General features: G+C 61.0%; 201 protein-coding genes, 4 tRNA genes, 2 pseudogenes and 4 riboswitches (1 of these 211 cut by a window edge). Of the genes and pseudogenes, 146 read left to right on the top strand and 61 right to left on the bottom strand.

From position 1 onward, the window contains the following. From GKC41_RS01010 to groL, 3 genes are all read left to right on the top strand, one after another. A protein-coding gene (locus GKC41_RS01010; RefSeq protein WP_154312541.1) for a LytR C-terminal domain-containing protein crosses the window boundary here: on the top strand, positions 1–154 show its final stretch. It extends 491 nt beyond the left edge of the window; 154 of the gene's 645 nt are visible here — the last part of the coding sequence; the start codon falls outside the window, past its left edge; the stop codon is at positions 152–154. 169 nt (positions 155–323) lie between these two features. Further along, the gene (locus GKC41_RS01005; protein WP_015022108.1) at positions 324–527 is read left to right on the top strand and encodes a cold-shock protein; all 204 of its coding nucleotides are present in this window, start codon (positions 324–326) and stop codon (positions 525–527) included. A 317-nt stretch (positions 528–844) separates the two neighbouring features. Beyond that, positions 845–2,464: a chaperonin GroEL gene (gene groL, locus GKC41_RS01000; protein ID WP_015022107.1), complete on the top strand. Its 1,620-nt coding sequence runs from the start codon at positions 845–847 to the stop codon at positions 2,462–2,464. A gap of 201 nt (positions 2,465–2,665) precedes the next feature. Here the strand turns inward: groL and GKC41_RS00995 are convergent, their stop codons facing one another. Next, entirely contained in the window at positions 2,666–2,959 is a 294-nt protein-coding gene (locus GKC41_RS00995) for a WXG100 family type VII secretion target (RefSeq protein ID WP_154312540.1), read from the bottom strand. A 71-nt stretch (positions 2,960–3,030) separates the two neighbouring features. On the opposite strand from GKC41_RS00995, the gene GKC41_RS00990 reads away from it, so the two are divergent. The 6 genes from GKC41_RS00990 to GKC41_RS00965 all read left to right on the top strand — a co-directional run bounded on the left by GKC41_RS00990 (position 3,031) and on the right by GKC41_RS00965 (position 10,835). Beyond that, positions 3,031–3,822 (top strand): TPM domain-containing protein, encoded by a 792-nt coding sequence (locus tag GKC41_RS00990; RefSeq protein ID WP_195760112.1) that lies wholly within the window; start codon positions 3,031–3,033, stop codon positions 3,820–3,822. 4 nt (positions 3,823–3,826) lie between these two features. Beyond that, positions 3,827–4,585 (top strand): response regulator transcription factor, encoded by a 759-nt coding sequence (locus tag GKC41_RS00985; protein ID WP_154312538.1) that lies wholly within the window; start codon positions 3,827–3,829, stop codon positions 4,583–4,585. Continuing rightward, entirely contained in the window at positions 4,566–6,503 is a 1,938-nt protein-coding gene (locus GKC41_RS08985; RefSeq protein WP_324611992.1) for a HAMP domain-containing sensor histidine kinase, read from the top strand. Before GKC41_RS00985 ends, GKC41_RS08985 begins: the two co-directional genes overlap by 20 nt. Positions 6,504–6,625: 122 nt before the next feature. Continuing rightward, on the top strand, positions 6,626–7,015 hold the full coding sequence (locus GKC41_RS00975; RefSeq protein WP_154312536.1) for a cold-shock protein: 390 nt from the start codon (positions 6,626–6,628) through the stop codon (positions 7,013–7,015). Between the two features lie 68 nt (positions 7,016–7,083). Then, complete coding sequence (locus tag GKC41_RS00970; RefSeq protein WP_154312535.1) at positions 7,084–8,085, top strand: DUF3027 domain-containing protein; 1,002 nt, start codon at positions 7,084–7,086, stop codon at positions 8,083–8,085. A 101-nt stretch (positions 8,086–8,186) separates the two neighbouring features. After that, complete coding sequence (locus tag GKC41_RS00965) at positions 8,187–10,835, top strand: ATP-dependent Clp protease ATP-binding subunit (RefSeq protein WP_154312534.1); 2,649 nt, start codon at positions 8,187–8,189, stop codon at positions 10,833–10,835. A 418-nt stretch (positions 10,836–11,253) separates the two neighbouring features. On the opposite strand, the gene GKC41_RS00960 is transcribed toward GKC41_RS00965, so the two are convergent. From GKC41_RS00960 to GKC41_RS00945, 4 genes are all read right to left on the bottom strand, one after another. Continuing rightward, entirely contained in the window at positions 11,254–13,698 is a 2,445-nt protein-coding gene (locus tag GKC41_RS00960; RefSeq protein WP_229281547.1) for an energy-coupling factor transporter ATPase, read from the bottom strand. A 21-nt stretch (positions 13,699–13,719) separates the two neighbouring features. Further along, on the bottom strand, positions 13,720–14,346 hold the full coding sequence (locus GKC41_RS00955) for an ECF transporter S component (RefSeq protein ID WP_373564664.1): 627 nt from the start codon (positions 14,344–14,346) through the stop codon (positions 13,720–13,722). Then, a riboswitch (FMN riboswitch) is annotated at positions 14,331–14,465 on the bottom strand. (Overlaps the previous gene by 16 nt.) 136 nt (positions 14,466–14,601) lie before the next feature. After that, complete coding sequence (locus tag GKC41_RS00950) at positions 14,602–15,375, bottom strand: histidine phosphatase family protein (protein ID WP_154312531.1); 774 nt, start codon at positions 15,373–15,375, stop codon at positions 14,602–14,604. A gap of 52 nt (positions 15,376–15,427) precedes the next feature. Then, positions 15,428–16,207, bottom strand: a complete 780-nt coding sequence (locus tag GKC41_RS00945; protein WP_154312530.1) for a nitroreductase family protein — start codon at positions 16,205–16,207, stop codon at positions 15,428–15,430. Between the two features lie 175 nt (positions 16,208–16,382). Between GKC41_RS00945 and ppgK the strand changes: the two genes are divergently transcribed. From ppgK to GKC41_RS00925, 4 genes are all read left to right on the top strand, one after another. Further along, on the top strand, positions 16,383–17,153 hold the full coding sequence (gene ppgK, locus GKC41_RS00940) for a polyphosphate--glucose phosphotransferase (RefSeq protein WP_015022089.1): 771 nt from the start codon (positions 16,383–16,385) through the stop codon (positions 17,151–17,153). Between the two features lie 75 nt (positions 17,154–17,228). After that, positions 17,229–18,416, top strand: a complete 1,188-nt coding sequence (locus GKC41_RS00935; RefSeq protein ID WP_324611991.1) for a pyridoxal phosphate-dependent aminotransferase — start codon at positions 17,229–17,231, stop codon at positions 18,414–18,416. A 125-nt stretch (positions 18,417–18,541) separates the two neighbouring features. Continuing rightward, positions 18,542–19,918, top strand: coding sequence for an MFS transporter (locus tag GKC41_RS00930; RefSeq protein WP_229281546.1), 1,377 nt, complete (start codon positions 18,542–18,544; stop codon positions 19,916–19,918). 70 nt (positions 19,919–19,988) lie between these two features. Further along, positions 19,989–22,226 carry an exo-alpha-(1->6)-L-arabinopyranosidase gene (locus GKC41_RS00925; RefSeq protein WP_154312529.1) on the top strand — a complete coding sequence of 746 codons (2,238 nt, stop codon included), beginning with the start codon at positions 19,989–19,991 and terminating at the stop codon, positions 22,224–22,226. Between the two features lie 18 nt (positions 22,227–22,244). Here the strand turns inward: GKC41_RS00925 and GKC41_RS00920 are convergent, their stop codons facing one another. Beyond that, complete coding sequence (locus GKC41_RS00920; protein WP_229281545.1) at positions 22,245–24,503, bottom strand: hypothetical protein; 2,259 nt, start codon at positions 24,501–24,503, stop codon at positions 22,245–22,247. Between the two features lie 50 nt (positions 24,504–24,553). Between GKC41_RS00920 and GKC41_RS00915 the strand changes: the two genes are divergently transcribed. The 3 genes from GKC41_RS00915 (at position 24,554) to GKC41_RS00905 (ending at position 31,781) form a co-directional block, all read left to right on the top strand. After that, a complete protein-coding gene (locus GKC41_RS00915; RefSeq protein WP_229281544.1) occupies positions 24,554–27,958 on the top strand; it encodes a tetratricopeptide repeat protein in 3,405 nt (1,134 codons plus the stop codon). Next, the gene (gene ligA / locus GKC41_RS00910) at positions 27,951–30,515 is read left to right on the top strand and encodes an NAD-dependent DNA ligase LigA (protein WP_154312527.1); all 2,565 of its coding nucleotides are present in this window, start codon (positions 27,951–27,953) and stop codon (positions 30,513–30,515) included. Before GKC41_RS00915 ends, ligA begins: the two co-directional genes overlap by 8 nt. Positions 30,516–30,584: 69 nt before the next feature. Further along, a complete protein-coding gene (locus tag GKC41_RS00905; RefSeq protein ID WP_154312526.1) occupies positions 30,585–31,781 on the top strand; it encodes an Mrp/NBP35 family ATP-binding protein in 1,197 nt (398 codons plus the stop codon). Between the two features lie 131 nt (positions 31,782–31,912). Here the strand turns inward: GKC41_RS00905 and GKC41_RS00900 are convergent, their stop codons facing one another. The 5 genes from GKC41_RS00900 to GKC41_RS00880 all read right to left on the bottom strand — a co-directional run bounded on the left by GKC41_RS00900 (position 31,913) and on the right by GKC41_RS00880 (position 38,081). Continuing rightward, complete coding sequence (locus tag GKC41_RS00900) at positions 31,913–33,259, bottom strand: MFS transporter (protein WP_154312525.1); 1,347 nt, start codon at positions 33,257–33,259, stop codon at positions 31,913–31,915. A 201-nt stretch (positions 33,260–33,460) separates the two neighbouring features. Then, positions 33,461–34,897 carry a type I glutamate--ammonia ligase gene (gene glnA, locus GKC41_RS00895; protein ID WP_324611990.1) on the bottom strand — a complete coding sequence of 479 codons (1,437 nt, stop codon included), beginning with the start codon at positions 34,895–34,897 and terminating at the stop codon, positions 33,461–33,463. 145 nt (positions 34,898–35,042) lie between these two features. After that, positions 35,043–35,777 (bottom strand): DUF4191 domain-containing protein, encoded by a 735-nt coding sequence (locus GKC41_RS00890; RefSeq protein ID WP_154312524.1) that lies wholly within the window; start codon positions 35,775–35,777, stop codon positions 35,043–35,045. Positions 35,778–35,825: 48 nt separating this feature from the next. Then, entirely contained in the window at positions 35,826–37,313 is a 1,488-nt protein-coding gene (locus tag GKC41_RS00885; RefSeq protein WP_154312523.1) for a dihydrolipoyl dehydrogenase family protein, read from the bottom strand. Between the two features lie 141 nt (positions 37,314–37,454). After that, positions 37,455–38,081, bottom strand: coding sequence for a DUF3043 domain-containing protein (locus GKC41_RS00880; RefSeq protein WP_154312522.1), 627 nt, complete (start codon positions 38,079–38,081; stop codon positions 37,455–37,457). 66 nt (positions 38,082–38,147) lie between these two features. Between GKC41_RS00880 and GKC41_RS00875 the strand changes: the two genes are divergently transcribed. The 5 genes and pseudogenes from GKC41_RS00875 to GKC41_RS09050 all read left to right on the top strand — a co-directional run bounded on the left by GKC41_RS00875 (position 38,148) and on the right by GKC41_RS09050 (position 42,897). Beyond that, the gene (locus tag GKC41_RS00875) at positions 38,148–39,524 is read left to right on the top strand and encodes a dipeptidase (RefSeq protein WP_154312521.1); all 1,377 of its coding nucleotides are present in this window, start codon (positions 38,148–38,150) and stop codon (positions 39,522–39,524) included. A gap of 27 nt (positions 39,525–39,551) precedes the next feature. After that, positions 39,552–39,667: riboswitch (TPP riboswitch) on the top strand. 49 nt (positions 39,668–39,716) lie between these two features. Further along, on the top strand, positions 39,717–40,391 hold the full coding sequence (locus GKC41_RS00870; protein WP_229281543.1) for an ECF transporter S component: 675 nt from the start codon (positions 39,717–39,719) through the stop codon (positions 40,389–40,391). Between the two features lie 10 nt (positions 40,392–40,401). Further along, a pseudogene (locus GKC41_RS09060) lies at positions 40,402–40,962 on the top strand (energy-coupling factor ABC transporter ATP-binding protein); the annotation flags it as partial. Continuing rightward, positions 40,936–41,859: pseudogene (locus GKC41_RS09055) on the top strand (ATP-binding cassette domain-containing protein); the annotation flags it as partial. The pseudogenes GKC41_RS09060 and GKC41_RS09055, both read left to right, overlap by 27 nt. Then, entirely contained in the window at positions 41,848–42,897 is a 1,050-nt protein-coding gene (locus GKC41_RS09050; protein WP_418904378.1) for a CbiQ family ECF transporter T component, read from the top strand. The pseudogene GKC41_RS09055 and the gene GKC41_RS09050, both read left to right, overlap by 12 nt. A 109-nt stretch (positions 42,898–43,006) precedes the next feature. On the opposite strand, the gene GKC41_RS00860 is transcribed toward GKC41_RS09050, so the two are convergent. Next, positions 43,007–43,627 carry a superoxide dismutase gene (locus GKC41_RS00860; RefSeq protein WP_015022073.1) on the bottom strand — a complete coding sequence of 207 codons (621 nt, stop codon included), beginning with the start codon at positions 43,625–43,627 and terminating at the stop codon, positions 43,007–43,009. 220 nt (positions 43,628–43,847) lie between these two features. Here GKC41_RS00860 and GKC41_RS00855 point away from each other — a divergent pair, with 220 nt between their 5' ends. From GKC41_RS00855 to GKC41_RS00760, 20 genes are all read left to right on the top strand, one after another. Then, positions 43,848–44,768 carry a TrmH family RNA methyltransferase gene (locus tag GKC41_RS00855; protein ID WP_029678421.1) on the top strand — a complete coding sequence of 307 codons (921 nt, stop codon included), beginning with the start codon at positions 43,848–43,850 and terminating at the stop codon, positions 44,766–44,768. A 69-nt stretch (positions 44,769–44,837) separates the two neighbouring features. Beyond that, positions 44,838–45,905, top strand: coding sequence for a phenylalanine--tRNA ligase subunit alpha (gene pheS, locus GKC41_RS00850; protein WP_029678422.1), 1,068 nt, complete (start codon positions 44,838–44,840; stop codon positions 45,903–45,905). 7 nt (positions 45,906–45,912) lie between these two features. Beyond that, positions 45,913–48,519, top strand: coding sequence for a phenylalanine--tRNA ligase subunit beta (pheT, locus tag GKC41_RS00845; protein WP_154312519.1), 2,607 nt, complete (start codon positions 45,913–45,915; stop codon positions 48,517–48,519). A gap of 25 nt (positions 48,520–48,544) precedes the next feature. Beyond that, positions 48,545–49,153 carry a DUF4190 domain-containing protein gene (locus GKC41_RS00840; RefSeq protein ID WP_052323200.1) on the top strand — a complete coding sequence of 203 codons (609 nt, stop codon included), beginning with the start codon at positions 48,545–48,547 and terminating at the stop codon, positions 49,151–49,153. A 213-nt stretch (positions 49,154–49,366) separates the two neighbouring features. Next, positions 49,367–49,969 carry a DJ-1/PfpI family protein gene (locus GKC41_RS00835; protein ID WP_154312518.1) on the top strand — a complete coding sequence of 201 codons (603 nt, stop codon included), beginning with the start codon at positions 49,367–49,369 and terminating at the stop codon, positions 49,967–49,969. A 74-nt stretch (positions 49,970–50,043) separates the two neighbouring features. Then, positions 50,044–51,135 (top strand): N-acetyl-gamma-glutamyl-phosphate reductase, encoded by a 1,092-nt coding sequence (gene argC / locus GKC41_RS00830; RefSeq protein ID WP_154312517.1) that lies wholly within the window; start codon positions 50,044–50,046, stop codon positions 51,133–51,135. Next, positions 51,132–52,301: a bifunctional glutamate N-acetyltransferase/amino-acid acetyltransferase ArgJ gene (gene argJ / locus GKC41_RS00825; protein WP_154312516.1), complete on the top strand. Its 1,170-nt coding sequence runs from the start codon at positions 51,132–51,134 to the stop codon at positions 52,299–52,301. Before argC ends, argJ begins: the two co-directional genes overlap by 4 nt. Before the next feature lie 64 nt (positions 52,302–52,365). Further along, on the top strand, positions 52,366–53,313 hold the full coding sequence (argB, locus tag GKC41_RS00820; protein WP_044097800.1) for an acetylglutamate kinase: 948 nt from the start codon (positions 52,366–52,368) through the stop codon (positions 53,311–53,313). Next, positions 53,300–54,616, top strand: coding sequence for an acetylornithine transaminase (locus tag GKC41_RS00815; RefSeq protein WP_154312515.1), 1,317 nt, complete (start codon positions 53,300–53,302; stop codon positions 54,614–54,616). The genes argB and GKC41_RS00815 overlap by 14 nt, the downstream gene beginning before the upstream one ends. A gap of 48 nt (positions 54,617–54,664) precedes the next feature. Next, the gene (argF, locus tag GKC41_RS00810) at positions 54,665–55,639 is read left to right on the top strand and encodes an ornithine carbamoyltransferase (protein ID WP_029678429.1); all 975 of its coding nucleotides are present in this window, start codon (positions 54,665–54,667) and stop codon (positions 55,637–55,639) included. Then, the gene (locus tag GKC41_RS00805) at positions 55,639–56,175 is read left to right on the top strand and encodes an arginine repressor (RefSeq protein ID WP_154312514.1); all 537 of its coding nucleotides are present in this window, start codon (positions 55,639–55,641) and stop codon (positions 56,173–56,175) included. Before argF ends, GKC41_RS00805 begins: the two co-directional genes overlap by 1 nt. Positions 56,176–56,234: 59 nt before the next feature. Then, the gene (locus tag GKC41_RS00800) at positions 56,235–57,470 is read left to right on the top strand and encodes an argininosuccinate synthase (protein WP_154312513.1); all 1,236 of its coding nucleotides are present in this window, start codon (positions 56,235–56,237) and stop codon (positions 57,468–57,470) included. 17 nt (positions 57,471–57,487) lie between these two features. Further along, positions 57,488–58,933 (top strand): argininosuccinate lyase, encoded by a 1,446-nt coding sequence (argH, locus tag GKC41_RS00795; RefSeq protein WP_154313039.1) that lies wholly within the window; start codon positions 57,488–57,490, stop codon positions 58,931–58,933. Between the two features lie 92 nt (positions 58,934–59,025). Beyond that, the gene (locus GKC41_RS00790; RefSeq protein WP_154312512.1) at positions 59,026–59,757 is read left to right on the top strand and encodes an SGNH/GDSL hydrolase family protein; all 732 of its coding nucleotides are present in this window, start codon (positions 59,026–59,028) and stop codon (positions 59,755–59,757) included. Between the two features lie 244 nt (positions 59,758–60,001). Next, on the top strand, positions 60,002–61,333 hold the full coding sequence (gene tyrS / locus GKC41_RS00785) for a tyrosine--tRNA ligase (RefSeq protein ID WP_029678434.1): 1,332 nt from the start codon (positions 60,002–60,004) through the stop codon (positions 61,331–61,333). A 23-nt stretch (positions 61,334–61,356) separates the two neighbouring features. Further along, complete coding sequence (locus GKC41_RS08700; RefSeq protein WP_229281542.1) at positions 61,357–63,465, top strand: helicase; 2,109 nt, start codon at positions 61,357–61,359, stop codon at positions 63,463–63,465. Next, positions 63,462–64,526 carry an HAD-IIA family hydrolase gene (locus GKC41_RS00775; protein ID WP_324611987.1) on the top strand — a complete coding sequence of 355 codons (1,065 nt, stop codon included), beginning with the start codon at positions 63,462–63,464 and terminating at the stop codon, positions 64,524–64,526. The genes GKC41_RS08700 and GKC41_RS00775 overlap by 4 nt, the downstream gene beginning before the upstream one ends. A gap of 165 nt (positions 64,527–64,691) precedes the next feature. Continuing rightward, positions 64,692–64,835 carry a hypothetical protein gene (locus GKC41_RS00770; RefSeq protein ID WP_154312511.1) on the top strand — a complete coding sequence of 48 codons (144 nt, stop codon included), beginning with the start codon at positions 64,692–64,694 and terminating at the stop codon, positions 64,833–64,835. Between the two features lie 47 nt (positions 64,836–64,882). Then, positions 64,883–65,641, top strand: a complete 759-nt coding sequence (locus GKC41_RS00765) for a TlyA family RNA methyltransferase (protein ID WP_324612025.1) — start codon at positions 64,883–64,885, stop codon at positions 65,639–65,641. Positions 65,642–65,746: 105 nt separating this feature from the next. Further along, positions 65,747–65,823: transfer RNA gene (locus GKC41_RS00760), tRNA-Arg, on the top strand. Positions 65,824–65,969: 146 nt separating this feature from the next. Here GKC41_RS00760 and GKC41_RS08980 read toward each other — a convergent pair. Together GKC41_RS08980 and GKC41_RS00750 are read right to left on the bottom strand one after the other, a co-directional pair. Next, a complete protein-coding gene (locus GKC41_RS08980) occupies positions 65,970–66,848 on the bottom strand; it encodes an SHOCT domain-containing protein (protein ID WP_195760111.1) in 879 nt (292 codons plus the stop codon). A gap of 743 nt (positions 66,849–67,591) precedes the next feature. After that, entirely contained in the window at positions 67,592–67,834 is a 243-nt protein-coding gene (locus tag GKC41_RS00750; protein ID WP_154312509.1) for a helix-turn-helix domain-containing protein, read from the bottom strand. Positions 67,835–67,984: 150 nt separating this feature from the next. Between GKC41_RS00750 and GKC41_RS00745 the strand changes: the two genes are divergently transcribed. From GKC41_RS00745 to GKC41_RS00640, 23 genes are all read left to right on the top strand, one after another. Further along, positions 67,985–68,233 carry a helix-turn-helix domain-containing protein gene (locus GKC41_RS00745; RefSeq protein ID WP_154312508.1) on the top strand — a complete coding sequence of 83 codons (249 nt, stop codon included), beginning with the start codon at positions 67,985–67,987 and terminating at the stop codon, positions 68,231–68,233. Between the two features lie 297 nt (positions 68,234–68,530). Continuing rightward, positions 68,531–68,857, top strand: coding sequence for a hypothetical protein (locus GKC41_RS00740; RefSeq protein WP_154312507.1), 327 nt, complete (start codon positions 68,531–68,533; stop codon positions 68,855–68,857). Then, positions 68,854–69,102, top strand: coding sequence for a hypothetical protein (locus GKC41_RS00735; protein WP_154312506.1), 249 nt, complete (start codon positions 68,854–68,856; stop codon positions 69,100–69,102). The genes GKC41_RS00740 and GKC41_RS00735 overlap by 4 nt, the downstream gene beginning before the upstream one ends. A gap of 71 nt (positions 69,103–69,173) precedes the next feature. Further along, the gene (locus GKC41_RS00730; RefSeq protein WP_229281541.1) at positions 69,174–69,428 is read left to right on the top strand and encodes a hypothetical protein; all 255 of its coding nucleotides are present in this window, start codon (positions 69,174–69,176) and stop codon (positions 69,426–69,428) included. 236 nt (positions 69,429–69,664) lie between these two features. Further along, a complete protein-coding gene (locus GKC41_RS00725; protein ID WP_229281540.1) occupies positions 69,665–70,108 on the top strand; it encodes a hypothetical protein in 444 nt (147 codons plus the stop codon). Continuing rightward, on the top strand, positions 70,108–70,752 hold the full coding sequence (locus GKC41_RS00720) for a hypothetical protein (RefSeq protein WP_154312503.1): 645 nt from the start codon (positions 70,108–70,110) through the stop codon (positions 70,750–70,752). Before GKC41_RS00725 ends, GKC41_RS00720 begins: the two co-directional genes overlap by 1 nt. Then, positions 70,752–70,970 (top strand): hypothetical protein, encoded by a 219-nt coding sequence (locus GKC41_RS00715; protein ID WP_154312502.1) that lies wholly within the window; start codon positions 70,752–70,754, stop codon positions 70,968–70,970. Before GKC41_RS00720 ends, GKC41_RS00715 begins: the two co-directional genes overlap by 1 nt. Next, entirely contained in the window at positions 70,967–71,500 is a 534-nt protein-coding gene (locus tag GKC41_RS00710) for a hypothetical protein (protein WP_154312501.1), read from the top strand. Before GKC41_RS00715 ends, GKC41_RS00710 begins: the two co-directional genes overlap by 4 nt. Continuing rightward, on the top strand, positions 71,497–72,387 hold the full coding sequence (gene bet, locus GKC41_RS00705) for a phage recombination protein Bet (RefSeq protein WP_154312500.1): 891 nt from the start codon (positions 71,497–71,499) through the stop codon (positions 72,385–72,387). The genes GKC41_RS00710 and bet overlap by 4 nt, the downstream gene beginning before the upstream one ends. Then, complete coding sequence (locus GKC41_RS00700; protein ID WP_154312499.1) at positions 72,374–72,532, top strand: hypothetical protein; 159 nt, start codon at positions 72,374–72,376, stop codon at positions 72,530–72,532. Before bet ends, GKC41_RS00700 begins: the two co-directional genes overlap by 14 nt. Before the next feature lie 211 nt (positions 72,533–72,743). Further along, positions 72,744–73,250: a single-stranded DNA-binding protein gene (locus GKC41_RS00695; RefSeq protein ID WP_154312498.1), complete on the top strand. Its 507-nt coding sequence runs from the start codon at positions 72,744–72,746 to the stop codon at positions 73,248–73,250. After that, on the top strand, positions 73,231–73,380 hold the full coding sequence (locus GKC41_RS00690; protein ID WP_154312497.1) for a hypothetical protein: 150 nt from the start codon (positions 73,231–73,233) through the stop codon (positions 73,378–73,380). The genes GKC41_RS00695 and GKC41_RS00690 overlap by 20 nt, the downstream gene beginning before the upstream one ends. Next, on the top strand, positions 73,377–73,802 hold the full coding sequence (locus GKC41_RS00685) for a hypothetical protein (RefSeq protein ID WP_195760110.1): 426 nt from the start codon (positions 73,377–73,379) through the stop codon (positions 73,800–73,802). The genes GKC41_RS00690 and GKC41_RS00685 overlap by 4 nt, the downstream gene beginning before the upstream one ends. After that, the gene (locus GKC41_RS00680; RefSeq protein ID WP_154312496.1) at positions 73,795–74,304 is read left to right on the top strand and encodes a hypothetical protein; all 510 of its coding nucleotides are present in this window, start codon (positions 73,795–73,797) and stop codon (positions 74,302–74,304) included. Before GKC41_RS00685 ends, GKC41_RS00680 begins: the two co-directional genes overlap by 8 nt. A gap of 69 nt (positions 74,305–74,373) precedes the next feature. Then, on the top strand, positions 74,374–74,754 hold the full coding sequence (locus tag GKC41_RS00675) for a hypothetical protein (RefSeq protein ID WP_154312495.1): 381 nt from the start codon (positions 74,374–74,376) through the stop codon (positions 74,752–74,754). Continuing rightward, positions 74,754–75,839, top strand: a complete 1,086-nt coding sequence (locus GKC41_RS00670; protein WP_154312494.1) for a hypothetical protein — start codon at positions 74,754–74,756, stop codon at positions 75,837–75,839. Before GKC41_RS00675 ends, GKC41_RS00670 begins: the two co-directional genes overlap by 1 nt. Further along, positions 75,836–76,366, top strand: a complete 531-nt coding sequence (locus tag GKC41_RS08695; protein ID WP_195760109.1) for a hypothetical protein — start codon at positions 75,836–75,838, stop codon at positions 76,364–76,366. The genes GKC41_RS00670 and GKC41_RS08695 overlap by 4 nt, the downstream gene beginning before the upstream one ends. 133 nt (positions 76,367–76,499) lie before the next feature. After that, entirely contained in the window at positions 76,500–76,778 is a 279-nt protein-coding gene (locus GKC41_RS00665; protein ID WP_154312493.1) for a hypothetical protein, read from the top strand. Continuing rightward, on the top strand, positions 76,775–77,035 hold the full coding sequence (locus GKC41_RS00660) for a hypothetical protein (RefSeq protein ID WP_154312492.1): 261 nt from the start codon (positions 76,775–76,777) through the stop codon (positions 77,033–77,035). Before GKC41_RS00665 ends, GKC41_RS00660 begins: the two co-directional genes overlap by 4 nt. Then, positions 77,032–77,289, top strand: coding sequence for a hypothetical protein (locus tag GKC41_RS00655; protein WP_154312491.1), 258 nt, complete (start codon positions 77,032–77,034; stop codon positions 77,287–77,289). Before GKC41_RS00660 ends, GKC41_RS00655 begins: the two co-directional genes overlap by 4 nt. After that, a complete protein-coding gene (locus tag GKC41_RS00650) occupies positions 77,286–77,876 on the top strand; it encodes a hypothetical protein (protein ID WP_154312490.1) in 591 nt (196 codons plus the stop codon). Before GKC41_RS00655 ends, GKC41_RS00650 begins: the two co-directional genes overlap by 4 nt. Beyond that, positions 77,873–78,058 carry a hypothetical protein gene (locus tag GKC41_RS00645; protein ID WP_154312489.1) on the top strand — a complete coding sequence of 62 codons (186 nt, stop codon included), beginning with the start codon at positions 77,873–77,875 and terminating at the stop codon, positions 78,056–78,058. The genes GKC41_RS00650 and GKC41_RS00645 overlap by 4 nt, the downstream gene beginning before the upstream one ends. Further along, positions 78,055–78,795 (top strand): hypothetical protein, encoded by a 741-nt coding sequence (locus tag GKC41_RS00640; protein WP_154312488.1) that lies wholly within the window; start codon positions 78,055–78,057, stop codon positions 78,793–78,795. The genes GKC41_RS00645 and GKC41_RS00640 overlap by 4 nt, the downstream gene beginning before the upstream one ends. Before the next feature lie 87 nt (positions 78,796–78,882). Here the strand turns inward: GKC41_RS00640 and GKC41_RS08735 are convergent, their stop codons facing one another. After that, positions 78,883–79,230, bottom strand: coding sequence for a hypothetical protein (locus GKC41_RS08735; protein ID WP_229281539.1), 348 nt, complete (start codon positions 79,228–79,230; stop codon positions 78,883–78,885). Positions 79,231–79,365: 135 nt separating this feature from the next. Between GKC41_RS08735 and GKC41_RS00635 the strand changes: the two genes are divergently transcribed. The 22 genes from GKC41_RS00635 to GKC41_RS00530 all read left to right on the top strand — a co-directional run bounded on the left by GKC41_RS00635 (position 79,366) and on the right by GKC41_RS00530 (position 99,985). Continuing rightward, positions 79,366–79,587, top strand: coding sequence for a hypothetical protein (locus GKC41_RS00635; RefSeq protein WP_154312487.1), 222 nt, complete (start codon positions 79,366–79,368; stop codon positions 79,585–79,587). After that, positions 79,587–79,973, top strand: coding sequence for an HNH endonuclease (locus tag GKC41_RS00630; RefSeq protein WP_154312486.1), 387 nt, complete (start codon positions 79,587–79,589; stop codon positions 79,971–79,973). The genes GKC41_RS00635 and GKC41_RS00630 overlap by 1 nt, the downstream gene beginning before the upstream one ends. Positions 79,974–80,003: 30 nt before the next feature. Then, entirely contained in the window at positions 80,004–80,579 is a 576-nt protein-coding gene (locus tag GKC41_RS00625; RefSeq protein WP_154312485.1) for a phage terminase small subunit P27 family, read from the top strand. Then, entirely contained in the window at positions 80,533–82,320 is a 1,788-nt protein-coding gene (locus GKC41_RS00620) for a terminase large subunit (protein WP_229281538.1), read from the top strand. Before GKC41_RS00625 ends, GKC41_RS00620 begins: the two co-directional genes overlap by 47 nt. Positions 82,321–82,330: 10 nt before the next feature. Next, positions 82,331–83,593 carry a phage portal protein gene (locus GKC41_RS00615; protein WP_154312484.1) on the top strand — a complete coding sequence of 421 codons (1,263 nt, stop codon included), beginning with the start codon at positions 82,331–82,333 and terminating at the stop codon, positions 83,591–83,593. Beyond that, positions 83,590–84,375: an HK97 family phage prohead protease gene (locus tag GKC41_RS00610; protein WP_154312483.1), complete on the top strand. Its 786-nt coding sequence runs from the start codon at positions 83,590–83,592 to the stop codon at positions 84,373–84,375. Before GKC41_RS00615 ends, GKC41_RS00610 begins: the two co-directional genes overlap by 4 nt. Then, complete coding sequence (locus GKC41_RS00605; RefSeq protein ID WP_154312482.1) at positions 84,372–85,601, top strand: phage major capsid protein; 1,230 nt, start codon at positions 84,372–84,374, stop codon at positions 85,599–85,601. Before GKC41_RS00610 ends, GKC41_RS00605 begins: the two co-directional genes overlap by 4 nt. 17 nt (positions 85,602–85,618) lie before the next feature. Continuing rightward, entirely contained in the window at positions 85,619–86,155 is a 537-nt protein-coding gene (locus GKC41_RS00600; protein WP_154312481.1) for a hypothetical protein, read from the top strand. Beyond that, positions 86,152–86,496 (top strand): hypothetical protein, encoded by a 345-nt coding sequence (locus GKC41_RS00595; RefSeq protein WP_154312480.1) that lies wholly within the window; start codon positions 86,152–86,154, stop codon positions 86,494–86,496. The genes GKC41_RS00600 and GKC41_RS00595 overlap by 4 nt, the downstream gene beginning before the upstream one ends. Further along, on the top strand, positions 86,493–86,813 hold the full coding sequence (locus GKC41_RS00590) for a hypothetical protein (protein WP_154312479.1): 321 nt from the start codon (positions 86,493–86,495) through the stop codon (positions 86,811–86,813). The genes GKC41_RS00595 and GKC41_RS00590 overlap by 4 nt, the downstream gene beginning before the upstream one ends. 8 nt (positions 86,814–86,821) lie before the next feature. Continuing rightward, a complete protein-coding gene (locus GKC41_RS00585) occupies positions 86,822–87,217 on the top strand; it encodes a hypothetical protein (RefSeq protein ID WP_154312478.1) in 396 nt (131 codons plus the stop codon). Between the two features lie 73 nt (positions 87,218–87,290). Then, on the top strand, positions 87,291–87,992 hold the full coding sequence (locus tag GKC41_RS00580; protein ID WP_154312477.1) for a hypothetical protein: 702 nt from the start codon (positions 87,291–87,293) through the stop codon (positions 87,990–87,992). 36 nt (positions 87,993–88,028) lie between these two features. Next, entirely contained in the window at positions 88,029–88,355 is a 327-nt protein-coding gene (locus GKC41_RS00575; protein ID WP_154312476.1) for a hypothetical protein, read from the top strand. Positions 88,356–88,480: 125 nt separating this feature from the next. After that, positions 88,481–88,633 carry a hypothetical protein gene (locus GKC41_RS00570; RefSeq protein ID WP_154312475.1) on the top strand — a complete coding sequence of 51 codons (153 nt, stop codon included), beginning with the start codon at positions 88,481–88,483 and terminating at the stop codon, positions 88,631–88,633. A gap of 2 nt (positions 88,634–88,635) precedes the next feature. Next, the gene (locus GKC41_RS00565) at positions 88,636–92,646 is read left to right on the top strand and encodes a phage tail tape measure protein (protein WP_195760107.1); all 4,011 of its coding nucleotides are present in this window, start codon (positions 88,636–88,638) and stop codon (positions 92,644–92,646) included. Beyond that, a complete protein-coding gene (locus tag GKC41_RS00560; protein ID WP_154312474.1) occupies positions 92,643–93,524 on the top strand; it encodes a hypothetical protein in 882 nt (293 codons plus the stop codon). Before GKC41_RS00565 ends, GKC41_RS00560 begins: the two co-directional genes overlap by 4 nt. 11 nt (positions 93,525–93,535) lie before the next feature. Continuing rightward, on the top strand, positions 93,536–94,495 hold the full coding sequence (locus tag GKC41_RS00555; RefSeq protein ID WP_154312473.1) for a hypothetical protein: 960 nt from the start codon (positions 93,536–93,538) through the stop codon (positions 94,493–94,495). Next, positions 94,492–95,700: a hypothetical protein gene (locus GKC41_RS00550; RefSeq protein ID WP_154312472.1), complete on the top strand. Its 1,209-nt coding sequence runs from the start codon at positions 94,492–94,494 to the stop codon at positions 95,698–95,700. The genes GKC41_RS00555 and GKC41_RS00550 overlap by 4 nt, the downstream gene beginning before the upstream one ends. Positions 95,701–95,716: 16 nt before the next feature. Next, a complete protein-coding gene (locus GKC41_RS00545) occupies positions 95,717–98,095 on the top strand; it encodes a hypothetical protein (protein WP_154312471.1) in 2,379 nt (792 codons plus the stop codon). An 11-nt stretch (positions 98,096–98,106) separates the two neighbouring features. After that, a complete protein-coding gene (locus GKC41_RS00540) occupies positions 98,107–98,421 on the top strand; it encodes a hypothetical protein (protein WP_229281537.1) in 315 nt (104 codons plus the stop codon). Positions 98,422–98,487: 66 nt separating this feature from the next. After that, the gene (locus GKC41_RS00535; protein WP_154312470.1) at positions 98,488–99,732 is read left to right on the top strand and encodes a GH25 family lysozyme; all 1,245 of its coding nucleotides are present in this window, start codon (positions 98,488–98,490) and stop codon (positions 99,730–99,732) included. A 13-nt stretch (positions 99,733–99,745) separates the two neighbouring features. Then, entirely contained in the window at positions 99,746–99,985 is a 240-nt protein-coding gene (locus GKC41_RS00530) for a phage holin (RefSeq protein WP_154312469.1), read from the top strand. Between the two features lie 79 nt (positions 99,986–100,064). Here GKC41_RS00530 and GKC41_RS00525 read toward each other — a convergent pair whose 3' ends face one another. The 6 genes from GKC41_RS00525 to GKC41_RS00500 form a co-directional block, all read right to left on the bottom strand. After that, positions 100,065–100,958 (bottom strand): helix-turn-helix domain-containing protein, encoded by an 894-nt coding sequence (locus GKC41_RS00525; protein ID WP_154312468.1) that lies wholly within the window; start codon positions 100,956–100,958, stop codon positions 100,065–100,067. Beyond that, positions 100,955–101,548, bottom strand: a complete 594-nt coding sequence (locus GKC41_RS00520) for a hypothetical protein (RefSeq protein WP_154312467.1) — start codon at positions 101,546–101,548, stop codon at positions 100,955–100,957. Before GKC41_RS00520 ends, GKC41_RS00525 begins: the two co-directional genes overlap by 4 nt. A 5-nt stretch (positions 101,549–101,553) precedes the next feature. Next, complete coding sequence (locus GKC41_RS00515; protein WP_154312466.1) at positions 101,554–101,937, bottom strand: hypothetical protein; 384 nt, start codon at positions 101,935–101,937, stop codon at positions 101,554–101,556. A gap of 135 nt (positions 101,938–102,072) precedes the next feature. Further along, positions 102,073–102,909, bottom strand: a complete 837-nt coding sequence (locus tag GKC41_RS00510; RefSeq protein ID WP_229281536.1) for a hypothetical protein — start codon at positions 102,907–102,909, stop codon at positions 102,073–102,075. Next, positions 102,893–103,234: a helix-turn-helix domain-containing protein gene (locus GKC41_RS00505; protein WP_154312464.1), complete on the bottom strand. Its 342-nt coding sequence runs from the start codon at positions 103,232–103,234 to the stop codon at positions 102,893–102,895. Before GKC41_RS00505 ends, GKC41_RS00510 begins: the two co-directional genes overlap by 17 nt. Further along, entirely contained in the window at positions 103,231–103,521 is a 291-nt protein-coding gene (locus GKC41_RS00500) for a hypothetical protein (protein ID WP_154312463.1), read from the bottom strand. Before GKC41_RS00500 ends, GKC41_RS00505 begins: the two co-directional genes overlap by 4 nt. 154 nt (positions 103,522–103,675) lie before the next feature. On the opposite strand from GKC41_RS00500, the gene GKC41_RS00495 reads away from it, so the two are divergent. Next, on the top strand, positions 103,676–103,948 hold the full coding sequence (locus GKC41_RS00495) for a hypothetical protein (RefSeq protein ID WP_154312462.1): 273 nt from the start codon (positions 103,676–103,678) through the stop codon (positions 103,946–103,948). 8 nt (positions 103,949–103,956) lie between these two features. On the opposite strand, the gene GKC41_RS00490 is transcribed toward GKC41_RS00495, so the two are convergent. The 3 genes from GKC41_RS00490 to GKC41_RS00480 all read right to left on the bottom strand — a co-directional run bounded on the left by GKC41_RS00490 (position 103,957) and on the right by GKC41_RS00480 (position 108,841). After that, positions 103,957–105,447 carry a tyrosine-type recombinase/integrase gene (locus tag GKC41_RS00490; protein WP_154312461.1) on the bottom strand — a complete coding sequence of 497 codons (1,491 nt, stop codon included), beginning with the start codon at positions 105,445–105,447 and terminating at the stop codon, positions 103,957–103,959. 337 nt (positions 105,448–105,784) lie between these two features. Next, complete coding sequence (locus tag GKC41_RS00485; protein ID WP_154312460.1) at positions 105,785–106,660, bottom strand: Ltp family lipoprotein; 876 nt, start codon at positions 106,658–106,660, stop codon at positions 105,785–105,787. 903 nt (positions 106,661–107,563) lie between these two features. After that, a complete protein-coding gene (locus tag GKC41_RS00480; RefSeq protein ID WP_154312459.1) occupies positions 107,564–108,841 on the bottom strand; it encodes an MFS transporter in 1,278 nt (425 codons plus the stop codon). A 905-nt stretch (positions 108,842–109,746) separates the two neighbouring features. Here GKC41_RS00480 and GKC41_RS00475 point away from each other — a divergent pair. Next, positions 109,747–113,511: a hypothetical protein gene (locus GKC41_RS00475; RefSeq protein WP_154312458.1), complete on the top strand. Its 3,765-nt coding sequence runs from the start codon at positions 109,747–109,749 to the stop codon at positions 113,509–113,511. A 949-nt stretch (positions 113,512–114,460) separates the two neighbouring features. Here the strand turns inward: GKC41_RS00475 and GKC41_RS00470 are convergent. The 3 genes from GKC41_RS00470 to GKC41_RS00460 all read right to left on the bottom strand — a co-directional run bounded on the left by GKC41_RS00470 (position 114,461) and on the right by GKC41_RS00460 (position 117,917). Next, a complete protein-coding gene (locus tag GKC41_RS00470; protein ID WP_154312457.1) occupies positions 114,461–115,270 on the bottom strand; it encodes a hypothetical protein in 810 nt (269 codons plus the stop codon). A gap of 549 nt (positions 115,271–115,819) precedes the next feature. Further along, positions 115,820–116,395: a cysteine hydrolase gene (locus tag GKC41_RS00465; protein ID WP_154312456.1), complete on the bottom strand. Its 576-nt coding sequence runs from the start codon at positions 116,393–116,395 to the stop codon at positions 115,820–115,822. Positions 116,396–116,453: 58 nt separating this feature from the next. Then, a complete protein-coding gene (locus tag GKC41_RS00460; protein WP_154312455.1) occupies positions 116,454–117,917 on the bottom strand; it encodes a purine-cytosine permease family protein in 1,464 nt (487 codons plus the stop codon). A 1,112-nt stretch (positions 117,918–119,029) separates the two neighbouring features. Between GKC41_RS00460 and GKC41_RS00455 the strand changes: the two genes are divergently transcribed. After that, on the top strand, positions 119,030–120,919 hold the full coding sequence (locus tag GKC41_RS00455; RefSeq protein WP_154312454.1) for an ATP-dependent nuclease: 1,890 nt from the start codon (positions 119,030–119,032) through the stop codon (positions 120,917–120,919). A 93-nt stretch (positions 120,920–121,012) separates the two neighbouring features. On the opposite strand, the gene GKC41_RS00450 is transcribed toward GKC41_RS00455, so the two are convergent. Next, the gene (locus GKC41_RS00450) at positions 121,013–121,987 is read right to left on the bottom strand and encodes a helix-turn-helix domain-containing protein (RefSeq protein WP_195760106.1); all 975 of its coding nucleotides are present in this window, start codon (positions 121,985–121,987) and stop codon (positions 121,013–121,015) included. A 156-nt stretch (positions 121,988–122,143) separates the two neighbouring features. Here GKC41_RS00450 and GKC41_RS00445 point away from each other — a divergent pair, with 156 nt between their 5' ends. The 7 genes from GKC41_RS00445 to GKC41_RS00415 all read left to right on the top strand — a co-directional run bounded on the left by GKC41_RS00445 (position 122,144) and on the right by GKC41_RS00415 (position 130,041). Continuing rightward, positions 122,144–124,183, top strand: a complete 2,040-nt coding sequence (locus GKC41_RS00445) for an ABC transporter ATP-binding protein (RefSeq protein WP_324611985.1) — start codon at positions 122,144–122,146, stop codon at positions 124,181–124,183. Continuing rightward, complete coding sequence (locus GKC41_RS00440) at positions 124,184–125,941, top strand: ABC transporter ATP-binding protein (protein WP_029678446.1); 1,758 nt, start codon at positions 124,184–124,186, stop codon at positions 125,939–125,941. A 318-nt stretch (positions 125,942–126,259) separates the two neighbouring features. Then, positions 126,260–126,802, top strand: coding sequence for a hypothetical protein (locus GKC41_RS00435; RefSeq protein ID WP_029678447.1), 543 nt, complete (start codon positions 126,260–126,262; stop codon positions 126,800–126,802). A gap of 77 nt (positions 126,803–126,879) precedes the next feature. Continuing rightward, on the top strand, positions 126,880–128,022 hold the full coding sequence (locus tag GKC41_RS00430; protein ID WP_229281535.1) for an ABC transporter permease: 1,143 nt from the start codon (positions 126,880–126,882) through the stop codon (positions 128,020–128,022). Continuing rightward, on the top strand, positions 128,022–128,678 hold the full coding sequence (locus GKC41_RS00425) for an ABC transporter ATP-binding protein (protein WP_154312450.1): 657 nt from the start codon (positions 128,022–128,024) through the stop codon (positions 128,676–128,678). Before GKC41_RS00430 ends, GKC41_RS00425 begins: the two co-directional genes overlap by 1 nt. A gap of 12 nt (positions 128,679–128,690) precedes the next feature. Continuing rightward, complete coding sequence (locus GKC41_RS00420; protein WP_154312449.1) at positions 128,691–128,840, top strand: hypothetical protein; 150 nt, start codon at positions 128,691–128,693, stop codon at positions 128,838–128,840. Between the two features lie 433 nt (positions 128,841–129,273). Next, a complete protein-coding gene (locus tag GKC41_RS00415) occupies positions 129,274–130,041 on the top strand; it encodes a TIGR00730 family Rossman fold protein (protein WP_029678452.1) in 768 nt (255 codons plus the stop codon). 18 nt (positions 130,042–130,059) lie between these two features. On the opposite strand, the gene GKC41_RS00410 is transcribed toward GKC41_RS00415, so the two are convergent. The 3 genes from GKC41_RS00410 to GKC41_RS00400 all read right to left on the bottom strand — a co-directional run bounded on the left by GKC41_RS00410 (position 130,060) and on the right by GKC41_RS00400 (position 133,997). Further along, complete coding sequence (locus GKC41_RS00410) at positions 130,060–130,737, bottom strand: O-methyltransferase (protein WP_195760105.1); 678 nt, start codon at positions 130,735–130,737, stop codon at positions 130,060–130,062. Between the two features lie 73 nt (positions 130,738–130,810). Next, a complete protein-coding gene (locus GKC41_RS00405) occupies positions 130,811–131,884 on the bottom strand; it encodes a succinate dehydrogenase/fumarate reductase iron-sulfur subunit (protein ID WP_324612024.1) in 1,074 nt (357 codons plus the stop codon). 208 nt (positions 131,885–132,092) lie between these two features. After that, positions 132,093–133,997, bottom strand: coding sequence for an FAD-dependent oxidoreductase (locus tag GKC41_RS00400; RefSeq protein ID WP_154312446.1), 1,905 nt, complete (start codon positions 133,995–133,997; stop codon positions 132,093–132,095). 78 nt (positions 133,998–134,075) lie between these two features. Here GKC41_RS00400 and GKC41_RS00395 point away from each other — a divergent pair, with 78 nt between their 5' ends. Next, entirely contained in the window at positions 134,076–134,420 is a 345-nt protein-coding gene (locus GKC41_RS00395; RefSeq protein WP_082067705.1) for an MGMT family protein, read from the top strand. On the opposite strand, the gene GKC41_RS00390 is transcribed toward GKC41_RS00395, so the two are convergent. From GKC41_RS00390 to GKC41_RS00365, 6 genes are all read right to left on the bottom strand, one after another. Next, complete coding sequence (locus tag GKC41_RS00390) at positions 134,336–135,997, bottom strand: DNA-processing protein DprA (RefSeq protein ID WP_154312445.1); 1,662 nt, start codon at positions 135,995–135,997, stop codon at positions 134,336–134,338. The genes GKC41_RS00395 and GKC41_RS00390 overlap by 85 nt on opposite strands. Position 135,998: 1 nt before the next feature. Further along, entirely contained in the window at positions 135,999–137,585 is a 1,587-nt protein-coding gene (locus tag GKC41_RS00385) for a YifB family Mg chelatase-like AAA ATPase (protein ID WP_154312444.1), read from the bottom strand. Further along, positions 137,585–138,313 (bottom strand): YraN family protein, encoded by a 729-nt coding sequence (locus tag GKC41_RS00380; protein ID WP_154312443.1) that lies wholly within the window; start codon positions 138,311–138,313, stop codon positions 137,585–137,587. The genes GKC41_RS00385 and GKC41_RS00380 overlap by 1 nt, the downstream gene beginning before the upstream one ends. Before the next feature lie 614 nt (positions 138,314–138,927). Then, the gene (locus GKC41_RS00375; RefSeq protein WP_154312442.1) at positions 138,928–139,923 is read right to left on the bottom strand and encodes a DUF5692 family protein; all 996 of its coding nucleotides are present in this window, start codon (positions 139,921–139,923) and stop codon (positions 138,928–138,930) included. 82 nt (positions 139,924–140,005) lie between these two features. Beyond that, complete coding sequence (locus GKC41_RS00370) at positions 140,006–140,629, bottom strand: TetR/AcrR family transcriptional regulator (RefSeq protein ID WP_154312441.1); 624 nt, start codon at positions 140,627–140,629, stop codon at positions 140,006–140,008. A 275-nt stretch (positions 140,630–140,904) separates the two neighbouring features. After that, positions 140,905–141,795 (bottom strand): pyridoxamine kinase, encoded by an 891-nt coding sequence (locus GKC41_RS00365; RefSeq protein WP_154312440.1) that lies wholly within the window; start codon positions 141,793–141,795, stop codon positions 140,905–140,907. Positions 141,796–142,062: 267 nt separating this feature from the next. Between GKC41_RS00365 and GKC41_RS00360 the strand changes: the two genes are divergently transcribed. From GKC41_RS00360 to GKC41_RS00340, 5 genes are all read left to right on the top strand, one after another. Next, positions 142,063–143,382 (top strand): O-acetylhomoserine aminocarboxypropyltransferase/cysteine synthase family protein, encoded by a 1,320-nt coding sequence (locus tag GKC41_RS00360; protein WP_154313033.1) that lies wholly within the window; start codon positions 142,063–142,065, stop codon positions 143,380–143,382. A 195-nt stretch (positions 143,383–143,577) separates the two neighbouring features. Then, the gene (locus GKC41_RS00355; RefSeq protein ID WP_229281534.1) at positions 143,578–144,468 is read left to right on the top strand and encodes an ABC transporter ATP-binding protein; all 891 of its coding nucleotides are present in this window, start codon (positions 143,578–143,580) and stop codon (positions 144,466–144,468) included. An 11-nt stretch (positions 144,469–144,479) separates the two neighbouring features. Further along, on the top strand, positions 144,480–147,173 hold the full coding sequence (locus tag GKC41_RS00350; RefSeq protein WP_195760104.1) for an ABC transporter permease: 2,694 nt from the start codon (positions 144,480–144,482) through the stop codon (positions 147,171–147,173). A gap of 431 nt (positions 147,174–147,604) precedes the next feature. Beyond that, positions 147,605–148,450 carry an ABC transporter ATP-binding protein gene (locus GKC41_RS00345; RefSeq protein ID WP_418904377.1) on the top strand — a complete coding sequence of 282 codons (846 nt, stop codon included), beginning with the start codon at positions 147,605–147,607 and terminating at the stop codon, positions 148,448–148,450. Between the two features lie 31 nt (positions 148,451–148,481). Next, positions 148,482–151,136, top strand: a complete 2,655-nt coding sequence (locus GKC41_RS00340; RefSeq protein WP_195760103.1) for an ABC transporter permease — start codon at positions 148,482–148,484, stop codon at positions 151,134–151,136. A 19-nt stretch (positions 151,137–151,155) separates the two neighbouring features. On the opposite strand, the gene GKC41_RS00335 is transcribed toward GKC41_RS00340, so the two are convergent. The 6 genes from GKC41_RS00335 to GKC41_RS08690 all read right to left on the bottom strand — a co-directional run bounded on the left by GKC41_RS00335 (position 151,156) and on the right by GKC41_RS08690 (position 161,732). Next, the gene (locus tag GKC41_RS00335; RefSeq protein ID WP_154312437.1) at positions 151,156–151,845 is read right to left on the bottom strand and encodes a response regulator; all 690 of its coding nucleotides are present in this window, start codon (positions 151,843–151,845) and stop codon (positions 151,156–151,158) included. A 276-nt stretch (positions 151,846–152,121) separates the two neighbouring features. Beyond that, the gene (locus tag GKC41_RS00330; RefSeq protein ID WP_154312436.1) at positions 152,122–154,863 is read right to left on the bottom strand and encodes a DUF7134 domain-containing protein; all 2,742 of its coding nucleotides are present in this window, start codon (positions 154,861–154,863) and stop codon (positions 152,122–152,124) included. 342 nt (positions 154,864–155,205) lie between these two features. Further along, the gene (locus GKC41_RS00325; RefSeq protein ID WP_101432793.1) at positions 155,206–156,189 is read right to left on the bottom strand and encodes a ribokinase; all 984 of its coding nucleotides are present in this window, start codon (positions 156,187–156,189) and stop codon (positions 155,206–155,208) included. Between the two features lie 54 nt (positions 156,190–156,243). Further along, complete coding sequence (locus GKC41_RS00320) at positions 156,244–157,281, bottom strand: LacI family DNA-binding transcriptional regulator (RefSeq protein WP_195760102.1); 1,038 nt, start codon at positions 157,279–157,281, stop codon at positions 156,244–156,246. 475 nt (positions 157,282–157,756) lie between these two features. After that, a complete protein-coding gene (locus GKC41_RS00315; RefSeq protein ID WP_324611983.1) occupies positions 157,757–161,347 on the bottom strand; it encodes an InlB B-repeat-containing protein in 3,591 nt (1,196 codons plus the stop codon). Positions 161,348–161,585: 238 nt separating this feature from the next. Beyond that, on the bottom strand, positions 161,586–161,732 hold the full coding sequence (locus GKC41_RS08690) for a hypothetical protein (protein WP_195760100.1): 147 nt from the start codon (positions 161,730–161,732) through the stop codon (positions 161,586–161,588). A 253-nt stretch (positions 161,733–161,985) separates the two neighbouring features. On the opposite strand from GKC41_RS08690, the gene GKC41_RS00310 reads away from it, so the two are divergent. The 6 genes from GKC41_RS00310 to GKC41_RS00285 all read left to right on the top strand — a co-directional run bounded on the left by GKC41_RS00310 (position 161,986) and on the right by GKC41_RS00285 (position 168,099). Continuing rightward, positions 161,986–163,380 carry an alpha/beta fold hydrolase gene (locus GKC41_RS00310; protein WP_154312433.1) on the top strand — a complete coding sequence of 465 codons (1,395 nt, stop codon included), beginning with the start codon at positions 161,986–161,988 and terminating at the stop codon, positions 163,378–163,380. Continuing rightward, positions 163,377–164,180 (top strand): pyrroline-5-carboxylate reductase, encoded by an 804-nt coding sequence (gene proC, locus GKC41_RS00305; protein WP_154312432.1) that lies wholly within the window; start codon positions 163,377–163,379, stop codon positions 164,178–164,180. The genes GKC41_RS00310 and proC overlap by 4 nt, the downstream gene beginning before the upstream one ends. Positions 164,181–164,222: 42 nt before the next feature. After that, the gene (gene ychF, locus GKC41_RS00300; RefSeq protein WP_045924585.1) at positions 164,223–165,329 is read left to right on the top strand and encodes a redox-regulated ATPase YchF; all 1,107 of its coding nucleotides are present in this window, start codon (positions 164,223–164,225) and stop codon (positions 165,327–165,329) included. Beyond that, a complete protein-coding gene (locus GKC41_RS00295; RefSeq protein WP_154312431.1) occupies positions 165,326–166,126 on the top strand; it encodes an alpha/beta fold hydrolase in 801 nt (266 codons plus the stop codon). Before ychF ends, GKC41_RS00295 begins: the two co-directional genes overlap by 4 nt. 54 nt (positions 166,127–166,180) lie before the next feature. Next, positions 166,181–166,969: a L,D-transpeptidase gene (locus GKC41_RS00290; protein WP_229281532.1), complete on the top strand. Its 789-nt coding sequence runs from the start codon at positions 166,181–166,183 to the stop codon at positions 166,967–166,969. A 122-nt stretch (positions 166,970–167,091) separates the two neighbouring features. Further along, on the top strand, positions 167,092–168,099 hold the full coding sequence (locus GKC41_RS00285) for a bile acid:sodium symporter family protein (protein WP_154312430.1): 1,008 nt from the start codon (positions 167,092–167,094) through the stop codon (positions 168,097–168,099). A 33-nt stretch (positions 168,100–168,132) separates the two neighbouring features. Here the strand turns inward: GKC41_RS00285 and GKC41_RS00280 are convergent, their stop codons facing one another. The 4 genes from GKC41_RS00280 to GKC41_RS00265 form a co-directional block, all read right to left on the bottom strand. Then, a complete protein-coding gene (locus GKC41_RS00280) occupies positions 168,133–168,513 on the bottom strand; it encodes a fluoride efflux transporter FluC (protein ID WP_154312429.1) in 381 nt (126 codons plus the stop codon). Continuing rightward, positions 168,510–168,947, bottom strand: coding sequence for a FluC/FEX family fluoride channel (locus tag GKC41_RS00275; protein ID WP_154312428.1), 438 nt, complete (start codon positions 168,945–168,947; stop codon positions 168,510–168,512). Before GKC41_RS00275 ends, GKC41_RS00280 begins: the two co-directional genes overlap by 4 nt. A gap of 88 nt (positions 168,948–169,035) precedes the next feature. Continuing rightward, positions 169,036–169,108, bottom strand: a riboswitch (Fluoride riboswitch). A gap of 29 nt (positions 169,109–169,137) precedes the next feature. Beyond that, on the bottom strand, positions 169,138–170,490 hold the full coding sequence (locus tag GKC41_RS00270) for a nitrate/sulfonate/bicarbonate ABC transporter ATP-binding protein (RefSeq protein WP_154312427.1): 1,353 nt from the start codon (positions 170,488–170,490) through the stop codon (positions 169,138–169,140). A 20-nt stretch (positions 170,491–170,510) separates the two neighbouring features. Next, positions 170,511–172,250 (bottom strand): ABC transporter permease, encoded by a 1,740-nt coding sequence (locus tag GKC41_RS00265; protein WP_154313029.1) that lies wholly within the window; start codon positions 172,248–172,250, stop codon positions 170,511–170,513. A gap of 97 nt (positions 172,251–172,347) precedes the next feature. Beyond that, positions 172,348–172,506, bottom strand: a riboswitch (M-box (ykoK) riboswitch). 133 nt (positions 172,507–172,639) lie between these two features. On the opposite strand from GKC41_RS00265, the gene GKC41_RS00260 reads away from it, so the two are divergent. The 13 genes from GKC41_RS00260 to GKC41_RS00200 all read left to right on the top strand — a co-directional run bounded on the left by GKC41_RS00260 (position 172,640) and on the right by GKC41_RS00200 (position 187,375). Then, positions 172,640–173,272 carry an NAD(P)H-dependent oxidoreductase gene (locus GKC41_RS00260; protein WP_045935486.1) on the top strand — a complete coding sequence of 211 codons (633 nt, stop codon included), beginning with the start codon at positions 172,640–172,642 and terminating at the stop codon, positions 173,270–173,272. Beyond that, positions 173,269–174,432, top strand: a complete 1,164-nt coding sequence (locus GKC41_RS00255; RefSeq protein ID WP_324611981.1) for a glycosyltransferase family 4 protein — start codon at positions 173,269–173,271, stop codon at positions 174,430–174,432. Before GKC41_RS00260 ends, GKC41_RS00255 begins: the two co-directional genes overlap by 4 nt. A gap of 9 nt (positions 174,433–174,441) precedes the next feature. After that, positions 174,442–177,642: a UPF0182 family protein gene (locus tag GKC41_RS00250; RefSeq protein ID WP_154312426.1), complete on the top strand. Its 3,201-nt coding sequence runs from the start codon at positions 174,442–174,444 to the stop codon at positions 177,640–177,642. Then, complete coding sequence (locus GKC41_RS00245; RefSeq protein WP_154312425.1) at positions 177,639–178,169, top strand: GNAT family N-acetyltransferase; 531 nt, start codon at positions 177,639–177,641, stop codon at positions 178,167–178,169. Before GKC41_RS00250 ends, GKC41_RS00245 begins: the two co-directional genes overlap by 4 nt. Before the next feature lie 40 nt (positions 178,170–178,209). Continuing rightward, entirely contained in the window at positions 178,210–178,809 is a 600-nt protein-coding gene (pth, locus tag GKC41_RS00240) for an aminoacyl-tRNA hydrolase (RefSeq protein WP_045935483.1), read from the top strand. Then, positions 178,799–182,401: a transcription-repair coupling factor gene (mfd, locus tag GKC41_RS00235; RefSeq protein WP_154312424.1), complete on the top strand. Its 3,603-nt coding sequence runs from the start codon at positions 178,799–178,801 to the stop codon at positions 182,399–182,401. Before pth ends, mfd begins: the two co-directional genes overlap by 11 nt. 43 nt (positions 182,402–182,444) lie before the next feature. Continuing rightward, positions 182,445–183,740 (top strand): phosphopyruvate hydratase, encoded by a 1,296-nt coding sequence (gene eno, locus GKC41_RS00230; protein ID WP_324611980.1) that lies wholly within the window; start codon positions 182,445–182,447, stop codon positions 183,738–183,740. Positions 183,741–183,835: 95 nt separating this feature from the next. Next, positions 183,836–184,420 (top strand): FtsB family cell division protein, encoded by a 585-nt coding sequence (locus tag GKC41_RS00225; protein WP_154312423.1) that lies wholly within the window; start codon positions 183,836–183,838, stop codon positions 184,418–184,420. Positions 184,421–184,476: 56 nt separating this feature from the next. Next, positions 184,477–185,169, top strand: coding sequence for a DUF501 domain-containing protein (locus GKC41_RS00220; protein ID WP_418904371.1), 693 nt, complete (start codon positions 184,477–184,479; stop codon positions 185,167–185,169). Positions 185,170–185,180: 11 nt separating this feature from the next. Further along, positions 185,181–186,182 (top strand): Ppx/GppA phosphatase family protein, encoded by a 1,002-nt coding sequence (locus tag GKC41_RS00215; protein ID WP_195760098.1) that lies wholly within the window; start codon positions 185,181–185,183, stop codon positions 186,180–186,182. Between the two features lie 24 nt (positions 186,183–186,206). Continuing rightward, positions 186,207–186,292 (top strand) — tRNA-Leu (locus tag GKC41_RS00210). A gap of 90 nt (positions 186,293–186,382) precedes the next feature. Beyond that, positions 186,383–186,790 carry an FKBP-type peptidyl-prolyl cis-trans isomerase gene (locus GKC41_RS00205; protein WP_024627330.1) on the top strand — a complete coding sequence of 136 codons (408 nt, stop codon included), beginning with the start codon at positions 186,383–186,385 and terminating at the stop codon, positions 186,788–186,790. Between the two features lie 105 nt (positions 186,791–186,895). Then, on the top strand, positions 186,896–187,375 hold the full coding sequence (locus tag GKC41_RS00200; protein WP_024627331.1) for a GreA/GreB family elongation factor: 480 nt from the start codon (positions 186,896–186,898) through the stop codon (positions 187,373–187,375). Positions 187,376–187,553: 178 nt separating this feature from the next. Here the strand turns inward: GKC41_RS00200 and trhA are convergent, their stop codons facing one another. Further along, entirely contained in the window at positions 187,554–188,474 is a 921-nt protein-coding gene (gene trhA, locus GKC41_RS00195) for a PAQR family membrane homeostasis protein TrhA (RefSeq protein ID WP_154312421.1), read from the bottom strand. A gap of 168 nt (positions 188,475–188,642) precedes the next feature. On the opposite strand from trhA, the gene GKC41_RS00190 reads away from it, so the two are divergent. Next, entirely contained in the window at positions 188,643–190,130 is a 1,488-nt protein-coding gene (locus GKC41_RS00190) for a sensor histidine kinase (RefSeq protein WP_154312420.1), read from the top strand. 130 nt (positions 190,131–190,260) lie between these two features. On the opposite strand, the gene GKC41_RS00185 is transcribed toward GKC41_RS00190, so the two are convergent. The 4 genes from GKC41_RS00185 to GKC41_RS00170 all read right to left on the bottom strand — a co-directional run bounded on the left by GKC41_RS00185 (position 190,261) and on the right by GKC41_RS00170 (position 195,489). Further along, positions 190,261–190,539 carry a WhiB family transcriptional regulator gene (locus GKC41_RS00185; RefSeq protein WP_015021978.1) on the bottom strand — a complete coding sequence of 93 codons (279 nt, stop codon included), beginning with the start codon at positions 190,537–190,539 and terminating at the stop codon, positions 190,261–190,263. A gap of 77 nt (positions 190,540–190,616) precedes the next feature. Then, positions 190,617–192,581: an FtsK/SpoIIIE domain-containing protein gene (locus GKC41_RS00180; protein ID WP_154312419.1), complete on the bottom strand. Its 1,965-nt coding sequence runs from the start codon at positions 192,579–192,581 to the stop codon at positions 190,617–190,619. Positions 192,582–192,668: 87 nt separating this feature from the next. Next, complete coding sequence (locus tag GKC41_RS00175; protein WP_229281531.1) at positions 192,669–193,949, bottom strand: LCP family protein; 1,281 nt, start codon at positions 193,947–193,949, stop codon at positions 192,669–192,671. 73 nt (positions 193,950–194,022) lie between these two features. Next, positions 194,023–195,489: an LCP family protein gene (locus tag GKC41_RS00170; RefSeq protein ID WP_154312418.1), complete on the bottom strand. Its 1,467-nt coding sequence runs from the start codon at positions 195,487–195,489 to the stop codon at positions 194,023–194,025. 305 nt (positions 195,490–195,794) lie between these two features. Here GKC41_RS00170 and GKC41_RS00165 point away from each other — a divergent pair, with 305 nt between their 5' ends. The 3 genes from GKC41_RS00165 to GKC41_RS00155 are packed head-to-tail and all read left to right on the top strand — an operon-like array spanning position 195,795 to position 200,771. Beyond that, positions 195,795–196,052, top strand: coding sequence for a WhiB family transcriptional regulator (locus tag GKC41_RS00165; RefSeq protein ID WP_029678496.1), 258 nt, complete (start codon positions 195,795–195,797; stop codon positions 196,050–196,052). Positions 196,053–196,110: 58 nt separating this feature from the next. Beyond that, positions 196,111–199,251, top strand: coding sequence for a glycosyltransferase family 2 protein (locus tag GKC41_RS00160; protein WP_154312417.1), 3,141 nt, complete (start codon positions 196,111–196,113; stop codon positions 199,249–199,251). Beyond that, positions 199,248–200,771 carry a DUF5719 family protein gene (locus tag GKC41_RS00155; RefSeq protein WP_154312416.1) on the top strand — a complete coding sequence of 508 codons (1,524 nt, stop codon included), beginning with the start codon at positions 199,248–199,250 and terminating at the stop codon, positions 200,769–200,771. Before GKC41_RS00160 ends, GKC41_RS00155 begins: the two co-directional genes overlap by 4 nt. A 10-nt stretch (positions 200,772–200,781) precedes the next feature. On the opposite strand, the gene GKC41_RS00150 is transcribed toward GKC41_RS00155, so the two are convergent. Next, positions 200,782–201,216, bottom strand: coding sequence for a metallopeptidase family protein (locus tag GKC41_RS00150; RefSeq protein WP_029678500.1), 435 nt, complete (start codon positions 201,214–201,216; stop codon positions 200,782–200,784). 65 nt (positions 201,217–201,281) lie between these two features. On the opposite strand from GKC41_RS00150, the gene GKC41_RS00145 reads away from it, so the two are divergent. Both GKC41_RS00145 and GKC41_RS00140 read left to right on the top strand, forming a co-directional pair. Then, positions 201,282–202,121: an HAD-IIB family hydrolase gene (locus GKC41_RS00145; protein ID WP_418904370.1), complete on the top strand. Its 840-nt coding sequence runs from the start codon at positions 201,282–201,284 to the stop codon at positions 202,119–202,121. Between the two features lie 121 nt (positions 202,122–202,242). Further along, positions 202,243–202,998, top strand: a complete 756-nt coding sequence (locus GKC41_RS00140; RefSeq protein ID WP_154312414.1) for a ComF family protein — start codon at positions 202,243–202,245, stop codon at positions 202,996–202,998. Here the strand turns inward: GKC41_RS00140 and GKC41_RS00135 are convergent. From GKC41_RS00135 to GKC41_RS00120, 4 genes are all read right to left on the bottom strand, one after another. Continuing rightward, positions 202,995–204,347, bottom strand: a complete 1,353-nt coding sequence (locus GKC41_RS00135; RefSeq protein WP_154312413.1) for a Y-family DNA polymerase — start codon at positions 204,345–204,347, stop codon at positions 202,995–202,997. The genes GKC41_RS00140 and GKC41_RS00135 overlap by 4 nt on opposite strands. Next, on the bottom strand, positions 204,344–204,961 hold the full coding sequence (locus GKC41_RS00130; RefSeq protein WP_154312412.1) for a LexA family protein: 618 nt from the start codon (positions 204,959–204,961) through the stop codon (positions 204,344–204,346). Before GKC41_RS00130 ends, GKC41_RS00135 begins: the two co-directional genes overlap by 4 nt. 70 nt (positions 204,962–205,031) lie before the next feature. Then, a complete protein-coding gene (locus tag GKC41_RS00125) occupies positions 205,032–206,162 on the bottom strand; it encodes a sensor histidine kinase (RefSeq protein ID WP_154312411.1) in 1,131 nt (376 codons plus the stop codon). Between the two features lie 18 nt (positions 206,163–206,180). After that, a complete protein-coding gene (locus tag GKC41_RS00120) occupies positions 206,181–206,924 on the bottom strand; it encodes a response regulator transcription factor (RefSeq protein WP_045935473.1) in 744 nt (247 codons plus the stop codon). 223 nt (positions 206,925–207,147) lie between these two features. On the opposite strand from GKC41_RS00120, the gene GKC41_RS00115 reads away from it, so the two are divergent. Both GKC41_RS00115 and GKC41_RS00110 read left to right on the top strand, forming a co-directional pair. Continuing rightward, positions 207,148–207,768: a CarD family transcriptional regulator gene (locus GKC41_RS00115; RefSeq protein WP_154312410.1), complete on the top strand. Its 621-nt coding sequence runs from the start codon at positions 207,148–207,150 to the stop codon at positions 207,766–207,768. 14 nt (positions 207,769–207,782) lie between these two features. Continuing rightward, positions 207,783–208,262: a 2-C-methyl-D-erythritol 2,4-cyclodiphosphate synthase gene (locus tag GKC41_RS00110; RefSeq protein ID WP_154312409.1), complete on the top strand. Its 480-nt coding sequence runs from the start codon at positions 207,783–207,785 to the stop codon at positions 208,260–208,262. Positions 208,263–208,268: 6 nt separating this feature from the next. On the opposite strand, the gene GKC41_RS00105 is transcribed toward GKC41_RS00110, so the two are convergent. Next, positions 208,269–209,096, bottom strand: a complete 828-nt coding sequence (locus GKC41_RS00105) for a metal ABC transporter permease (RefSeq protein WP_154312408.1) — start codon at positions 209,094–209,096, stop codon at positions 208,269–208,271. Continuing rightward, entirely contained in the window at positions 209,093–209,968 is an 876-nt protein-coding gene (locus GKC41_RS00100; RefSeq protein ID WP_154312407.1) for an ABC transporter ATP-binding protein, read from the bottom strand. The genes GKC41_RS00105 and GKC41_RS00100 overlap by 4 nt, the downstream gene beginning before the upstream one ends. Positions 209,969–210,199: 231 nt before the next feature. Between GKC41_RS00100 and GKC41_RS00095 the strand changes: the two genes are divergently transcribed. From GKC41_RS00095 to pyk, 6 genes are all read left to right on the top strand, one after another. Further along, the gene (locus GKC41_RS00095; RefSeq protein ID WP_154312406.1) at positions 210,200–211,120 is read left to right on the top strand and encodes a bifunctional methylenetetrahydrofolate dehydrogenase/methenyltetrahydrofolate cyclohydrolase; all 921 of its coding nucleotides are present in this window, start codon (positions 210,200–210,202) and stop codon (positions 211,118–211,120) included. Between the two features lie 102 nt (positions 211,121–211,222). After that, a complete protein-coding gene (rpsA, locus tag GKC41_RS00090; RefSeq protein ID WP_154312405.1) occupies positions 211,223–212,728 on the top strand; it encodes a 30S ribosomal protein S1 in 1,506 nt (501 codons plus the stop codon). A gap of 86 nt (positions 212,729–212,814) precedes the next feature. After that, positions 212,815–213,447: a dephospho-CoA kinase gene (gene coaE, locus GKC41_RS00085; protein WP_154312404.1), complete on the top strand. Its 633-nt coding sequence runs from the start codon at positions 212,815–212,817 to the stop codon at positions 213,445–213,447. A gap of 37 nt (positions 213,448–213,484) precedes the next feature. Beyond that, complete coding sequence (gene uvrB, locus GKC41_RS00080; protein WP_154312403.1) at positions 213,485–215,596, top strand: excinuclease ABC subunit UvrB; 2,112 nt, start codon at positions 213,485–213,487, stop codon at positions 215,594–215,596. A 188-nt stretch (positions 215,597–215,784) separates the two neighbouring features. Then, positions 215,785–216,783: a TerC family protein gene (locus tag GKC41_RS00075; protein WP_154312402.1), complete on the top strand. Its 999-nt coding sequence runs from the start codon at positions 215,785–215,787 to the stop codon at positions 216,781–216,783. A gap of 114 nt (positions 216,784–216,897) precedes the next feature. Then, complete coding sequence (gene pyk / locus GKC41_RS00070) at positions 216,898–218,340, top strand: pyruvate kinase (RefSeq protein ID WP_154312401.1); 1,443 nt, start codon at positions 216,898–216,900, stop codon at positions 218,338–218,340. A 152-nt stretch (positions 218,341–218,492) separates the two neighbouring features. On the opposite strand, the gene GKC41_RS00065 is transcribed toward pyk, so the two are convergent. Next, a complete protein-coding gene (locus GKC41_RS00065; RefSeq protein ID WP_154313024.1) occupies positions 218,493–219,086 on the bottom strand; it encodes an NUDIX domain-containing protein in 594 nt (197 codons plus the stop codon). Positions 219,087–219,207: 121 nt separating this feature from the next. On the opposite strand from GKC41_RS00065, the gene GKC41_RS00060 reads away from it, so the two are divergent. From GKC41_RS00060 to GKC41_RS00020, 9 genes are all read left to right on the top strand, one after another. Next, a tRNA-Leu gene (locus tag GKC41_RS00060) sits at positions 219,208–219,281 on the top strand. A gap of 49 nt (positions 219,282–219,330) precedes the next feature. Then, the gene (locus tag GKC41_RS00055; protein ID WP_015021953.1) at positions 219,331–219,978 is read left to right on the top strand and encodes an ANTAR domain-containing response regulator; all 648 of its coding nucleotides are present in this window, start codon (positions 219,331–219,333) and stop codon (positions 219,976–219,978) included. A gap of 7 nt (positions 219,979–219,985) precedes the next feature. After that, positions 219,986–222,880, top strand: a complete 2,895-nt coding sequence (polA, locus tag GKC41_RS00050; protein ID WP_154312400.1) for a DNA polymerase I — start codon at positions 219,986–219,988, stop codon at positions 222,878–222,880. A 48-nt stretch (positions 222,881–222,928) separates the two neighbouring features. Then, positions 222,929–223,846 (top strand): Nif3-like dinuclear metal center hexameric protein, encoded by a 918-nt coding sequence (locus tag GKC41_RS00045; protein ID WP_154312399.1) that lies wholly within the window; start codon positions 222,929–222,931, stop codon positions 223,844–223,846. A 35-nt stretch (positions 223,847–223,881) separates the two neighbouring features. Further along, entirely contained in the window at positions 223,882–224,565 is a 684-nt protein-coding gene (locus GKC41_RS00040; RefSeq protein WP_154312398.1) for an NUDIX hydrolase, read from the top strand. A gap of 127 nt (positions 224,566–224,692) precedes the next feature. Then, positions 224,693–225,406 (top strand): TetR/AcrR family transcriptional regulator, encoded by a 714-nt coding sequence (locus tag GKC41_RS00035; RefSeq protein WP_154312397.1) that lies wholly within the window; start codon positions 224,693–224,695, stop codon positions 225,404–225,406. 117 nt (positions 225,407–225,523) lie between these two features. Further along, a complete protein-coding gene (locus GKC41_RS00030) occupies positions 225,524–226,255 on the top strand; it encodes an ABC transporter ATP-binding protein (protein WP_154312396.1) in 732 nt (243 codons plus the stop codon). A 1-nt stretch (position 226,256) separates the two neighbouring features. Then, the gene (locus GKC41_RS00025) at positions 226,257–226,952 is read left to right on the top strand and encodes an ABC transporter permease (RefSeq protein WP_154312395.1); all 696 of its coding nucleotides are present in this window, start codon (positions 226,257–226,259) and stop codon (positions 226,950–226,952) included. Positions 226,953–226,965: 13 nt separating this feature from the next. Next, the gene (locus GKC41_RS00020) at positions 226,966–228,252 is read left to right on the top strand and encodes an MFS transporter (protein WP_154312394.1); all 1,287 of its coding nucleotides are present in this window, start codon (positions 226,966–226,968) and stop codon (positions 228,250–228,252) included. Here the strand turns inward: GKC41_RS00020 and GKC41_RS00015 are convergent. Next, positions 228,244–228,317, bottom strand: a tRNA-Pro gene (locus GKC41_RS00015). The two genes, GKC41_RS00020 and GKC41_RS00015, sit on opposite strands and share 9 nt — an antisense overlap. Positions 228,318–228,434: 117 nt before the next feature. On the opposite strand from GKC41_RS00015, the gene aroA reads away from it, so the two are divergent. After that, a complete protein-coding gene (gene aroA / locus GKC41_RS00010; protein WP_418904376.1) occupies positions 228,435–229,790 on the top strand; it encodes a 3-phosphoshikimate 1-carboxyvinyltransferase in 1,356 nt (451 codons plus the stop codon). A gap of 32 nt (positions 229,791–229,822) precedes the next feature. Beyond that, positions 229,823–230,623 carry a histidinol-phosphatase gene (gene hisN, locus GKC41_RS00005; protein ID WP_154312392.1) on the top strand — a complete coding sequence of 267 codons (801 nt, stop codon included), beginning with the start codon at positions 229,823–229,825 and terminating at the stop codon, positions 230,621–230,623. The last annotated feature ends 63 nt before the right edge of the window (positions 230,624–230,686 follow it).

Below are 230,686 nucleotides of genomic sequence, written 5' to 3'. Positions count from 1 at the left end.
TCCGCAAGGTGCCCTGCCTGGCGTAAGCATGGTCCGCTACCGTGACGAGGCCGACAAGGCCACTGCCCAAGAGGTGGCCAACATGCTGGGCATCACCCAGGTGGAGCAATCCTCTGTAGCCTCCGCTCCGGTGGAAGCCATCCTCATGAAGTAAGGTCCGGCCAACCGCACAGCGGAAGAAATACGTCGACAAAACAATCAGAATTTCGGCTCGGCGTTTTGCAATTGCCCCATAAATAGGCCTAAACTGACCTTGCCGACCAGGCAGATGCGGTCAGTCTCGTATCTGTTGTGACGCGGCACCTATGTTAAGGAAGTTAGTTATGGCACAAGGCACTGTGAAATTCTTCAGCGCTGGCAAGGGTTACGGATTCATCAATCCCGACGATGGCGGCGAGGACGTGTTCGTGCACTACTCGGCCATTCAGTCCGATGGCTTCAAGACCCTTGATGAGGGAGATAAGGTCGAATATCAGGTGGAGCAGGGCCCCAAGGGTCTGCAGGCAACCAAGGTCACCAAGCTCTGATTGTCGTCTTCTGTATTCGTCATGGGGACCCCGGTCATTCCGGGGTCCTTTTTTATGACACGTCGCCTGTAGCCAGATGCCGAGCCAGGACTGTGCAGGGTGCGGATTTTCTGCAGACGTGACCGATATGTCAGAGCCGACCTGACATACAGCCTGCAGCGTATTTTCACTTCGGGTTGGCACTCGGCCCCATCGAGTGCTAATCTGCTGAATTAGCACTCGAGGTGCGGGAGTGATAACACGACAGCTGACGGTCGGGTTCCGTTCCACGCCGACGGTGGGTCATGAAACCTCAAGCCATGACGGAGGAAGCAACAATGGCAAAAATCATCGAGTATGACGAGGAAGCTCGTCAGGGCATGCTTGCCGGCCTGGACAAGCTGGCCGACACAGTCAAGGTCACTCTGGGCCCCAAGGGTCGCAATGTGGTGCTGGACAAGTCCTATGGCGCCCCGACCATCACCAACGATGGCGTCTCCATCGCCAAGGAGATCGACCTGGAGGATCCCTACGAGCGCATCGGCGCCGAGCTGGTCAAGGAAGTCGCCAAGAAGACTGACGACGTCGCCGGAGACGGCACCACCACCGCCACCGTACTGGCCCAGGCCCTGGTGCATGAGGGTCTGAAGAACGTGGCCGCCGGGTCCAACCCGATCGCTCTGCGCCGCGGCATCGAGAAGGCTGCAGACGCCATTGTCAAGGAGCTCGTGGCCCAGTCCAAGGAAGTCGAGACCAAGGACCAGATTGCTGCCACCGCCACCATCTCCGCAGGCGACCCCGAGATCGGCAATGAGATCGCCGAGGCTCTGGACAAGGTCGGCCAGGACGGCGTGGTCACCGTCGAGGACAACAACCGCTTCGGACTGGACCTGGAGTTCACTGAGGGCATGCGCTTCGACAAGGGCTACATCGCTCCCTACTTCGTCACCAACAACGACGACCAGACCGCTGTCCTGGATGATCCCTACATTCTGCTGACCTCGGGCAAGGTCTCCAGCCAGCAGGACGTGGTCCACATCGCCGAGCTGGTCATGAAGACCGGCAAGCCGCTGCTGATCGTCGCTGAGGACGTGGACGGCGAGGCGCTGCCCACCCTGATCCTCAACAAGATCCGCGGCACTTTCAACTCCTGCGCCGTCAAGGCCCCCGGCTTCGGCGACCGCCGCAAGGCCATGCTGCAGGATATGGCCATTCTGACCGGCGCACAGGTGGTTTCTGATGAGCTCGGCCTGAAGCTGGACTCCATCGACATGAGCGTGCTGGGCACCGCCAAGAAGGTCATCGTCTCCAAGGACGAGACCACAATCGTCTCCGGTGGTGGTTCAAAGGACGAGGTCTCCGCCCGCGTGGGCCAGATCCGCACCGAGATCGAGAACACCGACTCCGACTACGACCGTGAGAAGCTGCAGGAGCGGCTGGCCAAGCTGGCCGGCGGTGTGGCCGTCATCAAGGTGGGCGCAGCCACCGAGGTTGAGGCCAAGGAGCGCAAGCACCGCATTGAGGATGCTGTCCGTAACGCCAAGGCCGCCATCGAAGAGGGTCTGCTGCCCGGAGGCGGCGTGGCCCTGGTTCAGGCCGCTGCCAAGGCCGAGAAGGATGTCAAGCTGGACGGCGACGAGTCCACCGGCGCATCCATCGTCTTCCGCGCCATCGAGGCCCCCATCAAGCAGATCGCCGAGAACAGCGGCGTCTCCGGTGACGTGGTCATCAACAAGGTCCGTTCGCTGCCTGCTGGCCAGGGCTTCAACGCCGCCAACAACGAGTACCAGGACCTGCTGGAGGCCGGCGTGGCCGACCCCGTGAAGGTGACCCGTTCCGCCCTGCAGAACGCTGCCTCCATTGCCGGGCTCTTCCTGACCACAGAGGCCGTCGTGGCCAACAAGCCTGAGCCTCCGGCACCTGCTGCCGCTCAGCCTCAGGGCGACATGGGCTACTGATCCTTATAGGTTCGGACGAAGGCAATTCGGCTGAACCTGTTGATTGCCAAGGACAGGGGCCTGCGCACCAGACAATGGTGCGCAGGCCCCTGTCTCTGTTATGGTCTGTCTTTCTATATGCGCCAGCATATGTTTGCCAGATCCGAACCCGATAGGCGATGGTCAAGTAGTCCGGGCTGCATGCATGTAGCACCCAGGCGTTCAGGCTCCGGCGAAAAGACGGGTGGCCTGGGCTTCGGTGTCTGCGTAGAGAGCCGAGGCCTGGGTCAGGGCCGCCTGGATGCCTTCAAGCGCCTGCTCCATCTGGGTCTGCGAGGCGCGCCACTGCTGGGCCACCGTGGCGAATTGGCTTGCCGCCGAACCCTGCCAGACGCTTTGGAGGTTGTCCAGATTGGTGTACATTCCTGCGACGGCATCTCTGATGGCCCCTATCGAGCCGCTGACCGCGCCGGAGGCAGTCTGTATCTGATCCGAATCAACTTGGAACCGTGTCATGGTTGTCCTTTCCGTGAATGGCGGTGATGGTGTGGGGGAGTCCAAGGCCGTCAACCGCTACTGTGGACACTATGACAGTGTTCACGCAGTTGCCCCGTCCGCGCACCCATGTGGTCGAACGAGTTTCCCTCCACAAGACGAACCCGTTCAGTCTTTCGGCAGTGAAGCGGATTCTGGCTTTCCTGCTCTTGATGGTTTTGGCGGTCAGCATCCTTGGGCCGACCAGTGCTTTTGCCGATGAATCTCAGACAGGGGCCGGAACCATGACCGATACAATCACCGATCCGCAGAATCTGCTGGGTTCCGATGTGGGCTCCGTCAAGGATGCAATCAAGGAGACTGCAGAGCAAACCGGAGTATCGGTCCGGCTGCTCTACCTGCCGCATTTCTATGAGGGCGTCAAGCCGGAGACCTGGGCATCCCGGGTGCTCGAATCGATGAAGCCCGCCCACGACACAGTCATGCTGGCCGTGGCCTCTCAGGATGGCAAATTGGTCGTGGCGGTCTCCAGCAACTCGCAGGCCTGGCTCAAAGATCAAACCAGCGTGGATCAGCTCTCACAGGCTGCTCTGGAGCCGGTCACCAAGGGCCGGAACCCTGACTGGGTGGGCTCGGCCAAGGCCATGATGACCCAGGTGGAGACCCTGAACCAAAACCAACGGCATCACCGGGTCATGCTTATCGCTCTTTCGGCGACGGCTGTGGTTCTGGTCATTCTGGCCGTGGTCGTTGTGATCTGGTGGCGTCGCAGCAGCCGAACCGGGGCTCATCATCGCAAGTCCAGAGCAGAGAAGAAGGAACCAAAGCCGACAGAGACGGTCAGCGAACTTTCAGACAATACCCAGAAAGAGGCGGCAAGCTGAAACCATGAGCAAACCGACGCAAGCACAACTGGTCGTAGTCGACGACGAACCGTCCATCAGGGACCTGCTGGTAGCCTCCCTGCACTTCGCGGGCTTTGCTGTCGAGACCGCGGCATCCGGCTCCGAGGCCATTCAGGTCATCGAGCGCATCCAGCCAGATTTGATTGTCTTGGATGTCATGCTGCCTGACATCGATGGGTTCACGGTCACCTCCCGCATCCGTCAGGAGGGAATCGACGCGCCGGTGCTCTTCCTGACCGCCAGGGACGACACCCAGGACAAGGTCATGGGGTTGACTGTGGGCGGCGACGATTATGTGACCAAGCCCTTCAGCCTGGAGGAGGTCGTGGCCAGGATCAAGGCCATACTGCGCAGGACCCGCGAGCACCAGGAGGACGACCCGATCATCCGTGTGGGCGATTTGGAGATCAACGAGGATTCCCACGACGTCACCAGGGCCGGCAGACCCATCGACCTGAGCCCGACCGAATACAAGCTGCTGCGCTACCTGATGGACAATGAGGGTCGCGTGCTCAGCAAGGCACAGATCCTGGACCACGTCTGGCAGTACGACTGGGGCGGCGACGCTGCCATCGTGGAATCCTACATCTCCTACCTGCGCAAGAAGGTGGATGGCATCACCGTCAACGACGGACACGGTGGGGAACGCAAGGTCACTCCGTTGATTGAGACCAAGCGGGGCATCGGCTACATGATTCGGGCACCCAGACAGAACGCATCGGATGGCGGCGATGGCGACTAGTCCCCAGGGTCCGGCCCCCAAGGCCTCCAAGGCAAAACCGTTGGCTGCTCCCGATCCGAGGGCGGCTGACAGGTCCAGGTCCTCCATGGGTTCGGACTCCGGCAAGACAGCCGGATCCAGCAAGCCGAGGGGTCGCTCCATGCCTAGATCGCCTCTGGCTGCCATTCCCCTAAGCACCAAACTTGTGGCCAGCATGCTCATCCTGCTCATCGTGGGCACGGTGGGCGTTTCTGTAGCCATCTGCCAGATGGCCGACGACTATCTGATGAAGCGTACGGACACGCAATTGATCCGCCAGGCCAACCTGGGAATTCGCAACGCCACCCTTCTTCGCCAGGAGGATCTGAGCAAGAACGGCCTGGGCCCAACCGACTACTTCCTGCAGATCCGCGACAACGACCTGCACATCATTTCGGACGATCTGAACCCCATGCAGGTCAACGGGGTCATCTCCCGCCCGCGCCTTCCAACCGACGGCAGCCTGGGCTCGATACCCCTGGGCCAGCCGACCACGGTACCGGCCTACGTGCGCGTCTCCAAGCAGGCTTCGTCCGACCGGGACACCATGAAGCGGGCCCGGGCATCCTGGCGTGTGGTGGCCATGCAGTGGAAGCTGCGCAACGAACTGGACGATTCCGAAATCAGCGGCGTGCTTTTCATCGGCCTGTCCATGAGCGACCAGGACGAAGCTGTGCATGATCTGACGGCTTTCTGCATGATCATTTCCGTCGTGGTGGTTCTTTTGGGCGGAGTCATCTCGGTCCTGCTGATCCAGTCCACCCTGGTTCCCCTCAAACGCATCGAGAAGACCGCTGCAAAGATAGCGGCCGGCGACCTTTCCCAACGCATTCCCAGCTTCCCGGAGAATACCGAGGTGGGCTCCCTGGCGGCATCCCTCAATGCCATGCTGGCGCGAATCGAGCATTCCTTCGACGAGCAGCGTCAGACCACCGAGAAGATGAAACAGTTCGTTTCGGATGCCAGCCATGAGCTGCGCACCCCACTGGCCGCCATCCACGGCTACGCTGAGCTCTATAGGATGCAGCGCGACTATCCGGGGGCTCTGGAGCGGGCCGACAAGTCCATCCAGCACATCGAGGACTCTTCCACCAGGATGACGGTCCTGGTCACCGATCTGCTCTCGCTTGCACGCCTGGATGAGGGCAGGGGAATCGACCCGACCTTGCCGGTCGATCTGACTGGACTGGTTCGAGACGGGGTGGACGACCTGCATGCCCTGGATCTGGGAAGAGAAGTGGGTACGGGAAAGGTTCTCCTGCGTACCGAGGATCAGCCTGCCCCCCAGGAGGTGCCGGCCGCCGCCAACAAGGGACTGTCAGGCCTCAAGGGACGCAACAAGGAGAAAATCAGTGTGGGCGGGCACCTGGGACCATCGGTCAGCCTGGACATTCAGAAGGGCCCTCTGCCATCGGTGCAGGTGACTGGCGACCCCAGCCGCCTGCGACAGGTGATTACCAATATCGTGGGCAATATCCACCGCTACACTCCGGCTGATTCGCCGGTGCAGGTGGGATTGGGCCTGGTCAAGGCGACCATCGCCCCAGCGGACCTGACCAGGCTGGAGGCCACCGAATCCTCTCTGGGACACCTGACCGAGGCGATCCAGGTGGCAGAGAACAGCCATGTGGGCACCGACTACGCCATCATTCGCGTGGTCGATCACGGGCCCGGAGTCCCGGAGGAATCCAGGTCAAGGCTCTTCGAGCGCTTCTACACAGCCGATCCGTCAAGGGCTCGGGAGAAGGGCGGCACGGGGCTGGGCCTAGCTATCGTCCAGTCCATTGTCAAGGCTCATCAGGGGTTCATCTGCGCCTCGCAGACCCCGGGAGGCGGTTTGACCTTCACCATCGTCATACCCCAGGGCGTCAGGCGGGATCAGGGGGGAGCTGAGGGTTAGGCCAATCCTGCCACCAACCGCCCCGTACGCCTATGACAAGATGGGTCGTCCTGCCCGTCCTGTTCAGGTAAACTGATTTCGGATATACCTGTTCAAGAAGCAACGTAAGGAAGTGGCAGAGCATGCCCAGCGGGAGAGTACGGTGGTACGACGCCAAGCGGGGGTTCGGGTTCATCACGGATGAACAAGGTGGGGATGTCTTCCTGCCCTCATCAGCCCTGCCCGCTGGTGTATCCACCATACGCAAGGGATCCCGGGTGGAGTTCTCGGTGGCTGAGGGCCGCAAGGGCCCCCAGGCCCTGGATCTGAAGCTGGTGGGGCCGACCCCCTCCATTCTGCGCGCCAAGCGACCCGATCCGGACGATATGGCCGCCATCGTGGAGGATTTGATCAAGCTGCTGGATTCGGCTGGCAACGTCCTGCGTCGGCACCACTACCCGGGTCGGGCCGAATCCGCCAAGTTGGCCACCCTCCTGAGGGCTGTGGCAGATGACTTTGACGTGCCGGACTGAGTGGACGGCGAGAAGAATCCGACGTGGATCGGTCTTGTCCGATCCCACTGATGATGAAGGTGTGATAGATGGTTCAAGAGGACCTGGATCCTGAGGAACTGGCCAGGCGGGTGGCTCTGAGCGTTGCTGCCGACAGCGATGAGGTCGGTGCGCTGGTCGGCCGTACCCTGATCGGGGATGGAGTCTGGGACTACCGGTTCGCCTCGGCCATCAAGGGCTATGAGGGCTGGCAGTGGTCGGTCACTCTTTACCGTGATGAGGATGCCGATACCTGGACTGTGGATGAATCCTCTCTGGTGCCTACCGATGCGGCCCTGCAGCCCCCGGCATGGGTTCCTTGGAAGGATCGTCTGCTGCCCTCGGATCTGAGCGTGACCGATGCCATGGGAACCGACCCCGACGACCCCAGGCTGACGGCCGGATACAAGCCTGTGCAGGCTCGGCCTCAGAATTCTGAAGTACAGCAGACCCCAGGGGACAATGAAGAAGGCCAGAAAGCATTAGCGGCGGAGACTGACGACTCTGATCAGCAGACCGACGGTGCGGTCTTCCGGCTGGTGGACCGCTCAGGTGACGAAAAAGACGTTCATGAGCAGGAAGTGGATGATCAGGTTTCCTTCGGCGCACAGACCTCCTCCGACGACCTGGACGAGGCCGTCGATCGCTTCGCTCTGACCCGTCGGCACCTGATGACCCCTGAGGCCAGGTCCGCCACTGCCAAGCGCTGGTACGAGGGGCAGCACGGTCCCAAGTCCCTGTCGACCCGGACGGCCAAGGGCAAGGCCTGCGAGACCTGCGGCTTCATGATTCCCCTGGCAGGTGATCTTGGTACCATGTTCGGCGTCTGTGCCAACCGTTGGAGCCCGGACGACGGGCGCGTGGTCTCCCTGGATCACGGCTGCGGCGAGCATTCCGAGATCGAGCCCCAGGAGGAGTCCCATCTCTGGGTACAGTCCCAGCCGGCCTATGACGATCTTCATATCGATGTGGTCAGGCAGAAGCCACGGGAGGAGCGTCCTGAGGTGGAACTCATGGAGCAGATGCAGTCGGAAGACGGCTCAGAGGACTGATTCCAGGCCTCGTTGCGTTCAGAGCGCAATCACCGGCGGGCCGAGAATAAACGTCACCGTAAATCTGTAGAGTGAATTACGGATCAAAGGGAAGGACAAGTATGTTCGAACGGTTTACCGACCGTGCGCGGCGGGTGATTGTGCTGGCGCAGGAAGAGGCCCGCACCCTGCAGCACAATTACATCGGCACCGAGCACCTCCTCCTGGGCCTGATCAGGGAGGGTGACGGTGTCGCCGCCAAGGCCCTGGCCTCCAAGGGCGTGGAACTGGATGCCACCCGCAAGCAGGTTGAGGAGATGATCGGTAAGGGCAATGCGGTTCCCAATGGGCACATCCCATTTACGCCGCACGCCCGTCAGGTCCTCGAGCTGTCGCTGCGCGAGGCGCTTCAGCTGGGCCACTCTTACATTGGCACTGAGCACATTCTGCTGGGACTCATCCGCGAGGGTGAGGGTGTCGGCACCCAGGTGCTGATCAAGATGGGTGTGGACCTGGGCGATCTGCGGACCGCCACGATTGACATGATTCGTGGCAACCATGAGGGTGGCGATGCCGGCAAGGGCGATCTGGCCAATGCCGGCGGCGTTTCCAACAAGGGCGGACAGACCGGTTCGGCCATTCTGGACCAGTTCGGCAGGAACCTGACCCAGGAAGCCGCTGAGGGCAAGCTGGACCCGGTCATCGGCCGGGCCAACGAGATCGAGCGGGTCATGGTCGTCCTTTCCAGGAGGACCAAGAACAACCCTGTGCTGATTGGTGAGCCCGGCGTGGGCAAGACCGCCGTGGTCGAGGGCCTGGCCCAGAAGATCCATAACGGCGATGTCCCCGAGACCCTCAAGGGCAAGCAGGTCTACTCGCTGGATCTGGGCTCCATGGTGGCTGGTTCACGTTACCGGGGCGACTTCGAGGAGCGTCTGAAGAAGGTGCTCAAGGAGATCAAGACCCGCGGCGACATCATTCTCTTCATCGATGAGATTCACACCATCGTCGGCGCAGGTTCGGCAGATGGGGCCCTCGGTGCCTCTGACATGCTCAAGCCCCTGCTGGCCCGCGGCGAGCTGCAGACCATCGGAGCGACCACTACCGACGAGTACCGTAAGTACATCGAGAAGGATGCGGCCCTGGAGCGGCGCTTCCAGCCCATCCAGGTCTCCGAGCCCACCATCGCCCAGACCATCGAGATCCTCAAGGGTCTGCGCGGCCGCTACGAGCATCACCACCACGTCACGATCACTGACAAGGCCCTGCAGTCGGCGGCCGAGCTCTCTGCGCGTTACATTCAGGACAGGAACCTGCCTGACAAGGCTATCGACCTGATTGATGAGGCCGGCGCACGTCTGCGCATCAAGCGGCTGACCGCCCCGCCAGAGCTCAAGGAGCTGGATGCCAAGGTGGATCGCATCTCCGCCCAGAAGGACCAGGCCATCAAGGACCAGGACTTCGAGAAGGCCGCTCAGCTGCGCGACAGCCAGGAGAAGCTGGAGGCCGAGCGCAAGGAGAAGGAACAGGCCTGGCACGAGGGCGAATCCGACGTCAAGATGGTTGTCGACGAGGATGTGATCGCCGAGGTGGTCTCTTCGACCACCGGAATCCCGGTCTTCAAGCTGACCCAGGCCGAGTCCAAGAAGCTCCTGGGCATGGAGAAGGAGCTTCACAAGCGGATCATCGGTCAGGATGAGGCCGTCTCCGCCCTGTCCCGCTCCATCCGCCGTACCCGTGTGGGCCTCAAGGATCCCAAGCGTCCTGCAGGTTCATTCATCTTCGCCGGTCCTACCGGCGTGGGCAAGACCGAGCTGGCCAAGGCTCTGGCCCAGTTCCTCTTTGATGATGAGGATGCCCTGATCAGGGTGGATATGTCCGAGTTCTCGGAGAAGTATTCCACCTCTCGTCTCTTCGGTGCCCCTCCAGGTTACGTGGGATACGAAGAGGGCGGCGAGCTGACCGAGAAGGTCAGGCGCAAGCCGTTCTCCGTGGTCCTCTTCGACGAGATTGAGAAGGCTCATCCGGACATCTTCAACACCCTTCTGCAGGTGCTGGATGACGGTCATCTGACCGATGGACAGGGCCGCATGGTGGACTTCAAGAACACCATCATCATCCTGACCACCAACCTGGGAACCCGCGACATCGCCAAGGCTGCCAACACCGGCTTCAACGTGAGTGGCAACACCGAGACCTCTTATCAGCGGATGAAGGACCAGGTGACCAGCGAGCTCAAGCAGCAGTTCAGACCTGAGTTCCTGAACCGCTTGGACGACATCATCGTCTTCCAGCAGCTGACCGAGCCCCAGGTTCGTCAGATCGTCGATCTGGACATCGCTCAGCTCAACGATCGTCTCTTCGAGCGCCACATGTCTCTGGATCTGACCGACAAGGCCAAGGATCTGCTGGCTGAGAAGGGCTTCGATCCGCTTCTGGGCGCCCGGCCTCTGCGTCGAGTCATCCAGCGCGACATCGAGGACGCGGTCTCCGAGAAGATCCTCATGGGTGACCTTACGGACAATGAGTCCGTCCAGGTCGACGCCGAAGGCGAGGGCATCCTGGGCGAGTTCACCTTCACCGGCAAGCCTTTTGAGGGACCCCGGCATGCGGCCAGCTCTGCTGATGGGCAGGACCAGAAGCCTGAACTGGTCGGAGCTTCGGTGAGCTCTTCCGACGCTGATGTTCCGCCAGCAGGCGAGGCCGACAGCCAGAGCCAGGATGGTCAAGGTTCTGAGCAGTCCGCTCAGAGTTCGCCTGCCAGTGACTGAGATAAGGGTTGAGGCCCGACGCAGCTGACTGAAGAGGGGGTTGGAGCACATTACAGTGCTCCAACCCCTCTTATTCTGTACTGCCGGGGATTTGCGTCGATCTCTGTAATGCAGTTTTTGTAACGTCACTTGGAATCCATGGCTTCTATTGGCAGTGTGAGCTCGGCATTTGCTTTTGCTTACGAGTCCATCGAATGGTTCGATCATTCTCTTATATCAGGCTTAAGGCAGCGATGGAATTGGCAGGTAATTGACATCAGTGTTTGCCAGGTCAGCATTCCATGCATAACGGTTTGTTTACCCCAAACGGCCGGCGAATCAGGCAGTTGCGTGATGAAGAACTCAGGCCAGGCGTGGAAGAAGGCCTTGTTGACCTTGAAGGAACAAGGAACCTAAATGCTTGACGTAGCCGGACCCCTCAGAACAGGGGATGCAGCAGCAGGGCCAACAGATAAAGGGCCATGAGAGCGATGAACAGGATGTCCATCCTGCCCAGTTGCAGCAATCGGTAGTGGGTGCGCTGTTGACGGCTGCCCTCATAGCATCGGGCGTCCAAGGCCCGGCTCAGATTGTCAGCGTGGCGCAGAGCTCCGGCGAAGACGGGAACCGTGATGGCTATGGCCGCATGCAGGCGTTGCGAGAGCGAGCCGGACTCGATGGATCCGCCACGGGCTGACTGGGCTTCCACGATGGCCTGAACCTCACGTCCCAGTGTGGGGATGAAGCGCAGAGCCAGTGAGAGGACCAGGGCTATCTCATTGGTGTGGATGCCCAGCCTGGACAGTGGACTCAGCAGCGATTCACAGGCATCGGTCATCTGCGTTGGGGTGGTGGTCTCCACCAGGAGCGCGCCCAGAAAGATGATCAGCATGAAGCGGCAGGCATAGAGCACAGCCACCCAGATGCCGCCGGTGGTCAGCACGAATGGACCCCAGGCAGCCAGTCTACGGCCGGTCTGGGTGACCAGAAGATTGAATACGGCCAGTAGAAGCATGAGGATCAGAAAGCCCTTGACTGATTTCATAATGGAACGAAGTGGGGCCCGGGCGGCGGTAAAGAGGCCGATAGTAACCACCAGCGCCAGAACAAGCTGCGCAGGCGTGGAAATGGCGAAGGCGGTGAACATGGCTAGGAGGAAGGTCACCAGCTTGGCTCGCGGGTCCAGCCTTGCCAGCAAGGATAAGGGTTTCTGGTCGGTCTGAGCTTGATTGGTTTCTTGCTCGGCAGTTTCCTTCCCAGCGGCATCCTTCTTCGCTGTATCTGTAGCGAGCAGCTGGTGGTAACGTTCCACGACTTCGGCAGTCGGCCCATAGTCCAGCGTTTCCCCATGCTCCAGGAGTAGCGTCTGGTCGGCCAGATCCAGGGCCTCGCGATCGGCGTGGGTGCTCATGACGATGGTGACGCCGCGCTGATGGAGCACACGAAGCAGCCTCATGATGCGTGCGCAGGCCTGGGGGTCGAGGCTGGCGGTGGCCTCGTCCAAAACGAGCAGTTGCGGGCTGCAGGCCACGACTCCGGCGATGGCCACCAGCCGCCGCTGACCCCCCGAGAGGTCGAAGGGGGAGCGGTCGGCCAGGTTACTGATGCCCAGAAGCTTCATGGCCTCATCCACCCGCTGCTGCACCTGTTCGGGCCTATAGCCCAGGTTGTGTGGACCATAGGCGATGTCCTGGGCAACGGTGTCCGCAAAAAGCTGATGTTCGGGGTATTGCATGACATAGCCGACCCTTTGGCGCAGAAGCCTCAGGTTCTGGCGCCGCAGATGCTTGGCCTTGGGCCGGTCGGGCCCGGCCAGTGGGAGGCCGGCCACCTGGATGGATCCGCTGTCGGGAGCGGCCAGAGCACAGATGAGCCTGGCCAGGGTGGACTTGCCGGATCCATTGCGCCCGATGATGGCTAGGGTCTGTCCTGCCGCCAGCTCCAGATTCACTTGGCTGAGGGCTTTGCTCCCGGAATCCGCAAAACTGTAAGAGACATCCGACAACTTGACCATGGGGAGAGCGTGGTCATCGACCGGGGTCTTCGCATTCGTGTCTGATACCTTGCTTTGGGTCAGCGGATTTGGGTCAGGTTCGTCGACAAGGGCTGGCAGATCCTGCCTGTTCAGGATCTGGTTCGGACTTCCGGAGGCCACGATGCGCCCATGGTCAAGCACGAGGACCCGATCGGCCTGTCTGGCCTGTTCGAGCAGGTGGGTGATGTGGACGACAGCCGTGCCCTGGGTCGTCAGCCGGCAGAGGATTGATTGAATCTCCTGTCGACCGGCCGCGTCGAGCATGGCACCAGGTTCGTCCAGCACCATCATGCCAGGATTCATGGCCAGGCCGCCGGCCAGGGCCAGTCGTTGCTGCTGTCCGCCCGACATGCGGGTGGGATCATCATTCATGCGTGTCTGCAAGTCGACCTGTTTCAGGGCCGCTGGCACGCAGGAGAGCATCTTCTGGCGGGGCATGCCCAGATTCTCGGGTCCGAAAGCCACGTCGTCCTGGACGACGGTGGTCACGATCTGGTCCTCAGGGCTCTGAAAGACCATGCCGATGTTCCGCCGTGCCTGTCGGTAGGCCTCAGTGTCGATCTGTCGGCCCTGATCTGGGGTGTCGGAGCAGACCGCTCGGCCCATAAGCTCGACCTGGCCGTGGTCAGGTGCCGTCGCACCCGAGAGGATGCTTCCCAGCGTGGATTTGCCGGAACCATTTGCTCCCAGGATGCATAGATGCTCGCCTGCATGCACCTCCATGGAAAGATGGTCCAGGGCCCAGGTCTGGCCTTCGTCATAGGAGAAAGAGACCTGGTTGAGTCGGGCGACGGTTGCCTTCGAATCCGCTGAATCGGAGCCTGTGGATTGGGTCATGGATGCTGCCATGACGTTCCGAACCGCCGTGGCCTACTTGTTGATCAGCGTGGAGATGGGCTTGTAGATCAGGAAAGTGACCACGCCGTGGATGGCGAACTTCATCAGGTTGAAGGGCAGAAGGATCGGCACGATCATGGCGACCACCTTGGCCATGGACATGTGCGCATAGAAGGGGGTGATCACCACGTTGCACAGGATGGCTGCGATCACACCCAGGATGGCACCGGAAACGATTCCGATGACCGCTCCCTTACGGCTGTGCATCCTGCGGTAGACCAAGGCTGCCGGCACACTCAGGGCCAGGGCCACAATCATCGAGATCAGAGCACCGAAGGGGTTGGTAAACAGGTGCGGGACGAATCCCAGGATGGAGATGATGGCGGCAGCCGCTGGGCCGAAGGCGAAGCCGCATACCAGGACGACGATGCCCGAGGGGTCATATTTGAGCCAGGGTGCGGCAGGAAAGATCGGGAAGGAGAAGAAGCTCAGAACCATGGCCAGGGCTACGAAGAGGGCGTAGACTGCAATCCGCTTGGTCGACCAGCGTCCTGAACCACCTGCACCCGTGGAATGGACATCGTTGAAGCGCGTGTCCTTGTTTGTAGTGGTGTGCGAATGAGAATTGGGCATGCTCATAGAGGGCCTCGTTTCTTCCATCCGGACTGTAACCGTTGGCTTCGGATTTTGACCGATATCCACCGCTTGCGCGGGTCGCGGGCTCCCGGCACTCAGCCGGATACCGCCAGTAAGGACTTTCACCTTCCCTGAAACTGACGCTTTCAATATAGCTGCGCTCCTAAGAATGGTCAATTCCCTCTTGCTGCTGGTGCATTTCCAGACAGGCCAGGAAGGAAATAAAACCACTAAAAATCTAATGGCCGAAGAAGTACAGCCGCTTGAAAGTTCTGCCCGCTACTTGTCCTGACTCCCTGCCTGGAAATACTCCATGGAGCTGACCGGGCCCGCCAAGCGGAAGCCGTCATCCCCATAAATCACCTTGGTGACTGCGGTGTTGTCCATGTCAGGGATGGGGCAGTGGTCGTCGATGGCCACCAGGAACTGTTGCAGACACATGCCCGAGGAGACCACCAGGACGGGCCCGCCGCCCTCTTCGATGGCAGACTGGGCGATGCGCGTCAGTGCGCCGATCATTCTGCTACGGACCTGGGCCGTGGTCTCAGCCCGATCCTCTTTCTCCAGTCCTGCGGACAGGACGTCCTGGGCATCCAGCCGATGGAAGGTATCCTGCATATGGACGGGAATGTCCCTGCCGTAGGTTGCCTTGGCTGCGGCGAAGTCCTTGAACCCCATGGCGGCGCAGACCTGGTCCAGAGTGGTGCGCTCGTCCCGGCCCTCGAAACTACCGAAGTTGTCCTCGCGCAGGTCAGGGTCCACGCCCACACGCAGATCTCCATTGCCGGACATGTCAAGGGCCAGGCGGGCCGTTTCATACTGTCGGCTCAGATTGCCGCTCCAGGCTGCACGGAAACGAATGGGGCGCAGTCCCCGGCCGAACTGGCATACATCCTCACGACCTTGCTTGGTCAGGGGGAAATCGGACCAGCCCTGCATCAGATGCATGACGTTGGCCGTCGTCCTGCCGTGCCGGGTCAGGTAAAGGGTTGTCGAACCTGCTTCAGCGCCCGGCTCGGCGACGGATTGTGATGAAGATGCTCCATTGTTCATAGTTCATCACCCTACACGGCCCCCTTGCCGGGTCACCGGGGTACAGCTATGGTCAGGACCTGATGAAACGGCCCCCGTCGCCCCAGGTCCATGTGCCGCCGCCGGCTCCGATCTGGAAGTTCATTTTGGCTATGCCCAGGTCGACTGCGGACCCGTAGGAAACCGAGGGGTCCAGGGTGGCGATCGCATCGCCTGAATCCTTGTCCCAGGCGAAAACCACCGGCTGTCCGTTCATGGCCGAAGGAGCCTTGGCGGCGGCAGCCACGCCGGCCTTGAACCATTCCGGTGCATCCTGGCGGTCCTGCGCGCTCATGGCTGAGGTCAACTCCTCATAACTCTTGGAGGGTCGATGCTCGCTCTGTCGTTGGCAAAGCTTGTCGAAGTCCTGGTTGCCGTAGCCGATCTGGTCAGCCGGATAGCCGATGGTGACCACCAGATAGAGCGACTGGCTGGGGGTTATCCGACAGTGGCGCTCGGCCGCCTGACGATCCCAGCTGCCCGACACCCATCCTGTCCCCAGTCCGTACAGGGTGGCGGCCAGAACCATGCGCTCGCCATAGAAGCCGGCTTTTTCCATGCTCTCCTGATCATCCTTGGGGCCGACCATGGCCAGGTAGTTGGCCGCATTGGTCAGGTGACCGGAAGCGTTGTCGGCCGCAAAGGCGTCGGGTTTGCCCAGAACCAGCTGCATGTCCAGGCCGCTCAGTGTGTTCAGAGCGTTCAAAGTGCTGCCCAGCTGCCTGGCCAGGTCGGGATCGATGGGCTTGGGGTCGTATTCTCGGGTGGTGATGCGCACGTTGACTGCGTCAATAAGCTGTGTATGTTCGGTCATAACCTCATTATCCCACCCATTTCCCCTTCCTGCAGGGTAGTGGCACAGGGTTGGTGCAAGGGGCCGCGGCTTGGTCCGGCTTGTGCCGCTGCCAAGGATTGCAGAGGCATGCCTTGCGCTACAATCGCTACCGTGCCGGTTCGGACCCTCATCTTTGATCAGCTAAGGAGCAGCAATGATTGAAACAGCGCAGGCTTTCGGAGTGGATATTGGTGGATCCGGTATCAAGGCTGCCCCTGTTGACCTCACGATCGGTGATTTTGCAGAGCCTCGCAAGAAAATTCTCACTCCCGAGCACTCCACGCCAGAGGCTGTGGGGGTTGTCGTCAAGGAGCTCTTGGATCGTTTTGAAGTTCCTTCGGATGTGCCCGTGGGCATCGCCTTCCCGGCCCCTGTCAAGCCCGACAAGCCGCTCGATTTCATGGCCAACCTGGATCAGTCCTGGGTTGGCACCAATGTTCAGGAGGTCCTTTCCAAGGCCTGCGGCAGGCCCGTCAGCGTCGTCAACGATGCGGATGCTGCCGGTCTTGCCGAGGTGCAGTACGGGGCGGCCAAGGGGCAGAAGGGTCTGGTCATCGCCACGACACTGGGCACCGGCATCGGTACGGCTCTGATTTATAACGGTGTTCTGATTCCCAACAGTGAGCTTGGTCACCTGACGCTGGACGGCAAGGATGCCGAGAAGTACGCAGCTTCATCGGTGCGCGACCGCAAGAAGCTGAGCTACAAGAAGTGGGCCAATCGACTGACCAAGTACTACCGCCTGCTTGAGCACTACTTCAATCCCGATTTCTTCGTCGTCGGCGGCGGGGTCAGCCGGATGAGCGAGAAGTTCCTGCCTCACATCGACATCAAGACCCCCATTGTGGCCGCCAAGCTGCGCAACCAGGCCGGCATCGTGGGTGCCGCTTATCTGGCTGACCTTCGGCAAAAGCACCTGGGGTGAAGTAGGGTTTTTCCTGCGACTATCCTGTATGGGGCGTTCTGGCGACTGCCGGATCGGATGAGGAGTTGAAAAATCGTGCATTTTTCTCACCGTACCGGGTCTGACCGCCCCAATCGCATTGCCCTGGCCGAGGCCGAAGCACGTGCGCATGGTCTCAAGCTGGGCAGGCTGAATGATTCCAATCCCACCCGCTTCGGGCTGGCCCCGTCATTTCTGCCCCAAGTCTATGAGGCGGAACCGAGGGGACCTCTTGCGGCCCGCCAGTCCCTGGCTGGGTTTCTGACCAGGCGTCAGGGGTTGAACGAGAACCAGGGCGGTGCGGCAGTCGATCCTGATGACCTCTACCTGCTCTCCTCAACATCCCAGGCTTATTCCTGGCTGATGAAACTTCTCTGCGACCCGGGTGACGCCATTCTGGAACCCAGGCCCGGATATCCTCTGATCGAATCCATCGCCGGTCTGGAATGCGTCCGAACAATCCCATACCGCCTGACCTATGACGGGTCCTGGGTCCTTGACCTGGCCACGGTAAGGCAGGCCCTGGAGGGGCCTAGAGGCGACCGTATCCGTGCCCTGGTCCTTATCAACCCCAACAACCCCACCGGTTCCTACATTCATCCGGAAGAGCGTCGGTCGCTGCTGGAACTCTGCCAGCGGCAGGGGGTGGCCATCATCGTCGACGAGGTCTTCTTCGGCTATCCTCTGGATCCCCTGCCGGGCCGTGCCCGGCTGGCTGGTGAGGATCGGGTGCTGACCTTCGCCCTGGACGGGTTCTCGAAGAGTCTGGCAGCCCCCCATGCCAAGGTGGGTTGGATCCAGGTTTCCGGGCCCGCAGACCAAGTAGCCACCGCCAAGCGCCATCTTGACCTGATAGCCGATGATTACCTGCCCATGAGTCTTCTGATCACCAGGGATATGGATGCCATGCTCTCGGATATTCCCGTTCAGACCAGCCGGGTGGGCAAGCGTATCAGGGGCAATCTCGGAATCCTCAGACAGACACTGGGCCAAAAGGAGTCCTGCGTCTCCCTGCTCAGGCCTGAGGGAGGCTGGAACGTTCTGTTGCGCTTTCCTCAGGTCATCGACGAGGAGGAGCTGATTCTTCGCCTGATTGGGTCCTACGGGTTGACTGGCCAGCCCGGATACTTTTTCGACATGCCAGGCAACGGATATCTGGCCCTGTCGCTCCTGCCGGAATCCTCGGAATTCCGCCGAAATGTGAACTCAGTCGTCTCAGCTATCGGAAAAATAACCTGTTTATAACCCACGTTATGCATTGTTCACTCCGATAATATGTTCTGAACAATTGTCGTTTATGGAAGGGGGAGATTGACACGGCTCAATGATGAGCCACTGATTGCAAGGCTGCACACGAAGGAGTGATAACGATGGTAGACGAAGATAAGAATCGAAGGGGAAATCCATCCGAGGGGGTTGGTGCCCGAATCGGGGATGACATCAAGGCCATGGCCTCTGCAGATGAGACCGGAGGTGCTGTGGCGAATCAAGGCGTGGATCCAAGCCTGGCTCCGGATACGGGCAGAAGGCTCAACAGCGCGGAGAAGGTCCGCTTTGCCATTGGGTTCGTCCTGGTATCCCTACTCTGGGCCGCGCCCTTTACCATGGGGTCCGGGGTCCTCCTGCCTCAGATTTTCAATTCCCTGCATGGAGTCAGCGCTGAAGCGGCTCTGGGGACGATGAACTCGATCGGCTGTGTGTTCGCCTTGGTGGCCAACGTTGTTTTCGGCGCTCTCTCTGACATGTCCAGGTTCCGAGTCGGCAAGCGCACCCCCTGGATCGTGCTGGGCGGCATCATCGGCGCCCTTGGCTTCCTGCTGGTCATCCAGTCCCATACACTCCCCATGATCATCTTCGGCTGGTGCATTGTGCAGGTAGGCATCAACTGCCTGATAGCCCCGGCCGTGGCGGTCCTCTCCGACAGGATTCCCGAGTCGACCAGGGGAACCTATTCGGCACTCTATGGGGCCAGCCAGGTCATCGGCCAGCAGTTGGGAACCATCATCGGCAGCTCGTTCATGGCCAACATCCATACCGGCCTGGTAGTCGCCATGATCATCTTCCTCTTTTCCGGCATTCTCACCGTGCTGATCTGGCCCCGGGAGAAGTCGGCTGCCAACACGGTCGTGGAACGGACCTGGGCGGATGTCGGCCGGTCCTTCATACCGCCCACCAAGAACTGCCGCGACTTCTACCTGGCGCTTCTGGGCAGGTTCACCTTCGTCGTCGGCTGCTTCATGATTCAGGGCTACCAGCTTTATATACTGCAGAAGTACTGCCATCTGAGCGATGCCCAGGCCGCATCCACACTCAAGGTCATGGCACTGATCTCGGTGGTGACAACCATCCTGGCCTCCGTGGTCTCGGGTCCGCTCTCGGACTTCCTGCACAGACGGAAGGTGATCGTAGCCACCAGCTGCCTGATTCTCGCTGTCGGCATACTCTTCCCCTTCCTGATGCCGACCGCCACGGGCATGTATTTCTACGCCGCCCTGGCTGGAATCGGCAACGGCTGCTACATGTCAGTCGACCAGGCGCTGAACGTCGACGTGTTGCCGAACGCCAAGGAGGCGGGCAAGGACCTGGGCATCCTTAACCTGGCCAATACGATCGGTCAGGTGATCGCCCCCGGGTGCACCACGCTGGTCATTGGCGTTTTCGGCGGCTACAGGATGATCTTCCCAGTCGCCATCGTCTGCCTGTTGGTGGGAACCGTATTCATCATGATGATTCGCAAGGTCAAGTGAGTCTGAAAACCTGTAACCCGGACCTGTGCTGAGCAGCGGACCGGATAATCGAACCCGAAAGGAAAAAGACATGACAGAACAAACGCATACCAAAGCCAAGGATCTGGACCTGCAAGAGGAGGCCTCACTGACCTCGGGGTCCGACTCCTGGCACCTGCAGGGGCTGCCCGACAAGGGCTATGAAGGTTATATGATCACCGACGGCCCCTACGGCCTGCGCAAGGCCACTGGGTCCGACGTCTACGGCTCGGTTCCGGCCACCTGCTTCCCCCCGACTGCGGGGCTGGCCTCCTCCTGGAACCCCGATCTGACCTACCAGGTGGGTCAGGCCATGGGCGAGGAGTGCATCCAAGAGAAAGTGGCTGTAATCCTAGGGCCAGGCATCAACATCAAGCGTAGCCCGCTGGGCGGCCGAAACTTCGAGTTTTACTCGGAGGATCCTGTGCTGGCCGGGCATGAAGCCGCAGGACTGGTTGAGGGTGTCCAATCCAAGGGGGTTGGAACCTCTCTGAAGCACTTCGCAGCCAACAACCAGGAGACCGACCGGCTCAGGGTCAGCTCTGACGTGGATGCCCGCACCCTGCGCGAGATCTACCTGCCGGCCTTCGAATATGTGGTCAGGAATGCCAAGCCCTGGACCATCATGTGCGCCTACAACAAGATCAATGGCGTCTTCAGCTCGGAGAATCGCTGGCTGTTGACGGACGTTCTGCGCGGCGAGTGGGGCTACCAGGGCATGGTCATGTCAGACTGGGGTGCCGTCCACAACAGGGTCAACGCTCTGCAGGCCGGACTCAATCTGGAGATGCCGCCCTCCCGCACTGATGACCAGGTAGTACAGGCTGTACAGGCTGGCAAGCTGGACAAGGAGCAGTTGGACCGGATGGCCCAGGGAATCCTGGACCTGATCGACAAGGCCCGACCGGCCATGTCCCAACAGGGTTATCGCTACGATGTCCAGGAACACAACAACATGGCCCGTCGTGCGGCCCAGGAGTCCATCGTCCTCTTGCGCAACGAGGACCGGATTCTGCCTCTTGATCCGAAGCAGAAAGTTGCCGTCATCGGCGAATTCGCCCGGACTCCGCGCTATCAGGGTGGAGGTTCCTCGCACATCACGCCCACCGAGGTCTCATCAGCGCTGGATGGCTTCAAGGAGGCCGGTGTGAATGTGGACTTCGCACCCGGGTTCACGCTGGACGAGAAGGAACAGGATCCTGCTCTGACCCAGCAGGCGCTTGAGGTTGCGCGCGGAGCCGACACCGTGGTGCTCTTCCTGGGGTTGCCTGAATACGCCGAGTCCGAGGGCTTCGACCGTACCAGCATGGATCTTCCTGACAAGCAGGTGGCTCTGCTCAAGGCTGTGTCCGAGGTCAACGACCGGGTGGTCGCCGTCCTCTCCAATGGAGCCGTGGTAACGGTTGCCGACTGGATGGACAAGACCAAGGGCCTGCTGGAGACCTGGCTGCTGGGACAGGAGGGAGGACGCGCCGTGGTGGATGTGCTGACCGGTGCCGCCGACCCCTCGGGCCATCTGCCTGAAACCATCCCGGTCCGGCTGGAGGACAACCCCACCATCACCTCCTTCCCTGGCGAGGAGGGTCACTCCCGCTACGGCGAGGGCGTCTACGTGGGCTACCGCTACTACGACACCTTCCAGCGTCCGGTGGCCTTCCCCTTCGGATTCGGTCTGTCCTATGCCGACTTCGACTTGGATCAGGTTGCGGTGACCAAGACCGGAGCCAACTCGGCTCGGGTGGAGGTGACCGTGACCAACACCTCGCAGGTGGATGGCGCTCAGACCGTGCAGGTCTATGTGGCCCCCTGCGCCAGCCGGGTGAATCGGCCCAGCCATGAGCTCAAGGCCTTCACCAAGGTCTTCCTGAAGGCGGGACAGTCCAGCCGGGTGAGCATGGACCTGACCGAGCGCGACTTCGCTTACTGGTCGACGGCCATGGATGCCTGGCATGTAGAGGCGGGCACCTACCGCATCCAGGTGGGTACTTCCAGCCGCGATCTGGTTGCAGAAGAGAACCTGCAGGTGGATGGCGATGGCCGCTTCATTCCACTGAATGCCGAATCGACCATGGCCGAGTGGCGCGAGAATTCGATTGGCGGACCTATCCTGCGCGATCGTATCGATCAGGATGGCATACCGCTGCCCGACGATCCCAACACAGCCCAGCTCTTCGACACCATGCCACTGGCCTCGGTCATCACCTTGTCGGGTGGCGATGGCAATGGCATTGTGGCTGACATGGTCGATCGATATCACCAGGCCCTCAAGCAACAGGGTCTGGATTCCTGACATCACTGTCGGCTGGGCTCAGGGTGCTATAAACCAGACGGCTACGTTCATGGCCTGACTGAGGTCGAAGTGCTCCAGCAGGACCATGGCGTTGATAAATGTCAGGACCAGCCCAGCCAGACAGGCCAGTGTTAGCAGGCTCAAGACGGCCGCTCCCGCTGCGGAGCGGCCGTCTTCGTATGTTGAGGATGCGGTGGCCATAACCACAACAGCTGCCAGGCAGATCAGCCAGGCGAAATCGATGGTGTAGCGCACCGAGAATCCACCCAGATATGAGTCTGCAACCATGACCAGAACTGCCAGGGCCAGAGCCATGATCGAGGCGGGCATCCATCCCCGACGAAGCAGTTCTTTTCGCACCCGAGGCAGAGCAAGAAGAGCAAGGGCCAGTACAAGTACCGGGGTGGTGACCAGAAGCCCGCCCAGGCCGGGTTCGGTGAAGTGCCAGACCCGCATGGGAGCGGGGGAGAATTGCAGGTAGGGGAAGACCGGCAGTGCGGTCAAGGGCTGCAGCAGGTAGTAGCCAAAGATCTGAAGCAGGCCGCGGGTGCCGGGATGATAGTTGGTCAGGTCCAGGACGGTCATCTGATACCGGTTGCCGAAGTCCAGCAGGGATCCGAAGCGCCAGCGGTTGTACCAGAGCAGGGGAGCGGCCACCAGGAGGACCGGCAAGAGGCCACAGACCAGCAGGGACAGCGCCCGCCTCCGAGGCAGGTCTGCAGGATGGCTCCTGCGCGTGAAAAGGGAGTTGATGACTGCCCTTATTTCCTTGGCGAACAGAGGCAACGCCAGCAGGCCGGCAGCCAGGAAGGTGGGTCGGCAGCCCAGGGTGGCAGCCACTGACAGCGACCCAAAAAAGATTCGGGGTCTGGACAGATGCCAGGGTCGGTCCCCATCCTCCACGGTCCACATCCGTGTTGATCCACGACCCGAATGTTCGCCGGCGTCCGCAGACTGTCGCTGGACCCGTCTGGCCCCCATCCAGAGCCAGAGTCCCGTCATGACCGCCAGCAAGGAGGCATCGAAGGGAATCGTGTAGAAGTTGCGGCGGCACCAGAGGTAGACCATGCCGGATCCTCCCAGCATGGTTATAAGGGCCATGCCGACAGCGGCCAGGTTGACCCGGGGGAACCAGCGGGCCAGCAGGCGGATGGTGGCCAGGACGGTCATGATGGTGGCCGCCGCAACCAGCAGGGCTGCGGCCGAGCTGGTGGGCAGGGCATAGCCGCCCGGATGCACCAGGCTGGTTATCACTCGGTAGGGCAGGAAGAGCAGCAGCACCGGCAGGACACCGAAGTAGGAGTACCAGTGGCCGTTCCGGTAGACGTAGTCCCAATATATGGGTTGCTGGTCCTGGGCCAGCAGCGCGTTGCGGGTGGCTATGTCGAAGGGGTTTGCTGCCTGGGCCAAACCCGGTGCCTGGCCAAGATCCAGCCAGGGGCGTCCATGCAGCAGTGCCCGGGCCACGTGATCGTACTGGTTGAAGTCGTAGACATAGGCATGCGGCTGGTGGTAGGCCATGGGAGTGAAGGTGGACAGATCGTGCTGGATGTTCCAGCAGGACCAGGCTGCCAGCGGAGCCAGAATCAGGGCCAGGACCAGGCGCTGGCCCACCGAGCCAGTATCCAGCCGTATCCGCCAGAGGATCGAGCCGGGCAGGTAGCCCAGGATCAGCGCCGCCATGCAGGCCAGCATCAGTATCCGCGCCGGGTTGAGGTCCAGGGGGACCACCCTGACCGGAGTCATTCCGGTCAGCTCCAGCCGGGATCCGATGGGCTCCTGTATCCACAGTCTCATGGCCTGGATCCGGGCTCCGCTGGGTTTGCTCCTGATGCGCAGATAATGGCTGCGGGCCTGACCGGGGCAGATCAGCCCTCGGGTGCCCTGGGTCCAGTCCCTGTCGCCGGACAAGCGTAGGTCGAGACGTACATGGATCTGCGACAGGAATGAACCCTCGATGTCCTCTGCAAAGTAGGCCTGGGCGAAGGATGCCTGTCCATCCGCGACAGGGACATCCACCCAGGCGCCAGCCGGATCGGTGATCTTTAATCCCCCGCCATGCATCCGGGACAGCCCTGGTCCCAGCCGGTCCGGTCGGGATTCAATATTGTCTGCAGTCCCTGCCGAAGAGCCCGATGCGGAACCCGCCAGCGACTGCCAATGAGCCAGGTTGAATACCCCCAGTTCGAGGATGAGCACAACAATCAGTGCTACCAGCAGTCGGATGGTTGTGCCCCTGGCCGGGGTGGGGCGTCGCAGGGCTGGCAGAGTCATCACGGTTTTATTCTAACGGCGACATGTCTGGCTGGATTGGGACAATCGAAGGTATGTCCAAGAACGCGAAGAAGTCCCGGAGGTTCGGGGATCTGTCCGGCCTGGGCCGTTCCATTCTTTCCTCACTGGAAGGATTGGTAGGCTCCTCTCGGCCGACCACAGGGGGTCGTGGGGATCGTCCCCTGGATTCTTCGGTGGCCGACATGGTCGATCTGATCAACCGCACGGGGCGCCATCCTGATGATCGGCAGATGCACGAATTTCTGGCCTCTCACAGCCGTATTCTGGGTGTCGCCGTCAAGCGCCGGCTTTTTCCCCGCCTGCAGGGCTTACCCGAGGGGCTGACGCTGGGCTGGGTTCAGTGGCCTGATGCGCCCGGCCGTGGCTTCGCGTTGGGAATCTTTACCGATCGTCGTCACTTTGCTCAGATCGCTCTGGCCGACGACCATGGCAGGGTCTTCATCGGCGAGCAGAGCCGGATGGACCTGCAGAACATGGAGCCTGCCTTCTTGCTGGGCCGGGAGGAGGAGGTGACCCTGGCCGACGGTCGTCGGCTGGGCCGCGATCCGGGTCAGGATTCGGGACCGGTCCGTGCCTTGCAGGGTGCTGTGGCAGGCCGTGACGATGCCGGCCATATGCGTTGGTTGGCCTCCTGGCTGCGAGCCGATGGCCGCTATTCCCTGGAGCAGTTGCGTCCACTCCTGCCTACGGAGATGCGCCTGGACCTGGAGTACCGGGATGCCGTGGCCATCGCCTTTTTCGCCGCCTACCTGCTGCCGCGCATCCAGGGAACCTTCACCGGGTTCGGCTCAGGCAACATCTTCTACCGGCTCAACCGGGAGGCGCCAATGGGTGCCATCCGACGCAGTGTGGGCGACATGATCCAGGCGCGCTCCCACGGACAACGGGTCTCCGGCTTGGAGGATCTGTTCGCCGACCTGATGCGCGAGGCCGGGGCCTTATCGCCCGTCTCCGGTCTTGAGGCTGTTCACGGGGCCGAGCCCTTGCATCTGTATGCTTCCTCGTATTCCGGCGCCTACTTCCTGAGCTGGGACAACGGACTGGAGTTCACCGCCGCCCTTGCGGCCCTGCGCATCGAGGGCAATCTCAATAGGTTCGCCGCAGTCAGCGCCTGGCTGGAGCGCAATGCCCGCCTGGGGACGCTGCCCACCGAGGACTCGATCAATCGCGTCCAGGCAACCCGGCTGGACCAGGCTCTGTTGGACGATCCTGCCATTGTCGCCCTGATGCGCCCGGGGGACTATCCGATTCGCTTCGATCCCCTGGAGGACGACGGGCGGACTGCCATCAACGCCATGGTTGACAAGGCTGCGGCTACCGCCGTCATGGTCCGTCAACAGGCTCCCCAGGCTCTGCCGGTGCGAGCGGACGGCCAGGGGCAGGAGCCGGTGCGTTCCGAGTGGGTCTACCGGCAGACGCTGTCCATGCTCATGCGATCTCTTCGGCTGCCCTTCCGCTTCGATGTGGAGTTCAGATCCGACCTCGCCCAGGGGAAGGTGGCCCTGGCCTTCACTGCGGCAGGACGCACCATGATGCCCTCCAGCCGCTATGAGGATCAGCCACGGGCCTGGCGGGACCTGGACGACGGTGAGCGTTCCGCCATGAGCGCTGACTACAACCTGCGCGTCGGACTGATGATGGCCGCCCTGGCATTCGGGGTGGATCCATCCGTGCGTGAGGTCAGCCTCCAGATCGACTCCATCGGTCTGGAGGAGGCTGTAGACCAGCAGAACTCGGCCATCAGGACCATGATGGGACAGGCCCTGGAGGCCTTTGAGCGCATGCGTTCCGGCGAGGTGGCCCCCACTGGGTCCAAGGCTGATCCCAAGGATGGCGACGTGCATGGCGATCCCACCAAGCCCATCGCCTCCCGTATGGCTCCTGAGCAGCAAGAGGGCAATGAGGAGGACAAGGCCGAGGATCAGGGTGAAAAGGAATCCGTGGACAGAGAGTTCAAGGATCTCATGCAGGGTGTGGACCTTGACTCTGCCGCCTTTGCGCCGCCGTCGTCAGCCAATGATGATGCATCCAAGGAGGATGCCTCGGATGAGGATGTCTCTGCGGATCAGACTGGCGACGACACATCCCGGAATCCGCTCAGCGCCTTGCAGAGCAATCCGACCATCCGCACCCTGGTCTCGGTGGTCTTCAGCAGGGAACTCTTCCTCTCCCGCATCCGTTCGCTGGGTCTGAAAGAACCACGTGGCATATACCGCTTCTTCGATGCGGCCATGCAGGTGGATCCCCAGGGTGGGCTCAAGCCCACCGAGGCTGTCTTCGACATGCGCGATGACCGCTTCAGCCCCCACGGCAGCCAGGAGGAGCCCGAGTTTTCCGAGGTGACCTTTGCCGACAAGTCTGCCAAGGCCCTGGGCGCACATAAGGCCGTGGACCTTTCCATCCAACGGGCCGACCTGCTTCAGAGGGCTGTAGGAGGTTTCCATCAGCTGGCCTCGGACCGGACCATGACATCAGCAGCCAAGGCCCAGGAGGCTACAAGCATCATCGAAAGCATCGGCGACCCGGAGCTGGAACAGTTGGCTCCGCAGGTTGCCAGCGCCATGATCGACGGCAGCTCTGTTCCAGACTTTGACTTCTCCCTGTCCTCACAACTGGACAAGGAGCGTGTCAGGGCCCGCGATCTGCTCTTTTCCGGCGGAGCGGCCCAGGGCATACAGGTGGAGCAAGACGCCATTGCCCATCTGGATGCCGTCTTTGCGGCCGAGGGCCAGGTGCCCCGCTACTTCAATTCATACGCCGAGCGTGTGGTCTATAACCGCCTCTTCGCCACACCGGGGGAGCGGACCCTGCTCATTCCTGACAACCTCTTCTACGCCCACCTGGAGATAGCCGACCTCCTGGCCCAGCTCAAGGAGGACCAGGCAGCCCTCAAGCATCTGAACGCCATGGTGGCCTATGCGCCCGCCTACCCGCTCTCCCACCTGAAGCTGGCGGTCATGCTGGCCAACCGGGAGGACTGGGATTCGGCCCGGGCTGCCACCCTGAACGCCCTGCGGGTGGCCCTGGACCGGGACGATGCCTCCTTCGCCTACTACCGTCTGGCCTATGCCTCATGGATGCGCGACGAGTTCGACGTGGCTGCAGCGGCCTATCTGATGAGCGAGCACATCAGCCCCGACCGGATACCGGCCCTTAAGAGTGAGCTGGCCGAGCTGCAGGCCAGGGCCCGCTCCCAGTGCGTGGTCCTGCCCGAAGACCACCGGCAGGCCCGTCGGGTGCTGGCCGAACATGGCCTGCCAGTCTGGCCTCACACCGAGGTGGCCTCCATAGTGCGCCAGGCCGCGCGCATCTGTGTGGACGGCGGGCTCTTCGTCCCGGCCCGAACACTGTCAATGGCGGCCGCCAGGATGAACGACGACGATAATGAAGGTGTTGATGTGGTACAGGCACAGTTCATGAGGTCGCTCAATGCATGACAAAACAGCTCAGGAAGATAATCGGCAAACCAGTGATGAGGGCGGGAATGCCGAATCCAGGCCCAGGCCGGGCACTGACCGATGGATAGCCTCCCTCCAGCCCGACGATGCTGATGCCATGCGACTGGGGGAGCTTGACCTTGACTCCTTGGGAGCCCAACAGGCCCAGCGCCTCTGGTCCAGGCTGGCCGCCTGGGTGGAGTCCGACCAGGTCGCCTACTACATAGACGATGCGCCGGTCTCCTCCGACGCGGCCTATGACGCCAGGATGCGTTGCCTGCAGGAGCTGGAATCCCGCTTTCCCAGCCTGGATACCCCCCAGTCGCCAACGCACCGGGTCGGAGGGACCTTCTCCAACGACTTCGCCTCCGTCCGTCACCCCTCCCGGATGCTCAGTCTGGATGACGTTTTCAGCGTCGCCGAGCTGCGCCAATGGTATGACGGGCTTCGCAACGAGCTCGACTGGCCGCAGGACAAGGCCCTGCCCATGACCAGCGAGGTCAAGATCGACGGCCTGGCCCTCAACCTCCTCTACCGCAACGGGGTCCTGGAGCAGGGCCTGACCAGGGGGGACGGGGTTACCGGTGAGGATATCACCCTCAACGTCAGAACCATTCCGGGCATTCCCCAGAATCTGTCGGGCCCGGCCCACGACATCCCCGAGTTTGTGGAGGTCCGTGGTGAGGTCTTCATGCGGTTCGAAGACTTCAATGCCCTGAACGAGCAGCAGGAACAGGAGGGCAAGGCGCCCTTCGCCAACCCCCGCAACGCCGCCGCCGGATCCCTGAGGCAGAAGGATCCACGCATCACGGCCAGCCGTCGCCTGAGCTTCTACGCCCATGGCCTGGGCTCCCTGAGGTGGGGCCCGGCCCATCCCAAGGGGACCCATGACGAGGTCATTGACCAGTCCCAGGCTTACGACCTCTATAAGCAGTGGGGGATTCCGGTCTCACCCCACAACCGGGTCGTCACCTCCTTCGACCAGATTCTGGACATGATCGACTATTACGGCCAGCACCGCAATGACATCGAGCACGCCCTGGACGGCATCGTGGTCAAGCTTCAGGACCGGGATCTTCAGCGCAGGCTGGGCGCCACCTCCCGTGCCCCCCGCTGGGCCGTGGCCTACAAGTACCCTCCGGAGGAGGTCAATACCCGGCTTCTGGACATCACCGTCCAGGTGGGCCGGACCGGGCGAATCACCCCGGTGGCGGTTCTCACCCCGGTTACCGTGGCAGGTTCCACAGTATCCAGGACCACCCTTCACAACGCCTCCGAGGTCAAGCGCAAGGGTATTCTGATCGGGGACACGGTCGTGGTCCGCAAGGCGGGCGATGTGATCCCCGAGCTGGTCGGACCGGTCGTCGAGGCCAGGAAGGGGCATGAGAAGGATCTGAGGCCCTTCGTCATGCCCGAGACCTGCCCCAGCTGCGGCGCCCGCCTGGCTCCGGCCAAGGAGGGCGATGTGGACATCCGCTGCCCCAATGTGGAGTCCTGCCCGGCCCAGCTGACCGAGCGGATCATCCACATGGCCTCGCGGAAGGCCCTGGATATCGAGCATCTGGGGGAGCAGAGCGCCATAGCCCTGACCAACCCCGATGAGAACCGTCCCGATTCCGTGGAGGTCTATGCTCCCGGCCTGCGTGAGGTCCTGGTCGACCAGGGCGGCCAGGCAGCCCCCTACCAGCCGGACCCGGATCTGAAGCTTCCCCCGCGTCAGGATCCGGTCCTGACCAGCGAGGCCGGCCTGTTCGACCTGAAGGTTGAGGACCTGCGTCAGGTCTATGTCTGGCGTGAGGTTCCCCTGATGGAGCAGGTGGAGGTGGAAGGTCGGCAGGGTCGCACCACGACCAAGCGTCGGACTGGCGGCAGCGGTCTCTGGTTCCGGGTGCCCGCCTTCTATAATCAGGGCGAACGGGCCATGAACAGCCATGAGACCCAGGTTCAGGAGGCCGCCCTGGGCAATGCCGATGCCCAACCCTCCAGGAACACCCTGCAGATGCTTGAAGAGATCGACAAGGCCAGGCATGCCGACCTGTGGAGGGTCCTGGTGGCCCTGTCCATCCGGCATCTGGGACCGACCTCGGCCCGGGCCATAGCCACCCGTTTCCCGTCGCTCAAGGCCGTGGAGGAGGCCAGTGTGGAAGGTCTGTCCGAGCTGGACGGTGTAGGCCCCGAGATCGCGCACTCCATCCACGACTGGTTCCAGGGCGCCCGGCAGCCAGGCGACTGGCGTGGGCGCATCCTGGATGCTTGGCAGGCAGCTGGTGTGGGTGCTCACGTCGAGCGCAGCACCAAGCCGCAGACCCTGAAGGGCATGACCGTGGTGGTCACCGGCAGCCTGGAGGACTTCTCCAGGGACTCCGCCAAGGAGGCCATCGTAGAGCGCGGCGGCAAGGCCTCGGGATCCGTCAGCAAGAAGACCACCTACGTGGTGGTGGGCGCCAATCCGGGCTCCAAGGCCGACAAGGCTGAGAGCCTGGGCCTGCCCATCCTGGACGAGGCGGCCTTCCACCGACTGCTTGACACCGGTGACCCCAATCCGGCCCAAGGTTGATTGTGACATTCGCAATATCCGACCAGCCGCGCCCTGGCAGCATATGGCTGGGCGCGATATGGTGACGGCATGGAACAAGTAGAGCATCGCAAGGAAGGGACCCGGGATCTGGAGGAGCTGCCTCGAAGAATCAAGGGGGAGGTCTATGAGCGGCTCAGCCGGGTCATCGATCCGGAACTGGGGCGGTCCATCACCGATCTGGGCATGATCACCGACATCATTGTCGAGCCAGCCAGGGATGTCCAGGCCGACTATGAGGTGACCGTGCGGGTGGAGCTGACCATCAAGGGATGCCCGCTGTCGACCACCATCACCAACCAGATCAACGGGACCGTGACCTCCTACCCGCGAGCCCGGCTGCGCCCGCATATCGATGTCTCCTCCATGAGCCGGGAGAAGCTGGACAACCTGGTGGCCGACCTCAAGGCGGCCCGGCGCAGCAATCCCTTCTCCAAGCCTGGCGTGGGCACCCGCATCTTCGCCATCGCCTCCGGCAAGGGGGGCGTGGGCAAGTCCTCGGTGACGGTCAATCTGGCTGCCACCTTGGCGGCCCTGGGCTATGACACTGCCGCCATCGACGCAGACATCTACGGATTTTCCCTGCCTGGGCTCTTCGGCGTGCACAGTCGACCCACCAATCTGCATGGCATGTTGATGCCGGTGACCGCCTGGGGGGTCAAGCTGATCTCCATCGGCATGTTCGCCGGGTCGGACCGGGCCATCCTCTGGAGGGGTCCGCGTCTGCAGCGCTCGCTGGAACAGTTCCTTTCCGATGTCTGGTGGGGGGACCCTGATGTGCTCCTGCTGGATCTGGCCCCAGGTACCGGGGACATGGCCCTGTCAGTGGCCCAGGCCCTGCCCAACAGCCAGCTGATCGTGGTCACCACCCCCCAGCCATCGGCCTCGCAGGTGGCCGTGCGTTCAGGGCTGGTAGCCCTCCAGCTGCCCACCAAGGTGCAGGGTGTGATTGAAAACATGTCCTGGTACGAGCACAATGGCGAGCGTCTGCGTATCTTTGGCCAGGGAGGTGGCCAGCGGGTCGCCGACCAACTGACTCGGGATCTGGGGTATCAGGTGCCCCTGCTGGAGCAGCTGCCCCTGCAGACCGACCTGCGCGAGTCGGGGGAGTCCGGGCGTCCGGCTGTACTCAGACCCGATGGCTCCCTGGATGATTCGCCGCTGACCCAACGATTTGTGGACCTGGCCAAGACCCTGATGGTAGGTTCGGAGCCTGGCGATGCCCGTCGGGCCGCCGGCGAGGACTGACTTTACAAGAGAACTGCCACTAAAGAGACAACTCAGTATGCTGCACTGGCCACTGTAGGTATGTCTTCTTGGCCATCCTTTGGATTAGTTAACCTCGAAGTCTTTAATTCGTTGTCAAGCCTTGTCCCAGGCTAGATGGCAGCCGGGCTCTTCTGGCTGGTGATCTGCCGCGAGGGAATGGCCAGGAACCAGGGGACTGCCAGCACGACCAGACCGATGGCGCACATGGCCAGGAAGGGAATGACCTCATGCCCGGCCAGGATGTAGGAGGCGAACATGGGTCCCACGATGTAGCCCAGGGAGGCGGCTGTGTTGAGCAGGCCGAACATACGTCCGCTGAACGATGGTCCGGCCAGCTCGGCGGCCACCACCGGTTGGGAGATACCCATCATGACCTCGCCCAACCCGAAGATGGTGATGCCCAAGGAGGCCACGCTCAGGGCGCCGGGTGTGGAATCCAGGCGCAGGCCCAGGACGATGATCACCCAGGCCGCAGCCCAGAAGACCGGCACGGTGCGCAACATTCGCACATGGTTGGCGTCCTTGAGGCGGGGCAGCAGCACGATGTTCATGATGACCACCGAGAAGGTGTTGACCACATCCACCACCGACAGGGACCAGCGGGGGATGTGCGGATCGGAGATCAGGGTGGTGACCAGGCCGGCGTCGAACTGGGAGTAGCCGAACAGGTCCATGAAGAAGGTGCCCAGGGTCAGCAGGGCCATGGATGCCAGCACCCTGGTCAGGGAGCTGGTCCGTCCGCCGAAGGTGCCGTTGATGGCCATGCTTGCTTTGTTGTCCGACTGCTTAGTCTGCAGGGCGCCGGTGGCCCCAGCGGATTCCTGGACGACCTCCCGCTCCGCCTGGGCCTTGAGCTCGGCCGTCAACCGACGCAGCTGCCAGTGGCGTTCGATGACCAGCAGGGACAGGCTGAGCAGGGCGAATCCCAGGGCCCTGCCGCCAAAACCAATGCGGTAGAGGAAGTCCTGACCACCTGCGGCCAGCAGTCCGCCTACAGCCGCCCCAAGGCCGATGCCCAGGTTGAGCTCGGCTTGGTTGATACCGTAGACAATCCGATGCTGCTCCCTGGTGGAGATCTGTGTCAGGATGCTGGCCCAGGAGGTCTGCATGCCCATCCCCAGGCCCGAGACGAAGGCGCCCGCCACCGCTGCCCGGTAGTCGTGGGCCATAGTGAAGATCAGGGGGCCGATGACCGAGAAGATCATGGCCGTGTGCATGGCTAGCCAGGAGGAGCGACGGTCCGAGACCCATCCGATGATGGGGTTGGAGATCAGAGACCCTACCGAGCTGATGGTCACCAGGAGGGCGGCCTCGCTCATGGTGGCACCGAGGGAATGGGTGGCGAAGAGCAGCTCGATAGGCATGACCAGGCCGATGCCGAAGTTGCACATGAGGTCCACGATGAGCATGGCTCGCAGATATACGGGCAACTCCATGAATTCACGCAGCCAGCGCATCGGTCTCCACCTCCATCGGATCAGTCTTCATACCTGCCCTTCATTCTGGCCTGACCGCTGCCGGAATGCGGGGGCTGGCGTGTTGCCGTCAATGGGCGGGTGCCGATGGTCGTGATGATGCAAAGAGGCCCGACCCCTCAGCAGGAAGGATCAGGCCTTATGCGACCGGGCCGGTCAGCCGACCTCAGTCATCAGGCGAACTCAGATGTGGAAGTAGAGCTCGTACTCCAGAGGTGTGGGGGCCAGACGGGTCTGGTCCAGTTCGCCGCGCTTCAGGTCCAGCCAGGTCTGGATCAGGTCGTCGGTGAAGACATCGCCCTCGCTCAGGAAGTCGTGATCCTCCTCCAGCGCGTTCAGGGCCTCCTCCAAGGAGCCGGGCACCTGCTTGATCTGGGCGTGCTCTTCCGGGGGCAGCTCATAGAGGTCCTTGTCGATGGGGGCCGGGGGCTCGGTGTGGTTGAGGATGCCGTCCAGTCCTGCCATCAGCTGGGCCGAGAAGGCCAGGAAGGGGTTGCAGGAGGGGTCGGGGGCGCGGAACTCGATCCGCTTGGCGGCAGGAGAGGTGCCGGCCAGGGGGATGCGGATGGCCGCCGAACGGTTCCTGGCCGAGTAGACCAGGTTGACCGGGGCCTCGTAGCCGGGCACCAGCCGCTTGTAGGAGTTGGTGGAGGGGTTGGTGAAGGCCAGGACGGACGAGGCGTGCTCGATTAGGCCGCCCACATACCAGCGGGCGATGTCGGAGAGACCACCGTAGCCGTTCTCGTCGTAGAAGAGGGGCTTGCCATCCTTCCAGAGGGACTGGTGGCAGTGCATGCCGGTCCCGTTGTCCCCGGCGATTGGCTTGGGCATGAAGGTGGCCGCCTTGCCGGCCAGGGCGGCGGTCTCGTGGACCACGTACTTGTATTTCATCAGGTCGTCGCCAGCGTGCAGCAGGGTGTTGAAGCGGTAGTTGATCTCCTGCTGGCCGGCGCCGCCCACCTCGTGATGTGAGCGCTCCAGAATCAGGCCTACCTTCTGCAGGTTGGCCACCATGTCGTCGCGCAGATCCTGGTAGTGATCGATGGGCGGTACGGGGAAGTAGCCCTTCTTGACCCGGTTCTTGAAACCGATGTTGTCGGAGCCGTCCTCCTCGACATCCACGCCCGAGTTCCAAGGGGCCTCGATGGAGTCAACCTCATAGAAGGAGCGTTGCATGCTGTTCTCGAAGCGGACCTTGTCGAAGATGAAGAACTCAGCCTCAGGAGCGAAGGAGGCCGTGTCGGCAATACCGGTGGAGCGCAGGTAGGCTTCGGCCTTGGAGGCGATCTGCCGGGGGTCGCGCGAGTAGGGCTCGTCGGTCACCGGGTCCACGATGGAGAAGGCCACGTTCAAGGTGCGGTGGCGGCGGAAGGGGTCCAAGTAGGCTGTTTCAGGATCAGGAATCAGCTTCATATCGGACTCGTTGATGGCTTGGAAGCCTTGGACGGAGGAGCCGTCGAAGGCCATGCCGTCCGTGAAAGCGTCTTTGAGGAATTCGCTGGCGGGGACGGTGAAGTGCTGCTGGACCCCGATCAGGTCTGTGAACCTGACTGAGACATATTCCACGCCCTCCTGGTTTATCAGAGCTTCGCAATCGGCCTTTGACTTCAGTTCTCTCACTGAACTGCTCCTTTCGTGGAAACCGTAACGGTCCCCCAGTCTAGGGGACCGGTTTTTTCGGCAATGCGCCACTGAGGTTACGGGGGTGTTTCATGCGAAGGTCCCGGCGCCTCCCTGGTGGAAGATGCCGGGACCTTGGAAAACATCAACGCCCACGCATGGCCTTGCGGCTGACGTGTATCTTGGTCGGATCGATGCCCTTGGGCATTCCCAGGGCGTTCTGCCGCTTTTGCAGGGTGACCAACCGGTCGTTCAGCGTCTCCAGCTCGGTGGCGGTCAGCTTGACCTTCTTCTTGATCACAGTGCGCTGGAGCTTGTTGAGCGGGACCTGGTCTGGACCGTGGCCCACGCTGATCCGGTAGATGGGGATGGCCGACCCGCGGGTGATGCGGCGGATTTTCTCCTCCTCGCGGTTCATGGCCTTATTGACGCGGTTGTAGTCGCCCTCGGCTATCAGGTAAACCCCGGTGCGGCCGGTGCCCCTCCAGACGGCATCCTTGGTCTTGGCGTCTATCCAGACGGGTTCTTGTGGGAAAGAGAAGCCTGCCTTGGAGATACCGCTCAGCACGGCGGCTGCAGCGCCCGGGCGACCCTCCATCTTGGCGTAACCGACACGGTCTGAGCGCCTGGTCAGGGTCATGGTGGCCAGGAGCAGGCCGACCATGATGCCCAGAAGCACGGTCAGGATCCAGGACAGCCATCCAAAATGGGCCAGCAGGCAGATCACCACTGCTATCAGTGTGGGCACCAGAATGGCTGCGGCCAGCAGCCAGGGAAGGGCCTTGTCCTCTGCATAAGTGAATTGGTAGATCTTGACGATCTGGCTGATCGTGCTGCTCTTCTTTTTTGCTTTTTTGCCCTTGGTGTCCTCTGTAGCCATGCCATCCTCACTTGGAAACGTTCACTGGTTGACCAGTCTACCGCATGCCTACCGCATGTTCAGGGGTCTGCCATCAGCCTTGAGCAGGGCCTCTCCAATGGCTTCCGAGAAGGTGGGATGGGGGTGGATGAGCCCGGCCGCCCGGTGCAGGGGGATTTGGTTGCCCACCAGCTGCTGGGCCTCAGCAATATTTTCTGAGGCCTGGGGGGATACCATCTCCAGACCGACCACTATCTGCTTCTCCAAATCGGTGGCTTGGCAGGCGGTGATCAGACTGAGGGTGCCCTGCAGGCCGCTCATGCGCATGCGCGAGTTGGACATCATGGGGTAGATGGTCTCCTTGACCTGGTTCAGCGATGGATCGTCCTCGGCCTCCTGCCGGCTGAAGCCCACCGCTGCGGCCTGGGGGGAGGAGAAGACCACGCGGGGGATGGTGGCCTCGTTGACCGGTTCGGGATCCAGGCCGGAGGCGGCATCGGCCAGGGTGATGCCCTGTTGGAAGGCCCTATGGGCCAGATGGTGACCCGGGGTGATGTCTCCCAGGGCCCATACCCTGTCACGACTGGTGCGCCCTTGGGAGTCGGTCAGGACCTGGCCATGCTCGTCCAGGTCGATGCCGAGCTCCTTCATGTGCTTGGGGTCAGTATTGGGATCCCTGCCGATGGCTACCAGGACCATATCAGTCTCGATTGATCCTGCCTGGCCCTTGTCGTCGGTCGGCTGGTAGTCGACCTGAATTCCCCCGTCTGCGGGCAGGCGGTGTCCACCTGAGCAGCGGGCGTGGGTGATAATCTGAATTCCCTGACGCTCCAGCTCCCGGGTCATGATCTGGCCGGTCCGCCGACCCCAGTGGGAGAGCACCCGGTCCCGTCTGACCATCAGCGTCACCTGGCAACCGGCTTGATTCCAGATGGTGGCGAATTCCAGGGCCACCGCACCTGATCCGATAATCAAGGCCCGGTGGGGGAAGGGCTTGAGGCTCAGGGCCCGGTCGGTGTCGATGACCAGATCGCCGAAGGGGAGTTCTTCCAGGGCCCTGGCATGAGAACCGGTGGCTAGGATGGTGTCGCAGGTGGTCAGGCGGGTTCGATTGCCCTCGTCGTCGGTCACTTCTACCAGGCCGTCGCCGACGATGGTGCCATGGCCATGCATCACGGTGATGTCACGCTGCTTCAGCAGGGTCGACAGCCCGCCGGTCATGGCATCCACCATCTGGTCCTGATAGTCCTGAAGCTTCCGGTAGTCGATATCGGCCGACTTGACGTTGATGCCCATGGCGGCCCCGAGGTCGGCCTGTTCGAGAACCTGGGTGGCGGTCAGCAGGGCCTTGGTGGGGATGCATCCCCGGTTCAGACAGACACCGCCAACAACAGGGTCTTGCTCGACCAGGGCCACCCTTCCGCCCAGCTCTGCCGTGCGAAGGGCCGTGGCATAGCCGCCTGGGCCGGATCCGATGATGATGGTGTCGTACTGGCGGCTGTTGGCATCCCAGGGGTCCAGGGACTGCGTACCGGGTTGGTTGATCGATTGCTGCATAACAATCAATGCTAGCCGTAGAGGCTGGGAGAATGAAGACCATCAGCAGAATGTGGAGTGAATACGAAGAACGCCCGGAACCTCAAGTGGAACCGGGCGGCGCGGCTAATCGATGGGTCGGTAAGTCAGGACAACCAGCTGTCACTTGGGCCAGTGCCCACGCTTGCTCTGGCTGGGCTTGGGGACCCGCCAGCGCCGGACCATCATGGCCCGTTGCCAGGCATAGGAGGCCGAGCGGGAACCCTTGGCCACCGAGCGCTCGCCGAACTTGTCGATCAGCAGGCGCTTGAGCTTGCGCCACATCAGCCAGGTGTCGACCAGGGCCACAATCAGATAGCCGTACAGAAGAATGGTCACCACCATGGTGAAGGTGGCGTAATGCTGCGGACCCACGAACATGCCCATCAGGGTGGCCACGAACATGAGGATGATGGCCGGGAAGATCCATTCCAGCAGATTGAAGCGGGCATCCACATAATCGCGGATGTAAATCCTCCAGGGCAGGCGCTCCGACTTGGGCATGTGGTCGATGTCGCCGGTCCTCATGGCCTCGTACTGGGCATCCTCACGGGCTCGGATCCGGGCCTTGGCGGCCTTGCGAGAGGCCTTGCGGTCCTTGGGGACCAGCGGACGCAGGTTCCGGGCCTCGGCCTGCTTGCGCTTGGGGGTGGGGCGTCCCTTGCCTCGTACTTCATCAGCGGAGGCCGTCTGGTCCGCATCCGCCTCTTTGTCCCGTCGATCCTTGCGTGAGAAGGGGTTCCATGTCATGCGAACAGGTTACGGTGACGCCTAGACTCGCAAGCATTGATACGCAAGTAATCACAGGAGGTAACGATGGCGGAACTGGGCCTGGAGACGATCCGCACACGTGTCCAAAACGATAGGGACCGGGTCGTCGATCTGCTCAAGGACAAGATCGCCCTGGCGTCGGTTTCGGCCAAGGGGATCACCGGGGATCACATGCGCCGCTCGGCCGACTATGTGGCCGGGCAGCTGCGGCAGGTGGGTGTGGATGCCCGGGTGGTCCAGGCAACCAATCCTGACGGGACCCCGGGCGCCTTTGAGGTCATCGGATCCCGGCTGGTGGATCCCGATGCCCCGACCGTTCTGCTCTATGCCCATCACGACGTACAACCGGTACCTGACCCCTCCCAGTGGTCCACTGATCCTTTTACCGGTGTTGAGAAGGATGGGCGGCTCTACGGACGCGGATCAGCCGACGACGGCGGTGGCATTGCCATCCATTCTGGAGCCCTGCATGCCTTGGGCGAGGACCTGCGCGTCAACGTCAAGGTCTTCATCGAGGGGGAGGAGGAGATGGGCTCGCAAAGCTTCATTCCCTTCCTTCAGGCTCATCGGGACGACTTCGCCTCGGATCTGATCATCGTGGCCGACTCGGGCAACTGGTCGGCGGACACCCCAAGCCTGACCACCTCACTGCGAGGGAATGCGGACCTGGATGTCACGGTCACAGTCATGGAGCACCCGGTCCACTCCGGGCAGTTCGGCGGGCCCGTCCTGGATGCCAACACCCTGGCCGCCATGCTGATTACCTCCATGTATGACGACCAGGGTCAGCTGGCGGTGCCCGGCCTGGAGGGCGGACAGCCCATCGGCGGCCTGCAGCGTGACCTGGACCAGGCCCAGCTGCGTGCCGATGCCGGCGTGGTGGACTCCTACCGGCTGGCCGGAACCGACTCCCTGGCCTCCCGGCTCTGGACCAAGCCGGCGGCGGCGGTGATCGGCTTCGATGCCCACCCGGTGGAGGGTTCCTTCAACGTGCTGGCCGATAAGACCCGCTTCCGCATTTCCCTGCGCACTGCGCCCACCCAGCGTCCTGAGCAGGCCGCGCAGGCACTGGCTGATTTCCTGATCGCTCATGCTCCTCAGGGGGCCAGGGTGGAGGTCACGCCCGGCGACATGGGCATGGGATGGGCCATGGATGCCGACAGCCCGGTGGTCCGGCAGGCCGAGGAGGCCATGCGGCAGGCCTTCGGACGCGACCCGGTCAACAAGGGCGAGGGCGGATCCATCCCCTTCATTCCCGAACTCAAGCGGCTCTTCCCGGAGGCTCAGGTTCTGGTGACCGGCCCCGAGGATCCCCAGTCCAACGCCCACAGTCCGAACGAGTCCATCTCCCTGCAGGGGCTGGTCGATAACATCATCGCCGAGGCCCTCCTGCTGGATTCCCTGGGCGCAGGTCAGAACTGACTTTTTGGCCACAGTGTGTTCTAGGGTTATAGGTGACACGGGGGCCGTATGCCTGAGGGCGTGCGGCTGAGAGGAGGCTCAGCCTCAACCGGACGAACGTTTACCGGGTAATGCCGGCGCACGGATGTCACTGGACCCGTGCCTGAACGGGATGGCGCTCATAGGGAGCGCCCCGAGGAAAGGCACAAGATCATGACCGATGGTCATTTCATGAACAATACTGTTTCCGGATCGGAGCCGGAGTCTGAGCGGACTCCTATCCAGGTCAGGATCCCCTCCAGACGGTGGAGGGTGGTGGATATCGCCGTCGCCTCGGTCATCGGGGTGGCCTCCGCCGTCATCTACTGGGTGGTCGCCATGGTGACCACCATTCCCTGGTCCTTCCTGGATGGGGTTGTGCCCGGTCTGGGAGGCATTCTCAATGGTCTCTACCTATTTGCCGGGCCCTTGGCCTCGATCATCGTGCGCAAGCCGGGGGCTGCCGTCTACGCCGAGCTGGTGGCGGCCATCCTGGAGTCGCTGCTGGGTAGCCTCTGGGTGCCTGTGGAGACCATACTGATTGGTCTGCTTCAGGGCTTCATGGCCGAGCTGGTCTTCATGCTGCTGCGTTATCGGCGTTGGAACATGTCCACGGTGGCACTGTCGGGCGCCGCAGCTGGTTTCGGCTGCTGGCTCTACTCCTTCTGCACCCATCTGCAGGCCATCAATCTGACCGGTCCCTATGGGGTGATCTATCTGATAGCCACCCTGATTTCGGGCGCGTTGATCGCCGGAGTGCTGGTCTGGTACCTCTACAAGGCCATCGCCGCAACCGGGGCTCTGGACCGTTTCGCCTCCGGCCGCGATATTCGCACGGCCGGGAAGTAGAGGTTCGGGCGTGGATCAGAGCATCCAGGACAATCCCTACCGACCCGCAGCCTTGGAACTGCGCGGTTGGGGTTATCGGCATGCCTATCGGAACCACTTCGCCGTCAGGGATCTGTCCCTGAGCATTCCTGCAGGCCAGCGGGTGCTTCTGCTGGGAGCCTCTGGCATTGGCAAGTCGACCATCCTTGAGGGTGTGGCCGGGCTGCTGGGTGATCATGCACCGCAGAGCGGCCAGGACCAGGTCGAGGATGACGAGGGCGGGGTGACCCAGGGGCAGGTCCTGATCGACGGCAATCCCGCCATCTCCAGCCGGGGGCGTGTGGGGCTGGTCCTTCAGGATCCGGATGCTCAGGCCATCTTTCAGCGGCTTGGCGACAATGTGGCCTTCGGTCCCGAGAACATGGGGCTGTCCCGCGAGCAAATCTGGCCACGGGTGCGAAAGGCCATGGCCGAGGTGGGTTTGGCCGACCTGCAGCTGACCCGGCCCACCATGCATCTAAGTGGAGGACAGATGCAGCGCCTGGCCTTGGCGGGTGCCTTGGCCATGCAGCCTGGGCTGCTCCTGCTGGACGAGCCCACGGCCAATCTGGACCCGGTCGGCGTCGAGCAGATTGTCGATGCCGTCAGAAAGGTCCTGGATCGGCAAGGCTCCACTATGATTCTGGTCGAGCACCGGGCTGGGCCTTGGATGGACATGATCGACCGCGTCATCGTGCTTGGGCTGGGTGAGGTTGAAGGCGGCACTGAAGGATCGGGTGCTGCGGCCTATCGCAAGACTGTGATCATGGCCGACGGGAGCCCCCAGGAGGTCTTCACTGATCCTGGACTGGATCTGGCCGCCCTGGGCATCTGGGTTCCGGAAGCCTATAGGAGCGCCAAGGATTCGCTTCCCGCGCTTGGTCAGGACAGGAGCAGACCTGGGCAATCCGACATCGGCCAGGATGAACATCCCGTTCTACTGGCTGCCCAGGATCTGGCGGTGGGTCGTCAGGACAAGGCAGTGGCCGAGCATATCAATCTGGAATTCAGGGCCGGTCAGGTCACCGCCCTGGTCGGGGCCAACGGGGCTGGCAAGTCCACTCTGGCCATGACCCTGGCCGGTCTGCTGGAGCCAGTGGCCGGTTCGGTCCTTGCCCAGGACCGCCTGCTCCGGGAACCCCAGGGGCAGACGCCTGCCGAGCCGGAGCCCATTCGATGGACCTCATCCCAGCTGGCGGCGCGCATCGCCTATGTCTTTCAGAATCCCGAGCATCAGTTCGCCCGGGGCACGGTCTTGGATGAGGTCAAGTTAGCTCCAATCCGCACTGGTATGAGCGAGGACCGGGCCCAGGCTCGCGCCCTGGAGCTGCTGGACCGTTTCAGGCTGAGGCAGTACGCGCATGCCAACCCTTACACGCTCTCGGGCGGTGAGAAGCGGCGGCTCACCGTGGCCTCGGCCCTGGCCGCCGCACCTCAGATGCTGATTCTTGACGAGCCTACCTTCGGTCAGGATAGGAACACCTGGGTCAGCATGGCCCAGCTGATTGCAGACCTGCGCGACCAGGGAGCCTGCATCATCCTGGTCACCCACGACCGGGAGCTGGTTCAGGCCCTGGATGCCCGTCTGGTGGAGATGACGCCTCCGGGAGCCCAAAAGGCCGTCTGGCCTGTATCAGAGTCAGATTTGCAGGCCCGTCAGAAGACTGTTGCGGCCAGACTGACCGTCACGCCCATGGATCAGCGGGACGAGCCGGTCAAGCTGGCCAGCCGGTCGCCATACATAGCCTCCATCAATCCGGCCTTCCGTCTGATCGGGGCTTTCCTGGCGGCTCTGCCCCTGCTGATCAGCCTGGACCCGGTCTCGGCCACGACGGCACTGATCCTGGAGTTCCTGATGCTGGGCGCGGCAGGCTTCACACCCCTGCGGGTGGTCAGATCCACCTGGCCCATCTTCCTGGGGGCCCCCGGCTCGGCCCTGGCGATCATCCTCTACGGCAAGAGCGGCGGCGCCACCTTCTGGCAGTGGGGCATGATCCACATCACCCAGCGGTCGTTGGATCTGGCCCTGGCCACCGCGCTGCGAATCCTGGCCATCGGGATTCCCGCCATTATCACCGTGCTGGGAATAGACGCCACCGACCTGGCCGATGCCTTCAGCCAGGTGCTCCGCCTGCCTGATCGTTTCGTCTACGGAGGGCTGGCCGGCATGCGGCTCTTCACCGTTCTCAAGGATGACTGGTCGGCCCTGACCGCCTCGCGCCGCAGTCGCGGGCTGGGCGATGAGAACCGTTTCAAGGCCTTTATGCCCCAGGCCTTCGCCCTGCTGGTCCTGTCCATCAGACGTTCGACGACCTTGGCTACGGCCATGGAGGCCAGGGGTTTCGGCGGCAGCACGCCGCGCACCCATGCCAGGGTTTCCCAGATCAGACCACGTGACGCCGGTTTCCTGCTCATATGCCTGGCTGTGCCCGCAATCTCCCTGACCCTGGCTGCCCTGACCGGCTCCATCGCCTTCTTCGGCAACTGATCGCCTGGGTTTTCCGCAGGCTCCGGATATAGAGGAACCCCGGTCCTTTCCGCCTCCCGCAGAGAGGGGAAAGGACCGGGGTCCGCCTGTGGTTGGAAGCGCTGGTCTTTTACCTGGCCAGAGTGGTGTTGATGTTGCGCACCTCGTCAAAGCGCTTGGAGGCATCCTCCCAGTTGACGATGTGCCACCAGGCCTTGACGTAGCTGGCCCGGTCGTTCAGGTACTCCAGGTAGTAGGCGTGCTCCCAGAGGTCCAGCAGAACCAGCGGGAAGATGGTGACGGGCAGGTTGCCCTGGTGGTCGTACATCTGCAGGGTGACCAGGCGCTCGCCCAGGGTATCCCAGGCAAGGACGGCCCAGCCGGAGCCCTGGATGCCTGCGCACATGGACTCGAAGTAGGTCTGGAAGCCCTGGAAGGACCCGAACTGGTCCTCGATGGCGGCCTTGAGCTCGCCAGTGGGCTCCTGGCCGATGGCCGGGGCCATGTTCTTCCAGAAGATGGAGTGGTTCTTGTGCCCGGCCAGGTTGAAGGCCAGGTTCTTCTCCAGCAGGTTGGACTGAGCCACGTTGCCGGACTCGGCCGCGTCGTGGATCTGCTCCAGGGCCTTGTTGGCCCCGTTCACATAAGCCTGATGGTGCTTGTCATGGTGCAGTTCCATGATCTTGCCGGACACGTACGGCTCCAGCGCCGAGTAGTCGTAGGGCAGATCGGGAAGTGTATATACGGGCATATCGTCTCCTCACAATGATTCTGGCCAAGCCAGATGAGCGATGGTCGGTCTGCGCCATACCAACGACGGACGTGGTCGACCCGACCGGTTCTTTTAGACTAGCCCCTTGTCCGGCGAGCACAAGGGGTGCGGACCTTTCTTTCAGTGAACTTTCCCACAGATGTGTGCTCTTGAAGGTTCCTCAGCAGCGCTCTCGGCCGCCGGGGCTAGAGTTGTGCCCATGCGCTTCGATGACTCCCTTCTTGACAATCCCCGTGCCCAACGGATTCGCCGTCTGGCTGAACTGCAGGATCGGCGGGCCCGGCAACGTCATGGCCGCTTCCTGGTAGAAGGCCCGCAGAGCGTGCGCGAGGCGGTCCGCTGGCGTCCCGACCTGCTGACTGACCTCTATATTCAGGCGGATGAATCCTCTCCTGTGGCCCATGGCGGTCACCCTCGGCCGCTCAACGAGACCGTAGGCGCCATAATGGAGCAGGCCGGGGATCTACCCGACTGCTATGGGCACTTCGTCTCCGCCCGAGTCATGCGTGCCATCAGCGGCAATTCCCAGGGAATCCTGGCTCAGGCACGTACGGACGGATTTCTGGCCCAGTCGACGGGCCAAGACGATTCCCAGAGCCTAACCGGGGAGGGACCCGACCTGGTGGCAGCCTTCTGGCAGATTCGTGATCCAGGCAACGCTGGAACCGTCATTCGCACCGCTGATGCCGCAGGCTGCAGGGCGGTCATCCTGGTGGACCAGTGCGTGGAACCCACCAATCCCAAGGTCATTCGCTCCACGGCTGGCTCGGCATTTCACATACCCCTGATGACCATGGGCACCGAGGACTTCCTGGCCCTGTGCAGACGGCAGGGCCGGATCATGGTGGCGGCCGATGTCTATGGCACACCGGACAAACCCGTCCGCTCCCTGACCGATCTGATGGCGGGCGATACCCCAGCCAAGCCAGACTCGACACGTCAACCCACGGTCATGCTCTTCGGCAATGAGGCACGCGGACTGCCCGAAGAGTTGCTGCAATCCATGGATCAGATAGTTCGCATCCCTATATATGGGCGGGCTGAATCCCTCAACTTGGCTACCTCGGCGGCAGTGCTGCTCTACGCCATGGCCATGTCGAGTCGTATTGAAAGAATGTGAAGGCGTCAACGACCGGGATTTCCGCTGATTTGCGGCCCGGACACGGCATTGGCAACAGTGGAAAGGTCCATGGTGGCACAGGAAGAATTCGACCCCGCGGCGATGACCGACGAGGTCAACGAGGGCATCGGCAGGATTCGCGAAGCCTCCGATTTGGAAGAGCTCAAGGCGATCAAGGCCCGGTATGCGGGGACAGGTTCAGCCCTGGCCGGATCCGGACGGATGATCGGACGGCTTCCAGCGGATCAGAAGAAGACCGCTGGCCGCCTAGCGGGCAAGCTCAAGGCTGACTTCGGCCGTGCCTACGGGCTCAAGGAGCGGCAGTTGCGCCAGGAGGAGGAGTCTCGTCGCCTGGCTGCCGAGCAGGTGGATATGACCCTGCCGGTCAACCGCCGTCCCCAGGGAGCCCGTCACCCTCTGTCCAAGCTCATGGAGGACGTGGAGGACTTCTTCGTCTCCATGGGTTGGAGCATCGCCCAAGGACCCGAGCTTGAGGCCGAGTGGTACAACTTCGATGCCCTCAACTTCGGCCCTGACCATCCTGCCCGCCAGATGCAGGACACTTTCTACGTCAAGGGCAGTCAGGCCAGGGATGCCGCCGGCTTCGTCGGCTCCAACATGGTCATGCGTACACACACTTCGCCGGACCAGGCCCGTTCGCTGATAACCCGTGGCGTGCCGCTTTACGTGGCCTGCACGGGCAGGGTCTTCCGCACCGACGAACTGGATGCAACCCACACTCCGGTCTTCCACCAGTGCGAGGCCATCGCCGTCGATGAGCACCTGACCATGGCCGACCTCAAGGGCACCCTGGACAAGCTCGCCGTGGCCATGTTCGGCCCCGAGGCCCGGACCAGACTGCGGCCCTCGTACTTCCCTTTCACCGAGCCCAGCGCCGAGATGGACCTCTGGTTCCCCGACAAGAAGGGCGGCCCTGGATGGATCGAATGGGGAGGCTGCGGCATGGTCAACCCCAACGTTCTGAGGTCGGCCGGCGTCGACCCGCAGCGCTACTCAGGCTTCGCCTTCGGCGTGGGCATGGAGCGCACCCTGCTCCTGCGCCACGACATCAATGACATGCACGACCTGGTCGAAGGCGACGTGCGGTTCAGCCAGCAGTTCGAGATGGGGGAGTGACCGTCAGATGCCAATGGTAGATATCGACTGGCTCAAGGAGCATGTGCAGGTCCCCGAGGATCTGACCTATGAACAGCTGGCCAAGGACCTGGTCCGGGTCGGTCTGGAGGAAGAGGACATTCACCAGTCCACAGTGACCGGCCCCATCGTGGTCGGCTATGTGGTGGATGCCGAGCCTGAGCCTCAGAAGAACGGCAAGACCATCAACTGGTGCCATGTGGATGTAGGCGAGCAGTACAACGCTGTGGACGACCAGGGTCACAAGGTGCCCCGGGGCATCGTCTGCGGGGCCCCGAACATGGCTGCGGGCGAGAAAGTGGTGGTGACCCTGCCGGGGGCCGTTCTGCCTGGCGACTTCCGCATCGAACCGCGCAAGACCTATGGCCACATCTCTGACGGCATGTGCGCCTCCGAGCGTGAGCTGGGGCTGGGTTCGGACCATCAGGGCATCATCCTGCTGCGCAACTACGGGTTCACCCCCGAGCAGTACGAGCAGCTCAAGCCCGGGGACGATGCCATGGCCCTGTTGCATATGAACAGGCCCGTCCTTGAGATCAACATCACCCCAGACCGCGGCTACGCCTTCTCTTACCGTGGGGTTGCGCGCGAATACCATCACTCCACGGGCGCTGAGTACACGGATCCGGTGATTGAGCTGAACAAGACCGTGCCCGCCTCCGCAGCTCAGGAGGATCAGGCTCCACTGGCCGTGCGTATTGAGGACGACAACCCCATTCATGGTCAGCCCGGTTGTGACCGGTATTATCTGCGGGCCCTGACCGGCTGCGACCCCAAGGCGGCCACTCCCAGCTGGATGCGTCGTCGGCTGGTTCGGGCCGGCATGCGCTCCATCAGCCTGCCGGTGGACATCACCAACTACGTCATGTTGGATCTGGGTCAGCCCCTGCACGCCTACGACCTGGACAAGCTCAGCGGGCCCATCGTCGTCCGCAGGGCCAGGCAGGGCGAGCACTTGACCACTCTGGATGGTAAGGATCGAGAGCTCAGCACCGAAGATCTGCTCATCACCGACTCGCCCAATGGGCAAGAGGGATCCCGCATCCTGGGGCTGGCCGGAGTCATGGGCGGTCTGTATGGAGAGGTGACCGATCAGACTCGGAACATCCTCATCGAGTCCGCCCACTTCGACCAGGTCACCATTGCCCGGACCGCACGTCGCCACAAGCTGCCCTCGGAGGCCTCCAAGCGCTTTGAGCGCGGGGTTGATCCGCAGATGCAACCGGCCGCTGCAGCCATGGCCGCAGACCTGCTGCATCGCCTTGCCGGTGGCCAGGATCTGGATGCTCCGCTTGATATGAACCAGACCAAGCCCATGCCGGTCATCGACTTTGCTGTCAGCGAGGTGGCCCGGCTGACCGGGCTGGAGGTGGAGCCCCAGCGCATCGTGGCCATTCTGCGTGACATCGGCTGCACGGTCCAGGGTGATCCTCAAGACAGGCTGTCGGTGACACCGCCAACCTGGAGGCCCGATCTGGGCGAGGGCTGCGATCTGGTCGAGGAGGTGGCCCGCCTGGTGGGCTATGACCGCATCCCCGTCACCGTGCCATCACCCAAGGTGTCCGGTGCGGTTGGTCTGACCGATCGCCAGCAGCGTCGCCGTTGGGTGGCCGACACCCTGGCCGAGTACGGGCTCACCGAGGTTCTGGACTACCCGTTCGTCGGGGACAATGATTTCAAGGCCTTCGGCATGGATCCTGACGAGGTCAATGTCAACAGCGTGGAGCTGGCCAACCCCATGGCCGCTGACAGGCCTTATCTGCGGCAGAGCCTGCTGCTGCCGCTGGCCAACACCGTGGAGCGCAACCTGCGACGCGGCAACACGGATGTGCGCCTCTTCGAGATCGGCTATGTCTTCCGTCGCGACCCCAAGGCTCCTGCGGTGCCCACCCTTCCGGGCGGCGTGCGGCCCAGCGACGAGGATCTGGCCCGCCTGGACCAAGGTCTGCCGGAGCAGCGGCTGCATGTGGCGGCCCTGCTGACCGGCCGCGCCCAGGAGGACGGCTGGCTCAAGGACAGCAGGGATGTGGACTGGACCGATGCAGTCGAATCGGCTCGCCGGGTCCTGGACAGGTTGGGTGCACACTATCGGCTGGAGCAGCCCTCGGCCGATCAGGTGCCCGACCAGTGGCATCCGGGCCGTACCGCCAGGCTGGTCCTGGATGACGGTACGTTTGTCGGTATGGTGGGTGAGCTGCATCCTCGGGTCGATCAGGCTCTGGGCTTCCCTGCCCATTCGGCCGCCTTCGAGCTGAGTCTGGACATGGTGCTGGACCACCTGGACTACACCCCCCTGCAGGCCAAGCCGGTCTCGACCTTCCCGCCGGTCCGTCAGGATCTGGCCTTCACTGTGCCGGACACGGTTTCGGCCGCTGACCTGACTTCCGCCATCAGAGAAGCGGCTGGGTCTAGTCTTGAATCCATCGAGCTGTTCGACGTTTTCACTGGCGATCAGATCGGTGAGCATGCAAAATCGCTGGCCTTCGCAGTCACCTTCCGCGCCCCGGACCGTACTTTGACGTCCGAGGACAGCGAATCCCTGCGCCAGGCCATCGTTGACAAGACTGCGGGTCTGGGCGCTGTACTGCGCGCCTGACCAGGCATCGAGGGGACCGAGGGACATGACGGATTCTCAAGAACAGGGCACAGCCGGTGGACCTGACCGCCAGGATCATGATGGGGGCGACCAGCCCTTGTACGGCGCGCGCGCCGATCGTTATCCAGGATGGAATCCGTACATATACGGTCGCCCGGACCCTGAACCCAAGGCCAAGGAATCCGACTCGTCCCAAGGCAACCCCGCCAACAGGCCCATGCCCATGGCGGGGCAGTCGGGCCCCGGACGCGGTGGGAATCCTGGGAATCCTCAGGTCCGTCCCGGCACGCCTGGATGGCCTCCCCAGGGAATGCCGAATTTGAACGATCCCTCCCAAAATCCTGTCTATGGCCACTGGGATCCATGCGCCATCATTGCTTTCTTCATGGCCCTCTTTCTGCCCATGCCTGTGATCCCAGCTTTGCTCGGCGGCATTTCCATGTATCGGACACGACACCTGCATATGAAGGGCTATGGGCTGGCTATGGCTGCCCTGATCATCAATCTGCTCTTCACCTTGGCCTGGATCTGGCTGCTGGCCAACGGCATTTCCCTGAACGACTTCTACCAACAGATGGTGCCGTCGCCCTCAACGGGTGGCGGAGGCTCTGGCGGAGACGGCGTCAGCGCCTGAACTCTCGAGATACAGGTGTCGCCAGTGTCAACGTGGGCTGTGAGCAAGAGGCTGTGAAAGAGTGCCAGGAAGAACCCGGCAGTTATAGGCCTGGCGGTACCATCGATTGAGGCGGTGATGTCACTTCCCGGAAGTGAGCATTGGCGCCAATAATTATTCATGCCTGTGCGTCTGATGAGTTGCAGGTCTGCCAGTGGGGAGAGGTTCATTCGAATGGTGCCGGATGTCAATATTGTCGTATTCGACGGATTCGAACCCCTGGATGTCTTCGGGCCCTTTGAGGTTTTCATCAACACAGATGGCGCCCGTGTGCGTATATTCTCCTTGGACGGTCCTGGCGTGAAAGTCAGCGAGGGCGGTGCCAGGGTCGAGGCCCTGGGACCAGAGGAGATCGATCCCAGGGGGGTTCTGCTTATACCGGGCGGGTCCGGCACGCGCGCTCTGGTTGACGATGACCGCTGGCTAAACAGTCTGCGGAGCCTGGTTGCGCAGTCTTCGCAGGTGCTGACGGTCTGCACGGGTTCGGCTCTGCTGGCTGCTGCCGGTGCTCTGGATGGTAGACGGGCCACCTCCAACGATCTGGCCTTTGACTGGGTGGTCAGCACGGGTGAGAGGGTGGATTGGATCAAAGAGGCCCGTTGGGTGGTCGATGGAAAGTTCCGCACCTCCTCGGGCATCTCGGCTGGCATCGATATGGCCTTGGATTATGTTGAAGACACATGCGGGCCCGAGGCTGCGGACAAGGCCAGCACCCAGATGGAATACATCCGCAACCGGGAGTCCGGTTATGACCCTTTTGCACGGTCGAAAGCATAACGACACGCCAGATTGCATAATTATGCATTTTGTCGCATGACTATTTATGATGGTGCCCGGTGAAAGGAGCGTTCATGCACCAATATACAGTGGCCGTGGTGGGAGCCTCCGGTTATGCCGGTTCTGAAATGATCCGACTCATGGCCGCTCACCCCGCCTTCCGGGTATGTACGGTCACTGGGCGCAGTTCAGCGGGTCGACAGCTGGGGGAGTTTTCGCCCAATCTTCCGAATTCACTGGCCTCGCTACAGATTCAGGCCACAGACCCGAAGGTCCTGGCTGGCCATGATCTGGTGGTGCTGGCGCTGCCTCATGGGGCCTCTGGTCCCCTGGCAGAGCAGCTGGATCCCGAATCCATGCTGGTTGACTTGGGTGCCGACCATCGGCTGGAGGATCCGGCCGACTGGCAGGACTACTACGGCGGGCACTTTTTCTCTCCCTGGACCTACGGAATGCCGGAGCTATTGACGGCGGAAGGCATTCGTCAGCGTGAACTGCTCAAGCATGCCCGCCGGATAGCAGGTCCGGGTTGCAACGTAACCGCAGTCACCCTGGCCTTCCAGCCGGCCCTGGCTGCCGGATTGGTGCAGGCCGATGACCTGGTGGGCGATCTTGCCGTGGCCTACTCGGGTGCCGGTCGCTCCAGCAGCAGAATGGATCTACTTGCAGCTGAAGCCATCAATTCAGCCCATCCCTATTCGGTCGGAGGCACCCACAGGCACATCCCCGAAATTCTGCAGAACCTGCGCAAGGCGGAAGCATCCAATCCGGACCTGGGGGGAGGCCATCAACCGATTCGCCTGGGGCTGACCCCTATCCTGGTTCCCATGTCACGTGGAATCCTGGCCGTGGTTTCGGCCAAACTGAACGCGCGTGGACGTGCCTTGGGCGCGGAGGGCATTCGTGCCGTCTGGGAAAAGATCTACGCCAAGGAGCCGTTCGTTGATCTGCTGCCCCAGGGTAGGCTCCCCTCCACGGCTGACGTCTACGGTTCGAACCTGGCACAGGTTCAGGTCCTCACAGACGAACGCGCCGACCGTCTCTATGCTTTCGCAGCCATCGACAACCTGACCCGGGGTACCGCCGGCCAGGCCCTTCAGGCCGTCAACCTGGCCCTGGGTCTGCCCGAGGAAACCGGTCTGACAACCATAGGAGTGGCACCATGAGCATCACCTACGCCGCGGGCTTCCAGACAGGCACCGCCATCGCCCATCGCCCGGGAGGCTCACGCCGCCGCAACCTGGCCTTGGTTGTCAACAAGGGTCCCATGGACACTGCTGTAGGCGTTTTCACTCCCAACCGTTTCCGGGCCGCTCCGGTCATCTGGACCAGTAGGATTTTGGAAGAGGGCCGGGCAGGAGCCGTTGTCATCAATTCAGGCAATGCCAACGCCTGCACGGGTTCCGAGGGCCTGGACCAGGCCAAGGCCATGGCTGAGCGGACAGGCAAGAATCTGGGTCTGCCAGCCGAACAGGTTGCCGTCTGTTCCACCGGGATCATCGGCCACCTGCTGCACCTGGACCCCATACTGGCCGGCATCGACCAGGCGGCTCAGGAGCTGTCGACCAGCCAGGAGGCTGGCGAGGCTGCAGCCAAGGCCATATTGACCACCGACACCTGTACCAAGACTGTGGCCCTGAACGGTTCTGGCTGGCGGCTGGGCGGCATGGTCAAGGGCTCGGGGATGATCGCTCCGCAGCTGGCCACCATGATCTGCCTGATCACCACCGATGCCATTGTGGAGCCTGATCAGACCCGCCGCGCTCTGACCGAGGCCTGTCGGCTCAGCTTCAACCGGATTGATGTGGACGGTTGCATGTCCACCAATGACACGGTCCTGCTCATGGCCTCCGGTGCTTCTGGCGTTCGGCCTGACCCCGATCAGTTCCAGGAGTTGCTCAGCCAGGCCTGCGGTGAGCTCTCCCGTCGCATTGTGGCCGACGGCGAGGGCAGCCGCCACCGTATCCGTATCCAGGTGGACGGTGCCGAGAGCGAGGACGCGGCCCTGGCCTGCGCCCGGGCTGTCTCCGGCTCCACCCTGCTCAAGTGTGCCGTGGCTGGCGAGGATCCCAACTGGGGTCGCGTAGTGGCCTCCCTGGGCACCGTGCCGACTTCGACGGCGGCCTATGATCCGGACCGTGTGGATGTCAGCTTCAACGGAGTCAAGGTCTGCCAAGGAGGCCGCCCCGGCCAGGATCCCTCCCTGGTCGACCTGCACGTGCCCGAGGTCCATATCGATATCGATCTTGGTCAGGGTGACCGCCAGGCCACGGTTTGGACAGATGATCTGACCCACGAATATGTGACCATCAACGCCGACTACCACACCTGATCCGGAGCTTGCGCACGAGCGTGAGGCACCGGAGGCAGAAGCGGCAATGAGGAAAGGGAAAAGGATGGCAGATGGCGAGCAGGAGGCAGAAGCTGAACGGGCCTTGGACGATGTCAGCAAGGCCCAGGTGCTGATTGAGGCCTTGCCCTGGCTGGAGGAGTTTGCAGGTCAGCGGATCGTGGTCAAGTATGGCGGCCATGCCATGGTCGATGACCACCTGCGACAGTGCTTTGCTCAGGATATGGTCTTCCTGCGGCAGGTGGGTATGCACCCGGTGGTTGTCCATGGGGGAGGTCCCCAGATTTCTGACATGCTTCAGGCCCTGGGCATTCCCTCGGTATTCCGCGGTGGTCTTCGGGTGACCACGCCGGAAATCATGAAGGTGGTCCGGATGGTCCTGACTGGTCAGGTGGGCAGGGATTTGGTCGGTGCCATCAATGCTCATGGTCCTATGGCCGTTGGTCTGTCGGGAGAAGATGCCGGCCTGTTCAGCGCTGCCCGTCGTACCGGTATGGTGGATGGCCACCCAGTGGACTTGGGCCTGGTGGGCGAAGTTGTGGCTGTGGATGCTTCGGCCGTGGAGGATCTGATCGATGCCGGGCGGATTCCTGTGGTTTCTTCGGTGGCCCCGGACGAGCAGGACGCCACCCAGGTACTCAACGTGAATGCCGACGCCGCCGCCTCTGCCTTGGCCGCGGCCTTGGGAGCCAGAAAGCTGGTCATTCTCACCGACGTAGAGGGACTCTATGCCGACTGGCCCCAGACTGATTCCCTGGTATCCAGCATTGGCGTGGATCGCCTGGACGGTCTGCTTGGAGACATGAAGGCAGGCATGCGTCCCAAAATGGAGGCCTGCATGCAGGCTGTACGTGCCGGGGTCAGTCAGGCCCACATCATTGACGGGCGCCAGCCGCACTCCATGCTCACTGAAATCTTCACCCAAAACGGGATCGGCACCGTCGTTGTGCCGGGCCATGAAATGGTCATGAGGAGGAGCCATGAACAAGGCTGATCAAGATTGCGGCAAGATCGCGGAGCCAGCCGAAACGGTTGAGGGTCCACAGAGTCGCCAATGGGCCGATCGCTATGACCATGTCCATATGCAGGTCTTTGGAAGGCCAGGCAGGGTCATGGACCACGGCCAAGGTGCATGGATATGGGACGTTGACGGCAACCGTTATCTGGACATGTTGGCGGGGATCGCGGTCAACGCCCTGGGCTACGCCCATCCTGCTTGGAACAAGGCCCTGGCTGAGCAGGCCGGCAAAATGGCCCATATCAGCAACTTTTTCGCCTCACGCCCCCAGATCAAGCTGGCCGAGCGGCTGCTGGAGCTGGCCCAGGCCCCGGATGGTTCACGCGTCTTCTTCTGCAACTCCGGAACCGAGGCCAATGAGGCGGCCATCAAGCTGGCCCGGCTGCATGGCACTCGCATGGGCGGGCATCCCGGCCGAATCCTGGCGCTGACGCACAGTTTTCATGGTCGCAGCATGGGCTCGCTCAGCCTGACTTGGAAGCCAGCCATCCGTGAGCCCTTCCAGCCTCTGGTACCAGGGATGGGCTTCCTGCCGTCCGGTGACCCCAAAGCCCTGGAGGAGGCCATCTCCGGAGAAGAGGCTTCCGACCAGCCAGTAGCCGCCGTCATACTGGAGCTCATCCAAGGCGAGGCTGGCGTGCTGCCGCTGGAGCCCGACTATGTGCAAAAAGTGCGTGAGCTCTGCAGCCAGCATGGTGCGCTGATGATTCTGGACGAGGTGCAGACTGGGATGGGCAGAACAGGCCACTGGTTTGCCTTCCAGGATCAGAGCCTGTCCGGCGGCGCCTGTCCCGATGTGCTCACCTTCGCCAAGGGGGTGGCCGGCGGCTTCCCCATGGGAGGGATGATCACTTTTGGCTCCGGGCCTTCTGGTCTGCTGACCCCAGGTACGCACGGGTCCACCTTCGGCGGCAACCCCCTGGGATCGGCCCTGGCGCTGACCACCCTGGAGACTATCCAGCGGGAGGGTCTGCTGGAGCAAGCAAGACAAATGGGGGAGAGGCTGCGCGATGGCATAGCCGCCTGCGGCAACCCTCTCTTCACCCAGGTCAGAGGCAGAGGCCTGTTGGATGCCGTCCAGTTGAGTTCTCCATGTGCCGGCAAGGTGGGTGCCTGGTGCCTGGACCACGGGCTGATAGTCAATCCCGTAGCCCCTGATGCCCTGCGTCTGGCGCCGCCCCTGATCATCCAGGCCGATCAGATCGACTTGGCTGTCGACATCCTCTCCAAGGTCCCATCCCGTCTCGGGGACATGGGTTCGCAAGGGGATGATCGTTGATTTACAGCGTATAGAGACATTCGTGATGACAACGTAAGGGAGGTAGAGATGAACAGCGGTTTGCGGCACATGCTGCGTGACGACGACCTCAACCACGAGGAGCAGCTGGAGGTGCTTCGACTGGGCATGGCTTTCAGGGCCAATCCCTATTTATCCCAGCCTTACCATGGGCCTCAGGCCGTGGCGATCATCTTCGACAAACCCAGCACGCGCACCAGAACCAGCTTCTGCGTAGGCGTGGCCCAGCTGGGCGGCTATCCCATGGTCATCGACAGCCCGGGCTCGCAGCTGGGCCGCGGCGAACCCGTTGCCGATACAGCCAATGTGCTGACACGGATGACATCCACCATAGTCTGGCGCACCTTCGGCCAGGATCGGGTGGAGACCATGGCTGCCCATGCCACTGTGCCCGTCATCAACGCACTGACCGACTCCTTCCACCCCTGCCAGGTCCTGGCCGACTTCCTGACCCTGGCCCAGCACCGGGGCGGGGTGGATGCCCTGGCTGGCATGACCATCGCCTACCTTGGCGACGCGGCCAACAATATGGCCAACTCCTATATGCTGGGCGGGGCAGTGGCCGGCATGAACGTGCGGATTGCCGGCCCACATGGCTTTCTGCCCGATCCGAGTCTAGTGGACCAGGCGCGGACCCTGGCTGCTGAAAACGAAGGATCCATTCTGGTCACCACGGATCCGGTTCAGGCCGTGGAAGACGCCGACTGCGTCTTTACCGACACCTGGGTCTCCATGGGCGAGGAGGACCAGTATGCCATCCGCTCCCATCCATTCCTGCCCTATCAGGTCAACGCCCAACTCATGGCCCATGCCCGCCCGGATGCCCTTTTCCAGCACTGCCTGCCCGCCTACAGGGGCCGGGAGGTGACGGCCGAGGTTATCGACGGCCCCCAGTCCGTGGTCTGGGACGAGGCTGAAAACCGCTTGCACGCCCAGAAGGCGCTGATGACCTGGCTGGTGGCCCGCTCCCGGGGCGACGAATCCCTCCTGCAGGGGGTGTGCTGATGCGGCCGACGACCAAGGTGGCCCGGCTGGATGCCATTCGTCAGGCCCTGAACCGACACCGGGTCAACTCCCAGCAACAGCTGTCGGCCCTCTTGGCTGAGCAGGGCATCGAGGTGACCCAGGCCACCCTGAGTCGGGACCTGGACGACCTGCATGCCACCAAGCTGCGGTATTCAGACGGGAGCATGGCCTACTGGATTCCCGCCACCACCGATCAGCAGGCCATGGAGGCCGCTGCCGCCGAGGGGCCTGAGATTGAGGGTGAGAACAAGACCGATGCCTACCTGGCCAAGATTCTGACCGGGCTGATCACCTCGGTGGCCCGGGCCCGCAACCTGCTGGTGGTCAGAACCCCAGCCGGTGCCGCCCAATATGCGGCTTCCGCCCTGGACCGCCAGCCCATCAAGGGCATCCTGGGCACCATAGCCGGGGACGACACGATTCTGATCATCGCAGCCGACGATGAAGCGGCATCATCCCGGGCCGACTGGCTTATGACCATCGTCTCCGGTCAGGAGGACTCCCGGGGCCGCTGATCGCTGAAAGCACGAACTGAATATCTGCAAATGTGAAATTAGAAGGAAAGAGGATCGCCATGACCGAAAACAATCGCATCGTGCTGGCCTACTCAGGCGGCCTGGACACCTCGGTGTCCATTCCCTACCTCAAGGAGCGCACCGGCAAGGATGTGGTGGCTGTCTCCCTGGACGTGGGCCAGGGTGGCGAGCGTCTGCAGACCATCCGCCAGCGGGCCCTGGACTGCGGGGCCGTAGAGTCCGTCGTGGTGGATGCCAGGGACGAGTTCGCCAGGGATTACTGCATGCTGGCGCTCAAGGCCAATGCCATGTACGAGGGCGTCTACCCGCTGGTATCGGCCATCTCCAGGCCGCTGATCACCAAGCATCTGGTCCAGGCGGCCCACAAGTACGGTGCCGACACCATAGCCCATGGTTGCACCGGCAAGGGCAACGACCAGGTCCGTTTCGAGGTCTCCATCATGTCCATTGACCCTTCGCTGAAGGCCATCAGCCCCATCCGAGACCTGGGACTGATGCGCGATGTGGAGATCGCCTACGCCAAGGAGCACCACCTGCCCATCGAGCAGACCGAGGAGAGCCCCTATTCCATCGACCAGAACGTCTGGGGACGGGCCATCGAGACCGGGTACCTGGAGGATCCCTGGAATGGACCCACCAAGGATGTCTACTCCTACACCGACGACCCGGCCTTCCCGCCGGTTGAGGATGAGGTGACCATAGACTTCGAACAGGGCATCCCCGTGCGCATCGATGGCAGGGCGGTCACCCCTCTGGAGGCCATCGAGGAGATGAACCGCCGGGCCGGGGCCCAGGGGATCGGACGTGTGGATCTGATTGAGGACAGGCTGGTGGGCATCAAGTCCCGCGAGCTCTATGAGGCACCAGGCGCCGTGGCCCTGATCACCGCCCACCAGGAGCTGGAGAACTGCTGCCTGGAGCGCGAACAGCACCGGATCAAGCGCGACATCGATAAGCGCTGGGGCGAGCTGGTCTATGACGCCCAGTGGTATTCGCCTGCCGTTCGATCCCTGAATGCCTTCATCGAAGAGACCCAGCGCTATGTCTCCGGCCGCATCCGCATGGTCATGCACGGTGGACGAGCCGTGGTCACCGGTCGGCACTCCGACAGCTCCCTCTACGACTACAGCTTGGCCACCTATGAGTCCGGCGACAGCTTCGATCAGAACGCCTCCAATGGGTTCATCGCCATCTACGGCTTGGCCGACAAGGTGGCAGCCGCCCGTGACATGCGCTTCGGCAACGGCATTGCACAGGACGGACAAGACCAGTGAGCACCGGCGACAAGCCCATGGCCCTCTGGGGCGGGCGCTTCAGCGGCGGTCCCTCGCCGGCCCTGGTCGAACTCAGCCGGTCCACCCAGTTCGACTGGCGGCTGGCCGACGACGACCTGGCCGGTTCCCGTGCCCACGCCCGGGCCCTCAACCGTGCTGGACTGCTGGATGATAACGAGCTGGCACGCATGGAGCAGGCCCTGGATGAACTTCAGGATCAGGTGGACTCCGGTGCTTTTGCCCCAGAGCCTGGCGACGAGGACGAGGCCACAGCACTGGAGCGCGGCCTGATTGCCATAGCGGGGGACCAGCTGGGCGGCAAACTGCGGGCCGGGCGTTCGCGCAACGATCAGATCGCCACCCTGATCCGGATCTGGCTGCGTCGTCACGCCCGGGTGCTGGCCAAGGACCTGCTGAATACGGCCCGGGCTCTGATGGATCAGGCCCGGGCGGCGGGAACCACGGTCATGCCTGGCCGCACCCACATGCAGCACGCCCAGCCTGTCCTGCTGGCTCACCAGCTCATGGCCCATGTCTGGCCTCTTATCCGTGACCTGGAACGCCTGAGGGACTGGGACCAGCGTGCCGATGCCAGCCCATATGGATCTGGCGCGCTCGCCGGCACCACCCTGGGTCTGGACCCACTGCCGGTGGCCCGGGATCTGGGCTTTAGCCGGGTCTGCGCCAACTCCATCGACGGGACTGCCGCCAGGGATGTGGTGGCCGAATTCGCCTTCGTCGCTGCCATGATCGGCGTGGACCTGTCCAGACTGGCTGAGGAGATCATCATCTGGAACACCCAGGAGTTCGCCTTCGTTCGTCTGGACGACGGCTATTCGACTGGTTCCTCCATCATGCCTCAGAAGAAGAATCCGGACGTGGCTGAGCTGGCTCGTGGAAAGGCCGGTCGGTTGGTTGGTGATCTGGCTGGCCTGCTGACCACTCTCAAGGGGTTGCCGACGGCCTATGCGCGCGATCTGCAGGAGGACAAGGAGGCGGTCTTCGACCAGGTGGACACCTTGGAAGTCCTGCTTCCCGCCTTTTCCGGCATGGTCGCCACCCTGACCTTTAACAAGGATCGTCTGGAAGAGCAGGCTCCCACAGGCTTTGCGTTGGCCACCGACCTGGCTGAGTGGCTGGTCAGGCAGGGGGTGCCCTTCCGGCATGCCCATGAGCTTTCCGGGGCCTGCGTCAAGCTGGCCGAGGGTCGTGGTTGCGAGTTGGCCGACCTGGATGATGCCGATTTCGTCAGGGTCTTCGCTGACTGGGTGCCTGCCGATCGGGCTCCGGAGGTCCGTGCTGTCCTAACCACCGGGGGAGCCGTGCGTGCTCGCCGGGGCCAGGGAGGCACCGCGCCGGAGAGAGTCAAGGAGCAGATGGATCAGGCTGCACATGCGCTGGAGGAGCTGAAGACTTTCGCCGATTCGCAGTCTGATGGGCCTGCCTACCGTCCTCCCAGGTGAGCTGTCTGGCTTCGTCAGACCGGTGGCCGCGTTAGAATTCCGAACGGCAATTCCTCGAGAGGGACGCCAAACGGCGAAAGGCGGCGGTGATTATGAATCCGGTGGCACTGGTCCAGGCTTGGTGGGCCAAGCAGCACATCACTCTGGCCAAGGAGCCGCCCGGTTCACGCCAGGGGCTGTGTTCGCCTCCGAACCGAGGCCGCGACCTGGAACCATTGACCATGCTGGTGGTGGGCGACTCCATGGCGGTCGGTTGCGGTGTGAAGGACCAGAGCCAGGGCTTCGTTCCTGACATAGCCGCCTGCCTGGCCACCCGGCTGGGGCGTCCGGTATCCTGGTCGACCCAGGGTCGGCTGGGGGCCACCATCCGCAGGGTGCGCTACCGGTTCCTGCCCGCCCTGCAGGACCATCCTGATCTGCTGGTCCTGTGTGCAGGATCCAACGACATCATGGCCAACCGCACCGACGAACAATGGCGGGATGACCTGGCTGCCAGCATCGAGCTGGCCAAAAACAAGGGCCGTCAGGTGCTGGTCCTCAGTTCCGGTCAGCTCTATCGGGATCCTGCGCTCGGCCGGGCGCTCAGGGCCGAGGTGGAGCGCAGGATAGCCCGCCAGACGCAGACCAGCCGTCAGGTCTGTCAAGAGGCCTCGGTGCCCTTTGTGGATGCCACCCGCGACGATGTTGGCACTGACCGACCCGACTTCTGGGGCATTGACCATTTCCATCCTGGGGTTGAAGGTTACCGGCGCATGGCCGCCTGTGTGGTCGACCACATTCCCCAAGACCTGATCAATCAATTGTCTGTGTCTGTACATTCCTGACTCAGACGCGGTGGTTTTGCTGAGCGGATTCAGCCGGTCGCCCCGTCTTGGCAAAAGCAACTAGCGGTCAATCGTCAATCCGGAGTGGTCGATTCACAATGATCATCTGGTTTCGTCCCCTGGGGATTCCTGCTTGGTGAGGCCTTGTCTGCGGCGGTCCGGGGCCCCGCCGTGTCGGTATCTGTTGCAAGAATAGTAGGGTTTAGCGTACATTCATCAAATATTCGATAGGGAGTAGCCTCTCATGTCGCAGGTCACCGATTTCAGGCAGGCGGGTTTCGACTCGCTTTTCGACGAACTCAAGTGGCGCGGTCTCATTGCCCAGTGCACGGACGAGTCCGAGCTCAGGAAGGTGCTGGCCGACCCCTCGGTGACCTATTATTGCGGATTTGACCCCACCGCCCCCTCACTGCACGTGGGCAATCTGGTCCAGCTGCTCAACATGCGCCACCTGCAGGCTGCTGGTCTGCATCCCATCGCCGTCGTCGGCGGAGCCACCGGGCTGATCGGCGACCCTCGGCAGTCGGGGGAGCGCACTCTGAATCCCAAGCAGACCGTGGCCGAGTGGACCGAGCGCCTTCGTGGTCAGATCGGGCGCTTCCTGGACACCGAGGGAGACAACCCCGTCCGATTCGTCAATAATTATGAGTGGACCGGGTCTATGAGCACCATCGACTTCCTGCGCGATGTGGGCAAGAACTTCCGTATGGGCACCATGCTGGCCAAGGACACGGTGGCCCGCCGTCTGGATTCTGACGAGGGCATCTCCTTTACCGAGTTCAGCTACCAGGTGCTGCAGGGCAACGACTTCCTGGAGCTCTTCGACCGCTACGGATGCAGTCTGCAGCTGGGCGGCAGCGACCAGTGGGGGAACCTGACCAGCGGCCTGGACCTGATTCGCAAGGTGCGCAATGCCTCCGTCAACGTCATGACCAGCCCTTTGATTACCGACTCCCAGGGCAAGAAGTTCGGCAAGTCCGAGGGCAACGCAGTCTGGCTGGATCCCACCATGTTCAGCCCCTACCGCTTCTACCAGTTCTGGTTCAACCAGCCTGATGACCAGGTGGTCAAGCTGCTGAAGACCTTCACCTTCCTGCCCAAGGCCGAGATTGAGCGTTTGGAGGAGCGGACCGCCCAGGATCCCGGTGCTCGCGAAGCCCAGAAGGTTCTGGCCTGGCAGGTGACCTCATATGTGCACGGCGAGCATGCCGCCCAAGGGGCCATTGATGCCTCTGGTGCCCTCTTCGGTCGCGGCAAGACCCTGGAGGAGCTGGACGAGGATGTGCTGGATTCCGCGCTGGACGGACTCAAGGTCGATGACGGTCAAGGCGGTCGAGCTCTGCCCGCAGCCCGCGAGGGTCAGCGTCTGGTGGAGGCCGGGGTTGCGACCGGGCTCTTCCGTTCGGTCTCCGAGGCTCGTAAGACTGTGGCATCGGGCGGTTTCTATCTGAATAACCAGCGGGTCGAGGATCCGGATCAGGTATTGGAGAAGAAGGACTTTCTGCATGGGCGCTTCGCCCTGGTTCGCAGAGGAAAGAAGGCCCTGGGCGCGCTTGAGCGCCGGGCTGGCAAGTAGGAACGTAGGAATTAAGGACACTGATGGCAGAAGAACATAATCATTCCCGGGGCGATCGCGGACGGGGCCGGGGCGGTTCGCGTCCAGGCGGCTTCCGGTCGGGCGGCCATCGCTCTTCGGGCTTCCACAAGGGCGGTTCGCACTCGGGCGGATACCGCTCCGGAGGCTATCGTTCGGGAGGTCACCGTTCCGGCAACTTCCACAACCATGACGGCGAGGGCGGCGAAGAGCGTCGCTCCGAGAACAGGAATGGCCAACGGCCCTTCCGCGGGCGCAGGAACGATCGATTCGACCGCGACAATCGCGGATACAGGCATGACCGTCAGGATGGTCACGGCGGCTTCCGCAGGGATTCCGACCGGGACCGGCATTTCGACAAACGTGACGACCGCCACGGCCGTTGGCAGGATGGCGACCGTCCACGTCGCGACTTCCACGCCAACAGGAACGGCGGCTACGGGCATCGCGATCATGACAACGACCGCGGTCGGTCGGGGTATGGCTACCAGCGGCATGACCGTGACCGTGATCGTGGTCAGGGCTTCCACGGGAACCGTCGTCGGGATGACGACCGGAGGTTTGATCGTCGGAAGGATGAGCGGTCCGGTGGGGATCGCCCATGGAACAACCGCTCCCGTGATGACCGTCCACGCCAGGAGCGTTCACATGGAGATCGTCACTATGGCAACCGTTCCTATGGTGACCGTTCCCGTGATGACCATCGTCAAGGCGGCTATCGGGGCGACAGGTACCAGGGCCAGCATGGTCACGATGACCGTCGTTATGACGACCATCGTCATGACGACCGCCGTGGGGCCTATCAGCGTGACCGCCAGAATGGCTATGACCGCGGTCGCCGCAACTCAGACGGGACCATCTCCTACCCATCGCAGAACCCCTATACGGATCGTCGGCCTGGCGAACCCAAGATGCCCAAGGGCCTGGAATGGTCCATGCTCTCCAAGGATGATCGCCTGCGCTTGCGCGGACTGAGTAAGGAGCACGCGGAGAACATCGGTCTGCACATTCTGGCCGCCTACGCGCTGGAGGAGACAGACCCTCAGGGAGCCTTGGCCCATGCCAAGTGGGCTGCACGACAGGCCTCCCGGATCGATCTTGCCCGGGAGACGCTGGCCCTGGTGGCCTACCGTCAGGGCGACTACAAGCTGGCCTTGAAGGAGTTCCGTACTGCACATCGCATGAATGGCTATTCCGATTACCTGCCCTTCATCGCCGACTGCGAACGTGGCCTGGGCAATCCCCGCAAGGCCATTGAGGAGGCCACTTCTGAGGAGGGCAGCCAGCTGCAGGGCGAGTCCAAGGCGGAGATGTTCCTGGTTTATGCCGGAGCCCTGGGCGATCTGGGCCTGTGGGACAAGGCCATCGAGACCGTTCAGGCCCTGGTCAAGGCCCGGGGGCTCAGCGGCGACTACCGGATGCGTGCCGTGCAGGCAGAGCAGAACTTCCTCGAACAGGCTGGTCGCAGCCAGGAGGCTCTGGAGCTGGAACCTCTTCTGGATCGGCTGGAAGCAGAGTATGCCGACGAGGATGAGGACGAGGACGGCCAGAATGGTGGGCAGTCCGAGGAAATCCTGATTGACTACGACCTGGAGCACCTGGATCCGGCCATGATGGAGGATCTCTCCATTGATCCGGATGGTGGTGAGGATGCCGAGGCTGATGTCACTGACGCATCCGAGCAGGGTGCCGATGACGGTAAGGCTGAGGAATCTTCTGAATCAGTAGCCTCGTACGATTCAGTGGACTCAACTGGCACAGGTGACTCAACCGGCGCATCTGATTCTGCCGGTTCATCCGACAAAGTTGATTCGACAGGTTCGTCCGACTCAGCCGGTTCGTCCGAAATGCCGGAATCTGAAATGACAGAATCATCAGATGTTGTGAAGCAGACTGGTGAAGAGTCTTCCCGCCTTGACGCAGAAACTTCGGACGATGGTTCTCAAATCGGCCAGAACGATAGCGAAGCCGACGTAACTGTTACTGACAATGGTGATGCGACCATCCAGGATTCAGGATCCGAAGCAGACACTACCGATGTTCAAAGTGAACAGGTCAAGGATGAGCAGGTCAACCAGTCCGAAACCACTGATGAAGACAAGGCTGAATCGTGACCGTCTTCCTCAAAGGAACTGATGACGCTCCGGCAAAGACCTACCGCCTGGCTCTACTGGACCTGGACGGGGTGGTCTACCGGGGCGCCGACCCTGTAGAGCATGCGGCCGAGGGTATCGACCGCGCTCAGACGCTCGGCATGCGAATGGCTTACACCACCAACAATGCATCCCGGTTCCCACAGGTGGTGGCCGATCAGCTGCGCGGGTTCGGTCTGACCCTGAACGATGGCCAGGTCATCACCTCGGCCGTCGTTGCCGCACGGATGCTGCGCCGATACCTGCAAAAGGGCGCCAGGGTGCTGGTCATCGGATCTGATCATCTACGTGACCAGATCCGCCTCAATGGGATGGTGCCGGTAGACAAGGCAGCAGATCTGCCAGAGGCCGTTATTCAGGCTTGGTATCCGGAGTTGAGCTGGCAGGACCTGGCCCAGGCCGCCTTTGCCATTGAAAATGGTGCACGTTACTTCACTACCAACAAGGATCAGACCTTGCCCCGTGAAGGTGGCATGGCGCCCGGCAATGGAGCTATGCTCCAACCGGTAATTCTGGCTACCGGAAAGCAGCCGGAGGATTCGGCCGGTAAGCCGGAATCGGCCATGTACGACGAGGCTCGGCAGCTGTTAGCGGATAGCCAAGAGAAGATTTTCGACGTTGACCGATGCCTGCCCGTGGGCGATCGTCTGGACACCGACATCGAGGCAGCCAACCGGGGCGGGTACGACTCCATGGTCGTCCTGACAGGCGTGGCCCGAACCCCCGCCATCCTGACAGCACCGGCCAAGTTGCGGCCGACCTATCTGGCTGAAGATCTGCGCGGCCTGACTGCGCCACAGCCCCAGCCCAGTAAGGAGGCAGACCAAATCTGGCACTGCGGCGGCCAAACCGCAAGGGTGGACGATGACGGGCATGTCACCCTGCGCGCTCTTGAGGCAGGTGGCGATCCCCTGTCTGATTTGGATGCTGTGCGAGCCTGTGCCTGTGCGCTCTGGGAGTACCAGGATCGTGGTGGAGACATGGACTCGCTGGATCTGCCCGCCTTTGTCGTAGGGGCATAGTGGGCCATGTCGGAAGAAGCCAAGTCCGGACAGCCCGAAGCGAGCGTGTCATCCCAGGAATCCAATCACTACGGGCTACATGGGCAGTCTGTAGGGTCTGAGCGTTCTGCGCGGTCTTCACACGCAGATGATGAGGAAACGACTGCGTTAGCGCCTGAAGAGTCCATGGATAAGCAAGCCATGGTTCCTCTTTTGGAGCGTTTCCCTGATTTGGCTGACTTGGATAATCTGGATGATGCCCAACAGGTCGAGCTGCTCGGGAAAGTGCTGACCGGTCTCCAGCAGGACCTGGAGCGGGAGGGCAAGTGAACAATGAGTATACGGTCGTCAGCTCTGGGGACGGTCGGCGAAGAACTGTGGCTCTTGCCCACGACCGGCTTGACCGCGTCCTGCCCTCACAGGGGCTGACGGATTCGCGTGCCAGAGCCCAGGCTCTGATTCGTCAGGGACGGGTTACGGTTAACGATCATCTGGCTTCACGACCTGCTCAGAGTGTCCAGCCAGGCGATGTGATCCTGTTGGACCCGGGCGATGACTATGCCTCTCGGGGAGCGCTGAAGCTGGAAGGCGCCCTGACGACTTTTGCGGCGCAGGGGATGGCCGGTCCGCGGGACAGGCTCTGCCTCGATATCGGGGCCTCCACGGGCGGTTTCACTGACGTCCTGCTCAGGCATGGTGCACGGCGAGTTATCGCCCTTGATGTGGGCCACGGACAGTTGCTTGAACGGATTGCCGCTGATCCTAGGGTGATTGACATGAGCGGTGTCAACATACGCGAAGTTCAGCCGGGGGACCTGCCTTATCGCCCGGAATACGTGGTCTCGGATGTGTCTTTTATCTCGCTGACCTATGTCATTCCGGTCCTGCCTGCCTTGCTGGCGTCTGTTGCCAACTGCCTGCTGCTGGTCAAGCCCCAGTTTGAGGTCGGACGTAGCCTGCTGGGTCATCATGGCATTGTGACGGACGAGGACAGCAGGCAAGAGGCTTTGGAGCGAGTCTTGGCTTGTGCGCGTGAGCATGGATTTGTTGTCCGTGCTACCATGCCATCGCCCATAACCGGTGCCCATGGCAACATGGAATATCTACTTTGGCTGTCTTGGTCACAGTCGGCTTAAGGCCTGTGGCTTTACGCTTCCCGCACGACACACCAGACTGGACAGAATCTGCAGTTGCGGTAATATAAATGAGTTGTCAAAACGAGTTCCTCGTCGAGATGACATGCGCCAGTAGCCCAACGGATTAGAGCAGCTGACTACGGATCAGCAGGTTGCAGGTTCGAATCCTGTCTGGCGCACCACGCGAAAGCCCTACAGCCGCAATGGCTGCGGGGCTTTTCCATTGCTTGCGGAGTTTCCCCAAAACCCGATTTTGTTGGATATTCGTTGGATAAAAGTATCCGCAAAAGAAAAGCCCCGCCGAAGCGGGGCTCTACGAACGAATCGCTTAGATGCCGAGCAGCTGGTGTTTGGCTGCCGTGTATTCCTCGTCATCCAGAGCGCCTGACTCATGGAGTCTTGCCAGGTGGGCAAGCTGGCCATCCACTGTCGGTGCTGCCGTGTCGCCACTCTCCTGGGTCTCCTGAGCCTTGGGGTGCATAGCCTCGTACTGGCGGGCAGTCGAGTTTACCGCGGTGACGAATTTTCTTGCAGCCGACACAGAAGCGTTGTCAACCTGCACAGACCACTGGAAGTCAGGACCGTCGACGATAACAAAATGATCGCCGGGCTCCGCTTTCTTTGCCGCCAAGGCCAGCACTCCCACTGCTGCTGCTCGGGTAGCGGTAATCCTCTTCCGTGCATTGTTAGCATCGTCCAAAGATGCTTGGACGCCATACAGTGGACGGTCGATGGCTCCGTCGCTTATGTGGTCGCCGTATAGCACCAGCTGGCTTCTATCCTTGCCTGAAATCATGGAAAGTCTGCCGTCGGTCTTGAACTCGTCCATGATTCCGGCCTTTTTCCGGTGTGCGACCTTTAACGGCTCCGGCAACGGCTTCGGGTTCTTGGGGAGCATGGCATGGAGAGTCTCGACAAAACGCTTCGCCTTGCCGGTCTGGGTTATCCCCACGGATGGCGTATAGGGGTTGTTCTCCGAGAGTTTTGCATCAGACATGGTGCCATCTTCGAATTGCACGCTTAGGACGATATACCAACCGGACCACTTGGACTGATATCTGGCATCATGCAGGCATTCCAGTGGTATGTGGACTTCTGGGCTGGAATACTGGTCGCTCATCACAGGGTCGAAAGTCTCTTTGACCTCATGCTGGTCTATCGTGATGCGCGCCCTGTTCGTTTTGACCGTCAGCGTCTGTGCAGGCACCGCGGAATCGTCTTTGTGATGTATCAGTCCCATGCTTCCCCATCCTTAGAGTCTTCGACGACTATCAGCAGACTATCAGCAACGCTCGAACTGCATAGTTTGCTGGGAAGTTCCTGAATTTTCAGGTGTGGCGAACACGGAGTGTAATCAAGGTGTAAAAGATCCTATTTCGGGCCATTATAGGCAATCGTTTGACGTTAGCTGGCAGAATGCTTTTCAAAGATTGTTTGAGGGGTCGAAACCTCAATAATACCAGTTGATGTAACGTTTTGTCATCTCTCGCGGGTCGGGTACAGTGGTGCAAGTCACAAAACAAGACGCCGCCTCGCAGACGGCCAGATTAAGGAGCTCCTCTCGGTGCAAGCCGCAGCCTCTACCAAATGCGAACCGCCCATCGGGCATACTCATATCGAATTGACACATATCGCGTCCCGACGTATCTTTAAAGCATTCGAACAGATGTTCGAGTGAAGCCCAGAGAAGGGCTCTACAGGGCATAAAAAAAGGGAAGCCACCCACCGCCAAGTGATCGGCTCCCCTAGAAGTAGACACCTGAAAGGAGGTGCTGCTATGTAGTCTACACGGATTTTGGGCATTAGTGCGCCGGCATAGGCGCAGAACGTAAGACACATAGATAAGGAACTGAATTGTATACAGCCAACGAAGCCCACATTATCCTCAAGGTCTGTACTGCGGAAAACAACAACGTCGACGGCCCTGTCAACGAGGTACAGACCCAACGGCTAGTAATCCTCTTTGCTGCGATCCATGATGCGTTGTGCATCTTCCATGATCTGATATGGGGTAAGACCCATCGCTTTTGCCAACGATGCAAGCTGGGTCACCTTTATCTCGCCCTTTGCTCCAAAGACGCGGTAGATGGCTTGGACGTTCATCCCTGTTTTCTTTGCTAGCTCGTCATACGTCAGACCGCTGACCGCTCTGGCGGCGTGAAGTGCTTTTGCTGTTGCCTGATTAATGTTCATATTTCATATATTACTATCATTTTCGATAAGTGCAATATGAATAAATGATATTTTCCGGCTTGACATTATCCGAATGAACGGTACTATGAATAACTAAGAGCTGACTATCAAATTATGATAGTAACCCTTCAAATCTTAAGAGGAGCGATTATGGACATAGGAAAGTATGCCAATCTACTCGCATCCACAATCAAGGATGCCATCGAACAATCAGGAAAGTCAATGGGGGAGGTTGCTCAATGCGCCGGCATCCCTTGGTCCACTTTCTTTAGGAGATTGAACCAGTCAGATCGGTACCCATTCACCGTGTCAGACGTAGTGGCAATATCCGAAGTCTTGGATATTGACTTCCTGCAGCTGATGAAAGAGGCAGAGCGTCGATACAAGCTGGCGGCGTGACATGGGTGCCCGCATACTGCTGTACCGGTGCCATAGAGCGCTTAAAGCTCTCGAAAATGCCGATCAAAAGCTGACGGACCTCTGGTACTCGGCCAACCGGTCAGACCGTGCCGAAATTCGCGAACTATCCAATGCTCTAACCGGGCTCGACACCAAAGAGCAGAAGGACGCAGTCCTTGAGGCTCAGGAGATCATTCGGGTCGCCTCCGAAAGAGAGCGACGGTGATGACAAGCTTAACCAACAAAAATGCCGCAGCTGCAACTGCGGCAACGACACAGAAAGTGAGTAAACATCCAATGTCAACACAAAGTATACCAGCCGCTCCGACGCGCAGGGGCGACCCTGAAACGTCCTATGAGGCGGCTGAGACCGTGAATGTCAACCGTATGCAGGCGGAGACGGTCAAGGCTTTGGCCGGCCTGCGTGAGCCGGTGGAGGAGTGGAGGCTGCAGGAGCGTGTGGAGCAGCGTCTCGGCTGTCGGCTTGGCGACAGTACGATCCGGACCCGGCTCAAAGAGCTGGTAGGTAAGGGCGTGGTCGTGGTGACGGACCGTAACGGGGTTAGCCGTGCTGGTCACAGGTGCGCACGCTACGCGCTCGCAGAGATGGGGGTGGCGGCATGAGCAAGGAAAAGGATCCTCTCAAGGTCGAGTTTGTCACCTCGTCCATCCGGCAGGGCCACCTGTTCTACAACCCCGACGACATCAAGCGGATGCTGGGCGGCATCCCTGACGGGCAGTTCGACAAAATAGCACGCGGCCATGGCCGGAAGATCGGCAATGGCAAATTTTACACGCCTGATGAGGTGTGGGATATGCGCGAGGAGCTGCGTGACCCGGTGAAGGTGGTGCCTGATGACTCCATCTGAGCTGGCCCAGCTGGAGCTGGAGCGTCTTGACCCGGCGACTCGTGCTCTCTACGGGCTGGGGGGTGGGTCTGATGACTCTGATCACACCCCATGACATCCGGTGCCGGCTGCTTACCACCAGGGGCTGGCTGCATCAAAGCTATGACGCTGATGAGGTGGATGATCTGCTGGATGATGCGGCGGACAGTCTGGAACAAGTGAGCCTGTGGGCGCTGATCACCCACTCCAGGATGCACGCCCTGCAGGCCGGGCATCAACGCCGCCGGCGCTCGCTGAAGAGACGGCGGAAAACAATCAAAACAATCAATCGTAGGGGAAGAAAATGAGTGAATGGTACAACGACCTCAAATCTGAGGACTTTGGCGGCAAGCATGTAGTGGTGACTCTGGATGATGGGACGACAATATCAGGAGCAATCCAATATGACAGTTTTGACATAACCGCTGGTACTGATCGCCCACATGGTGACTGCACTGGATATATCCGTATGGTCGCTGAGCTGCCGATACTGTACGGCAAGCGGGATTATTCAAGGCAGGCGTATATAGCCATCCTTGCGAATATGGAGGATCGCAGGTGGCGACCCTTGGACGGCATCAAGAGCCTGGACCTGGTGTGGGATGAGCGCGACTGGACGCGGATTGATGTCAGGGATCTGCGCTGCGGGGATGCCGTGGTGGTAGATGGCGTGCTGTACGAGGTGACTAAAGCATCGCTGGCACACACGGACTATCCATGTGTAGGCACTGATGCTCTTGGACGCAATCCTATAGATTTGCGCTTGGTCTCCTGCGCTTTGCGACGCAAGGTGAGCGTCCCTGCGAAGCCTGGTTTTTATAAGGATACGATGGGCGAGTTTTGGGCCAGGGCTGCGAAGTCGACGGATGACGGGCCTTGGCGTTCCGTGGAGCCTGATGCCCTCGATCAGCCAGCCAAGAGCGATAAGTACATGTCGAACCTGATGCCTCTTACTCCTGTGCATTTTGAGAGCGGGAGGGCCGCCTGATGAGCAGCATTTTGGATCGCACTCCTCTGCTGGTGTCCCGCAAACAGGCTCGTCAGCTGGCCGCATGGGCCAAGGCCACGGGCTATGACCGTCCAGCCTTGTGCAGGATTTCCAAGCAGGGCAAGTACGCCTACTACACGAACCGTTTTATCGCCATCCGCTGGGATGTGTCCGGTCTGGATGTGCCGGACGACAGCTGGATCGATCTGCAGCCGGCATACAACGACAGCGAGAACACCAAGCCTGACATTCTGACCAACATGGCCCAATGGTCGAGGGCTGTCGGCGCTCTCTCCTCCTGGGACCTGTTGGATGCGGAACGGTGGAAAGAGCCTGACGAGCTCGACTATCCGGATGTCGCCCATCTTTTCACTCGGGCGCGGACAGGCTACGCGCAGGTGTCCTTCAACGCGGAGCTGTTGGAGGGAGTGATCCTTGCGGTCATGCCGGAGGGTTCCATTCGTTTCATGCTGGCCCCTTCCGTCGGAGGGGATAGCGCTTCAGCGCACGCCTGGTGGGTGATGAGCGATGACGAGCGGATAGCCGGATTGATCGTCCCCATGCGGATGGCCCTGGGGAGCTCTAATCACCCTGACGAGGTTGGCCTGCCGAAACCATACGAGCATGAGGGGAGTGACAAGTGATGACACAGATACCTGATGCTTTAGGCATCTATGAGGACGAGGACGGCGACCTGTGGATCCGTTTCGAGGACGGCCATGACAAGTGGCTGCATCTGGCCAAGTGGCATCCAACCCCGATTGACAGGTCCTGGATGTCGGAGTTTGTCACCGACGAGGATGTGGCGGAGCATCTGCCGCTCGAATGCATTTCAAACGGGAAGAAAGAGGAGGAACGATGAAGGATATTACTGATCGACTGGCTGACGGCGAGTACACGTCCTATGAGGCGGCACGGCAGCTGGCCTTGGCACAGTCCATGGAGAAGGAATTGAAGCGTCAGATTGAGGCTTTGAAGGACTTTCTGACCGAGAAGATGGACGCGAAGGAGCATCTGACCACGGAGATCGGCACGGTGGCTGCGAAGCATGGCAGCGAGCCCCGGTGGAAGGTCAAGGATGCTGTGGCTTTCGCCCAGTGGCTTGAGACGCATGGCGAGGAGTCGAGCGTGGAGCAGGTGCCGTATCCGGTGGAGTGGGCTACCAAGCCTGACGCGATCGAGCATCTGATCGGCCAGCATGGCGGCGAGCAGCCTGCCGGCGTGGAGCTCTCCCGTGGCACGGGGGATACGGTCGCGGTCAGCAAGGTCAAGGAGTGGTCGCAGATCTTCAACGACCAAAAGGCACAATCTCAGGCTCGCCAGCTGCTGGGCATCACCAGCGGCGACTCGGCCGGCGACGAGGACGGCAAGGCTGAGGAGTACTGGGCATGAGCAGCGATCTGACGATTACCGACAAGCAGGATGGTTTCACGCAGAACCAGATCGCCGCCTTGCAGCAGATGGGCGTGCAGGATGCCAGCCAGGGTGACCTGGCGGTGTTCTTCCATGAGGTGCAGCGTACGGGTCTGGACCCGTTCGCCCGGCAGATCTACATGATCGGCCGCCGGACGAAGGTGGATGGCCAGTGGGTGACCAAGTACACGATCCAGACCGGCATCGACGGGTTCCGCCTGATAGCCAGGAGGGCCGCCGACCGGTCGCATGAGGCTTTCGGCGAGCCGGTCACGGCCTGGTGCGGGCCTGACGCTGTCTGGCGGGAGGCGTGGCTGGACGCCAAGCATCCTCCTCTGGCCGCCAAGGTCGTGGTCCAGCGCGGGCAGGGCACTTTCACCGGCGTGGCCACATTGGAGGAGTACCAGGGCACGAGAAAGGTCAAGGACCAGGACGGGTCATGGCATGCCGAGCCGACATCCATGTGGAAGAGCAAGCCGGCCATCATGCTTGCCAAGTGCGCGGAGGCTCTGGCTTTGCGCAAGGCTTTCCCGCAGGACCTGTCGGGCCTGTATGGTGACGACGAGATCCAGGAGAGCGATCCGAAGGAGGAACAGAAGCCAGCCCAGCAGGATGACCAGCCGGTGCAGGCCGAGGTGATGGCCTCCAAGGAGCAGCAGGACCAGGTGGCGGCACTGATGCGCCAAGGCGGCGTGAGCAAGGTTAGCCAGGCGGAGACTGCGTTCAAGGCTCTGGTCGGCAAGCCCATCAGCCTGCCCGAGCAGATGACGCACGAGGAGGCTGCCATGCTGCTTGAGGCTCCCAGCCTGGTCGTCTCACGCACCAGGCAGGCCCTCAGCCAGGAGGCTCCTGATGCCTCCCGCTGACCTGCTGTGGCTGTGTGCCGCGGCCGTGTGCGGCACAGTCGGGTTCTTCGCCGTCTGCTGGACGCTGGTCCACCCGCAGCTGGGTCTGCTGGACCTGGCTGCCCTGGCGGGCTTCGGCTGGTGCCTGGACCGGGGTGACCGCTGATGGCTTTGCAATCCAGGGCCGACTGCCCGTGTGCGACCTGCGCGCACCCCACGTCGGGCGTGTGCGACAAATGCCACTCCTCCTCCTGCGCCCGCGCCCAGTGGCATGGCTACATGTGCAATCAGGAGGCCGAGGAGAGGCACCGGACGACACGACGCTTTCAGACCCAGGACAATCCAATCAATTTCAAAGTTTTTAGAGGTGAAGACTAATGGCTGGCGATACTTACGTCACGGTGGTGGGCAATCTGACCGCTGACCCGGAGGTGCGCACCACGTCCAATGGGGGCACGGTGGTGAACCTGACCATCGCATCCACGCCCCGGCAGTTCGATAGGAACTCGGGGCAGTGGGTGGACGGGGAGGCGCTGTTCCTGCGCTGCTCGGCCTGGGATACGCAGTATCATCCCACCGCCTCCAACATCAAGGCCAGTCTGACCAAGGGCATGAGGGTGATCGCGCAGGGTCGTCTGGTGCAACGCTCCTATCAGGATCGTGAGGGCAACAAGCGGACGGTCGTGGAGATGCGCCTGGACGAGATCGGGCCTGCATTGACAAGGAACACGGTCCAGGTGACCAGGAACGGCAACAACAGCCAGCAGCAGGCGCAGCAGTGGGGGAGCAGCCCCCAGCAGTGGGGCGGCCAGCAGGCTCAGACTCCCGCCGCCCAGCAGCAGGACCCGTGGGGAGGTGCCGGCAATGATGATCCGGTCTTTTGACCCTCATGCGGGTATCGAGCAGCCGATCGACTGGGATGCGGTGGAAGCCGCCGAGCTCAGACGCGAGGAGGTTGCCGAACGCCAGGCGGAGCTGGAGCGCGACAGGAGATACATGGAGGGCCTGATATGAGCCGGAACCGCAGGAGTGCGCGGAAGGCGGGCGCTGACATGGAGTCGGCCACGGTCCGCTACCTGGCCTGGGCTTTGGATGATCCCAGGATCGAACGCCGTCATCTGACCGGCTCCAAGGATCGGGGCGACGTGACCGGGGTCATGCTCGACCAGGAGCGTGTGGTCATCGAGTGCAAGAACACGGCCCGCATGGAGGTGTCTAGTCATATCGACGAGGCGCAGGCCGAAGCCGGGAACGACGGCGCAAAATACTGGGCGGTCGTCCAGAAGCGGCGCGGCATCGGCTTGAAGAGCCGTGAAGCGGTGGGCCGGCAACTGGTCTACATGACCTTGGAGCAGTACGCGCTGCTCCTCAACCACGGGATGCCGCTGGGGCCCGATACAGGCAAAGAAGCGGATGAGGAGGCTGACGATGACTGAGTATCAGACAGAATGGCGGTACCTGCGCAGCGGGGACAGGCACGTCCTTGCCCTGGCAGAGCAGTACAGGCGCGACTCTGCGAAGTGGATGAAAAAATGCTCCGCCTTTCAGGAGAGACATCATGTAGAGCTGGCTGTCCGCCGCACGCTCGACGGCGGACGCTACGCCAGCGGCGTCAGCGCGAGCACGGGGCTGGGTGATCTACCCGGCCAGTGGTGCAAGCCCAACAGCCGAGGCATCCGCAAGCCTTACGAGAACAACAAGGACATGAAACGGCTGTTCAGGCCCCTTACTCTAGATGCTCCTAGCATGCCCGGCATCGAGGATGTGGTGGTGGTCGAGCTGACTGACGGCAGATGCTTCTTCTGCGGTACGACCTTCTTCACCTCTCGGGGCGTGGTGTGGTCGCGTGCAGGAGCTTCGGCAGAGCCGGACCCGGGCATATGGCAGCCCATCAAAGAGTGGGAGTTCATACGGGCCAAAGAGGAGGCCGCGTCATGACCATCGATGATATGCGCGCACTGGCCCTGCTGGCGGTGGCAGTCCTGCTTGCCTGGGTGGGAGGGCATCATGACGTGGCTTGACGAGAGGACCCTCAGGATCGCCCGCATGCTGCGCGAGCCGACCGAAGGCAGGCGAGGGTATACGCGCCGGCTGCACCAGGTTGACCCCGAGCATGATGGGCGCGCCTCCAAGGAGGACATGCCCGCCCTGCACAGAACCCCGAAGCCACTGGTCCGTTTCCCCGGCTGCCAGAAACGCATCAAGGACCTGCGGGGTGATCGGTACGGGGTGCTGACTGTGCTCTCCTATGCGGGTAACAGGCACGGGGTGATCATGTGGACCTGCCTGTGCGACTGCGGGCGGATAGGAGTCCACGCCGGCAAGGACATGGTCTCCGGCCACGCACTTTCATGCGGATGCCAACGGATCAAGAAAGGAGGTGCCTGATGGCGCGTGAGTACGGCAAACTGTACATCAGGGCGTGGTCGAACGGGTTCACGAAGCTGCCCGCGCGGGCGCAGAGGACGTACATGTTCCTTCTGTCGCAGCCTGATATTTCGAACGCGGGCACGCTGACGCTGGCCCTGCGCCGGTGGGCGAACTGCGTGGGCGACGAAACGGCCCAGGATATTGAAGATGATTTGAAATATCTGGCGGCCAGAGGGTATGTGGTCGTGGACGAGGGGTGCGAGGAGCTGCTGGTGCGCACCTACATCAAGTGGGACGGCGGCTGGCGCAGCCCGAACATGATGGTGTCGATCAAGGCTGCGGCCTCGCAGGCCCTGTCGGAGACCATCAGGGCGACCCTGCGCGAGGAGATCACCAAGCTGGACACGTCGACCCTGCCCAAGAAGGTGAACGAGCGGACTGGCAGGAGCACGAAGGATTTCGTTGAGCTGTTGATAGCCCAGCTGGCCGACGAGCTGGCCGGTGACGAGAAGGACCCTGAGGTGGCGGACTGGGGCAGTGAAACCCTTCAAGGAACCCTTCCGCTAACCCTTTCGGAAACCCTTCCAGAAAGGGTTTCAAAATCTAACCCTTCCCGAAAGGGTTTGGCAAAGGGTTTCGGGAAGGGTTCCTCAACTACAACTACAACGGCAATAGATTCAACGGCAATAGATACAACTACAAGAGTTAACAACCGCGAAAAAACCGCGAACCGCTCCTACACGCCCCAATTCGAGCAGTTCTGGAGCCTGTACCCGCAGCATCGGCGCAAGGAGAAGCCCAGGGCCTTCACCGAATGGCAGAAGGCAACCAGAAGGGCTGAGCCTGACGAGATCATCGCCGGCCTCAAGGCCTATCTGACCGGGGATGTGACCTACGCGCCCTACCCGGCCAAGTGGCTGAAGACCGACTCCTGGCAGGACGGGCCCGACCTGAGCCGGCAGGTGGAGGCCTCATGGTCCGCGCCGGCCATGGCCAGGCGCGAGTCCAACCTGGCAAACCTGCAGTCCTACATCAGCCAAAGGCAGGGGCGGCAGCCCCAGCCGACGCAGAAGCAGGGCCGCCTGATCGGGGGTGCCGCATGATGACCCCGGAGGATGTGGGCACGCTGCTCATGCGGATCGCTGCCATCGACAACCGGACGATCACGCCGGAGACGGCCGCCGCTTGGGAGCTCATGCTCAAGCCCTACGTGACCCTGACCGACGCCACGCAGGCGTACATCGACTTCTACGCCGACCCCAGATGGGCCGACAATCCGCGCCGGCCGTGGATCATGCCCGCCGACATCAACAGGCGGGTGGCGCAGATGCGCGACCGCCGCCGCGCCTCGGACGTGGACATCGAGCAGGCGATGGACGGCACGACCGGCGAGCTTGGCACCCTGGCCGAGCATCAGGCCCGCCAGCAGGTCAAGCGGCTCACCGCCAACGGTGTGAGCCTGGAGCAGGCCGTCAGCCAGGCGGTCGAAGCGGCCCGGCGCAAGCAGCTCGAAGCTCCACAGCAGGACCAGCAGGCCAAGCCGCGCCCGAAGCGCTATCACTTCGCTGGCCACGGGCAGATGCAGATCGGGGCCATGAGCCTCAAGGACACCCTAGGAGGAGCAGCGTGAGCGAACAAGAGAAATCACGTAAAGGGCCTTTTAAGCCCCGTTCAACCGCAAACCCTAGTCCGAGTGCGTATAGCACGGGAAAACAGCAGAAAGACGGCAAAGAATGAGTTTTAGAGCATAGTGGGGAGGAACCATGAGCGACCATGTAATGACCTATCATCGCCTCTCCTGCGACTGGCCGGGCTGCGAGGAGACCGCCCAGAACGACCTGTACGACGGCAACTCGACCTATGAGGAGGCTGTCCGCCAATGGGCCTACCTGCCGGACGAACAGTACAACGACTTTTCCGATAAGGAATTCATGCACGACCCAGCCACAGGGCGGGACTACTGTGCGGACCACTGGCACTACGACTATGGCAAAAAATGGCCGCACCGGGTGCCCGGCCCCGACCCGGAGAAGCAGCCATGAGCGACATGACCTTTCCGGCGCACACGCTGGCCTGCGACTGGCCCGGATGCGAAGAAACCGCCCATGATGGCGAGTACAGCGCCTGGGAGAGCTACGACAGCGCCGTGATGATGTTCGCCGACCCGGACAACGGCGGCGCATGGCTGCACAGGGACGGCTGCGACTACTGCCCGAAACACTGGCACCTGGACGAGGAGTGGCAGCAGGTGCCGGGCCCCGACCCGCAAGATTCAAAAAATTTAGAGGAGCAAGCATGAGAATCATCAAATACCGACCCAAATACTGGATGATCATCCTGCTCGCAGTGGGGATGCTGCTGGACGGCATCGTCTTAGGCCAGGCGATCATCACGCATGACTGGACGGCTGCGGTCGGAAGTCTGGTTTTCGCATACAACATGCTCATGAACATCCTGGCCCTCATCGCCGCCAGCTATGTCACCACTACCCACGGAGTGCCTGAAGACGTGGGCCCGAACACGAAAGCCACCACGCTAAGGGAGGAAGCATGAGCACAGCAGCACAGGACACCGGACAGATCAGCGACGGCTACCACACGTTCGACGAGCTGTACCGGTACCGGATGCTCTACCACGCATGGGCCGTCAAAGCCTGGCAACAGGCAGGATGGCCGGTCATGAAGTCGCACCGGCACCACGACGGGCAGCTGTGTTTTGGCGGCGGATGGTTCATTGTCACCGCCCAGCTGCCATCCGGCCAGGTCAGCAACCACTACCGGGACCTGTACTGGCACCTGTTCGACTGTCCTGCAGTCGACTGCGCCCCCGAATGGGACGGGCACACGCCACAACAGGCCGCCGACCGCATCGAAAAGACGCTCAGAAACCCCACGCAGAAACTCTGGAAAGGGCAGACGGTCCTCTGCACCTGGCCCGGATGCGGAAAGAGCCTGGTCCTGAGCGACCAGTGGCTGGTGGATGTGCTCAACGAGCTGGCTCCCGGAATCATGTTCGTCGTAGGAAACCCGCCAGCCACCAGCTGGATCTGTGTCAGCGGGAAAGGCTTCTACTGCCCAAAGCACTGGCATCTGGACCCAGACGACGAGCATTGGGAACTGGGGCCAAGGGAGGAATCATGACCCGTGCCAGCCAGCAGGCCAAGGCCCTGCAGGACATCCGCCAGCACGCCTCCGACGAGGAGCTGAAACGCAAATACGGATACTCGCCAGCCGTTATCCAAGCCATGCGGGAGACGGTCTCGCGTGAGTTACATCAGCAAGCCGCTAGCATCGATATCGATACGGAGGGACCCGAGTTTTGACAACACCACGATGCCCGATCTGCGAGGACCTGCCACGAGGGCCGTTGTGCAAGACCCACCGGCAGGAGCTCGCCAGGACCATCCACGAGCTCAGGCTCGGCATGCGAGACCTCAAACAGGTGGAGCGGAGGGAGATCCGCTACTCGGCTCATGGCGGGGGAGCAGCGCACCCCGCCTTCGCACCAACGCCCATCGACATCAGCGCCGCCGACCTGTACGACCAGGTGGAGGACACCATCCAGGACGTGGCTGGCGACATCGGCCTCTGGGGCGGCAAAGCGCCACAGCTGCTCGCCAAGCTGGCTTCAAGGATGGGCAGGTTTGCCGACGCGCCGAACAGCGGCAGGGACTACAAGCAGCTGACCCAAGCCCTCCACCGGGTCAGGCTGCGCACCACGCCGCAACAGGATCGGATCATCCACGGGCACTGCCTCAACCCCGAGTGCGGAGCCGACATCACAGGACTGCCCGACGACCAGATGGCGACATGCCCAGCATGCGGCAGCGTGTGGAGCGTGGCAGCCATCAGACAGGCCAGGATGGAGGAGCTCAAAGGCCGAACCATCACCTGCACACCCAAGGACGCAGCCGACTGGACGCAATGGCAGACCGGAAGGAAAGTCAATCGCAAGCAAGTGACCATGTGGATCAAACGTGGGAAGTTGCCCTCAGTCGTCAAGGCAGAGGAGCCCGGGAAATGGAAGTTCGATACGAGTGAGCTCATAGCATGCGCATGAGCTGCAGTGCTTGACAAAGCCGGCCTGTTGCCGTATAACTGTTACAGTTGGTTTTAGTGTAAGGGTCGGGCAGAGATGTCCGGCCCTTTACTGTTTGTATTTGATCTGTCCAAAGAGACGATCCAATTCGTCAAAGGATATGTCTACTGAAGCATTAAAAACCTTGTGTTCGTCGCATGAATAACCGTATGTGTTAAGCAGCCGAATCAGGTAGCGTCCCTTTACAGCAACCATGGAAGCGTAGTAGGGGCCGTTGGTTGTGTAGTATCTGCCGACAACGTCAACCAGCTGTAAAGCGATTCTGAAAGCCTTGTCAACTATGGTCTTGCGTTCGTTTATCACACTTTGGCGAATATTGTAAACGGCCAAGAATAAAGCCACTGCTGTAGCAACCGCAGTGGCTATGGCGCTGCACGCATCCCAGTTAATGCTCATAGCACAAGATATAGCACTTGCCCGCAGGCTCTCTTCCCCCTTTCATATCTCCCTGCGGGCATCTTACTTGCCTGGCCACGCCACAACCCCCAACCTCTGGACGCGAGCCAGGCAACCCTACTTAGGAGGACCATCATGGACACCAGGCTCACTCACCACATGGTCGAGCCTCCACAGGCAGGCCAGCAGTCGACGGACCTGCACACCATCGCCCACCAGCTCACACGCATAGCCGACACCATGCAAGGCCAAGGCATGCAAGTCACACGAGAGGACGCACTCAAAGCCTGGCCACTACGCATGTACGAGGACGAGTACCTGCACGCCTTGCAGGACCTGGGCATCGAGCTGCTCTGATGCCCACCAGACCCAAAGGCAGATGCACCTACCAGGGCTGCACAGCCAAGGCCGTCAAGGATGGCAGATGCGCCCAGCACCAGCGGCCGGCATGGAGCAGACCATCAGCCCACACCAGACAGCTCGACCCGATAGCATGGCGCAAGGCCAGGCAGGCCGCACTTGACCGGGACCAGCACAGGTGCGTGAGGTGCGGCAGGCCGGCCACCGAGGTGGATCACATCTGGGAGATCGCCGACGGCGGCAGCCTCTACGACCTCGCCAACTTACAGAGCCTGTGCCATGACTGCCACACGGCCAAGACCCTCGCCGCCAGACGCAGACGCGGGCACAAGGGGCAGGGACCCAGCCTGGCGGCACGCATCTTCGACCAGCTGGACCGCTGACAAGGGGTAGGGGGTAGTTATCCACAAAAAATGTGGACAACTGGCGCGCCGCCGAAACTCGAATTTTCGCGTCTCAGGTTTTCGTTTTTGTTTTTGGTCGGTTTTGGCTTGATTGGAGGGATCATGGGACGCAGAGGCCCATCACCAACTCCGCCGAAGCTCAGGCTGATCAATGGCCGCGGGGATGGCCGTGATTCGGGCGGCCGGAAGGTCAAGGAGGCTCCGGACTTCGAACGTGAGCGTCCGAAGATGCCCTCCTACATGCCGAGCGCCGCGAAGAGCACATGGAAGCAGGTCGTGGAGGCGCTGGACCGGCTGGGGATCCTGAAGAAGGTGGATGGTCCCAGCCTTGAGGCGTATTGCACTGCGGTCTGGCAGATGCGTGAGGCGGTCAAGGAGCTGCAGGCGAACGGTGGACTGTCGGTGGTCACCGACAGTGGTGTTGCCAAGCCTCATCCGGCTGTCAGCGCGCTGAAGGCTGCTCGTTCCGATATCCATACGTTTGCCCGTGACTTCGGGCTGAACCCTGCGGCGGAAGGCGATATTTCAGGGATGGGTGATGATGATGGCGACCAGGAGGAAAACCCGTTCGCCATGCCTGCCTAGCCCCTACGAGATGACCGACGACTTCGACGTGCCCTCCCAGGAGGAGCTGGATCGTCTGAAGCTGTCGCCGGAGGTCGCCTGGTACATGCTCTCCCGCGGGATCAGCCTCCCTGAGCAGTGGCAGACCCCGAAGATCAAGACCGCCGAACCCCGCAGCGAGGAGGGAGCCTACTTCGACCCTGAACGGGTCGACCGGGTGCTCATGTCCTTCCACGTGCTGAGGCACACCCAAGGTAAATGGGCAGGCCGGCACCTGGACCCGGCATCCTGGCAGATCGCCTGGATCCTGGCCCCCGTGTTCGGATGGGTGCATGAGAATTCGGACGGGCAGACGGTACGGATCATCCATGACTTGTACGTGGACGTGCCCCGCAAGAACGGCAAGTCCACCCTGTCGGGCGGGATCGCCGTGTACATGCTGGGCGCTGACGGTGAGGAGGGTGCGCAGGTGGTGTGCGCCGCCTCCACCGAGCATCAGGCGGGCTTTGTGTTTCAACCGGTGAAGCAGCTGGTGGAGAAGACCCCGGCTTTGAAGGGCGTGATGAAGGCGCATCAGAAGCGCATCGTGCACATGGCTTCGGGCAGCTACATGGAGGTCATCAGCTCGGCAGCCGACGCTGCCCACGGCATGAACCTGCATTGCTTCATCTGCGACGAGCTGCACGTGTACAAGACCCCTGACCTGGTGCGCACCCTGGAGACGGGGCGAGGCTCCCGCACGCAGCCGCTGGGCGTGAGGATCACCACCCCTGATGCGGGCAAGTCGGGCACCATCTATGACGAGACCCGCCACTATGTGGAGCAGCTGGCGGCAGGCACCATCAAGGACCAGTCCTGGTACGGGGTCGTCTGGGGTGCGGACGAGGACGACGATCCTTTCGCGGTCGAGACGCAGATGAAAGCCAACCCGGGTTACGGAGTATCCCCGTCCGCCGACTACCTGCAGGAGGCGGCGAGGAGGGCGAAGAACTCGCCAGCCGAACTGGCCAACTACCTTCGACTTCACCTGGGCATCCGCACCAAGCAGGAGACGCGGTTTTTGACTTTGAAGGCCTGGGATCGGAACGCCGGCACCCTGGATGAGAAGCGGCTTCAGGGTCGCAAATGCTACGGCGGTTGGGATCTGGGCTCCGTGTCCGACCTGACCGCCTGGTGCCTGCTCTTTCCCGAGGGGGAGGGGTACAAGTGCCGGATGAAGTTCTGGTGCCCGGAGGCTGCGGTCGACGACCTGGACCGGAGGACCTCGGGCAACGCCAGCGTCTGGGTGCGTGACGGGTTTTTGGTGCCCACGCCTGGTGATGTGACCGACTACTCGTACATCGAGCAGCAGATCCGTGCCGACCTGGAGGCCTACAGCATCCAGACCATCGGCTATGACCCGTGGAACGCCACCCAGGTGGTCAACGATCTGGAGGAGTCCGGCCTGTCCGACGAAAGGCTCACCCCGGTGCGGCAGGGTTTCAAAACCCTCTCGCCGGTGCTCAAGGAGCTGCAGAGGCTACTGCTGACCGGCACCACCGACCATCCGCTCTTCGAGCATGGCGGCAACCCGGTCCTGCGCTGGAATGTTGACAATCTGGCGGTCAAGACCGACGAGAACGGCAACGTTCAGCCCAACAAGCGGGACTCTCGGGACAAGATCGACGGCGTGGCAGCCATCTGCGACGCCCTGTCCGAGGCCATGACCCGCAAAAAGACCCTGAAACCCAACCCCTACGCCTCGCACGGGCTGTACGCATAAGGAGGACGGCATGATCTGGCCCTTCAACCGGCGCAAACACACTGAAAAGTCCGTCCAGGACTTCCAGACGGGCACGGTGCGCGGCCGATGGTACGTGGTGGACCCAGGCATGCCCTTGTCCGCCAACACCGAGGCCATGAGCGTGTTCGCAACCCAGCCCAGCGTGCGCAAAACCGTGGAATTCATCGCCCGCAACGCCGCCCGTATCCCCATGAAGGTGTACCGGCGTGACGGCGACAACGATCGGCCTCTGGTCACCGACGGGCCATTGTACGATCTGGTCAAATACCCGACTCCCTATCACGGGGCCTACCGGTTTTGGTTTGACTTGATATGCGACATGCTGGTCTATGACCGTTTCGCGGCCAAGCTGCTGCCGTCAGCCACATCACGCAGCGGATGGCAGTTGTACCGGATGCCCGCCTACACGTGGCGTTTCACCTGGACCGGCTACGAGGATGTGCATGCAATCCAGCTGACCACCGCCGACAACAAGAGCAACACCGTCGGCCTGGATGGTGTCCTCTGGGATAAGGGCTACGGTAGCGCCAACGGGGTCTCCCCGATGCAGACCCTCAGCCAGACCCTGCGCGAGTATGCGGAGTCGGTCAAATGGCGGCAGGCCATTTGGAAGAACGGGGCACGCATTCCCGGCATCTTCGCCATGGACCCTGAAATGGAAAAGCTGGACGACGAGTCCCAACGCCGATTGGAAGCAGACATCGGCGATTACCTGGAAAACGGCGGCAAGGAGGGCCGGTCGCCGGTTTTGCAGGGCATCCACTGGGAGAAGGTCGAGGCCTTCAGCCCCAAGGACGCGCAGGAAGTCGAAGGCAGGACCCTAGCGGACATCGAAGTGGCATCCGCCTACCATGTGCCCCCCGAAATGGTGGGGGCCAGGGAAGCCAACTACTCGTCGACGCAGGCGTTCCGCGACTCCCTCTACAAGGAGACCCTCGGGCCTATCTTCACGCAGCTGGAGCAGGCTTTCAATGCGCAGATCGTCCCCCTGGTAGCCGACAATCCGCGCGAATACGTCGAATTCGACCTCAATGCAGCTCTGCGAGGCAGCTTCACCGAGCAGGCGGAGATCCTTCAGAAGGCGGTCGGCGGCCCATACATGAGCATCAACGAGGCCCGGAAAGAGCAGAATCTGCCCGCCATGGGCCCTGAATACGACCAGATCATCGACCTTCTGAACACGAAGCGCGGGGGAGGGCCGGAAGCGGACCCGACCGACTCCGGGTCACAGAATTTGGGAGGCAGCCAATGAAGCCGCACACTCTGAAACGCTCCACCGCAGCCACGCTAAAAAGCGTCGGCGATGAGGGAAGCCTGGGCAAAGGCCAGTTCACGGCCTTGGTGAGCGTTTTCGGCAACGTGGACAGTCTGGGCGAAGTGGTCATGCCGGGGGCTTTCACCGACACCCTGGCGCAATGGCAGGCCAAAGGGGACCCGATCCCCGTGGTCTGGTCCCACCAGTGGTCCGACCCCATGTCACATATCGGCGAGGTGCTCGAAGCCAAGGAGACAGACCAGGGTCTGGAGGTCACCGCCCAGCTGGACATGAGCAACCCTACGGCCGTGCAGGTTTTCAAGCTCCTCAAGGACCGCCGGGTCACCGAATTCTCATACGCCGGCGAAGAGTCCGACTTCAAAGTCGTGGACAGCCCGGAAGGGCCGATCATCCAGGTCGGCAAGGTCGATCTGATCGAGCTCGGGCCATGTCTGAAAGGCGCGAACCCCGCCACCGTGCTCATGAGCACCAAAAGCCAGGACGAAGCCGGACAGCCCGAAGCCGAACCACCCGACAAGTACAAAGTCGAAGACTCCGACCCTGACAAGGAGGACGATCCGCCTGATCCGACACAGCCTGATGACGGGCTGCGCGACCTGGTAAGGCAGACCGTCCAGGAAGAACTCGCCTCCCGCTCCGCGCAAACGGAAGGGAAGCCGCAGGAGGACGCGGAGAAGACCGCGAAAGCCTGCACTGTGCCCGAACTGACCGCCTGGGCAGCGGACCTAGAACTACATCTCATGGAAGGAACACTATGAGCAAGAGTCTCAACGACCAGCTGAAGGATGTCCTCGCCCAGACCAAAACCCTGGCGGCGAAGGCCCAGCAGGAGAACCGCGACTTTAACGACGAGGAGAACACGCAGATCCTCGAACTGAAAAAGAAGGCCGACGAGCTGAAAGAGAAGATCAAGAAAGCCGACGAGGCGCAGGCTGCTTTCAAGGCACTGACAGGACCCACCGGGGAGCGGAAAGCATCCTCGCCGGTCGAGCAGAAGACCCAACCCGTAGCCAAGTCCTACGGCGAAGCCTTCGTACGCAGCAAAGCCTACCAGTCGATGAAGGCCAGCCATCCGAATGCGACCTCCATCCGTTTTGAGGTCGCCCACCTCATGGTAAAAGCCGACCCGGCTCCCCTCACATCAGACCTGCCTGGCGCAGTGAACCCCTACATGATGCCCGGTTACACGGATGTCACCTATCCGCAGACGAACACCCTGCTGGGCCTGATCCACCGAAACACCACGGAAAACAAGCTGATTGAATACCGGCAGATGACAGAGGTAACCTCCAATGCCTCCACTGTGCCCGAAGGAGGGAGACGCCCCCTCTCGACCCTGGCGACTGAGATCGCCGAGGCTAAAGCCTACACTGCAGCCGACGGCATGAAAGTCACCTATGACGAGCTCTTCGACGATGGTGTCATCGCCAGCATGATCGACACGGTCCTGATGCGTAACATCGCCGGCGTAGAGGAGGACCTGGTCCTGCACGGCGACAGCAACAACAACGGCCCCTCTCACGGACTGCTCACTGATCCCAATGTGCAGAAGGTGCCTTTTGACAAGGACGCGGTGACCACCATATCCCACGCCGTGACCCAGCTGCGCAACACCATCCGAACCATATCGATACAGGCCATCATCCTGAACCCGACTGACGAAGAGAACTTCGTTCTTATGACCGACAAGAACGGCCGGTACCTGTCCAACGCTCCCTTCGGCGTAGGCCCGGGCACACTTTTCGGCTACCCTCGGATCACCTCTTCCATGGTGCCCCAGGGCACCGCGCTGATTGGCGATTTCCACTCTGTCCTGCTCCTGGACTACGAGCCGCTGAGCATCCTCACCTTCAACCAGAACGCGGATGACGCCGAACATAATCTGGCATATGTGCGCGCCCAGAAGCGCGAGCTGCTGATGCTCATGGAGCCCAAGAAGATCGCCGTGGCCACCATCGCCGGCAGCGCTCCAGCCAGCAAGTGACACGTGAGGAGGCAGGCATGAGCGGACAGCAGGACCAGCCGAAGCCGCTGGCATCCCCGGATGATCTGGCGCAGCGTCTCAACTGCAAGCCCGACGAACCGAAACTGGCCCTGTGCCTGCGGCTTGCCTCCGACCGTTTCACCGGCCAAAGCCGCAACCCCATCATCCAGAGCACGGACACGATCATCCTGGACGGGACAGGCGGCAGGACAGTGCGCCTGCCCAACCGGCCGGTCACGGACGTCGGCAAAGTCCTCTTTAACGGCGAGCCAGCCACTCCAGAGTGGTCAGCTGACGGGATGCTCCGTTTTGAGCATCCGGTGGATGGGTGGCGGAGCATCCAGGTCACCTACACGCACGGCTACGACCCGGTGCCCGGCGATGTGGAGGACGCGGTGCTGGAGCAGGCCGCAGCCATCTACCAGGTCATGCCCGGGCTCGCCTCCTGGACCACCGGGGAGGAGTCCCGCACCTACAGCGTCGCCCAGTCCGTGGGCACCAGCGCCGCATGGAGCGCCGCCATAGCCAAATACCGGATCGGAGGCATCCTATGACCAGTCTGCACGGGGACACGATCACCATCAAACACCGCACCATGGGCGCGCCCGACGTGGACGGCCAGCCGCAGGAGAGCACCACCACTCGTACGGTGACGGGGTGCAGCGTGCAGCCCGTCACCCATGCGGGCGACGTGCTCTTCGAGCAGGATGTGCTCCTGGGCCGGTGGCGGGTCATCGGCCCGCAGGGCATCGTCCTCTCCGACCTGGTCGACGGGGACGACACCATCGAATGGGATGGAAAGAACTATCGGCTGGCCAGCTCCGTGCAGGAGTACACGCCGGCCGACGGGCTCGGCTCCCACAGCGAGCTGTACATGATGGAGGACCACCGATGAGCAGCGGAGCATCAGTCGACGAAAAATGGCTGGAGAAAAACATCCTGGAAAGCCCTGCAGTGCGCCAGGGTCTGAACGACATCGCCGCCAGGCTCCTGCCAATCTGCCAGAGGCTCGCCTACCAGGAGGGCTGCGACGATTTCGCCGACTCGCTGCGGATTGAGACGGGCACCAGGCCGGGTACCAAGTCGCCCACAGGCATCAAACGTCCCTACGCGCGGGTGATCGCCGGCAGTGAGCACGCCTCTGAGCAGGAGCACGGGTCGCTGCGCTACCCGCGGCATAATTTCTTTCGCCGAGCGGCATCGCAGCTCTAGGAGGCCACATGGATCCTGTCAGATGGCCGCAGCATCTGAGGCTGGTCAACCAATGGATCGCCGACAAGACCAGATACCATCCGTACACGGTCCTGCCCGACGACAAGCAGCTTATCGCAGCGCTGCCGTTGGTCAAGACGAGCCTGAGCCCGTCCGGATCGATGGGTCCGGTGGAACGTTCCGTGAGCGTGGACATCGACCTGCTCGCCAAGTCCTGGTCCGACATGAACCCGATGATCCAGACCATGGACTCGTGCATGGCCTCCCTGGCCGGTAACGGCAACGCATATGGGTACGTGGACGACATCTCAGGCAGCGCCTTTGCCGACGTGCCTTTCGGCGACCCTGCCATCCTGCGCTGCACCGCCACTTTCAGCCTCGTCATGAGACCCGTAAGCCACTAACTCCAACCAAACAACCCAATTTTCAGGCCACTCCGACAGGGGTGGCCTCTTGCATATGCAAAAGGAGCATCATATGACCGACCCCATAACCCAGACCATGCCCGCAGGAGTGACCACCCGCGACGACACGGCATCCGCCCCTACGGCAACGCCGACCATCGCCGACGTGCAGCAGTACATGCAGAACGATCCGGGCAGTGTCCGCAAGCACGCGACTATGGTCTTGGCCATCGCCGACTATTCGACCCCTGCGCCGGAGAAGTTCTTCGGCGATGACGGTCTGCCATTCCAACTGCCCGACGGGTACAAGCAGATGGGCTACGTGACCACCAAGGGCGTGGTAGAAAAGCGCAGCGTCAAGACCGACGACACGACCATGATGCAGGACCTGGAGCCTGTCCGCTCCGACCTGAGCTCCTCCACACGCCAGATCGATGTCACCTTCGGCGAGGCGAACGCCTACACGGAGGCTCTGCGAGCTGGTCTTCCGGTAGCCGCATGGCCGGAAAGCAAGGACTCCAAAACCTGGGCCTACACGGAGCACGGACTCAGCCAGCTGCCCCTCTACCGCATCTACCTGATCGCCCAGGACGGAGTGGGCGCAGACGCCGTCTACCGGGTGGAATTCACCTACAAGGCGACCATCACCGGCTTCGGCGACCGGACTTTGGACCGTGCCGACACCGAGGACCTCGGCTTTACCTTCGACGTTCTGACCGACGAGAGGACCGGAAAGCAGTACGACAAGGCCTCCAGCGTCAAAACCGCCGCCTGACCGCCAGCCCACACAAAACACATCTAAGGAGCATCAATGTCCACACAGTATTCCCTCCATGCCATCCGCCAGAAGTATAAGGAGACCCACCCCGGGGTCACCGACACGATCGATTTCACCGTCCAGGACGGCGAGGATGCGCGCGTCTACCACATCGAGCATCCGCTGCTCCAGTCCAACAAGACCAAGGAGGCGGTCACCGCCGCCAGCACCGACATCGACATGGCCAAGGCTGTGCTCGGCGACCAGTGGGACGACTTTTTGGCCGACGGCGGGCAGGTGTCCGACGTGATGCTGCTACTCAACGAGATCGGCGAGCAGATGGAGGCCACTACACCTGACGGGGTCCCTACACGGCGCTAGACCTCCTCGACGCTGACGGCCACCCGGAGGAGCTGGAAGCCGCCCTGTGCGAGCAGTACAGCCCACGTGACCCGATCGCGGAGTACTGGCGCGGAGACATAACCCTAAGAGCCCTCGCCGTCCTCGTGCGCGGGCTCAAACCCTTCAACCCGCTCTCCCTGGCCATCGCCAGGGATGAAAAGGAGCGGGAGAAGCATCATCGGCCCGAAGACGACCTCGACGGGCAGACAAAAACAGAACTGGACGCCCTGGCGTCCCGCATCATCCCAGGAGGCTGAGCATGGCCGGCGTGAACTCGGTATGGATGGACGTTCTCCCCAATCTGCAGAATTTCGCGAAGCTCCTGCTGACGGGGACGACGGACGCCGCCAGGGATGCCGGCGCAGCCTCCGGGAAGGTCTGGTCGCAGTCCATGGCGGCCGCCTCCAAGACCGACGTGCTCAAAGCCCAGGTCGACACCCTCAAGGATGCCGAAGCCAAAGCCAAGCGTGCAGTGGAGGACGCCACCCGGGACATCGCCAAGGCACGCGACCGAGCCGCAGTAGCCGCCAAAAACCAGGAGGCAGCAGAAAAACGCCTGTCCGAGCAGGTGGCGAAGTACGGGGAAGGCTCCTCCCAGGCGCTTAAGGCAGAAGCGCAGCTCACTGCCGCCCGAGGCAAAGCCCGGCAGACCGCCGAGGCAGTCACCTCGTCGGAAAAAGCCCTGGAAGCATCCAACAAGGCCAGCAAAACATCAACCGAGCAGCTGGCCAAAGCCAACAAGGATCTGGCTCGCACAGCTGACGAGCAGCCCTCCAAGTGGGCCAGCTTCGGCCAGTCTTTGGATGGAGTCGGCGGCAAGTCCAACAAGCTGAAGACCATCTGGGACAAGTCCCGCAAAAGCCTGAGCCTGCTGGGCCTGGGCTTGGGGGCTGTTGGCATCGCCCAGTGGATGAAAACCAGCGCCGACGCCGCCGAAGGCTTCCAAAAGCAGATGAACCTCTTGGTGACCGCCGGTGGCGAGTCCGCCAAGAACCTGCATGGGGTGGAGGAAGGCATCAAGGACATCGCCGTGCAGACCGGCATCAGCACCAGCCAGCTGGCCGAGGGCATGTACACGATGGAAAAGGCCCAGATGCGCGGTGCCGACGGGCTCAAGGTCCTCAAAGCAGCGGCCCAGGGAGCCACCGACGAGCAGGTCGACCTGGGGGTCATGACCAACGCCCTGACCTCCATCATGCGCTCCTACAACATCCCCACGGACAAGGCATCCAGCGTCACCAACCAGCTGGTGGCAGCATCCGGCGAGGCGAAGACCTCCATGCAGGACTTTGCGGGCTCCCTGTCCACGGTGCTGCCCGTCGCATCCGCAGCAGGCATCAGCTTCGCCGAGGTCGGCGGCGCTGAAGCGACCCTGACCTCGCACGGCACCAGCGCCCAGGAGTCCACCCAGGAGCTGGCCAACACCATCCGCGCTCTCCAGGCACCCAATCAAGTGGCTGTCAACGAGATGCAGCAGTTCGGCATCAGCAGCGTGGATGTGGCGCAGAATCTGGGCAAGCGTGGCCTGACCGGCACGATCGGCTACCTGTCGGAGACCATCCTCAAGCACATGGGCCCCTCCGGTACCATCATGCTCAACACGTTCAACCAGAGCAGGTTCGCCGCAGAAAACGCGTCCACCATGTTCGGCCAGCTGACCGGCAAAGCCAAGCAGCTCGCCAAAGGCGTCATGGACGGGTCTGTAACCCTCAACGACTACAGGCAGGGTCTCAAAGCACTCCCTGACCAGCAGGCTGCACTGGTCCGCCAGTGGGAACAGATGTACACCAAGAGCAAGGGCTTCAACGACCAGCTCAAGCAGGGCAGCCCGCAGGCGCAGACCTACACGGAAGCCCTCAAGAAGATCATGGGCGGGGCCACCGGAATGAACACGGCCCTCATGCTCTCCGGCGGCAGCACGCAGACCTTTGCGAAGAATGTGAAAGGCATATCGGATGCCGCCAAGAAGAACGGCAAGGACATCAGCACCTGGAAGGAGACCCAAAACACCGCACGCGTACAGACCGACCGTTTCAACCAGGTTCTGGACACGACCCGCATAACGCTTGCTGCCAAGTTCCTGCCCGCGTTGACAGGCGTATTGAAATGGTTTGTCAGCGGGGCAGAATCGATAAAAAAGTTTACCGACTCGCACCGGACGCTCGTCAAGGTCCTGCTAGGCGTAGTAGGCGGCATCACCGGCGTGGTGACAGCCGTCCTACTGGCGAACAAAGCTGTGAAAGCGTTCAAGACCGCTTTCAAGCTGCTCGATGCGGTCTTTATCAAAAGCAAGATCGGCATGGCTGTGCTGGCCATAGGCTTGCTGGTCGGAGCCTTTACGCTCGCCTACAATAAGTGCAAACCCTTCCGCGACGCGGTCAACGGTGCGCTGAACGGCATCAAGAAGGTCGCGGGGAATGTGGGCAAGTGGTTCTCCGGACCATTTGTGAACTTCTTCAAGACCGCGTGGTCGAAGGTCACCGGCGTCGCCAAGGGAGCATGGAACGTGCTCAAGACGATCGGGCAGGGGATCGTCCAAGTGTTCAAGATTCTGATCACCTTCGTGGTCACGTCTTTCGTCACCCCGTGGGTGATCGCCTTCAACCTGCTCAAAAAGCCGGTGGAGGACCTGTGGCACAAGGTCATCCAGCCCGCCTTCGACGGCATCAGGAAGGCCATGGGGACCGCCTGGAACTGGATCAACGATCATGTCATAACCCCATTCAAAAACGGTGCCAAAGCGCTGGGGGATGCGTGGAACGACCTGTATGCGAAATACATCCGTCCGGTCTGGGACTGGATCGTGGACAAGTTCCGCGACGCCTGGGGCTGGATCAAGGCCCATGTCATGGACGCTTGGAACAGGGAGATCAACGGTCTGGCAAAGATCTTCCACTGGCTTTATGACAACGCGATCCGGCCCGTCTGGGACTGGATCAGCTCAAAGTCGCAGAACGCCTGGAACTGGATCGACCGCAACGTGCTCGGACCCTTTAAGGACGGCATCCATGCCATCGGGCAGGCTTTTGAAACGACCAAGGACTGGATCGGCAGGTCCTGGGATCAGATCAGGGATGCGGCTGCCAAGCCCGTCCGCTGGGTGGTCGACACCGTGTACACCAACGGGATCAAAAACGTTTGGAACAAGGTGGCCGGCGCTGTCGGCCTGAAGCTGACGCTGCCTGACGCGCACTTTGCGGAGGGTGGCATCAATCCGGGGTATGCGCCTGGGCAGGATACGATCCTGGCGATGACCTCGCCCGGCGAAGCCTGGATGGTGCCCGAGTGGGTGCGCGCCGTCGGCCCGGACAACGTGTACCGGTGGAATCGTCTGGCCCGCCAGTCCGGCCCCGCTGCCGTGCGTGCCGACATGGGCTTCGCAGCTGGCGGGATAGTGCCCCGTTTCGACCTGGGCGGCATCGTCCAGAGCGCCGAAACCTGGCTGTCCAACGCAGCCAAGAGCGTTAGCGAATTTTTCAGCGACCCTGGTGGTATGGTCTCCCGGCTGATCGTGGACCCGGTCAAGAGGCTGCTAGCGGGCATCGGCGCAGGCGACTGGGGGCGGCTTATCGCCCAGTTGCCGGTCAAGGTCATGCAGGGGCTGGTCGACAAGGCCAAGAGCCTGATCTCCAGCATGTCCAGCGCCGGGTCCGGCGGGTCGGGCGTGCAACGCTGGCGGGGACTGGTGGTCCAGGCCCTGCACATGCTGGGCCAGCCGGACAGCTGGACCGACACAGTGCTCCGCCGGATGAGCCAGGAGAGCGGAGGCAACCCAGCCGCCATCAACAACTGGGACAGCAATGCGAAAGCCGGCATCCCCTCCCAAGGGCTCATGCAGGTGATCCCTCCGACCTTCGCCGCCTATGCGGGGCCTTTCGCCAGCCGGCCGATCACGGACCCGCTGGCCAACATTTATGCGGGCTTGAACTATGCGCTGCACCGGTATGGGAGCCTGTCGGCCCTGAACCGGCCTGGCGGATATGCGGAGGGCGGCATCGTCCCCAGCCTGTACGACAAGGGCGGCTATCTGGCTCCCGGGGTGACCATCGTCAGCAACCAGACGAGCGACCCTGAGCTGGTGTTGACCGGCGACCAGCAGCGCGCCCTCTTCGCCAAGGACGGGGGCCGTCAGGAGTCTCGGGCTGAGAAGCTGCCGCCCATGCAGGTGATTATCAACAACTACGGGGTCAAGGACCCCTACGTTCAGGGCACCATCGACGGCAGGACAGCCGCCCATGCGCTCATGCAGTCGGCGATGGGAGAGTCATGAGCTATATGCCTGCCTACGCGGAGATCCACTACGGGGACAGGACGGTCCTGCTGGCCGGCAGCAAACGGCAGGACCGTCCTGACGGTCTCGGCATCACCACTGAGGGCATGGAAGGCTGGCGCAGCACCCCGGAGGCTAAGGTCACGCTCACCGAGCGCGCATCAGGCAACGGGGCGCACGACATAGCATCCTCGGAGATCCTCTACTCGGCCAGGACCGTCACCATCCACTGGGTGGCGCTGGCCGAGCAGCACGATGCGGTGATCGCCTCACTCAACATGCTCCTGTCCGCAGCCGGCCAGCTGGTCCGCCTGCGCGTGGCGGACGGTGCGGACGACACGTATGCGACCGGCTATGTGACCGTCTCCAGTGATGCCTCATGGCATGAGGGCCGCATGGTCGGCACCATGACCGTCGTCTGCCCCCGGCCCGAGCGGCTCTCCTGGCAGTCTACGGACGTGCAGGTGTACCCGGTGTCCTCCACATCCGGAGGGCTCTTTTACGGGGGCAAGGGACGGGGGCTGGTTTATCCGCTGTCCTACGGGACGGATGCCGGGTCGCCGCAGAGCGTGGCCCTGCTGCGCAATCGCGGGTCCGCCACGGCCTACCCGGTGATCACGGTGACGGGGCCGATGCCTGACGGTGTGCTCCTGGTGGGCTCGGACGGCAGGTCAGTGCAGTGGTCGGGGAGTGTGGCCCGTGTCCCACTGATATTGGATTGCCGGACGCAGACCGCGTCCATGGGCGGCGTGGATGTGAGCCGGCTGCTGACCAGGCGCGGCTTTCCGCTGGTGCCTGCCGGCGGGTCCCTTTCGGTGCAGCTGATGACCCCCGGAGACGGCTGGGCGACCATCAGCGTCCATGACACGTACTTATAGAGGAGGTTTTGATGTCTACTGCTTTGGGAGTGGCCCCGGACTCGTCCGGGCAAGGATGCGACGCGCTCACCCATCGGATGGTGATAGCCGCCCAGTGGGCCAACACCGGCGTCATCCAAGGGCTAGACGTATCGGGCCGTCAGGATCTGCGCTACGGGGTGAGCCCTGGGGCCGCCGTGTGCTCCATGGGCGAGGCGGACGGCATGAGCATCGCCTACTGGGGAGGTGCCGGCGACCCGTGCACCGAGAACACCGTGGATGCGGGAGATGCGACCTACCCGCGCATAGACGCGGTTTATATCATCTCTCACACCGGGTCGCCGGACAATCTTGTGCATGTGAGAGTGCAGCAGGGTACGCCGTCCGCATCGCCGGCCGAGCCTGAGGTGGAGGTCGGCGGCCAGGTGATCGGTTACATGCAGATGCCTGCAGGGGCGATGAGCACCGCATCGGCCATGGCCTGGGGTGATGTGGACTATGCGCTGCCATACGGAGCCGATCTTGGCATGCTGGGGCAGACCGTGGACCGTCGCGTCGACCTGTGGGGCGACGGCAACGTCAAGGTGTGGTACCACGAGTATCCGGTCCAGTTTTATGTGCCGACGGATCGGTGGGTGGAGCTGGAATACAAGGGCGACGTGTCCTACTGGTATCAAGAGCCGGACGGGTCGGCGCGCATGCCTGCCGTGGACGAGTGGCTGAGCTGGGCGGTGACCTTCCAAATGGACGGGGACGACATCCCCTACAGCAGCTTCGAAACCCTTGCCGGGCGGGGCGTGTGGACGCAGGTGTACGGCACCAAGCTGGTCAAGGTGCCCAAAGGCGAACACACGGCCCGCATCCGCAACGGGGTCGCAGCTAAAAAAGGTGGGCCTGGTAGCGGGCCCTTCTTCCATTATGGCTTGAGCGCCAATGGCTTGTCCTATCCTGGCAGGTCGCTGACGGTGTGGGACAAGGGGCCAGCCAAGTGAGTTGGCGACACTGGATCATCGACGTGCGCGACGGTCATGTCATCGCCCCCATCGATATCCCATCCTTTTCATGGGACTTGAGCATTTCCGATTTTGGCTTCCAAACCACGGATAAGGGCACTGGGAAAGCTGATGAGAGCAACCTGACCATCCCCTGGTCCGCTCTGGACGCCAGCACGCCATCCGGGCGTGACAGCCTCCTGGACTCTCGCAGGCGCGGCATCCTCACCTGCTGGGTACGAGACTTGCAAGACCCGGAGGACATGGGCGCGCCCATCATGTGGGGCAAGATCGGCAGCCGGGAGGACACGCTCCTCGATACGACCTTCAGCCTGGAGAGTCCCATGGCCATCCTCCAGTCACGCTACGCGGTCAGGGACGGAGCTTTCCGCGACGGGACCAGCACCGACACGATCAGCTTCGACGCTCTCAGCTTTCGGGGCATATGCAGCGAGCTCGGCCGGATTGCCACCGATGCCAAGCAAGGCGGCAGCCTGCCTATCGACTGGACTTACCTGGGCGAGAAGGGCATCCACCAGCGCACCAACTACCAGGCGTGGAATGTCCAAAATTTATCGGTCTCCCAGCTGATTACGAACATAGCCAATTCAAAGGGTGGTCCAGACTTGGCTTTCCGGCCATACTGGGCTGACCCCAGCCATGCGCGGGTACGTTTCCTGGCTGGGAGCGATGCGGACGTGTACCTGGACATGGGCCATCCGCCGATCCTCCTGTCCTCCTATGCGGGGGCAGGCAGCCTGGAGGGGCTGACCGTCGACTATCAGGACGGCTACCAGCGCTGGTATGCGACGGGCGCAGGGCAGGACGAGAGCACCATCACCGCCTACTGGGAGCAGATGGATGAGATCACCCACATGCAGGACCCGCCCATCCTCCGGGAGGCGGTCTATGGGGACACGGACACCGACAATCTGGCCCTGCTCAAGGAGCACCTGACAGGGGTCGCCACAGCCGGCAGGCTCATGCAGATCACCGGCAGCATCGACTTCGACGACACGGATGCCCGTGGCATGCCCATACACCCGTGCGGGTCGTTCTGGCCGGGGGAGCGGGTCGACCTGGACGTGGCGGGCTTCCCGACCCTGCCGGATGGCCGCTACGAGCTGAGGCTCATGGAGATGAGCGGCGACCAGACCAGCAAAGCGAGCGTCAAATTTGACGTGCTCGATGCGCCGTTCCAGTGATAGTTAAGGAGTATTGATGGCTTTTCACGCTGACATCACGCCCAGGAGCAGGGAGGATACGGCAGCCGGTCTCGCGCAGCTGGCACTGTCAAAGGCGAAAAAACAGCAGACCCGCAAGTCCGGCAGCGCCACCTGGCATAACAATAACGGCACCAGGACGGTCATCGGCCCTGACGCGGGCCTGTCCGGCATCGCCCCCTGGGTGGGGGACACGACCCCTCCGGGCATGCCCTCCGGCATCGGCGTGGACTCGGCTGCCGGCATGATCCTGGTCTCCTGGGACGGCACTTTGCAGGGCGGCGTGCCCGCCGATTTCGACCACGTCCAGATCCTGGTGGATGGGATCGAGGCTGGCCAGCTGCGGGTCAGGGGCACGGCGACCCTGGGCCCGTATGAGGCGGACAGCGTCCACCAGGTGACGGCAAGGGCCTGGGATGATGCGCATGCGGAGGATGGCAGCCCGGCACCCAACGGGTCCGACGTCACAGAGGCTGTGAGCGTGACGGTCAAGAGCGTGGTGGGTGCCGATGAGATCAAGGAGGCGCAGGACAAGGCTCAGCAGGCCATCAACGAAATCGCGGGGGTCAAGCAGACCGCGTCCAGTGCCAGTCAGGCGGCCGCCGATGCGGGCAAGGCCGCTGCAAGCGCCGGCAGCACGGCCAGCCAGGCCAAGAGCATCGCCGACGGCCTGTCCGGCAGTGTCGGCAAGGCCATGGACACGGCCGTCAGCGCAGCGGATACAGCCAAGCAGGCCTCGAGCAGTGCCACCACGGCGGTCAGCCAGAGCGCGGCGGCCAGCAGCAAGGCCGATGCGGCCCTCTCCCGTGGCGTGGAGCTGATCCGCAACCCCGCCTTCGACCCGGCATGGGGGGATCTGGACGGCTTCGGCCTGAGCATGGGCACGAGCGGTGCCCCGGCCAAGCCGCCCCTGCCTTACGCCACATACGGAGCCTTGACGCAGAGGGATTACTTCAGCTCCTGGCGCTTTCCGTTGGATCGTGGACGCAAGTATCGTTTCGGATTCTGGGCCATCTGCGACGGGAAAAACCGGGAGGATCTGCGGATCGGCTGGCGGTATGTCAACCCAAACACGCACTGGGATGAGGCGGTCACGGTCACCCCGGGGGAGGCCTCCTCCTGGGTGTGGAGGGAGGCCGTCGTCGGCACGCCCGACCAGTGGACCGACACGGACCACAGTCTGAGCGTGTGGCTCAACATCGCCGGCTACGGGGACGCTGCGAAAGGCTGGTGGATCACCGGCCTGACCGTCCGGGACGTGACCGACAGCCAGGCCGCCAAGGACCAGGCGGCCAGGGCGCAGACCACGGCTGACGGAAAGAACCGGATCATCGCCTCAGCATCCGAGCCGGCGCACGGGGGTCTGGCTCTGGGCGACCTGTGGATGCAATTGGACAAGGCGAATAATGTCGTGGGTATCCAGGTGTGGAACGGCCAAGCTTTCAAGGATTACGTGCTGTTGGCGCAGGAGGTGCTGGTGGCCGGCAGCGTGGGCACCATCTGCCTGGCGGACGGTGCCGTCGTCGCGGACAAGGTCACCGCCAGCGAGGCGCTGCTGGAAAAGCTGCTCGTGCGCAAGATCAAGGCCGACGAGATCGATGTGGGGATGCTCACGGCCGCCATCGTCAAGTCGGGCCTGTTCTCCACGCCGGACGGGCTGGTCGGTTTCGACCAGTCGGGTTTCTGGGTCAAGGACCAGGACGGCGACTACATTTTCCGCGCCTCCGGGGATGGAGTGCAGGCTGTGGGCGGGTTTCAGACCGCCGTGAAGGGTGACCGCATCCAGCTGAGCCAAACGCTTATCAATGGGACCACTATGGGCGGACTGCAGGGCGTCGCCGGCGACCCGGCGACCCCCTACTGGCTGATCTGGGGTGACCACGATAAGCAAGGGCTGGCCAGCCGGCTGAGGATGGGCACCAGCGCCCAGACGCCGGAAATCAGCATATCACGGGACAGTCATTGGCGCTCGAGCGTTAGCATAACCGCCGACAACCTGGACCTCAACGGTACCTGTTACACCCCGCATATCAACGTGCCCTTTGACCAGTGGATCGACTTCTATCCGGATTTCAGCGACTATTTGAACCGCTCCCGTTTGGATATCGCGGGCGGCATGTGCTACATGACCGTTGCCGTGCAGGGCAACATCCCCCACGGGGGGTATAAGGCCGTGGCGCATATTCGGAAGGTGTACCCACATGCTGGGATGAATGCGCCGTGCACTCTGCAGTATGCCGCCCCATCCGGTGCTTTCATCAGCGCTGACTGGGAACGGGACCCGCAGGTGGTCTACGTGATGAACGTAACGGGGGAAGCGCGCGCCTGGGCTTCAGCCCAGTTCATCTTCCCCTACGGGGGCCAGCTTGATAGCTAGGAGGCTCCTGGATGCCTGACGTGCTGATGACCATCCTCGAATCCATCGTGCCCATGCTCCTGACAGGCGTGGGCGGAGTCTGCGGGTGGCTGCTGAAAAGCCACCGCAAGGAGGAGGCGCGCGACCAGGCCATGGAGACGGGCCTGCGCACCCTCCTCAGGGCCGAGCTCCTGGAGATCCACGCCAAATACGTGCCGCTCGGGCATATCCCGGTGGCGGTAATGGAGGAGGCCGACCGCGTTTACAAGGCCTACCACTCCTTGGGGGGCAACGGGACGGGCACCAAGATCTACGAGGAGATCAAGGCCCTGCCCACCGTCGACTGACCCCATCAATGTTTCCAGCCGCCCATCCGGGCGGCTTTTTTCATACCTACTTTAAGGAGGATATGCATGCGATGGTCTCATGCGCGGCATGCGCGAGCCAAACCCCGGTACGCGAGGATCGTGGTGGGGGCGATGGCCGCCCTGGCCATGCTCAGCCCCGGGGTCGCCTACGCGGACGCCGGCTTCGACAACGCAAGCTACCAGGGGTGCTACGACGCCCGGAAAGCCAAGGAATCGGGAGCCTCGTTTTCGATCACCAAGATCACAGAAGGGACCGGCTACGTCAATCCCTCTGCGGACTGCCAGCTGGCCGCCAACAAGGCCGCGGGCCTGCGGATCGGGGCCTACGGGTACGCCAGGCCCGAGTACGGCAACAGCCCGGAGGAGGAGGCCGACTTCTTCAACGCCCAATCCAACTCGCGCGGACTCGTGCATGCGGGCGTGATCCCCTTCTTGGACTGGGAGCCGCCTGCAAAGTACCGGGGCGACACCCAGTGGGCCAAGCGGTGGCTGGACCGTGTGGCCTCCTACTGGGGGACCAAGCCGATCATCTACATGTCCGCGTCCACGATCAGCGCAGGCGACTGGCGGGCTGTGGCCGGAGCCGACTACGGGCTCTGGGTCGCCGGCTACCCGCACGGGTACAAAGGCGAGCGTCTGAGAGACCCCGGGGCACCGCCCTACTCGGTGGCACCCTGGCCTTTCGCTGCCGCCTGGCAGTACTCCTCCACAGGACACGTGCCCGGCGTGGGGACCGCCGTGGACGTCAACTGGTGGTATGGGGATGCGGGGACCTGGTCCAAGTATGCGAATGCCCCGGTCGGCACGCAGGCCAATCCGGCCACACCGTCTCCCACACCCTCCCAAGGTGCGCCTGTCGGTGATGTGGGCAGCCTCGCCACGGCAGTCATCCGTGGTGAGTACGGCAATGACCCGCAGAGGCGAGCCTTGCTGGGGAACAGGTACTCGGAGGTCATGGCCGTGGTCAACGAGAGGCTCCGCGGCAACTCCGGCGGAGGCACCGGGAGCGGCACCTATGTGGTGCGTCCCGGCGACTGCCTGAGCGCCGTCTTCGGCGGTAGCTGGCTCACCGTGGCCAGGCTCAACGGTATCCGAACACCCTACGTGATCCACCCAGGCCAGCGTCTCGCCACCGGCAGTGGTGGTGGAGGAGGCCGGACCGTGACCGTGCAGCGTGGGGACACGCTCTCCGGGATCGCCGCCAGGCTCGGCATCCCCCAAAACCGGCTGCACGGCTACCGGTCCGGCAACCCCAGCCTGATCTACGCCGGAGAGACGCTCAGATACTAAGGAGGTGATATTGATGACCGATACCACAATCAACGAGGAGGGCAGGCCCTACTGGCTGCCCGACTGGCTCTACCAGATCCTCAAATGGGTAGGACTAGGCTTCTTGCCTCTGCTGGGGGCTTTCGTTCACAGCGTCGGCCCAGTCTGGGGGCTGCCCCACACGGATGCCATCGTGACTACGATCTACGCGCTGGGAGTGCTCATCGCAGGCTGCATCGCAGGCAGCGAGGCCAAGGCCGCATTCAGCAAATAGCGGCCTGCCCACAAAACAATCGCCCTCGCTTCGGGAGACCGGAGCGGGGGCGGTTTTCTGCGTTCTGCCTAAGCGGCGGCTATTGCTCTTTGGCAGGGCCGATGACGGTGCAGGTGCCGTACTCGGAATGTACTGGTGCTGGTGCCGGGTGCTCCTGGCCGGTCGTGTCATACTCTGCGCCATTGGTGCAGGTCAGCAGCCACAGGTTTGTCCCTGCCGGCTTCCGGTCTGGGAAGTAGCCCAGGTACTGCCTGGTATCAGGATTATAGACGAGGATGCCCACGGCCTCGCTCACGCCGGGCCTGTATGAGATGCCGTGCTTGACCAGCTTGCCGGTAGGGCAGAAGAATCGCAGGAACGATGGGTTGACCGGGATGCCATTGAACGTCTTGTCCATCAGGTGCAGCTGCTCCATGTAGGCTCTGAACTTCTTGTTTGCCTTATCCAGGGCGAGCTCATGCTTGTGTCTGGTGAGGGTGATGCCTAGCGCGGTGGAGGCCACGATGTCGGTCTTGCTGACGGCCGCCCTGGCGGCCAGGTCGTGGATGGCATCCCGGATGGCTTTTTGCTCGTCGGTCAGGTCGGGGGAGGAGAAGTCCTTGCCGAGCTGGCTGTCGTCGTCGGTCACGTCGTCCAGCAGGCCGACAAGCCCGTCCTGGAGGGTGTCCTCCAGGATCGGCTGGGGAACGTCGGTCTTGCTGTAGTGGCCGGGGATGGTGAAGTCCCAGCCGGCTTCCCTGCTGGGGTTCTCCTGCTCGGCACGGCGGCGTATGCGGTAGACCGTAGGCCTGCTCAGACCGGTGCAGACCATGACATCCAGGTATGTGGCCCCCAGGTCGAAGGCCTGGACGATGAGGTCGTCACGCCGTTTTTCGATCTGCGCTGCTTTGCTGATGTCCTCGGAGGCATCCAGGAGCATCCTCCTGGCCTCCGCCAGGGTTGTCGGATCGTGTCCCATGTACGTGTTGTTCATTGTTCCAGTCCTTCCTCTCTCAGTTCCCGACCCCACCGGTCCAGCATGTCCAGGCTGCGCCGGCCTCCCTGCCTCCAGTCGGCCAGGTCGGTGATGAAGGTCGCGTAGTCCACGGCCATTCGCTTGTCTTTGAGCATGCCGGCTATCCTGCCGGCCGCGTGCATCGCTCCCGTGTCCATGAGCTGGCCGAACAGCAGGACGCTGATGGTGACCTGCTTTCCGGTCTGCCGGCTTTCCTCCTGCTCCATCCGCTGCACCTGGGAGTCCATGAGCGGCCGGCCCTCCTGGACGGCCTGCAGGAGAGCCAGGTTCATGTCCCGCTGGCCCACATGGTAGGTGAGCATGAAAAGCCCCTCACGGACCGCCTTGATGCGCGCCTCGAGCAGGTCGGGCTCCCGGTCCAGCCATTCAGGATCCCCCTTGTACATCCAGAATGGGGTTTTGGCATCGTACTGGGTGCGGCACCGGCCCAGGTCCGCCGGCTCCAGGTAGATGCCCGTATCCTCGGCTGGCTTCCGTCCGGCCCGGTCCGCCAGCAGCTGGGTGACCATGTCCCGCACCCAGCTGCTGAACTCCGCGTGATCGGTCATGCCCATCAGTCCTCGCTCATCAGGGACTGGTAGAGGTCGGCCTCGCTGGTGCCCGCACCGTAGCGGGTGACCGCGGTGACGATGATCTGCGCCTCGCGCTGGGTCATGTGCCCGGGCTGGCCGTGGTCCTTGCGGCCCCGCACGTAGAAGACATGGCCGGGGGCGTAGGCGTCGACCCCGCCGGAGGGGGTGGCGTTATAGGGCTTGGCGGCGATGTAGCGGCCGTCCTTGTCGAAGTAGACGCCGTAGTCCTTCTGGGTGTCGTTGCATTCCTTGGCGATCCGGCGGGCGGCGGTGCTGATTTGGAGGCCGTTCTTCTTGTCCTTGTCCACATCGTCAAAGACCTGGGCGGTGGCGACGGGGTTGCTGTCGGTGTAGTCTTCGTACATGATGATCTCCTAAGCAGATCGTCCGCCCCCAGGAGTGGCTGCTCCGTGGGGGCTTCTCTTTTCGCTGACACTTATAATGTATCGCAGTGAACCAAATGTATCAAGGTGAAACAATCTCGGGCGTGTTGCATTGATCTACCGCAGGATATGCACCGTCTTCCTGCGGATGAGGGGCTTGTCGGCCGGGCCTTTGACAAAGGGCGGGATCCACTGCCGGCGGCGCAGGGCATGGTTCTTGCCGTAGGGCTGCTCGCGCCAGAAGCCCCGCACGATCCACCGGTGCGAGTACTCGCGGGTCTTCTCGCCCGGCTCGGCCTGCTCGCCCGGCCGGTGCAGGTTCTCCCGCAGGAGCAGCATCTTTACCTGGGGGATCTCCTTCTGCTCGTATCTGGCGGGTACCCGGTCCAGAGGGGTTACCCTGGGGGCGCGGGTTTCGCTGATCGTGGGCTGCAGGCTGAGCGCCCAGGCGGCTTTGAGCACGTCCTCCAGGATGCCCGGCCTGCGGCCATGAGCAAAAGTCACATAGCCGAGGGGCAGGCGCGGATCGCACTCCCTGACATAGGCCGGCTCCCTGCTGAACACCTCGGTGACCAGGGTGGTGCCTGTCTGGCCGATAGGGGTCACCGTCCACTCGATAGCATCGACTCTGCATGAGCGGCTGTCCGGATAATCCTGAAGCCGGAAGGGCAGGCCATCCTGGAAGACCATGAACCCCGTACCGCTGGGCGGCCGCACGTCGGGCAGGTCGCCGGCCTCGGCGGTGTCGGCGGCCAGGGTCGCCATGTCCCGGCTCACCCACCAGATGGGCGAGGACCGCAAGGGCTCACCAATCCGCCATGAGTCGTCCAGAGGCTGCCCGCTCGCGATGGCTGTCCTCCGGCCCAGGTCGTCCTTCCAGTCAGCCAGCTTATCCCTGATCCAGGGCAGCCAGACGGGGGAAAGCGTCGGCTTGCTCTTACGCCTGCTCATCATGCTCCTCATACTGGATGCGAGCCCCGGTCTGACCGGCGATCTGCTTGGCGACCATGCGATGCCAGGCCGGGGGCATGTCGTCCTCGGGCCCCTGGTCCTGCATAGGCACAGACAGGATGTCCTCATGGTCCTGGACTCCCTTGTCGATGCTGGTCTGGGTGAGGACCTCCAGATCATGCATGGCGGCCTCCACCGAGTCGGGGATGGGGAAACGTCCGTTCTCCCAGCGCTGGACGCTCTGCCGGCGCACGCGCATATGCGAGGCGAGCCACTTCACAGTCAGATGGAGCGACTCGCGTGTGCTCTTGAACTCCGCAGGGGTCATGCCAGGACGGCCTCGTGGCGCTCCAGCACCTCGTACAAGTCGACCTCGCGAGCGGCCTCCTCGACCGCCTGCCGGTCGATGCCGGCATCGGCGTCGCAGGTGGCCATGCCGCTGACCGTGACGTTCACCCCCAGGGGGCGGGTGGCCTTGTTCAGCTCGTCCACATAGTCGGGGACAGCCTCGTCCAGGTCGATGTCGTCTGCGACATGGTCGAGCAGATCCTTGAAGCTTCCGGCGGTGGGGTCGATGATGGTCTCGAAGTCTTCTGCGTAGATTGCGGTAGTCATTTTCTTAGCCTTTCTTGCTATTGGCTGGAAGCCTTTGCTTCCTGCTGACATTTATAAATATAGCACAGTGTGGGCACAGTGCAACTCTGGACTCCTCCGGGCGTGTCGAGCTTCTAATCACCATCATCCCGCTACTCCGGCCTATCATCCAGGTATGGCCTATATCCCTGATGATGTCTCACAGATCCCCGACAACCACCCCGGCTATGTGCCCGCCTCAGACTCCGACCGGGAGCGGCTGACCATCCTCCTGCACAAGCGGCTCGACCAGATCATCGACCAGGAGCAACAGGCCGGCATCAGCCGGCAGGACCGCGAGCGCCTGGCCGCCATCCACCAGCAGATCAGAGCAGACCTCGCCGTCATCAGATACGGGGCCACCGAGCGGACCGTCAGGGAGATCGAGCGAAAATACCGGCATATATAAGGAGTGGGCTATTTGCCGGCCCAGCCGATCTGCTCCAGTCCCAGGCTCTCGTCCAGTGTCTCCATGGCCCGCAGGCGCTCGCTGTCGTCGGCGTGACGGTAGTGCTCGACCATGGCATCGGAGGAGTGGCCGACGATTTCCTTGATAAGCTGCGCGTCCACACCCATGGACGCCAGCAGGGTGACCACGCTGTGTCTGGTCTCATGGCCTGAGTGAGTCTCCGGGTGGGGGATGTGCGCCAGCTCCATCAGGCTGCGGAAGTCCACAGTATCCTGCTTGGGATCGATGACGGAACCATCGACGTTGTGGAACAACAAACTATATGGATTCGGTTGTTTGCTAGTGGCTTTTATGTGCTGCTGTAACACTTGGGCCAGTACGGGCACTATGGGGACTCTGCGCCCTGTCAGGCTCTTGGGGTGGGTGAGGCACCAGCGGCCCGAGAGGTGGAGCATGTCAAAGCCGTCAGGGATTCTCCATTTCCAGTCCGGGCAGTTTGCACCTCGTTTCTTTTGGCACGGCCAGCCATCTGGGCCCTTGCTTCCGCACCCGTGGTCTTTCTGGAGTTCCTCCAGCTTCCAGTTGACCTCATAGCTGCCTACCAGGGCCTTTGTTTCCACGGGGACTTGTTCCGTGACTTTGATGGTGCCTTTCTGCGGGTTGCCATCCGCATCCAGGTATTCGCATTCTTTCTCGACTTCGCGGTCCTCGTATGATACGGTTCCGGCCTTGTACAGGCGGAGGTCCGGCTCGCGGGCACCAAGGATCTCCCCTTGGCGCATGCCGGTCAGCAAACGGAACCACATGCGCGCTCCCACTGCTTTGTCGGGCATTGCGGCAGCAGCTCGCAGCATCGATTCCATCTCGGGAACGCTGAAGGCGGTTCTCTCCCGACCAACCTCCTTATATTGGGCATCCTTGCTTTGAGGGATGGGCAGCTTCTCAGCAGGGTTTGACGGGATTATCCTGTCCCTCTTTGCATCCTCAAAGAGGGAGTGGAGAGTCGATCTCAGCTGCTTCTTCAGGCTTAGCCCTGCACTGCCCAATACGCGTCCTTTTCGGTCATGAGCCTTTGCTGTGGCCAATATGTGCGTAACGGTCGATGGCGTGAACTGTGCTAGAGGCTTGTCCTGATAGTCTGCGAGATGATTCCTCAAGACGTTGGTATACATCCTGTAAGTCTTGGGATCCACCATCTCCTTTTTCTTTGCCAGAAAGACGGGGGAGTAGGAGCCCAATGTGGCTTTCTTGTCCACTTCAACCCCGTCGTTCTCCTTGAGCTCCTTGCGCCAGGCACGTACTTTTGCTGTGACAGCGCCGGCAGTGTCTGCAGTGAAGGTCTTCTTGCGCGGGTTCCCGTTAGGCAGGTATCCGACGTATATCTGCTGCTGCCATCTCTGCCTGCTTTTGACGACCGGATTGCCGTCCTTGTCCCGGCTCTTCCAGGTGGACCTGAACTTGTACGGCCTTGCCTCGCCGTTCGCTCGCCGCCTTGCCATCCGTCCTCCTATTTTGTTGGATATATTTAGGACATAGAACTGACCCTCAGTAGTGTATCAGTAACACATTAGTTGTGCTATAACTGTTGATATTCCGCCATTCTTGAGGAGCTGTTCCCAAATCTCCTCTTATTATACAGCTGACTACGGATCAGCAGGTTGCAGGTTCGAATCCTGTCTGGCGCACCACACGGAAGCCCTACAGCCACAAAGGTTGCGGGGCTTTTCCATTACTCGGGAAGTTTGCTTAAAACTTGATTTTGTGTGACATTCGTGTGACAAAGGTTCCCGCAAAGGAAAAGCCCCGCCGGAGTGGGGCTGATCCGTTGGGATCTGGTTACTGATTGAGATGCTGCATAGCGTAAGCCACTTCTTCGGGGGTGAACTTACCTCCGTACGGGCTGGCGAGCTGATGCTGGATTTCTGCTGGGCTCATGTGCATTTTCTGGTAGTCTTTGGCTGCGGCGAGAGCAGTGGCCTTGTAGTCGGCTTTTAGGCTATCTACGGCGTGCTGGGCGACATTGGGCGTGAATTTATCCTCGCTGGTGAGCTCGTAGTAGATGTCCTCCTTGCTCTCGTGTACTGTTTCCAAATAGTCTTTGGCTCTGGCGTAAGCAGCCGCGTTGTCGTCGGCTTGGAGGTTATCTACGGCGTACTGGGCGGCCTCGGGCGTGAATTTATCCTCGCTGGTGAGCTCATCGTAGATGCCCCGCTTGCTCATGTGTATTCTTTTCTGGTAGTGTTTGGCTTCGGCAAGGGCATTGGCGTTGTAGTCGGCTTTGAGATGGTCTACGGCGTACTGGGCGGCCTCGGGCGTGAATTTATCCACGCTCGTAAGCCTATCGTAGATGCCCTGCTTGCTCTTGTACAGAAGCTCAGAGTAGTCTTGCGCCTGAGCCAGAGCCGCCTTGTGATTGTCAGAGTCAGGGTTAGCAGGTTTTTTAGGGGCTTTTATAGTTTTCTTCATCTTGTTCAGTTGCTGTGATATGCCGGCTGTCTCGATCTTGGGGACGCTGATTGGCAACTTGATGTTTGATCCTGCGGTTGCGGCAAAAACAAGAATGGCAACGACTGCGATGACGACCCAGAACCAGACCTGCTTGTAAAACGGCTTTTCCTCCGGCGGCTGCATCCACGGGGGCACGGGTGTCGGCGGGGTCTGTGTGGTCTTTGGAGTCTGGGGGGTCTGTGGGGTCTGTTCAGCGTTGGACATGACTTATCCCTCTTTCTTCATCCTCTATGACTACCAGCAGGCTACCATTTATTCTGTACGATGGTCGTGCCTGTGGGGGGGGGGGGGCAGGTTCGTGCTTTGCAGCGCGTCTGGTTCGAATGGGTATGGGCTGGTAGCACTGGTAGCCCTGGTTGATTTGGAGGCTGACGTCGGGTTCGCAGACGATCCGATGTTCGAGGGGTTGGCGGGCTTCAGCGCGGTTTCGTGCCTTGTACGGCGTTTCAGGCGCAGGCCGTAAACGCTTGTTCTAGTGGCGTCGGTGTGCTGCCAGTGGATGGTCGCCGGTCTTGACTGTGTCCAAGCACATAAGCCGCCTTCTTATTTTCTGAGAGTCGAAGGAAATCCGCAGTCAGAGAGGATAGGGGCTAGGCTTTCCGTCATACGTTGCTCGGCCCTGCGGATGACCACCTTGATGTCCGACACGATATAGTCGCAGATCTCATTGGCAACTGCTACGTCTATCGGAGGCTTTGCATTTAGCCAGTTCGACATTGCGGATCTTGCATGGTCCAGGGCGTCTGCCACCTTGCCTTGGCTGTATCCGTGTGAGGCGTGGAACCCTCAACTCTACATCAATGTATTTCCGTACAAGATCGCTCTGTTGTGAACAGTACCGGTCGTGCAAGCACTAACCTGCTTTTTGGTGAGCAGTAGCTGAATCCAATGCGGGTAGGCTGACCGATGCGTCATCAACCCTTCCGGCTAGTCATACTTAGAAGCACAGCTATATCACGCAAAGAACCACGAGGAAGGTCAATACAGCTCTAAATGGATGCATGTATATCCGCGGACATCTTGTTGATACCTTATTTAAATATTGAATTATGATTATCAGATAATTACTTTTTCTTGTTGGACAAAATTGAACTAAATCTTTTCTACTTAATATCGAAGCATGGTCAATCCCGCAAAGATTCCCGCGCCTATTAGACTAACTGCCGCGAGAATTGCGGTATTCGTAGGACCGACCAAGTCTGATAACCAGCCGGTTAGAGATCCTCCGATTAGATATCCGACCGTACCTACCGCGCCTATAGTGGACATCACAGAAGCTCTATATTCATTGGGGGAGAGAACCTGCTCAAGTAATTCTTCAATTACATTGGCAATTGTATAGAATAAAGAAAATACAAAAAAACTGCAGAAAGCGAAAATCAGAGATTGACCGCTCAATGCAAACGCGCAGAAGGCTATTCCAGAAGCGATGAGGGACATCGACAAACTTTTTATTGCTGATCGGGTATTTGAGGAAAAAGGTGCAGCTAGTGCTGCTCCAATAAGTGCCCCAATGGATCCAATCGTGTTCAAATACCCGTAAACTGAGTTTGGAGCATGTAACACCGTACGGGTGAAAACGACGAGTAAAGTTTCTTGTAGTCCGAGGCCGAACCAAAGTGCGAGAACAACAATGGACAGGGCAGCAAGAAGTCGTTCCTTTTTGATAAGTCCAAAAACATTTTTTAATCGAATGTTGGTTGAAGAAATTATCCTTTTTAACTTAACCCAGAAGGAAATACTATGACTTTCCCGAAAACCATTGTGTGAATCGACAGTTCGCTTCGAATTATGCTCCTCATGTGAATAGCAACCGTCAAGTGAGGCCGCAATTAAGCTACCAAAAGCAGCAACCGCAAATGCAGCGACACCGTTGAAATTGGTGAGCAAACCGGCGAGGGCGCCAGAGGCGATACCTGCAGCATTGATCATGAACGATAAAACAGAATTGAGAACTGACAGTTTTGAATCTGAAACTAATTCAGCAGCTTTTGCATATCGCGCCGGCTTCATAACCGCAGCTATGCTTGTTATAACAAAAGCAAGAATAAATGAAAGAGCAATGTTATGGTTGAATGCGAGCAACAAACAACAAAGAGCTCGTAGCGTTCCGCCCACTGCTAAAACGATTCTGCGATTATATTTGTCAGCTATGCCAGAAAACAGTGGAGCTACAATTAAATTTGGCATAAAGGTAACTAAAAAAAGGGCGCTGACCGCCAACGGAGACGATCCCGAAATATCGTATACATGAATGGTCAGTAAGAGATTAACGATTCCACCGACAAGACTGGTAAAGAAAGCACCAAGAGATAATGTAACCAATGGTTTGTGTCTCAAAACGTCTTTGAGGGCTACGAATGTTGTCGCTGCTTTACTTAACATGTGGCATACATCCTTCGTCTACTGATGGCTCAGTCAGCAGAATGGTTTAAACCTTCAAGGATTTCATCGTGTGGAATTCAAATTCCGTAATAGATAATATTATGCCATCCGTGACTTGTTCATCTTTGATTTCAAAATGGCCAATTTGGGTCTAGTAGAATCCGTGCTTCGGCTCAGTACTGCATTTTATGCTCCACGAGGTTAGGTTCAAGTGCTACGGGGATTGCTTAATTAAATCTTGTCTTCTTGGAAACGACATGCTGCATCTTTGCGGCATTTATATATCAGGTTTCCCATGTTGGTGCTACTGCTCGATATGCGTACAGCCATTAGGTATTCTTCATATATTTGTATTTGTTCGCAATCGGCAACCGCATGAGGGCAGTCAGAACTAAAATCCCGGCGATCCCAAGGGTAGTGATTGCGACATTTCGATCCGCGCTCCAACCTATGATCGGGTTGCAGACCATGCCAATCAAGCTTCCCAACGAGCTCGCAATATTAAGAACGGTAGAGCGCTGATTAGGCGGAATCAAACTATTCGCAACTTTCGAAGTTATGGGCCCTCTTCCATTCATGCCCACTGCGACGAGCAGGAATCCGATCGCTACGACGATGGCGAAGGAACTGCCATGTGCGCGAAATGGGCTGCCCCTATAGTAAAGGCTAAAAAGAGAGCTTTTGATCCTTTGAGGTATACCTCAAGCTTGTCAGAAAGGTAGCTATAAACTGCGGCTCAAATAAGAGCAGCGGACGACAGCAAGCCCCAGTATGACATAGGCAAATTCGTATGCTCATATAAGGGTTGATTTAACGTATAAACAGCGTTGAAAAGCACGTATTAAATCTTATGGGGTATGGAAGTAACGTAGGTGTAGTCGTTTCATAAGGTCAGGAAGGGAATTATGGGGAGACTGCCGTATTTAGCTCAGCTCAAAGATGTTTATTCATTTGGAAGAACAACTACAGCTCGTTCGACATTGCCTATCCTGATAAGAAGAATTATCTTGCAGTCGAATCAAACAATCACTTTTATTAAAATGCCCGGAGAGGAAGATACGGACCTAGGTGGATACGATGGTCAAGTGCGTGCTGGGCAAGGAAACGCATTTGTTCCATCAGGGTACAGTGTATGGGAATTTGGCACATCTCGTGGTATCAAAGCTAAAGCCAATTCTGACTATAACAAGCGTACAAAAAACCCATTAGGCATAAACCAATCCGAAACCACCTTCGTCTTTGTTACCTTGGGGAGATGGGCGGGTGCACAGGCTTGGGCTCGCGAGAAAAACAAAGAGGGAAGATGGAAAGAAGTCCGTGTATATACCGCCGATGACATATTAACAGCGCTTGAGGAAACTCCAACGGTATATTTGTGGTTTTCAGAAATGTGCGGGAAATCGGTTCATGGGTTATCCAGTCTGGAAACTTGGTGGAATGACTACCGAAAACCGTGTGATAATCTACTTACTTCTGAGCTTGTCTTGTGTAATCGATCTAATGAAAGAAGTCTTCTTACGAAGAAACTAAATGAAAGCAAGCCGAGTCAAATAATAATACGGTCTGTCACGATTGAAGATTGTCTTGCATTCGTGGCGGCGACTTTGCTTTCTGATGAGCAAGGAATGCTGTCTAAAGCGGTGGTCGTTAGTGAGGCAAGCGCACTAGAGTATTTAAGACAAGTGTCAGAACATCTAATTGTGCTTTTGTCAGATGCTGCTCTAGTAAGAGAAGCTCAACTACTTACCGGACACCATATAGTTATTGGTGTAAATAAAGTGCAGCAAGTCGCACCAACAATAAATTTGCCTGACATCTCGTATGAAAAAGCCGTAAACTATTTCAAAACAAAAAGTATACCGGATGAAAAACAAGCGGAGTATGCGCGTGCGGCACATAAAAGCTTACCATTGCTGCGTAATAAAATTGCTTTAATACCTCTTCCAGATGAGCTCTTACCGAATTCAAATTCTCCTCATGTAAATCAACTAGTTAGAAGAGCATGGATGCTTGGGCGGTGGGACGGTGCACTGAAAGGGGATGCAGACGTTGTTGCCCGTTTTGTGATAGACCCCAGCGATGAAGAGTTAACTGCTGCGCTACTTAAAGACGCTAATAGTGCTAATCCAGTTTTTTCAATGTTTGGAAGTGTGCGTGCAGTTATTTCACCCGTTGAGAGTGCTGAACGCTTTTTGCAAGCGATAACAAGATCCGATTTGGATGCCTTTCGAGAGGTAGTTTGTTCTGTACTGGAAGAAGTAAATCCCGCCCTTGCACTTCCAGAAGATCAGCGATGGGCGGCAAAAATTTATGGAAAGGAGAGGAAAGAATCTGACGATCTTAGAAAGGGAATTAGTACTACACTTTCCTTGCTAGGTTCCTCGAGTGCGACTGTAAGCGATTTTCCTTCTCTGTCTTTTTCGGATTGGGCGGCCAATGTTGTTTCAGATATACTGCGTTTCGCAAATGACGATTGCACCGGGGGCATATGGATTTCGATAAATGATGTTTTGTCGGAACTTGCTGAGGCGGCACCTGAAGAGTTTCTGGATGAATTGCAAAGAGCAATAAGTCCAAGCGGTGTATTCATGGATAAATTATTCCACGAATCATCTAATTGGTTGGCACCTACCAGCCCGCATATACAAGTGCTTTGGGCTTTGGAACGTCTGGCAATGATTCCCGATTATTTTGGGAGAGCTATGTGGTTACTTGCATTACTTGCTGATCGCGATCCAGGCGGGAAACTCGCTAATCGGCCGTTAAACTCTCTCGCTACTATTCTGCGTGTAGGGTATCCTCAAACAGCTGCGTTATCAGATGAAAGGCATTCGTTCGTTCAAAAAGTCTGCAGAAAGCTACCTGAGGTTGGTAAATCACTAGTTATTGCTCTCATTCCTACGGCAGGAGAAAGCACTTCAACAATTATGCCGTTTGAATTTAGACAATCTGCTTCACCAAGTAAGCCGACCAATAATCAAATCGTTGATGATATTAACGTATATCTTGGCTGTGCTATTGACCTTGCTGAAAGTGATCCATCAATCTGGATCAAGATTATCTCTAAGTTGCCTTATTTGTCTCAAAAGAGCAAAAATACTGTTTTGAATAGGCTTAGTCTAGCTAAGTTGAAACCAACCGATACACGTGATGCGATATGGTTGGAGTTTTATAAACTTATCGGAAAATATCAGTCTTCAGCAAATGTGTCATCGTCTTTATCTCTCGAAGATATCAAATATTTCAAATCGGTCATGAAAGAGTTAGAACCAGTCGATCCTGTTGTTCAAGTAGCCCCGCTATTTACATACGACTGTTTGGTTTACGTCTTGGACAATAATAACCAGTCGATTGATAGAAAGCAGCTTCTAGGAAAAGCCAGAAATGAAGCAATTAGTGAGGTCTTTGAGGAAGGTGGTCTGGAGAGCGTATTGCGACTTGCCAAAAGAGTTGAATGCCCTTGGATCGTTGGAGACGCGTTTGCTTGCCTCGGCCTACAGATACAAGACCACACGATTGCAAGACTCTTAGAAAGCGAGTTTTCCAAAGTATGTTATTTTGCGAGTTCAGCTTTGTATAGGCTAACTAATGGTAAATTAAGCAATCTACTGGAGATAATGCATAGTGATAGTTTGTCCAACACGGTGAAAGCTCGCTTGCTCTTGCTCTCTAATGAATTCGAGGAAGTATGGACATCTCTTGATAGTTATGATAAAGAAGTGGAGATGATATATTGGCTAGAGTTTCCAATTAATCACTTAGGATTCGATTTCATGCTGGCCAACGAAGCAGCAAAACAGCTGGCAAGTCATGGACGAATCGTGGGCGCTCTCAAATTGCTTGCATTGTATCGTGATGCTGGTGCTGTTAAAGTCGATCCGGGCTTAGCGGCTGATCTTATGGAAAAGTTGCTGATATGCCATGATCATGAAAGTGAGACATTATCTAGTTTTGAAATAGAAGTGCTGATAAAACTCCTCCAAGATAGTGAGAGTGTAGAACGTACTCGCCTTGAAAAACTTGAATGGGCCTATTTGCGAGCAATTAATGATGGACGTGTGTGCTTATTTTTACACCGGAAACTCGCTGATAACCCGCGCTATTTTGCTGACATAATCTCTCTCGTCTACCCAGAAACTGCTAATGTTGGAAAACAGCCGAATGTTCCGAAAGAACAGTCGGAAAATGCTTGGCTTCTGCTAAATACTTGGAGAACGATTCCAGGAGCGGTCAATGAGTCAAATGAAATCGTCGAGGAACAACTCAGAGCCTGGATTCAAGAAGCACAAAAGATATTGGGCTCGCGTAACCTAATTAAACAAGGAAACTACTATATCGGGAAAGTACTGGCTCACGCTCCTGCTGATGATGACGGAACATGGCCATGTAAATCAGTATGTAATGTAATAGAAGACTTTCAGTCCACATTTTTAGATAAAGGTTTCAGTACTGAATTGTTCAATAAAAGAGAGGCATTTTTTCGTGGTTTAGAAGAAGGCGGGAAACAAGAGTACGAGCTTGAAGATGAACTCCAAAAATGTGCTAACAGAATTAATGTTCAATGGCCAAATGTGGCTGCGCTGCTAACAAAACAAGCAAGAGAATATCACTCAATGGGATTAAATGAAGATGAGCAAGCTAGAAGGTATAAAGAGGGAATAGATTATTGAGTCTGGTGCTCTGGACTACGGATAATGTGGTTTTGCCTTTGGTAGTTAAGCAGTAAAACTGGTAATAGTCCTACTCCTCGGCATTTTGAGTGGTACATATACGGCCTGAAGGCTTTTATTTTATTCTTGTTCGGTGTATTCCATACAAGTAATGTGCCTGTGCCTTTTGCCATTCAAAAGAGTAAAGAATAAATCAATTAGTGTGTAGAAGCGTATCAAGCAGCTGCCATACAACCGTTTCTTCACTATGCCAGGCTTGCATGCGGCATGTAGTACACGTTTAGGTGATTAAGGTGGGTAAAGGAGAGGCTGGGATCATTGCGGGAGACCAGCAGGATCCAGAAATATTTGATACCAACCCAGGTATGGGCTAGAAAAGCTGTGATCCGATCTCACCAACTTTACTGGTCGAAGATCTTTTCTATCGCGTATTCCACATCTTTAGATGACTTAGAGTTGTGGAATAAGACAGTATGCAAACAAGGTGGGCAAAGTTCAAATGAACAGCATTTGAAGTAATCACCAAAACATACGGCAACGGCATGAGCCTGATTAATGACTCTAAACAAGTCGCCTTTACGATGCAGGAAGGCAAAGTTTTTTGATATTTCGGATGCGCGGGCCGATCCATTGAAGACGAATCTTGTTCCACAGTAGTTTCATGTGGTTTGTCGTCATTGTTTAACTGGTTTTATACCCTAGTAAAGTTGGGGCGTGCTGATTACCATGATGAGAATCTTGAGGCAAATTTGCGAGTTTTACAGTATTAGATGACGTATTTCAGAAAAATACGTCTATTCCGACTGCTTAGAAGAATGTAAGAGAAAACGACAGACAGTTAAAATCACTGTAAAAGATAAATCGAACCATCCCCGCCCATTTCAAAAAGATTCCAAAATAGAGTGCATAACGTAATTGCTGTTTTAGGCTAATTGAACATTACGTCGCTTTATCTGAAATCTGCTGTCTGACTGCGAACGCGTTCTTGGGTAGATTTTTGATAGTGAAGGAACAAGTACTGGCTTTTCCTATTTATCTTCAATGAAGAATATGTCCCATCGCTGCCTAGTGTCCATGTACCAGCAAGTACTATCTTGCTATCTTGATTGTGGAAAATCGTGTCTTTGAATTGGCTATAGATTCTGTAGTCAGGTACTCTAATATTCAACTTATATGGATGTTTTGTTGCGGTTTTCAGGAATATCTTGTGCCCTCTATTCTCAAAAAACCATGATTTTTTGACAGCTTCCACCAGCATCTGTCCGCTTGGGCCATTTGGATGCATGTCTTCGCTGCGCTCGTCAAATAGTATTTCACCAAACTTGGAATTGTTAAATTCCTCATTGGGAAGGTGTTGCTTGCAAAGTGTATAAAGCTCTCGCACAGTTGTTGGCTGTCTGCACGATATGCTGCTGGTTGCTCGTATGTCAATACGTCCACCTTCTGTTTGCCTTGATGGACGATAAGGAACTCTTGTTTCTATTTTTAATATAGCTTTTTTATAGTCGAATTTGGGATCAACATACAGTTCAGCGGTCGTAGCATCACCTGAACTGTAAGGGCAGTATTCAATATGCCGGTGCAGTTTTCGATTTGCTGCAAAGTATCCATTTCTATTGCCATCTGTTTGGCATATGTAGAGATAGGCATCACAGTGCGGATTAGGACAAAAGTACCGTATATTGTGATCCTCAGCCAAGGCTTGCAGAACACTTATATACTGAGTCCGGTCTGAATCCAGATAGGCATGATCAACCATTTGATCTCCTTTAGCTGGCTGCAGCACTCTCTACACTGACGGCGTATGGGGTCACTTCTAGTCAAACCTGCTCCTGCAATTTTATCACCGTGCTGTCTACAGGTACTTGTGTTTAAAATGCAGGACGGTAATCAATGAAAGGCAACTGTGAATCTGTATATGCGTGGAATAGGTCCGAGCTGAGCTTGGTTTATGTTTGAACTGTTATGTGATAGTTTCTGTAAAAGCCGATTGAGCAACAATCTATCTATTTGGTCCTCTGGAAAAGTAGCAGATTTGGATTCTGTAGTCGGGGAAGGCGACAGACGCGATTGCGATCCACAACCTTTGTTTTTGCACCAGTTTCTAACCCTAGAGTAGAAGATATTTTGAGTTAGGCAATAACTGAATTCGATTTCAGCTACTCGTGAGTTTAAGCACGGTAACTTATAGGGTCTTGACTTGTTTATATGGAGCAGACGGCTGCGATGCGGTGAGATTCGTGCCGTTGGGTTCTTCCCTCTTTCGAGGCAAGAACCTAACCTATAAACGTATCAAGAATGTCAAAGGTCAGTCTGTTTGAAGATCCCTCAGTAGTGAATCGGTGTCAGTGATGGTGATGAGCGGTGTGAACAGGGCCATGGTATCGATCGCCAGCTTGTGGTTTTCTGGTGTGGATCCGGCGCAGGCATCTGCTACCAATCGAACGGCGATACCTTGGTCTGCAGCCGCCAAGGCGGTCTGCAACACACAGGCATCGGTGGCGACACCGCACAGGGCTATCTTCTGGGACCCCTTTATTGCCGCTTGCAATTCCGGCCCCCACTTGCCGAAAGTGCTGAGCGAGACAATTGGATGCCCCTTGGCGAGTTCGGCTGTCTCTGGTGTGAGGTCATACATGGGATCGTCGGAGGGGACCTGGAATTCCGGCCATTCGTTCATGTATTCCACCCATACGCCTTTTGGCGGCTGCGGCGCAATGTATCTGGTGTATGCGACGCGGTCGCCGTATGCCTTGGCGAGACGAATGTAGTTCCTGTTGGTCTGATAGTATGCCCCGTCGGAGCAGGCCCAACGGGACCACTCGTTGTGGGCGAATACCTCCTGGCGGTCAATCACCACCAGCCATTCATCATCGTTGATCATGATAATTTCCTTTCCTGTAGTGGGGTGTGGAGCGCATTCCTCTGCGCCCCTTTCGATTTCAGTCGATGCTCTCCTGACGACGGATATCGCTCTTCTGGAAGAGGAGCGTTCCGAGGAATCCGACAGCGAGGGCTACGATGACACCCAGGTTTGCCGCCGCCCAGGTCCCGTCCTTACCTCCGATGGGGCCCAGAAGGTATCCTTGCCAGTTGAGCCAATTGGCGGAGGAGTTCACCACCAATCCCCAGCCAAGGAAGGTGGCGATGGCAAGGATGGCGAAAGCGGTGATGTTCCAGGAACCGTATCGTCCCTCGGATCGATAGAGGTCGGTGGTGTCATAGTCCTTCCGGCGAAGCAGAATGTCGGCTACGAACATGCCTGCCCAGGCGGCCATGGGTACGCCGAGCGTAATCAGGAAGCCTTGGAAGGGGCCGATGAATGTGGAGGAGAAGAAGGTTACATAGACTACTCCGATTACGGTCAGCACGGCGGTGATGGCCGCTGCGAGTGTCCGCGGGAGCTTGATGCCGAAGGAGAGCAGGGCCAGACCATTGGAGTAGTTGTCCATGATGGCCCCGGCTATCAACCCCAGCACCGCAACGATGGTGAATGGAACCAGATACCAAGTAGGCAATATGCTGGCCATGGCTCCGATGGGGTCGTTGCCCACGTTTTCGGCCAGGCCTTTGTTGGAGACGGCTAGGAGCAGGCCGTAGACGATAAGGAAGATGTTGGCGATGGATGCGCTGAAGGTGGTCCAGACAACGATTCCGGTGTTGGAGGCGCTGTGGGGCAGGTATCGCGAGTAGTCCGCTGCGATGTTGACCCATCCCAGGCCAAAGCCTGTCATTACGAAGAAGCAGCAGCCCAGCATGGCTGGCAAGGAACCGGAGTGGGCGGATGAGATGGCGGAGAAATCGATATTGCCCCAGCCGATGATGAAGAAGCCTGCAATTACGATCGCGGTGACGATGGTGATGATCTGTTGGAGGCGCATGATCAGGTCGTAGCCGTAAATGCCGGCAACTACAACCAGCCCGATGATTATCAAGGTAGAGATTATTTTAGGGCTTGCACCTGATCCCCAGCCGAGTTTTTCGATGGTCGAAGATGCTGCCAGTACGGCCGTGGTCGTTAGGGATATCTCCCACCCCAGTGTGGCTATCCAGGACATGGCGGCCGGCACTTTTGCACCTTCCACGCCGAAAATGGCCCGGGTGAGGACCATGGTCGGGGCGTTGCCGCGCTTGCCTGCGATGGAGATGATGCCAACAAGCAGAAATGAGATGACGACACCGGCAATGGTGGTGAATGTGGCCTGCCAGAAGGAGATGCCGAATCCCAGTGCCCAGGCGCCATAGGACATGGCCAGTACTGAGATGTTGGCGGAGAACCAGGGCCAGAAGAGACTTGATGGCTTGCCCTTGCGCTCAGACTCGGCAATGGTGTCGATGCCTTGGGCCTCAACGCTCAGGGCCGAGCTTTTGCTGGTTCCTTCGGTGGCTGCAATGTGCTCATTCATGTTGATTCCTTATATCTTGTGGCGTTCGTTGACGGATTGTCTGACGAACGCCATGCTGGTGTTGGTAAAGTCTCGGATTTTCTGTGATGTGGGCGGGTGGCCGGATCGGCTTTTGTTACAGACAAGGCTGCGGCCGGTTTGGCGTAGGGGTTTGTTTCGGGTCGGGGCACCACTTGGATGGTTTGGTGCAGAGCAACCCATGTATGGCAGTCGCCTGTCTTTTGGTATCCAGAGGGATGTGGAAGGGAATCCAAGGATGTCTCGGACTGGCTGCCCAGACAGAGCTAGTAACCGTAAGGACCGATTTGCACAATCAGAGCCGAGTCAAGGGTTTGGTACAGTTGCGAGCAGGCAGCTGTGCCGTCGTCTTCTGTTTCGCCTGTATCAGCCGGTTATTCCATACCAATTTTCTGCGCGATGATAGGTACTTGACCATGGCTGGAGGACCAGATGGGGGATTAGACCACCGGGGTCTGCAGAGCCGTATCCTCAGCCTGACTGAGCACGGGTGAGGCATCGAAAATCGTTGTGAGCTGTCTTGGGCTCGGATGAGACCTAAGGAATCTGAGCAGCGCCTGGGCACTACGGTGCACCAATTGGTGCCTCGTGCTATGCCCGACTTTTGGGCAAGTTGGTGTTTCAAGGAGGGTCGATCACCGTTCAGCGGTTCACCTGCTTCGATCCGCTTGGCGAAATGGCACGCCACGTTCTGAGATTGGGATCGGCGACCACTGTCGACCGGTTTGGACATCCGTGTCATGTCTTCAGTATTGTACAGGTTTATTTGGTTGCCCTGTTCCATAATTATTAACGGTATCTAGTTAAAGAAAAGAAGGAAATCAAGTTCTACTGCGGCTAACTTCGAAATCAAAGCTGATGCTAGGAATATGCGTCTCTTCAAGTAAGGAGAGTGGAATTACAAGGTACGGAGAATTCCATGTGACTAAGAACGCTAAAAATGGACAGGTTATGTAGTGGTTAGAAGTTTGACTTTTTTATGTTTTGTTCGTTAATGGATGCAGCAAAACATCTACCTGCCGCATTGACCCAGATGAAGAGAGAAAAGATATGTGTATTATTGAGAAGTTGCCAACTGTATAGGGGGAGAATCAATGAGGATTAAGCAGGTACGAATCAAGAATTTCAGAACTCTACAGGATGTAACTATAAATGTAGAGCATGATGTCACTACCTTTATAGGCCCAAATGGATCAGGTAAATCTACATTCTTGTACGCACTGGATTGGTTTTTTAATGCCCCTAGTAGTAATTGCTTATGTAGCGACGACTGCTTTGCTGCCAATGTTCAAGAACCGATAGAAGTAGGTGTCACTTTTTCTGAACTTGACGAGCGCGACCACAAGGTTCTGGGTAAATACGCACCTGACGGAGCATCACAATGCACAATCTGGAAGCGTAGAAGCATAGAGGGGAGAGAGTATTTATCTGGGAACACCAAAAGGTATCGCCCATTTGAGAGTGTGAGGAGTGCCGCAAGCGCAGCAGATACACGAAAAGCCTATGAGGAGATACGCAAGTCGTGTCCAGAATTTGAATCGGAACTCTCCTCAGTAAATTCCGCAGCAGCTGCAAAAGAAGCTTTAGTGGCTTGGGAATCTGAGCACATAGACGAGCTTGAGGATATGGAAACTACCATTGAAACCAACTTCTTTGGATTCAATGGCACTGGAAAAATGAGCGATTTATTTAACTTTGTTTTTGTTGGAGCCGATTTAAGGGCTGCGGAAGAAACGGAGGATAACAAGTCTACTACAATAGGGAAAATACTTGAGCGCTCGATTGATCGCACCGCTGTAGATGAGCAGATTCAAGCAATAATTGCTAAGGCGGAAAAGGAAGAAGAAGAAATATATAACGAGGGAGTTGGCGAACAGCTTCAACGTCTTTCGACCAAGTTAACAGAAAAAGTTTCATCTTTTTCATATGGCAAAGAAGTGACCGTAGAAAATAATAGAGGCGAAATAAAACCAACGAAAACTACTTTTGGTATTCGTATAGATGATTGCAGTATGCAAACTAATGTAGTGCACCAGGGACATGGATTTCAAAGGACTTTGCTAATTTCAGCTTTAAGTGTGCTGGCAGAGTCAAAGCAAGTTGATACGCAAAGCACAATCTGTTTAGCAATCGAGGAGCCCGAGCTCTACCAATGCCCGATTCAGGCGAGATTATTTGCGAAGATAATACGAGAGCTTGCTTCTGATGAGAAGAGGAGAATACAAGTTATTTATGTAACTCATAGTCCTACTTTCATCGAAGCAGGTCATTTCTCTCAGATCAGGCGCTTCTCCAGAGATTCAAGAGGCAACGTTACTGTTGCTGCGTCTAATTTGGGACGCATCAAACAGCGGATTGCTGGTGTCCTCGACCCAGAGAAAGTACAAAGACAACTTGACGCAAAAATAACAGGAGATCTTGCTGAGGCACTTTTTGACAATAAAGTTCTTCTTGTTGAGGGAACCACTGAGGTTGCTGTTTTAAGTGGAATCGCTGATCGTGAAAACGGCACAGGAGCATTAGAATCCCGCAGTATTGGTATTATCTCGTCACGAGGGAAAATGAAGTTACCTATCGACTACAGTATTCTCACTGAGCTCGGTATAGAAACATTCGCTATGGTAGATTCAGATGCTGGTTTCATGAACAGACTGGACAAAAACTTGTCCGATGAAGAGAAGAAGAAGCATAAGACAGAACATATAAATTCGAATCATTTGATCGAGCGTTTCTTCGGCCTCAATGAGGAGGACTTTCCCTCTGGCTTATTTGATGGTAACAAAATAGCGTTTGTCCCGGATACGTTAGAATCATTCCTTGCTAAAGAGTGGCCAGACTGGCAGAGAGAAACAGCCTCTTGGGAAGCAGCTAACGGTATTAAACTCATAAAGAACCAAGAGAGTTATCGAGAGGTTACAAGTAAAATATCAAGCGAACCACCTCAACTGTTTCGGCAAGTTCTTGACATGTTGCTCAAGCAGTAATCCGTAGTGGCGTCAATTGGCCAATGCAAAACATGTTGGCCAGTTATTTGGCTGTTGACCCTTGTGCGCTAGAACGTGCCAATTGATGCCAGCCTAATCGACACGGTTGCAGTGCTCGCGCCAAGTGATTGGAGCGATCCCGGTTTCTCTGGTGAAAGCCGCGCTGAATGAACTGGGACGCGTATATCCGACCCGCCTGCCAATCCGGGCAATGTCTTCCGTGGTTGATGAGAGAAGGAGGCGGGCCTGGTCCATTCTTTGCTCTCTGATGTACCTGGCCAGACTTGTGCCGGTCTGACGTCTGAAGGTGAGGCATAAACGTGTGCGTCCCACATACAGGGATTGGGCTATCTGATCGATGGAGAGGTCGCCGCCCAGATGGGATTTGATGTGGGTTTTGATCTGCTGGACCAGGTCTCGGTCGTGTGATGATTCGTGGCTCTGCTCAGGCGCGGAGGAAACCTGGGCCAACATTGCCATGAGGAGGTCGATGTGTGCTTTGATGAGAAACTCCGTCTGGCCCGGCCTTCCGGGGGACAACTTTGACATGGCGGTTAAAGCGGCCAGGGCAATATCGGATGGCCAGGGTTGGCAGAAGGCGTCAAAGAGTCCCTTGACCTGGCCAGGCCATTGGTTTTCCAACTCCATGAAATAGTCGGGCAGGATGCAGATGCTTCGGGTCCGCGAGCGGGAGCCTGCCGGCATACGGTTGGTGACCGAGCCCGCCTGTTGGACCAGGGAGACCATATTGTCCTCCTGCAACGTACACGGTTGCACCTCGTAAGGAACGGGGTTGGCTGCAGGGCTTTCATCCAAGATCAGGCAGGCGTAGTCGGTCATGGCGTACTCGCTGAAATCCATCTCGCGCAGGAAAGTGATGTCGTGCCATATGATCAGGCAATAAGGACCCACCGGATTGGCTTGGAATCTTCCCCGACAGATGTCGCCATCGACATGTCCTTCCAGTCCACCCGACCGGTGATGGAGTTCCATGCCAAGTTGCTCCACCTGGGGGCGGTACAGGGTCTGTATCTCACGGGATTCGGAGTCTATCGCGTGGTCTGTCATTGCGCACCTGGTTTCATCCTGCCGGCTTTGTGCCGATTTCGGCAGACTTTCGTTTTCGTTCGCACCTTTTATGGATTCATCCGTCGCTCTGTGACGGTCTTCCGGGCATTGACTTCTCAGATTACGTTCGATGGCAACGGACGGCAAGGGTTTTGAATGCAAATCAGGAGGAAAGGGATGACCACAGACCAGGTGGATTCGGTAAGCAAGCCGAATCCTACAGAAGATAAAGCACAGGGTGGGGGAGGCCGGCCTGGACAGGAGAGGTCGCATGGGCGTAGTTCCCTAATGCGGCTGCTTGATTTCGCTTGCCCTCGTAAGGTGTTCTCTTATCTTGGCTGTGGTCTGTCCGCCCTCTCCACGATTGCCGGACTTGGACCCTACATCTGCATATGGCTGGCGGTAAAAGACCTCCTCGCCGTAGCGCCGAAGTGGTCCCAGGCTAAGGGAATTGCCATATACGGATGGGCCGGATTGGGGTTTGCGGCGGCTTCCGTCATTCTGTACTGTGCAGGACTGTTGATGACGCATCTGGCAGCTTTTCGGAGTGTCTCCAACATGCGTAAAGAGGCTCTAAGCCACCTGATGAGCCTGCCTCTGGGGTATCTCGACCTCCATGCTTCAGGCGAGTTGCGTCGCACCATTGATGGCTCGGCGGGCGATACCGAGAATCTGCTTGCCCATATACTCCCTGATGCAGCCGGCTCCTTCGCCATGATTCTGGGTATGCCGATACTGATGTTGATTTTCGACTGGCGTATGGGCCTGGCCTGTCTCTTCCCCATCCTGATTGCCCTGGTCTGCATCCGTGTCATGATGAACGATCAGGGACAGTCCTTTATGAAGGAATACCAGGATGCCCTGGTGCGAATGTCCAAGACGGGAACCGAATATGTCCGTGGCATTCCGGTGGTCAAGGTCTTCCAGCAAACGGTTTATTCCTTCAAGGCCTTCCATGAGGCCATTGAGCATTACAGCAGAATAGCCGGGAACTATGCCATGAAAATCTGTCACCTGCCTCAGACCATTCAGATGACGGCCCTGAACGGGACTGTGGTTTTCCTTGTTCCTGTAGCCATCCTGCTGGCTCCAGGGCAGAGTGACTTTACCTCTTACCTGACCGATTTCGCCTTCTATGCCGTCTTCTCGGGCATGGTTCCCACGGCCATGACCCGTCTGCAGTTCTCCAGTGAGTCCTTCAGCAAGGCTGACGATGCCTTGGACAGAATCACCGGCGTGCTCAGTATTGATCCCCTGACGGTAGCTGCCCAACCGAAACACCCGAAGTCGGCGGATGTGTCTCTGGATCAGGCGTCATATACCTATCCGGGTGCCAATCGTCCGGCACTGGACCGGATTGACTTCAAGGTGCCGGAGGGTGGGATGGTGGCCCTGGTCGGTCCCTCGGGAGGAGGAAAATCGACCTGTGCCAGCCTGGTGCCGCGCTTTTGGGATGTGGATTCCGGCAGGGTCGCCGTGGGTGGTATTGATGTCAGGTCCATCGATCCCCACGATCTGATGGGGCAGGTCGCCTTCGTTTTCCAGACCAACAGGCTCTTTTCGACGACCATCCTGGAGAACGTCCGCGCAGCCAGACCGGAAGCCACTCCTGAGCAGGTCATGGATGCGTTGAGAGCGGCTCAGTGCATGGACATTGTCGACAAGCTTCCTGATGGGCTTAACACCATGTTCGGTTCAAATGGAACCTACCTTTCCGGGGGAGAGGTCCAGCGTGTGGCCCTGGCCAGGGCGATCCTCAAGGAGTCTCCCATTGTGGTCCTGGATGAGGCGACTGCTTTTGCCGATCCCGAGAACGAGGTCCTGATACAGAAGGCGCTGACCAAGCTGACCCGGGTTGAAGGAGGCCGACGGCGAACCGTTCTCATGATTGCCCACCGTCTGTCGACTGTGGCGCATGTCGATCGAATCCTGGTGCTGGATGGGGGCCGCCTGGTTGAGCAGGGCACTCATAACCAGCTGCTTGATGCGCAGGGTACCTATGCCCGTCTCTGGTCTGATTACGAGCGGGCGGTCTCCTGGAAGGTCGACAACTCTTCGAAGGCTGTCGACAAAGCGGATCAAAATCCCGCAGGCTTCACTGTGGTTGAGGATCGCACCGTTCCCGGTACAGAGCCATTCGCTGCGGACTCGTCGACCGGTGATTCCGCCATCCAGAGGGAAGGAGGTGAGGCATAAGTGCTCGCCTCATTCAAGAAGAAGTACGCACTGTCCGACCAAGGTATGAAGATCGTGGTTCTGGGAACGCTGTGGACCACGCTGACCAATCTGATCATCATGGCGGGAACGGCCTTCCTTCTGCTGGTCATGAAGGTTTTTGTTGAGCACCTGACAGCAGGGGCGCCCCTGCCGGGGATCTTGCCCTACCTGGCTGGTCTCCTGGCTTTTGCCTTGGTTCTCTTCGGCTCCTCCTGGTTTCAATACAGTTATTCCTATGGCGCGGTCTTCAGCCAGACCGGAACGCAGCGGATTGACCTGGCCGAGAGACTGCGCAAACTGCCGCTCTCCTTTTTCGGGCGGCGTGACCTGGCTGATCTGACCGATACCATTCTGGGTGATGTGGCCACCATGGAGCATGCCTACGCCCATGCCTTGAGCCAGCTCTATGGTGCGGTCGTCTCATCCGTCCTGATATTCCTGTCCCTTCTGCCCATCAATTGGGCTCTTGACCTGGCTGCCTTCTGGAGTGTGCCAGTGGCCTTCGCTATCATCTTTGCCACTCGTGGATTCGTTGAAGCTTCGTCACGGCGCACGAGGCAGGCCCAGGTTCGGGTCAGTGATGGCATTCAGGAGGCGCTTGACTGCGTTCGGGAGATTCACGCCACCAACCAGGAGGAGAGGTATCTGGGCAGGCTCTTCTCGATCATCGATGACACCGAAGCCACCACAGTCCGAACCGAGATGACCAATGGCCTCATATTGAACTCCGCCATGGTGGTTTTGAGGTTGGGTGTGGCAACGACCTTCCTGGTGGCTGCCGGGTTAATCATTGAGGGCAGGATTGACTTCATGGTCATGTTCCTCTTTCTCCTGATGGTCTCACGGATCTATTCCCCGTTTGATCAGGCGCTGATGCTGGTTTCGGAGCTCTTCCAGTCCCAGGGTGCGGCACGGCGGATTCGTTCCATCACTGAGGAACCTGTGGCCGAGGGGAGTGCGGAATTCCGCCCCAATGGGCACGATATCGTCTTCGACCACGTTGCTTTTTCCTATCCTGCGCTTGCGGGTAAGGCGGTAGGCGAGCCGGTTCTTGAAGATGTGAGTTTCACCGCCCGGGAGGGGGAGGTCACGGCCCTGGTCGGCCCTTCGGGTTCCGGGAAATCGACCTGTGCTCGGCTGGCGGCTCGCTTCTGGGATGCTGCTGCAGGCTCCATCACCGTAGGAGGAGTGGATGTGAGCCAAGTGGATCCGGAGGTTCTTCTGCGCGACTATGCCGTGGTCTTCCAAGACGTGATGCTCTTTGATGACACGGTCATGGGCAATATACGGATGGGTCGGAACGGTGCTACTGATGAGGAGGTGTTGGCTGCAGCCAGGGCCGCCAACTGCGACCAGTTCGTCTCGTGCCTGCTACAGGGGTACCAGACGATGATTGGTGAAAACGGCTCCAGACTTTCCGGGGGCGAGCGGCAACGAATCTCTATTGCCAGAGCCATCCTCAAGAATGCACCGATTGTCTTGCTTGACGAGGCTACCGCCTCCCTGGATGTAGAGAACGAGACACAGGTGCAGGAAGCCTTGTCGCAACTGCTGGTGGGGAAGACCGTCATGGTCATTGCTCACCGGATGCGTACCGTCGAGCAGGCCGACAAGATTGTGGTTCTGGGCCATGGGTGCGTGGTCGAGCAAGGCTCCCCGCAGGAGCTCATGGCCGCAGATGGTGAATTTGCGCGGATGGTTCGTTTGCAGGGGGCGAGCGCAGACTGGTCCTTGTAGAGGGGGCTTGGATCGACTCTTGGCATCGCCAAACGGCAGAGAAGGACAACACTACATCATAGGCAGTCAGATTATTTCCGAACAAACTGAGGAACTAGTGGCTGAATGCGAGATTTCATTCCAAAATTGATTGTTCCTAAGGCTGTTCCGAGTAAGCTTGAACTGTTTACATTTATGTTGCTGACTTTATCAACGCACAGTATAAAGTTTTAATTTATAAGTTTTAATGTAAGCTCACATGCTTCACAAGGAGGTGGCTTTACAAAGAGAATTGGATCTGACTGAGCCTCTTCTGCCGCTCGAAACAAGCCATGAAATTTGATCAGCATCATCAAAGGTAAGTTTCGCTGGACAATCAAGCAGCTCGGACATGTCGAAATTAGCCTGGTGGCGTCTGCGAAAGGTGGCACGGTGAGACGCTTTATGGATAGATCGATACTGAGGCTCAACAATCGCCTTGAGTTGGTCTTTCTGTATTTGGGCTGCTTTCTATTGGCTGGGTTTTTCGTGTATTTGAAACACCAGGCGGATGATTCGGAAGTGTTGATGAGTTACATCAAATTCATGATCGAAAAACGGCGCGCTTTCGTTCTGGGGTTTTCTGCGTTTGTGTTGGTGTTTCTTTATCAATTGGTGACAAAAGCCGGAACTGAGGTCAGATGCCGGGTCCTAGTGGGAGATACGTTGAGGCAGATAAAACTCAGGTATCTTGTCGAATGCCTGATATTGCTCGGCATTTCTTTCTTGCTTTCGACTGTGGTCCATCTGCTGTTGGGCTTCGAGATAGTCGATAGCTTCTATGTGCTCCTGGCTCTGGCCGCATACGTACTGTTGAGCGCTGTGTTCTTGGGGGCAAGATGAAGGTTTTCCGCTTCTTTCTGACTCGTGTATTTCTCAGGAAACCAATCTTTGCCATAGGTGCACTGATCTTGTTCTTGATGGCCAACTACATGGCATTCCTGACAGCTCATAGTGTCTTGTCCACGCGTGAGGGATACCAGCAAATGGCGCATTTTGACAAGGAGGGAACATTCGTAGCGAACCTGGATCCGGATTCAGATTTTGGTAACAAGGACATCTCAAAAGCATCGATTCAGAAAGTCTACGATCGTCTGGACAGCCGATATCACTACGCGCTCTATACGGACGGAATGATGACCAATCTGGCCAATGGTCGCGGGGTTAAGGTTCCGGTGAGTTATATGAATCAGCGATATAACGACCTGGATGGGTTTCCCATTGCTCAAGGAAGCGGGTTGACGTTTGATTACAGCCTGGTGCGGAACGATGCCATTCCCGTGTTGGTGGGCGAGGGACTGGCCGACGACTATCCGCTTGGCACGCAATTCAAGATGCATGACCCTGCCCTGCTGCGAGAAGTAAGGGTGAAGGTCGTCGGTGTCATCGCCAAGAATTCGGTGCGTTCAAACTTCTACGCGCTTAATTCGAAGAAGTACTACAATTTTTCAGTAGTTGTGCCCGTAACCACGGCTTTCATCAAACAGGCTGATGTCAGTTTTAATATCAACGCGCTCAACGATCTCGTTCTATCCGATACCGATCGTGCGGACGTGTCCGAATTGGGCGATTACATCGACAAGACGATTGGGGCCAAGTTCAACCTTTACAGTTATCAGGACAACATTGACTATTACAACGAATATTTGTTCTCTTCTTTGCGTTTTCTGACCGTGGCTTCCGGCCTACTGCTTATTCTCATCGTTTTACTGTCTGTCTGGAGTGCACTGATCAGTGTGCGGGTAATGATGCGTGATTTCACAATCAACCTCATGGTGGGGCTGAGCTATGGCAGACTTCGTCGGCTTTTCTACGCATATTATGCGGGTCTTTCCTTAATTGCATTGCTTGCTGTTTTCGCCATGGCAGCTTATTCGCGGCATAGCTACTGGCGAAAGAAAGATGCATTCTTAATGACCTATGGCTTGTGTGGAATGATCAGGATGGACTGGCTGGCCTTACTTGTCGCGTCGCTGTTCGATTTTCTTCTGGTTGCTATGCTCGCTCAATTGACCACCTGGAGGCTCAGGCGTGTTCCTATCTCATTGGGGGTGCTGCAATAATGGACAAGGTCATCGATCTCAACCTGGATTATAAAACATACAGGAAGGGCTCATCTTCAGTCACTCTTCTTGAACATTTCTCGCTGACAGTCACCGAGGGCGAGAAGGTCGCAATCGTTGGAGAGTCTGGCGTTGGCAAGAGCACATTGCTGAACATCCTCGGTCTGCTCGATACACGCTATGAAGGCTCTTACAGGCTGCTGGGCAGATCCGCGCGCACGCTGTCCGACCTCGAATCGGCCGCATGGAGAAACGAGAAAATTGGATTCGTCCTGCAGGAATCAGCACTTATCAGCTCCTTGAGCATAGAGGACAACATCAGGCTGCCCCTGCTTTACGCGCGGACACCGCGCAAGGGGGATTCTCGAAGATTCGACCAGGTGGTGGACTCTTTAGGCATCGGGTCGATACTGAGCAAAAAACCGCTTGAATGCTCCGGAGGGGAAAAATCAAGAGCAGTCTTCGCACGGGCCATCATTATGAACCCCGAGGTTGTTCTTGCCGATGAGCCCACTGCCTCACTCGATTCGGAGAACCGGTCGAGGATCATCGCCCTGCTCTTTGCCCTGAACCGCGATTCGGGATCCACAATCGTCACCGTTACCCATGATGCCTCACTGGCTGACCAACATGATCGAATCATCAAACTTCAATGAAAGGACTAGAGCATGGGTTTCTGGATTATGGTATTCGAGGCTTTGCTCGGGCTGGTGCTTCTAATTCTGGGAGTCGTTCGGGGCAAGAATGACAAGCGCTGGTTTGCGCTGTGCATATTGGGCGTAGCATGCCTGGCGTTCGCCGTTTGGCTTGCCATATGAGCAGCCGGTGAAACAATAAGACTCACATTATGGCGACCGTACAGATCCTTGTCATAGTAGGCGCATCAGTATTGCCCAATCTGCTTCCGCTCAGGGATGTTGGTCTAGTTTTGTTGTGTCCTTATTGGGCATGGTCATGTTCCTTTATATGCATGTATAACAGTTGAACTGTCAAAATGAGTCGTAAGTTATCTATACAGCAAGCCGTAAAAGGGTTGGAGGGCCGAACTAGGTTATCTGTCCATGTCTGGGTCTGCAACACCATACTCCGTTGATTTGATTCGACTCGTCCAAGCTACCCTCATCGCCCGGGCGATTTCTTCAGATATGAATCTGGCCTTGCCGTCAGCCGGGCGGCGGGGGCCGCTATCATGAGAGCCGGAACAGGATCGAGCGGGTCCTTCTGATCGGGGCCCGATGAAGGAATGCATACATGGCGGATATGGTTGACAATCACAATGACGACGAAGGCCCGGACCTGGGCAGGACCTACCACAGCGGTCCGGTCATCATGCGCGGGCCCATGATTCCCGAGGCGGACGCCAATGCTGGGTTGCTCTCGTCGGGTGGCGATACGGACTGGCTGCACATGGATCCTTGGCGGGTGCTGCGCATCCAGGCTGAGTTCGTCGACGGGTTCGGTGCGCTGGCGGAGCTGGGTCCGGCGGCAGCGATCTTTGGGTCAGCGCGGACCGGCAGGGATGATCCCACCTATGCGGCTGCACGCAAGATGGGCGGCGACCTGGCCAAGGCCGGTATGGCGGTCATCACCGGGGGAGGGCCAGGCATCATGGAGGCAGCCAACAAGGGCGCAGCTGAGGTCGGCGGCAAGTCCGTCGGTCTGGGCATCGAATTGCCCATGGAGCAGGGACTGAACCGCTGGGTGAATCTGGGTATCACCTTCCGCTACTTCTTCGTACGCAAGATGATGTTCATGAAATACTCCTCGGGCATCATCGTCTGCCCCGGTGGGTTCGGCACCCTGGATGAGATGTTCGAGGTACTGACCCTGGTCCAAACCCATAAGGCACCCAGCATGCCCATCGTCCTCTTCGACAGGGCCTACTGGCAGGGGCTCTTCGATTGGATCTCGGACACGGTGAAGCAGCGGGGCATGATTTCTGATCTGGACCCCGATCTGGTCATCCGCACTGATGATCCTGATGAGGCTGTCGAAGCCATCCTACGACACCGTGCCTGAATAGTAGGTGGGCGGCAGTCAGCGGGCCCGGGTGGCCATGATCATGCCCGTGCCGATGGGCAGCAGGCAGGATTCCCAGGCATTGTCTTTGCTTATCGCCTCCATGATGGTCCGTAGGGTGGTCGTTTTGGCGGATCTGTTGGCCGGGTTAAGCACGCCGCCCTTGTCCGGGTCGTCCAGCAGATCGAAGGCATCCGTGAAGATCAGCTGTCCCCGGTCCTTGAGCAGACGTGGGGCCTGGTCCATGACCTGTTGGTAGTTGTCACCATTGCCCGAGACGACGATAAGGTCGTAGTCGCTGGGGTTGAGCCTGGGGAAATAGGTCCTTGCAGCCGCGTTGACCGCCCGCAGCCTCATGCCTGGATGGGCTTTCTCCATCCCTGCGAATATTTTTTTGACTAGAGAGGTGCCTTGGGCTGTGGAGTCTACGGCCGTGAACTGACCATGGCCATGCAGGCCTGTCATCAGGCGCAGGGCTTCGACCACGGAGCCGTTGCCGACCAGGATGATGGATGCCGGAGCGTTCCGGCCGGCCAAGAACTGCAGAAAGGCGCCTTGAGACCGGGAACACTGGGCGAATCCGGCCTCCGAAGCCTTGTCTCGCAAGGCCTGCAACTTGTCGGATTCGACGTTCAGAGCGCTTGCCTCGGCGAATTCCCATCCTCTGGCGATGTTGTTGTACGAGGTTTTGTCCATGCTAACCATGGTAACGACTAGAGGGCACAAGCTTGTCGCCTGCTCACGCGGGCCTGTGTATGCATGAGTTTGGCTACTCCTTGACGGCTTCGACCAGCTTCCACATCTCTTCGCCTACGTCGATCCCTCTGGGGCAGGGTCGGGTGCAGGCCCGTATGGACTGGCATGCCTGGATTCCGTCCACCTGGTCAATGGCCTCAAGGCGTTCCTGCCGATGACTGTCGCGGGAATCGTTGATGAATCGAGCCGCTGCTATCATGGCCGCCGGGCCGGCAAAGGCCTCACCGCCCGCGTAAATAGGACATGCCCCCTGGCAGAGCCCGCAGGCGATGCAGGTGCTGAGCAGCTCGTACCGGGCCAGCTCTTCTGGAGTTTGCCGGTATTCTGACGCTGGTTCTGCGCTAGCTGCCTTTGCCTGGCCTGCTTGGCTGCTATCAGCAGAGGAATCATCATGGAGCAGATAAGGCTTGAAGCGTCGAATCTGTTCAAACATGGCATCGGTGTCCACTATCAAGTCTCTGAGCGGGGTGAAGCCGGGAAGCGGGCGAATCTCCACTGCTGAAGATTCTGCATAGCTTGATGTTTCAGTAGGGTGTGGTGTGTCAGTATGGCTTGTAGCTGCTGTAACGGTTGCGATTTCCGTAGGATTTGTAGCCGAGAAGTCTGTGGCCGTCGAGTCTGAGACCGAATCCGAATGCGATGGTGACGGGGATATGGCCCTTTTGGGGGTCGCTGTGCCGGTGCGACGGAAGGCTGGAGGCTGTTGATCCTGCGAATTCCCAGTAGCTATACCGGGGGAGGTGTATGCGTTCGGTATGGTCTTGGATACAGACAGGCAGTCGGCAATGGTGGCTGTGCAGAGCAGATCCGGACGGCCGTTGATGAGCACAGCGTCCGATCCGCACATGCCGTGTCCACAGGAGTACCGGAAGTTCAGTGTGGGATCCACCTCTCGCTTGATCTGCAGAAGGGCATCCAGAACGGTGCGCTGTGGGGCAATGCGGATCGTGTACTCCTGAGTCCAACGACGGCCTCGAGCCCGTCGGCTGCCTGCTGTGGCGAAAGGGTTACTTTTGGCGAATGGGTTGGTTCGTGCCGGACGCTCTGATTGGGGTCGTGGGGTGAAACGGGCTATTCGGAAGGTCACTGGACGAGGATCGCGGTCCGGTGTTGATGCCTGTGACCCGACTGAGCCGGTGGACTGTAATGTCACGGTTGCTCCTGTCCTTGCTCGGGTAATGGTCCGATGCCCACTGATATGCGCGGAATCCATCCTAATCCCCGACTGACCAGGATAGGTGTCGTGCCGGTGCCTGTCTGAACAGATTCGGCTCAGTGTCCATCATCAGGGTCCATCAGTAGTTGCGGCCCTTGGGAGGCATGTCGACGATATGAACAGGCTGCCAGGAGACGTTTTCATTAGCATCGATCATGGTGTGAGCCAGGTAGTGTTCGTCATCGCGTTGCGGATAGTCGCTGCGATACAAAGCGCCGCGGGATTCCTGACGCTGCAGACTGGCGTTCAGCACGGCTCGGGCCACTGTCAGCAGGTTGTCCACCTCCATGATGGCAGTCACCTCCTGGTTGAGCACTGCCGTACCACTGTGTGCCCGTAGCTGTCTCGCATCAGCATCCAGTTGATTCAGACCGCGCAAACCCTTTTCGATGCTGCTCTGGTTGCATCGGACGGCAACGGCCTCCTCCATCAGCCGTCCCAGTCGGCCCATCAGTGCGTAGGGATTGTTGCTCGGACTGGTATCGTCACCAGGGTCGGGTTCTCCGCTTTGGCTATCAGCCAATGCTGGTTCCGAGGGGTCGGCTTTACTTGCGCCAGCCAGCAACTCGTCCATGAAGGCCTGACGCTTTTGCAGAGCTTGTGTGAGCGGAGATGTGTCGGTCCTGTCATTTGGCTCATCGGCTTTGGATATTCCAGCGGCGATAGTCTGTCCGGTTCTGGTACCAAAGAGGCAGGCATCCAGCAGGGAGTTGCCGCCCAGTCGGTTGGCCCCATGAACGCTGACACAGGAGCATTCCCCGGCGGCGAACAGTCCGTCGACTATTCGACGGCGTCCATCCTGCCAGCGATAGACGCGGCCGCGATCGGTGATGGGGATGCCTCCCATGGTGTAGTGGGCGGTGGGCTTGACCGGAACCATGTCCACAGTGGGATCCAGGTGGGCGTAGAGATGGATGGTCTCGGTGACCTGGGGGAGCAGGGCGGTCATGCGCTGGCCGTCAATGCCGGTCATGTCCAGCCAGACGCAATCATGAGGCCCGTCCGGGTCCGATGGATCGGCCACCCCGCGACCTGCATCAATCTCGGCCATTATGGAACGGCTGACCACATCCCTGGCGGCCAGGTCGCCATGTCCCGGCGCGTAGTCCTGCATGAAAGCCTTGCTCTGACTGTTCCTGAGCACGCCGCCTTCTGCGCGGGAGGCTTCTGACAGAAGGATGCCGGTGTGGCCCAGGCCGGTGGGATGAAATTGGATGAACTCTATATCCTCCAGCTGCAGGCCGGCCTGCAGGGCGAGCGCCATGCCATCGCCGGTCAGGTCCCAGGAGTTGGAGGTCGTATGGAAGAGTCGGCCGGCCCCGCCCGTGCACAGGACGATATTGTCGGCTTGGATGGCCTGCAGCTTGCCGGCATGGGTGTCCAGGACGATCAGTCCACGGGCCTGGCCGCCGGTTTTCTCATCAGTGGGCGGGTCGACGACCAGATCGGTCACATACCATTCCTCGGCGAACTCGACTCCATAACGCAGGCACTGCTGCCAAAGGGCGTGGAGGATCTGGTGGCCGATACGGTCGGCTGCATAGGCTGCTCTCCTGACTGGATGCCCGCCATAATCAGCGGTATGACCGCCGAACTTCCGCTGGGCGATGTGCCCGTCTTCAGTTCTTGAGAAGGCCACTCCGTCATGCTCTAATTCGATGACGATGTTCGGCGCCTGCTCGGCCAGAATCCGCACGGCATCCTGGTCGGCCAGCCAGTCGCCGCCCTTGACGGTGTCGTAGTAGTGCCAATGCCAGTCGTCCTTCTCCTGGTTGCCCAGACTGGCCGCAATGCCGCCCTCCGCCGATCCGGTGTGGGATCGCAGGGGCTGCAGCTTGGAGACAACCAGGACCTTTGGCGACGAGCTGTTTTCGCTCTGTTTGCCCTCTAAAGCTCTGTACAGTCCCAGAGCCGTTGACAACCCGGCCGCTCCGGCTCCGACGATGACGGCATCATAGCGGTTTCTGACCTTCTGCGGATTCATACCATCGATACTGTCACGACCTATTGATACCGGCAGTCCTACCAGTGCATGTCTGCTTGCGTGGGCAGAATAGGTTTTATGACCGAGCTTTCCTTCTCCCAGCAGGTTTATCAGGTCGTCAGGCGGATCCCTCGCGGCAAGGTGGCCACCTATGGTCAGGTCGCCTCCCTGACTGGTCATCCCCGTAACGCCAGGTTCGTGGGGTATGCACTTCATGACAATCCTGAACCTGGAGTGATTCCCTGTCATCGTGTGGTCTTCCGCGATGGTTCTCTGGCCCCGGGTTTCGCCTTTGGCGGTCCTGAACGTCAGCGTCAGCTGCTGGAGGATGAGGGTGTTCATTTTGTTCCTCCTCGTAGTGATGAATCTGCTGGTGCAGATGGTTGGGTGGTTGATTTGGATCGCTGTCGCTGGAAGGCCTGATTCTTCGGATCTTCAGCTACGACGCATCCGTCCTGCAGCCTGATTAGGCCACGAATCTCCAGGGACCCCAGCAGTTGCATCAGCTGCCTGACTGAGAGCTCATGCCCCTGATCTGCTAGCTCAGCGCGAAGCTGCCCAGTCATTGGCGGACCTCCCCGACGCTGGTAGGTGCGGATAGCTGCCAAAACGGTTGCCTCTCCCTCGGCTAGATGATTGTCGTCGGTTTTTCCACATTCACGGTCCTTATCTGGGTTTGATGGTGGGGTTGAAGGAGGCTCTTTATTCTGAGAGCGGTTCGAAAGCCCACCTCTATCTGTCCAGGACTGTTTGAGTGTGATCGGCAGCGGTTGATTGCTATGGATGGTTTGGATCGGATGGTCGGAGTCAAGCGGTCTTGTGCGCTGTATGGGCTGTCTACTTGCTTGGTGCTCATGATTTTCGGTGGTTTTGACTGAGCCGCTGGCTCCTTGTTGAACAGACCTTCCAGGGTGGATAGGTGCATGGGCGGGATGGCAGATCTCTTGGATGTCGGATGCCGACAGGAGCAACTCCGCCTTGCCCTCATGGATAAGCCGGTTGCAGCCGGTGTTTTCCGGCTGGTCGATTCTGCCGGGGGCAGCCAGCACACGACGGCCCAATTCCACGCCCCAGTTGGCTGTATTCAGTGCGCCTGATCGGTGCCGTGCCTGTGCTACTACGATATCGGAGGCCAGGGCTGCAATGATTCGGTTGCGCAGCAGGAACCGACGCGCCTCGGGGATGGTGTCAGGGGGCAGCTCGCTGATCAGTGCGCCGCCATCTGTTTCAATGTTCTCGAACAGACGGCTGTTGCGTTTGGGCCCCATATGTCGCAGGCCTCCGGCAAAAACGGCTATTGTGCGTCCGCCGCCGGCGGCCAGGGCTCCCCAGTGGGCTGCGGCGTCCGTGCCCATGGCTCCGCCGGAGACGACCAGGTGGCCTTGGCTGGCGGCCTGTCTGGCGATCTGGTGGGCGATGGACCGGCCATACTCGTCGCAGGTCCTGGACCCGACCACGGCCAAGGGTTGGTCACAGCAGATCAATGCTTCAGGATCGCCACGTCCCCATAGACAGAGGGGAGGGGCCCAGTCGGATCGGCGTGCCAGGTCATCCACCTGGCCTGGCCAGCAGGAATCACCTGGGGTCATCACCCAGAATTGGCCTCCACCAGTCATCATGGTCCGTACTTGGCCAGTGTCCATGGCCAGCAAGGGTGTCAGGCGTCTTCGCCAGGAGTTGCTGATCTTGTGGAACCGGGTGAGGTCTTCAGGCCTTGTTTGTCGTCCCCACCGAGCCGTCCCCTTCAGAAAGCGTTCGTCTAGTCTAGAGCGAGCAGCATCATGAGAGCCGTCGTCATCCGGCTGATTCGGCGCTTCAAGTTCGATCAGGTTCCGGCACAAGTCGGCCGCCTGGGCCGAGCCCAGAAGACAGGCAATCATAAAAGCATCGGGGCCGTCTGCCGCCAGAGTCAGCACAGCCCTGGCAAGCCAGTCGCTTTCGACCATGGTCATCGGTCGCGGCTGGCCGTCGGGCATGGTTCTCATCAAGGGGTCGGCCATCTCAGACGGCCCTTGTCCTGAGCAGGATGCCGGTGGTCACATCGTCGGCACCGGGGCTGGCTCGTCCGTCCAGGTCCGCCAAAGTCCATGCCAGGCGCATGGTCCTGTCGGCCCCGCGCAGACTGATCCGTTGCTTGCGCAGGGCCTGATCCACGACCGAACGAGCCTTGGCTGATGTGTTCTGGCGCAGCCATTCGCCGCTGATCTGGGCGTTGCAGGTCCAGCCTTCCTTGTGAAAACGCTCTTTTGCTGCCTGGCGGGCGCGGGTCACACGCTGACGGATCTGGGCGCTGCGCTGACGTGGACGGTGGTCATCGAATCCCGGGTCGGTCACTGGAGGAACTGTGGTCTGTATGTCGATGCGGTCCATAATGGGGCCTGACAGCCTGTTCCAGTAGCGGAGGCGCTCGCGGGGCGTGCAGGTGCAGCGCTCGCCGGTTCCGTATCCGTATCCGCAGGGGCAGGGGTTGGCGGCCATGACCAGCTGGAAACGAGCCGGGAAGGTGGTGCTGCCCTTGGCCCGGGACAGGAAGATACGTCCGATCTCCAAGGGCTCACGCAGGGATTGGATCACCCTTGGGGAGAATTCCGGTGCCTCATCCATGAAGAGGACGCCGCGATGAGCGCGGGTGATGGCTCCAGGCGTGGCCAGTCCTGCGCCGCCCCCGACCATGGCCGCCATGGAGATCGTATGATGAGGGGCCTCGAATGGTGGCACATCGGTGATCCCATACTGGCTCAGCGTGCCGCACAGGGATCGGATGGAGGCCACTTCCAGCTGTTGAACAGCGTCCAAGGCAGGCATGATGCTGGGAAGCCGTTCAGCCAGCATGCTTTTGCCGGCTCCTGGAGGGCCGACCATGAGCATGTGGTGACCGCCGGCTGCAGCAACCATCATGGCCCACTTGGTCTCCTCCTGGCCGATCACGTCAGCCATGTCCGGCTTGGGTGGAGCTGGGTCGGAATTGGCGGGGGGATTGACTTCATGACCTGAGTTCATGTGGTGCACGCTCGCTACGGGGGTCGATTTGTCAGAGTCTTGGCGAGTGTCTGCTTCGGGGATGGCGATCCTGCTTCGCCCACCCAAGGCCTGGATGAGCTGGCCCAGGTGGCGCAGTCCCACGACCTCGATATCGGGAACCAGACGGGCCTCGTCAAGGTTGTCTGCAGGGACGAAAGCCCGTGTGATTCCCTGGGCTCTGGCCTGCGTCAGAATGGGCAGCAGGCCATTGATGGGCAGAATCGTGCCGTCCAGGTTGAGTTCGCCCAGGATGACCGTATGATTCAGGCCTTCCGTTGGCAATGCTCCGCCGGCCTCGAGGACACTGGTCGCAATGGCCAGATCGTGTGAGGAGCCATGCTTGGGCTTTGAAGCGGGGGACATGTTGACGGTGACCCTGGTCTGCGGCCACCGGAATCCGCAGGCAGAGCAGGCGGATTTGACCCGTTCTCGCGACTCCGACAAGGAGGCATCCGGCAGGCCGATGATGGAGAAGTAGGGCAGACCTGGGGAGATGAAGGACTGCACGTGGATGAGAAAGGCCTTGAGGCCTATCAATCCCACGGATTCAGCGGATCCAAGACGCATCAGAAAGCCTCCCTGGTGTGTCTGAGGAAGACTGATCCCGGATTCCATCCGCCTCTGCTCGAATGGTTGGATCCCTTGACGGCCTTGGCGGAAGTCTGACAGGAAGCCGGGGGATAAGCACCCTCGGAATGCGTGCTTCTGCCAGGGTCGGATTTGACTGACAGGCTGATGACATCGAAACGTGTGCCACGATGCCGTGCGCCGGGATCTCGGTCATGGCTGATCAGCCATTGGACTGCAGCGCGACGAAGGTGGGTCTGCTTGCGCGGGCCGACGGCCAGCTCTGGGGATCCGAACCGACCGGTGCGTCTGGTTTTGACCTCTACAAAGACCAGAGTCGCCTCGGGATCCAGGGCGATGATGTCCAGCTCGCCGAACCGGCTTCGCCAATTCCGAGCCAGGATTTTCCAGTTTCGTTCCCGCAGCCACTGGCAGGCGTAGTCCTCACCTAATCGTCCCAGTTCTCGGCTGTTTATGCCACTGGCTCTGATCTGTCGTTCAATATCTGCCAGATCTATGCCGATAGATTCATGGTTGCCTGGATCTGATGTATTTGTCCAAGATTGGATGGTTTCTGGATCATCAGCAGATCTTTTAAAACCGGGGAGGGCGCTTATGGGCTGTGCGATCGATGAGTCTGCGATTATAGCGTCGGCATCAGTTCCGTCGTTCCTGTTGCTGGTGAGTGTGTGGTGATTGGTTGGTCTGGTCAGAGCTTGTGTGTTCATGTTTCTAGAAGACCACCGGAAGGAAGTTGGCGACTAGTCGAACCAGGCATGTGGTCGAATGAGCCTGTGATAGCGAGAAAGTGGATGAACGAGTGGATTTCCGATGCTGATCTTGTATCGATTGCGCTCATCCCGGTATCAGTAGGGGCGGCGAAGGTAAAAGATGAAAAATATTGAAACAGAGGTGAAATCCCAAACGAGAGAAACCGGAAACCAAGAAAATGGAAAACCAAGAAAATAGAAGGCCGAGGAAACCAAAAGCAGCTCAAGGAGCAAAGAATAAGTGTGGGACGCGGAGCAACACGCTGATAAAGAGTCAGCGAACATGACAAAAAGAGCCTGTGAGGGTCTTCATTGTCGTCCTGTATCAGGAAGAGGGAATCAGAGATTCAAAGAGATCAAAAGACAAGGAGGTGCAGCTGATGATTTTCTAAGTAGCACCTTCCGATTTCCACTTGCAGAATCGTCTTATGACCTATATAGCTGATAGGTTAGCTAGCGATTGAATTTCTGATTGATGAGGAGCTTTGATTGAAGCGGACTAAATGGATGTGACGCAGATTCCGAGAAACCACATCACATCCATATCGGGTTTGCTGATCTAGTCCGAGTAATCAGGCCGCAGTGACCACATTCATGTCGGCACGGGCGATGGCCTGGTCGAAGTCCCTGGTGCCCTTGAAGACCTCCTGGGTCCAGGGGTTGATGTGCTGACGGCGCGCACGGACCAGGATGTAGCCCAGCGCGAGCACGTTGGCGACCAGGGAGAGGATGGAGACCGTCAGGTTGACCCCGGCCTTGTTGACCGACTGGGTTGAGAAGACCGAGTAGTCCTGGAACATGGGCAGGACCTGAGCGAACATGCACCATATGGCCAGGGTGTTGGCCCGGTTCTGGATCCAGCCTCCCTTGTTCCAAAGTAAATTGGCGAAGGTGGGCGCCAGGAGGAGGGCCAGGCCGCAGTACCAGGCGTGGTTGGGCAGGCAGTTGTAGGTGTAGCAGAAGTTCCATAGGTCATAGGAGATGATGAAGACCCAGGTCATGTCGGGCCAGAGCATGTCGCGACGGTCCTTGGAGGCGTAGATGCCGAAGATTCCGGTCATGCAGAAGATGTTGATCAGGCCCGCCACCCCGTTGAAGATGTTGTGCCAGCCGCCCATCAGGGTGATGCCCTCGGTGGACACCCAGGTTCCGCCCCATCCGCGGAAGGCGGATTCGAAGTCGGAGACCACGGCGATGAGGATGTTGATGGCGACGATGATGAAGGGGAAGCACTTGAACCAGTGGGATTTGCCGATCTTGCCCCATCCATACTTGAGGGCCATGAAGCCGATGCAGCCGGCGGTGGCGGCATAGAGCTTGGCATAGTGGAACCAGCTGGTCATGTGGACGTAGGTTGGGTTATGAAGCGCCCAATCGGCCCCGAAGGCCGCCGATACGTAGATGGTCAGGAAGTACGCGGTCAGAGCGGCGGGAATGGCCAGGAAGCAGATGATGCCTCCAGTCTTGCTCCGCCTGGCGACCTCGTTGAGGCCGATCAGGCATGCGAAGACCAGGATCCAGCCCAACCATTGGTAGGGGGCGTTGGCTCCGTAGACTTGGAACAACATGACGATGTCCTTTCTTCTGTTCTGTGTCAGGTGTTCGTTGGTTTGTTTCTTGGCAGCGGATGTCGGGAAGGACGCCGTCGCCTTACAGGTAGGGCTCCAGGTGGAGCGTTTGGGCGGCCATGAGGATGAAGGTTTCGTCGCTGGTGTCCGGCTGCACCCTAAGGAGAGTGATGAACCCGGAAATCAGGACGATCAGCATTTCGCGCACATGGTCAATGGGCAATTGATTCCGGTGGTGCCTGGCGAAATCCTGAACCGCCGTCCGGCAGAAGTAGTCGGCTATGGCCTTGGAGACCTGGTCCACGAATCGCGTGTAGAGCCCTCCGTTGCCCGAGTGGATCATCTGCTGTCGGAGTGGGCTGTTGTCGGCGATGACCGATCGGGCCACCTGTACGACGGTCTCCAGGGCTCCCTTGACATCACCGGGTGTCCGCTTCCTGTTCCATTCCTCCATCCGGGCCAGGACCTGGTTGACGGACTTGTCTACCATGGCCTGGGCCAAGGTCTCCTTGTCGGGGAAGTAGTGGTAGAAGAGGGACCTGGTCATCCCCACTTGCTTGGCGATGTCCTTGATGGTGATGTGGGAGAATCCCTTGTTCCTGCAGATATCGATCACAGCCTGGACGATTTCGTCGCTTTTCCTGGACCTCTTGCCCGATGATCGCTGAGCGAAGCCTGACTCGTCTTCTGTAGCTGATGCCTGCATGGTTGCTTCCCGTCCTTCCGGAGTCTGCTGATTCCAGAAACTGAACTTTGACACTTTGTCAACATTGACGACTCAAGTATAAAACCGACTTTGACAAAGTGTCAATTTCACTTGGATGCCTAATTTCTAGGCAACTACCGGGATTCGCCCCATGCTGGGGGTGGGGGGAATATAAGAAGACCCCGAAGCGGAGAATGCTCCGGGGTCCTAGGGAAACCTGTGGTCAGTTCATCTATTGATCTATGATGCGATGACCATAGGTGCAGGCGACCGCCTTACCTGACCAATCCGGTCAGCAGGCCCAGATCCAGCTCGAAGCTGACCCCGCGCTGCTGATAATCGGGCTGATTGCGTGTGTGCTGCATGGCCGAGCGGACGAATTCGCCGGCGATTCGGGCGGCATCGGCCAGGCCTCGTCCTGCAAAGAGCGCCCCGCAGAGGCTGGAGGCGAAGGCATCGCCTGTTCCGTGGATCATGAAGGGCAGCTTGTCGTGGACCAGTTCGGTGCGCTCGCTGACTCCGCCATGATCTGCCGAGGCCACGAAGTTGCGCAGCTTGCCATCCTTCCGGTCGATGCCTTTGATGATGACGTTTTTCGCGCCCATGTCCAGCAGGCGGCCCAGACGCTCACCAACCTGGGCATCGTCAAGGTCCTGGCCTTCGTAGTCGATGCCGGTCAGCAGACTGACCTCGGTCAGGTTGGGCATGAGCAGGTCGGCACCATCGACCAGGTTGGTCACGGCCCGGCACATTTCCTCGGTGTAGGTGGGGTACATGGATCCGCCGTCGCCCATGACCGGGTCGACCAGCCGCAGGGCCTTGGGGTATTCCCGATACATGCGCTGAATGATGTCGACCTGTTCGGCGCTGCCCAGGAACCCGCTGTAGATCCCGTCCAGCTCGACACCCTCCTTCTGCCAGGCATCCAGGTATCCCGGCAGCATCTCGGTGGTGTCGTGGAAGGTGTAGTCCTTGAACATGGTATGCGCGCTGAACAGGGCCGTGGGCACCGGGCAAACGTCGCATCCGGCAGCAGAAAGGATGGGGATGGCGGCCGTCAGCGAGCACTTGCCATACCCGCACATGTCATGCACAGCGGCGACTCGGGGGATGTACTTGCTGTCGCGCTGGTAGAGCCTGTTTTGATCGTCCGTCTGTCCGGCCATCTTTTGAACTCCTTCATGCCTGCTGAGGCTGTTCGCAGCGGAGCCTTCTCCGTTGCTTACCCGACTCTACAGCGAAGGGGTTAAACGGGTACCTCCGCGTGTGCAATGTCGAGACGGAAAAGGCCCGCTTTCAACCTTTTGGAAGCTGTTATAAAAAAGGACGATACCGAAAAGTCCATTCTGGCTTGAACAGAGGGGCTTGTGCCGCTTATGGTCACATTCAAGAACTTGGAAGAGGACGCACGTCACCAACAGATAGGAATCGACATGACCGACCAGAACCCGCACAAGTACCATTTCGAGACGCTTCAGCTCCACGTGGGCCAGGAGCAGGCCGACCCCGCCACTGATTCCCGGGCCGTGCCCATCTACGCCACCACCAGCTACGTCTTCCACGACTTCGACCATGCCGAGGCCCGGTTCGCCTTGAAGGACCCGGGCAACATCTACGGTCGTCTGACCAACTCCACCCAGGGGGTCTTCGAGGACAGGATCGCCGCCCTGGAGAACGGTACCGCCGGTTTGGCCGTGGCCTCGGGAGCAGCCGCCGTGGAGTATGCCTTCCGGAACATCACCCAGACCGGGGACCATATCGTGTCATCCAAGAACATCTACGGAGGAACCTTCAACCTCCTCAAGCACACCCTGCCCCGCGATGGTGTCGAGACCACTTTCGTGGATCCTTCGGACCCGTCCAACTTCGAGTCGGCCATCCAGGAGAACACCAAGCTGGTCTTCTTCGAGACCTTCGGCAACCCCAACGCCGACCTGCCCGACTTCGAAGCCATCTCCAAGATCGCCCATGCCCATAACCTGCCGGTGATTGTCGACAACACCTTCGCCACTCCTTACCTGTTCCGGCCGCTGGAGCACGGGGCTGACATCGTCGTGGAATCGGCCACCAAGTTCATCGGCGGCCATGGCACCACCCTGGGCGGGGTCGTCGTGGAAGGGGGACAGTTCGACTGGGCGGCAGTGCCCGGCAAGTTCCCCACCTTGACCGAACCCGACCCCAGCTACCATGGTCTGCGCTTCTACCAGGATCTGGGGGCTGCGGCCTTCGTCACCCGTATCCGCGCCATCCTCCTGCGTGACACCGGCGCCGTCATCTCGCCCTTTGCAGCCTTCCTCCTCCTGCAAGGGACCGAGACGCTCTCGTTGAGGGTTGAGCGCCACGTTGAGAACGCCCTGAAGGTGGTGGACTACCTGCAGACCGTGCCGGAGGTGGAGTCGGTCAGCCATCCGGCCATCGAGGGCCGCCCCGATCACGAGCTCTACGAGCGCTACTTCCCGAACGGTGCCGGCTCCATCTTCACCTTCGATCTGAAGGGCGGCAAGGATGCGGCCAGGGTCTTCATCAACAACCTGCATCTCTTCTCCCTCCTGGCCAACGTGGCTGACGTGAAGTCGCTGGCCATCCACCCGGCATCGACCACCCACTCACAGGAGACGCCGGAGGAGCTGGAGGATCAGGCCATCCATCCGGGTACCATCAGGCTCTCCATTGGCACGGAGAACATCGAGGACATTCTGGATGACCTCAAGGGTGCCTTCCAGGCATTGAAGGAATCCGGTCTGGCCAAGTAGCCGGCAATCATACTTCCTTCCTGGTCCCGTATATGCGTGATATATGACCAAGAAGGCGAAGAAGCAGAAGGTGCCTGTCGATACCTCATTACGTTTCGATGGGCACCTTTGCATATGTCCTATCCTCACCTCTCCCCAGTGGCAGGAAGCACGTGACAGGTGAAGCGGAAATATTGCGGTGGGTAAGATGGGGGCATGAAACATGGAGCAAAGACGAGGTCGTCTTCTGATTCTTCGTCCGGTTCGGGGAAATCGAGGCAGATCGCCCAGGTGGCCATCAAGGCCAAGGGACTGACCAAGGACTATGGGAGTGGGGAGAACCTGGTCCATGCCCTGCGGGGTGTGGATGTCGAATTCGAACGGGGCAGGTTTACGGTCATCATGGGTCCCTCCGGGTCGGGCAAGTCCACCCTCATGCATACCTTGGCCGGCTTGGACACCGTTACCTCCGGACATGTCTACCTGAACGGGACCGATGCCGTCGGGGTGAAGGGCAGGCGGGCCCACCGTCAAGGAGGGCGGAGGGGCGTGGTCGACCTGACCAAGCTCAATGACAATCAGCTGACCCTCTTGAGGCGCCAGAGCCTGGGCTTCATTTTCCAGAGCTTCAACCTCCTGCCCATGTTTACGGCCAAGCAGAATATCCTCATGCCTCTGATTCTGGATGGGGCTAAGCCAGACACAGCCTGGCTGGAGGTTTTGGCCAAGACCCTGGGCCTGGAGGAAAGACTGAGCCATCGGCCCAGTGAGCTCTCAGGTGGTCAGCAGCAGCGTGTGGCCATCGCCAGGGCCCTCATCGCCAAGCCTTCCATTGTCTTTGCGGACGAGCCTACGGGAAACCTGGACACGGCCTCATCGACCGAAGTGCTCAGCTTCCTGCGGGATTCGGTCCGCGAGCTGGGGCAGACCATCATCATGGTCACTCATGATGTCTTTGCGGCCTCATTTGCCGACCGGGCTTTGGTATTTGCGGATGGGCGGATCGTGGCAGACCAGGACAGACCCACTGTGGATTCCATGAACTCCCTGCTCTCCGAGGAAGTCATGGCCTCCGCAGCTACAGCTGGCTCAGCTGCTCATCGCTGAGGGGAATGCTCATGTGGTTCGTCGCCAGAAAAATGATGCGGCATGACCTGGGCATGATGGTTCCCGCGGGCATCGCCATTGTCGTCGGAACACTGTTTATTGCCATGACCTTCCTCTTCGGCAACACCATGGACGTTTCCATGCGGCGGATGGTCTCATCCGATGCGGCCCAGGCCAACTACGCCATCATCCCCGGGGAAGGCAGCAATCCAGATCAGAAGAGAGTGAAGGACTTCAAAACCGAGGAGCTGGCAAAAGTCCCAGGCGTTCACGCAGTCAGATCAGACACCCAGCTCATGGCGGATGTCCGCGCCGGCAAAATCAAAAGCGAGAGCGTGATTGCCATTCCTATGGCGGATTCATCGCTGATGCCGGTCGGTCTCGCCAAGGGATCCTGGCCCAGTGCCGACGACCAAGTGGTCCTACCCGGGCCGACTGTGTCCAAGCTCAAGCTCTCCCTGGGCGACAAGGTGAATCTGAATCTGTCGCCTAACATGCTGTATATTTCCGAGGATCTTGGGTCGAAAAATCAGGCCAGTGCCGACCAGGTGGCAGGCAGGTTCATATCGGAGCCCCTGACCTTGTCGGGCGTCAGTTCGAACCAGGGCAGCGAAGGCGGCGAGTTTGGCGAGTCGGGCGGTGCAATCGTGTTGACCCCCAAGACCATAGATGCCTTTATGGCTACAGCAGGTCTTGGCGACATGGGTAACCTGTATGCCCAGAACGTTTACCTGAATGTTGGCGGGCAGGGCAGCGACCTCGATGGGACTCTGGCCTCTCTGCGCAAGCTCATGCCTTCCGGCTATTCCCTAGAGGACCGTCACACCATGGAGGACCGACTGGTCAAGACCGCGCTCGGCGGTTCCCAAAACCCCGTGACCACCTTTCTTCTGGTCTTTGGCACACTGGCCATGTTCGTGGCTGCCACCGTCATCGCTAACACCTTCCAGGTCATGGTCGCACGGCAACGTCGCTATTTGGCCCTCCTGAGGACGATAGGCGCCAATAAGAACCAGGTCAGGGCCAGCGTCCTGATGCGTTCAATCATCCTGGGCGCTGTGGCATCCCTGATCGGGGTTGGCGTCGCCATCGGCATCATGGCAGTTCTGGGTGCAGCCAAAGCTCATACGAGTTCCCTCTACTTCCAATTGAAGCTGACTCCGGCAGTCTTCCTGGTGCCTCTTGTTTTCGGCATCATTGTCACGGTCCTGGCCTCCCTGGGCTCCTCGTGGGCCGCCACCAGGGTCAGTCCTTTGGAGGCGCTGAGGCCTGCCGATCTTTTGGAGAACAAGCGGACGAGCAGGATGCGTCTGTTTGTCAGCGTGGTCATGATTCTGCTGGGCATCACCATGACGGTCTGGTCCCTCTGGCAGGTCAGGCTCAGTGTCACGGCAGACAAGGCCAGCAAGACATCCGGAGACGGGCCGAACATTGTTGCTGCCATGGCCGTCATCGGCATTGTTCTTGCATTCCTGGGCATTTTGTTCAGTGCTAATCGTTGGATTCCTTTCATGCTCAGGGGAGTCGGGTCCCTGGTTTCTCGGATCGGGCCCTCGTCCACAATCGCTGTGGCCAACATCGCTCGGAACCATTCCCGTGTGGCGGCTACGGGTACCGCCCTCCTGATTGGCGTGACACTGGTCGCCACCCTGGCCACGGGCGCCGCCAGCGCCAAGCAGACCATGGCCGACATGCTGGACGAGCACTACTCCGTCGATCTGCAGATCAGCGCCGATGGCCTGGATGACAAGGCTCTGAATGCCATTCGGCGAATCGACGGGGTCGCTCAGGCCGAGCTGGTGCCCCAGTATGCTGCCATGGTCAAATCAGGCGGCGAGAACGGTGCGGGAATGACTATTTTCGCCCTTGACTCGCAGAAGATCGATCGTCTCCTGAACGCCAAGGTCGGCAAGGATCTTTCCGGACAGGATGCCCTTCTGCTTCCAGAAAGCCGCATGGACAAACAGAAGGATTTTCATGACGGCGGGAATCTGGGGCTCAATATTCTCAACCCGATTCAAGGCGATGCTCATGGCGGATCCGCATCGGTGGCTCAAAGACTCTTCGTGACCAGTGTCTATGCGCCCTTCCAGGGGATTGATGCCAGTAATTTCTATGGTCTGACTGACTCATCCTCGCTCAATGGCGTTCAGCCTCAGACCGTGCAGATCTGGGCCAAGGTCGATGGTTCACCAACAGTCCCGGCATTCATCGACAAGGTGAAAGACGCGCTTTCTGGTTATTCGGCTGTTGCCGTCAAGGGTGGGTTGGCTGAAAAGCAGCAGTGGGATCGGACCATCGACAGCCTGCTCATGATCATCCTGGCTCTCTTGGCGGTGGCGGTCGCCATCGCCCTGATTGGCGTAGCCAACACGCTTTCCCTCTCGGTGCTGGAACGCCGACGGGAGTCCGCCACCCTGCGGGCTATCGGGATGACCCGGAAACAGATCAGGCGGTCCCTGGCTGTGGAGTCAGGGCTGATAGCTCTGGTGTCGTCCTTGTCTGGCATGATCCTGGGCCTGCTCTTCGGCTGGGCTGCAGCCTATGAGATTTTCTCCTCTCTGGGTACGGTGGCTTTCCCCATTCCTTGGACCATAGGCATAGTGATTCTGCTGGTGGCGCTCGTAGCCGCGATCTTGGCAAGCGCCCTGCCTGCAAGACGCGTCAACCGGACTCCACCGGTCGTGGCTCTAGCAGAGGAATGACGACAAGCCAGCCTTCACCCAGGCGCATCTTGGTTGAAGCCGGGAATGAATGACTCATTCTGCCGGTTGATGGTTTCCTCGATGCTACTCGGGTGTTCCTGTAGTCAATCACGGGGATCCAGGCAACTGTTTCAATCCCTTGGTCCGATGGTTGCATGTCTTGTGACTCGTGTCTTTTGTGCTGAACAAGATGTTCCTCATCTCCGCAGATGTCCATCCCCGCCGCCCCGCGTTGGTTTGGATGGTGTTAGCCTAACAGGAGGAGTTCTTCATCGCACTCATCCGTAAGGATGATTATCTTCATCGCTCCCAGGGAGCATATCGCGGCAGCTAATAGCCGCATAGGGTCGGAAGCTGACGGGAGAAAGGTTTCCTCGCGGATAAGGAGCACCATGCAGAACAAAGCGGATACTTTGTCTTCACAAGGGTTGATCGACAGAGCAGGTCCAGGCGTCGCGGGATCGCCGGCTGTCAGTGCCAGACAGCTGACCAAGGATTATGGGCAAGGATCGAACGCCGTCCATGCCCTGCGTGGAATCGACGTGAATTTCGAGCGTGGCCGGTTCACGGCCATCATGGGACCTTCAGGTTCGGGCAAGTCAACGCTCATGCACGTTCTGGCTGGTCTGGATACTGTCACCTCAGGCCATGTCTATATGGCCGCTGATCTTCTGCTTCCGAAGAGCGGAGATCGTCACCATCCATCGATTGACCAGGCCGGCCGAGTCGACCTGACAAGAATGGACGACCGTCAGCTGACCCTGATCAGGAGGCGGCATCTGGGATTCATCTTCCAGAGCTTCAACCTATTGCCAATGTTCACTGCCAAACAGAACATCCTCATGCCGCTGGTACTGGACGACGTTCGGCCCGACAGCTCGTGGATGGAGCAACTGGTAGAGACTCTGGGATTGTCGGACAGATTGGATCATCGGCCCAGTGAGCTTTCGGGTGGTCAGCAGCAGCGTGTGGCAATCGCCAGGGCCCTCATCACCAAGCCTTCGATCGTCTTTGCTGACGAGCCTACGGGAAACCTGGACACGGCCTCATCGACCGAGGTGCTCGGCTTCCTTCGGGATTCGGTCCGCGAGCTGGGGCAGACCGTCATCATGGTCACTCATGATGCCTATGCCGCATCCTACGCCCATCGTGCGCTGGTCTTTGCCGACGGACGGATAGTCGCGGACCGACAGAATCCGACAGTGAAAGCCATGAATGACCTTCTGGCTGAACAAGTCTCGGCTGGCACTGCTGGCGATTCCCAGGTACAGGACTAGGGGGTGCACTGTGTGGCGGATAACCCGTACGATGATGAAGCGCGATGCACGTATGATGATGCCGGCTGGTCTGGCCATTGTTATCGGCACCCTCTTTATGTGCCTGACGCTCCTTTTTGGCAACGTGGCGAATGCCTCCATGCGTCGCGAGATGAGCGTGGATGCTGGTCAAGCCAACTATGTTGTGGCCTCCAGAGAGGATCAGGACAAGCCAATCCTGTTCGACGAGTTTGACAGCAAAGGACTGTCGAACTTGCAGGGGGTTCGTGGTCTGCGCCCTGATGTCAGCCTCTTGGTGGATGCAGAAGCAAACGGTCAGTCCAGCAAGGAGATCCTGGCCATAGTAGGTGCCAGGCAGGAGCTTATGCCTATCGATCTGGTTCGGGGGCAATGGCCGGATTCAGATGATCAGGTTGTGCTGCCGCAGCCCGTCTCCGACAGGCTCCAGGCGGGCCTGGGTGATAAGGTGCGCCTCCATCTGTCCACCTTGACGCTGCCAGGTAGTGATAGCGATAGTGCTCAGGATTCTTCAAGCAAAGAACGTCTTGTTGACCAAGGAACCGTGGACTTGACCGTCTCAGGCATCAGCAAGAGCCGTGGTCGACAGTACGATGACTTCGGTGGAGCTGTGGTGCTGACGGATTCTCGGATTGAGCGTCTGCTGAGTATGGCGGGAATGGTTGGACCGGAGTCCCTTCCTGTGAATAATGTCTATCTGCAGGTTGATGGCCAAGGCAAGGAGCTTCAGAAGGCTCTGCAAAATATCAGGCGATACGTTCCCAAGGGATACCAGCTGGAGGATCGTCGTACCATGGAGGACAGGCTGCTCAGAGAGCAGACCGGCGATGGTGTGGACATCACAACTCTTTTCCTCATGACTTTTGGTTTGCTGGCCATGGTGGTGGCTGCCTTGGTGATTGCCAACACCTTCCAGATCATGGTGGCCAGACAGCGCAGGTATCTGGCCCTGCTGAGGATTATTGGTGCTGATCGACGGCAAATCAGGGTAGGCGTGCTGCAGCAGGCCCTGCTTCTTGGCGTCATATCGTCCCTGATCGGCATCCTGCTGGCCATGGGCTTGATGGGCCTTGCCGGTTGCCTTGGTTTGCATTCGGGCACCATGAAGTTTGAACTCCTGCTTACACCCGCCTCCCTCCTGGTTCCGTTTGTGCTCGGTGTATTGGCAACCCTGGTGGCTGCCTTTGGATCTAGTCATAGGGCTATCAGAGTCAGACCGCTTGAAGCCCTGCAGCCAGTGGACTATCAGGAGCCGGGCAGCAGGGATCGGACCGGTTTACGAATCAGTGTCCTGCTGGCTGTCATTGGTCTGGCGTTGGTGACCTGGTCATCTTGGCGCGTAGGGGAGTTAGTCAGGACAAACTCTGGCGATACAGTCCAGACCAGTAATCAGCAGGAACGATTGCTAGGTCTCGCAGTATTGGGTGTTTTGCTGATCTTTCTGGGTGCGCTGATAGGGGCTCGTCGATGGATTCCGGCTCTTCTGCGTTGCCTGGGTAAACCTGTGTCCAAGATTGGACCATCTTGCAGGGTCGGAGTGGCGAATATCGCCCGAAATCCCTCACGGGTCGCTGCCACAGGTGTTGCTCTGCTGATTGGCGTGACTCTGGTCTCCACTCTGGCTACAGGTGCGGTAACCGCTAAACGTACTTTGTTCAAGGATATTGATCAGCGTTATTCCGTGGATATTGAAATATCTGGTCAGGGTCTGAACAAGAGAAATGTGCGGGCCATTGAGCGTATCCAAGGTGTTGCAGATGCGGAGCTGGTGCAGCGATTCAATGCCAAGGTCGAGTCAGGAGGCCCCTCACAAGCTTCCATGACTGTCTATGCCTTGGATGCTTCACGGATCAGGCGAGTGCTTCATGCCGATCTGGGTCCAGGTATGCAAAGGTCGGATGCGCTGCTGGTGTCGACCAGAACGATTTCCAGGCATTCCGGTTACCGGGATGGAAGTCAGCTGAAGTTGTCGATAGCTGATCCTCAGGCGGACGATGAACGTGAAAAGGAGGCAGATGCAAGAAGGACATTGACTGGGGTCTTTGCCGGATTCGGCGGGCTGGATACCAGTGGTGTCTATGCAATCACGGACTCCCGGAATGTCGCTGGGATTGACACCAAGACGCATGAAATCTGGATTAGGACGCAGGGAGATCGCGATACCGCACTGCTCTTGGATGACATACGTCAGGCTGTAGGAGAGCATGACGACATGGCTATGAGCGGAGGGCTGACGCAAATGAGGACATGGAGCGAAAGAATCGATTCCTTGTTGGCAATCATGGTGGCATTGCTGGGCGTTGCTGTGATTATCGCCCTGATAGGGGTTTCCAACACTTTGATGATGTCGGTGCTGGAACGCCGTCGTGAGACTGCCACGCTCAGGGCAATCGGCATGAGCAGCGTCCAGGTTCGTCGATCCTTGGGAGTCGAGGCCTGCATGATAGCCCTGGGAGCCAGTCTGGCTGGAATCGTTCTAGGAACGCTCTTCGGATGGATAGGAGCCTATCAGGTCTTTGTGCCCTTAGGGTCCGTGACCTTCACCGTGCCATGGTCGGCTTTTGCGCTGATACTGCCGGTGGCCTTGCTGGCTGCTGTGGTAGCCAGTGTGCTGCCAGCCAGGGAGGCAGTCAAGGTTTCACCCATTGAGGCTCTTAGTGACGATTGATGCTGCATGACGTCCAGGTTCATACCAGATGGTTTTCGTAGGCGAAGACCACCGCCTGGACGCGGTCGCGGGCATTGATCTTCTGAAGAATGTGAGTGACATGAGTTTTCACTGTGGGCAGTGAGATCCCCAGATTGTCGGCTATCTCCTGGTTGCTCAGACCTTGGGCTATGTGAATCAGGACCTGCAGCTCGCGATCAGTGAGCAGGTCCACTTCGGGATCGCGGTAGGTCGATCCCGAAGTCATGGACCCGGCCGCAGGCACGTCATGGGCCATGTGTTCGATCAGGCGTTTTGTAGCCGAAGGAGCGATGATCGCATTGCCCCGGTGAACTGTACGGATGGAGGACAAGAGGGTTTCAGGCTCGGTATCCTTGAGCAGGAATCCTGATGCGCCGGCTTTTATGGCAGCCATGACGTATTCGTCAAGATCGAAGGTTGTCAGCACAATGACCCTGGACTCCGGACGGTCAGGTGACAAGGCAGTGATTCGGCGGGTGGCTGTCAAACCATCCACGCCGGGCATGCGGACATCCATGAGGATCACGTCAGGACGCAGGCGTGAGGCCAGATCCACTGCTTGCTCGCCGTCCGCGCCTTGGCCAACCACGGTCATGTCATCCTGGGAGCCGATGACCATGGCAAAACCGGCCCGGACCAGATCCTGGTCGTCCACGACGGCAACGCTGATGGGTTCGGTCCGTTCCATGAGAGCCTGCTTCTTTCTGCTAGATGATGGCCAGCGCCACCTTCCGATTTTATCTGAGTTGAGTGTTGCCAGGAATTACGGCTGGTTTCGATTTGTGGCTAAGGCAATCGCTGTAAGTTTTGCCCGAACATCCGTTGCCGGAGTAACTGTCAAATAACAAAACGACTTACCCTAGTCATTGATTCCTGGGGCAGGCTAATGTTCGGATGCATGATTCGTGGGGTGCTTGATTCTTCGGTTGTGCTGATTACCTGCTGTACTCATTAGTGCTCATTATCAAGAATGCTCATGCCTGGTGTCCGATTGGACATGCATCGGTTTCTTGTCCCGTTGCGAATGTTGCGAAGGGTTGTCAACCTGATCGTCAAGATCTACTGGCAGGGGTTTGGCTGGGTGAAGAGCCGTCAAAGGTGGGGTTTTGTGGGTGGATTCAACCTTGTGGCTCCCATCTGAATGAAAACTCTTGTTCGGGTCATGGATGGTCTCGGTGTCTGAATGCGGGTCGGTGCTGGAACTGTGACGCAGGACTGTTAGCAGTTGCCGCATCCGAGCCAGGGCCTCGCGTCCTTGGCTTGCAATGTCGCCGAAGGCTTGTGCTATCTGTTCCGGGGGAGGGTCCACTCCCTTGACTTGATAATCGTTCAACACGCCGATGGCTTTAGTGGTGGACGCAATGACAGTATTTAGTGTGTCCGCTACTTCTACCTGCATGGTGGCGCCGATAAGTTCCCGCTCCTGATTGGCGGCCAGAGCCTGGCTTTCCTGCAGGATCTGGCTTAGCGCGCGCTCGCGTTCCTGCTGCAGAAGAAGGACCGAGCCACGAGTGCGTTGGTGTGAAGCAATCAGAATGGTCAGCAGACAGATCAAGGCCGGCGCGGCCATCACTGTGAAATGCGTTAAATTGGATGCAGAAAAAGGTGATTCTGCTGGTCGTTCTGTAATGTATGACAGAACGGTGGGACACCCTTGGTTATTGGCCACACATCTGGCAGCCCATAAAACCACATCCGTGATGACCGCGAATGGAACCCATCGCCTGGTGGTGTCTTTACCGTAAACCACTGCCGAATAGATGGCGATGGGGGAACAGATCGCAGCCTCTGGCAGCCATGGCGAGAAGAGCAGCAGCAGGGCGGCAGCTGCAGCCACTAGGGCGGCGCAAATGCCGGGACGGACTCTGCGCACAATCAGAGGCAAAGTGATACCTAGCGTGGCGATGATCCTTACTGGTCGGCCCGGATCATATTGGGGCGTGACAGGTGCTATAGAAAGAGCTTGACCTGGATTCCCTACCAACACAAGTCCGATTACCAAACCCAGGTCGGCCGTCAATGGATGGCGTTGAAACCAAATGAAGAGCTTGGAGACAATCGAGCGCAGGGACCACTGAGCTTGTCGATTTGTGTATATTCCCATTTCGGGGTCGGATTTTGGCGGAGCGGCAAAAGGAATCCATACCTGAAGGTGGTAACCGCCATCTGGTTTGGGGCCAGCTTGAAGGTTGCCTCCCAGAGACGTCAGTCGTTCCTGCATCCCCAAAAGTCCGAAGCCTGAATGCTCAGGTTGTTCCATCTGCGTCTGAGAATCTGAAATAGTAGTGGCAAGGTCAAGCGGGTAGTCGTCAATAGTCAGGCTCAGACCGTCCGTGAGCCACTGCTCTTCAATCAGCACGTGTGAAGCAGGAGCGGCATGCTTGCGAACATTGGTCAATGCTTCTTGCAAGACCCTATAAGCAGTTATGGCGCGGCTGCGATCCAACCTTTGTGGTTGGGGTCGGCCTTCGACGTGCCGGCTGAATTGGGATTCTGGCTGAGTGAGTCGAGCCGCATCTATCAGGTCTGTCCATGATCCGTAGCTGGTCGGTGGGTTGCTTGAAGAGGTGGCAGCCGAGGGCCAAGTATGTGCATTGTCGGTTGTATCAACATTGGCCTTGCCAGTGTCAACAGTTGGAGCCTCTTGAATTGTGGGAGGATGATCGCTGGCTTGTCTTGGCTGGGCACCTTCTGCATCAACTGAATTGCGATTATGCTCGTTCGCGAATTGACGAGTAGAGCTCGTTTGGGTAGTTGCTTGAGATTGGTCAAGTCTTCTTGGGGAAGACGGGTGTTGACCTGGAAGGAAATTCGTTGTTTTTTGGCTGGCGTCGGCCGCTTGGTTGGTTGGAGCCCTGAGTTTGCCGAAGAGCGAGCTCAGCTCACGTAGGGCGCGACGGCCCTCTTGATCAATGGTGCGCATGGTCTTGAGGGCCAGGTTCGCATCGGCAGTGGCAGCGTATCTGCCGGCATCTGCCTGCACGATGACAATGGACAGTGTATGTGCGACGACATCGTGCATATCACGGGCCATGCGGGCCCGCTCAGCGCTTGCAGACAGGGCCGCGCTTTGTTCTGCCTGCAGGGCCAAGGCGTGGTTGCGTCGCCGGGCCTCGTCAAGGGCATCCCGCCTGGTCTGCGTCCAGTAGGAGGCAATGATGGCGACGAGCAGCAGAAGCCCATCGAACAGAAAATTCAATAGAAAGTTGATCGTCAGTTCTCTCAATGAGCTCGGCGACATGAAGGTGCGGTCCTGCCGTGTCCTGCCTGGAGGCAGAAACCCCGAATTGACCAACGTGAAGGCCAAGCAGGCTAAGGACATCATGACCCAGGTCAAGGTCAGGTAGAGTCGACGCAGGGATGGGCGTCCGTAGAGCAGACAGGAATAGACCATTACCAGGCAGACTGCATCAGCTAGCATGATGGCAGGCCCCAACAGGAGCTGAGCCAGAGCCACAGCGATGAAGAGCCCGGCTGCCAGGTCGGGGAATCGGCGACGGATAATGACAGGCGCTATGATCAGGATCGTCCAGATCAGGATTTGGATTTTCTGCGAGGGGATCAGGGCTCCATCTATTGGAACGGAAGCGGAGGTGGGGCCGCTCACCAGTAGAAGTAGAAGGATGGCCAAGAGAGTGTCAGTCAGCAGCGTTCGACCGTTGGACCTGGTGATCGGCCGCTGCGCTGTTTGACTGACTGTGTTCATGGAACCAACAATATCCGTGGGTGATGGGAGGCGCCATCAGTCCGAGGGATGATGTGGTCAAATGTGGTCCCTGGCTGCCGAAGAATTGTGGCTTTGCAGATGTGGTTACTGATCATCGGTTTAGCCACCTAGAGGGGTTTAATGCCGTTCCTTCGCTCAAATACCAGTCAGGCCGACTCCCCGTCGTGCATTCCACAACGGTTCGTCGGCCTGACAAAGCCGGGGGAGGGGCCGGTCCACCTGACAAATCGTCGGACCCTGACCAACGGACCTTGGTCATAAGATCTCGGTGGACTAATCCCGATGGCTCGACCTTGATGATCCGCCTCCGAGCGCCCGGTCTCAGGAGAAACGCAGCCGAATCTGCTCGGCCGTGCCGTAGGAGGCCTGCGCCCCCTGCCCTGTGGCGGCGTAGGCCGAGACGTAGGAGGCCAGCTGGGCGGCCTCAACCAGGGTCATGTCGGAGGCCAGACCGGCCAGCACGGTGCCCATGAAGGCGTCCCCGCAGCCGGTGGTGTCCACAGCGTCCACATGCACGGCGTGAATTCGGTAGGTCCGGCCCTGGTCCAGCACCATGGACCCCTCGCCGCCCAGGGTGACGATGGCCCGGTGGAAGCCGAAGTCCTGCATGGTCTGGTTGATCCGGTCCCAGTCGGCCCCCAGCCAGTCGCCGTCCTCGGGCTCGTCGATGCCCAGCAGCTGGGCCATCTCATGCTCGTTGACCAGGATCAGGTCCGAGTTGGCGATCAGGTCGGCAGGCAGGTCGGCGCGGAAGGGGGAATCGTTGAGCAGCACGGTCATGCCAGCCTCGTGGCCCATGCGCGCGGCCTCGGTGACCGTCTCGATGGGGCTCTCCAGGCACAGCCCCAGCACCTTGGCCGAGGTCAGGGCCTGGCGGGAGCGGTGGGCGTAGTCCACATCCACCTTGCCGTTGGAGCCGGGGGAGTAGACGATGGTGTTCTCGCCGCGCGCATCCACGGTGATGACTGTGGTTCCGCTGGCTCCCGGCACGGTCATCACATGGGAGACGTCCACCCCGGCATTGCCCAGCTGCCCCAGCAGGAAGTCGGCGTTGGAGTCGGATCCCACGGCCCCGAAGAGCCTGACCTGGGCGCCGATGCGGGCCGCGGTCGCCGCCTGGTTGGCCGACTTGCCCCCGGGCAACACCTGCAGTGGACCCCCGTTGATGGTCTCGCCGGGCTTGGGCAGCCGGTCGGTGTTGACGGTGTAGTCCGCATTCATGGACCCGACCACCGAGATGGATCCCGTGATGGTATCCAGTCCCTTGAGAACCTGGTCGGGTGCCGCCGCCATATCTTGAATCATGTTTCTCCGTTCCTTGATGAGCTTGTCCGCCTTGATGATCACGCTGTGACAGGTTCAGGGATCCTGGCCGGTGTGCGCGGGCGGGCGACCCACCGAGGCGCAGTGGCGGTAGCTGGTCTGCAGCCGGACCGACCGCACGGGCGAGCCTGCCATCAAAGCCAGGAGCATGTCCACGCAGCGGGTCCCCATGGTGTCGATCTGCTGGGAGATGGTCGATACGGCCGGGGTCAGGATGCGGAAGACGGGCAGGTCGTCGAAGGTGATCATGGACAGGTCCTCGCCGATGCTGATTGCTCGCGACTGGGCCGTTTTGATGGCGCGTATGGCATCCAGGGAGGATCCGAAGAGCACGCCGGTGATTCCCTGCCGGGCCCAGAGGTCGATCATGTCGGGGTCGAAGGTGCCGGGTTCCACCTGGTCCGCCAGGGGGTCATCCATGCCCTCGATGCCTGCCAGCAGGTCCCGGTAGACGTCCAGGCGTTCGCGGAAGGTGGCCGATTCCTTGAGGGGTCCGGGCACCAGGGTGATGCGCCGGTGGCCCTGGGCGTGCAGATCCTCAAGGGCCTGCCTCAGGCCGGGTTCGGGGTCGGCGTCCACGCAGGGGATGGCCCGCCCGCTGCGTCCGGTGGCACCCTCGGCGGCACGGTCCACGCAGACCAGGGGCAGTCCGCGTCTGGTCAGCTCCTCCAGGGTGTGCGAGGAACGCGGCCCGGGCACGATGATGGCTCCGTCGATGTGTTGGCCCAGCAGGTTGCGCACCTGGGCCCGGTCCTCGCCGGGGTCGCCCTGGGTGGAGGTGCAGATCAGGGTCTGGAAGCCGTGGTTGAGCAGCCGGCCCTGAATCAGGTAGGCCAGGTCCGCGAAGTAGGAGTTGCGGATGTCGGGGATGAGCAGGCCGATGGTGCGCGAGTGGGCGGAGTGCATGGATCGGGCCCGGGAGTCCGGCACATAGTGCAGGTCGTGGATGACCTGGTTGATGCGCTGTCGTGTGGCGGGGGAGATGCGCCCGGAGTCGTTGAGGGCTCGGGAGACCGTCGATACGGAGACACCGGCCCGTTGGGCCACATCCCTGATCGTCGCGTACGCCATCATGGCCTTTCGTCGAAGTGGTCGGCCGCCGGGCCGGACGGCCGACCTCGGCGGTTGCCTGACCGCCGCCATGGGCAGGCGAACGGTTCTGACAGCCTTCAGTTATATCAGTGCGGTAACGATACCGCAACTTTCACAGCATGGCCCGTCGAGGCTTGGCTGTGGGTGAAGGCGGGCGCGGCTGAATGCTCGGGGATGAAGCTGCAGTTTGTGCGATTATGCTGGGATAGGGAGATGAACAGCGGCCGGGCTGGCTGAAGGCTGTTGAGTCTCTTGGCCGGCCTGGCCGTGTTTCCCTCTCTCCCAGGCGGGGTCGGGGGCGTGCATGCCTGCCCTCGGCTTCCGCCTGCAGAAGTGTGGTGGGGGCGCGGGAGGGATGTGTCGGCTCTCTTGGGGTTTGAGCCTAAAGTGGCACGTTCCTGCCTGCTCCCCCTTGATGGGCCGGGGGCGGGGGGATTGATACGCCGCCCGGCCGCTCTTACTCGTGCGAAGCGTGAACCAGTCGGCGTGTTTCCTGCCGGTGGCGGCGTGATGCCAGGACCCCGCCCATGCCGGTCATGCCCGCGGCCAGGGCGAGCAGGATGCCTTCCCCGCCGGCCCGGGGGAGCACGCCTGCTGGCAGGTACGTGTACTTCAAGGATGTGTCGGGCGTTTGGGGTGCGCCGCCCAGCGTGTAGTCCACGCTGACCGTGACCGTGCCCGGCTGGTGTGCGGGCGTGGTCACGGTCACGCTGCCGGCGTCGCCGCGCGTCAGGCCTGATACGGGGATCTGGTCGAATTTGACGCCGGTGATCACCAGAGCCAGGTTGAACGACACCGGCACAGGAACTGATTTGTTGTTTCTGCTGTTGTCGCCGAGCTGGCCATAGTTGTTGTATCCCCAGGCCCAGGCGTTGCCGTCGCTGCCCACGGCCAGCGAATAATGGAGTCCGGCGCTGACCTGTGCGGCTTTGAGCCCTCGGCTCGTGTCGGTGGGGCTGGCGGGGTCGCGCACGCGCATAGGAACAGGATTCTTGTCACTGTACCCGCTGGCGGTGTTGTTGCCGAGGTTGCCATACCAGTTGCATCCCCAGGCCCAGGCGTTGCCGTCGCTGCCCACGGCCAGGGAATGATCGCCTCCGGCGCTGACCTGCAGGTAGGTGAAGTCCGCTGGCAGGTCCGGGTACGTCTTCCGGTCGGGCGTCTTCACCCTGACCGGCGTGTACCGGTTGCCGCCGGTTGTCCCGTCGCCGAGCTGGCCACTGCTGTTGTATCCCCAGGCGTAGGCGTTCCCGTCGCTGCCCAGGGCCAGGGAATGATAGGCTCCGGCGCTGACCTGCAGGTAGGTGAAGTCCGCTGGCAGGTCCGGGTATGTGCTGCGGTCGGGCGTCTTCACCCTGACCGGCGTATTCTTGTCGGTTCTCGTCCCGTCGCCGAGCTGGCCATTGCCGTTGGATCCCCAGGCGTAAACGTTGCCGTCGCTGCCCAGGGCCAGGGAATGATCGGTTCCGGCGCTGACCTGCAGGTAGGTGAAGTCCGCTGGCAGGTCCGGGTAGGTCTTGCGGTCGGGCGTCTTCACCCTGACCGGCGTGTACCGGGGGCTGCTTGTCCCGTTGCCGAGCTGGCCACTGCTGTTGTATCCCCAGGCGTAGGCGTTCCCGTCGCTGCCCAGGGCCAGGGAATGATAGGCTCCGGCGCTGACCTGCAGGTAGGTGAAGTCCGCTGGCAGGTCCGGGTATGTGCTGCGGTCGGGCGTCTTCACCCTGACCGGCGTATTCTTGTCGGTTCTCGTCCCGTCGCCGAGCTGGCCATTGCCGTTGGATCCCCAGGCGTAAACGTTGCCGTCGCTGCCCAGGGCCAGGGAATGATCGGTTCCGGCGCTGACCTGCAGGTAGGTGAAGTCCGCTGGCAGGTCCGGGTAGGTCTTGCGGTCGGGCGTCTTCACCCTGACCGGCGTGTACCGGGGGCTGCTTGTCCCGTTGCCGAGCTGGCCACTGCTGTTGTATCCCCAGGCGTAGGCGTTCCCGTCGCTGCCCAGGGCCAGGGAATGAGAGCCTCCGGCGCTGACCTGCAGGTAGGTGAAGTCTGCTGGCAGGTCCGGGTAGGTCTTGCGGTCGGGCGTCTTCACCCTGACCGGCGTAGACTGGCTGTAGCCTGTCCCGTCGCCGAGCCGGCCATCGCCGTTGTATCCCCAGGCGTAGGCGTTGCCGTCGCTGCCCAGGGCCAGGGAATGAGAGCCTCCGGCGCTGACCTGCACGTAGGTGAAATCCGCTGGCGCGTCTGCAGGCTTCCCCACCATGACCGGCGTAGATTGGCCGCTGTAGCTTGTCGTCCCGTTGCCGAGCTGGCCATAGTAGTTGTATCCCCAGGCGTAGGCGTTGCCGTCGCTGCCCACAGCCAAGGAAAAACCATAGGAAGTACTACCGTCGTATGTTGATGCGCTGATCTGGCTGAATCTGATGCCGCGGCTGGCGTTGTCGGGCGGGGTGATGGTGGCGGGTTCCCTGCCCAGCTGGCTGCCCTTATTGGGGCTGATGCTCCACTTGGTGTTCCGGCTTGCCGGCGTCCAGTGGGCGGTCAGGGTCAGGTCCTTGTCGACGGGCCTGCTGAAATCGTAGGCGACCTGACCGGTGAACCAGCCGTCGAACAGGTAGCCTTCCCGCACAGGGTCGGGGGAGGGGCGCTTCGCCCTGCCGTACGGGGCGGGGACAGTCTGGTCTGCTGGTCTGGGGTTTTCCCCGCCCGTGTCGAAGCGGACCGTGAACGCGGATCTAGGTTCGGCGCCTCTGGTCAGCGGCTGGTCGACCGTGTACGCAAGGCTCCTGGCGAAAGGCTGCCCGTCCTGCCTGCCAGTGATAAGGATAGCGGCTGGTCCCGGCTTGCGGGCAGGGATCTGCGCCTGCCAGGAGCCGTTGCTCCTGCTGAGCGTCAATGCTTGGCTGTCCATGCTGGCTGATTCCAGGATGGACGCTGTGGTGGTGTCGAGCCTGTCGGGTTTGCCAGGCTGGCCCTGCCCGTCCAGGATCCACGCGAACATGCCGCCCTGCCTGCTGATGGCGCTGATCCTGCCGCCGGCAGCGGCGGCCTGCACGTACTGCTGGCTCCCGTCGTCCGCCCGGGCGGGCCTGCTGCCGGGCTTCCAGGCCCAGACGTGGCCGTCCGCATCAGTGATGACGGCCTGGTCCTTGTTGGCGCTGATCCTGTTGGCCTGCGCGCCGTCCGGCAGGCTGAGCTGGATCATGGCGGTAGTGCCGTCGGCCAGGTACCGGGCCTGCCCGTCCGCTTCCAGGAGGAGGAACCCCTGGTTGAGGGCCTGGGCCTGGACGGTGCGCATGCCCGGGTCCTGCTTGACGCGTGCGGGCTTGGCTTTCCCGAGGTTGCTCATCTCCCAGGTCCAGGCTTGCCCGTCCGCGTCCACGATGAGCGCCTGGCTGGCGGAGGCGACGGCGGTGACGGCCTGCGCATGCCCGGGCAGGCTGATGACGGCCTGCTCCAAGAATTTCGGGTTCAGGCCCTGGCTGTCGGCATGGCTGGCCTGATAGGCGTGGACCTGTCCCTGCCGGTCCACCGCCAGCAGGAGGTCATTGTCCGTGCTGATGCTGGTGAACCTGGCATCCTTGCCGGTGTCGAGGAGCGTAGGTGCTGTTTGTCCGCTGGCCCAGGTGTAGATCCGCTGGTCGGATCCGAGGGCGGCCTGCGATCGGCTGCCGGCTGCGGCCTGCAGGTAGCGGAACCCGGCAGGAGCCCGGGCGGGGGAAGGCACCTGTTTGGGCGTGCTGTCCTGCGTCCATGTGTGGATGCGCCCGTCGCCGGCCAGGCCGAGGAACTGGCCGCCTGCCGCTTGGATGCTGGCGAATTGAGGCTTCTGCAGGTTGGGCGGGTTGATGGTCAGCCGGGCGCCGGAGGCGGGCCCGTGCTCCGGGCTCAGCGTCCAGTCCGTGGTCTTCGACCACTGGGCTTTCAGGGTCGTGTCCTGGAGGATGGGCGTCTGCAAGTCGAAGGGCTGGCCGTCAAGCGTCCACCCGTCGAACCGGAAGCCCTCACGTTGAGGATTCTGCTGCGGGGGAACGGCGAGCGTGCCGGTTTTCACGGTTGACTGTGTGGGCTTGCTGCCGTTGTTCGGGTCGAAGCGCACTGTGTGCGAAGCCTGACCATCCCTCTTTTCGGCTGGTTTGGCGGGTGCGGCGTCTGCGCTGCCGGGTGTTCCCGTCGTCGATGACGGGGTTCCTGGATTTGCTGTCGGGCTTAACGGTGTGGTGGCTTGTATCGGTGATGGCGAGGGCAGCGGGGTGCCTGGTGCGCTGCTGGGGGGAATGCCGGGGGTTTGCTCAGCTACGCGAGGGGTCTGACGACCCCCCCCCCCCGGTGAGTATGGGAGCGTCCGCCTGGGCGGATGCGACGCCCAGGCCTGCCAGCATTCCCAGCAGGATGGTCGTCATCGCCATGATGCGACGCAGACGGGAAACCAGATGCATCAAACCAAAACCCCTTCACCAAACACCAAACGGAATCAACACCGCTTGCATAACAAAGTTCTTCTTGTCGGAAAGCCGCCTATTGCTCAATACCAGCCCGTGCAACAGACTGCACGAGTCACGACAAAAGCCAGCCGTCTTCTCGATGTCCCCCGCTTTTCACCCTACCACCCAGCCCGCAAACAACACACGAGCCAGGTCCAACCGCCCGGGGACAATGAACCCGACTGATCTCAAAGAAAGGAGCCAGGGTATGACCAACCAGGGATACTATCTGCCGGGACTCTACGTTCGGGAGGGATCCATCCCCGTTCCCTTGGACTGGGCGGGCAGTGAACCTGGCGTCTGGCGACCCGAAGATCATTCAGACCAGGCGGTCATCCGCTGCTTCTACCGCGTGGTCTGCGCCCCCGAGCACATCCACGACGACCTGCCGCTGCTGGTCTACCTGCAGGGCGGACCAGGCTCGGGCGCCCCACGGCCTCTGAACGCCACCGCCGACGGGTGGATGCCTGAGGCCCTGCGCCACTTCCGCATTGTCCTGCCCGACCAGCGGGGTACGGGCCGGTCCAACGCCATCGACGGCTCCACCATGGCCTCCCTAGGCCAGCCCCGGGCCCAGGCCGACTATCTGAAGCATTTTCTGGCCGACTCCATCATCCGGGACTTCGAGCACCTGCGTCGCACGGTCTTCGCCGGCCGTCCCTGGGTGACCCTTGGGCAGAGCTTCGGCGGCTTCCTGACCATGGCCTACCTGTCGAACTTCCCCCAGGGGCTGGCTGCGGCTTTTACCACCGGGGGCGTGCCCCACATCCCCGCTGATGCCTATGAGCTCTACTCCCATACCTTCGCCAAAATGGCCCAGCGGTCCCAGATCTTCTATCAGCGCTATCCAGGGGACCAGGACCGTGTGGCGGCCATTGCCGACCGGTTGTCACAGGGCGATGTGGTTCTGCCTGGCGGCGACCCCCTGAGCGTGGAGCGGCTGCAGACCCTGGGTGCCGACCTGGGCAAGAGCGGCGGGTTCGAGCGTCTCCACTGGCTGTTGGACACGGCCTTCCTGGACGGCGACGGCAGCCTGCCCGCTTCCGGCGCCAGCAGCTCCCGGGCCACCCTCTCGCAGGCCTTCCTGGAGGGGGTGCGGGCGGCCACTGCCGTTACGCCGCTCTACTGGCCCCTGCAGGAGTTCATCTACGCCGACGGGGACTGCGAACCCCTGCGCTGGGCTGCGCAGCGGGTGCGCGATGCCCGTCCTGAATTCGACACTGCTGCACGTCCGCTCATGTTCACCGGGGAGGCGATCTTCCCCTGGATGTTCGAGCAGGAGTCGGCCCTGCGCCCCTTCGGCCCTGCGGTCAGCCTGCTCATGGAGGAGGGCTCCTGGGGCCACCTGTACGATCCCGAGCGCCTTGCCGACAATCAGGTACCCCTGCAGGCCGCGGTCTATGCCGACGACCTCTACGTGCCCTCCGAGCTTCAGCTGGACACCCTCTTGCGCGTGGGCCACGCCCATGCCTGGGTGACCAACGAGTTCGAGCACGACGGGCTGCACGGGGACAGGGTCTTCGCCCACCTCTACCGGCTGGCCCTGGAGCGCGGCGATCTGGAGGGGGCTCTTCCCGGCGCGCGGCTAGACTTGAGGGCATGAACACGGACTCATTGACTCTCGGATTCATCGGATACGGCAACATGGCCCAGGCCATGGCCCAGGGCCTGGTCGACGCAGGCGTGCTGCCCGGCGGCCGGATTGTGGCCTGTGCAGCCCACTACGACCGGCTGGTGGAGCGGACGGCCCAGCTGGGGGTGCGGCCCATGCACTCCGGCACCGAGGTGGCTGCAGCCGCCGACCTGGTGATTCTGGCCGTCAAGCCTGGGCAGGTGGCCCAGGTCTGCGAGCCCATCCGCCACGAGCTGGCTGACCCGGACCGCATGGTCCTCTCGGTGGTGGGCGGCATGACTCTTGAGGACTATGCCGACATCCTGGAGGAGGGTACCCACCTGATCTGCGCCATCCCCAACACCCCCATTTCCGTAGGGCTGGGGATTCTGGTCACCCAGGAGGACGACACCCTGACCGACCAGCAGCGGGAGCTCTTCACCCAGGTCTTCGACCCGGTGGCCATGATCGAACGGCTGCCCCGGGAGCTGGTCTCGGTGGGCACGACCATCGCCGGATGCGCGCCCGCCTACACGGCCATGTACATGGAGGCCCTGGCCGACGCCGGGGTGAAGCACGGGCTGCCCAGGCAGGCGGCCTACCGGCTGGCGGCTCGCATGGTTCAGGGGACCGGAGCCCTCTACCTGGCCACCGGCACCAACCCCGGGGCCATGAAGGACGCGGTCTGCTCGCCGGGCGGAACCACCATCAAGGGGGTCGCCTCCCTGGAGAAGCACGGCTTCCGTGGAGCGGTCATCGAGGCCATCGATGCGGTGGAGCGCGGCGACTAGGGGAAGCCACGCCGGGGCAGTCCGGGCAATAGACTGGTGCATATGTCGTTAACCATAGGAATCGTCGGGCTGCCCAACGTCGGCAAGTCCACACTCTTCAACGCCCTCACCCGCAACAACGTTCTGGCGGAGAACTACCCCTTCGCCACCATCGAGCCCAACACCGGCATCGTGCCCCTGCCCGACGACCGGCTGCCCGTTCTGGCCAAGCTGGTCCACACGGACAAGATCGTGCCCGCCACGGTCACCTTTGTGGACATCGCCGGCATTGTCAAGGGGGCCTCGGAGGGGGAGGGGCTGGGCAACCAGTTCCTGGCCAACATCCGCGAGGCCGACGCCATCTGCGAGGTGGTCCGCGCCTTCAATGACGACGACATCGTCCACGTCAACGGCAAGGTGGATCCGGCCGACGACATCGACACCATCAACACCGAGCTGATCCTGGCCGACATGCAGACCATCGACAAGGCCCTGCCCAAGCTGGAGAAGGACCAGCGCGGCGGCAAGATCAAGCCCGCCTATCTGGATACCGTCCGCAAGGCCAAGGAGATTCTGGGCCAGGGGCGGACCATCGACCAGGCGGCCCAGGCCGGGGACATCGACAAGGACGAGCTCTACGACCTGCATCTGATGACCGCCAAGCCCTTCATCTACGTCTTCAACGTGGACGACGACGAGCTGCAGAACGAGGACTTGAAGAAGCAGCTGGCCGACTCCGTGGCTCCCGCGCCCGCCATCTTCCTCAACGCCCAGTTCGAGTCCGAGCTGACCGAGCTGGATGAAGCCGACGCCCGCGAGATGCTGACCGATGCTGGGCTCAAGGAGTCCGGCCTGGACCAGCTGGCCCGGGTGGGCTTCGACATTCTTGGCCTGCAGACCTTCCTGACCGCCGGGGTCAAGGAGGTGCGCGCCTGGCAGATCCACAAGGGCTGGACCGCCCCACAGGCCGCTGGCGTAATCCACACCGACTTCGAAAAGGGCTTCATCAAGGCCGAGGTGGTCTCCTACGACGACTTCGTGGCCGCCGACGGCTCCTACGCCAAGGTGCGCGAGGAGGGCAAGATGCGCCTTGAGGGCAAGGACTACGTCATGCAGGACGGCGACATCGTGGAGTTCAAGACCGGCATTCCCTCCGGTTCCAAGAAGTGAGCGCCAAGCCAGGGTTCGCCATTCGTCGGGGTCGTGGGCTGCCGCTGATCTTTGTGCATGGGTCAGGTGTGGACCACCACATCTTCGACGACCTGGACCCCGTCTTCGAGCGGGTGGGCGGCTTCGAGCGGATCTACCTGGATCAGCCCGGCTTCGGCCGCACGCCGCCCGACCCGTCCATTCTCGACCTGGACGGTCTGGCCCGGTGGCTGGATGACCAGGTGGATATTTTCAGCGGCGGCGGCCCCTTCGCCCTGGTGGGCAACTCCCTGGGCGGGCTGCTCAGCCGCCATGCCGCCGCCGGTCGACTGGACCGCTGCCGGGGGATGGCCCTGCTCTCCTCGGTGGTCGACCCGGTGACCGCCCACAGGCGCCTGCCCCCGCGTCAGGTGCTGGTCCGGGACGACCAGGGCCTGGCCGACGTGGACGAGTTCACCAGGCATGCCTACCGGCAGATGGCCGTGGTGGAGTCCCGGGAGCATCTTGAGGCCTACCAGCGCACCATCATGCCCGGCGTTCGTTCGGCCGACGCCGATACGGTGGCGCGAATGGAGGGGCACTACCAGCTGGATATGGACTTCGACCAGGTCTGGTCCGGATTTATAGCCCCTGTGCTCTTTGTCTGCGGACGCCAGGATGACCGTGTGGGCTACCTGGACCAGTTCGACCTGGCCTGCCGCTTCCCCCGGGCTTCCTACTCGGTGCTGGATCGGGCCGGCCACAATGTGCAGATCGAGCAGACCGCCCTGGTTTGCGACCTGCTGGAGGACTGGGCCAGGCAGGTGCTGAAAGGCTGAGTCTCTCCCGGTTTCGTCTGCCATTACAATGAACTGTGCATACAGGTTCGTTCAATGGCGACGAAGGGGAAGGACATGGCTGTCTGGGGATTGGATAGCAAACGCCTTAAGCGGCGCGCGCTTGCCATGCTCCGTTGGCTGATGGACCCTGTCCGCCGCACGCCTGTGGTAGTGACAAGCGCCCTGCTGACACTGCTGCTGACAGTCCTGATCGTCAACCTGATCCAGCCGGTGGATGCGGCCCGTGCGGAACGAACCACAGCTGCGGGCGCTTCGAGCACATCCACCGTTTCGGTCAGACGATTCCCCAAGGCACATCATCCCAGTAAATCTGCCTCCTCCTCATCGGCCACAAAGAATCAGACAAAGCAGCAGAAGCCAGACCCTGCTGCTACTTCCGCTCATCCTGTCGATTGGCTCAAGCCTTCCCAGCAGGTTGATTACCCGGATCCTGCAGCCCATCCTGGCCTATCCTTGGAGGTCAGCCTTCAGGACCAGCGGGTCTATGTGCGCGATGGGTCTGAGTTGCTCTACACCATGTACGCCTCAACGGGCATGGATGACTCCACGCCCAGGGGCAGCTTCCGCATCCAGAACGAGCGCGGCGACCACTTCTACAACCCCAGGGAGGGGATGGGTGCCCGCTACTACACCAGCTTTCTGAACCACGGGGTCTTCCTCTTCCATTCGGTTCCCACCGATTCCAAGGGCGGCTACATCAAGGAGGAGGCCGATATGCTGGGTATCCGCCCTGGCTCCCACGGCTGCATCCGGCTGACGGTGCCCGACGCTCGATGGATCATGCAGTCCGTGCCCACTGGCACACCCGTCCTGGTCAAGTGAATTCCTCTCGTAAGTCGCAATAACCTCGTCCAAAATGTGACCATTCGCGGTCGTGCCTGCTCTCGGTTTTCTAACTTTGCCCTACCACAGAGAGAACTATCGAGAGGAAGTGGTCAGGAATCATGCAAAAGGTGCAGCGGTTCAGTGACTGGTTGACTAAGTGGTTCATCCTGGTGGTCCTAGCGTGGGCCGCCATTAACTTCTTTGTCCCGCAGATTAGCATTTGGGCCCGTAGCTACACCAACTACTTCCTGAGCATTATTCTCTTCGGCATGGGGCTGACCCTGAGCCTGGACGATTTCAAGCGAATCCTCAAGATGCCGCTTATGGTCATCGTCGGCACCGTGGCCCACTACCTGATCATGCCCCTGCTGGCCGTGCTGCTCTGCCGCATCTTCCGGCTGGACGGCATGATCGCCGTGGGAGTCATCCTGGTGGGCTGCTGCCCTTCGGGGACCTCCTCCAACGTCATGTCCTACCTGTCGCGCGGCGACGTGGCCCTGGACGTGTCCATAGGCCTGCTTTCCACCCTGTGCGCGCCCTTCATGATCCCCATGCTGATGAACCTGCTGGCCAGCCAGTATGTGGCCATCCCCACCAAGCAGCTCTTCCTGACCGCCCTTGAGGTGGTGCTGATCCCCATCGCCCTGGGCCTGGCCGTCCACGCCTTCTTCAAGGAGAAGGTGCAGAAGGTGACCGTGGCCCTGCCGGCGGTCTCGCAGATCGCCATCCTGATCATCATCGGCGTGGTGGTCTCCGTCAACCATGCCAAGCTCTTCACCGCCGCCACCGCCCTGGTCCTGCCGGTGGTCATGCTCCACAACCTGTGCGGGTACGGGCTGGGCTTCCTCTTCAGCCGGCTCATGTACCGCATCTACCCCAAGGGGTTCCGCTACGCCCAGCAGAAGGCCATCACCTTCGAGGTGGGCATGCAGGATTCCGGACTGGGCGCGACCCTGGCCCTGCAGGCCTTCGCCGCCGACCCGATCGTAGCCATCCCCTCCACCTTCTTCAGCGTCTGGCACAACATCTCCGGCTCGGTGCTGTCCGCCTGGTGGCGTCGGCATGACGACCGTCTGGGGATTGCCGCCGACTCGGCCCAGGGTCGTCCGGAACCGGCTCGCGCCTAGGTTCCGCAGCTCCTTGGTTGCTGGCTGGATCTGCTACTGGCCCGGTCCGGCCAGCAGGAAGCCCAGGGCCGTCAGCAGGTGCGGCAGGAGCATTGAGGCTGCCAGATAGCCAAGAGCCGCCAGATGCCGTCTCTGCCGGGTCAGGGCCAACACTTCGTTGACCGCTGTCGAGAAGGTGGAGAAGCCGCCCAGCAGTCCTGTGGCCAGCAGCAGCCGTCCCCAGGCGGGCAGTCCGTGGAAGGCGGCCAGGGCGGCCACCAGTCCTGCAGCAAATCCGGCCAGCAGGTTAATGATCATGGTCGACAGGGGCAGGTCCACCTGCCAGCGGGCCTTGACCAGGGTGTCCAACAGGTAGCGCAGTCCGGCACCCAGGCCGCCGCACAGGCAGATCAGCAATGTAAATGCAATGGTCATCGCACACCCGCCTGGATGTGTGCGGCCAGACGTGCTCCCAGCGCGGCCATGGCCCAGGAGACCATCAGGCCTCCGGCAAAGGAGATCAGCAGGTAGGCAAGGGTTGCCCGGACTTGACCGCCCGACAGGTCCTGGACCAGTTCCAGCGAGAGCGTGGACATGGTCGACAGCCCTCCGCACAGGCCCATACCCAGACCCTTGTTGGTCAGCTGCCTTCGGCGCGCGTGTGTGCTTTTGGGCAGCCCGGCCAGGAAGGCGGTCAGCAGGGCGTAGCCTGCGCAAGCGATCAGGTTGGCCAGGAGGGTTCCCGGATGCAGGGGGCCGCTCTGGCCCGGCAGCAGGCTCAGGGCGTACCGGCAGCCGGTGCCTAGTGTTCCGCCTAGCATCACCACCAGGGCCGTGGCCATATCAGGTCCGATAGGGGGTTTGGTCATTGAGATCTCGGTTCCCGACGGATCAGCGTCCACGGGGTCGGGCTGAATGGCATGCGCCTGCACCCGGCCCGCAGACGGGTCGTCGAATCATGGTGCAGGAACTATCAGCAGTTTGCGGTTCGGGGCTCAAGCCCCGGGCGGGTTCCATCGCCCGAGGCCCATTCTAGGGGTGTAAGAGGACCTCGACTGTTCACTCGGTGTGGTTTTCCGGGTCCAGGGTCAGCCGGTCGTCGTCGGCGTCGTAATCGAAGAGCTCGCCGTAGCGGCCCCAGGTGATGGCGGTGTCGAACTGCTGGACGGCCTCCTTGTCCGAGTGGTGGGCCCGCAGCAGGTCCAGGATCAGGGAGCCATGCAGGCTCTTGTCGTCGCTGTTCTTCAGGGCCCGGTCGATGATGCGGATCAGCGGAACGTGATCCATCAGCATGCGTGAGAACATCTCCTTGCTCTCCAGGATGTCCGCGTCGTGCCAGGCCCGGCCCTGGTCGGTCAGCCTGACGTGCCCGTTGTCCGCCTGGAAGATGCCCAGCATGAGCCCGGCGTCGATCAGGGGGAAGAGGTCGTCCACCTCGAAGGAGAGCTTGGCGGCCAGGTCGGCCAGGTCCATGCCGTTGGGCTGGTTGACCATGACATCGGCCAGACCGGCCAGGCCGCCGGGGGTGGCGTCGGGCAGGTTGCGCTCGGCGGTCTCCTCGTCCCGCACCGAATCCCGCACGGCCTGGCGGTTACGCACCTTGGTCTGCAGACGGCGGCGGATGTCCTCGCTGTCGCGCTGGCCGGTAAGGATGGAGTAGAGGTAGTCCACGCAGGACTGGAAGAGGTCGGACTGCTTGTCCCGAGGCCTGTCCAGGTTGATGGGCACGTCGGCGATGACCCGGCCGGGATGCGAGTCCAGGACCAGGACCCGGTCGGCCATCTCCACGGCCTCCTCGATGTTGTGGGTGACGATCAGGACCGACTTGACGCTGCCCGCCTCCTCGGACCAGACCTTGAGGACCTCCTGGCGAAGGTTCTCGGCAGTCAGCACGTCCAGGGCCGAGAAAGGCTCGTCCATGAAGAGGGCGTCCGGCTTGAGGACCAGGGCACGGGCGATGCCCACGCGCTGGCGCATGCCCCCGGAGAGCTCCTTGGGGTAGGCGCTTTCGAAGCCGTCCAGGCCGATGGCGTCGATGGCGGCCAGGGAAAGTTTCTCGCGCTCCTTCTTGGGCACGCCACGGGCCTGCAGGCCCAGCTCGACGTTGTCCTTGACGGTCAGCCAGGGCATCAGGGCGAAGCTCTGGAAGACCAGGGCCACGCCGGGGTTGGGCCCGTCCAGCTGCTTGCCCCGGTATTCGACGCTGCCTTTGCTTGCCGGGACCAGGCCGGCCAGGATGCGCAGCAGGGTGGACTTGCCGGCGCCGGAGCGGCCCAGGATGGCCACCACCTCGCCCTCGTGCAGGGTGAAGTCGATGTTGTCCAGGACGGTCAGCTCCGCGCCCTTGTCGGACTGGTAGGTCTTGGTCACGTGCTCGGCCGTGATGATCCCGTTGGAATTGATCTTGGTCATTGTCGAACCTCTCAGACTTCTCATGTCAGGGAATAGCGCCGTTGTGCCAGTGATTGCAGGGGAGACCAGAAGAACCGGTCGGCCAGGACCACGAAGATGCTCATGACGGCCACTCCCAGGATGATGCGGGGGGTGTCGCCGGTGGCGGTCACCTGGGCGATGTAGGCACCCAGGCCCCGGGCCGTCAGTTCGGTCTTCCCGTAGGAGACCACCTCGGAGACGATGGAGGCGTTCCAGGCCCCGCCGGCCGCTGTGATACCGCCGGTGCACCAGGAGCCGAACAGGGCCGGTAGGATCAGGGTCTTCCATCGTTGCCAGCGGTTCTGGCCCAGGCTGCGCGACATCTCCAGCAGGTCGTCGGGGATGGCCGAGGCCCCGGCGATGACGTTGAAGAGGATGTACCACTGGGTGCCCAGGGCCATGAGAAGGATGCTGCCCCAGTTGATGTCGATCCGCCAGATGATGAAGACCATGGTGACGAAGGGGAAGATGAAGTTGGCCGGGAAGGAGGCCAGGATCTGCACCAGGGGCTGCAGGTAGCGGGAGATGCGCGGATTCATGCCGATCAGGGCGCCGATGGGCACCCAGACGATGGTGCAGACCACCATCAGGATCAGCACCCGCAGGAAGGTCAGCAGGCCCAGCTGGAAGACGTGGCCGACCTCGCCCAGGCCCAGCGGGCGGATGACCAGGCGGTCCAGCTGCCAGAGACCCCACAGGCCGATCAGGGCCAGGCAGGCCCACCAGAGCAGGTCGCCTGTCCGCCTGCGTCCGCCGCCACGGCTCCAGCGCGCCCCGGTGCGGCCCAAGGGGCGGGTGATCCGGTCCAGCAGGTCGGCCAGGGGGTGGCCCACCAGGCCCAAGAGGTCCTTGACCCCGGACAAGCGGATGACCGTCAGCACCAGGCTGCGCCGGGGCTCGGTGGACTGGCTGCTGGTGTAGCGGAACTTCTCGGCCCAGGCGGTCAGCGGCTTCCAGAGCAGGAAGTCAATCAATAGGACCACCACAATCATGGTCAGGATGGCCAGGCCCACCTTGCCCAGGTCCTGCTCGGCGGTGGCCTCCTCCACGAAGGAGCCGATGCCGGGCAGGGCCAGGGTCCTGTTGTTGACCGAGATCATCTCGGAGGCGGTCAGGAAGAACCAGCCGCCGCCCATGCTCATCATGCAGTTCCAGAGCAGGGGGATCATGGAGTTGGGCACGTCCAGCTTCCAGAAGCGCTGCCAGCGGGTCAGGCGCATCAGCCTCACCGCCTCGTCCAGGTCGGCGGGCTCGCTGGTCAGGGAGTTATAGAAGGAGAAGGCCATGTTCCAGGCCTGGCTGGTGAAGATGGCAAAGATGGAGGCCGCCTCCACGCCCATGATGGACCCGGGGAAAAGGACCAGCCAGATGGAGATGGTGGCTGACAGGAAGCCCAGGACGGGCACCGACTGCAGAATGTCCAGCAGGGGGATGAGCACGGCGCCCAGGCGGCGGGAGCGCGCGGCGGCCAGCCCGTAGAGGAAGGCGAAGACCAGGGAGATGATCAGGGCCGTGAACATGCGGAAGAGGGAGCGAAGCGCGTAGTAGGGCAGATTGGCCGGGTCGGTGGAGACGTGCGAGGGTACCCCGGCCGGGCCGATGGGCGCGCCCAGGGCCGGCAGCAGATAGGCCAGGGCCCCCAGCAGGACCAGAGCGCCTATGGCTACGGCCAGACCCGTCCATATGCGGGTGGAGCGCGATGCCTGGCTGCGGTCGTCGTTCAGTGGCGAACGGAGCATTCCTGGCAGTGCGACAGTATTCACGATGGCCTCCCTCCAAGGTGCGGAACATCCCTGTCGGCAGCCTCGAAGACGGCGTGGCGATCGGCCATGAGCCGACCATTGTCATCGTTCAAGCTTCGGCTTCGCATGGTATTTGGCCCTGCATTAGTCCCTGCCTTGATCCGACGGGGACTGTTGACCTGCGCGGGGTGTCTCCACCACTTTGCGGCAGCATGCCTTGTCCATGCGGTAGCTTCACCTACCGACCACCCAATAACATAGATGGGCCCAGGAGCAGTGTCAAGCATTTGCCGAACCAGTGTTGCCGTCCTTGCCAGGGCTGACAATGACAAGGGTCTGCACGCAGTCGGTGCAGGCCTGAAATGGAATGTAAGGAGCGAATCCCCATGAAGATCGTGGCAGTCACGGCCAACCCCGAACCCAAGAGCCTGACCGATGCGGCGGGCAATGCCCTGCTGGACGGGGCGGCCGAGGGCGGGGCTCGCACCGAGTTGATCGACCTTTGCGCCGAGGGGTTCAATCCCGTCTTCGGCATGGAGGACAGGACCCACTACCTGGGCCAGGGACCCATGCCCGAGGATGCCCAGGCCATGCAGGAGCGCATCAAGGATGCGGACGTGCTGGCCCTGGTCTTCCCGGTCTACTGGTACAGCATGCCGGCCATCATGAAGGGCTTCATCGACCGGGTCATCTGCCGGGGCTTCGCCTACCACGCTGACGGAACCCCGGGGGCCCTGGCCGGGCGCCGGGTGGAGCTGATCATGCTGACCGGCGGGGAAAAGGAATGGTACCAGTCCAGCGGCGTCGGTGAGGCCCTGGACAACCAGCTGCGCAGGCAGACCTTCCTCAAGTACTGCCAGGTCGCCCAGGTGGAGACCATCTATGTGGACAAGCTGGACTCTGGCAACGACGAGCAGCAGGCGCGGGAGGCCGCCGACCGGCACCTGGTGGCCCTGGCCTTGAAGGGGCGTCAGCTGGCTGCAGGGACCGAGCCCGGAGCAGGCCAGGACGCTCAGTGACGCTCAACATCGGGTTCGTCTTCGATGACACCCTGGATGTGTTTGACGGGGTTCAGCAGCACATTCTGACCCTGGGACGGGAGCTGGGCAGGCGGGGCCATAGGGTCCAGTACCTGGTCGGGCAGACCGCCCATCCGCCGGTTGACGGGGTTCACTCCCTATCCCGTAACGTCATGGTCTCCTTCAACGGCAACAGGATGCGCATACCGCTGCCTGCGCCCAAGGCGCCCATCCGCCGGGTCCTGGAGGCCGGGCACTTCGACCTGCTGCATGTTCAGGCACCCTACAGCCCCTTCCTGGCCGGGCGGGTCATCCGGGCCGCAGATCCGGCAACGGCCCTGGTGGCCACCTACCACATCGCCCCCACGGGAAGCCTGCAGCTCTTGGGCGGCCGGTTGCTGGGGATGATCAACCGCAGGACCCATAGGCGCATCGACAGGGTCATCGCGGTCTCGCCTGTGGCGGCCGGCTATGCCCGGCGGACTGCCGGTGCGCCCAGCAGGGTGGTGGCCAATCCCGTGGATGTGGCTGCCCTGCGCCGGGCCCGACAGGCCGCCGGAGACCAGGAGGTGGCGCGTCTGCACGGCCAGGGGCCGCATCTGGTCTTTCTGGGACGGTTCGTGGCCCGCAAAGGGGCTGGGATCCTGCTTTCGGCCCTCCAGGCGGGGGAGCGGGACGGCATTCTGCCTGAGGGCCTGCATGTGACCATGGCCGGCAAGGGCCCGCTGCTGGAGGACTGCCGTCGGAAGGCCGCTGTCCTGCGCACCCCGGTGGCCTTCCCCGGCTTTGTGGACGAGAAGGACAAGCCCGCCCTGCTGGCCTCCTCAGACCTGACCGTCTTTCCCTCCACCGGGGGTGAGTCCTTCGGCATCGTCCTGCTGGAGGCCATCGCCTCGGGCACGGCGCCGGTGCTGGCGGGGGACAATCCCGGTTACCGGTCCACCCTGATGGGCGATGAGCGGGCTCTGGTGCCCGTCGACTCGCCCAACACCCCCGAACTGCTGTCCCGGCGAGTTGCCCAGGCTCTGGGGGACGCTTCCTGGAGGCGGAAGGTGCGCCATGACCAGATTGCGCTCCTGGACCGCTACGACGTGACCACGGTGGCCGATCAGGTGGAGGAGGTCTACCGGCAAGCCATTCAAGACCGCCGTCTCATGTAGGCTAGGTACATGTCATTCTTTGATTTCTTCGGTTCCATGTTCGACCCTATGGGCGGTCCAGACGGACCAGGCCGGCGTCGCAATGAAGACGACCCGGTCATCCTGCACGTGCAAACCGATGGGGAGGGTTCCGGCCAGGAGGGCGGCGGTACGCCTCGCTTCCGCTTTTCCGGACCAGGTGACCCCCGGCTGACTTCCCGCAGGAAGGGCAATGACGGGCCTTCCCGGGGCTCGAGGATCCTGGCCGTGGTTGTGGCCGTCGTCCTGGTCGTCTTCCTGCTCCTGTTCGCGCTCAGCCGCTTCATCACTGATGTCATGTGGTTCTCCCAGCTGGGAGCCGCGCAGATCGTCTGGACCCAGCTGGGCATCAAGGTGGGTCTATGGCTGGCCTACGCCCTGCTGCTGGCCGCGGTGACCCTGCTCTCGGCCGTACTGGCCATCCGTAGCCGTCCCGATTCGCCCGACGGGTCCACCATCAGGGTCAAGGGTGATCTGATCGAGGTCGGCAAGGGGGTCTCCTCAAGCAGGGCGCTCAAGGTGGCCGTGGTGGTCTCCCTGATCGTCGGTGTCTTCTTCGGCTTCCAGTTCAACGCCGACTGGAAGCAGGTGCTCCTGCTCTTCAATGCCCAGTCCTTCGGGGTGCGTGACCCCCAGTTCGGCCTGGACAACGGCTTCTACGTCTTCATCCTGCCCGGCCTGCAGCTGCTGGTCTCCTCCCTGCTGATGATGCTGCTGGCGGCCACGGTCTTCAGTCTGGTCACCAACTTCCTCATGGGCGGCATTCGGCTGACTATGCCCGTGCATGGACGCGGCATTCTGGAGATGACCCGTCCCGCCCGTCGCCAGGTGGCCGTCTGGCTGGTCCTGTTCATGCTGGTCTGGGCTGGCGACACCGCCCTGGGCGTCTTCGGCAGGCTGACCGAGGAGGGCGATCGGATCACCGGCGCCTCCTACACCTCGGTCAAGGCGGCCATCCCCGTCACCCTGATCATGTCCGTGGTCATGGCCCTGCTGGGCATCATCCTGGCCGTATGGATTCTGTGCTCACATACCCTGGAACCCGGCCGTGTCCATGCAGGGTCGCTGGGTTCGGCCGTCAAGCAGTGGCGGGTGCCCGTCCTGGCCGTGGCCGTCACCATCGTCCTGTCCCTGCTGCTGACCGTCTTCTGGCCGGCACTGGTCCAGCGCTTCCGGGTCAACCCCAACGCCCAGGAGATGGAGTCCGCCTACATCCAGCGCAACATTGCGGCCACCACCAAGGCCTATGGGCTGGACAAGCTCAAGACCGAGGCCTATGACGCCACCACCGAGGTCCAGTCGGGCGCCCTCTCCCGTGATGCGGAGACCACCGCACAGATTCGTCTGCTGGACCCCCAGGTGGTTTCCCCCACCTTCCGCCAGCTGCAGCAGTCCAAGCAGTACTACACCTTCGAGGACACCCTGGCCGTCGACAAGTACGACATCGACGGAGTCAGTCAGGATACGGTCATCGGCGCTCGCGAGCTGGACCTGGAGGGCAACGACAACCGCAACTGGGTCAATGACCACACGGTCTTCACCCACGGCTACGGCATCGTGGCCGCCTATGGCAACAAGGTCACCCCTGACGGGCAGCCCGAGTTCTTCGAGCAGGACATCCCCACCAAGGGCAAGCTGACCGACAGCCAGCACTACGAGCCGCGAATCTACTTCTCGCCCAACGCGCCCGAGTACTCCATCGTCGGCGCGCCACAGGGTTCATCGGGCTGGGAATTCGACTATCCCACCGGTTCCAAGGGAGCCACCAACACCTTCAAGGGCAACGGCGGCCCCTCGGTGGGCAACTTCCTGGCCCGGGTCCTCTACGCCATCCGCTTCGGATCCGACCAGATCCTCTTCTCGGACCGCGTCACCCCCGACTCACAGATCCTCTACAACCGCTCACCCAAGGAGCGCGTGGCCCAGATCGCCCCCTATCTGACCCTGGACGGGCGCGTCTACCCGGCTGTGGTGGACGGCAGGGTCAAGTGGATCGTCGACGGCTACACCACCTCCGATGCCTACCCCTACTCCCAGAAGGTGGACCTGGGTCCCATCACCCAGGACACGACCACCCTGAGTTCCGAGGCCGTCAAGGGTCTGGGCTCCCAGAAGGCCAACTACATCCGCAACTCCGTCAAGGCCACGGTCGATGCCTACGACGGCTCGGTGGATCTGTATGCCTGGGATGCCAAGGATCCGGTGCTCAAGGCCTGGCAGAAGGTCTTCCCCGGCCAGTTCAAGCCGCTCTCGTCCATCTCGGGCGACCTGATGAGCCATATGCGCTACCCGGAGAGCCTGTTCAAGGTGCAGCGCCAGCTCCTTTCCCAGTACCACGTCAACTCGGCCAGCCAGTTCTTCTCCGGCGAGGACTTCTGGCAGACCCCTGTGGATCCGACCGGGAGCAGCAAGGAGCAGACAGCGGGGATCAAGCAGCCTCCCTACTATCTGACCCTGCAGACCCCGGGGACCGACAGGCCCGCCTTCTCACTGACCTCCACCTTCATCCCCGCCGGCACCTCCACCAGGGAGATCCTGACCGGATTCCTGTCCGTGGACTCCGACGCCGGATCGACCAAGGGGGTGATAGGACCGGACTACGGGACCATCCGGCTGATGGAGCTGCCCAAGAATTCCAATGTGCCCGGCCCTGGGCAGGCCCAGAACAACTTCAATTCGGATGCTGCGGTCTCCACCGAGCTCAACCTGCTCCAGTCCGGGTCCACCAAGGTCAAACGCGGCAACCTGCTGACCCTGCCGATAGGCGGCGGACTGATCTACATCCAGCCGGTCTACGTGCAGTCCAGCGGCGCCACCAGCTTCCCTCTGCTCAAGCGGGTTTTGGTGGCCTTCGGAGACAAGGTCTCCTCCTCGGCGACGCTGGATGCGGCCCTTGACAAGACCTTCCAGGGCAACTCGGGCGCATCGGCAGGTGATGCCGACAATACCGGACGCACCAATTCCGATAAGGCCCCTGATTCCGATAAGGCTCCGGATAAGACCGCCGGGTCCGGCGGGGCGTCGGCGACAGGAGGGCAGGCCCTGAAACAGGCCCTGGACAAGGCCAACCAGGCCATGAGCGACGGCGATGCCGCCCTGAAGAAGGGCGACTTCAGCGCTTACGGCGAGGCGCAGAACCGCCTGCGCGAAGCCCTCAAGGAGGCCTCCGACCAGGAGGGCGGCAACAAGTGAGCGCCACCCCGCGCATCCGGCTCTGCCGTCGCGGGGACCTGGAGGCGGTCACCGCCATCTACAACCAGGCGGTCATGGACGGTGGTTCCACAGCGGATACGGCCCCGGTCAGCCTGGACCAGCGCCTGCAGTGGTGGCTGGGCCACGAGCCGGACCAGGGCCATCCGGTCCTGGTCCTGGAGCAGGAGGGCAAGGTGCTGGCCTTCGGCTCCCTGTCGGCCTACTACGACCGGCCCGGCTACCAGGAGACCTGCGAGCTGGGCTACTACGTGGACCGCGACAGCCGTGGCCGGGGCCTGGGGGCCCTGATGGTCCATTCCCTGCTGGAGTGCGCCCAGCAGGAGGGCATGCGTCTGACCGTGGCCATCATCTTCGATGACAACTCGGCCTCCAAGGCCCTGCTGCAGCGGTTCGGGTTCAACCGCTTCGGCCTCCTGCCCCAGGCCGCCTGGGACAGGTTCGTCCTGCATGACGTCTCCTACTGGAGTCTGTCCCTTGAGCGTAAAGGGGTCGGGGAGCCTGTGTAGAATCTCACCGTCCCGTTCGAGAGCAGGAGGTATCACCTACATGGCATCCGATTTCTGGCTGATAGCCGGACTGGGCAACCCGGGTGACGAGTATGAGGGCACCAGGCACAACATGGGCTTCATGTGCGCCGATCTGCTGGCCGAACGATGGTCGGTCAACCTGCGCGACCACAAGGGTCTGGCCCAACTGGGCCGTGGCACCCTGGACCTTGACGGACGGCGCATACCCTTCTTCCTGGCCAAGCCGCTGACCTTCATGAACGACTCCGGCGACGCCCTGGCCTCCATTTGCTCCTACTACCACATACCCGTTGGCCGGGTCGTGGTCATCCATGACGACATGGACCTGGAGTTCGGCCGGATCAAGGTCAAGGCCGGCGGGTCCTCGGGCGGGCACAACGGCATCCGTTCCATCGACCGCTCCCTGGGCAGCAACGCCTACGCCCGGGTCCGCATGGGCGTGGGGCATGCCCGGAGGGGAACGGATGCCCACCGCCGCACTGTGGACTGGGTCCTGGGCACCTTTGTCGGCGATCAGCGCAAACGCCTGCCTGAGTTCCTGGCCGACGGTGCGGATGCCGCAGAAACCGTGATCACCAAGGGCCTCAGCCAGGCTCAGGAGCAGTTCAATGGTCGATGAGCATACCCAGAAGGCGGAGCCCCAGGAATCGCTGAACGGGTCCCTGCGTCCCCTCCTGGACGACTTGAAGGCGGATGCTGCCTTTACCGGATTGGTCCAAGGAGACTCCCAGCCTGCTGCCGACACCGACACCTCCCTCATGGTCCAGGCTCCCCAGGGCATCAGGCCAGCCCTGGCGGCCGCAGCAGCCGGACGTGCCCCGGTGGTTCTGGTCGTCCCCTCCGAGCGTGACGCCCAGGAGACGACCGGTGCCATCCGCTCCTGGTATGAGGGCGACCCGGATGATGTGGCTCTGCTGCGCTCCTGGGAGACCCTGCCACACGAGCGGCTCTCGCCCCGGGCAGACACCGTGGCCTCCCGGATGGCCGTCTTCAGGCGCCTGGCCCATCCGGTCCAGGACGACCCTGACTTCGGACCCATCCGCATCCTGGTCATGCCTGTGCGCTCCCTGCTGCAGCCGGTTGTCAAAGGCCTGCAGGATGTGGAGCCCCTGGTCTTCCTGCGCGGCCAGGAGCTGCCCCTGGATCAGGCAGTCCAAGCCCTGGTCCGCAATGCCTACACCCGGGTGGACCTGGTCATGGAGCGCGGCCAGTTCGCCGTCAGAGGCGGTATCCTGGATGTCTTCGTCCCCACCATGGCCCACCCGGTGCGCATCGAGTTCTTCGGCGACGAGGTGGACACCATCCGCAGCTTCCACGCCTCCGACCAGCGCACCTACGGCCCCGACCTGGATCGGATCTGGGCGCCGCCCTGCCGCGAGCTGCAGCTGACCGACCAGGTCCGGGCCCGCGCCCGCTCCCTGATCGGGAGCATCCCCAACGCCGACGACATGCTGGAGTCCATCGCCCAGGCCATTCCGGTGGAGGGCATGGAATCCCTTCTGCCTGCCCTGGTCGACGACCTGGTGCCGGTGGGGTCCATGCTGCCCGAGGGCGCTCTGATTCTGCTGTCGGAACCGCAGCTTCTGGCCCGGTCCGCCCAGGACCTGGTCAAGACCGCCAACGAGTTCCTGGCCGCCAGCTGGCATGTGGCCGCCTCAGGACAGGGCTCGGGCGCGCCCATCAGCTTCGACAGGGCCAGCTTCCTGGACTACGACGAGGTCATCTCATCCCTGGAGTACCGCAAGGGGGAGGTCTGGAAGCTGACCGACCTGTCGGTGGACCCGGACCGGGAGGGGGCCGAGCGTCTGGATGCCCTGGCTCCGGACCAGTACCGCGGCGACGAGGATCGGGCCGCTTCGGGCATCGCCTCCCTGCTGGAGCGCGGCGACCGGGTTGTGGTGACCGCTCCGGCCCAGGGGACGCTGAGCCGTCTGCGCCGGGCCGTACAGACCACTGGCGTTGTCGGGGTGGAGTACCACCGCTCCCTGGCCGTGGACGGCTTCGTGGACCAGTCCGCCCATCTGGCCCTGCTGACCGAACGTGACCTGACCGGCCGTACCAGCGTGGCCGCCGGAAGCAAGACCTCCAACCGTCGGCGCAAGGCCATCGACCTGGACGAGCTCAAGCCCGGCGACTACGTGGTCCACGACCAGCACGGCATCGGCCGCTTCCTGGGCATGCGTCAGCGCAGCGTGGGCGTGGGCCCCAGCAAGGGCAGCCGGGAGTATTTGGTCCTGGAGTACGCCCCTTCCAAGCGCAACGCCCCACCGGACAAGCTCTTCGTACCGGCCGACCAACTGGACCAGGTCAGCCGATACATCGGCGCCGAGATCCCCAGGCTCAACAAGCTGGGCGGATCCGACTGGTCGGCCACCAAGGCCAAGGCCCGCAAGCACGTCCACAAGATCGCCCAGGGCCTGGTCAAGCTCTACTCGGCCCGGCAGCGCACCAAGGGCTTCGCCTTCAGCCCGGACACCCCCTGGCAGAAGGAGCTGGAGGACGCCTTCCCCTACCAGGAGACCCCCGACCAGCTGACCGCCATCGACGAAGTCAAGGCTGATATGGAGAAGCCGGTGCCCATGGACCGTTTGATCTGCGGGGACGTGGGCTTCGGTAAGACCGAAATAGCCATCCGTGCCGCCTTCAAGGCCGTTCAGGACGGCAAGCAGGTGGTGGTCCTGGTACCCACGACCCTGCTGGTCCAGCAGCACTACCAGACCTTCACCGAGCGCTTCGAGGGCTTCCCGGTGGATGTGGCCGCCATGAGCCGCTTCCAGACCGCCAAGGAGAACCAGGCCACCATGGAGGGCCTGGCCAGCGGGGCCGTGGATGTGGTCATCGGCACCCATAAGCTGCTCAACCCGCGCATCCGCTTCAAGGATCTGGGCCTGATGATCGTGGACGAGGAGCAGCGCTTCGGCGTGGAGGCCAAGGAGACCCTCAAGGCCATGCGGACCAACGTGGACGTCCTGTCCCTGTCGGCCACGCCCATTCCACGCACCCTGGAGATGGCGGTGACCGGCATCCGGGAGATGTCCACCCTGGCCACGCCCCCCGAGGACCGCCTGCCTGTGCTGACCTATGTGGGCGCCTACGAGGACGCCCAGGTGACTGCGGCCATTCGCCGCGAGCTCCTGCGCGGGGGGCAGATCTTCTACATCCACAACCGGGTGGAGGACATCGGCAAGGTCTCGGCCAAGGTGCAGACCCTGGTCCCCGAGGCCAAGGTGGGCGTGGCCCACGGCAAGATGGGGGAGAAGCAGCTGGACGGGGTCATCCGCGACTTCTGGCACCGGGACATCGATGTGCTGGTCTGCACGACCATCGTCGAGACCGGACTGGATATCCCCAACGCCAACACGCTGATCGTGGACCGGGCCGACCGCTTCGGGCTCTCCCAGCTCCACCAGCTGCGCGGCCGGGTGGGACGTGGCCGGGAGCGCGCCTACGCCTACTTCCTCTACGACCCCAGCAAGCCCATGACCCAGACCGCCCACGACAGGTTGGCCACCATCGCCCAGAACACGGCCCTGGGGTCCGGCTACGACGTGGCCATGAAGGACCTGGAGCTGCGCGGCACCGGCAACCTGCTGGGCGACGAGCAGTCCGGCCACATCGAGGGGGTCGGCTTCGACCTCTACGTGCGCATGGTCTCCGAGGCGGTGGAGGAGTACAAGGATCCCGGGCGGACCGAGCCGGTCACCGTCAGCATCGACCTGCCCCTGGAGGCCTCCATTCCAGTGGACTACATCGACTCGGACAAGCTGCGTCTGGAGGCCTACCGCAAGCTGGCCTCGGCCCGCAACGAGCAGGATCTGCGTGACCTGCACGAGGAGCTGACCGACCGCTACGGACGTCCGCCGGCCCAGTTCGACACCCTCTTCGCGGTGGCCAGGCTGCGGGCCAAGGCTCGCTCACTGGGCATTGCGGAGATTGCCTCCCAGGGCTCCAGGGTGCGGATCAGGCCCGTAACCATGCCCGACTCCCTCCAGGCTCGAATCGCCCGCATCTACAAGGGCAGCCAGTACCGCCCGGTGACGCAGACCCTGCTTATTCCGGCTCCCTTCGCGGGCTCCCTGGGTTCAGGCCCCATGGATTCGGCGGCCATGACTGCCTGGGTGGACACCCTGCTGGACGACCTGGCCTGGGGGCTGCCCAAGTCCTCCGACGATGGCACGCCAGCGGGTCCCTCGCCCGTCCAACAAAACTAGTATCCTGTAAGAGACATCACAACAACTTATTGAAGGAGCAGTTGTGGCAGCAATTGAAAGCGTGTTCGCGCGCGAAATTCTTGATTCCCGTGGCAACCCGACCGTCGAGGTCGTTCTGCAGACCGAGGACGGCGCCAAGGGGCGTGGTCTGGTTCCCTCCGGTGCTTCCACCGGCGAGGCCGAGGCCTGGGAACGTAGGGATGGCGACAAGAAGCGCTATCAGGGCAAGGGTGTGCTGGACGCCGTCAAGGCGGTCAATGAGACCATCGCTCCCAATGTCATCGGCATGGACGCCACCGATCAGCGCGCCCTGGACGAGACCATGATTGATCTGGACGGAACCCCCAACAAGGGCAAGCTGGGCGCCAACGCCATCCTGGGAGTCTCCCTGGCTGCGCTCTATGCGGCTGCCGAGTCCGCCGAACTGCCTCTCTACCGCTACCTGGGCGGCACCAACGGCCACATCCTGCCCGTGCCCAACATGAACATCATGAACGGTGGCGCCCACGCTGACTTCGCTACAGACATCCAGGAGTACATGATCTCCCCCTACGGCTTCGACTCCTACCGGGAGGCCCTGCGCGCCGGCGTCGAGGTCTACCACACCCTCAAGGGCATCCTGAAGAAGGACGGCCACGAGACCGGCCTGGGCGACGAGGGCGGCTTTGCCCCCAAGATGAAGTCCAACGAGGACTCCCTGAAGTACATCGTCGATGCCATTGAAGCCGCCGGCTACGAGCCCGGCAAGCAGATCGGCCTCTGCCTGGACGTGGCCTCCTCGGAGTTCTACAACAAGGACACCGACAAGTACCACTTCGACGGCGAGGACCGCGACGCCGACTACATGCTGGACTACTACCAGGGCCTGGTCGAGCGCTACCCGCTGGTCTCCATCGAGGATCCCTTCGCTGAGGAGGACTGGGGCGCCTGGCAGAAGATCACCGCCGCCATGGGCGACCGCCTGCAGTTCGTGGGCGACGACCTGCTGGTGACCAACCCCAAGAGACTGCAGAAGGGCATCGACCTGAAGGCCGCCAACTCCCTGCTGGTCAAGCTCAACCAGATCGGCACCGTGACCGAGACCCTGGACGCCATCGAGCTGGCCACCGCCAACGGGTTCACCTCCATGGTTTCCCACCGTTCCGGCGAGACCTCCGACACCACCATCGCCGACCTGGCCGTGGCCAAGAACACCCGCCAGATCAAGACCGGCGCCCCGGCCCGTGGCGAGCGCATCGCCAAGTACAACCGTCTGCTGGAGATCGAGGAGGAGCTGGGCTCTACCGCCGAGTACGCCGGCTACAGCGCCTTCAAGGCCTGCAAGAAGTACACCAAGTAAGGTCTTGCCGGTCGGGCCGGACCCCTTGCAGGTTTTGACCCGACCGTGAAGTCTTTCACCCGTGGCGGTCCGCGTCGGCTGCCGCGGGTATTTTTATGGGTATGGCCAAGAACAAACGTGACGGCACCAACCGGCGGACAAGCAGGCGGTCGTCGGGACCCATCACCTTCTTTGTGGCGGTCATCATCGTGGCCCTGGGTCTGATCCAGCTGGTCTCCACCTTCCACGCCTACGCCATCAATCTTTCCGAGCTCAACGGCCTGCGCAACCAGCAGGCCCAGCTTGTCGAGCACAAGCGTGACCTGGAGAACCAGATTCGGCGCTGGGACGACAAGGCCTATGTGACCGCCCAGGCCCGGGATCGGCTGGGATTCGTCTTCCCCGACGAGGAGGCCATCAGGGTCCTGCATCCGGAGGCGGTTACGGGCGGCAAGGACAAGGACCAGGCCGACAGCAAGGGGGTTCGGGCGCCCAGGAAGAACTCCCTGCCCTGGTATCAGGAGATGGCCTATTCCTTCGCCAAGGCCGACCGGGATCCGTCGGCCAATAGGAACAAGGGGGGCACGGATCAGCATCCTGGCGACGGAGCCGGTCCGAGCGGATCGGCTAGCCCAGCTGGTTCCAACAGTCCAGGTGGCTCCGACGGCCCCTCTCCATCCAAGGGCGGGGGAGGACAGTGAACCCCGACGGTTGATGAACTTAGCGGCAGCAAAGAATCAGGAAAGATGAGGACAGCGTGATCAAGGCCCAGGAAAGGCCCCAGGCAGCAGTGGAATCCCAAGGCGGGGACAAGGCCCGGGTCGAGCCTGAAGTCTCCAGCCTGGTCGGCGACCGGGAATTGGCAGCGGTCAGAGATAGAGTCCAGGAGCTTCTGGCGACTCCGGCCACACCGGAGCAGGTAGCCGTCGTGAACCGGCAGCTGGGCCGCTATCCGAGGGGCATGGTGGCCGTGGGCGCCCGCTGCGTCTGCGGCAATCCGCTGGCTGTGGTCACCCGGCCCCAGTTGGAGGATGGCACGCCCTTTCCGACCACCTGCTATCTGACCAGCCCTGAGGCCGTCAAGGCCGTCTCCCGGCTGGAGGCCGACGGCGTCATGGCCGCCTGGAATACCGAGCTGGGTTCGGATGCGGACCTGGCCAGCGCCTACCGTAGGGCCCATGGGCTCTATCTGGCCTTCCGTTCTGCCCTGGCCCGGCGGTTGGGCGACGACGAGGGGCACATCGCCGGAATCTCGGCCGGTGGCATGCCCAAGCGGGTCAAGTGTCTACATGCTCTGACCGCACAGTCCCTGGTCATGGGCTCTGGGATCAATCCACTGGGCGACCGTGTCCTGGACCTGGTGCGTCGGGTGTTCGATCCGCAGGTCTGCAGGTGTGCCCAGCCCTGGACCGGGACATCCCAACAAGAGAACCGGCAGGAGAGGCAATGAAGGGGGTTTCCATGGATCAGGTGACGGTGGCGGGCGTGGATTGCGGCACCAACTCCATACGTCTGCTGATAGCCCGGGTGGACCGACAGGGGCTCCATCCGGTGGCGCCCAGGCTGATGCGGGTCATCAGGCTGGGGGAGGGCGTGGACCGCAACCACCGCTTTTCCGACCAGGCCCTTGAGCGTGCCTTTGAGGCCTGTCGGCTCTTCGCCCGGCAGCTGCAGGAGCACCCTGTGGATGGCCTGCGCTTTGTGGCCACCTCGGCCACCAGGGATGCCGACAACCGAGAAAGTTTCGAAGAGGGTGTGCGCTCCATCCTGGGGGTCACGCCCGAGGTCATCAGTGGCTCCCAGGAGGCCTCCCTGAGTTTTCTGGGCGCGGTCAGCGTGCTTGAGCAGCGCGGCAGTGACGATATGCCACCTGCGCCCTACCTGGTGGTCGACCTGGGTGGCGGCTCCACCGAGTTGGTCCTGGGCGGGGACGGGAGCGATCTGCCTGTCGACCAGGTCAAGGCCTCCTACTCCATGAACATCGGCTCCGTGCGGATGACCGAGCGCCATCTGCTGGACGATCCGCCCACCCAGGAGCAGATCGACCAGGCACTTGAGGATGTTGACGGCTGGATCGACCGGGCCTTCGACCAGGTCCCTGTAGCCGGTGTAGGCAGTCTGATCGGGGTCTCCGGCACGGTCACCACCATGAGCGCACTGGCCCTGGGATGCAAGGTCTACGATTGCCATGCTGTCGATGGCCGGTCCATTCCGGTCGATGCGGCCCGCCGGGTTGACGACCAGGTGCTGAACATGAGCCGGCAGGAACGTAGGGAGCTCAAGGCCATCCATCCCGGGCGTGTGGATGTGATCGGCGGCGGTGCCCTGATCTGGAGCCGTTTGCTGGAGCGTCTCGGTCGGGCCAGTCCCAGTGCGCTGGCTTCGGGAACCTATGTGGCCAGCGAGCACGGCCTCCTGGACGGCCTGGTCCTGGACTACGGTCGGACCCTCCTGCGCGAATGATATACTAAGGCGTTATGGGTTCCGGCCCCGGTGGCGAAATGGTATACGCATCGGACTTAAAATCCGCCGCCTTCACCGGCTTGTGGGTTCGATTCCCACCCGGGGCACCAAGGCCTCATCGGCTTGGACGGCAGTGTCGCAACTTGTCACCCGGCCGACGAACCGATACTCTGGTACGCAAGAAAACCAAAGGAGTTGTCATGAGTGACCAATCCATGCCCGAGGTGAACGCCGAATTCGGCGCCACGCCGACCATAACCTTCCATGGTCCGGCACCCAGCGGGCTGCGCGCCGTGGAGCTGGTCGAGGGGGACGGGCCTGTCGTCCGCAAGGGCGATACCGTCACCGTCAACTATCACGGCGTCGTTTGGGGTTCGGATCAGGTCTTCGACTCCAGCTTCCAGCGTCATCAGCCGGCCAGCTTCGGCATCGGCGTGGGGCAGGTCATTCGCGGCTGGGACCAGACGGTGCCCGGTCACAACGTGGGGTCCAGGTTGGTGGTCTCCATTCCGCCGGAGTACGGATATGGTCGTCAGGGGATGCCCCAGGCGGGCATCGGCGGCGACGATACCCTGGTTTTCGTGATTGACATCATATCGACACGGTAGACAAAGGTCTCCAGGCGCCGGTGAGGGCCGGCGCCTTTTTCATACCCTTGACTTTGCAGTTCAGGTCGGGCCACGAGACAAGTGCATCAAACAAGGAGGAATCACATGGCTGAGGAAAAGACGATTCTGCTGACACAGGCCGCTTACGACAAGCTGAAGGAGGAGCTTGACCACCGTCAGGGCGAGTACCGCGACGAGATCACCGAACGCATCGCGGCGGCTCGGGCCGAGGGTGATCTGAGCGAGAACGGCGGCTATCAGGCTGCCCGCGAGGAGCAGGGCAAGAACGAGGGGCGGATCAACGAGCTGATCGTCAAGCTTCGCAACGCCAAGATCCTCAAGGCCCCCAAGGCGGGCACGGTAGGCAACGGCTCCCTGGTGACCCTGACCATGGCCGGCAACGAAATGGTCTATGTGCTGGGCTCCAGGGATCTGACGGTGGCCACCGACTACGATGTCATCAGCCCCGAGTCGCCCATCGGCGCGGCCCTTATGGGCGCCAAGAAGGGCCAGACCGTGACCTACAAGGCTCCCAATGGCAAGGACATCTCGGTCACCGTCAAGGATGCCCAGCCCCTCAAGTAGCGGGACGACCCCTCACCATCCCAGCCCGGCCTGAATGAAGCCGCTCCCCGCCATGGTCGACGGAGGGCGGCTTCTTCTATAAGAGACCGCTCTATGGGCGACCGCTTGATTCGTACGGCAGACCGACGGTCTTTGTTGGGCGGAGCTTGATGAAAAGACCGCCAGGCTGGCCATTTGTTCAGCGCAGATTGCAGACCACCAGGTAGATGGCCACGATATGGCAGGCGTAGCCGATGACCGTGCCGCAGTGGAAGATCTCATGGAAGCCGAATACCCGGGGCCAGGGGTCCGGCCGGCGCAGACCGTAGACAATCGCCCCAAGGATGTAGGCCAGGCCACCGGCCACGATCAGCCACACCACCGGCGGACCGGCCATGGGGGAGTCCCAGAAGAGTTTCAGGAAGCCCACGCCCGAGACTCCGAAGACCACGTAGACCAGGGTGTAGAGCCAGCGGGGAGCATCGATCCAGAAGACGTGGACGATCATGGCCACCAGGCTGGCCCCCCACATGCCCAGGATGATGATCCGCCGCCAGAAGGGGTCCAGCGCGAAGGAGATCGGCGTGTAGGTGCCGGCGATGAGCAGGAAGATGTTGACATGGTCCAGGCGGCGCAGCACATCTGTGGTCCCCGGGGTCCAGTCGCCCAGGTGGTAGAGGGCCGAGTTGCCGAAGAGGGCCAGTGAGGCGACCATGAAGACCGCGCAGGCAAGTTTCAGGCCAGTGCCGTGAGCCAGGCAGATCAGCACGATGCCGGCGGCCAGGGCCAGCGGGGCGGCCACAGCGTGGATCCACCCGCGCAGGAGGGGCTTGGGACGGCCGTGTACATCCAGGCGGACCTTGCGCTCGATCTCCATGTCGGGGATGCCCTCGATCCGTGAGGCCTTGATCTCGGCCTTGGCCATGATCCGTGCAGCCTTGGCCCTGGCCTTGGCGCGCACCGCGTCGGCCCTGGCCTGCAGATGGGCCTCGTGGGCCACCTCTGCGTCCCGGCGCAGGTAGGTCAGCTCCTGGCGGCGCTGCTGGCGTCGGCGTTCGAGATCGGGATCGACCTCCTGGTCTTCAGGCGGTCTGCCGTCCTCGCTGGTCCTGGTTGCCATGGCCCTCCCTTGGCCCCTTGGCTGGTCCGGGCCTGTCGGGTCCGGCCGCCGGGGCGAAACATCCGTGAACCACCCTACCCCAGACCTGTGTATTGGACGCGCATGTCATCATCGCCCTGGGCGTGACCCGCCTGTCTGCTTCCGAGGGCCCTTTGTATGATGGAGGGCATGGCTGATTTTTCCGAGATTCTGGCATCCTGCGACGACTGCAATGAGGAGGACCGCGAGTGGCTCCACCACCTGGTGGCCGACTGGCAGGTCATCGCCGATCTGAGCTTTGCCGACCTGCTGCTCCTGCTGCGCACCGGCGAGGGGGAGTTCACTGTGGCCGAGCAGTGCAGGCCCTCCACGGTCATGTCCCTGCGCACCGAAGATGTGGTCGGAGAGCATTTCCCGGCTGATCGCCGCGAGGAGCTGGAGGCGGCCATGCAGTCCAAGGGGGTGCTGCGGTCCACCAAGCTGCGTACCATCGGCCGCGCCACGGTCTGCGACGTCTATGCCCCCATCCGTCACCAGGGTAGGACCCTGGGTCTGGTGGTCCGCGAGACCAACATGGCCACCCGCGAGTCCAACGGCCGCTATGAGAGTGAGAGCATCAACGCGGGCAAGGAGCTCTTCGAGATGATCACCCGCGGCGAGTTTCCCTACGCGGATTCGGTGCTCAACCAGCGGCACAACGCCAGGGTGGCCGATGGCTTCTTCGTGCTGTCGGCAAGCGGTGTGGTGCGTTACGCCTCGCCCAACGCCATCAGCTGCTTCCGCAGGCTGGGCTCGGTGGAGACCATGATCGGCCAGTACCTGAGCGAGATCGGCACCTCCCTGCTCAAGGAGAACGATCCCGTGCCCGATTCCCTGCCGCTGGTCCTGTCGGGCAAGGCGGCCGTGGATTCGGAGCTGGACGCCAATGGATCGGCCGTCTCCATGCGCTCCCTGCCCCTGTATGGCAAGCAGGGCAGGACCGGTGCCATCGTGCTCTGCCGGGACGTGACCGAGCTGCGCCGCAGGGAGAAGGAATTGCAGACCAAGGATGCCACCATCTCCGAGATACACCACCGGGTCAAGAACAACCTCCAGGCCGTGTCGGCCCTTCTGCGGCTGCAGGCCCGGCGCACCAAGTCAGACGAGGTCCGCAAGGAGCTGGAGGAGGCCCAGCGCCGCGTCCAGACCATCGCCGTGGTCCACGAGGGCCTCAGCCAGACAGCCGACGAGATTGTGGACTTCGACAAGGTGATCGCCAACCTGCTGAAGATGAGCGTGGACCTGGCCACCACCAGCGACCAGCACATCACCATCTCCTATGTGGGCAAGTTCGGGATGATGCCCGCCCAGGATGCCACACCCCTGTCCCTGGTGCTGACCGAGCTGGTCAACAACGCTGTCGAACACGGCTTCGAGGGCCGTGACGAGGGGCATATCACCATATCGGTAGGCCGGGGCGGCAACAACCTCAACGTGGTGGTCGAAGATGACGGCAACGGCTACAGCACGGAGTCGGATCAGGGGCAGGCACGTTCCACCGGGTCCGGGCTGGGCACGCAGATCATCAACACCTTCGTCACCAACGACTTCGGCGGCACGGTCAAGTGGGAGCCCCGCCGGGATGGCGGCACCCGGGTGGTCATCAATATCAAGCTGCGCGTGGCCCAGGACGTGTGATACAGGGCGCCTTTTAACCGGGGCCCCTTGTAGCCCGGAAACCTACAGCCAGGGGTATTTTCAGCGAAAGAAAAAGGGACGACGGCATCAAGCCATCGCCCCTTAACCGTTTGGCGCAATCGGGAAGGATTCAGGACTGCATCTGCATGGCCTGGGACCTGCGTGCACGCATGGCCCGGCGCTTCAGAGCCCTGCGTTCGTCCTCGCTCAGTCCGCCCCAGACGCCGTAATCCTGATTGGTGTCCAGCGCGCACTTCAGACAGGCGTCAATGACCTTGCAGGTCCGGCAGACAGCCTTGGCCTCCTCGATCTGCTGATAGGCCGCACCTGTGTTGCCGACGGGGAAGAACAGCTCAGGGTCCTTGTCTCGGCAAGCAGCCTTGGCGCGCCAATCGAACGCATTACTCATCTACCTAAGCCTCCAAGAAGTTTTTATCGGTGCTTTATCACTACCCTATGCAAGATAAGCACGATGAGTGACTTTTTTCAAGGGTTCATTCGTTTTACGGCTAAAGAGAACACCTGTAGCGGAATGGCGAGACCTGCCTCCAGGACCAGACACCGTCCAGGAATGGCGCTGACCCGGGTGGATAGGGTGGCCAGCTGATTGGCGGGGATGCCAGCTGCCAGGTCGGCCCCCCGTTCGCCACAGGGGAACACCAGACGGCGGCTGAAACGCTCCGGTCTGCGCAGGGCATTGGCCGTATCCACAGCCAGGACCACGGTGGCTCCCTCCTGCCCTAGAGCCTCCTGCAGAAGCGGGGCCAGAGGATCCCGGCAGAGCGGATCCAGCAGATCCTGGGCATCGTCAAGGATCCAGACCAGCCCACGGTTGCCACGGTTGCTATTTTGACAGTCATGAGGCGGTGCCGGCACCGGACCTGGGAAGTCCCGGCTGCTGTAGCCATGACCTGTCCGACGCGTGATACGCAGGTCGAAGCAGGGCTCTGGTCGGGCCCCCGGCTGCATCAGGGGGAGCAGGGAACGAGCCAGCAGGGCCAGTAGGGTGCTCTTGCCTCGTCCTGGTGGTCCGATCAGGGCCGTATGTCCTTTGAGCGGCAGGCGATAGAGGTGAAGCAGGACCCCGTCATCCATATGCCCCAGGGGTATCAGGGGCCGTCCTGACCGCCAGAGGATCTTTCCGCAGGCCGGATCGTGCTCGGGCAGGGGAGGGGAGAAGAGTGGTGCCGGTGGACGGCAGCCGCAGAAGCGACCGGCTTTGATGATCTGTTTCACCAGGGCCTGCGGATCAGCCGCTGGGCAGGTACGGAAGGCCTGGGGGCCCCGGCCCTGCTCCAGGAAGCCCAAACCTGGACAGGCCGGGTCGATCGCCGTGGCGCAGGAGGACCCAAGCAGCTCCCTGGACTGCAGGGGATCACGTACCCGCAGGCAGATTCCCAGGTTCATGTTGGCCCGCATCTGGGCGCTGACCTGCCCCATGGTCTGCTGGGTGCAGGCCACCAGGTTCATACCAAGGGACCTGCCCTGGGAGGCCAGCGAGGTCAGCCTGTCCAGATAGTCGGGCAGGAGTTGGCGCAGGGCCTGGAATTCGTCGATGACCACCACCAGGCGCGCTGGTGGGTCGGCCATCAGGGCAGTGTCCTCGACCCCTGCCCTGGCAACCAGGCGCTGGCGGCGTTCCAGCTCCCTCTGAAGGCCGTTCAGCGCGCGCACGGCCCGGTCCAGATCCAGATTGGTCACGCAGCCCACGGTGTGCGGTAGTCGGGCCAGCAGGCCGAAGCCGGCACCACCCTTGAAGTCCAGCAGGACCAGGTTGAGCCGGTCCGGCGGCTGGCTGGCGGCCAGGGCCAGACACCAGGTCTGCAGAAAAACCGATTTGCCTGATCCGGTGGTGCCTGCCACCAGGGCGTGGGGCCCGTCGCGTGGCAGATCGATGGTCAGCGGACCGTGATCAGGACGGATACCGATGACTGCCGGGGCTGCAGAACCTGGTGCTGAAAGCCAGGCATGGACGATGCCCTGCCAGAGCTGACCATGTGCTCCCGAGGCCCCTGATCCTGACAGCCGGGACTCGAGCCGGGGGCCTGGGTCAGCAGCCAGCTCCGTCAAGTCCTGCCGGGTCCGGTCCTCTGTGGTCGTAGATAGGGATGCGCGATCCGATGCTGCGCCGTATCCCAATTGCGCGCGGGCAGAAGGTGCAGTCAATGGCTGGCGATGCGCTCGCAGCAGGCTCAAAAGCACCATGGCCAGGGTGCCGGTCAGGCTGGGCAGCAGCAGGAGGAGCAGCATCCAACGGCCCTGGCCGACCACGTACCAGATCATGCCCGCCTGGGCCAGGGCCGGAGCCGTCTGGGCAACCAGGGTCAGAATGACCTGGAACCTATCCGTATTGGCAGAGCGTGGATTGCCATCCTCGGCCTCGGTCGAAGGCTCGGGGCCGACCGCCCCCGATGAGGGGGACGCAGTTGCTAGCGAATGGGCCTTGGTCATGTTTCCAGCATGAAAGGACCGGCGCCTGAATGCCAGGGCGAACCTGGCATGTGGTCGAATGTGGATGGCGTCTGCCGAATTGGGCGATCAGACGCCCCCGACGGTGCCCGGCTCGTGACTGCCCTGGACCAACTGGTCGAACAGCTCGGTGTTGCGGGCCTGATCCAACAGAACGGTGGAGCCGACGCGCCTGTTGGGGAAGTAGTTGGGGTTGGTCCAATACAGGCTTCCGGTGACGCCCTTTGGGCCGCTGGCGCTGCGGAAGGCCAGGACCATGCGCACCAGATCTATGGCGTTGGCCCGCTCATCCACCACCAGGGAATCCAGACCTGCCGAAAGGACCTTGCCGGCCGTGACGGGATTGAGCAGGACCGAAGGCTGCAGGGCCTTGGAGGTGATGGCCGAGATGGCTTGACGCTGCCGCTCGGCCCGCCCGAAGTCACCCTTGGGATCCGAGTAGCGCATGCGGGTGAAGGCCAGGGCCATGCCGCCATCGGCCTGATGACAGCCCTTGGACCATACCATGCCTGATCTGGGATCGTTGACATCGGCGTCATAGCAGAGATTGACGCCACCCATGGCATCGACCACCTTGCTCAGGCCCCCGAAGCGGATCAGAGCCACATGGTCGACCTTATGGCCCGTGATGTCCTCGATCTGGCTGGTCAGGGACCGGTAGCCCGAGGTGTAGGCCACGGCGTTGATTTTCATGTATCTCCCGTCCTCTTTGACCAGGGAGTCGCGGGGGACTGAAATCAGTGAAGCAGCTCCGTGCCGAGGCTTGATCAGCACCAGTATGGTGTCGGTCCGGAAACCGGTGATGCTGGTGTCCTGGCCGGCCCCGGGGGAGCCGTCACGCTGGTCCGACCCCAGCAGCAGCCAGGTGGTGGCGCCGGAGCCTGGGGCGTCCGTCAGCATTTGCTCGCGGTTGAGCCTGGCATTGATCCAGAACCATCCGCCTCCTGCCAGTACGACCAAGGCCATCAGGATGACCAGGAGCAGTATGCCTATGAACCTGCGCACTGGATGCCTGCGTACCAGGGCATTACCGGACCGAAGACCACGGTTGACCCGATGGCCTCGGTTGCCGCCATTGCCCCAGCCATTCCCGCTGGGAGCTGCCTGGGCGGCTGGCATGGGCGTGGTCCGCGAGGAGCCGCTGGTGCGTCTGGCTGCTCGGGACCTGCCGACTTGCGCCGGCTGTGCGCCCCTTGAGGAGGGCGAGAAGCTGGGAGGTTCCTGCTGTCTGCGGCTGTGCCTGGCCGAGGCGGCGGGAGCGCTGGCAGCGGTTTCGGTACGACGATGTCTGGAGGGCATGAAGCTGGGTGGCTCCTGCTCTTGTCCGCCTTGGTCTGAACCAGTCCGCATGCCTTCAACCTCCATAGCTTTGACCGACTAGGCAAGCAATAGCATGCCTGAACGACCCGAGGGAGCTGATCGGCTATCTCTGCGCCGGAACCGCACAGACCGTGGCGAACAGATAGCGGTCGGCCATGCCGATGTACTGTCCGGTGTTCGCGTCCTTGATGGTCCCGTCGCTCGGATCGACGATTCCGCCTGTGCTCGGATCAATCAGGGTCTTATTGGGCATGGTAATCAGTCCTGTGCGCGGATCCGGATCGGGCATCGCAGTGGCGGAGGCAGAGGGGGTCTGGGTGGAGGACCGGGTTTCAGAGCTCCTGCTGCGGCCTTGAGTCTTGCCCTGCTCCCCTTGGGTGTCTTGGGTCTGATTATCAGGCGAGGAGGCGGCTGACGAGGAGGTGCTTGGCAGGGAGGCTTCCTCGGCCTCCTCATTGGCCTGGGTCAAGGGCTTGCCCTGGCGAAGCAGGCGCCAGATGGTTTCGGCCTGCTCGGTCCATACCACCCGATAACGGTCCTGGGACCATTCCTTGACCGGTATGGTCCGGGCGTAGATGTGGGCGGTGTCGATATGTTTGAGTGAGTTGCCCAGGCCCAGCAGGGTCTGGAAGCTGCCCAGGCCCTCGCTCAGCTGCAGGGTCGACATGGAGGTGGTGGCCAGACGGTAGGCTTTGGGAAGGTCTGAATAAATATCGACGTTCTTGGCTTCGTTGACCAGGCTCTTGATCAGGTACTGCTGGCGGGTGGTGCGCATGATGTCCGATCCGTCGGCTCCGGTTCCGTGGCGCATGCGGGCGTATTCGGTGGCCTGGGTTCCGTCCAGATGGTGCAGGCCGCGCTTAAGATCAATGCCGGTGTAGCTGTCCTTGGTGTCCTTGGGGATGCATACGTCGACCCCGCCCAGGGCATCGATGATGGATTTGAATCCATTGAAGTCGGCCACCACGAACTGCTGGATGTCCAGGCCGGTCAGGGAGCGGACCGCAGCCAGGGAGCAGCTGGCGGCCGAATTCGCATCGCCGCCCTGGTTGTAGCCCTCAGCGAAGATGGAGTTGAACATGACCTGGCGGCGGGCCGGGATGGTCTCGCCCTTGCTGGTGACGCAGGCCGGGGCGTTCACGATGGAGTCCCTTGGGATGGAGACCACGTTCACATAGGAGCGATCGGCGGCGATCTGGACCACCATGGCCGTGTCGGACTGGTGGTTCTCCTCCAGGCCATCCCCGCTGCCGCCCACTTCCGAATTGCCCTTGCCGTCGCGGGTGTCCTGGCCCAGCACCAGGACGTTCAGGGTTTTGCCCTTGTAGATGTCTTCAGGGGCCTTGTGGGCTTGGGTCAGGTTGATGGGCTCGAGCACATGCATGTGCCCGTTGATGTCTGTCCAGAAGGCTGCCACCGTCGAGGCCAGGAAGCAAAGAACGAAGGTGAGGACCAGACAGATGCCAGTGCGCAGGTTGTGGCTGCTGCGGAACCCATCGCTGTGCTGGGGCTTGCCGTTCCTGCCCGCCTTGATGTTGGGCAGACCCATCTTTCTGGTTGGGGACGTCAATGGTATGCCTTCCTCATCGGCTGTCGCTGTAGGGGCCATTCCGGCGGGAAGAACCGGGATGGCCCTGGCGCGTGCTTGAACCAGTCACAGTATAGTCTGACCCCCCATCCTCAGCTCCTCTTCGGGCGATACGGATCCCCCAAAGTGTTGTTAAGTTGCGCTTGCAGGCATGTAGGGGTTGACAGAAGACCCCGGCAGTGTCTGTAATAAAAGTGTGTAAACACACTAGGGACTGGGGGGTCGCTATGAGTGGTTTTGTAGACACTCGATACAGCAATACAACTAAAAACAGGCTGACGCCGCTGATGCAATGGTTCGAAGTCAACATCGGACCATCCTGGCGAAGCGAGGCGCTTTGTGCACAGACCGACCCGGAAGCATTCTTCCCGGGCAAGGGAGGCTCCACCCAGGAGGCCAAACGGGTCTGCGCCGACTGCACCGTCCGAAAGCAGTGCCTGGACTGGGCGGTCGAGCACGACGAGCGCTTTGGCATCTGGGGCGGCATGAGTGAACGGGAGCGCCGCCGTTACAAGAAGAGGATGCGCGCACAGCGTCAGGTCTGAATCGCCGCAGGTGTCCGAGCGGGGCATCCGGTGACCTGGATTGCGTAGACTGGAACGCATGAGTTTCGTCGCGCCTCAAGCCCAGGATGTCCGGCAGGTCCTCTCTGCAGTCATGAACGAATGTTCGCCTGCCGCCAGCCCTCATGTAGAGGATGCGGTGGCGGCGGTAATCACCGTCGAGCATGACCTGACCTACCTGCCTGACACCCTGCGTGCCCTCTTGCGACAGAGCCTCTTGCCGCGCCTTCTGATCATCGCGGACTGCTCGGGGACCACTGTGGAGCCTCTCTATGCGCAGTTCCCGGTGGAGGGGCCCGCGCGGATGGAGGTACAGGTGGTTCGCGCCCGGGGCGCCTCCTCCTTCGGCGATGCCGTGGACAAGGCGCTTGGCTATGCCCGTCTGCCTGGTCGGGTTCGCGCACTTTGGCTTCTGCATGACGACTGCCGTCCACTGGACAATCATTGCCTGGACAAGCTGGTGGACACCTGGCACAGCAATCCCACTGCCTCCCTGCTGGGTGCCAAGCAGTATGACTGGCAGGGCGAGGGTCTGCGGGACGTGGGTCGGTATGCCTACCATCACCGAACGGTCGGCCTGGTGGTGGACAGCGAGCCCGACCAGGAACAGTATGACGCGCGTCAGGATGTCTTCGCGGTGAGCCTGGCTGGCGCCCTGGTGCCCATGCAGACCATGAAGGACCTGGGTGGACCGGGCGCCTGGGCTGGCACTTTCGGCCAGGCCGACGACCTCTGCCGCCGCATCTGTCTGTCGGGAGGACGGGTGGTGGTGGTGCCCAGCGTCCGGATGGCCCATGCCAGCGCCCGGATGAGCGGATTGCGTGACCGGAATGGACGGCCGGTGCCTCCCGACCACCGCTTGGATGCCTCCATGGGGCCCATACTGGCTCGGGAACGCTACCTGCTGACCGATTTTGCCCTGCCCTGGTGGCCGTTGGTCTGGCTCTGGCGGGTTCTGGCGGCACTGTGGTTCATGGCCGTTGATCTTATCGGCAAGCGGCCCTACAGGGCCATCTGCCGTCTGTGCGCGCCCTGGCGGATTCTGGCTCGTCCCGCGGCCTTGCTGACCATGCGTCGTCGTCTGACTTCCGCCTGCCATGGCGGTCCCCGCCGATTGGACATTCTTCAGGCCAACAGTCAGCAGATCCGGCAGTGGCGGCAGCGCAGGCAGGCCTTCCGCGACCAGCGGGAACATCCCATGCTCAGCCACCTGGCCCTGGCTCATCTGCGTCAGCAGTTCCTGCGCCGCCTGGCCTGGGCGACAGGCATGACCCTGGCGGTCTTGGTGGCCCTGGTGGCCACCCACTGGTCCCTCTGCCGCGCCATTTTTTCGGGAGGGGCCATCCACGCGCCCTCCCTGCCCTCGTCGGGAGCCGACTGGTCCCGCCTGCTGGAGGCGGCCACCACATCCTGGTCCTGGGCCGGAGGTGTGGGACAGCCCGCAGTTCCGGCCCCCTTCCTCCTGGTCCTCCTGCCTTTCGCTCTGCTGACCGGCGGTCACGTGGCCCAGGCCATGGCCCTGATGCTCCTGGCGGAGACGGGACTGGCCGCTCTGTCTTTCTGGGCCCTGGCCGGCGTGGTCACCAGATCCAATCCCATCCGTGTGCTGTTGGGGTTGATCTGGGCCTGCTTGGCATTTGCCCTGGGCATCGTGGATGGTCTGCAGCTACCCATGCTGACGGTCATGGCCTTCATGCCTGCCGCCTTTGCCTTCGTTTTCAAGGCCGTGGGGCTGTATCAGACCGAGGCCCCCGTGCACCCCAAGGCCTCGGTGCAGCAGGCGGCTTTGGCCTCCATCTGCTTCCTGCCAGTCCTGGCAGCCGAGCCTCAGCTCATATTGGCCATGATTCCGCTCTTCATCATGGCAATCTGCCTGGTGCCCTCCCATCGAATCATGCTGCTGCTGATGCCCCTGCCTTCGCTGCTGGCCCTGGCGCCCACCCTGGTCAACTCCCTGCATCATGCCAAGGATGGGCTTTGGAGGCAGCTTTTCGCAGACCTGATGGTTCCTTCGGCAGACCTGACTGGCCGGCCCAGAACCGGAAGCCTGGGAGAACTGCTGGCCCGCCTGCTGGGCCTGGATGTTTCGGCTTGGCGGCCCATCAGATGGCGACCTGAGCTTTGGCGTCCGGCCACGCTTGCCTGTTGTCTGTTGACGGTGGCCCTGCTGGCCTTTGTCGCTCTGGTTGTGCCTCGGGCGCTCAGGGCTGCCAGAGTTCTCTGGGTCACGGTCCTGTTGGGCCTGGTCCTGGGGCTGGCCTCGCAGGCGGTCTGCACCGGTCTGGACGAAACCGGTCCAGTGGCTGGTTCGGTCCTGCCCGGCATGATGATGGCCTTCATGGGGCTGCTGACCTGTCTGGGCCTCTTGGCTGGCAGGGCCGTCCGTCCCTTCTCGCCCCTGGCTCCTGGCCATGATCAGGTCCCTGATGGCGATGCTGATCGTCCGCCCCTGCCCCCTGCGCAGTCCTCTCCAACGTCAGCAGTTGCAGTCGATGGTGGCGGAAGGGTTTTGAGACTCCTGTTGGGCCTGCTCCTGGCCCTGATCACTGCAGGCGTGGCAGCGGCCGGTCTGGCTGCGCCTGTCGGCGGCCCTCTGTCCGCCGACGGCCGGCAGCTTCCTGCAGTGGCGGTGGACTACCTGGACAAGGACCCATCCCATCGGGTGCTGGTGCTGACCTCGCCCTCCCATGGCCGCGTGGCCTATACCGGTCTGCACACCTCACGAGGGGATCTGATTGATGTCTCGCCTGCCTTGCGAGTACAGAGGGTGAACGGCGGGCGGATGACCGGTGAGGATGTCCTCTCGCATTCGGCGGCGGCTCTGATGGCCAATGCTGACTCCAATGCCATAGCCGCGGTGACCGACCTGGGCTTTGGCGGAATCTATGTGCCCGTCGACCGTTCCGGAGCCGTCGGCTTGGGGTCCACACCCAACGATGACCTGGTTTCCAACATCACCGCCAGCGATGGCGCCCAGCAGGTGGTAGCCAACGCCCAGGGAACCTATTTCCGTCTGAGCTCGCAGTCCGGCAAGGATGTGGGCGTTGACATGGCTGGGGTGACGCAAGCAGAGGCCAGCACCTGGAGGAGGATCTGGCTATGGACCCTGGGCCTGATCCTGCTGGGATACTGCCTGGTGGCTCTGCCGCGTCCGGGCTACTTTGGAGAGGAACAGCTATGAGTGCACGAAGCAAGGGATCCCTGATGGCCGCCCTGGTCACAGTGCCCCTGGTGGCGGTTCTGATTGCCGCTCTGCTGATGTGGACGCCTCCGGCCTCCCTGGCTGATGGTGCCCAAGGTTCGACTGTCGTTTCCAGCCGGGTCAGTCAGCGGGAGGTGGCGGCTTACTGCCCGGCTCGCATGGCGGTAGCGGACGAGGACAAGGTCGGCGATGATCAGTTCAAGGCATCGGAGGGCGATCTGAGCTCCCGTGTCACAGCCGCCGCTTTCGGATCCATCGGCAGTTCCAGCCTGACACCAATGGGAGGCGGGCAACGCACCACGGTGACTGATCCCGATCTCTTGGACGGGCAGAAGGCCATGGCCGCCTCGCTCGACCCTGGTGCTTCGGCCACTGCCTTTCATTCCCGGATGCTCAAGTCCCAGCCGGGCACAGGGGCTGCCGTCGGCATGGTCTCCTGGGCTACCAAGGGTGATCTTCGAGGAATCCAGGCGCTGGCATGCCCCCGGGCCGTAATGAATGCGGACTTCCTGCTGCCTGCCACCAGCAGAGGGACCACCCAGCGGCTGGTGGTCTACAACCCGTCATCCAAGGCCACGGTGATCAGCCTGGAGGTCCAGGGTTCGCACTCCTCGGGTCATCTGTCACTGGAGACCGGGAAGACCATGACCGTGGCTCCCGGCGGCCACGCCTCATATGACCTGTCTGCGGCGGCTCCCGGACAGCAGGCCATCTATGTCCGGGCTCGCAGCTCACAGGCACCGGTGGCCATGTCGGTCTCGGTCAATGTCATGTCTGGGCTTGATCCGCGCGGCTCGGATCAGGTGACTGCCCTGGCGGCTCCTGGCCGTGATCTGGTCATTCCCGGCCTGCGCGGGGCAGACCAGGCCACCCTTCTTCTGCAGGGCTCCCATGCCACGGCAGTGGACCTGTCCTGGGTGGATGAAGGCGGCCAGCAATCCTTGCGGCGGGTGGATCTGCAGGGCTCTCAGGCCACGGCGGTGGACTTGGGTGGCGTGCCTGACGGCAAGCTGGCTCTGCAGGTGCATGCCGACCGGCCTGTCCATGCGGTCCTGCAGGTGACCGCCCAGGGCAGTCAGGACCAGTCGCAGTCCGACCTGGCTCTGATCCCTGCCGGGACTGCCGCCGCCTCCTCGGCGCTGACCATATCCCAGCCTGCCCAGGCTGCGCTGACCCTGGTCAATCCATCGGCGGATTCAATCAAGGCCGAACTGGTTGGATTCGATGACAAGGGCAACAAGCTGGGCGAGCGCTCGCTGACTGTTGAGGCAGGTCGAGCCAATGAGCTTTCAACCCACGATCTGGGCGATCAGGTGGCCGCCGTGCGGCTGAATGAGGAATCTGGGCATGGCTCCTCACGGCTGATCTGGAACGCCCGCCTGAGTGTGGACGCGGTCAACCAGGCTGGCCTGGCCGGTCTGGCGGTCATGGTTCCTGACGGGCTCATGCCCACCACCACCGTGATCCGCTCCGGCCCCGACTCCACCGTCCTGCCCTGAGATTCGGCCCTCAGCGTCCCCACATGGGGTCGATCTCCTCGGGGTCGCGCCCGTAAAGGTCGGCCAGCTGCAGGACCAGCTCGTCGCGGATGATCAGTTCCAGCTCCGTGCGGTCCCGGGTCTTGCTCTGGATGGGCATTCGGTACAAGACGATTCTGGCGGGGATGCCGCGACCTGCCGGGAAACTGCGTGAGAAGAGGTCGGACCGGTCCTCCCAGGGTGTGGGGTCGGAGGGTGGCACATCCTCGACCGCGAATTGGACAGGCTTGACCAGCTGAGGCCAGCCGGCGCCCAGCCGCCGGATCTGGGCTGCGGTCAGATCGTCGAAGATTCCGCACCTGGTGCGATACCGGGGCAGGCGGGTGCCGAAGGTGGGCCGACGAATCCCCCGGCCATGGCTGTCCCGATAGACGGTGCGGGCCCAAGGCGGCTGATCGTTGATCATGACACTCACCATAGCCCCTCAACTCGGTGGCAGTTTCGATTCAGGGTGTCTTGTAGCATGGAGCGATGATCGACAAGCGGATGGGAGCAATCATGGCGGAGGACGGTGCGGTGAACGTGGCCTGGTGGGGCAGCCAAGACATAGGGTCCATCTGCGCACGGGCACGGGTGCTGGCCTTCGATCTGGACAATACCCTGGCGCTGTCCAAGACCCGCATGGACCAGACCATGGCCGTCCATTTCGCCGCCCTGACCCGGCTCCGGCCCGTGGCCATCGTCTCGGGCGGACGGTTCAGCCAGTTCCGCGACCAGGTGCTGGATGCCCTGCCCGACGATACCCGTTTCGATGAGCTGCATCTGATGCCCACCAGCGGCACCCGCTACTACCGCTGGCAGGACGGAAGCTGGAATTGCGTCTACGCGCACGACCTGAGTGCCCAGGACCGGCAGGCCGCCGAGGCCAGTCTGGAGCGCAGGGCCAAGCAGCTGGGCGACTGGGAGGAGCAGGTCTGGGGGCCTCGCATCGAGGATCGCGGCAGCCAGATAACCTTCTCCGCACTGGGCCAGCAGGCACCCGTCCAAGCCAAGGAAGCCTGGGATCCGGACAACAGCCGCAAGGATGCCCTGGCCCGGGCTGTGGCTGCTGATCTGCCTCACCTGCAGGTGCGATCCGGCGGCTCCACCAGCGTGGACATTTCGGCCAAGGGTATCGACAAGGCCTACGCCATGACCTCCCTGGCCAAGATATTGAGCGTGGGTGTCGGCCAGATCGCCTTCGTGGGCGACCGGATGGATCCGGATGGCAACGATTATCCCGCGGCTGAGGCCGGGGCCATGGCACTGCGTGTGCACAATCCTGCTGATGCCTTGGACCTGATTCGGTCCATGGAGGCTGACCTGGCCTGAATCCGTCGAGCCTGTCTGCAGACGATTCTGTAAACAGCGAGTCTGTGAACAGATGGCCTATTCATGCACATGGTCCTGACCTGATTGCCTATCCTCTGCGTTTTAGGGTTGGCTGGGCGATATGTGCAAGCTTTCATTGCCATCCGGCCGGCTACTACAGGCAGTTTGTGCTGTCTCCTCGGCCTTGGCGGGTTCGGCCCTGGACTTGCTGGCTCCTCGGGCCTGCGCCGGCTGTGACCGTCCTGATTTCTTGCTCTGTCCCGCTTGCGGATCCCTGCTCTTCCGACCCCTGTCCGTGCCTGCGCCCGCCTATGCCCTTGGTCTGGCCTTGGCCTGCGCTCCATATCGTGGACCGGTCCGGCGGATCATTCTGGCCTGGAAGGACCACGACAACCGACCCTTGGACAGACCCTTGGGCCAGGCTATGGCCGATCTGGCTCCGGCCCTGTCCAGGCTGATCGATCCTCTGCTCCGATCCAAGCCTGCGAAGGCGATTCTGGTGGTTTCCGCCCCATCCTCGGCCGCCTCCCTGCGAAGGCGGGGGAGGGTTCATCTGCAGCCGATCCTTCTATCCCTGGTACAGGCCCTACAGCGGCAGGATCTGGACGCCCGGGTGGGACCTGCTCTGATCATGAACTCCGTGAGAACCAAGTCTGTCCAGGCGGGCGGCCGTCGGAACCGTTCGCGTCGGTTGGCAGGCCGGATCGCGGTTGCAGATCCCCCACAGCTGGCCGGCCATCCCGTCCTGGTGGTGGACGACATCATCACCACGGGATCCACCATCCGCCAGTGCGCCCGTGCCCTGGAGGCCGCAGGTGCCCTGCCGCTGGCTGCCTTGGCTCTGGCGGCCGTTCCTCCCGGTCATGAGGATCTCTAACGGGCCTGAGCCACGGCCATCTCATCCCAACGGGTGGTGGACCGGGGGGAGAGCATGCCCCGGTTCATGGCCCAATCGGCCCCTGTGTCCTCGTCGCCCCGGCCCTGGCCACGGATGCCTCCGTAGCCTACGCCCACACGGAAGGGGCCAAAACGACGGGTGGCATCCTCCAGGACATCCCCCAGACCATGGGTGTCCCGGGCTGCATCCAGGCCTTCCAGGGTGTGGAAGTGGTCGGCATCGGTCAGATCCAGCAGAACCACCCCGGCCCGGATCCAGCGGGCGTGCGGATCCACCCGGCCCTTGAGCGCCCGGCTGGCTGCGCCAGCGATGACCAGCGGATCGTCGCTGGGATCCTCCAGGACGACGGTCCGGCCGGCTGCGCAGAACTGCTGGGGCGCATAGGGGCTGGTGGAGCAGAAGACCTGCACTTTTCCGCACAGGCCATGCTGCCGACGCAGACGGCGGCAGGCCTTCTGGGCGTATATGCTCAACGCCTGGGCCAGGGTGGCGTAGCCCTCTATAGGGTGGGAGAACATGCGCGAGCACAAAATCTGATTGGTGCGTACGCCCCTGGCGGCATCCCCTTCGGGCCCGATGCAGGGCTGTCCCCTCAATTCCAGCACGGTGCGCTGCAGCATGACGGAGAACCGGTGCCGGATCAGAGAGGGATCGGCATCGCGCAGATCCAGGGCGGTAGTGATGCCCATGCCCATGAGCCTGCCGGTCAGCCGCCGACCCACCCCCCAGACCTGGTCGACGGGCACTGATGCCAGAGCCTGGTCGCCATACTGGGCCTCCACCTGGCTCCAGAGGGTGATCCCCTCGGTCGAGGGGTGATCCTTGGCCCAGTGGTTAGCCACCTTGGCCAGGGTTTTGGTGGGCGCCACCCCCACGCTGACGGGAATGCCGGTGGATCGCAGGACCGCGGCGCGCAGCTCTCGGCAGATTTCAACAGTGCGCCTGTCGTTCCAGATACTGTCCATGAAGCACTCGTCGATGGAGTAGACCTCCTGGTTGGGCAGGAAATGGGCCATGATGGCCATCATGCGCCTGGAGAGGCTGGCGTAGAGTTCATAGTTGGAGCTGCGGGCCACCACCCCGTCCTGCATGGCCCGTTCACGAATGGTGAACCAGGGTGTGCCGTTGGTGATGCCCAGGGCCTTGGCCGGGCGGTTGCGGGCCACCACGCAGCCGTCGTTGTTGGACAGCACGACCACCGGACGGTCAGCCAGGGAGGGGTCGAAGACTGCCTCGCAGGAGGCAAAGAAAGAGTTGGCGTCGGCCAGGACCACCCGACTGGTCAGAGCGGTCCCGCCTGCAGGATCGTCCGGTCCCTGCGCGCTCATGCCGACCCCCAGCCCGTGGAAGGGTAGACGGGCTTCCGGCTTTGACCTCCCGTGCGCCCGCGTCCGTGCGGGGTATGTCCGGGATAGGTGACCTGCGGCAGGGGAGAGTCGCTCCGGGATTCACCCTTGGCATCCACCCGCTGCCAGTGATAGTTGCCGATGACCACCCCCCAGATGACCAGTTCCTCGCCCTCCTGGGGCAGGAAGTCGGGGTAGGCGGGGTTCTCGGCCCGCAGCATGGTCCGTCCATTGCGCCTGGCTAGCCGCTTGACCAGCAGCTCGTCGTCCAGGATGGCGATGACGATGTCCCCCTCGCGGGGCTCCAGGGAGCGGTCGACCACCAGCAGGTCCCCATCGAAGATGCCGGCGCCGGTCATGGAATCGCCGGCCACATGGATGATGAAGGTGGAGTCGGGGTGGACGATGACGTTCTGGTCGAAGCTGAAGTCGCCGCTGAAGTAGTCCTGGGCCACTGAGGGGAAGCCGGCGTGGACGGCCTCCAGGGCCTGGGGGACAGGGCTGGGGTGTCCTCGGAAGAGGCTCAGGGCATCGACCCGGCACTCCGGCAGGGAAGCAGGGGCCGCATCCGGCGACCCATGAATGGTAGCGACCATGGCACACCTCGAACTCGATGACATTCGAACAAATGTTCGATTTCATTATGAGTCGAGGTGTGCCTCCCCGTCAATGCGGCGCGTCGGACCCGCCGGAGCGGTCCCCGTCCCCCTCGTCCTCGTCGGGATCGCGGTGATATCTGGGCAGGGTGATCTCGAAGTCCGCTCCGCGCGGATCATCCACCACCTGCACCTGGCCTCCGTGCAGCTGGGCCGCCCAGCGGGCGATGGACAGCCCCAGCCCGGTGCCTCCCGACTCCGTGCCCGGCCCTGCCTTGCCCTTGACGAAGCGCCGGAAGATGTCGGTGCGGGCCTCGGGGGGTATTTGCGAGCCGAAGTTGACCACGTTGGTGACTATGGCCTCCTGCTGCCGGTCCTCGTGGGCCTGGATCAGCACGGTGGTGCCGTCGGCCGAGTGCTTCAGGGCGTTGCTGATGACGTTGGTGAAGAGCTGACGCAGCCGGTCCTGGTCGCCCTCCATTCTCAACCCCTTCTCCAGGTCCACCTGGATGTCGTGGGCGTGTCCGGCGTCGGCTATGGCCAGAGGCTGAAGGGTCTCGTCGATGAAATCCCCGAAGTCGAAGTCCTCGATCTGCAGGCTGGCGGCCCCGGCCTCCATCCTCGACAGGTCCAGCAGGAAGGCGATCAGGTCGGACAGGCGGTGGGTCTGCTCCAGGATCCCCTCCAGGTTGGCTGGCGTGGGCTCGGTCACCCCGTCCGCCATGTTCTCCACCATGGCCTGCAGGGCCGAGACGGGGGTGCGCAGCTCGTGGCTGACATTGGCCACCATGTCCCGGCGCATCTGGTCGGCATGCTGGAGCTCCTCGGCCATCTCGTTGAAGGACTGGGCCAGGAGCCCCACCTCGTCATGACTGGTCGTCGTGGCGTGGACCCGGACCGTGTAGTCCCCGTCGGCCATGGCCTCGGCCGCATCCCGCATCTGCCGCAGGGGAGCGGTGAGCCCCCGGGAGAAGAAATAGGTGATCCCCAGGGCCACCACCAGGGTCAGCGGCATGGCGATCCAGCCGCTCCAGCCCATCTTCAGCAGGAACCAGGCCATCACGAAGGCGATGGCTGTGGAGATGATGATCAGGACGCTCAGCTCCACCTTCAGTGAGGCGAAGGATCCGATGGGCCGTTCGCGGTCCACCCGCGCACTCAGACCGGGCCCCTTGCGCCGGCCTTTGCCGTCCTTGTTCATGGCGTGCATCCGCGGTCGCTACCGCTGATCTTTCTCCTGCTCCTGGTCCTCGGGCGGTTCGAAGGCGTAGCCCACTCCGTGCACGGTGCGGATCATCTGTGAACCCAGCTTGTGGCGCAGGGCCTTGACGTGGGAGTCCACCGTCCTGGTGCCCGAGGCATCCACCCAGTCCCAGACCTCCTCCAGCAGCTTCTCGCGGGTGAGCACGGACTTGGGCCGACGGGCCAGCGTGGCCAGCAGGTCGAATTCGGTGGGGGTCAGGTGGATCTGCTCCCCGCGCAGGGTCACGATGCGCTGGGCCGGGTCGATGACCAGGGATCCGAAGTCCAGCACTTTCTCGTTCTCGGAGTTCTTGGCGATGACCTTGGCCCGCTCCACCCGGCGCAGGAGGGCCTTGCAGCGGGCGATCAGCTCGCGCATGGAGAAGGGCTTGGTCATGTAGTCGTCGGCCCCGGCGCCCAGACCGGTCACCTTGTCGGCCTCGTCGTCCCGGGCGGTCAGAATCAGCACCGGCACCGGCCGCTCGGCCACGATCCGCTTGGTGGCCTCCAGTCCATCCATGATGGGCAGCATGATGTCCATGATGACCAGGTCGGGTTTGATCTGGGATGCGGCCTGCACGGCGCTGGCACCGTCCGAGGCCACCCGTGCCGTCCACCCTTCGGCGGTGATGCGCTGGGCGATGGCGGTGGCCAGGGTGGGTTCATCCTCAACCACCAGGATGGTGCTGGGTGTAGTGTAGCGGCTTGTGTTTTTGATCATGCCTACCTCTGTCTTCGATCACTGATCCGCAAAACGATGCTCGTCATGCGGGGTGGAGCCTTGCCGGCATTTGTTCCACCACCGTCGTTTCTTCCAGAATAGTCTTCAGAGCCTCCAGGGGAAGTGTGCTCGCAGAGAATCGCGTCGCCTCCGAGCCCCGTCGGCAAGTCCATGCACAATGACATTATTATATGGTATTTTATCGACTCGTTCTGGAGGACATATGGGTTACAAGGTCGGTGACATGGTCGTCTATCCGCGTCATGGGGCCGCCAGGGTGGATGCCATCACCGAACGGACCGTCAAGGGCGTCACCCGCAAGTACCTGCAGCTGTCCGTGCTTTCCTCTGATGGGCTGGTCATCAACGTCCCCGTCGAGAACGCGGCCAAGGTGGGCGTCAGGGACATCGTCGATGCCAAGGCGGTGGCCAAGGTCTTCGAGATTCTGCGTACCCCGGTGGTCGAGGAGAAGGAGATGAACTGGTCCCGCCGCTACAAGCTGAACGTGGAGAAGATCGCCACCGGCGAGGTCAACAAGATCGCCGAGGTGGTGCGCGACCTCTCCCAGCGCGACGTGGACGAACACGGGCTGTCAGCGGGCGAGAAGCGGATGCTGATCAAGGCCCGCAAAATACTGACCTCCGAGATTGCCCTGTCCGAGAAGCTGGACGAGGACGAGGCCCAGCGTCTGCTGGACGTCAACCTGGGTTATGCGGAGCCCATGCCCGGTGACGACAAGCACCATACCAAGTCCCCCAAGGAGCCGGCTTCCAAGACCCTGGCACGGGTGGCCCAGGAGGCCGCCAAGAACAAGAGCAAGGGTAAGACCAAGGCCAAGCGCTGAGGTCGGGACTGGTCATGGGCCATCCAAGCGTCGGACTGGGTTTTGACGCGCATCGCTTCGATCCAACTGGTGAGCGTCCTCTCTGGCTGGCCTGTCTGTCCTGGAATGACGGAACCCCCGGCCTGCTGGGAGATTCTGACGGCGATGTAGCCGCCCATGCCCTGATCGATGCCGTCCTGTCAGCCGCCGGCCTGGGCGATATCGGCACCCTGTTCGGCCTGGGAGCACAGGCCCCCGGAGCGGGAATGCACGGGGCGGCCATGCTGGTGAAGACCACGGACCGCCTGCATGAGCACGGTCGCAGGTTGCTCAACGCCTCTCTTGTCATTGTCGGCCAGCGCCCCAGAATTTCCTCCCGCCGTCACCTGGCCCAGCAAGCCATGAGCCAGGCCGTCGGGGCACCGGTTCGGCTGACCGCCACCACCACTGATGGCATGGGCTTTACTGGTCACGACGAGGGCATCGCCGTCATGGCCACTGCGCTGGTGGACTGACCGGCATCAGGCGCGCAGGGCCGCCCATCCCTTGGCCAGAGCCCAGAAGAGGGTGGAGAGGGTCACGATGATGAAGCTTGGAGGAGCCGGCACCATGGCCGAAATCACCAGGCCTCCCCAGATGGAAGCCAGGCAGATCAGTCCCGACAGGAGCATGGCCCGCAGGGGAGAGGCCACCAGGATGTTGGCCGTGGCCGCCGGAGTGACGACCAGGGCGAAGATGAGCAGGGTCCCCACCGCTGGCACGGCAATGGTGATGACCCCGGCCATGATGGCCATGAAGGTCAGGTTCATCAGCCCGATGGGTACGCCGCGGGCCTGTGCCACCTGCTCATCCAGGGAACTGAAGAGCAGGGGTCGGTAGATCAGGGCCAGCAGAATCAGCAGGATTGCATCGAAAATGATGAAGCCGATGACCTGCCCCCGGGTGATGGTCAGGATGGATCCGAAGAGGATGGCCTGCATCTGCTGGGAGGCCGAACTGGACATCCTGGCGAAGAAGAGTCCCAGACCGGTGGCAAAGGCCAGGACCGTGCCCGTGGCGATCTCACGCTGGGAGGCCCGCTTGCCCAGGGCTCCGATGACCAGCGCCCCGCCCAGGGCGAACAGGCCCATGCCGGCAGAGACCGGCAGCCCCAGCAGGACGGCCCCCGTGGCGCCGGGCAGGCCGATGTGGGCCAGGGCATGGGCGGCGAAGGTGGAGTGCCTGGCGATGGTGAAGTAGCCCATGGCTCCGGCGGCCACGGCGATGCACAATCCGGCCACCATGGCGTTGCGCATGAAGGGGGCGGCGAGGATCTCCGTCCAATGGGGGTCGAAGACTGGTGTGGTCATGAGGTCCTTTCCCGGTCCGCCCCGTGCAGGCGGACCACCTGGCTGGGTTGGTAGCGATTGTGGACGGGGCCGATCGGCTCGTCCATGTCGGGGGCCACGAACATGTCCCCCTGGGGAGTGGTGACCACCTCCACCTTGGTGCCGTAGAGATGGGTGAGCAGGTCCGAGTCCAGCACGTCGTCCATGCGGGCGTAGTGGGGATGCCCGTCCAGCAGGTAGACCGCCCCGGTCAGCACAGGCAGAAGCATGTTCAGGTCGTGGGCCACCACCTGGATGGTCATGCCCAGACGGCTGTTGAGCTGTGCCAGCAGGTGGACGGTGGCTCGCTGCCCGGCCAGGTCCAGATTGGCCAGGGGCTCGTCCAGCATGAGCAGGTCAGGATCGCAGACCAGGGCCTGGGCGATGGCCACCCGCTGTCGCAGGCCACCGGAGAGCTGGGACAGGCGCAGGTGGGCCCTGTCCTCCACGCCGACGAAGCGCATGGCCTTTCCGGCGCGCTCGCGGTCCTGCCGGGTGACGGGGTGGATGCCGAAGCGGGTGCCGGTCAGCCCCAGCAGGACGGACTGTTCGGCCGTCAGGTTGGAGTCGATGTCCGAGGTGTAGCTCTGGGGTACGTAGCCGATGCGGTCGTTGGCCTGGCCGGCCGGCTGCCCCAGGACCTGCAGACTGCCGGCATCCAGGGGGAGCAGACCCAGCTCGGCCTGCATCATGCTGGTCTTGCCGGTGCCGTTGGTGCCCACGATGGCGGTCACGGTTCCCGAGGGGATGGTGAAGGTCCCCTCCGACCAGATCAGCCGCCCGGATCGGCGGATGGCGGCATGGTCGAAGACGATGCAGGCCTGCTTGGATGTTCTATCCGTGTCCGTATCCATGACGTCCTTTCCGGCAGGGATCCGCAATGCAACCAAGGATTCAAAACGACAATCCTGCTCTTATTGAGCATGATTCTCATTATCGCTAAGGATGGGACAGCGCGCAACCTGATCAGCCAAGTCCTCCCGTACCGGCTCTTGGACGATGCTTCCGGTCGGGGAGGAATCTGCGCTAGTCTGGCCCAGACGGCTTCGACAAGGGTTTGCGCCCGCTTGGATGATGGAGATGTATTGACTGCAGTGAAACTGGACGGCAAGGCGGCGGCTGCGGAACTCAAGGAGGACCTGCGCGCTCGTGTGGCGAGGCTGACGGCCATGGGACGCACTCCTGGCCTGGGGACCATTCTGGTGGGGGATGACCCCGGTTCGCTCAAGTATGTAGAGGGCAAGCACCGGGACTGCCGCGAGGTAGGCATTCGGTCCATCCGAGTGGATTTGCCTGCCGATGCCGGTAAGGAGCGGATTCTCGCTGCGGTGGACCAGCTCAACCAGGATCCTGACTGCACCGGCTACATCGTCCAGTTGCCCCTGCCCGATGGCGTGGATTCCACTGAGGTCATCGAGCGCATCGATCCGGCCAAGGACGCCGATGGCATGCATCCATACAACCTGGGCCAGCTGGTCCTGCATACCGACGGCCAGGTGCGGACCCCTCTGCCCTGCACTCCGCGGGGAATCCTGTACCTGCTGGACCATTACGGGATTGACCTGACCGGCAAGGAGGTCTGCGTGCTGGGCCGAGGACTGACTGTGGGCCGCACCGTCGGGCTGCTTCTGACCAACCGCGGGGTTGATGCCACCGTGACGCTTTGCCATACCCGTACCAAAGATGTTGACGCCCATCTGCGCGGGGCTGACGTAATCATCGCAGCCGTGGGCCGGGCAGGGCTGATTGGCCCGGATCAGGTTCGCCAGGGTGCTGTTCTGGTGGATGTGGGCGTCTCGCGAATCCGGGATGAGCAGGAGGGGCGCTGGCGGATCAAGGGCGACATCGATCCGGCCGCCAGGCTGTCTGCATCCGCCTACACGCCCAATCCCGGCGGGGTGGGGCCCATGACCCGGGCCATGCTCCTGGCCAATGTGGTCGAATCCGCTGAGCGGGCCGCAGGAATCCCTGCCGGCGACACGCCCGAGGCACCCCGGCGACAATGACCGTGGTGTCTCCTATCATGGAGAATGTTCGCGCCCGCCGGCGGGAACGCATAATTCAATACGGAAAAATATCCACCAACTATACAAGAAACAATTTAATTAATGGCAGAGAACAAGAAGGAAGTCCCCCAGGTCGCGGTCAATGACATCGGGTCCGAGGAAGACTTCATCAAGGCAGTCGATTCCACCATCAAGAACTTCGACGATGGGGATCTGGTCGAGGGGACGGTCGTTAAGATCGACCATGACGAGGTTCTGCTGGACATCGGCTACAAGACCGAGGGTGTGATTCCCTCCCGCGAGCTTTCCATCAAGAAGGATGTCGATCCCGACGACGTGGTCCAGGTCGGTGACACCATCGAGGCTCTGGTCGTCACCAAGGAGGACAAGGAAGGTCGTCTGATCCTGTCCAAGAAGCGTGCCCAGTATGAGCGTGCCTGGGGCGACATCGAGAAGATCAAGGAGGCTGACGGGGTCGTCGAGGGCACCGTCATCGAGGCCGTCAAGGGCGGACTCATCGTCGACATCGGCCTGCGTGGCTTCCTGCCCGCATCCCTGGTCGAGATGCGCCGTGTGCGCGACCTGTCTCCCTACATCGGGCAGAAGATCAAGGCCAAGATCCTGGAGCTGGACAAGAACCGCAACAACGTGGTCCTCTCCCGCCGTCAGTACCTGGAGGAGACCCAGTCCGAGGTGCGCGAGACCTTCATGGCCCAGCTCAAGAAGGGCCAGATCCGCGAGGGCACGGTCAGCTCCATCGTCAACTTCGGCGCCTTCGTCGACCTGGGCGGTGTGGACGGCCTGATCCACGTCTCCGAGCTCTCCTGGAAGCACATCGATCACCCCAGCGAGGTCGTCAAGGTGGGCGACAAGGTCACCGTCGAGGTGCTGGATGTCGACATGGACCGCGAGCGCATCTCGTTGTCCCTCAAGGCCACCCAGGAAGATCCTTGGCAGCGCTTCGCCCGGACCCACGTGCCCGGACAGATCGTCAAGGGCAAGGTCACCAAGATCGTGCAGTTCGGTGTCTTCGTCTCCGTCGAGGACGGCATCGAGGGCCTGGTCCACATCTCCGAGCTGGCCAACCGCCACGTGGAGAACCCCGAAACCGTGGTCAAGCAGGGTGAGGAGATCTTCGTCAAGGTCATCGACGTCGACCTGGATCGCCGCCGTATCTCCCTGTCCCTCAAGCAGGCCGACGACTCCGTCGACCCGACTTCCGAGGACTTCGATCCGGCCATCTACGGCATGCCCGCCGAGTACGACGAGGAGGGCAACTACAAGTACCCCGAGGGCTTCGACCCCGAGAGCAACGAGTGGATCGCCGGCTACGAGAAGCAGCGGGAGGAGTGGGAGTCCCAGTATGCGGCCGCCCACGACCTCTGGGAGCAGCACAAGGCCTTCGTCGCCAAGGAGCTGGAGAACGCCGAGGCTTCGGCCGCCGAGGACAGCCGGTCCTCCCAGGCGCCTGCCGCCGGCTCCCGCTCCCGCCGTCAGAGCTCCGAGGAGACCACCAACTACAGCTCGGAGTCCAGCTCCGAGGGCACTTTGGCCTCCGACGACCAGCTGGCCGCCCTGCGCGAGCAGCTGCTCAAGGAAAAGAAGTGAGCATTAAGTAGTGAATGGAGGGGTCCGGCCTCGGTCGGGCCCCTCCATTTGTATCTGCCGCCATAAGGTATATGTGGGAGGTCTGGATGATACGTGTGGGATTGACCGGGGGGATAGCGGCCGGCAAGAGCACGGTGGCGGCTCGGCTGGCTCAGGACGGGGCCAGGGTCGTCGATTACGACAGGCTCTCCCACGAGGTCATCGCTCCGGGCGGACCGGGAGTTCGGTCTGTCCTGGAGCGGTTCGGAGCAGACTGCGGGGACGGCCATGGGGGAGTGGACAGGTCAGCCTTGGCGGCACGGGTCTTCGGCGGGCCGACGGCCGACAAGGATCGCAGAGACCTGGACGAGATCATCCATCCGCTGGTCTATGACTTGGCCGCCAAGGCCGAGCAGCCCTGGCTGGAGGGTTCCGAGGTGGTGGTCCATGATGTGCCCCTGCTGACCGAGGTAGGCTCAGCCATTCCTTTTCATTTCGACAGGGTTCTGTTGGTGGAGGCCCCCAGCCAGGTGAGGATTGCGCGCATGGTGAATCAGCGGCATATGACCACGAGTCAGGCTGTTGAGCGCATCGGCTCTCAGACCAACAGCAGCGCGCGACGCGCTCAGGCCGACCTGTTGGTGGACGGGTCCCAGCCTATCGAACAAATGTTCGAGTCTGTTGATAGAATATATAAAGAGTTGAAGGCCTTGGCCAAGGGATCCTCGCACCGTGACTGACGGCCTTGGCGAATGACGCATCCTGGAAGGGAGTTTCATGGGGTTCAACATTGAGCGGACCGATAAGCCCTTCGTGGTCAAGTCTCCCTACAAGCCCTCCGGCGACCAGCCAGAGGCCATCGAGGAACTGGCTACGCGGATCGAGAATGGCGAGAATGATGTGGTGCTCATGGGCGCCACCGGCACCGGCAAGACCGCGACTACGGCCTGGCTGATCGAGCGCCTGCAGCGGCCCACTCTGATTCTGGAGCCCAACAAGACCCTGGCCGCCCAGCTCTGCGCCGAGTTCCGCGAGCTCATGCCCGACAATGCGGTCTCCTACTTCGTCTCCTACTACGACTACTACCAGCCTGAGGCCTACATCCCTCAAACAGATACCTACATCGAGAAGGACTCCAACATCAACGACGACGTGGAGCGGCTCCGGCACGCCGCCACGGCCAACCTGCTGACCAGGCGGGACTGCGTGGTGGTGGCCACCGTCTCCTGCATCTATGGCCTGGGCACGCCCGAGGAGTACGCCGGACGCATGCTCTTCCTGCACGAGGGGGACCGGATCAACCGGGACGACCTGCTGCGCAAGTTCGTAGACATGCAGTACAAGCGCAACGACATCGCCTTCACCCGAGGCACCTTCCGCGTGCGCGGCGACACGGTCGAAATCATCCCCGTCTATGAGGAGCTGGCCGTCCGCATCGAATTCTTCGGCGATGAGATCGACCGCATCTCCACCCTGCACCCACTGACCGGGGACGAAATCGCCCATGAGAGCTCCGTTCACATCTTCCCTGCCTCCCACTATGTGGCTGGTCCCGAGCGGATGGAGCGCGCCCTGAAGACCATCAAGGAGGAGCTGGACTGGCGTGTGGGCCAGCTGCGCAAGCAGGGCAAGGAGCTGGAGGCCCAGCGACTGACCATGCGCACCACCTATGATCTGGAGATGCTTACCCAGATCGGCACTTGCTCGGGAGTGGAGAACTACTCCAGACATTTCGACGGGCGCGAACCTGGGACACCGCCCCACACTCTGCTTGACTTCTTCCCCGACGACTTCCTGCTGGTCATCGACGAGTCCCACGTGACCGTTCCCCAGATCGGAGCCATGTACGAGGGGGATGCCAGCCGCAAGCGGACCCTGGTCGAACATGGCTTCCGTCTGCCCTCGGCCATGGACAACCGTCCGCTGAAGTGGCCCGAGTTTCTGGACAAGGTGGGCCAGACCGTCTACCTGTCGGCTACACCTGGCGACTATGAGATGGGCCTGTCCGACGGGGTGGTGGAGCAGGTCATCAGGCCCACCGGCCTCCTGGATCCCGAGGTGGAGGTCAGGCCTGTCAAGGGCCAGGTGGATGACCTTCTGGACGAGATCAAAACCCGGGTGGATCGCCATGAGCGGGTCCTGGTGACCACGCTGACCAAGAAGATGGCCGAGGACCTGACCGACTATTTGCTGGAACGCGACATCAAGGTGGAGTATCTGCACTCTGACGTGGACACCCTGCGGAGGGTGGAACTCCTGCGTGAGCTGCGCGAGGGCAAGATCGACGTCATCGTGGGCATCAACCTCCTGCGTGAGGGGCTGGACCTGCCCGAGGTCTCCCTGGTGGCCATTCTGGATGCGGACAAGGAAGGCTTCCTGCGCTCCTACCGCTCACTGATCCAGACCATCGGCCGTGCGGCCAGGAACGTGTCCGGCAAGGTCATCATGTACGCGGATGAGGTCACCGACTCCATGGACAAGGCCATCAGCGAGACCAACCGTCGCCGGGCCAAGCAAATCGCCTACAACAAGGAGCACGGTGTGGATCCCAAGCCGTTGATCAAGAAGATCAGCGACGTCAACGACATGCTGGCCAAGGAGGACGTGGACACCCAGACCCTGCTGGCGGGCGGCTACCGCAATGCCAACAAGGCCGGCAACTCCCACCTGGGCGTGCCCCTCTACGACAAGGAGGAGGCCGACAAACGGCATCAGGAGATCCTCCAGGCCGGTCTGCCGGCACAGGACCTTGCCGACCTGATCCGTCAGCTGAGCGACCAGATGCACACGGCTGCACAACAGCTGCAGTTCGAGCTCGCTGCCCGTCTGCGCGACGAGATCAAGGATCTGAAGAAGGAGCTGCGGCAGATGACCGAGGCCAAAAAGTAAGTCCGGCCCTTGGTCCGGAGCCCTTGGCTTGGAGCCCTTGGCTAGTAGACCATACCGGCCATGCTTCGGGTCTGTGATGTCAGGCGAGAGCATCACAGACCCGCCCTGCGGAGCGCCGTCTGTAAGGATTCCCAGACATGCGGACGGAGAGATGAGCACGTCATATCTTGCCGCTAAAGTCTGTTGGTATGTCCGAGACACCTCTGCCGTTCATGGTTGTGAGCCTGGTTGTGCTTGCCGTCTTCTTCGTGGTCGATCTTCTGGTGATCGGGCGGCGGCCACATGTGCCATCGACCGGCGAATGTGTGAGGCACATCGGCTTCTTTGTGGTCATGGCCTTGATTTTCGGGGCGCTGATCTGGAAGGTGGCCGGATCCAAGCCGGCCATCGAGTTCTACTCGGGCTGGCTGACCGAGTATTCGCTCAGTATCGATAACCTCTTTGTTTTCGTGATCATTATGGGCAATTTCGCTGTGCCCCTGCGTCTTCAGCGCTATGTGCTCAGCGTCGGCATCACCATCGCCCTGCTGCTACGCGGTGTCTTCATCCTGGCTGGGACAGCGCTGATCACCCGCTTCACCTGGGTCTTCTTCATCTTCGGCTTCTTTCTGCTCTATACCGCTTGGAATATGGTCTCCAGCCGTGGCGAGAAGGAGGAGTACCACGAGAACGGGCTGATCAGGGTCCTGCGCCGGGTGATCCCGATCACCAGCCATTACGACGGTGAGCGTCTGCGGACCACCTTTGAGGGCAAACGCTACTTCACACCCATGCTGGTGGTTTTCCTGGCCATCGGCACCACTGATGTCATGTTCGCCTTCGACTCCATTCCGGCCATCTTCGGACTTACCAAGGATCCCTTCATCGTCTTCACCTCCAATGTCTTCGCCCTGCTGGGCCTTCAGCAGCTCTACTTCCTGTTGGGATCCCTGCTGGACAAGCTGGAGTATCTGCCCCTGGGGCTGTCTGTGGTCCTGGCCTTCATCGGGGTCAAGCTGATCATGGAGGCTCTGCACGGCAACACTTTGCCCTTTATCAATGGAGGACAGCCCCTGGAAGCCGTGCCGGAGATACCGACCTGGGCATCCCTGCTGGTCATAGTCCTGGCCATCGGCATAGCCGCCCTGGCCTCGGTGCTCAAGAGCCGCCATCAGTCCCTTGAATCAGCTTCAAAGGGAGCAAAGTGATTAACAATCCTTTGAGCCACAAGGATTGTTAGCGCTAACGGGAAATACTGGTTCCCATCGGCTTGAGTCTGTACAATAGAACGGTAAGTAAGAAAAAGAACAGGCAGGTAGCATATGCGCAAAGCCAAGATCGTCGATACCATCGGGCCGGCTTCGGAGTCGCTGGAAAACATCACCAAGCTGGTCAAGGCCGGCATGGACGTAGCCAGGCTCAACCGGTCCCATGGCACCCCCGAGGATCACCTCAAGGTCTACAACAACGTGCGTCAGGCCAGCAAGGAGACTGGACGCAACGTGGCGGCCCTGGTCGATCTGCAGGGTCCCAAGATTCGTTGCGGTTGGTTCAAGAAGAACGAGCAGGGCGAAGACAAGGTCAGCCTCAAGGAGGGCCAGGAGTTCACCATCACCACCGACGATGTCGAGGGTGACGAGCACATGACCTCCACCACTTTCAAGGGTCTGCCCGGGGACTGCCATCCCGGCGATCCCATCCTGATCGATGATGGCAAGGTCCGTCTGGAGGTCACCAAGGTCGAGGGCAATCAGGTCCACACCAAGGTGGTCGTGGCTGGTCCGGTCTCTTCCCACAAGGGCATCAACCTTCCCGGCGTGGCCGTGAGCCTGCCGGCACTGACCCCCAAGGACGAGGAGGACCTGCGCTGGGGCATCCGCACCGGCGCCGATATCATCGCCATGTCCTTCGTCCGCTTTGCCACCGACATCGACCGCGCCCACGAGATCATGGACGAGGAGGGTCGCCGCATCCCAATCGTGGCCAAGATCGAGAAGCCCCAGGCCGTTGAGAACCTGGAGGAGATCGTCAAGGCCTTCGACGGCATCATGGTGGCCCGCGGTGACATGGCCGTGGAGATGCCCTTCGAGCAGGTTCCCCTGGTGACCAAGCGCTGCATCGAGCTGGCCCGTCAGTACGCCAAACCGGTCATTGTCGCCACTGAGGTCTTGGGCTCCATGGTTCATTCGCCCATTCCCAGCCGCGCCGAGGCCTCCGACTGCGCCAACGCCGTCCTGGACGGCGCCGACGCCACCATGACCTCCAACGAGACCGCCGTGGGTGATTATCCCGACACCACGGTTTCAACCATGGCCCGAATTTCCGAGTACGCCACCACCCACGGGTTCGACCGCATCCCGGATATGCACAACCTGGACATGTCCAACTCCGGTGCCGTCTCCTCCGCCGCCGTGGACCTGGCCGACAAGATCAACGCCAAGGCCATCGTGGCCTTCACTCAGACCGGCAACACCGTGCACCGCGTCTCCCGCGAACGCCCGGCTGCCCCCATCTATGCGCTGACCACCGATGAGCACACCTATCATTGGCTGGCCCTGAGTTGGGGCACCGAGGCTTTCATGTGCGAGCAGGACTACCACGACTTCAACCGTGCAGGCCTCATGGCCTTCGTGGACGCCACCCTGAAGAAGCAGGGCAAGGTCTCCGACGGTGACTGCCTGGTGGTGCTCAGCAGCGCCCAGGGCGAGTATGAGCCAGGAAACACCGACTGCATCTACGTGCACACAGTGGGTGCCAACGACTGATTCTCCCGACTGCTGCCTGACTGTCGACTGAGTCAGTCGGGCAGTTGGTCCGTTAGGGTCATTCGATACTGACACAGCAAAGAACCGGTGGTCTTTCCCCGCCTAACAAGGTAGGGGAGAGGCCACCGGTTCGCTATGTGAGGGTTCCAGTCTCAGTGCAGGTCGGACAGTCCGATCTTTGCCCGCAGGATGGCGATGGTGGTCTTGGCGTCCAGTATGGTCCCTGCAATCACCATGTCATAGGCCTCATCCACAGTGAAGAGCCGCACATTCTGGTGGGGGGTCTCTGGAGCCAGGCTGGCAGGCTGGACCGGGGTTAGGCCCTCGGCATAGAAGAGCGTCGTGTGCTGCGTGGAGAAGCTGGGGGTGTTGATGAACCTTGCGAACTGGTTAAAGGAGGCAGCCTTGTACCCGGCCTCCTCGCGCAGTCGTCTGGTGGCTACATCGATGGGGGCTTCTTTGTCGTTGAGCGGATGGCCGGCCGGCAGCTCAAGGGTCCAACGGTGGGTGGGCAGACGGTACTGCTCGACCAAGGGTATCCTCCCGTCGTCGGTGATGGCCAGGACGGCGATGGTGTCTCCATGCTTCTCGCTGACGATGCTGCGGTCGAAGGTCTGACTGTCACTGGATTCAAAGGTGACCCTGTCGACGCTGAAGTAGTGGCTGTCCATAATTTGCTTGCGGGCCTTCTCCTGGACGGGGGAGGTGCGCCAAGGATCGAACCGTCGATAGATCTGAGTGGTCATCATGCTCTCCTTCGACTGCTGATGTGCCTGTATACATAACTGTCTTCATTCTAAGGCAGATTCAACACGAATAACCTTGCGTCGTCGCCAAAGTATGGTAGATTCTCTGTGGTAATGAAAAGCCCCCGTATCCCAATTGGTAGAGGAAACGGCCTCAAAATCCGTGCAGTGTGAGTTCGAGTCTCACCGGGGGCACGATAAAGCGAACCCCATCCGTCCCTCATCGATTTTCGGTGAAGATCGGATGGACTTTCAGGAAACGAGGTTGAAAGTGGCTTCAGAGAGTAAGAACCGCAGCGATTCCCCCGAAGGGCGGACCGTGGTTGTGGCGGAAGATGAGGCTTTGATCAGGCTCGATACCGTTGAAGCTCTCGAGGATGCCGGCTATGACGTAGTCGGCCAGGCGGCCAGCGGCCAGGAGGCCATTGATCTGACTCGCGAGCTGAGGCCCGACGTAGTGGTTATGGATGTGAAGATGCCCGGCACCGACGGCATCACCGCCGCCACCGAGATCGGCAAGGAGAACCTGGCCCCGGTGGTTATGCTGACGGCGTTCTCCCAGCAGAGCCTGGTCGAGAAGGCGGCTGATGCAGGAGCCATGGCTTACGTGGTCAAGCCCTTCGCTCCGGAAAAGCTGCTGCCGGCCCTTGAGGTGGCTATTTCCCGCTTTGACCAGATTAACGCCCTGAAGGACGAGGTCACCGATATGAAGGCCCGTTTCGAGGCCCGCAAGCGGGTGGACCGGGCCAAGGGCCTGCTCATGGAGAGCATGGGGATGACCGAGTCCGAGGCCTTCCGTTGGATTCAGAAGACCTCCATGGACCGTAGGCTGACCATGCAGGAGGTGGCCGACGTGGTCATCAACAACGTGGCCAACCAGAACGACCGCTAGCCCTCCCATGGAAGACCAGACGAAGAATCAGGACAAGGACGGCCGCACCCTGCTGGTCGTCGATGGACATTCGCTGGCCTTCCGGGCCTTCTATGCTCTTCCCGTCGAGAGTTTCACCACCTCGACCGGGCAGCCCACCAATGCGGTGTGGGGCTTTGCCACCATGCTGGCGGATGTCATGGCCAAGGAGAAGCCCACTCATATGGGCGTGGCCTTTGACGTCAAGGGCGGCACTTTCCGCAATGCCATGCTGCCCCAGTACAAGGGCACCCGTGAGGCTGCTCCCAAGGAGCTGCTGAGCCAGCTGCCCCTGATCCAGGACCTGCTCAAAGGTCTGGGCATCACTTATATCGAAAAGCCCGGTTACGAGGGCGACGACATCATCGGCACGCTGGCCACCATGGGGGAGCAGGCCGGGTTCAAGACCCTGGTCCTGTCCGGGGACAGGGATGCCTTCCAGCTGGTGGATGACGACATCACCGTGCTCTACCCGGGTCACCACTTCAAGAACCTCAAGCACATGACGCCTCAGGCCATCATGGATCGCTACAAGGTGACCCCGCAGCAGTACCCGGATCTGGCCGCCATGCGCGGCGAGGGAGCCGACAACATTCCTGGCGTACCGGGCGTGGGCGACGGTTACGCTGCCAAGTGGATCAACAAGTATGGATCCTTGGATTCCATTCTGGAGCATGCCGATGAGATCGGCGGCAAGAAGGGCCAGGCCCTGGCGGAGAACGCCGACCAGGTGCGGCTCAATCGAAAGGTCAACGCCCTGGTTCGCGACCTTGACCTGGGCGTGAAGGTGGAGGATCTGCGTTTCGGCACCATCCATACGGATCAGGTCCTGCCCATCTTCGAGCAGTTGCAGTTCGGTCCACAGACCCGAAAGAAGATCCTGCGCGGATTCAACACGGTTGCCGATTACGATTACTCTTCAGCCTCGGCACTGGTCGATGTCAGCAACAAGCAGGAGGAGTTCACACAGCCTGAGCGCGATAAGGCGGAGTCCGCCGACCAGCTGCGGGACTGGTGCGAGAAGCATCTGCCGGACAAGGCCCTTTGCCGACGGTCGGCGGACCATGTCAAGGCCATGGCCGGTTCCCTGGACAAAATCAAGGACATCGGCGACTCCGACCAGAATGCCATGCGTTGCAGCGAGGCCATGAAGGAGCACTGGGTTCTCCATGCCATCGGCTGGGCCAAGCACGGCGACTACGGCCTGGAGGAGCTGGCTATTCTGTCTATGGATGGCCACGGGCTGGTCCTCATGGCGGAAGACATCGACGAAGACATGCGTGCGGCCATCCAGGAGCTGATTGACCAGCGGATCGGCACCTGTGTGGTCCATGGTTACAAGGAACATCTGCACTTTTTGGAGAGCCAGGGGCTGCACATGCCCCTGCCACTGTTCGACACCAAGCTGGCAGGCTATCTGGCTGAGCCTGATTTCCATGCCGACAATCTGGAACAGGCCGTCGCCCATTTCCTGGCCATCCCCGTAGAGGAGGAGCCTGAGGCGACTCAGGGAGCTCTGGCCTTGGACGGGCGAGAGGATGAGGACGAACGTCGACGGGGGACTCGGATTCTGCGTCAGGCGCAGTACGTCATGATGGTCTCCGAGCGCCTGCAGGAGCTTATGGACGAGCGTCACCAGTACGGTCTGCTGCGCACCATCGAGCTGCCCACCTCGGCAGTCCTGGCGCAGATGGAGACCGAGGGCGCCAAGGTGGACGATGCCCGCCTGAAGGAGATGCACGACCGGTTCGCCGCCGAGGCCCGCCAGGCTCAGGAAATCGCCTGGGATAAGGCCGGCAGCCGTGTCAACCTGCAGAGCCCCAAGCAGCTGAGCAAGGTGCTCTTCGATGACATGGGCCTGGTGCCCACCCACAGGACCAAGACCGGATCCTATTCGACCAACGTCTCGGTCCTGCAGGACCTCTACATCAAATCGGTCAACAATGAGCGAGCCAACGATTTCCTGGGCGCGCTGCTCAAGCACAGGGAGACCAACAAGCTCAAGCAGATTGTGCAGACCCTGCGCGAGGCGGTCAATCCCCGGGATGGACGGCTGCATACCACCTACGAGCAGACCGTGGCTGCCACTGGTCGGCTGAGCTCGGTCGATCCCAACCTGCAGAACATTCCCAACAGGGATGCCCGAGGCCGCGAGATTCGTTCGGCCTTCGTGCCCGGCAGTGGGTACGAGGCGCTGCTCTCCTCGGACTACTCCCAGGTGGAGCTGCGGATCATGGCCCATCTTTCCGGGGACCAGGCCCTGATCGACGCTTTCAAGTCTGGCGCCGACTTCCACCGGTATGTGGCCAGCCTGGTCTATGACATCCCCATGGAGGAGGTCACCGGGGACCAGCGCTCCCATGTGAAGGCCATGAGCTACGGCTTGGCCTATGGGCTGAGCACCTATGGCCTGGCCCAGCAGCTCAAGATCAGCCCGGCAGCGGCCGACGTATTGCGCGCCAAGTACTTCGCCACCTTCGGCAAGGTCCATGAGTACCTGGAGTCCCTAGTGGCCGATGCCCGGGAGAAGGGCTACACCGAGACCATGTTCGGCCGACGGCGCTACTTCCCCGGGCTGCGCTCCAAGCGTCGTCCCACCCGCGAAGCCGCCGAGAGGGCCGCTTTGAACGCGCCCATCCAAGGGTCGGCTGCCGACATCATGAAGATCGCCATGATCAAGGCCAGCCGTGCCTTGTCGGAGAAGGGGCTGAAGAGCCGCATCTCCCTGCAGATCCACGATGAACTGCTGGTGGAGATCGCTCCCGGCGAGACCGATAAGGCCACCAAGCTGGTCAAGGATTCCATGGAACATGCCGTTGAATTGGCGGTGCCCCTGGACGTGTCCACCGGCATCGGCCAGGACTGGGAGCTGGCTGCTCACTGACCTGACATGGGGTGGCCTGGGCCCAACAGGATCCGAGGAGGGATCGTCATGCCTGATGAACAGGATGAGGTTCAGAGGCCTTCGGTGCCTTTGGGCCAGGTGGTGGATTTGCTGGAGGGGCTCTACCCCTTGGATTACGCAGAGGACTGGGACCATCCGGGTCTGGTGGCAGGAGATCCCTCCTGGCCAGTCAGACGCATCTGGTGCGCCGTGGACCCTCGGCCCGATGTGGTACAGGAGGCTCTGGATCATAAGGCCGACCTGCTGATCACCCACCACCCGCTCTTCTTCAGGTCGGTCCACCAGGTCTCCGGACTGGACTTTAGAGGGGATATGATAACCAGGCTGATCGAGGGACGCTGCGGCCTCTGGGTGGGGCATACCAACGCTGATGCCGCCTACCGCGGCGTGGCCCAGGCCGCAGCCGATGCCCTGGAACTGCAGGAGGCGCGGCCGTTGGCCCCACAGCCGGTCTCAAAGCGTGATCTGCACGCCGATCAGGGAATCCAGGTAGGCCTGGGCCGCTGGGGACGGCTTCCCAAGCCTACGCCATTTGAGGATTTGGTCCATACAGTGGCGGGCCTCCTGCCCAAGACTGTTCTGGGTGTTCAGGCGGTCGGACCGTCCAAGGCCATGGTCTCCACGGTTGCCCTGCTGCCCGGCTCGGGGGACTCCGAGTTCGACCTGGTCCGGTCCACGGGGGCTGATGTCTACATCACCAGCGATCTGCGCCATCACCCTGCCACGGATGCCTACCAGCAGGCCCTCTACGAGGCCCGGATGGCCGGTCGGCCTAATCAGCCCAGACCTATGCTGATCAATACACCGCATTCGGCCATCGAGGGCCTCTGGTTCCGCTACGCCAAGGGAGACATCGCCGGGACCTTGGAGACGGCTACCGGTGTCCGTCCACAGGTGGAGGTCTCATCCATCATCACCGATCCCTGGACCATGGTGGTGCGCTGACGGCTGAGGGTTGATGGTTGAGGAGGATTGATTTCATGAGCGACGAAGCACAGGATTTGCAGGCAGAATTGGCCGCCAGACTGGCCGGTCGGGATGGACAGGGACCCAAAGGCATCGATATGACCCGCGCTCCCGAACTGATGGATGACAGGGAGGTCTTCCGCGGTCCGATATTCGTTATCGACCAGCAGCAGGTGGCCATGTTCCGGCGTGACGGTTCCAAGGAAACCATTGACAGGCAGCTTATACGCCACGCCCCCTGCGTGGTTATGCTGGTGCATGACTGCGTTGCCGATGCCTATCTGCTGACCCAGGAGTACCGGGTGGGTGCCCAGGGCTACGTTTTCGGCCTACCTGCCGGCTTCATCGACCCGGGGGAGAGCCCGGTAAAGGCTGTCCTGCGCGAGCTGCGTGAGGAAACTGGTCTGGTGCCCGGGCCGGAGGGTGCTCGGGACTCCGAAAGCCATCTGGACCCTGAGGACGGTTGGATTGATGCCGCCCCCGATGTCTACTCCTCCCTGGGCATGAGTGACGAGCTCGGACACATTGCGGTCCTGCATCTGCATCGCTGGCATCAGGGGCCCACCGACTTCGACCCCGGCGAGCATATCCAGTCGGCCTGGGTCTCCTGGCAGGAGCTCTGTGCAGCTGGAGTCGCCGATGCCAAGGCGGTGGTGGCCATCCAGCACGAGGCAATCCGCCGTCTGCAGAAGGATTAATGCCAAGTTGGCAACTGATATGAATGGATAGACAAAACATACCAGTGGTATGATAGACACTTGTCAGAAAAGATGGTCGGGCCAGGATGGTCAGACATTGATGCACTGACAAGGAGGGAGGCACAGCATGGGCACGCCGAAGGACCCCGAAGGGCATCGCAATCAGATCCTCGATGTTGCCCAGCGGCTCTTCCTGGAAAAGGGTTACGACGGAACCAGCATCCAGGACATCGTCGATGGCCTGGGCGGTATGACCAAGGGAGCAGTCTATTACCATTTCCCCTCCAAGACGGCCATTTTCCATGCGGTTACCGAACGTATGGCCTCGTCCTCATCCCAGGAAGACTGGCTGGGGGACTGGCCTGGCAAGACCGGGTTGGAGAAGCTGCGTAACGAGTTGATCGCCTCCCTGTCGGCATACTCACGTCTCGATGTGACATTCTCCGCCAGGACCCTCCTGAAGAGCCCCCGCATGGTAGGGGAGATGTACCTGCAATCCATGGACAGGATTGTGGATGTAATTACCCCTTACGTCCGCGAAGGCGTGGAGGATGGTTCCATCGCCCCCTGCAATCCCGAGGATCTGGCCCAGGTGCTCTATATCCTGCTCAACATGTGGATAGGGATTCGATTCTCTACCATGACCCGGGACCAGGTGGTCTCCAAGTTCACCCTCTTGGCCGATATGCTCAAGGGGATAGGGGCGCCGGTCGTCGATGATCGGGTCATCCGCGCAGCCGTGCACCTGCATGCGCATCTGAAGAGCAATCCTCTGACTGCGGCAGGCGGAGAGTCCACGCAAGAGGAATCTGACGTGAATCAGGATCAAGGGGTCTCTTAGAGCCGATGGATTTCTTAAGGCCATGAGGGCTATGGTCACTAGCAAGATTCGGGCACTCAACGAGTGAATGATTTTTGTTTCCATAAACATACCGATGGTATTTTTGGAAGGAGTTTTATGAAGGTGCTGGAGGCGGACGGTATCGTCCAAGTATTCGAAGGCAGGGAGGTGCTGGCTGGTCTGGACCTGACCCTGGGGCAGGGCGAGATTCTGGGCTTGCTGGGAGCCAACGGGGCTGGCAAGTCCACCCTGTTGAAGATTCTGTCCGGAATGCAGAGACCTGTCAGTGGACGGGTCCGTTTCCTGGGGAAGCCTCTCAGCGAAGGCTATCCGGGCAGTCTGGCGAGGATGGGGGTGTCCATCAACGAACCTGTCTTCTACGAATCTCTGAGTGCCAGGGAGAATCTGGAGATCGACCTTGCCTACCTTTCGCTGGCAAACGCGGGGCATAGGGCGGTCGAGTCCGCCGGGATCAGCCAACTTTTGGAAAAGGTCGGATTGACAGCCGATTCTGCCACTGCTGTTGGCAGGTATTCCATGGGTATGAGGCAGAGGCTGGCCCTGGCCAGGTGCATGGGCCATCATCCCGACCTTTATCTACTGGACGAGCCGCTCAATGGACTGGACCCGATAGCTATCGGACAGCTGCGAGACAGCCTGCGAAATCTGGCTGCCCAGGGGAGTGCGATCCTCTTTTCCAGCCACATCCTCTCCGAGGTGTTGCACACTGCCGACCGCGTCATGGTCATAGCGGGCGGCAGGGTCAGTCTGCGGGCCAGCGTGCCGGAGCTCCTCAGTAAGGGCCAGGAAGGCGCTGAGCAGACCCTAATCAAGGCTATGGAGGGCTGATATGAAAACGCTGCTGAAATTGGAGCTGAAAAAGACGAGACTCTGGCCCTGCATCCTTGGAGGGCTGGCAGTTGTAGCCGCAGCCTTGGCCCTGGGAGGCATGTTCCTGGCCATTGGCCACACGAGCGGCCGGTCTGACCCTCGACTGTCCAGCCTGGCCTTCGTGCTGCAGATGGCCATGGTCATCCTTCTGGTGGGTTTCTCTTTGGTGGCCGCTGCCCTCTGCAACCTGGTCTTCATTGACCCCTACACGGGGAGGAATCTGGCGCTCACCCTGTCGTGCCCTATCCCGCGGGACCGAATCCTGCTGGCCAAGCTGATCTTCGTTGGTCTCTTCACAACCCTGTCCTACCTGGCGGGGACGGCCATTACCCTGACCGTCTTGCTGCTGGTCGACCGCCTTGTGGGTTCGCTCGGGACGGGTTCGCCAGGCAGTCTGTTCGGACAGGTTCTCCTCATGATGGTTACCAGTCTTGCGGGACTGGTGGGGCTTGTAGGCATCGCCCTTTCCCTGGGCTTCTGGAGGCGCTCGCTGCCTATCATGTTTGCAGTCCTGCTCCTACTGGACGCTGTGGTGGGCAACCTGCTCTCCCTCTCCCCGCCGCTGTCGGCGCTTGTGCTTCTGATCATCTTTCTGGCCTCTCTGCCGGCCTGGTGGCTGCTTCACCGGACCCTCATGAAGATCGAACTGCCCTGATCGGCGGCTGACCATGCAGGAGCTTCTGAAGAACAAGCCTTTCGTGACCATGGTTCTGGCAAGTCTGTTGAATACGGTCGGAGGCGAGCTCTTCAACATCGTCTTCATCGTCTATGCCCAGACCATGCCCTTTGCCGGACTGGCTGTCTCCATAGCCTCAATGGCCTGGGTGGCTCCAGCCCTGACGGCCATCCTGACCGGATACCTGGCCGACAGGACCGTGCAGAAGACGCGGATGCAGCTGGTGATCAAGCTGGTTCAGGTATGTGTCTATCTGGTCATAGCCATGACGATTGGCAGGTCCAAGAGCCTGCCTGTCTTTCTGCTGCTGGTAGCCATGGATATGGCATCCTCCATGCTGGAAGGGTATGCAGGCAGCCTGTGGATGCCTGTCCTCAAACATCTGGTCCTGCCTGGCCAGCTCCACCAGGCTACTTCGATCACCTCGGCCGCCTCCAGTGTTGCGGCCGTCATCAGTGCAGGCGGAGGCGCAGTGTTGATTGCCCTCCTGGGCAACAGATTCGCTGTATTTGCGCTGATCAACGCCGCCACCTTCCTGCTGGCAGGGATTCTAGTGGCCGTTGGCTATCGGGATTTTGTAAGGGCGGAGGGTGCGGGCAACAGTTCACAGGCGGACAAGCATTTAGGCTTGGCTCCTGGTCTCCGCGTGACCTTGGGGGAGTTCCGTCGCTCCGCCTTCCTGGTCCTGATGGTGGGCTTCGGCTGCCTGGTCAACCTTCTGGGGACGGCTCTGCAGCCCCTGCTCAACCTGGGGCTGATTTCCATGCCCGAGGTCTGGTGGGGAAGCTACGGCACGACCATAGCCGCCGTCAACGGCATCTCCTCCCTGGGACTCATCCTTGGTGCACTCCTTGCCGCAGATCCGCTCCGACGGCTGCCCATAGCCCACCTGCTGACCGGAGTCATGGCAGCAGCTGCCGTGGCAGGGGTCAACCTGGTCTGGCTGCGCAGCCCTGCCCTGCTCTTCGTTCCGCTCTTGGTCATGAACTATCTTCTGGGCAAGATCAACCCTCGGTTCATGACCATGCTCATCAGCACAGTGGGCGAGGACCACCTGGCCGCAACTATGGGAGTGGTACAGACCGTCATGATGATAGGGGCGCCTCTGGGGCAGATGGTCTTTCTGACGCTGGGTAATCTGGTCGGCATATCCATCACCATGTCCATTTATGCGAGCCTTACCGGTCTTCTGGCTCTCGTGATCTTCATTACGGGATTGCTGGGCATGAACGCCAGGGATCCGACTCCCGAAATGGGACGAAGGCAAAAGTCGGGCTAGCCGGATTTGAACCGGCGACATCCTGCACCCAAAGCAGGCGCGCTACCAAGCTGCGCTATAGCCCGGCGCTCATAAGCATCAACGTATGAGCACAGTGTATCAATATAGCACAGGGTCGGGTCTCGGCTGGTCCTGAGGGGTGAGCAGGGAGGGGAAACAGCTCTGCGCCTGCGGTTACCATGGTGACCATGACAGTGGAAGAGACATGGGCGGCGCCGCAGGCCGATGGGCCCTTGGATGCAACGGTGACCATACCGGGAAGCAAGTCCCTCTCGAATAGGTATCTGATTCTGGCGGCCCTGGGAAGCCGCCCCGTCAGGCTGACCGGTCTGCTCAGGTCGCGTGATACGGACCTGATGATCGGGGCCCTGGAGGCTCTTGGTGTGGACTGTCGGGTTGACCCGAACAACGCTACGAATGTGACCGTCATTCCACCGGCAGGCGGGCGATTCCGGGGTGGCGCTCGCGTGGACTGCGGACTGGCCGGAACCGTCATGCGCTTTGTGCCGAGCCTGGCCATGCTGGCTGATGGTCCCACACGCTTCGACGGGGACGAGCAGGCCTATCGCCGCCCCATGAGACCTCTGATGGAGGGGCTGACCCAGCTGGGAGCCAGGATCGAGTACCTGGGCCAGGACGGCTTCCTGCCCTTTGTGCTCACACCGCCGGATTGCCTGGTAGGCAGGGAGGTGACCATAGACTCCTCGGCGTCTTCGCAGTTCATTTCCGGCCTCCTGCTCCCGGCTGCCAGAGCTGAGGGCACTATGACCATCGTCCACTCTGGCCTACATCTTCCCAGCCTTCCACACATTGCCATGACCGTTGAGGACCTGCGTCAGGCTGGAGTCCGGGTCCAGGCCGATCCCGACCGCTGCAGGTGGAGCGTTGAGGGCAGAGGGACTGCTGGGACGCAGCTGCCTGATCAGGTCCAGGTGGAGCCCGACCTGTCGAATGCAGCCCCCTTCCTGGGAGCGGCACTGATAGGGGGCGGACAAGTCAGCGTTCCCAACTGGCCAGACCATACCACCCAGCCAGGCGGCTTGCTGCCCGGGTATCTGGAGACCATGAGTGCGCAGGTAGACATGGTTCCCGACGGGCAGGGTAGTGCCACCTGCAGGGTCAGTGGTGGGGAAGTCATTCATGGACTCGGCGACTTCGACCTGTCCCCTGCGGGTGAAATCGTACCTTCCATTGCGGCCATACTGGTCTTTGCCGATGGACCCAGTCGCCTGCACGGCATCGGCCACCTGCGTGGTCATGAGACCAATCGTTTGAAGGCATTGGTCACGGAAATCACCAGAATAGGCGGTCAGGCCCGCGAACTGGATGATGGTCTGGCCATCGAGCCCGTGCCTGCTCAGCGTACGCACGGGGCTGTCATGGAAACTTATGCCGACCATCGCATGGCTACTTTTGCCGCCATGATCGGGCTCAGGATACCTGGCATCAGGGTGCGCAACATCGGTACCACGGCCAAGACCATGCCCGACTTCCCGGGGATGTGGAAGCGGATGCTGGCAGGCGAGGGCCAAGGCTAAGCCGCAGCGAATCGAGCGAAAGGAGCCGAGTTATGAGCATTGAGGCTGAAAGGCAGATCTGGCAGGAGGATCTGGACCTGGCCATCGCCATGGCCGACCAGGCGGATCAGGTCACCATGGGCTACTTCAAGTCGCCGGATCTTCACGTGGAACGCAAGGCGGACAATACTCCGGTCACCCAGGCTGACAGGGAGGCGGAGGCGGTGATCCGTCGCGTGCTGGCCCGGGCTAGGCCCAACGATACCATCTACGCCGAGGAGCTGGGAAAGCAGGAATCCAACGGCAGGCGGTGGATCATCGATCCCATTGACGGGACCAAGAACTATGTGCGCGGGGTCCCGGTATGGGCGACCCTGATCGGCTTGGAGGCAGACCATCAGATGGTGGTTGGTGCGGTATCGGCCCCCATGCTGGGCACCCGCTGGTACGCTGCACGGGGTCAGGGAGCCTACATGGCGCGTCAGGGCGAAGCCCCCAAGGCCATCCACGTATCAGGAGTGGATCGGTTGGAAGAGGCCTCCATGTCCTTGTCATCGCTGACCGGATGGAAGGCCATAGGACGTCGGGAGCGGCTTCTCGACCTGACCGATCGAATCTGGCGCCTGCGTGGTTTCGGCGACTTCTGGCAATACATGCTCCTGGCCCAGGGGGCCATCGACCTGGCGGCAGAGCCGGAGCTTGACCTCTATGACATGGGTGCGCTGGTTCCCATCGTGACCGAGGCAGGGGGCAGCTTCACTGACCTGGCAGGCAACCCGGGACCCTGGGGTGGCAATGGTCTTGCCAGCAATGGTCTTCTGCACAAGGAGGCCTTGGCGGCCCTGGGGGATTGACATATACAGGGCTATAGGAACTAAACGCGTTGTTTATGTTGGGGGTTTGGCCTTGTGGCTGTA

Source organism: Bifidobacterium asteroides, assembly GCF_009683175.1.
Taxonomy (GTDB): Bacteria; Actinomycetota; Actinomycetes; order Actinomycetales; family Bifidobacteriaceae; genus Bombiscardovia; species Bombiscardovia asteroides_H.
Note: the sequence above shows the minus strand (reverse complement) of the source record. Positions and strands in the feature narration are given on the sequence as shown.

What these genes read in the sequence shown, in the direction of transcription:
- GKC41_RS01005 (WP_015022108.1), top strand. Translation starts at nt 324, where the DNA reads ATGGCACAAGGCACTGTGAAATTCTTCAGCGCTGGCAAGGGTTACGGA.
- groL (WP_015022107.1), top strand. Translation starts at nt 845, where the DNA reads ATGGCAAAAATCATCGAGTATGACGAGGAAGCTCGTCAGGGCATGCTT.
- GKC41_RS00995 (WP_154312540.1), bottom strand. Translation starts at nt 2,959, where the DNA reads ATGACACGGTTCCAAGTTGATTCGGATCAGATACAGACTGCCTCCGGC.
- GKC41_RS00990 (WP_195760112.1), top strand. Translation starts at nt 3,031, where the DNA reads ATGACAGTGTTCACGCAGTTGCCCCGTCCGCGCACCCATGTGGTCGAA.
- GKC41_RS00985 (WP_154312538.1), top strand. Translation starts at nt 3,827, where the DNA reads ATGAGCAAACCGACGCAAGCACAACTGGTCGTAGTCGACGACGAACCG.
- GKC41_RS08985 (WP_324611992.1), top strand. Translation starts at nt 4,566, where the DNA reads ATGGCGGCGATGGCGACTAGTCCCCAGGGTCCGGCCCCCAAGGCCTCC.
- GKC41_RS00975 (WP_154312536.1), top strand. Translation starts at nt 6,626, where the DNA reads ATGCCCAGCGGGAGAGTACGGTGGTACGACGCCAAGCGGGGGTTCGGG.
- GKC41_RS00970 (WP_154312535.1), top strand. Translation starts at nt 7,084, where the DNA reads ATGGTTCAAGAGGACCTGGATCCTGAGGAACTGGCCAGGCGGGTGGCT.
- GKC41_RS00965 (WP_154312534.1), top strand. Translation starts at nt 8,187, where the DNA reads ATGTTCGAACGGTTTACCGACCGTGCGCGGCGGGTGATTGTGCTGGCG.
- GKC41_RS00960 (WP_229281547.1), bottom strand. Translation starts at nt 13,698, where the DNA reads ATGGCAGCATCCATGACCCAATCCACAGGCTCCGATTCAGCGGATTCG.
- GKC41_RS00955 (WP_373564664.1), bottom strand. Translation starts at nt 14,346, where the DNA reads ATGGAAGAAACGAGGCCCTCTATGAGCATGCCCAATTCTCATTCGCAC.
- GKC41_RS00950 (WP_154312531.1), bottom strand. Translation starts at nt 15,375, where the DNA reads ATGAACAATGGAGCATCTTCATCACAATCCGTCGCCGAGCCGGGCGCT.
- GKC41_RS00945 (WP_154312530.1), bottom strand. Translation starts at nt 16,207, where the DNA reads ATGACCGAACATACACAGCTTATTGACGCAGTCAACGTGCGCATCACC.
- ppgK (WP_015022089.1), top strand. Translation starts at nt 16,383, where the DNA reads ATGATTGAAACAGCGCAGGCTTTCGGAGTGGATATTGGTGGATCCGGT.
- GKC41_RS00930 (WP_229281546.1), top strand. Translation starts at nt 18,542, where the DNA reads ATGGTAGACGAAGATAAGAATCGAAGGGGAAATCCATCCGAGGGGGTT.
- GKC41_RS00925 (WP_154312529.1), top strand. Translation starts at nt 19,989, where the DNA reads ATGACAGAACAAACGCATACCAAAGCCAAGGATCTGGACCTGCAAGAG.
- GKC41_RS00915 (WP_229281544.1), top strand. Translation starts at nt 24,554, where the DNA reads ATGTCCAAGAACGCGAAGAAGTCCCGGAGGTTCGGGGATCTGTCCGGC.
- ligA (WP_154312527.1), top strand. Translation starts at nt 27,951, where the DNA reads ATGCATGACAAAACAGCTCAGGAAGATAATCGGCAAACCAGTGATGAG.
- GKC41_RS00905 (WP_154312526.1), top strand. Translation starts at nt 30,585, where the DNA reads ATGGAACAAGTAGAGCATCGCAAGGAAGGGACCCGGGATCTGGAGGAG.
- GKC41_RS00900 (WP_154312525.1), bottom strand. Translation starts at nt 33,259, where the DNA reads ATGCGCTGGCTGCGTGAATTCATGGAGTTGCCCGTATATCTGCGAGCC.
- GKC41_RS00890 (WP_154312524.1), bottom strand. Translation starts at nt 35,777, where the DNA reads ATGGCTACAGAGGACACCAAGGGCAAAAAAGCAAAAAAGAAGAGCAGC.
- GKC41_RS00885 (WP_154312523.1), bottom strand. Translation starts at nt 37,313, where the DNA reads ATGCAGCAATCGATCAACCAACCCGGTACGCAGTCCCTGGACCCCTGG.
- GKC41_RS00880 (WP_154312522.1), bottom strand. Translation starts at nt 38,081, where the DNA reads ATGACATGGAACCCCTTCTCACGCAAGGATCGACGGGACAAAGAGGCG.
- GKC41_RS00875 (WP_154312521.1), top strand. Translation starts at nt 38,148, where the DNA reads ATGGCGGAACTGGGCCTGGAGACGATCCGCACACGTGTCCAAAACGAT.
- GKC41_RS00870 (WP_229281543.1), top strand. Translation starts at nt 39,717, where the DNA reads ATGACCGATGGTCATTTCATGAACAATACTGTTTCCGGATCGGAGCCG.
- GKC41_RS09050 (WP_418904378.1), top strand. Translation starts at nt 41,848, where the DNA reads ATGCTGATTCTTGACGAGCCTACCTTCGGTCAGGATAGGAACACCTGG.
- GKC41_RS00860 (WP_015022073.1), bottom strand. Translation starts at nt 43,627, where the DNA reads ATGCCCGTATATACACTTCCCGATCTGCCCTACGACTACTCGGCGCTG.
- GKC41_RS00855 (WP_029678421.1), top strand. Translation starts at nt 43,848, where the DNA reads ATGCGCTTCGATGACTCCCTTCTTGACAATCCCCGTGCCCAACGGATT.
- pheS (WP_029678422.1), top strand. Translation starts at nt 44,838, where the DNA reads ATGGTGGCACAGGAAGAATTCGACCCCGCGGCGATGACCGACGAGGTC.
- pheT (WP_154312519.1), top strand. Translation starts at nt 45,913, where the DNA reads ATGCCAATGGTAGATATCGACTGGCTCAAGGAGCATGTGCAGGTCCCC.
- GKC41_RS00840 (WP_052323200.1), top strand. Translation starts at nt 48,545, where the DNA reads ATGACGGATTCTCAAGAACAGGGCACAGCCGGTGGACCTGACCGCCAG.
- GKC41_RS00835 (WP_154312518.1), top strand. Translation starts at nt 49,367, where the DNA reads ATGGTGCCGGATGTCAATATTGTCGTATTCGACGGATTCGAACCCCTG.
- argC (WP_154312517.1), top strand. Translation starts at nt 50,044, where the DNA reads ATGCACCAATATACAGTGGCCGTGGTGGGAGCCTCCGGTTATGCCGGT.
- argJ (WP_154312516.1), top strand. Translation starts at nt 51,132, where the DNA reads ATGAGCATCACCTACGCCGCGGGCTTCCAGACAGGCACCGCCATCGCC.
- argB (WP_044097800.1), top strand. Translation starts at nt 52,366, where the DNA reads ATGGCAGATGGCGAGCAGGAGGCAGAAGCTGAACGGGCCTTGGACGAT.
- GKC41_RS00815 (WP_154312515.1), top strand. Translation starts at nt 53,300, where the DNA reads ATGAACAAGGCTGATCAAGATTGCGGCAAGATCGCGGAGCCAGCCGAA.
- argF (WP_029678429.1), top strand. Translation starts at nt 54,665, where the DNA reads ATGAACAGCGGTTTGCGGCACATGCTGCGTGACGACGACCTCAACCAC.
- GKC41_RS00805 (WP_154312514.1), top strand. Translation starts at nt 55,639, where the DNA reads ATGCGGCCGACGACCAAGGTGGCCCGGCTGGATGCCATTCGTCAGGCC.
- GKC41_RS00800 (WP_154312513.1), top strand. Translation starts at nt 56,235, where the DNA reads ATGACCGAAAACAATCGCATCGTGCTGGCCTACTCAGGCGGCCTGGAC.
- argH (WP_154313039.1), top strand. Translation starts at nt 57,488, where the DNA reads ATGGCCCTCTGGGGCGGGCGCTTCAGCGGCGGTCCCTCGCCGGCCCTG.
- GKC41_RS00790 (WP_154312512.1), top strand. Translation starts at nt 59,026, where the DNA reads ATGAATCCGGTGGCACTGGTCCAGGCTTGGTGGGCCAAGCAGCACATC.
- tyrS (WP_029678434.1), top strand. Translation starts at nt 60,002, where the DNA reads ATGTCGCAGGTCACCGATTTCAGGCAGGCGGGTTTCGACTCGCTTTTC.
- GKC41_RS08700 (WP_229281542.1), top strand. Translation starts at nt 61,357, where the DNA reads ATGGCAGAAGAACATAATCATTCCCGGGGCGATCGCGGACGGGGCCGG.
- GKC41_RS00770 (WP_154312511.1), top strand. Translation starts at nt 64,692, where the DNA reads ATGGATAAGCAAGCCATGGTTCCTCTTTTGGAGCGTTTCCCTGATTTG.
- GKC41_RS00750 (WP_154312509.1), bottom strand. Translation starts at nt 67,834, where the DNA reads ATGAACATTAATCAGGCAACAGCAAAAGCACTTCACGCCGCCAGAGCG.
- GKC41_RS00745 (WP_154312508.1), top strand. Translation starts at nt 67,985, where the DNA reads ATGGACATAGGAAAGTATGCCAATCTACTCGCATCCACAATCAAGGAT.
- GKC41_RS00740 (WP_154312507.1), top strand. Translation starts at nt 68,531, where the DNA reads ATGTCAACACAAAGTATACCAGCCGCTCCGACGCGCAGGGGCGACCCT.
- GKC41_RS00735 (WP_154312506.1), top strand. Translation starts at nt 68,854, where the DNA reads ATGAGCAAGGAAAAGGATCCTCTCAAGGTCGAGTTTGTCACCTCGTCC.
- GKC41_RS00730 (WP_229281541.1), top strand. Translation starts at nt 69,174, where the DNA reads ATGACTCTGATCACACCCCATGACATCCGGTGCCGGCTGCTTACCACC.
- GKC41_RS00725 (WP_229281540.1), top strand. Translation starts at nt 69,665, where the DNA reads ATGGAGGATCGCAGGTGGCGACCCTTGGACGGCATCAAGAGCCTGGAC.
- GKC41_RS00720 (WP_154312503.1), top strand. Translation starts at nt 70,108, where the DNA reads ATGAGCAGCATTTTGGATCGCACTCCTCTGCTGGTGTCCCGCAAACAG.
- GKC41_RS00715 (WP_154312502.1), top strand. Translation starts at nt 70,752, where the DNA reads ATGACACAGATACCTGATGCTTTAGGCATCTATGAGGACGAGGACGGC.
- GKC41_RS00710 (WP_154312501.1), top strand. Translation starts at nt 70,967, where the DNA reads ATGAAGGATATTACTGATCGACTGGCTGACGGCGAGTACACGTCCTAT.
- bet (WP_154312500.1), top strand. Translation starts at nt 71,497, where the DNA reads ATGAGCAGCGATCTGACGATTACCGACAAGCAGGATGGTTTCACGCAG.
- GKC41_RS00700 (WP_154312499.1), top strand. Translation starts at nt 72,374, where the DNA reads ATGCCTCCCGCTGACCTGCTGTGGCTGTGTGCCGCGGCCGTGTGCGGC.
- GKC41_RS00695 (WP_154312498.1), top strand. Translation starts at nt 72,744, where the DNA reads ATGGCTGGCGATACTTACGTCACGGTGGTGGGCAATCTGACCGCTGAC.
- GKC41_RS00690 (WP_154312497.1), top strand. Translation starts at nt 73,231, where the DNA reads ATGATGATCCGGTCTTTTGACCCTCATGCGGGTATCGAGCAGCCGATC.
- GKC41_RS00685 (WP_195760110.1), top strand. Translation starts at nt 73,377, where the DNA reads ATGAGCCGGAACCGCAGGAGTGCGCGGAAGGCGGGCGCTGACATGGAG.
- GKC41_RS00680 (WP_154312496.1), top strand. Translation starts at nt 73,795, where the DNA reads ATGACTGAGTATCAGACAGAATGGCGGTACCTGCGCAGCGGGGACAGG.
- GKC41_RS00675 (WP_154312495.1), top strand. Translation starts at nt 74,374, where the DNA reads ATGACGTGGCTTGACGAGAGGACCCTCAGGATCGCCCGCATGCTGCGC.
- GKC41_RS00670 (WP_154312494.1), top strand. Translation starts at nt 74,754, where the DNA reads ATGGCGCGTGAGTACGGCAAACTGTACATCAGGGCGTGGTCGAACGGG.
- GKC41_RS08695 (WP_195760109.1), top strand. Translation starts at nt 75,836, where the DNA reads ATGATGACCCCGGAGGATGTGGGCACGCTGCTCATGCGGATCGCTGCC.
- GKC41_RS00665 (WP_154312493.1), top strand. Translation starts at nt 76,500, where the DNA reads ATGAGCGACCATGTAATGACCTATCATCGCCTCTCCTGCGACTGGCCG.
- GKC41_RS00660 (WP_154312492.1), top strand. Translation starts at nt 76,775, where the DNA reads ATGAGCGACATGACCTTTCCGGCGCACACGCTGGCCTGCGACTGGCCC.
- GKC41_RS00655 (WP_154312491.1), top strand. Translation starts at nt 77,032, where the DNA reads ATGAGAATCATCAAATACCGACCCAAATACTGGATGATCATCCTGCTC.
- GKC41_RS00650 (WP_154312490.1), top strand. Translation starts at nt 77,286, where the DNA reads ATGAGCACAGCAGCACAGGACACCGGACAGATCAGCGACGGCTACCAC.
- GKC41_RS00645 (WP_154312489.1), top strand. Translation starts at nt 77,873, where the DNA reads ATGACCCGTGCCAGCCAGCAGGCCAAGGCCCTGCAGGACATCCGCCAG.
- GKC41_RS08735 (WP_229281539.1), bottom strand. Translation starts at nt 79,230, where the DNA reads ATGAGCATTAACTGGGATGCGTGCAGCGCCATAGCCACTGCGGTTGCT.
- GKC41_RS00635 (WP_154312487.1), top strand. Translation starts at nt 79,366, where the DNA reads ATGGACACCAGGCTCACTCACCACATGGTCGAGCCTCCACAGGCAGGC.
- GKC41_RS00630 (WP_154312486.1), top strand. Translation starts at nt 79,587, where the DNA reads ATGCCCACCAGACCCAAAGGCAGATGCACCTACCAGGGCTGCACAGCC.
- GKC41_RS00625 (WP_154312485.1), top strand. Translation starts at nt 80,004, where the DNA reads ATGTGGACAACTGGCGCGCCGCCGAAACTCGAATTTTCGCGTCTCAGG.
- GKC41_RS00620 (WP_229281538.1), top strand. Translation starts at nt 80,533, where the DNA reads ATGATGATGGCGACCAGGAGGAAAACCCGTTCGCCATGCCTGCCTAGC.
- GKC41_RS00615 (WP_154312484.1), top strand. Translation starts at nt 82,331, where the DNA reads ATGATCTGGCCCTTCAACCGGCGCAAACACACTGAAAAGTCCGTCCAG.
- GKC41_RS00610 (WP_154312483.1), top strand. Translation starts at nt 83,590, where the DNA reads ATGAAGCCGCACACTCTGAAACGCTCCACCGCAGCCACGCTAAAAAGC.
- GKC41_RS00605 (WP_154312482.1), top strand. Translation starts at nt 84,372, where the DNA reads ATGAGCAAGAGTCTCAACGACCAGCTGAAGGATGTCCTCGCCCAGACC.
- GKC41_RS00600 (WP_154312481.1), top strand. Translation starts at nt 85,619, where the DNA reads ATGAGCGGACAGCAGGACCAGCCGAAGCCGCTGGCATCCCCGGATGAT.
- GKC41_RS00595 (WP_154312480.1), top strand. Translation starts at nt 86,152, where the DNA reads ATGACCAGTCTGCACGGGGACACGATCACCATCAAACACCGCACCATG.
- GKC41_RS00590 (WP_154312479.1), top strand. Translation starts at nt 86,493, where the DNA reads ATGAGCAGCGGAGCATCAGTCGACGAAAAATGGCTGGAGAAAAACATC.
- GKC41_RS00585 (WP_154312478.1), top strand. Translation starts at nt 86,822, where the DNA reads ATGGATCCTGTCAGATGGCCGCAGCATCTGAGGCTGGTCAACCAATGG.
- GKC41_RS00580 (WP_154312477.1), top strand. Translation starts at nt 87,291, where the DNA reads ATGACCGACCCCATAACCCAGACCATGCCCGCAGGAGTGACCACCCGC.
- GKC41_RS00575 (WP_154312476.1), top strand. Translation starts at nt 88,029, where the DNA reads ATGTCCACACAGTATTCCCTCCATGCCATCCGCCAGAAGTATAAGGAG.
- GKC41_RS00565 (WP_195760107.1), top strand. Translation starts at nt 88,636, where the DNA reads ATGGCCGGCGTGAACTCGGTATGGATGGACGTTCTCCCCAATCTGCAG.
- GKC41_RS00560 (WP_154312474.1), top strand. Translation starts at nt 92,643, where the DNA reads ATGAGCTATATGCCTGCCTACGCGGAGATCCACTACGGGGACAGGACG.
- GKC41_RS00555 (WP_154312473.1), top strand. Translation starts at nt 93,536, where the DNA reads ATGTCTACTGCTTTGGGAGTGGCCCCGGACTCGTCCGGGCAAGGATGC.
- GKC41_RS00545 (WP_154312471.1), top strand. Translation starts at nt 95,717, where the DNA reads ATGGCTTTTCACGCTGACATCACGCCCAGGAGCAGGGAGGATACGGCA.
- GKC41_RS00540 (WP_229281537.1), top strand. Translation starts at nt 98,107, where the DNA reads ATGCCTGACGTGCTGATGACCATCCTCGAATCCATCGTGCCCATGCTC.
- GKC41_RS00535 (WP_154312470.1), top strand. Translation starts at nt 98,488, where the DNA reads ATGCGATGGTCTCATGCGCGGCATGCGCGAGCCAAACCCCGGTACGCG.
- GKC41_RS00530 (WP_154312469.1), top strand. Translation starts at nt 99,746, where the DNA reads ATGACCGATACCACAATCAACGAGGAGGGCAGGCCCTACTGGCTGCCC.
- GKC41_RS00525 (WP_154312468.1), bottom strand. Translation starts at nt 100,958, where the DNA reads ATGAACAACACGTACATGGGACACGATCCGACAACCCTGGCGGAGGCC.
- GKC41_RS00520 (WP_154312467.1), bottom strand. Translation starts at nt 101,548, where the DNA reads ATGACCGATCACGCGGAGTTCAGCAGCTGGGTGCGGGACATGGTCACC.
- GKC41_RS00515 (WP_154312466.1), bottom strand. Translation starts at nt 101,937, where the DNA reads ATGTACGAAGACTACACCGACAGCAACCCCGTCGCCACCGCCCAGGTC.
- GKC41_RS00510 (WP_229281536.1), bottom strand. Translation starts at nt 102,909, where the DNA reads ATGATGAGCAGGCGTAAGAGCAAGCCGACGCTTTCCCCCGTCTGGCTG.
- GKC41_RS00505 (WP_154312464.1), bottom strand. Translation starts at nt 103,234, where the DNA reads ATGACCCCTGCGGAGTTCAAGAGCACACGCGAGTCGCTCCATCTGACT.
- GKC41_RS00500 (WP_154312463.1), bottom strand. Translation starts at nt 103,521, where the DNA reads ATGACTACCGCAATCTACGCAGAAGACTTCGAGACCATCATCGACCCC.
- GKC41_RS00495 (WP_154312462.1), top strand. Translation starts at nt 103,676, where the DNA reads ATGGCCTATATCCCTGATGATGTCTCACAGATCCCCGACAACCACCCC.
- GKC41_RS00490 (WP_154312461.1), bottom strand. Translation starts at nt 105,447, where the DNA reads ATGGCAAGGCGGCGAGCGAACGGCGAGGCAAGGCCGTACAAGTTCAGG.
- GKC41_RS00485 (WP_154312460.1), bottom strand. Translation starts at nt 106,660, where the DNA reads ATGTCCAACGCTGAACAGACCCCACAGACCCCCCAGACTCCAAAGACC.
- GKC41_RS00480 (WP_154312459.1), bottom strand. Translation starts at nt 108,841, where the DNA reads ATGTTAAGTAAAGCAGCGACAACATTCGTAGCCCTCAAAGACGTTTTG.
- GKC41_RS00475 (WP_154312458.1), top strand. Translation starts at nt 109,747, where the DNA reads ATGGGGAGACTGCCGTATTTAGCTCAGCTCAAAGATGTTTATTCATTT.
- GKC41_RS00470 (WP_154312457.1), bottom strand. Translation starts at nt 115,270, where the DNA reads ATGGTTGATCATGCCTATCTGGATTCAGACCGGACTCAGTATATAAGT.
- GKC41_RS00465 (WP_154312456.1), bottom strand. Translation starts at nt 116,395, where the DNA reads ATGATCAACGATGATGAATGGCTGGTGGTGATTGACCGCCAGGAGGTA.
- GKC41_RS00460 (WP_154312455.1), bottom strand. Translation starts at nt 117,917, where the DNA reads ATGAATGAGCACATTGCAGCCACCGAAGGAACCAGCAAAAGCTCGGCC.
- GKC41_RS00455 (WP_154312454.1), top strand. Translation starts at nt 119,030, where the DNA reads ATGAGGATTAAGCAGGTACGAATCAAGAATTTCAGAACTCTACAGGAT.
- GKC41_RS00450 (WP_195760106.1), bottom strand. Translation starts at nt 121,987, where the DNA reads ATGACAGACCACGCGATAGACTCCGAATCCCGTGAGATACAGACCCTG.
- GKC41_RS00445 (WP_324611985.1), top strand. Translation starts at nt 122,144, where the DNA reads ATGCAAATCAGGAGGAAAGGGATGACCACAGACCAGGTGGATTCGGTA.
- GKC41_RS00430 (WP_229281535.1), top strand. Translation starts at nt 126,880, where the DNA reads ATGGCCAACTACATGGCATTCCTGACAGCTCATAGTGTCTTGTCCACG.
- GKC41_RS00425 (WP_154312450.1), top strand. Translation starts at nt 128,022, where the DNA reads ATGGACAAGGTCATCGATCTCAACCTGGATTATAAAACATACAGGAAG.
- GKC41_RS00420 (WP_154312449.1), top strand. Translation starts at nt 128,691, where the DNA reads ATGGGTTTCTGGATTATGGTATTCGAGGCTTTGCTCGGGCTGGTGCTT.
- GKC41_RS00415 (WP_029678452.1), top strand. Translation starts at nt 129,274, where the DNA reads ATGGCGGATATGGTTGACAATCACAATGACGACGAAGGCCCGGACCTG.
- GKC41_RS00410 (WP_195760105.1), bottom strand. Translation starts at nt 130,737, where the DNA reads ATGGACAAAACCTCGTACAACAACATCGCCAGAGGATGGGAATTCGCC.
- GKC41_RS00400 (WP_154312446.1), bottom strand. Translation starts at nt 133,997, where the DNA reads ATGAATCCGCAGAAGGTCAGAAACCGCTATGATGCCGTCATCGTCGGA.
- GKC41_RS00395 (WP_082067705.1), top strand. Translation starts at nt 134,076, where the DNA reads ATGACCGAGCTTTCCTTCTCCCAGCAGGTTTATCAGGTCGTCAGGCGG.
- GKC41_RS00390 (WP_154312445.1), bottom strand. Translation starts at nt 135,997, where the DNA reads ATGGCCGACCCCTTGATGAGAACCATGCCCGACGGCCAGCCGCGACCG.
- GKC41_RS00385 (WP_154312444.1), bottom strand. Translation starts at nt 137,585, where the DNA reads ATGCGTCTTGGATCCGCTGAATCCGTGGGATTGATAGGCCTCAAGGCC.
- GKC41_RS00380 (WP_154312443.1), bottom strand. Translation starts at nt 138,313, where the DNA reads ATGAACACACAAGCTCTGACCAGACCAACCAATCACCACACACTCACC.
- GKC41_RS00375 (WP_154312442.1), bottom strand. Translation starts at nt 139,923, where the DNA reads ATGTTGTTCCAAGTCTACGGAGCCAACGCCCCCTACCAATGGTTGGGC.
- GKC41_RS00370 (WP_154312441.1), bottom strand. Translation starts at nt 140,629, where the DNA reads ATGCAGGCATCAGCTACAGAAGACGAGTCAGGCTTCGCTCAGCGATCA.
- GKC41_RS00365 (WP_154312440.1), bottom strand. Translation starts at nt 141,795, where the DNA reads ATGGCCGGACAGACGGACGATCAAAACAGGCTCTACCAGCGCGACAGC.
- GKC41_RS00360 (WP_154313033.1), top strand. Translation starts at nt 142,063, where the DNA reads ATGACCGACCAGAACCCGCACAAGTACCATTTCGAGACGCTTCAGCTC.
- GKC41_RS00355 (WP_229281534.1), top strand. Translation starts at nt 143,578, where the DNA reads ATGAAACATGGAGCAAAGACGAGGTCGTCTTCTGATTCTTCGTCCGGT.
- GKC41_RS00350 (WP_195760104.1), top strand. Translation starts at nt 144,480, where the DNA reads ATGTGGTTCGTCGCCAGAAAAATGATGCGGCATGACCTGGGCATGATG.
- GKC41_RS00340 (WP_195760103.1), top strand. Translation starts at nt 148,482, where the DNA reads ATGATGAAGCGCGATGCACGTATGATGATGCCGGCTGGTCTGGCCATT.
- GKC41_RS00335 (WP_154312437.1), bottom strand. Translation starts at nt 151,845, where the DNA reads ATGGAACGGACCGAACCCATCAGCGTTGCCGTCGTGGACGACCAGGAT.
- GKC41_RS00330 (WP_154312436.1), bottom strand. Translation starts at nt 154,863, where the DNA reads ATGAACACAGTCAGTCAAACAGCGCAGCGGCCGATCACCAGGTCCAAC.
- GKC41_RS00325 (WP_101432793.1), bottom strand. Translation starts at nt 156,189, where the DNA reads ATGATTCAAGATATGGCGGCGGCACCCGACCAGGTTCTCAAGGGACTG.
- GKC41_RS00320 (WP_195760102.1), bottom strand. Translation starts at nt 157,281, where the DNA reads ATGATGGCGTACGCGACGATCAGGGATGTGGCCCAACGGGCCGGTGTC.
- GKC41_RS08690 (WP_195760100.1), bottom strand. Translation starts at nt 161,732, where the DNA reads ATGCATCTGGTTTCCCGTCTGCGTCGCATCATGGCGATGACGACCATC.
- GKC41_RS00310 (WP_154312433.1), top strand. Translation starts at nt 161,986, where the DNA reads ATGACCAACCAGGGATACTATCTGCCGGGACTCTACGTTCGGGAGGGA.
- proC (WP_154312432.1), top strand. Translation starts at nt 163,377, where the DNA reads ATGAACACGGACTCATTGACTCTCGGATTCATCGGATACGGCAACATG.
- ychF (WP_045924585.1), top strand. Translation starts at nt 164,223, where the DNA reads ATGTCGTTAACCATAGGAATCGTCGGGCTGCCCAACGTCGGCAAGTCC.
- GKC41_RS00290 (WP_229281532.1), top strand. Translation starts at nt 166,181, where the DNA reads ATGGCGACGAAGGGGAAGGACATGGCTGTCTGGGGATTGGATAGCAAA.
- GKC41_RS00285 (WP_154312430.1), top strand. Translation starts at nt 167,092, where the DNA reads ATGCAAAAGGTGCAGCGGTTCAGTGACTGGTTGACTAAGTGGTTCATC.
- GKC41_RS00280 (WP_154312429.1), bottom strand. Translation starts at nt 168,513, where the DNA reads ATGACCATTGCATTTACATTGCTGATCTGCCTGTGCGGCGGCCTGGGT.
- GKC41_RS00275 (WP_154312428.1), bottom strand. Translation starts at nt 168,947, where the DNA reads ATGACCAAACCCCCTATCGGACCTGATATGGCCACGGCCCTGGTGGTG.
- GKC41_RS00270 (WP_154312427.1), bottom strand. Translation starts at nt 170,490, where the DNA reads ATGACCAAGATCAATTCCAACGGGATCATCACGGCCGAGCACGTGACC.
- GKC41_RS00265 (WP_154313029.1), bottom strand. Translation starts at nt 172,250, where the DNA reads ATGCTCCGTTCGCCACTGAACGACGACCGCAGCCAGGCATCGCGCTCC.
- GKC41_RS00260 (WP_045935486.1), top strand. Translation starts at nt 172,640, where the DNA reads ATGAAGATCGTGGCAGTCACGGCCAACCCCGAACCCAAGAGCCTGACC.
- GKC41_RS00250 (WP_154312426.1), top strand. Translation starts at nt 174,442, where the DNA reads ATGTCATTCTTTGATTTCTTCGGTTCCATGTTCGACCCTATGGGCGGT.
- pth (WP_045935483.1), top strand. Translation starts at nt 178,210, where the DNA reads ATGGCATCCGATTTCTGGCTGATAGCCGGACTGGGCAACCCGGGTGAC.
- mfd (WP_154312424.1), top strand. Translation starts at nt 178,799, where the DNA reads ATGGTCGATGAGCATACCCAGAAGGCGGAGCCCCAGGAATCGCTGAAC.
- GKC41_RS00225 (WP_154312423.1), top strand. Translation starts at nt 183,836, where the DNA reads ATGGGTATGGCCAAGAACAAACGTGACGGCACCAACCGGCGGACAAGC.
- GKC41_RS00215 (WP_195760098.1), top strand. Translation starts at nt 185,181, where the DNA reads ATGGATCAGGTGACGGTGGCGGGCGTGGATTGCGGCACCAACTCCATA.
- GKC41_RS00205 (WP_024627330.1), top strand. Translation starts at nt 186,383, where the DNA reads ATGAGTGACCAATCCATGCCCGAGGTGAACGCCGAATTCGGCGCCACG.
- GKC41_RS00200 (WP_024627331.1), top strand. Translation starts at nt 186,896, where the DNA reads ATGGCTGAGGAAAAGACGATTCTGCTGACACAGGCCGCTTACGACAAG.
- trhA (WP_154312421.1), bottom strand. Translation starts at nt 188,474, where the DNA reads ATGGCAACCAGGACCAGCGAGGACGGCAGACCGCCTGAAGACCAGGAG.
- GKC41_RS00190 (WP_154312420.1), top strand. Translation starts at nt 188,643, where the DNA reads ATGGCTGATTTTTCCGAGATTCTGGCATCCTGCGACGACTGCAATGAG.
- GKC41_RS00185 (WP_015021978.1), bottom strand. Translation starts at nt 190,539, where the DNA reads ATGAGTAATGCGTTCGATTGGCGCGCCAAGGCTGCTTGCCGAGACAAG.
- GKC41_RS00180 (WP_154312419.1), bottom strand. Translation starts at nt 192,581, where the DNA reads ATGACCAAGGCCCATTCGCTAGCAACTGCGTCCCCCTCATCGGGGGCG.
- GKC41_RS00175 (WP_229281531.1), bottom strand. Translation starts at nt 193,949, where the DNA reads ATGCGGACTGGTTCAGACCAAGGCGGACAAGAGCAGGAGCCACCCAGC.
- GKC41_RS00165 (WP_029678496.1), top strand. Translation starts at nt 195,795, where the DNA reads ATGCAATGGTTCGAAGTCAACATCGGACCATCCTGGCGAAGCGAGGCG.
- GKC41_RS00160 (WP_154312417.1), top strand. Translation starts at nt 196,111, where the DNA reads ATGAGTTTCGTCGCGCCTCAAGCCCAGGATGTCCGGCAGGTCCTCTCT.
- GKC41_RS00155 (WP_154312416.1), top strand. Translation starts at nt 199,248, where the DNA reads ATGAGTGCACGAAGCAAGGGATCCCTGATGGCCGCCCTGGTCACAGTG.
- GKC41_RS00150 (WP_029678500.1), bottom strand. Translation starts at nt 201,216, where the DNA reads ATGATCAACGATCAGCCGCCTTGGGCCCGCACCGTCTATCGGGACAGC.
- GKC41_RS00145 (WP_418904370.1), top strand. Translation starts at nt 201,282, where the DNA reads ATGATCGACAAGCGGATGGGAGCAATCATGGCGGAGGACGGTGCGGTG.
- GKC41_RS00140 (WP_154312414.1), top strand. Translation starts at nt 202,243, where the DNA reads ATGTGCAAGCTTTCATTGCCATCCGGCCGGCTACTACAGGCAGTTTGT.
- GKC41_RS00135 (WP_154312413.1), bottom strand. Translation starts at nt 204,347, where the DNA reads ATGAGCGCGCAGGGACCGGACGATCCTGCAGGCGGGACCGCTCTGACC.
- GKC41_RS00130 (WP_154312412.1), bottom strand. Translation starts at nt 204,961, where the DNA reads ATGGTCGCTACCATTCATGGGTCGCCGGATGCGGCCCCTGCTTCCCTG.
- GKC41_RS00125 (WP_154312411.1), bottom strand. Translation starts at nt 206,162, where the DNA reads ATGAACAAGGACGGCAAAGGCCGGCGCAAGGGGCCCGGTCTGAGTGCG.
- GKC41_RS00120 (WP_045935473.1), bottom strand. Translation starts at nt 206,924, where the DNA reads ATGATCAAAAACACAAGCCGCTACACTACACCCAGCACCATCCTGGTG.
- GKC41_RS00115 (WP_154312410.1), top strand. Translation starts at nt 207,148, where the DNA reads ATGGGTTACAAGGTCGGTGACATGGTCGTCTATCCGCGTCATGGGGCC.
- GKC41_RS00110 (WP_154312409.1), top strand. Translation starts at nt 207,783, where the DNA reads ATGGGCCATCCAAGCGTCGGACTGGGTTTTGACGCGCATCGCTTCGAT.
- GKC41_RS00105 (WP_154312408.1), bottom strand. Translation starts at nt 209,096, where the DNA reads ATGACCACACCAGTCTTCGACCCCCATTGGACGGAGATCCTCGCCGCC.
- GKC41_RS00100 (WP_154312407.1), bottom strand. Translation starts at nt 209,968, where the DNA reads ATGGATACGGACACGGATAGAACATCCAAGCAGGCCTGCATCGTCTTC.
- rpsA (WP_154312405.1), top strand. Translation starts at nt 211,223, where the DNA reads ATGGCAGAGAACAAGAAGGAAGTCCCCCAGGTCGCGGTCAATGACATC.
- coaE (WP_154312404.1), top strand. Translation starts at nt 212,815, where the DNA reads ATGATACGTGTGGGATTGACCGGGGGGATAGCGGCCGGCAAGAGCACG.
- uvrB (WP_154312403.1), top strand. Translation starts at nt 213,485, where the DNA reads ATGGGGTTCAACATTGAGCGGACCGATAAGCCCTTCGTGGTCAAGTCT.
- GKC41_RS00075 (WP_154312402.1), top strand. Translation starts at nt 215,785, where the DNA reads ATGTCCGAGACACCTCTGCCGTTCATGGTTGTGAGCCTGGTTGTGCTT.
- pyk (WP_154312401.1), top strand. Translation starts at nt 216,898, where the DNA reads ATGCGCAAAGCCAAGATCGTCGATACCATCGGGCCGGCTTCGGAGTCG.
- GKC41_RS00065 (WP_154313024.1), bottom strand. Translation starts at nt 219,086, where the DNA reads ATGACCACTCAGATCTATCGACGGTTCGATCCTTGGCGCACCTCCCCC.
- GKC41_RS00055 (WP_015021953.1), top strand. Translation starts at nt 219,331, where the DNA reads ATGGACTTTCAGGAAACGAGGTTGAAAGTGGCTTCAGAGAGTAAGAAC.
- polA (WP_154312400.1), top strand. Translation starts at nt 219,986, where the DNA reads ATGGAAGACCAGACGAAGAATCAGGACAAGGACGGCCGCACCCTGCTG.
- GKC41_RS00045 (WP_154312399.1), top strand. Translation starts at nt 222,929, where the DNA reads ATGCCTGATGAACAGGATGAGGTTCAGAGGCCTTCGGTGCCTTTGGGC.
- GKC41_RS00040 (WP_154312398.1), top strand. Translation starts at nt 223,882, where the DNA reads ATGAGCGACGAAGCACAGGATTTGCAGGCAGAATTGGCCGCCAGACTG.
- GKC41_RS00035 (WP_154312397.1), top strand. Translation starts at nt 224,693, where the DNA reads ATGGGCACGCCGAAGGACCCCGAAGGGCATCGCAATCAGATCCTCGAT.
- GKC41_RS00030 (WP_154312396.1), top strand. Translation starts at nt 225,524, where the DNA reads ATGAAGGTGCTGGAGGCGGACGGTATCGTCCAAGTATTCGAAGGCAGG.
- GKC41_RS00025 (WP_154312395.1), top strand. Translation starts at nt 226,257, where the DNA reads ATGAAAACGCTGCTGAAATTGGAGCTGAAAAAGACGAGACTCTGGCCC.
- GKC41_RS00020 (WP_154312394.1), top strand. Translation starts at nt 226,966, where the DNA reads ATGCAGGAGCTTCTGAAGAACAAGCCTTTCGTGACCATGGTTCTGGCA.
- hisN (WP_154312392.1), top strand. Translation starts at nt 229,823, where the DNA reads ATGAGCATTGAGGCTGAAAGGCAGATCTGGCAGGAGGATCTGGACCTG.